This is a genomic window from Elstera cyanobacteriorum (genome assembly GCF_002251735.1).
Lineage (GTDB): Bacteria > Pseudomonadota > Alphaproteobacteria > Elsterales > Elsteraceae > Elstera > Elstera cyanobacteriorum.
The window spans coordinates 337,846-547,736 of the sequence record NZ_NOXS01000033.1 but is presented as its reverse complement, the minus strand read 5'-3'; the positions used below and the strand labels follow the sequence as shown (position 1 = coordinate 547,736).

Here is a 209,891-nt window from a genome sequence, read left to right as displayed (position 1 = left end):
CAATGTTGCAGTGCGGCTTGTTCCGCTCAAATTTAGCCTTCGCCATGGACTGGAGACTTCCTCTAAACCAGGGGTATAGCGACCACGAATGGGCCAAGGTGGGACGGGTGCCGACCTAAAGACGGAACGCCGCGCGCGGCACTGGAGCGGGTGAAGGGAATCGAACCCTCACAACCAGCTTGGAAGGCTGGGGCTCTACCATTGAGCTACACCCGCCCGGGCTGCGCGCCATCGGCGTCAATCCATATGCCAGCAGCGGTCCGCACTCGCTGATCCGATGGAACACCACCTGACCCTCGCCTACGACCGCTTTCGACATGTCACGCGCCAGAGCTTTACGCCCGGAGAGGACCATGGTGGAGGGGGTTGGATTTGAACCAACGTAGACATACGTCGGCAGATTTACAGTCTGCTGCCATTGACCGCTCGGCCACCCCTCCCAGGGTCTCCAGGCGGTCGTTTCCAACCGCCGCGACGAGGTGGGGAGTATTGGAAAACCCCCTATCCTGTCAACCGCTATCAGTCATCGGACTCCTGTTTCCTTGCGTTTTTATGTCAGTCCCCGCGCCGGGAAGCCGCTTGCCCCGCCCGCGCGCCCGGCGCACACTGGCGGCCTCTTTTGTCTCTCTTTTGTGATTTGACCGCCATGCCCCCCGCCCGCCCGTCCCGCCCCCCTGCCCGTCCCGCCCGCCCTGGTTCGAAATCCGCCGGAAGCGAGGGCCGTAAGGGCGATGGGTCGCGCCGGGGCACGGGGGGCGGACGGCCCCCGTCCGGGTCGGGGCCGATTTGGCTGTTCGGGCATCACGCCGTGCGCGCCGCTTTGGCCAACCCGGAGCGCCAATGCCGCCAACTGCTGCTGACGGCGGAGGCGGCGAAAGATTGGTCCGCCGGGGGCCTTGCACCGAGCATCGTTGACCGTACCGAGATCGACCGGCTGGTGCCGCCCGGCGCCGTCCACCAAGGCGTCGCCTTGCGGGTGGAGCCGCTGCCGGAACTGGCCCTCGAAGATGTGCTGTTCAGCGCCGCCCCCGACGCGCTGTTCGTTCTGCTCGATCAAGTGACCGATCCGCATAATGTCGGGGCCATCCTGCGCTCCTGCGCAGTCTTCGGCGCGACGGCGCTGATCTTGCCGGATCGCAATGCGGCCGCCGCCACTGGCACCTTGGCAAAAACTGCATCCGGCGCGCTCGAAGCGGTGCCGATCGTCCGCGTCGTCAACCTTGCCCGCGCGATCCGCCAGTTGCAGGAAGCCGACGTTTGGGTTGTTGGTCTCGAAGGCATTGCCGAAAAGCCGCTAGAGGCGGTTTTACGTCCTGGGCGCGTGGCGCTGGTTTTAGGGGCGGAGGGCCCCGGTCTGCGCCGCTTGACCGGCGAGACCTGCGATGCGCTCGGCCATCTGCCAACCGCCGGGGAGTTTGCCTCGCTCAACGTCTCCAACGCCGCCGCCGTGGCCCTCTACGCCACCCGCCGTGTTTTGGCGGAGAGGCCGGCATGAGCCGCATAGTCCTTTCAGCCCTGCTGTTGACGGGACTGCTGAGCGGGACCGCCGCTGCCCTTGTTCCGGCCAGCCCGGCGCCCGCGGTCGCCCAGGCCCCCGCCGAGGCGCCCGCGCCCGAGACCCCGAAAGACAGTGCGAAAGAGCTACCTCGCTTAACGCTCTACACCTCTTTCGATCCGCAGCGCCTCGCCCCGGTTTTTGCCGAGTTTCAGAAAGCCCAGGGCATCGCCGTCCAGATCGAGAGCGATCAGGCCGATTTGATGCTGGGCCGCCTGCTGCGCGAAGGCGCGACCACCGCCGCCGATGTCGCCCTGCTGCCAACCCTCACCCGGGCGGAACGGGCGGCGACGGCGGGCCTTTTGGTGCCGGTCACCATTCCCGATCTCGATAAAGCCATTCCCGCCGCCTATCGCGACGCAGGCGGCCGCTGGATTGCCGTGACCGGGTTCGTCCGCGCCGCCGTGAGCATGGGCGATAAGGTGAAGCCCGGCGACATTGCGCGCTATGACGATCTTGCCAAACCGGCCCTGAAAGGTCGCCTGTGCCTGCCGCCACTGGGGCGGCTGGCCAGTCGCGCCTTTCTGGCGACGCAAATGATCCCCGATCCTTTGGCCGCCGAGGCCTGGTTGCGGGGCGTTACCGCCAACGCCGTTACGCTGCCCCCGAGCGAAGGCCCGAGTTTACCCGATGCCGAGGACCGGCCCTTAGTGCAAGCCCTGGTGGATGGGAAATGCGACGCCGCCCTGATCGGCAGCCGCACCCTCGCCCGCTTGGCCGATAAGGGCGACGATCCGCTGCGCCCCGCCCTCGATAAGCTCACCGTTACCTTTCCGGTGATCGGCGACGGGCGCGGCACCCCGGTCGAAGTGGTGACCATCGGCGCGACGCAAGCGACCGGACGCCGGGAAGCCGCCGTCAAGCTGATCACCTTCCTGACTGGCGACACCGGCCAGCGCCTGCTGGCCGAAGCCCTGTGGGGCTATCCGCTGAAGCCCGGCACGCCGCTCTCCAACCCCGTCACCCGCTGGGGCCCCTTCAAAGCCGACCCGACGCCGCTCTCAACGCTGCTGCCGCTGCTGCCACAGGCGGCGGCCCTGGCGGAACGGGTGGGGGGGATGTGAGGGCTCTCCGCTTAGTCCCCCCGGCGGAAAAATAGACGCCTGAAACCCGGCGGCACTACATCGGGCAGAGCGCTATACTCGTCCCATGTCCCTGCTTCTCCCCTCCGATGATACGCTTTACGCCGCGCTCGTCGCCCGCGATGTCGCCTATGATGGCCACGCCTTCGTCGGGGTGACGACGACGGGCATTTTCTGCCGCCTGAGCTGCCCAGCGCGCAAGCCAAAGCGCGAGAATAGTCGGTTCTTCGCCTCGGTCGCCGCCTGCTTCGAGGCTGGGTTCCGACCTTGTCAACGCTGCCGCCCGCTCGAGCTGTTTCGGCGGCGCGATCCCCTAGTCGCCGATTTGCTCGACCGGTTAGACCAAGCTCCCGAAATCCCATGGTGCGAAGACGGTATAACCGCCCTGGGGTATGACGCCTCGACTGTCCGCCGAGCCTTTAAGCGTGCCTTCGGCATGACCTTTCTTGAGCTTGCCCGAGTTCGCCGATTGGGCCAAGGCGTCGGCCGATTGGCGACCGAGGAGAAGGTGATCGCCGCGCAGATGGCGGCGGGCTTCGGGTCTAGCAGCGGCTTCCGGGAGGCGGTCGGGCGACTGCTAGGCGAAACACCCGCCGCTTTACGCGGGCGCACCCTGCTGTTTGCCGATTGGGTTGAAACGCCGCTCGGCGCTATGTTGGCGGTGAGCGATACCCAAGCGCTGCATCTGCTGGAATTCTTCGACCGCAAGGCCCTGTTAGCCGAATTGACCCGGCTCCGGACCCTTACCGGCTCCGGCATCACCTTTGATCGAACGGCAGTCCACGACCAGGTGACCGGCGCATTGAGCACCTATTTTGCGACCGGCATAGCACCGCAGTCCCTACGCCTTGCCCCTGCCGGTTCCCCCTTCAATCGCCGCGTTTGGGCAGCCCTGCGCAAGCTTTCGACAGGCGAGACCCTAAGCTATGGCGCCCTTGCTGAAAGCATGGCAACTCCCGGTGGCGCCCGCGCCGTAGCGCGTGCCGTCGGCGCCAATCCCATCGCGCTGTTCATCCCCTGTCACCGGATCATCGGCCAAGACGGCAGCATGACCGGCTATGGCGGCGGCCTCTGGCGCAAACGTTGGCTTCTGACGCACGAGGCCCGCGTCCGCAACCACGTCCTACCCTCGGAGACTATCCAATGAGTTCTGCGCCGAAAGCCGCCGCTTTTACCGCCCTGCACGCCAAGGGCGATCCATTGGTGTTGGTCAATATCTGGGATGCTGGCAGCGCGCGCTGCGTCGCCGACGCGGGGGCCAAGGCGTTGGCAACCGGCAGTTGGTCGGTTGCCGCTGCTCAAGGCTATGCCGACGGCGAACAACTGCCGCTCGATCTTCTCGCGATGATCATTGACCGGATCACGGCAACGACGAACCTGCCGCTCTCTGTCGATCTCGAGGGCGGATATGGCGTCTCCCCAGAGACGGTCGCGGCAACCCTGCGGCGCCTACTCCCCCTCGGGATCGCCGGAATTAACTTTGAGGATGGTATTGTTGGCGGCACGGGCCTTCATCCGCTCAATGCACACTGCAAACGGATTGCTGCCCTGCGCGCCGAAGCCGATGCGTTCGGCGTGCCGCTCTTCATCAATGCCCGCACCGATCTTTTCCTGCAGGCGCCTGCTGACGAACATACCAGACTGATTGCGGCGGCTTTAGAGCGCGCCGCAGCCTATGCCGAAGCGGGAGCATCGGGCTTCTTTGCCCCGGGATTGGCCGATAGGGATCTTATCGCCCGCCTGTGTACCGAAGTCGCCTTACCGGTCAATATTATGATGACGCGCGCCACCCCCGACCTCCCGACCCTCAGGGCCCTTGGGGTTGCCCGCGCGTCCTTCGGTCCCGGGCCCTACCGCGACATGCAAACATATTTGACGGACGCTGCCCGCCGCCATCTCTAACATGACATCGCCACCGCCCGCCCCTATAGTGGCGGCGCAATGACGGCGCTGCCCCTGTCCGACTATCCTTCCGCCCCTTCGAAACCGCTGGCCGTTCTCCAGTCGGTGTTTGGGTACGACCGGTTTCGCGGGCCGCAGGCCGAGATCGTGACCCATGTGGTCGCCGGGGGCGATGCGCTGGTGCTGATGCCGACCGGCGGCGGCAAATCGCTGTGCTATCAGATTCCGGCTTTGGTGCGCGACGGCTGCGGCATCGTCGTCTCGCCATTGATTGCCTTGATCCAAGACCAAGTGGCAGCCCTGACCGAGGCGGGGGTGGCGGCGGCAGGATTGCATTCCGGGCAGGAGCCGGGGGAACAGCGCGAGATTTTGCGGGCGCTGGCCGATGGGCGGCTCGACCTTCTGTATATCGCGCCAGAACGGATCCAAACCCCCTCCTTCCTCGAAGCCGCCGACCATGCACGCCTAGCGCTGTTTGCCATCGACGAAGCCCATTGCGTGTCGCAATGGGGCCATGATTTCCGCCCCGATTATCGCGCCCTCACGCTGCTGCACGAACGCTGGCCGTGGGTGCCGCGCATCGCGCTGACGGCGACGGCCGATCCGCCCACCCGCGACGATATTATCCGCCAGTTGAAGCTGGAGGCGGCGCGACAGTTCGTCATGTCCTTCGACCGGCCGAATATCACCTATCGGGTGATCGCCAAGAAGGACCCGCGCCGCCAGTTGCTCGGGTTTATCAAAGACGAGCACGCGGGCGACGCGGGCATTATTTATTGCAGCACGCGCAAGCGGGTGGATGAAACCGCAGCTTGGCTAAAAGATCAGGGTATCCCCGCCCTGCCCTATCATGCGGGCCTTGATGCGGGTGTGCGCGAGGCGCATCAAACCCGTTTTCTGCGCGAAGAAGGCATCGTGATGGTCGCGACCATCGCGTTTGGCATGGGGATCGATAAGCCGAACGTTCGCTTCGTCGCCCATCTCGACCTGCCAAAAAGTATCGAGGCCTATTATCAGGAGACGGGCCGCGCCGGGCGTGACGGGCTGCCCGCGACCGCCTGGATGGCCTATGGCCTGCAAGATGTGGCGATGCACCGCCAACGCCTCGAAGCCTCGACCGCGCCCGACGATCACAAACGGCGGGAAAAAGCGAAGCTCGATGCCATGCTCGCCTATTGCGAAACCGCCGAATGCCGCCGGACCTTTCTGCTGCGCCAATTGGGCGAAGCGCTGCCGGAGCCGTGCGGCAATTGCGATATTTGCCACGAGCCGGTGGAAACTTGGGAGGCGACCGAGGCCGCGCGCAAGGCCATGTCGGCCATCTATCGCACGGGTCAGCGCTTCGGCGCCGAACATTTGATCGCCGTGCTGCGGGGGGAGCGGACCGATAAGGTCGCCGAGCATGGACATGATCGGCTGAAGACCTTCGGCGTCGGCAGCGATCTCTCGAAGGACGCTTGGCGCTCGGTCTTCCGGCAGTTGCTGGCCCTGGGCCTGATTACCGCCGATCCGGAAGCCTTCGGGGGCCTATGCCTGACCGATGCCGCCCGCCCGGTCCTTGTCGATGCCGAACCGTTGCACCTGCGCCGTGATCCCGCGCCGCGGGCCGAACGCCGGGCGGCCCCGACCGGCCGCCGCACCGTCGAACTCACCGCGCAGGAAGAGCGACTGTTTCAAGCCTTCCGCGCGTGGCGCATGGATCTTGCCCGCGATCACAAGGTGCCGCCCTATGTGATCCTGACCGATGCGACGCTGATCGATATTGTTCGGACGCGCCCCAGAGGCTTAGAAGCGCTGTCCCGTATTCCAGGCATCGGACGATCAAAGCTGGACCGCTATGGCGACGCTATTCTCGATCAACTGCGGCACTTTGGTTGACATGGCGACCCCTAATAATTAGCAATCCCGATCATAAGAGCGCTCCGATTAGGCCGCGTTTTAACGTTAGTTAATATTCCGAGTTACATCCTTAGTACATATGCGGCGTGTGCGGTAAAATCGTCTAAAAATAAAGCACGATCCCTACACATAAATGCAGGATAAACGCTTTTTTAAATATTTTCCCTTTCACGGGTCAGGTTTTTAGGGGTAATTTGAGCGCCAATGGATAGATTTCTTAGCCTCTTTCGGCGTCCGATTTAAAGCATATGGTTCTTTTCATAAAGTTTTAAGATCGGCATTCTCCACGACCTATCCTTGTCATGGAGAGGAAACATACGATTGTAATGATCTCTTGCTTGTAAGACGCGAATCATTATTGGACAGCTCCGCGCCGGCAGCCTATTATCGATATGCATACAAATGGCCGAGTGCGAGCCCCTGAACCCCGCCGCCAAATCCGGGGGGCTGGCTCGTTTTGGTGAGAGAGGACCGAGCGTGGCTAGAAAGATCTCCCTATCGATCCGCTGGAAGGTTTTCTTTATCCCGGGGGTTGCCCTGGTTGCCCTGGGGTTTTTGGCCGTCCTCGGCATCACAACAATCTCTGAACAAAACCGCGTTCTCGATCAGATCACGCATGTGTCCAGCGCCAAAGCGACGGAAGCCCTTCAACTTTCCCGCGCCTTCGAGCAAACCCATGCCGAGCTTATTCGCATGGTTGCCTGGAGCGCCGCGATCTCCGATGAGAAAATTCTCTCTAAAGTTGAGGGCGATTTCAAGGCGAAGCTTGGCAATACTAAAGGGCTGCTCGGGGCGTTACCGACGCGCTACAGTTTGAATGCGGTGGAAGCTGGGCTGCTCTCGGGGTTTGGCGACAAGTTGCAGAAGTATGAAGCCGGGGCCAATGCCGTTCTAAACTCCGTCCGGCTCGATGTCGCCTCTTCGGTCACGTTGGTCTTTACGGCCCAGAATGCGTCCGAAGCGATTATCGCAAACTTATCGGAGTTTGAGGCTGAAGCGCGTCGCCAGGCGGATGCAGCGATCCAACAAGCAACAGAGGCTGGTCAGCGGGCGCGTAGCCTTTATCTCATTATTTCCGGTGCTGCGACCCTGATTTTGGCATTGATTGCCGTTATCGTTGGTCAATCGATTGCAAAGCCTGTTCGCGATATGACCGATGCGATGGGCCGTTTGGCAAACGATGACCTGGATGTGACAATTCCAGCCCTGCACCGGCGTGATGAAATCGGCGCCATGGCAGCCGCCGTCGAAGTCTTTAAAGTGAACGCCGAACGGGTTCGGGAACTGACGGCTCAGCAAGAGGCTAACCGCAAACAGGCCGAAGGTATCCGCAAGCAAATGATGACGACGCTGGCTGCCGATATTGAACAGTCGGTGCGTCAGGCCGTGGTCGCGATGTCCGATATGCTCTCGACCATCCGCAATCAGTCGATCAGCTTGGCCCGCAATGCTGAAGAGGCCAGTCAACAATCGGTTCTAGTTGCTGCAGCATCCGAACAGGCCAGTTCGAATGTCTCGACGGTCGCCGGGGCAACCAATCGCCTTGCCGATCAGATCGAGCGGATTAACGTCAAGGTGCGCGAATCCAGCAGCATCGCTCAGGAAGCGGTCTCGGAAGCGGCCCGCACGGACCGCGTGGTGGGCGATCTGGTTCAGGCGTCGGGCCGCATTAGCGAAGTGCTGCGCCTGATTACCGATATTGCCGAACGCACCAATCTGTTGGCGCTGAACGCCACGATCGAAGCGGCGCGGGCGGGCGAAGCTGGCAAGGGCTTTGCGGTCGTCGCCACCGAGGTTAAAAGTTTGGCGCAACAAACGGCGCAAGCGACCGAGGAAATTGCCGGCGAAATTAATTCGATGCGCGGCGCGACCGATCAGGCCGCAGGGGCGATCCGCCTCATCGTTGGCACTATTGGCCGCGTCGAGCAGGCTTTGATGGTCATCGCCGAGGCCGTCAGTGAACAAGGATCCGCCACGGCTGATATCAGTGCCAGTGTGTCGGAAGCCGCCATTGGAACCCAGGCCGTCAGCCGCGATATCACGGGTGTCAAGCATGTCGCCGAAGCGGTTGGCTCCGCCGCCGTGGTGGTGGAGGAATCCACCGCCAGCCTCGGTGACGCCTGCCGGTCGCTTCAAGAGGGTGTCGATACGCTCGTTGCCCGTTTGAAAGCGGCCTAGTCCTCTTCTTTTCTGATTGTTCCCCTTTTCTCGTGGAGACACGCGATGTTGAAACTTCTGTCTGCGGCGTTCGTAGCGCTTGCCCTGCTGGTCTCGAGCCCGCTTATCGCCGCTACGCCGGCCGAACAATCGGTCGAAATGGTCAATAAGGCGATCAAACACTATCAGACCGTCGGTAAAGATAAGGCCTTCGCTGATTTCGGCGATAAGACCAATAAAGAATGGGTCGACGGTGAATGGTATGTGCTGGTTGTCGATGCCAATAGCGGCCTCGCCCTCGCCTATTACGATCCGAAGATGATCAATAACCCGGCGATTCCGGACCTGAAGGATGTAGAAGGTAAGTTCATCATCCGGGAACAGATTGCCGCCGCCAATAAGGCTGCTGATGGCGGTTGGGTTTCCTACGTCTGGCGTAATCCGGCAACGGCTAAGCTGGCAAAAAAACAATCTTTCGCTAAAAAGTTCGACGATAAAGTTTTCGTCGTCGGCTACTACGAATAATCAGTCTTTATTGAACAGAGGGCGCAAGCCCTCTGTTTTTTTTATTGGATAAATTAGGTTATGACCGCACTCTGGTTTCCGTTTCCCGAGGTTACGACTGACCCGGAAATTAGGGTTTTCTGTTTTGCCCATGCCGGCGGCAATGCCAGCTTATTTCGGGACTGGCGCGGTACTGCAGATCTGGTTGAATTTTATCCTGTGCAGTTGCCGGGACACGGTAGCCGTTTGGGCGAACCGCCGTTGACCCGGCTACAGGATCTGGTCGATGCCTTTGCCGAAGCAGCATCGCCTTTGCTCGATCGGCCCTTCGCCCTATTCGGCCACAGCTTTGGCGCGTGGCTGGCGTATGCTGCGGCGCAGCAAGTGCGCACAGAATATGGGCAACGCCCCCGACACTTGTTTGTATCTGGCAACATTCCGCCTAAAAAAACACCAGCGGCAACCCCGTCACTTCTTCAATCCGACGCAGAGGCCGAAGATTATATTCGCAAGCTCGGCGGTACTTCTGCAGATTTGATTAACCATACCGACCTTCTATCGCTTCTGATTCCTGTGTTTCGGAACGATATTAACTTATTACGAGTTTATCACGACGACAGTACGGAAAAATTGGATTTTCCGATCACCGCTTATCTTGGAGATAGCGACCCGCTACATCCGGAAAATTCAATAAAAAATTGGGCTAACTACACGAATAGCAATTTTGATTACCATATTTTTCCAGGTGATCACTTTTACCTAGAGAATTCAACCCCAGAACTCCCCCTAATGGTTGCTTCTTCTTTAGCGTGAAATTGTAATAGGTTAATCGCGATTCTTCACACTTATTTTTGATGCAGCGCGATATGGGCTATGGCATCATTCGGCCTAACGGAAATGATTATATTTCCGAAAAATGGCATCGGCATTTTCCACATAATTTCACGCGCGTGAGAGGCTGGCCCAATGACTACCGAAAATACCAATACCACCGCCGCCGCGGCTGAAAAATCGGACCGCCCGGCCCGCCGCTACTCCGGTAAGCCCGCTGCGGATGCGAAAACCATCCCAAGCAATCCGGCAGAATTTTTCAGCGCTTTCGCAAAAAGCCTGCCCGGTCCCTACATCCCTCAGCACAATGGTATTCCGGCGGAGACGATCGTTGATGTAACCGCTAAGCTGATTGCTTGGCCGATGGAACAATGGCTGGACACGCTTTACAAAGGCTACGAGGTTGCCCTTGCAATGCACGACGCCGTTCAAGGTTTCGAGCGGAAGATCGAAAGCATTGTCGCTGGCGGCGAAAATACAGCTTTCCAGTCGGTTCAGAAGCTAACGAATCAGTCTCTTAGCTCGCTCGGTAAGTTCGCCGACTCCCCCCTACAGTCTTTCTGGAATTGGCCCTCGGCCATCCAACGCAAGAAAGAATGGTAAGTCGATTTGGGGGTGATGATGAGCAAGCCTAAAGCCACAACCAATAAAGCAACCCCGAAAACATCTGCCCAACCGCCGCTCAAGGGCATTGCCATCATCGGCATGGCCTGCCGCGTGCCGGGCGCGATGAATTATCGGGAGTTTTGGCGCAACCTCTGCAACGGCGTCGAATCGGTTACCGTCTTTTCGGACGAAGAATTGATCGCCGCTGGCATCAGCCCCGCTGAAATCGCCGAACCCGACTACGTTAAAACCGCTTTCCGTATTCCCGGCATCGATAAGTTCGATGCCGCTTTTTTTGAATATTCACCGCGCGAAGCGCGGTTGATGGACCCGCAGCACCGCTTCCTTCTGGAAGTGGGCTGGGAAGCCTTTGAAGATGCGGGCTATATCCCCGGTCGGCATCTTGGTCCGGTTGGCATCGTGCTCGGCACGGGCGGGAACGTCAGCTCGTACATGGTCAACGAACTGTACGACCATCCAGAGTCGCGCGGGCGCACGGCCAACCTTGTCCATATCGGCAACGATAAGGATTTCGCCTCCACCCGCCTGTCGTTCAAATTCGACCTGACGGGGCCGAGCCTGAACGTGCAGACCGCCTGCTCCACCTCGCTGATCGCGGTGCATCTCGCTTGCCAGAGCATCCAGACCGGCGAATGCACGATGGCGCTGGCGGGCGGCGCAACGGTCCGCGTGCCCGAAATCTCCGGCTATCGGTCGGTGCGAGGTGGGCTCTACTCACCCGATGGGCATGTGCGCACCTTCGACGCCGACGCGCGCGGCACGGTCTTCGGCTCCGCCGTCGGTATGGTGCTGCTGAAAGAGGTCAATCAAGCGGTCAAGGATGGCGATACCATCTATGCCGTAATCAAATCGACCGCCGTGAATAACGACGGCGGCACCAAGGCCAGCTATTCCGGCTCCTCCGTTCCGGGTCAGGCCGGGGCGATGATCAAGGCGCTGGAACTCGCCGATATTTCGCCGGATACCATCGGTTACGCCGAATGCCACGGCACCGGCACCGCCGTGGGCGACCCCATCGAAATCGCCGCGCTGACCGAGACCTTCAAGACGGTGACTGTCCCGGCCGGTTCCTGCCCCGTTGGGTCGGTAAAGCCAAACATTGGCCACCCGGAACAGGCGGCGGGCATCGTCTCGCTGATCAAGACGGCGCTCGCCCTGCACGAACAGGCGATTCCGCCGACGATCAATATCCGCACGCTCAACCCGAAGATCAATTTCACCACCAGCCCCTTTTATGTGAACCAGGAGCTGAAGCCCTGGCCGAAGGGCGAGAAGGTGCGCCGCGCGCTGGTCAATTCGCTCGGCATCGGCGGCACCAATGGCGTGGTAATCTTGGAAGAGGCGCCGACGCAGGCGCCGGTTGCTCAGACCGTGCCGGAACGCCCGGCGCATCTGGTCGTGCTCTCGGCGAAATCGGAAGCGGCTCTGAAAGACGCGCTGGTGCGCCAAGCGGAAGTGCTGGAAGAAACGCCGGGTGCCTCGCTGCCCGATGTCGCCTATTCGCTGGCGCAAGGCCGCGTTTCCTTTAGCCACCGCTACACGGCGGTCGCGGGCAGCGTCGATGAGTTGATCGAAAAGCTGCGCACCGCCCAGGTTGCCACCGCTGCCGATCGGCGCGCCGGGGCCAAGCGTAAGATTGGTTTCCTGTTCACAGGCCAGGGTGCGCAATTCGCGGGCATGGGCAAAGCGCTTTACGACAGCCAGCCTTTGTTCCGCGCGACCTTCGACCGCTGCGCCGCAGCGATGGTCGGTATCCTGCCACGCCCGTTGGCCGAAGCGGTCTTCGCTGATCCCAATGGGCCGGATGCGGGGTTGATCAACCGCACGGAATTCACCCAGCCGGGCACCTTTGCCCTGCAAGTGTCGCTGGCGACCCTGCTGCAAAGCTGGGGGATCACGCCGCAGGCGATGGCGGGCCATAGCGTTGGCGAGTTTGCCCTTTCGGTCGTTGCCGGGGTCTATCCCTTGGAAGCGGCCGCGAAGCTTATCGCAGCGCGCGGGAAATTGATGCAGGCCCTGCCCGAAGGCGGGGCGATGGCGGCGGTCTTCACCGACGAAGCCAGCGTGCGCGCTGCGCTCGCCGAGCTGAAACTGCCGCAGATCGGTGTCGCTGCGGTCAATGGCCCAGCGAATACGGTCGTTTCGGGCCTGAAAACCTCGGTCGACGCGCTGATAGCCTATTTCGAGCCGAAGGGCGTCACCGCCCGCCCGCTCACCGTCTCCCACGCCTTCCATTCGGTGCTGATGGATCCGGCGATGGCCGATTTCCGCACGGCGTTGGCAGCGGCGAAGGCGGAAAAGCCGGGCGTCACTTGGGTCTCGACCTTGACCGGCGCGGTAAAGGCCGATGCCCCAAGCGCCGACTATTGGGTGTCGCATGCGATGGACGCCGTGCGCTTTGCCGATGCGGTGAAGCAGTTGCAGGCGGAAGGCGTGACCGATTTCATCGAAATCGGGCCGGGCAAGAGCATGCTGGCGCTGGCGCAATCCAGCATCTCCGGCGAGACGCTGGCTTTCCTGCCGACGGTCGCCAAGGATGGCACTGAGGGGCGCGATCTGCTGGAAACGGTGGGCACGCTGTTCCGCCGGGGCGAGGCCATCGACTGGAAGGGCTTTGATGCGCCCTGGACGCGCCGCCGGGTGGCGTTGCCGACCTATCCGTTCCAAGGCGAGCGGATGTGGAACGAGCGCGACGGCGCCGCCATCATCCCCGGCACCGCGACCGCCCAAGCCGCCGCCACGGCTAACGGGCTGGTTGGTACGCGCCTGCGGTCCTCCCTCCCCGAAGCGCAGTTCGAGACCGTCTATAGCCAGAAGGCCCTGCCCTGGATCAAAGACCATAAAGTCTATAGCCACGTCGTGCTGCCGACCACGGCGGGCCTCGTCGGCCTGCTGCAAGCCGGGGCGAAACTGAGCGGCGATAAGCCGTTGCAGATCGCCAATTTCTCCTACCGCGCGCCGCTGTTCCTGGGCGACGCTGACGCCAAGATCGTGCATCTGGTGCTGAAACCCGGCGAGTTCGGCAGCTTCGACGCCAGCCTGTCCAGCGCCGAAGACAGCGATGCGTTCCGCTGGCAGACGCATATCTCGGCCGCCCTGCGCCCGGCGCCGGACGCGACGAGCGCCCCAACCTTCGTGCCGGAAGCCGTTATCAGCCGCACCAAGCCGCTGCCGGTGGACCGCTATTATAGCGCGCTGACCAGCCTCGGCCTCGATTACGGCCCAGCGTTCCGGGGCATCCAATCGATGTGGCAGGGGTTGGGCGAAGTGCTGGCGCACGTCCGTCTGGCGGACGGCGTTGCCGCCGATGGGTTCCCGCTGCATCCGGCCCTGCTGGACGCAACTCTGCATACCTATCCCGCCGTTATCGATGCGTTCGGCGATTTCAGCAAAGTTGCCCTGCCACCGGAAGGGCTGCATCTGCCCGCTGGCATTGAGCGCTTTAGCCTGCTGAAATCGGGCGAAAAGGACGTTTGGGTCCATCTGCGCAAGCGCTTGCAAGATGTCTCCGCCGATCCGGCGTCGGCGGCGCTCGTCGTCGATATCGATGTGTATGCGATGGATGGCAGCCCGGTCGCCAAATTTGAAGGCCTGTCACTGCGTCCGATCCCGGTCACCGCTTTCCAGCCCAAGGGCGCGGAAGCAGGGGTCGATTGGCTCTATCAGGTGCGTTGGGACAAGCTGGCGGCGGGCGCTAAGCCGCAGGTGGCGGCCCCCAATGCCTGGGTGATCTTCGCCGATGACGCAGGCGTAGGCGCCGCCCTGGCCAAGACCTTCGAAACCCGTAACCATCCGGTCAAACTCATCGCCAAATCGGCGCTGATCCCGGCGGGTGCGGTGAAGGTCGACGGACGCGAGAGCTTTGCGCCGGTTCTGACCCAGGCGGCGCAAGATTGGGCCGATAAGCGGGTGGGCATCGTCTACCTCTGGGGTCTCGATACCAGCTTCGGCGACGGGAAGGATCTCGAAGCCCAGCAGGCTGCCGTGATCGGTAATGCCCTGCACCTTACCCAGGCGCTTGCCGATGCCCGCGACGGGTTCAAGCACGCGCCGGGCCTGTGGCTTGGCACGCGCAACGGTCTCGATATTCGTGACGGCAGTAAAGGCTCGCTTGATCTCGCCCAGGCCGGGCTGTGGGGCTTCGGGCGCACGGTATCGCTCGAATATCCGCAAACCTGGGGCGGCCTCATCGATCTGGCACCCGGCGGCATCAATCCTGCGGAAACGCAAGCCTTGGCCAATCATCTGCTGGCGGGGGACCGGGAAGCGCAGGTCGCCTTCCGCCTCGCGGGCGGACAGTTGGCCCGTTACGGCGCCCGCTTCGTCCGCGCCAAGGTGACGGAAACCCGCGCGCCGACCACGAAGGATGCGACCTATCTGATCACCGGCGGCCTTGGGGCCATTGGGATCGAAACGGCAAAATACCTCATCACCCATCGCGGTATCCGCCATCTGGTCCTCGCCTCCCGCCGGGGGGCCGACGATCCGACGGCGGCCGGGATCAAGGCGGAGTTGGAAGCGTTGGGCGCGCGCATCTCGGTCGAGAAGCTCGATACCAGCAGCGAGGCCAGCGTGGCCGCGCTGATCAAGAAACTGCGGTCTGACGCGCTACCGTTGAAGGGTATCTATCACTCCGCCGGGGTGCTGGAAGACGCCACCATCGCGCAGTTTGCTTGGGATAAGTTCCGCAAGGCCATCGCACCCAAGTTCGACGGCGCGTGGTTCCTGCATAAAGCGACCGAAGACCTGCAGCTTGATGACTTCGTGGTTTATTCGTCGATCCTCAGCCTGTTTGGCGCGGGCGGTCAGGCGAATTACACCTCTGGCAATGCCTATCTCGACGGGCTTGCGGCCTTGCGCCGCCAGCAGGGTAAGCCGGGCCTCGCGGTCAACTGGGGCCCCTGGGCGGCGGGCGGTCTCGCGACGCTGGCGGGGGATAAGGGCGAAGCGATCTGGCGCGCGCGCGGGCTGATTTACACGAAGCCCGAAGAAGGCCAGGAGGCGCTGAAGCTGATCGTGGAGGCGGGCTTCAACCACGCCGCCGTGCTCAGCGCCGATTGGACGACCATCGTCGGTCAGTTCCAGCCGGTCCCGCGCTTCTTCGACGCTATGCTGGGCGAGGTGAAGACGGATGGGGCGGCTGCGAGCGGCGGCCTATCGGTCGAAGCCTTGCAGGCGCAGTTGAAGTCCAGCGACCCGCGCGACCGGCGCTTTGCCATCGTCACTTATGTGGCACAGCAGGCGCAGGCGACGCTCGGCGTGACGCGGGCCATTGATCCCGGCCAGCCGTTGCGTGAACTTGGTCTCGACTCGCTGATGGCCGTCACGCTGATCAACCGCATCGAAATGGCGCTTGGCGTGCGCGTACCCGCCGTGAAGCTGATCCAAGGCCCCAGCATCGATCAGTTGGTGGACGAGGTTTGGCCGGATCTCGCCGGGGTTGGCTTGCCCGATGCGCCGCAGGTGGTGCCCGGCGATACCCCGACGGAAACCCCGGCCATCCCGGCAGCCGTCGAGGCAATGGTGAGCAATCTCATCACCGAAACGGTGGAGGCAGCCCTCGCCGCCCCTGCTATTGTCGAGGATGCGAAGTGGCTTATCCCGGTCGGCAAGCGCAGTAATCCGCGCGCGCGCTTGTTCTGCTTCCCCTTCGCGGGTGGCGGGTCGGCGGTCTTCCGGCCCTGGGCCAATTGGATCGACCCGGCCATCGAGGTGATCGCAGTCGAACCGCCGGGCCGCTTGGGGCGCATTTCGGAAAAGCCGGTCAACGATATGGACCTCTTCGTTGATTGCGTGCTCGATGAAATGATCGACCTGCTTGATCTGCCGTTTGCCATGTTCGGTCACTGCCTGGGGGCCGTGACCATGTATGAAACGGCGCGCACCTTGATCGAGGAAACCAAGTTCAGACCGCTGCACCTCTTCGCCTCCGGCGCGCGCGCGCCGAATAAGGTCGGGGAAGTTGGGCCGTTCGAGCAAGATCTGGGCAAGGTGCTGATGCAAACGCAGGGCTACCGGCACGATCTGAAGCCCTATGAACAATCGGACGAAATCTTCGCCGATATCATCCGCAAGTTCGATATGGCGGCGACCGATCAGTTCCTCTCCGATCCCGAACTTCGCAAGCTGATGCTGCCTGCCGTGCGGGCAGAGTTCGAGATGACCAGCAACTACAAACTCAAGGGCGAACCGAAGCCCTGGGACGTGCCGATCACCTGTTTCGTGTCGCGCGGCGATCCCTATGTGTCGCGGGAGGATATTCTGGCCTGGGGGCAATTCACCAATCAGCGCTTGCAAGTGCTGATGCGGGAAGGCTCGCACTATGCCGTGGTCGAAGATGCGAAATTCATCAACCGCATCATCAACCGCGAAATGGTGATGCCGCTCTAAGCCTGAAGCGTTTTCGGGGGAGGGTCATCTCTCCCCCCTCTCTCCTTTTCACCAAACTTTTTTTTAAGATGTGGAGGCTCGCGTGGGTAAGAAGGCTCTCGTATTGGGCGGTGGCGCCCCGGACTATACTTTGATGACCGGCGCACTGCTGGCGTTCGAGGAAGCAGGCGTTAAATTTGACGTCTACTCAATGGCTGGCGGCGGCGGGGTCGTTGGCCTGTCCTACCTTGCACCGTTGAACATGACGCGCGAGGAATCACTGCGCAATTCGGTGAATTTCGGCGTCTCGGACGCCATCTACAATATGTTCCCGATCAACTATAAGATCTTCACCAAGCCCGGCCCGGCGGCGGCGCTTTACCGCACCGCCCTGTCAATGATGCCCGGCTATTCGCGCATCGTGAACCAACTTGGGATGACGCCGTCAGAAAAATTCCTGTCGGATTGGGTGCAGTTCTGGTGGGCGGGGCTGATGCCGTCTAACCTGTCGCTGTTCAGTCAGGGTTTCTGCGCGCATGCCCAATTCATTAAGCAGATGGTCGATTTTGACGCGCTGCACAAGCTGCCCGCCGATATTTACCTGAATGCTTACTGTCTGACCGACAATAAGATGGCGATCTTCAAAAAAGATCAGATCGATCTCGCTCATTTCCAGGCGTCGCTATCTTATCCCTTCTTCTATTCGCCCTATGAAATCGACGGCAAGCTCTACATCGAAGGCGCCTCGCGTGACGCTTTCAATTTCAAGGGCCTCATGGAAAACGAACCCGATCTGGATCTGATCGTCGTGTTCGATGCCATCGCGATCGATGGGCTGCTGCACGAGCCGCGCAACCTGTGGGATGCGTTTGGCCAGCAGATCATTACCCCGCTGGTCGCCCTCGGTCACGCCGACTTGAAGCTGTTCCAAGAACTGCATCACGATAAAGACAAGTCGGACCTGCTGATCCTGAACTTCAAAATTCCGCCGAAGATGCAGCCGGCGGCGCTGGACTGGTCCAGCTCGAACCTCAATCGCCTCTTCGCGGTTGGGTATGAGAGCGGGAAAGTCTTTATCGAAAAGAATAAGGCTAAGCTGGGCGTCTAAGACTAGGCTGCCCCAAATCGTGAAGGCCGGGGATTTCCCCGGCCTTTGCTATTCGGTTTCTTTACCGTGATGGCGCCGAATGCGTCGCACGGTTAGGGCGACTGCCGCCACAATCGGCGGCACCGCCAGCGCCGTGCCGATCGTTGGATCGAGCGGCAAGCCCGCTTCCTTCAGCCCTTTGAACACATAGGCCGCCAGCGACACGACATAATAAGCGATGGCCGCAATCGACAGGCCTTCGACGGTCTGTTGCAATCGGAACTGCTGGCGGGCGCGCAGGTTCATCGCTTCCAGCAGGCTGCGGTTTTGCTGTTCGATGGCAACATCGACGCGGGTGCGCAGCAGATGCGCGGCGCGCGACAGTTTGCCCGCCAGCGTTTCCAGCCGTTCTTCCAACATCGTACAGGTGCGCATGGCCGGGGCGAGGCGCCGGGCCAGAAAAGCGCCGATGGTCGGATACTCCCCGACTGACCGATCCCCCAAAGCCGCGAGCCGCTGCTGGATGATCCCGTCATAGGCCCGGCTAGCGCTAAAGCGGTAACTGGCGGCATTGGCCTCCGCCTCCAGCTCGGCGGCCAGCAGGGTCAATTCATCGAGCAAAGCGTTATCAGAGACAAGATCGCGCGCCTCGGCCATTGCGCGAGCGATACGGGTTAGATCGGCTTCGATGCGGCGGACGATGGGGCCGAGGCGGTGTGCCTCCGGCAGTCCGAGCAGGGCGAATAGCCGATAGGTCTCGACCTCCAGCAGCCGCTGTACTAGCGCCCCGGCGCGCTGCGGCGTCAGGCCTTGATCCTGCACCAGCAGCCGCACGGTGCCACCGCCCGCCTGCAACTGCCCATCGGCGCGGAAATCAGTGGCGACCAGGGCCGCACCGAAATCGAAAGCGGAAACGGCCAAGGAGGCCGGGTCGAAAATCTTCGTCAGATCAAGCCCCGCTTGCGCTGGAACGATCTGCAAATCCACCGCCACCAGCAGCGGGCCGGGCGGCGGCAGGATCGCTTCGAAGCGCGCCCAGGCCGGGCAGGGCGGAAAGATCACCCCACTCTCGTCGGGGAAATCCAGCGTATAGGTGGTGAATTCCGAGTGCTGTTCCCAGCGCAAACTGCCGCCGCCCAACGTGGGGGGCAAGGTCAGCCGATGGTGCTTCGCATCCGGCAAAGGGGCCGCGGCCCCGGCTGTGGCGCACAGGGCCAGCAGCTTATCGCGGTCAGCCCGGGCCGCCGCCAAATCGGTGAAAAAGGCGAAATGCAGCACCCGGCGCGGCGGCGTCAGCGGCGTGAAGGGGCGAGCGTGAACCTCGCCAAGAACCGACTCACGCAAGAAATGAACTGACATAGGCGATCTCACGACAGAATAAGTCGCGGCATAGCGCGGAAACTTGGCGCTCCTGTCAAGCGCGAAATTGCGACATTCCGCCGCGTCGGCTTTGTCACAGCCCCTTGACCTTGTGCGCCGCAACAGCCTAGGGTCGGGCATGAGCCCGCGCTGCGCCCGGCCTTTATTGCACTGCCGCACGGCCCGCCGCTCCGCTTTCGGAGCGCGGAGGGGGGCATAATGGCCGCAACCGCGCCCGCTTTCAGCCCCCAGGACGGCGCCCCCGGTCCGCGCAATGCGATCACCGATGTGCCCGGACTGCGCGTCGGCCAAGCGGAAGACCGCACCGTCTGGACCGGCGTCACCGTTATCCTGCCCGATCAGCCCGCGATTGCCGCCTGCGATATTCGCGGCGGGGCGCCGGGCACCAAAGAAACCGATCTGCTCGCCCCGTCGGCCCTGGTGGCGCGGGTCCACGCGCTCTGCCTGTCCGGGGGATCGGCCTTCGGGCTCGATGCGGCCAGTGGGGTGATGGATTTTCTCGCGGCCCAGGGCATCGGTTTTCCGGTCGGCACGGCCCGCGTCCCCATCGTTCCCGCCGCCATTCTGTTCGACCTCCTAAACGGCGGCGTCAAAGACTGGGCGGAGCCGCCGTACCGCGCCCTCGCGCGCGCCGCCTGTGCCGCCGCTGGGTTGGAGGTGGCGCAAGGTAATGCCGGGGCAGGCTATGGCGCCAAAGCGGGAAAACTGAAAGGCGGCCTTGGGACCGCCTCGCTCTATACCGGCGGTGATTGGGTCGGGGCGCTGGTCGCCGTCAATCCCGTCGGCTCGGTGCTGCACCCCAGCACGCTCAGCTTCTGGGCGTGGCCGTTCGAGCAGGCGGGGGAATTGGGCGGGCAAGAACCCCCACTCCATCCAATTGCCGCCCTAACCGACTGGACCGAAACGGCGGTACCGCAGATTGGCGCCAATACCACGCTCGCGGTCGTGGCGACGAATGCGCCGCTGACCAAGACCGACGCCCACCGCATGGCGATAATGGCCCAGGACGGGCTTGCCCGCGCCGTCCGCCCGGTGCATACGCCGTTCGACGGCGATTCGGTCTTTGCGCTTGCGACCGGTGACGGATCGGGCGTGTCGCCCGACCGGCTGGCCCGCGTCGGGCAAGCCGCCGCCGACTGCCTAGCCCGGGCCGTCGCGCGCGGTGTGTATGAAGCGGAGAGCCTGGGGGCTTTTCCGTCCTATCGATCCCTAAAACAGCAGAAGAACAGTTAAGGGAGGGGAGTATGCCTCGGAGTTTTCATCTGGTCCCCGCGCTTGCCTTGGCCGGGGTGATTGCCAGCACGCTCGCATTCGGCCAAGCGGCCGGTCCTGGTACGCTAACGCTGGCGATGCCCATCGAACCGCCGAACCTCGATCCAACGACAGGGGCAGCCGCCGCGATCCGCGAAGTCACCTATCGCAATATTTACGAAGGTCTCACACGCATCGACCGTAGCGGTGCCGTGCAGCCCGCCCTGGCGAAAAGCTGGACGCTGTCGGACGATGGGCTGACCTATCGGTTCACGCTCGAAAGCGATGTTACCTTCCATGACGGCAGCCCGCTGACCAGCGCCGACGTGAAATTCAGCCTCGACCGCGCCCGCGCGCCCGATTCGACCAATGCCCAAAAGCAATTGTTCGAACCGATTGCCGAGGTCGCAACCCCCGACGCACAGACCGTAGTGATCACGCTAAAGCGTCCGACCGGCCTGTTTCTATGGAACCTGGGCTGGGGCGACGCAGTGATTTTTAGCGAGAAAAGCGCGGCAACCAATAAGACAAATCCCATCGGTACCGGCGCCTTCAAGTTCGCGGCCTGGACGCGCGGCGACCGGGTGGTGCTGGAAAAGAACCCGGCCTACCGGGCCGCCGCTCAAGTGAAACTCGACAAGGTGATCTTCCGCTTCATCGGCGACGCGCAAGCCCAAGCCGCTGCGCTGAAAGCCGGGGAAGTGGACGCGATGCCAAACCTCGGCGCGCCGGAACTGTTCGAAGACTTCCAGAAAGACCCGCGCTTTAAGACCGTGGCGGGCAGCACGGAAGGCGAAATCGTCGCCGGGTTCAACAATGCTCGCAAACCGCTCGATGATGCGCGCGTGCGCCGAGCCTTAACCCAGGCCGTCGACCGCAAGGCATTGGTCGACGCCGCCTATAACGGCATTGGCCAGCCCATCGGCAGCCATTTTTCCCCCGGCCAGCCCGGCTACATCGATCTAACCAGCGTGCTGCCCTATGATCCGAAAGCGGCTAAGGCGGCGCTGGCGACTGCAGGGTATCCGAACGGCTTCAGCCTAACCCTGCGCGTCCCGCAAATGACCTACGCCCGCCGTAGTGCCGAAGTTATGGCGGCGATGTTCCAGGATATTGGCGTGACGCTGACGCTGGAGCCGATTGAGTTCCCCGGCCAATGGCTCGATCAAGTCTTCAAGCGCACCGACTATGATATGACCATCGTCGCCCATACCGAGCCGCTGGATATCGGGATTTATGCGCGCGACGCCTATTACTTCAACTATCAGAACGCCGCAATGAAGGCGATCATGGCCGAGGTTAACGCCACCGCCGATACGCCCCAGCGCCTCGCCCTGTTGGGTAAAGCGCAGAAGCAGCTTGCCGAAGACGCCCCGGCGCTCTTTCTCTTCTTGCTGCCGAAACTCGGCGTTTGGAACGCCAAGCTAAAAGGCCTATGGGACAATCAGCCCATTCCGGCAAACGATGTCGTGGAGGTAAGCTGGCACTAGGCGCCATCGGGGCGGCCCAGCCCGGCGCCGCCCCGTTTTGCCGCTAACCGTATTGGCCCCGATGCTCCGCCCGCTCCTCTCCCGCCTCGGCACGGCGCTTGCGACCCTGATTTTGGGATCGCTGGTGCTGTTCACGCTGCTCGAAGTGCTGCCCGGCGACCCGGCGGCGGTGATGCTGGGGCTGGAGGCGCAGCCCGATACGCTGGCTGCCGTGCGCCGCGAATTGGGCCTCGACGGTCCTGCCGCCGCGCGCTACCTCGGCTGGATCTGGGGCATGCTGCACGGTGATTTTGGCCTCAGCTATACCTATCGCGTGCCGGTAGCGGAGTTGATCGCCGACCGACTGAGCCTGACCTTGCCCCTGGCGCTGCTGGCGATTGCCCTCTCCACGCTGATCGCCCTGCCGCTCGGCACCCTGGCCGCCGCCAAACACGGGCGGGCCGCCGATACCGGGGTGATGATTTTTGCGCAACTGGGGGTGGCGGTACCGAATTTTTGGATTGGTCTTCTACTGATCCTCGGCTTCGCCCTAACCTGGCCGCTGTTCCCCGTGGGTAGTTTTCCCGGCTGGGGACAGGGGCTGCTGCCGGGGCTGCACGCGCTGCTGCTGCCCGCGCTGGCGCTCGCCCTGCCCCAGGCGGCGATTTTGACCCGGGTGGCTCGCGCGGCGGTGCTGGAGGTTTTGAGCGAAGACTATATCCGCACCGCCCGGGCGAAGGGCCTGTCCGACCAGCGGGTACTGGTGCGCCACGCCCTGCGCGCTGCCCTGGTGCCCATCGTAACGATCCTGGGGTTGCAATTCTCCTTCCTCGTCGCCGGGGCGATTCTGGTGGAGAATATTTTCGCCCTGCCCGGCCTCGGGCGGCTGCTCTATCAAGCCATGAACCAGCGTGATCTGATCGTGGTGAAGGATGTGGCGATGCTGCTGGCCGCCGTGGTGATTACCGTCAATCTGCTGGTCGATCTCGCCTATCTATGGCTCGATCCGCGTTTGCGCCGGGCCGGATGATGCGCCGCGCCGAAATATCTCTGGGGATCGGCGGAAGCATAACCGGGGCGGTTCTGCTGGTCGCCCTACTCTCCCGCTTTTGGTTGCCCGCCGACCCGTTGCGCCTGCGCATCCCACAGCGGCTGCAAGCCCCCTTCGGCGGGGCGGGCGGCCTGGGGACCGACGCGATGGGCCGCGACCTTGCCGCGCAACTGATGGTCGGCGCCTGGAACTCCCTCTCGGTCGCCGTCACTGCCGTCGCCATTGGCCTAGTGCTCGGCGCCGCCCTCGGGCTGCTCGCTGCGCTAAAACGCGGATGGATCGAGCTTTTGGTGCTGCGGCTGACCGATCTGCTGTTCGCCTTTCCGGCCATCCTGTCCGCAATCGTTCTTGCCGCCTTGCTCGGCGGCGGGGCAGGAACCGCCATTCTCGCCATCAGCCTGTTCAACGTGCCGGTCTTTGCGCGAGTCACCCGCGCCGCCGCGCTGGGGATATTGACCCAGGATTACATCCGCGCCGCCCGTCTCTCCGGTAAATCCGGCCTGCGCCTTGCCTGGGATCATCTACTGCCGATGCTGGCGGGCGGGTTGATCGTTCAGGCCACCATTCAAATCGCCCTGGCAATCTTGACGGAGGCGGGACTGTCGTTCCTCGGAGTCGGCATTACCCCGCCGACCCCCAGTTGGGGCCGCATGCTCGCCGATGCGCAGACCTACCTTGCCCGCGCACCGCACCTCGCCCTATTGCCGGGCGGCGCCATTGCCCTCTCCGTCCTCGGCTTCAATCTGCTAGGCGATGGGTTGCGCGACCGGCTTGACCCGAAGGGACGGCGCTGATGCTGCTAGCGGTCGAGCGCCTTACCCTCACCTTGCCGCTCGGCCCTAAGGGCGCGCCGGTGCCCGTGTTGGAGGATGTCAGTCTGACCCTCAAGGCCGGGCAAAGGCTCGGCCTCGTCGGCGAAAGCGGCTCCGGCAAAACTCTGCTGGCCCTCGCGCTGCTCGGCCTGCTGCCGGAAGGCGCCCAGGCGCGGGGCGCTATTCGCTTTGAGGGCACCGACCTGCTGCCGCTGCCGCCCCACGCCCGCCGCGCCTATCGCGGCAAGCGCATCGGCATGGTCTTCCAAGAACCGATGACGGCCCTGCACCCGATGCTAACGGTTAGCGATCAGATCGGTGAGGCCATCGCCCTGCACCAGGGCCTGCGGGGCAAAGCCCTGCGCGCCGCCGTGCTGGACCTTCTAGAGCAGGTGCATTTGCCCGACGCCGCCCGGCGGATCGACGCTTTTCCCCACGAACTCTCGGGCGGGCAGCGCCAGCGCGTTGGTCTCGCGATTGCGCTGGCGGGCGAGCCGAGCCTTTTAATCGCTGACGAGCCGACCACCGCCCTCGATGTTACCGTGCAGCGGCAAATTCTTGGAGTGCTCCGCGACCTGACCGAGGCGCGCGGCCTTGCCCTGCTGCTGGTCAGCCACGATCTCGGCGTTGTCGCCCATCTGACGCAGCACCTGCACGTCCTCTATGCTGGGCGGACGGTGGAGTGCGGGCCGACAGGAGATTTGCTGAGCATGCCGCAGCATCCCTACCTGCGCGGTCTGCGCGCCGCCATGCCGAGCGTGGGGCAAATCCCGATCCCTATTCCCGGCACGCTCCCCGCCCCGAACGAGCGTGGCCCCGGTTGCCGCTTCGCCCCGCGCTGCCCCCTGGCCGATAGTGCCTGCACCCAACCGCCGCCGCTCACCGCGTGGGGGGCGCGTCATCTTGCCTGCTGGCGGGGGGCGGCATGAGCGCGCTGCTAACCGTCGAGGGGGTCACCCGCCATTACCCGCTACCGCGCCAGCGCTGGTTCGGCCCCGCCCCCCGGTTTACCGCCGTCGACGGTGTTTCTTTCACGATTGCCGAAGGCGAGTGCCTGGCCATCGTCGGGGAAAGCGGCTGCGGGAAATCGACCCTGGCACGCCAAATCGCCGGGCTGGAGCCGCTCGACGGCGGCACCCTGCGGTGGTCGCCCGCGCCCGCCGACCGCGTGCCGGTGCAGATGGTGTTTCAAGACCCCTTCGGCTCGTTCAACCCGCGCCGCCGCATCGGCTGGAGCTTGCTGGAGCCTTTGCATCGCAGCAACCTGTCCCGCGAAGAACGCATAACCCGTATGCAAGAAACCTTACGCAGTGTCGGCCTATCGACCGAGGCGGTGGACCGTTACCCGCATCAGTTTTCCGGTGGGCAGCGGCAGCGGCTGGCCCTGGCGCGGGCCTTGATGCCCGCCCCGCGCCTGCTGATCGCCGACGAGCCGACCTCCGCGCTCGACCTGTCCATTCAAGCGCAAATCTTGATCCTTTTAACCGAGTTACGCGCCCGGCATGGGCTAAGCATTTTGTTTGTTTCCCATAATCTGAGTGCTGTGCGTGCCATCGCATCGCGCGTTATGGTGATGGCAGCGGGGCGCTTCGTCGAAACTGGTCCTGTTGCAGCACTTTTGACCACGCCAACGCATCCGCTGACGCAAAGATTGCTGGACGCCGAATTATTTCTACCGAGTTCGTCTAAAATCCCGAGCGTTTGATTTACCGTTCGGTAATTGATCTGTGGGAGCATCGGCACAAGAAAACGGATGAGAGGCGGGCCAAACCGCCCCTGAGCTGATCGACTTGGAGGCAGGCATGACGGATTATCCTTTCCTGGTGCGTATTCCCGAAACCGCTGCGGACGAAACGACCTTGGGTGAATGGCTGGAAATCCGCAACGTTCAGTATGTGAGCCGGGTGGATGTATCGCCCGCCTCGACGACACTTGAATTTAGCTTTGCGTCAAAACAAATCGCGGATGAATTCGCCCGCAATTTTGTGGCTTAAGAGTGCCCGCCCGCCCGGCTGAAACGGTTCCCTCGGCCCGGCGCCCCAGGGGGGATCTCCTGATCCGTCGGGCGGAGTTGAGCGATTTTCCGGCGCTGGCCGATCTCTACCTCGCCGTGCGGCGCAGCACTTTCGCTTGGCTACCCGCCAGCCTTTTCCAGCGCGAAGATTTTTTTCGCGATACCCAGGGGGAATGCGTCTGGGTTGCGGTTCATGACCGCCGGATTATCGGTTTTGCCTCGGTCTATCTCGAGAGCGCGTTTCTGCATTCGCTCTATATAGCCGAGGACGCCCAAGGTAGCGGCATCGGCTCGTCCCTCTTGGATCATGTGATCCACACCACGCCGGGGCGCGTGACCCTGAAGTGCTTAACCTTCAACCGCGCCGCGCAGGCCTTTTATGCGGCGCGCGGCTGGTCGGTCATCGGCAGCGGCGAAAGCGCCCACGGCCCCTATCTGACGTTTGAAGCGCCGATTTAACCGAGACGCTCGGCAATGATCGGCCCACGCACCGGCGCCGCTTCCCCGATCACCATTGCCGCCTGCACCATCGCCGTTGCCCGCGCCGCCTGGGCTTCATCGCGCACATGCAGTTTGGCCAGCGGTTGCCCTGGGCCGACCGCCGCCCCCAACCCCACAATGTCCGTCAATCCCACTAGAGGATCGACTGGATCGGCCGAGCGCGTGCGCCCGCCGCCGATGGCAACCACCGCCAGACCGATTTCCCGCGTGTCGATTGCCGTCACCACGCCAGCACGCGGGGCGGGAATATCGACCGTCAGCGCGGGAAGCGGCAGATACTGGGCCTGCTTTTCCAGCAAATCCACCGGGCCACCGAGCGCCACGACCATACGAGCGAAAATCTCCGCAGCGGCGCCAGAGGTCAGTGCCGCCTCCGCCTTCGCTTCGGCCTCGGCCAGATCGCCCGCCAACTGGCTCGCCAGCAGCATATCGGCGGCCAAAGCAATCGTAACAGCGTGCAGCCGCGCTTCCCGCTGCTTGCCGGTCAGGTAATCGAGCGCTTCCACGACTTCGACGGCATTCCCGGCTGTCGTGCCGAGCACCTCGTTCATATCGGTCAACAGCGCCCGCGTTGGGCAGCCCGCGCCGTTTGCCACGGTGACGATGCTCTCGGCCAACTCGCGCGATTTTTCCAGCGGCCCCATGAAGGAGCCAGAGCCAAACTTCACGTCCATCACCAGCGCATCCAACCCAGCCGCCAGCTTCTTCGACAGGATCGACGCAGTAATCAGTGGGATCGATTCGACCGTCGCCGTCACGTCGCGGATGCCATAGAGCCGCTTATCCGCCGGGGCCATCGCGCTGGTCTGCCCGATGATGGCGCAGCCAACCTCTTTCGTCACCTTGGCGAAAAGCTCCGGCGAGGGAACGGCGTTATAGCCGGGGATCGCTTCGAGCTTATCGAGCGTGCCCCCCGTATGCCCGAGGCCCCGCCCGGAGATCATCGGCACCGCCGCCCCGCAGGCGGCAACGATGGGTGCCAGCATCAAGGACACTTTATCCCCCACCCCGCCGGTCGAATGCTTATCGACCACCGGCTTGCCGAGGGCCTGGGGCTTCCAATCCAGCACCGTTCCCGAATCGCGCATACCGCAGGTCAGAGCGATGCGCTCGTCCATGCTCATGCCTTGGAAGAAGACGGCCATGGCAAAAGCGCCCACCTGCTCGTCCGCCATCGCGCCGCTGGTGATGCCTTGGACGATAAAGGCGATTTCCGCGCGCGTCAGGGTGCCACCGTCGCGCTTCTTGCGGATCAGCTCTTGGGGAAGGAAGGTCATGGTATCGCCTATTTAATAGGAAGCGCGCGAGGGTTCCGCCGAGGTCGAGCCGTGGCCGAGGGTTTTCAGAAGGTCATCCAAGAGGGAGGAGGCCCCGAACCGGAAGGTTTCCGGCGTGGCCCAATCCGGCCCCATGATCTCGTCGGCCACGGCCAGATAGGCGGCGGCATCTTCGACCGTGCGCACCCCGCCCGACGCCTTGAAGCCAACTTCCGGGTCCATATCGTGAATGACCGACAGCATGATGCGCGCGGCCTCTAAGGTCGCGCCCACGGCAGTCTTGCCGGTGGAGGTTTTGAGGAAATCGGCCCCCGATAGGATCGCCGCTTCCGAGGCTTCGCGGATCGCCGTTGGGCTGGCGAGCGAGCCGGTTTCGAGAATGACCTTGAGGATCACCCCGGTCGGGCAAACGGCGCGCGCCGCCGCCACGATGTCGCGCGCCAGGGTGCGCTTGCCGGATAGGAAAGCCTGCCAGGGGAACACCAGGTCGATCTCGTCCGCGCCGGCGTGCAGGGCAGCGATGATGTCGGTCTCGATGGTCTTGCGGTCCTGGGTGCCTTCTGGGAAATTCACCACCGTCGCAAGGCCGATGCGCTGATCGAGCAGCCCATTGGCCAGCGCCACAAACGGCCCATAGATACAGATTGCCGCCACCGGCCCCGCCGGGGTCACGGCCTTGGTACAGAGGGCTTGGATCGTCTCCTCGGTATCCGTCGCATTCAGCGAGGTGAGGTCTAGCAGGCCCACTGCGCGCTTGGCGGTATCCGTCAGGCTCATGCTCCGAAATCCTCCAGAAAACCGATGACCAGCCGGGTCAAATCCTGCCCCGCCTGTCCCGCCAAGGCCAGCGTATGCTCGTGGCTTAGCGCCGTATCGCTCAGCCCTTCGCCAAGGTTGGTGATGGCTGATACTCCAGCCACGCGCAATCCGCAATGGCGCGCAAGAATAACCTCGGGAACCGTGCTCATCCCCACCGCATCGGCGCCCAAGCGCTGAAAGGCGCGAATCTCCGCCGGGGTTTCGAAACTCGGGCCGGTCACGGCGATATAGACGCCTTCCTGAAGTGGAATCCCCAGGTTTTCCGCCACCTTGCGAAAGCCTGCCCGGATAGTGGCGTCATAGGCGTTGGCCATCGGCGGAAAACGCGGGCCGACGGTTTCATCGTTCGGGCCGATCAGCGGATTGCCGTTCATCAGGTTGATGTGATCGTCGATCAGCATCAGCTTGCCGGGTTCAAGGTCGCGCCGTAGGGAGCCAGCGGCATTGGTCACGATCAAAAGCTCAGCCCCCAGGGCCTTCATCGCCCGCAGCGGCACCGCCATGCCCGCCAAACCTTCGCCCTCGTACACATGCTTGCGGCCCTTGAAGCAGGCGACCGCGACCCCACCGAGAGTACCCAGCACCAAGGTTCCCGCATGCCCGACAACGGTGGATTTCGGGAAGCCCGGCAGATCGCCATAGGGAAGGCTGACCGCCCCCTTAATCTGGTCGGCCAAGCCCCCGAGGCCCGAGCCGAGAATAATCGCGACCCGCGGCGCAAACCCGGGGGCCTTGGTGCGGATAACATCGACAGCGGCGGTGTGGCTCATAGCACAGGCTCCTCGAACGGATGGCGGCCCTGGCGGTCCTCGATCTCCACGACCCAGAGGTCGGGGTCGCGGCGGCGGGCACGGGCAATGGTTTCTTCAGCGTCGGCTTCGGCAATGGGGGCCTCGCCGCTGACGCGCAGCCACGCAGGCTCCCCGTCCAGCGTGCGGGTTTGGCTGAGGATCGTGCAGCCCTCCGGCCCTTGGTTGATCACAACCATCACCGCCCCGGCCTGCGGTTCGCCCTTGTAGCGGACCAGCATCGGGATGCCGCGATCATTCCAGCGCTTGATATGCGCCTTCAGCCAGAAATCGGTGGCGAGCCGCCCGCTCATGCGTCGGGCAAATGGTTCGGCCCGAAGGCGCGCGGCAGCAGATCGCCGATGGTCACCACCTCGTAGCGCCCATCCGCCGCCGCAATGGCGACCGGGACCGAGGCATCACCGAACTCGAACAGCCGCTGGCGGCAGCCGCCGCAAGGGGTGCAGAGGTCGGGGCCGGAGCCGATGACCGCCACCGCCGTCAGCCGCCGTTCGCCGCCCGCGATCATCGTACCAATCGCACAGGTTTCGGCACAGGCCCCTTGCGGATAGGCGGCGTTTTCGACATTCGCGCCGACGAAGACCTGCCCGCTCGGCGTTAGCAGCGCCGCGCCGACGTGATAGTTGGAATAGGGCGCATAGGCGCGGTCGCGGATGGCTTTGGCCGCCGCGACCAGGGCGTCGAAATCAATGTTGCTCATCGGGATTTCACGTAGGGCAGGCCGATGGCTTTCGGCGCGACGGCTTTCCCGACGAACCCAGCCAACAGCAGGACGGTAAGGATATAGGGAACGGCCTGGATGAACTGCACCGATACTTCGCCAACCACCGGCAGCGGAACCCCCTGGAGACGCACCTGCAACGCATCGGTAAAGGCAAAGAGCAGGCAGGCCAGCAGCGTCGGCCACGGCTTCCACTTACCGAAGATCAGCGCGGCCAGCGCCAGATAGCCCTTGCCCGCCGTCATATCCTGCAAAAAGCCGCTCGACTGCGCGACCGACAGATAGGCCCCCGCCATGCCACAGAGCAGCCCGTTACAAGCAAGCGCCAGATAGCGGGTGCGGGCTACGCTGATCCCAGCGGTATCGACAGCATGGGGATTTTCCCCCACCGCCCGCAGCCGCAGACCAAAGCGGGTTTGATAGAGAAGATAGGCGACCAGCGGCACGATCAGCGCGGCCAGATAGACCGGCGCCGTATGGCCGGAAATCACCTCGGCGTAGAGTTTCCCGACCAGCGGCACATCGCGCAGGGTTTCGGCCAAGGGCAGGTCGATCGGACGAAAGCGCCCTTCGGTCGGCAAGACCGGCGTGCGTCCGCCCTCGTGGAACCAAGCGGAGGCCAGGGTCGGCGTGATCCCGGCGGCAACAATATTGATCGCCATGCCGGAGACCATCTGATTGCCATTGTGGGTGACACAGGCAAAGGCATGGACCATCGACAGGAACAGCGCCGTCAGCATGCCCGCCAGCAGCCCCGCCCAGGGGTTCGCCAGCAGAAACGCCACCGTGCCGCCCGCAAAGGCCGCCGCCAGCATCTTGCCTTCAAGCCCAATATCGACGACGCCGGAGCGTTCGGAAAATAGGCCCGCCAAGCCCGCCAGCACCAGCGGGGTCGCCACGCGGAAGGTGGCATCGAGCATGGAAATGATCATATCCATCGCGGCTTCCCCTACCCGCTCTTCGGCCGGAAAAACGCTTCCAGCGGCGCGCGGAACAGATTCTCCAGCGCCCCGCAGAACAGGATCACCAAGCCTTGAATGACGATGATCATCTCGCGGGTGATCGCCGGAATTTCAAAGGCAAGGTCCGACCCGCCCTGATACAGCGCGCCGAACAGCAGCGCCGACAGCGCAATCCCAATGGGATGATTGCGCCCCATCAGCGCCACCGCAATGCCGACATAACCGACACCGCCGGTCCAGTTCATGACCAGCCGGTGCTGGACGCCCATGACTTCATTAATCGCGGCGAGACCTGCGAGCGCGCCGGAAATCACCATCGCGATAACAATTAGGCGCGGCACCGGCATCCCGGCATAGACCGCCGCCGTCTCGTTGGTGCCGACCGTCCGCAGCTCGTACCCCCAGCGCGTGTGCCAGATGTAGAGATAGACCAGCACCGCCGTGAGGATGGCGAGGAAGAACCCCAGGTTCAGCGGCATTTGCGGCAGGCTGATCCCGAGGATAGCCCCCATTTCCTGCACGGTCGGCAGATGGGTGGAGGGCGGAAAGGCTGCCGACTGCGGCGCTTGCTGGCCCGCCGCGCGGATTACGTCCACCAGCATCCACGTCATGAAGGCCGTGGCGAGGAAGTTGAACATAATCGTGGTGACGACCACATGGCTGCCGCGCGCCGCCTGAAGGTAACCGGGGATAAAGGCCCAGGCCGCACCGCAGACAATGGCGGCGATCATGGCGATGGGCAGCACCGCCCACCAAGGCCAGCCGGGCAGCGCGAGACAGACCAGGGCGACGCCGAGGCCCGCCACATAGGCCTGCCCCTCGCCACCGATATTGAACAGCCCGGCATGAAAGGCCACTGCCACCGCAAGCCCGGTGAAAATGAAGTTCGTCGCGTAATGCAGCGTATAGCCGATGGCTTCGGGATAGCCCACGGCGCCATTGACGAGAATCAGCAGCGCCTCGAACGGGTTCTCGCCAATAAGGGCGATGACCAACCCGGACACGATCAGGGCTGCCGCCAGATTGAGGGCGGGCAGCAAACCGAGATCGACCCAACGCGGCAAACCAGACTGACGGGCGGCGCTCATGCGGCATCTCCCGCCCGGCCCGTTTCCCCGGCCATCATCAGGCCAAGGCGGCGCTCGTCGGCTTCGGCACGCGGCAGGATGCCGGTGATTTTACCGGCTGCCATCACGATGATGCGGTCCGCCAGGGATAAGATTTCATCAAGCTCCACCGAAACCAACAGCACCGCCTTCCCGGCATCGCGCAGGTCCACGATGCGGCGGTGGATAAATTCGATAGCGCCAATATCCACCCCGCGCGTCGGCTGGCCGATCAGCAGCAGATCGGGATCGCGGTGGATTTCGCGCGCCAGCACGATTTTTTGCTGATTGCCGCCCGAAAATAGCGACGTGCGCAGCAGCGGATCGGGCGGGCGCACGTCGAATTCCGCCATGAAGGCTTCGGTACGGGCGATCAACGCGGTACGGTCGAACAGCAGGCGGCGAATACCCGACGTCCCCTGTAAATCGCGGTCGTGATGATAGCCCAGAATGGCGCTTTCGTAAGCGGGGAAGGGTTTCACCAGCCCCATCGTCATCCGGTCTTCGGGCACATGGGCAATGCCGAGGGCGCGGCGGCGCGCGGCTTCGGTACCATTGAGCGGCGGCAGCGGTTTACCGTGATAGAGAATTTCGCCTGCTGTCGGCGCACGAATGCCCGACAACACGTCCAGTAACTCCGACTGCCCGTTGCCGGAGACCCCGGCGACGCCGACAATCTCCCCAGCGCGCACGGTGAAATCGAGATCGTGCAGCAGCGTTACGCCGCGCCGGTCAACGAGACGAATGCCGCGCCCTTCCAGCACCACTGGGCCGGGGTCGCGCGCGGCTTTCGGGATCACGAGGTTGACCTTGCGGCCCACCATCATTTCGGCCAACTGCGCCTTATCGGTCTCGGTGGTTTTAACCGTGCCGACGACGGCGCCCTGGCGCATCACCGTTACCGCATCGGTGGCATCCATAATCTCACGCAGCTTATGGGTGATCAGCAGAACGGTTTTCCCTTCCGCTTTCAGCGTACGCAGAATGCGGAACAGGTGATCGGCCTCCTGCGGCGTCAGTACGCCCGTCGGCTCGTCCAAAATCAGAATTTCGGCGCCGCGATAGAGCGCCTTCAGAATCTCAACGCGCTGCTGCAAGCCGACCGGCAGGTTGCCGACGAGGGCATCCGGGTCCACGTCCAGCGCATAATCCCTATTCAGCCGCTCCAACTCGGCCCGCGCTGCAGCCAGCGATGGGGCGAGGCGCACGCCTTTTTCGATGCCCAGGATCACATTTTCCAGCACGCTCAGCGTATCGACCAGCATGAAATGCTGATGGACCATGCCGATGCCAAGGCGGATGGCATCCTGGCTGGTACGGATCGCCTGTTCGGCGCCATGCACCTTAATCTGCCCCGAATCGGCCTGATAAAAGCCGTAGACGATGCTCATCAGGGTCGATTTCCCCGCCCCATTCTCGCCGACGATCCCGTGGATCGATCCGGCGGCAACGGTGAAGGAAACATCGCGATTGGCGTGAACGGCCCCGAAACGCTTGTTGATGGCGACCAGATCGAGCGCCGGCGGACGGGCAGCGGAAGACGTCATCGGCAGTCAGAACTTCCCACGGCAAAACACAAAAACAGCGCCCGGACGACGCAAAGCATCCCCCGGGCGCGGCTCGGTCTATCCCAAATTCCTGGCGGTCTTAGCTGACCGGGCAGGAATTATTGTTGGCGCGGTAATCCACCGCCTTAATCTTGCCGCTGATAATGTCGGCGCGGATCGATTTGATCTTCGCTTCCATATCGGCGGTCACGAGCTTGCGGTTATTGTCGTCGAGCGCCCAATCAACGCCTTCTTCTTTCAGGCCGAGCGAGATGGTCCCAGCTTTCCAGGTGCCCTTCTTCACGTCCATGAAGCTATTATAAACGGCGTTATCAACGCGCTTCAGCATTGAGGTCAGCACCGTGCCCGGTTGGACATGGTTCTGGTTGCTATCGACCCCAACCGCCAGCTTGCCCTTATCCTTGGCCGCCTGCATCACGCCGATACCCGTGCCGCCCGCCGCCGCGAAGACGACATCGACGCCGCGGTCGAACTGCGAGATCGCGAGTTCCGCGCCCTTGGCCGGATCGCGCCAAGCCGCCGGGGTGGTGCCGGTCATATTGGCGATATATTCGGCTTTCGGGTTAATATATTTCGCACCCTGGGCATAGCCGCAGCCAAAAGCACGGATCAGCGGAATATCCATCCCGCCAACGAAGCCGACCTTGCCGGTCTTCGATGCCATCGCGGCGAGCGCACCGACCAGGAACGAGCCTTCTTCTTCCTTGAAGATGATCGACTGGGCGTTCGGCGCATTCACGACCGAATCGATGATCACGAACTTCACGTTCGGGAACTGCGGGGCGATCTTTTCCACCGCCGCCTGCTGGGCAAACCCGACCGAGACGATCACACCAACGCCGCGCCGGGCGAGGTTGGTCAGCGCCTGTTCGCGCTGATTTTCGTTGGTGATTTCGAATTCGCGGTAGGCAGTCCCAGTTTCTTTCTTAAAGCGTTCCGCGCCGTTATAGGCGGCTTCATTGAAGCTCTTATCGAACTTGCCGCCCATGTCGAACACAATAGCGGGGGTGGTATCCTGGGCCAGCGCCGTTGCGCTCATCAGGCTTACAATCATCCCGGCCGCGTAAGCCGCAATCTTCATACGGGTCACGATCAATTCCCTCTCGTTCGAAGCCCTACGAATGCCCATTTCATGGTTCTTGTGGCACCAGCGAACTGGCCCATTGGTCAACTATGGCAAGGTGCAGGCTGGGTTGCACGCGGATTCTTTGCGGAATCCCGCAACGAACGCTAGAGATGAAACCCCAAACCCAAGCAGGGGTGCCGTTTGCTGCGCCGAAGAGGAAGTTCCGTGTCTGAGGTCCGCGCGCTTTTATTCGATATGGACGGCACGCTCGCCGCGACCGACCATCTGCATGCCGATGTTTTTGCCGAGGTGCTGGCGCCGCACGGGTTTACCGTCGATGCCGATTTCTATGCGCAGAAAATCGCCGGGCGGACCAATCGGCTGATTTTTCAAGAGCTTTTCCCCGGCCTCAGTGATGCCGAGGCCGATGCCATGAGCGAGGCTAAGGAAGCCGCCTTCCGCGCGGCCCATCCGGCACTAGACCCACTGCCGGGGCTTGCCGACTTTATCGCGAGCGCCAACGTGCGCGGCCTTCAGATTGCCCTCGTCACCAATGCCCCGCGCGCCAATGCCGACCATGTGCTGGATGCCATCGGCCTGATGTCGCATTTTTCGGAAATCGTGACGGTCGACGTGGTGGCGCGCGGCAAACCGCACCCCGATCCGTATCAAGAGGCGCTACGCCGCTTCGGCCTTGCCCCCCACCAGGCCATCGCCTTTGAGGATAGCCCCACCGGCCTGCGCGCGGCCTTGGCCGCAGGCGTGGCGACGGCAGGCCTTGCCACCAGCCTTGCACCGCAGGCTTTGCTCGACCTCGGTGCGCGCTGGGCTTTTCAAGATTACCGGGGGGTTCAACTCGACGCGCTCTTGGCGGAGGCCGGTTAAGACGGCGACAGTAGCCCGTCGAGTGTCGCAGCGCAGACCGCCAGCGGTTCGACCTGCTGAACGCTGCGCGCCAGCCCCATCGCACCCGAATAGGTGGCGATGATGAACAAGGCAAGCTCATCCGCCGGGCTGGGCGGCAACCGCCCCGCCGCTTGATCGGCTTCGATCTTGCGCGTCAAGACCTGCCGCCACCGTTCGTAGAGATTACGGACATTATCTGCATAGCGAGTGTCTTGCCCGGCGATCTCGCTGGCGAGTGTGTGAAGCGGGCAGCCGAGGACATGGCCACGCGCGCTTAGATCCGCAATCAGCCCTTGGAAAATCGCCGCGACGCCTGTGCGGGTGTCGGCGGCGCGCTCCAGTGGCGCAATCCAGGTTTCCATCAGCGCCGCCGCGACCGGTTCGGCCAAAACCGCCAAGATCAAATCGCGCTTCGCCGGAAAGTGATGGGCCAGCGCCCCACCGGAAATCCCGGTATCGCGCTTGAGATCATGGATCGAGGTGGCGCTGACCCCGCGCGCCAGGAAGGCGTCGAACGCGGCCTCTAGAATGCGGCGACGCACGGGCGGGGCATCGGTCCCCATCGGCACTTCTCCCAAATGCAAAGGCCCTTGACAAACAGGACGATTGTCCTGTTGAAAGATACAGGACAATCGTCCTGTCTTTGGAGGATCCGCATGACCATAGCCGCCGCCCCCACCCCCCCGGAAGAGATTATCGAACTCCGGCGCTATCGCCTGCGCCCCGGACAGCGCGAAACGTTGATCGATCTCTTCGATGCCGAATTCATTGTCCCGCAAGAAGCAGCAGGCATGCGCGTCATCGGCCAGTTCCGCGACCTTGATGATTCCGAGAGTTTCACGTGGTTCCGGGGCTTCCCAACCATGGATGCACGACGACAGGCACTTGCCGATTTCTATGGGGGGCCAGTCTGGCAGCAGCATGGTCCAGCCGCCAATGTGACGATGGTGAATTCCGACAATGTGCTGCTGCTGCGCCCGGCCTATCTCGGCGGGGGACTGCCATGCCTGCCACGACGGTCGGCCGATAGCCCGGCCGTGATCGAAGTCGCCGTCGCCTCCCTGGCGCCCGGCGGAGAAACCGATTTCGCGGCGGCATTCCGGGCAGAGGCCGCCCCCCGTCTCGCCGCCCTCGGCGCAGGACTGCTGGGCGCGCTTGTGACAGAGCGCAGTCCAAATAGCTTTCCACGCCTACCCGTACGGGAAGGGGAAAGCACCTTTGTCTGGGTTGCCGAATTTGCCACCAGCGCCGCCTATGACGCGCATCGCGCCCGCCGAACGGCTGACCCGCTCTGGCGAGACACGATTTTCCCGGCGCTCGACCGGCGGCTGTGGCGCCCTTTAGAAATATTGCGCCTTAGCCCCACGCGGGGGTCGGCCCTCGGATCTTACGCCTCGGCAATCCAGCGGTAGCCGAAACCGGGGTAATTATGGATGGCGGAAAAGCTCTTATCCGCCTCCTTAAACTTCTGGCGGATGCGCTTGACCATCGCGCGGACATTGGCGCGGTACCCGTCCGTCCCCGTCCCCGCGATGAAGCCAACGCCCTTCACCGTATCATAAATATCGCGGTAGCTGGCATCCTGCCCGGCACGGTCCACCAGCAATTGCACGACGCGGAATTCCGATAGGGTCAGATCAACCCGGCGGCCGCGCCATTCGATGCGCGCGGCCGTGCCGTCCAGCGTCAACTCGCCGATCTGGCGGATCGTCCCGGCCTCCGCCGGGCGGCCCGACATGGCCCCCATCGCGCGCAACGACTGCGACAGGGTTTCGCCATCGGCCTTGGCGGGCGGAACCAGCAGCATCGGCGTTTCCGGGCTGGCCGCCTGCAAATCGGCGAGATCATAGCTCGACACCGACTGACTATCGATCACCATCAGGGCGATCTCGCCGCCCTTCCCGTCTGCATCGCTATCGCCCGAGAACAGCGGCGCGACGGCATAACCGGCGTCGGTCAGGGCGGAGGCCCAGGCCAACCCCTGATCCGGCACATCACAAATCATCGCAACGCGGGGGGCCACTCCGTCGGCACGGGAAGCGGCGGAACGGGCGGTTTCGGCGGTTTGGCCTTGGATCGTCGTCATGGGCTTCTTCTCCTGCATTACGGCTCTCAGGCAGAAAATATCGAGTCGAGTGAATATAACCATAGGTATGACGGAAGGGCAAGCCTTTCTGAAACCATCTCGTCACAGAGTGCGTACAACCCTTTCCAATCTCTTCAATTTTGCCTATATTTGATCACAAACTGTCCCAAACCCTAGCTTGTCTCTCGGCCCAAGCGCCCTAGCTTATTTTCCAAGTCTTAGGAAAAGCGGGCATGTATCAGGTCGTTTGGTTCAAGCGCGACTTACGGACCGTTGCGCATCGGGCGCTGGCAGAGGCGGCTTTGCGCGGCCCAATCGTGCCGCTCTACATCCTCGAACCCGCATTGTGGCAGCAGCCCGACGTCTCCGCCCGCCATTGGCGCGTGCTGAAACCGTGTTTGCACGATCTCGATGCCACCTTGGCCGCCAGTGGGGTTCGGCTGCTGATCCGCCAGGGGGACGCTGTGCCGGTGCTGACGGCGCTTCGCCAGCAGATTGGCCCCTTCACCCTGTGGAGCCACGAGGAAACCGGCACACTCTGGACCTATGCCCGCGACCGGGCCGTGCTTTCCTGGTGCCGGGCGGAAGGGATCGCGTGGCACGAGCTGCCGCAAACCGGGGTGGTTCGCCGTCTGCGCTCCCGCGCCGGATGGGCGGATGCCTGGGATCGGCGGATGGCCGAAGCGCTACCGCTGCCCCCCGTCCTCCTCCCACATGGGCTGTCGCTGACCTCCGATCCGCTGCCGGACACGCTTGGTACCCCCCTTGGTCCTGCTCATGGAACCGGCGAACAGCCGGGCGACCGGGCAACCGCCCTAAAACTGTTGGAAAGTTTCGCGCAGCGCCGCGCCGCCCGCTACGCCAAGGGCCTGTCGAGCCCCCTGACGGCGACGCAAGCCTGCTCCCGCCTCAGCCCAGCCCTCGCGCTCGGCACCCTCTCAATGCCGGAAGCCGTGCAACGCTTGCGGCGCGCCCAAGCTGATTGGGCCAATAGTCCGCTACCCGCCGCCGAACGCCGGGCGATGACGCTTGGCCTTAAGGCCTGCCTGAGCCGCCTCGCGTGGCACTGTCACTTCATTCAGAAGCTGGAAGATGAACCGGATATCGAAGTCCGCTGCCTGCATCCCGCCTTCGAAGGGGTGCGTGGGCACGATCCCGCGCGCATGACGGCTTGGGCGGCGGGGGAAACCGGTATTCCCTTTGTCGATGCCTGCATGCGCGCCCTGGTCGCGACCGGCTGGATCAACTTCCGCATGCGGGCGATGTTGGCGTCCTTCGCCGCCTATCAGCTTTGGCAGGATTGGCGCGCGCCCGCGCAGCATCTGGCGCGCTGCTTCATCGATTACGAACCGGGCATCCATTACCCGCAGGTGCAGATGCAATCGGGCACGACCGGCATCAATACGTTACGCATCTATAATCCGGTGAAACAGGGGATGGACCACGACCCGGAGGGGGTTTTCATCCGCAAATGGCTGCCGGAGCTCGCGGCCCTGCCGACCCCGCTCCTCCACGAACCTTGGAAGGCCGAAACGCCCTTGCTGCGGGCGGCGGGGGTTCGGCTTGACGGCAGCTATCCGCGCCCCATCGTCGATCACGAAGCGGCGGCGCGTTTTGCCCGCGATACCCTCTGGCGCCTGCGCCGGGGCGAGGCCTTTCGCACAACCGCTGCGGCGGTGGTCGAAAAGCACGGTAGCCGGAAAGATCGACGTCCGAGGACCAGAGTAGCAAGCGGCGGCGCGCAACGTGACCTGTTTGAAGGGACCTAAGCATCGCCCTCCGGACGGGAAACCGAATCTAAACCTCGAGACCAATGTCAAAATGTAGCGGGTCTTCGCGAACGCCCAACTTTTCGTAAAGGGCAATGGCAGGGGGATCGTGTCGGTCGGCCTGCACGAAAATCACCCAACCGCCGTGCTGCCTCGCGAGGGGTTTCAGCGCCTGGATCAGGGCCGTTGCAATGCCGCGACGACGATGGGCCTGTGCAACAGCTAAGTCATAGAGATAAATTTCGCTACGCGCCTGCTCAAACTTACGGAGCACATAGGCTGTCAAGCCGCCGACAACCGCCCCATCAATCTCGGCAACAACCGTGATAATCTCCGGCGACGCCAACAACCGCCTGATATAATCGTCATCGGCTGGAGCGCGAGAATAAGTCTCCGCATCGTCAAACGCATCACTGTAGACTGCGAGCAAGCCCCGCATACTGATCAGATCATCTTCCGATAAGTGTCGGATTAGATACGGCAATGTCATAATAGGGCTCGATCACGCCTTTGCAAATTTACTGAACCGTCACAGTCACGCGCCGGTTGCGCGGCTCCGCCACCCCGTCCGGCGTTGGGATTAACGGATTGCGCTTGCCGTGCGAGGCGATATTGAGGCTGGCCTGGGCCAGGCCCCCGTCCCGGAGTACCTTGGCCACCGCCTCCGCCCGCTCGCGGGACAGGGTGAGGTTGAGCGCGTCCGACCCGGTGGCGTCGGCATGGCCGACGATTTCGAGGTGCGGGAAGGGCCGCCCGGTGACCGCCGCCCTAATTTGGGGCAGCACAGCAACCGACTCCGCCGTCAGCACTGCCGTACCGCTCTCAAAATAGAGAATATAATGCAGCGGCACGGGCGGCAGCGCCGCCAAGGCCGCGCCCCAGGTTTCCTGCACCTTGGCCTCGGTCAGCACCACCGGGGCGGCGGGCGTGCCGTCCTTCGTGTCGAACGCCGTGGCCTGCAACGGTGCATCGAGAAGCTGGGTCACCCCGCCCGCGACGACGGCGACCTTCCCAACGCGGCCATCGTCTTCCGGCAACAGGGCCACCGTGGTTTGTCCGGCACAACCGCCGAGCAGCAGCAATAGCCCAAGGGCGAGGCGCTTATTCATCATCCACCTTCACCACGAATTTCGTGCCGCGAATGCCGATATTGGCGGTGGGGGTGGAAAATTCCGTGCGCTCCGGCGCCAGCCGCGCGATTTGCCCGGCAACCACCGCTAACGTGCCACGCGTTAGCTTCGCCGCCAACCCCAGCCGCTCCGCCGCCGGATCGAACACAAAGCGGTCGAGGGTCAAGCGCGCCTTCGGGCCGAGCGACAGGCTCGTATCGTCGCGCAGAATAACCCCGAGGCTGCCCCCCTCGCCGGTGGCCAGCACATCGCCCGCGTGCAGAAGCTGCCCCGCCGTTAGCGCCGCCGTCTGCCCGGCGCGGGTGAGCGTCACGGGGCCACTCAGGCTTTTTACCTGCCCGGCGGGTGGTTCCTGGGCAAACCCCGCTGGGGCGAGAAGGAGGGCAAGACCGCCCAAAAACAGAAAACCCGTCCGCCGCATTGCTATCCCCGCGTGATCACGCCCGGAATTTAGCAAACTTGGCGGACGGGCGATAGGTCGGCCTACTCCCCGGTCAGGCCGGAGAAGAAATCATTGCCCTTATCATCGGTCACGATAAAGGCCGGGAAATCGACGACGTCGATCTGCCAAATCGCTTCCATGCCCAGTTCGGGATATTCCAGCACCTCGACCTTTTTGATGCAGTCCTGCGCCAGCCGCGCCGCCGGGCCGCCGATGGAGCCGAGGTAGAAGCCGCCGTACTTCTGGCAGGCGTCGCGCACGGCTTTCGAGCGGTTACCCTTGGCCAGCGTTACCAAGCTGCCGCCCGCCGCCATCAGCACATCGGCGTAAGAATCCATGCGCCCGGCGGTGGTGGGACCGAAGGAGCCGGAGGCATAGCCTTCCGGCGTCTTGGCCGGTCCGGCGTAATAGATCACCTTTTCCTTGATGTACTCCGGCAGGCCCTGGCCCGCATCCAGCCGTTCCTTCAGCTTGGCGTGCGCAATGTCGCGCGCCACAACGATCGTGCCGGTCAGCGACAAGCGCGTCTTGATCGGGTACTGCGACAGGATCTTGCGAACCTCGGCCATCGGCTGGTTGAGGTCGATCTTCACGACGTCGCCGGAGGTATCGGCTTCGGTCACTTCCGGCAGATAGCGCGCGGGATCGGTTTCCAACGCTTCCAGGAACACCCCGTCCGCCGTGATCTTGCCGAGGATCTGCCGGTCCGCCGAGCAGGAGACGCCGAGGCCAATGGGGCAGGAGGCACCATGACGCGGCAGACGGATCACCCGCACATCGTGGCAGAAATATTTACCGCCGAACTGCGCGCCGATGCCCATCTTGCGCGTCAGTTCCAGCACCTGCGCTTCCAAGTCCCGGTCGCGGAAGGCCTGGCCGAACTTATTGCCCTCGGTCGGCAGATCATCGAGATAGCGGGCGGAAGCGAGCTTCACGGTCTTCAAGCAGGCTTCTGCCGAGGTGCCGCCGATGACGATGGCGAGATGATAGGGCGGGCAGGCGGAGGTGCCGAGGGTGCGGATTTTCTCGTCGAGGAATTTCAGCAGCGCCGCCGGGTTCAGCACGGCGCGGGTCTGCTGATACAGGAAGGTCTTATTCGCCGACCCGCCGCCCTTGGCCATGAACAGGAACTTATAGGCGTCGCCCTCGGTCGCGTAGAGGTCGATCTGCGCGGGCAGATTATCGCCGGTATTGACCTCGTTATACATGGTCAGCGGCGCGGTCTGGCTGTAGCGCAGATTGGTTTCCGTATAGGTCTTGCGCACGCCTTCCGATAGGGCGGCTTCATCGTCAAAGCCGGTGAAGACGTTCTGGCCCTTCTTACCCATCACAATCGCGGTGCCGGTATCCTGGCACATCGGCAGCACGCCGCCCGCCGCGATATTGGCGTTCTTCAGCAGATCGAGCGCGACGAACCGGTCGTTCGACGACGCTTCGGGATCGTCCAAAATCGCCTTCAGTTGCGCGAGATGCCCCGGACGCAGCAGGTGCGACATATCGTGAAAGGCTTCTTGCGTCAGCCGCACGATGGCTTCGCGCGCCACCATCAGCACCTTGCGCCCGCCGATGTCCTGAACGGAAACGCCGTCCTTGGTCAGCAGCCGGTAGGGCGTCGTGTCCTTCAGATGCGGGAACATCGGGTGGAAGTCGAAAGCGGTCATCGCGCGCGGTCCTTCTGCTGTGTCTGGCGGCGGCTCGCCCAAGCGGGAACGGGTAGCTTTTAGACGCTGCGCTGCGGCGCGTAAACCGGGACGCAGGGTCGCATCACCCCACCCGCCCGCGCGCAGCCACGTTTTTTGGTGATGGTGGCTGGAACCGGGAGCGGCCTTACCCCACCCGCCCGCGCGCAGCCACCGGGACCACATCCACCACCCGATCCCCCGAAACGAAATAGACGTAATCGAAGAGATTGGTGACGACGCAGGCATGGTTGGGCAGCACATGCACCCGGTCGCCGACCGCAACCGCCCCCGGCATGGGGGAGAGATCGAGCACCCCATGTTCTTCGCTCAGGCCGCTCAAGGTTAACTCGGGCCGGTCGCGCAGAATGCCAAAGCCCTGTTGACCGAAGAGGTCGGAGGAGAGGGTTTTGCTGCCCGCGTCCAAAATCGCCCGTTGCGGCGTCGGGCGGCTGACCACCGTGGTCAGCACGGTCAGGGCGCATTGGTCGAGCGTCCCTGCCCCCATCGCCACTTGCGCGCGGTCGAGGTAAATATACGTGCCGGGCCGGAACTCGGTCGCCACCGGCACGTCGCCCGCTTTCTGAAAATCGGGGGTGCCGCCGGTCGAAATGCGCGGACAGGTGATGTCATGCGCCGCCAGCAGCGCCACCGCCTCGGCGAGCCACGCCTGACTCTCCGCCGCTTTACCAACCTTCGGGAAGGTCATCAGCCCCCCGAAGCGCAAGCCCGGCGCGGCAACGATGCTCTGCGCCAGCGCCAAAGCCTCCGCCGGGGTTTGAACGCCGCAGCGCCCGCCGCCGGTATCGCACTCGACCAGTACCGTCAGCGGACGGGCGGGATCAGTAAAAGTTTCCACCAAACCCGCCAGCACGGCCGCATTATCGGCGGTGACGGAGAGGGTCACCCGTGCGTTCAGCGCCTTAAGGCGTGCGAGCTTCGCCGCCCCGAGAATATTGTAGGTGATGAGAATATCGGTCAGCCCGGCATCGGCCATCACCTCCGCCTCGCCGATCTTCTGGCAGGTAATGCCGACCGCCCCAAGCGCCACCTGCTTGCGCGCAAAGAAGGGCAGCTTATGGGTCTTGATATGGGGCCGCAGGGCAAAACCCTGGGCGTCGGCGAACGCCTGGGCGCGGGCCAGATTGGCCAGGGCTTTATCGAGATCGATAATCACGGCGGGCGTATCGATTTCGGCCAGGGTGCGCGGTTGGGGCAGGGACATAAAAAGCCTCCGACAAAAGATCGGCGGGACTGTAGCGCGGATCGGCGGCGGCGGAAGCGGCGATTTTTTCTGCGCCCAAAACCCGATAGACTGGCCGCCGTTTCGTATGGGAGGTTCCATGACTGCCGCCGCCCCGGCCCTGCGCCGTGCCGTTTTGATCGTCGCCCTCGCCAATCTCGCCTATTTCGGCGTCGAATTCGCCGTGGCCCGCCAGATCGGCTCTGTCGCGCTGCTGGCGGATAGTATCGATTTTCTCGAAGACACCGCCGTCAATCTGCTGATCCTGGTGGCGATGGGCTGGAGCCTCGCCGCCCGCGCCCGCGTTGGCATGCTGCTGGCGGGTATTCTATTGGTGCCGGGTCTCGCGACGCTGTGGACGGCCTGGGAGAAATTCTCCCACCCCGTCCCACCCGACCCCGCCCTACTATCTGCCACTGGGATTGGCGCGCTGATCGTCAACATCGGCTGCGCCCTGCTGCTCGCCCGCTTTCGCCACCAGAGCGGCAGCCTGACCCGCGCGGCCTTTCTGTCGGCCCGCAATGATGCCGCCGCCAATCTCGCCATCATCGGCGCGGCGCTGGTGACGCTCGCATGGCCGTCCGGCTGGCCCGATCTCATCGTCGGCCTCGGCATCGCGCTGATGAATGCCGACGCCGCCCGCGAAGTGTGGGAAGCCGCGCGCGACGAGCATCGGAGCGCTGCCGCCTAACCCCTTCCCATCCGCCCCGGCCCCGCCTATATAGAAGGCGTCGGGCAACCGACTATGGCGATAAACGCTGCGTGGAATAGACGTTACGGACCCGGGGGCGGTACCCGGCGCCTCCACCAATCTTCCCTGTCGATTGCAGGGCCGTTGGGGGCGAAATAGGATCGACGTGCGTAGTAAAGACCCAGTTTTCGCTCGGTATGGTTCCGCCGTTATCGGGCTAAACTCAGAAGTGCCAACGACAATCGTGTTGCACTCGCTGCCTAACTAGGCAAGCGCGGTTCGGGGGGCACCGGGCAACAGAAGCCCCCCACTGTCCCGCTCTTTAGGATCGCGCCGCCGCCGCAATCGCGTCGGACATAATTGATAGGCCGAGATCGATTTCCGCATCTGTTGCTGTTAGCGGCGGGGCAATGCGGAAGACGGCGCCCATCGCGGGCACCTTGACGATATTCATACTCAGGCCGCGCGCCATCGCTTCCGCGCCAATGCGGTCACCCATCGCGTGATCGGGGGTTTTGCTGGCGCGGTCGGTAACGATTTCCAGCCCGAGCAGCAAGCCGCGCCCACGCACATCGCCGATACACTCGTAGCGCTGCCGCAGCGCCTCAAGCCCCGTGCGCAACCGCTGACCGGCCGTGCGGGCACGCGCCATCAGCCCCTCGCGTTCCAGAACGTCCAGCACGGTCAGGCCGACTGCGGCAGGCAGCGGGTCCGAGACATGGGTGGTTAGGAAAATGAAGCCTTTTTGATAGGCCTTTTCCTCAATCTCCCGGCTGGTCAACACCGCCGCCAACGGCAAGCCCGCACCAAGGGTTTTGGACAGGGTCAAAATATCGGGCGTCACCCCGTCGCGCTGGAAGGCGAACATATCGCCGGTGCGGCCAATGCCGGTCTGCGCTTCGTCGAGGATCAACAGCATCTCCCGCTCCTCGCATTTGCGCTTCAGCGCGGCGAGATAGCCGAGCGGCAATTCGATGATCCCGCCCGACGATAAGATCGGTTCGGCGATGAAGGCGGCAAGGCTGCCCGTCGATTGGCTATCGATCAGCGCGAACGCATCGTCGAGTTCGGTTTGCCAATCGAGACTGCCATCGGCATGGGTGAAGCGCGGGCGGAAAGCGTGGGGGGCCGGAATGGCGAAAGCCCCGACCGCCGCCGGACCATAGCCCTTGCGCGCCGCGCTATAGGTGGCGGACGCCGCCGCCCCGGTCATCCCGTGCCAGCTTTTGGAAAAAGCGACGATCTCGTGCTTGCCGGTGATGCATTTGGCTAGGCGGATCGCCGCCTCGTTCGATTCCCCGCCGGTCGAGAGCAGCATCACTTTTTCCAAGCCCGGTGCCAGACTGCCGAGCCGTTTGCAAAGATCGACCACTGGGCGCGACAGCATCCCGCTGAAGAGATGGTCCAAACGGCCAATCTGCTCGCGGATGGTGCGCACAATCTCGGGATGGGAATGGCCCAGCACGGCGCTCATCTGACCTGAGGTGAAATCGAGGATGCGGTTCCCCTCCGTATCAATAACGAAGCTGCCTTCCGCGCGGTCGATCACCCGACGCTCGAAGACGGGGCCATAGCGCAGCACATGCGCGTCCACATCCGACCAAAAACTCTCGTCGCCCATTGCCATCCCCTTGGGTTCGCGGTTCGCCGTGGGAAAGCCTAGGGCTTGCCGGGATGTTAGGAAATTTCATAATACTAACGCCGGACTTAAGAAAATTTGATAGCATGCCAACGCTCGACATTCTCTTGCTGCGCAGTTTCGTTGCCGTCGCCCGCGCGGGATCGATCCGCGCGGCGGCGGAGCGCGTTGGGCGCACGCAATCCGCCGTTAGCCTGCAAATGAAGCGGCTAGAACTTTTGACCGGCGAGCAATTATTCCACCGTACCGGGTCCGGCGTGACCCTCACGGTATCCGGCGAACGCCTCATGGTCGGGGCGGAACGCATTCTGTCGGCCCACGACGAAACCCTGGCCGCCATCCGCGCCAAAGGCTTGCAGGGCGCGCTCTCCTTCGGTTGCCCCGAAGATTACCTGACCGCCTTTCTGCCCGACCTGTTGGCGCACTATGGCCGGGAGAACCCGGAGGTCGAGATCGAAATCATCTGCGCCCCGACCGTCGAACTGCGCCCGCTTTTGCAGCAAAAGCGCATCGATCTCGCCCTCGTCTCGCTGCCAAACTCCGCCGCGCCGGAGGAGAGTTTTCGCCAGGAACCTTTAGTGTGGATGAGCAACCACCCCGACCCCGAGCTGCTGCGGCAGCCGTTCGTCCCGCTGGCCCTGTCGGCGCCGGAAACGCTTGATCATCGGCTGGCGCGCAGCGTGATGGCGGCGGCAGGGCGGCCCTATCGCATCACCCATGCCAGCAATGGGCTGGCGGGGCTTTTGGCGATTGCCCGCGCGGGCCTGGCCATCAGCGTCGCCACCCGTGCCGCGGTTCCGCCGGATCTGTTCATTCTCGAAGACGGGCTGCCCGCCTTGCCGACGATCGGCATCAGCCTAGCTTATGCATCGGCGCGCCCGGCGCCGGTGGTTACCTCGTTTGGGGAATTTCTCGCCGCACGCCTGCGTTTGCCCCTTGGCGGTTAGAACACAGATCAGCATTCTTGTCCCTTGTCACAGCGACGGCTTTTGTGGTCTGTGAAGGGAGTGGGCGGCGGTATTTCCGCCCCGTTAGGACGAGAGGAAGGAGGCGTATCCGATGCCCATCAATCTGCTTCGCTACGACCGCATGATCGAAGAAGCATTGCGGGGTGTTGTGCGCCGGGCGCTGCGCATGGTGGCGGCCACGGGCCTGCCGGGATCGCACCATTTCTTCATCACCTTCCGCACCACGGCGGAGGGCGTTCAGATCGCCGACTATCTGCGCGAACGCTACCCGGACGAAATGACCATCGTTATTCAGCACCAGTTCTGGGGCCTGGATGTGACGAGCGAGCAATTCGCCATCACGCTGAGCTTCAACGACGTGCACGAGCGGCTGGTCATTCCGTTCGCCGCGATTACCTCCTTCGCCGATCCCGCCGCGCAGTTCGGTCTGCAATTCCAGCAGGCCACGGGCGCGTCTGACGGGGAAGAAGCCGAAGATAAAAGTGCTAAGGCGCCGAAAGCGCCCGCCGTTCCCCCTACCCGCCTGCCCGCCCCCGCACTCAAGAACGAGACGGACGAACCCGCCGCCGAGGCCCCGAAGGACGAGGGCAAGGAGGGCGAGGCCAAGGAAGGCTCGGTCGTCTTCCTCGACCAGTTCCGCCGCAAGTAAGGTCCCGCCGTGGGCCGCGCCCGCGTTCTGGTGTCCGCCTGTCTGCTCGGCCAGAAAGTTCGTTACGATGGCGGCGATAAGCAGCTTGGCGATGATCTAATCGCCCGCTGGGGGCAGGAAGGGCGCCTGGTTCCCTTTTGCCCGGAAGTCGCGGGCGGCCTGCCGACACCGCGCCCACCCGCCGAAATCGCCCCCGCCACGGGCCGCGTGATCGACAGCGACGGCGCCGATGTGACCGACGCCTTTACCGCCGGGGCCTTCCTCGCACTCGATACCGCCCGGCGCATGGCCTGCCGCTTTGCCCTGCTGACGGACGGAAGCCCGTCCTGCGGTAGTAACTTCATTTATGACGGGTCGTTTGCAGGCCGGAAAATCCCCGGCGCTGGGATTACCGCCCGGCTGCTGCGCGCCCACGGCGTGCAGGTCTTCGGCCCCGCGGCCCTATCAGTCCTGGCCGAGGCTCTGGCGGCCACCGACAGACACTAAGGCCGGATCACGGTCAGTATTAGGGAGAGAGACGAGCATGGGCATCCCCGCCCAGCGCGCCGAAGGTCTGCGCGCTGCCAACCTTTGGGCCGTGCAGGCCCGCGTTTTTGTGATTTTCGCGGCAGGATACTTCCTGTCGTACCTCTATCGCACAGTCAATGCCGTGCTGGCGCCGGACCTGACGCGCGATCTTGCGCTGTCCCCCGCCGATCTGGGGCTGCTGACCGCCGCCTACTTCATGACCTTCGCCCTGTTCCAAGTGCCCTTGGGCGTTCTCTTGGACAAATACGGCCCGCGCCGCGTGGAAAGCCTGCTGCTGGTTCTCGCTGCAATGGGGGCCGCCGGTTTCGCTTTGGCCGAGACGGTTCCCATGCTCATCCTCGCCCGCGCCCTCATTGGTCTTGGGGTGTCGGCCTGCCTAATGGCCGGATTTAAGGCGCTGGTGCAATGGTTCCCGCGCGAGAAGCTGCCGCTGTGGAACTCGGTCTATATGGTCGCCGGGGGGCTGGGGGCCGTCACCGCCGCCGCACCCGTGGAACTCGCGCTGCAGGTGACCGACTGGCGCGGCGTTTTCCTAGCGCTCGCCGGATTGACCTTGCTGGCAGCGCTCGCCATCGCCCTCTTCGTCCCAACCCCGCCGACCGATCCGCACGCGGCCCCCACCGGGGATAGCGTCCTGGCCGGGTTGAAGGCGATCTATGGGTCAGCGCTGTTCTGGCGGATTGCCCCTATGGCCGCCGCCTGCCAGGGCACCTATCTCGCCTATCAATCCTTGTGGATCGGCCCGTGGGTGCGCGATGTGCAGGGGCTGGAGCGGGCGGCGGCGGCCAGTGTCGTCACCGCCGCCGCCGTTGGCATGGCCGGGGGCTATCTGCTGCTCGGGCTGATTGCCGAAGCCGCCCGCCGCCGGGGCATCGGCCCACTGACCGTCGCCCGCATCGGTATGAGTCTTTTCGTTCTGGTGCAGATCAGCCTCCTGCTGGCGGCACCGCTGCCGCCCACCCTCTCCTGGATGCTGTTCGGCGGCATCGGCAGCGCCAGCATGCTGTGCTACGCCTATCTCTCGCAATCGATGCCACCGCATTTAGCCGGGCGGGTGAATACTGCCGTGAATATGCTGTGCTTCGTGCAGGCCTTCATCGTGCAAGCGGGCATTGGGGAGTTGGTGAACCATTTAGGCGCCCCCGGCCATGCGGTTGGGCTGGGACTCTGCATCACGCTGGAGATTGCAGCATTAATCTGGGGTTTACTGCGACCAAATCGCAGATAGACCGATAGCATCCCCCAACTCCTCTTTACTCTCTTTCAAGGATTTTGAGTCTATTCTTCCGGTAGAGTTCCTATCTTTAGGGAATTATTGTTTAATTTCCTAAAATTGAATCAAAGACCCGGGAGGATCCCATGTTTCGTACTTCGACCTCGGCGCTGCTCGTCGCGGTTCAGTCGGTCATGCTGACCGGGCTGATTCTGGCAGCAGGCACTTTGGCGTTTCAGGCTTGGCAAAAATACGATTTGGCCGTCGAGATCGAGGAAAGCGCAAAACTCAACCGCGCCCTGCTGGATGGGATGCTGGCGGTGCGCGCCCAAATCTCGCTGGGCCAAACGGCCTTGACCGCCGATAGCGGCCCGACAACCCGGCTCGATCCCGCCCGCGCGGCGGCCAGCTCAGCCTATACCGCCGCATTGGAGGCGTTCCGCACGGTCGATCTACCGAGCAAAACGGCGCTTCTAACCCGTTTAGACCAAAGCTGGGAGGCACAGAAACGCGCCTGGCCGCTGGTAACCGATCAGTTCAGCAAACCCGCCGCCCAGCGTAGCCTAGCCGCCGCCGATCCGCTGTGGAATTCGGTGCGCGAAACCGTGAGCGCGCTCGAACAGGCGGGCACCGCCGTCGGCAATCGCGTGCGGGCGCAAGACCCGGCGCTTGCTGAAATGCTGCGGGTCCGCGACGCCGCCTGGCAGATGCGCGATACCTACGGCAGCCAATGTTCGCTGCTGCGCGCCAATATCGTGCAGAACAAGCCCCTTACCCCAGAAACCGCCGCCCGCTGGCAGCAGGGCAAGGGGAGCTATGGCGCAAACCAGGCCTTGTTGACCGAGTACGCCGCCCGCAGCGATGTGCCCCGCGCTCTGGCCACCCAAATCGCGACAGCAACCCGCGCCGTTAGCGAAGCGCAGCCGAAAATGGATGCGTTCGTCGCCGGGATTGACGGCAACGGGCCGGGTAAGGTCGATGCCGAAACCTATCGTGACGTTTGCAACGGACCGTTCGATGCCATCGTCCGCGTCGCCACACTGGCACTGGACGAGTCCGTGACCGCCGCCGCCGAACAGCAACGCGGCGCCCTGTTTGGTCTCGTCCCAGCAGTGACGGGATTGGTTTTGGCGATCATCGTTTCGGTCATCGGCTTCCTGGCCATCACCCACCGCCTGCGCCAGCCGCTGCAACAGTTGATGGGGGCCATCGGCCTTTTATCGCAGCGGGATTACCAAACGCCGGTCCCCACGCTCGCCCGCCGCGATGAATTGGGCCGCATGGCCGACGCGCTGGAAGCCTTGCGCCAAAGCGCACAGGAAGCCGAACGGCTAGCGGCGGAAAATACCGCCCGGCAGGAGGCTGAAATGACCCGCGCCCGCGCTATTCACACGATGAGCCAGACCTTCGAAAGCCAAGCCGCCGCCGCGCTCGACCGGATCCTGCAAGCCTCCGACCGGCTGGGCCTGACCTCTGCCAGCATGCGCACCGTGGCGAGCGATACCAGCACCCAGGCCGGGCTGGTTGCCAGTGCCGCCGAAGAAACCTCCGCCTCCATTCAAACCGTGGCGGCGGCGACCGAAGAGCTTTCGACCTCCATCGCCGAAATCTCGCAGCAGGTGACGCAAAGCGCCGATCTAGCGCGGACCGCCGCCAGCCGAGCGGAAACCACCAATGAGACGGTGGAAGCCCTCAGCGACGGCGCCCAGAAGATCGGCGATGTGGTGAAACTCATTTCCGCCATCGCTGCGCAAACCAACCTGCTGGCGCTGAATGCGACCATCGAAGCCGCGCGCGCGGGCGATGCGGGCAAGGGCTTTGCCGTTGTCGCAGCAGAGGTGAAGAATCTCGCCAGCCAGACGGCGCGCGCGACCGACGAGATTTCCTCGCAGGTCATGCATATTCAAGCGACGACCGAGGACGCCGTTGGCGCCATCCGCAGCATCACTCAGATGATCGGCAGGATTAGCGAAGGCACCTCCGCCATCGCCGCCGCCGTTGAAGAACAGGGCGCCGCAACGCGGGAGATTAGCAGTAACGTCCAGCGCGTGGCACAGGGCACCGCCGAAGTCACCGCCACCATCGCCGACCTCGCCCACGCGAGCGGCCAAACCGGCGCCGCGTCCCAGCAGGTCGAAACCGCCGTCGAAACCGTCGCCAAGGAGCAAGACGGGCTGCGGCACGCGGTGGAAGTCTATTTGAAGGGGGTGCAGGCGGCTTAACCGACCCGTCCCCGCACGCAGGCAATCCGCCCGTCTTCCACCGTGAACACCTGATCAGCGTGGCGGATCGTTGTGAGCCGGTGGGCGATCACCAGCGTGGTGCGGCCGATGGCGATGGTTTCGAGGCTGCGTTGAATGGCGGCTTCGGTCTCGTTATCGACCGCGCTGGTCGCCTCGTCGAGCACCAAGATCGGCGCGTCTTTGAGGATCGCCCGGGCGAGGGAAAGGCGTTGGCGCTGCCCGCCGGAGAGTTTTTGCCCGCGCTCCCCAACCAGCGTGTCATAGCCCTGCGGCAGGCTGGTGATGAACTCATGGGCCTCCGCCAGTTTGGCGACGCGCTCGATTTCCGCCGCATCGACTGGCCCGGCGCGGCCAATGGCGCCATAGGCGATATTCTCGGCAATCGTTCCATCGAACAAAAACACATCCTGGCTGACGAAACCGATTGCCCGTCGCAGATCGTGCAAGCGCAAGGTGGCAATCGGCACCCCATCGAGCAGCACCTGCCCGCGTGCCGGTTCGTAAAAGCGCATGAGGAGCTTCGCCAGCGTGCTCTTGCCCGACCCGGTGGTACCGATGAAGGCGGCGACGGTGCCCGCCGGAATATGGGCGGAAACATCCTCCAGCACCCGGTCGCGCCCGGCGTACGCGAAAGAAACCCCATCGAAGCGGATATCGCCCTTCACGTCGGCCACGGCCAGCGGCTGGCCCTGATCCAGGGCGGGCGCGGGCGTGTCGATCAGGTCGAGCACGCGGCGGGTGGAGGCCATCGCCCGCTGATAGAGATCGACCGTCGATCCCATTTCGGTCAGCGGCCACAGCAGGCGCTGCGACAGGAAAATCAGCACCGAATAGGCCCCGATCGCAAGGCTTCCCTCGAGCGCGAGCCAGCCGCCATAGACCAGGGTGACCATAAAGCCCGCAAGAACGCCCATGCGCACCACGGGAATGAAGGCCGACGACAGTTTGATCGCGGCGCCATTGGCCTTACGGTAGGTATCACTATCCGCCGCCAGCCCCACGGCCTCGCGGTCTTCGGCCGTATAGCTTTTGATCGTCGCGATGCCGGTTAGGCTATTGGCGAGACGGGCGGAAATCAGTCCGGCTTTTTCGCGCACCTCGGCATACAGCGGCTCGGCCTTATATTGAAACCAGAAGCTGCCCGCGATGATGAAGGGCATCGGCAGCATCGACAGCACGGCAATCGTCGGCTGGATCGCAAAGAAAACCGCGCCGACGCCTAGGCAGCCGGTGCTGATCTGCAAAATCCGGTTGGCGCCGTCGTCGAGAAACCGTTCGAGCTGGTTGATATCGTCATTGAGGATCGAGACCAGCGAGCCGGTCGAGCGGTCCTCGAAAAACGCCATATCGAGTTTCTGCACATGGGCGAAAGCATCCAGCCGCAATTCGTGCTGCATGGTCTGCGCCAAATTCCGCCAGGCGACCTGATAGAGATATTGGAACAGCGATTCGCCGCCCCAGACCAGCAGGGTCAGCACGCCCAGCAGCCCGACCTGCCAGACCGGATCGACCAAGCCCGCCGAAGCCAAAAACGATTGATCGCGCCGCACCACCACATCGACCGCCGCGCCGATCAAAATTTCCGGCGCGAGATCGCAGAGCTTGTTCATGATCGAACAGAACACCGCCCAACGCATTTGGGCGCGGTGGCGGAAGCCGTAGCGGTACAGGCGGCGCAGGGGGGCGGCGGGGTTCAGCAGGCGCATGGTTTCCGGCTCGGGCAGCGAAACAAAGCCCGAACCCTACCCGGAACCCTGTTAACCTGTCGCCTTATAAATCGAGATGGCTCCCATCGCAGAAGGGCGGCTTCTTCGTGGCCTTACAGCCGCAAAAGCGCACGGGCATATCGGCGGTTGGCTTAAACTGCATCGGCGCAAGTCCCGTCCCGGCGTGGGAGCCGTCGCAGAACGGCTGTTTGGCGCTGCGTCCGCAGCGGCACCACCAATAGGTTTCCCCGGCCTTGAGGGAAACGGTGATCGGTTCTTTCAGGGGAGAAACGGACACTGGGGGCACCTCGTGTCGAGAAAAGGATAGGAATTGAAAGCTTAATCGAAGCGCACTGCTGTTGCAGCCCCGAAACCCGCGCGCTACCGTGCGGGGCCGCTTTTTCCGACGGGTCCGAAAGGTTTACCGATGCCCTTGTCCGACACGCAACGCGCCGAAATTGAAACCGCGCGCGCCGCCCGCTTCGAAACCCGCCGCGCCACGGTCCCCGATCTGGAAGACATGCTATTCCAAGCCCTGCCGGTGCTGGATCACGGTTTCGTGCGGGTGATCGACTATATGGGCGACGATGCCGCCGTGGTGCAGGCGGCGCGGGTGTCCTACGGGCGCGGCACGCGCAAAGTGTCGGAAGATAAGGCACTGATCAAATATCTGATGCGCCACCGCCATTCGACGCCGTTCGAAATGTGCGAAATTAAATATCACGTCAAACTGCCGATCTTCGTCGCGCGGCAATGGATTCGCCACCGTACGGCGAATGTGAACGAGATTTCGGCGCGCTATTCGATCCTCGATAAAGAATTCTACCTGCCCCGGCCCGAAGATTTGGCGGCGCAATCGGCCCAGAACCGCCAGGGACGCGGTGAGGTGCTAGAGGCGGAACAGGCCGCCCACGTGCTCGATCTGCTGCGTGACGATGCCGAACGCACCTACCGCAATTACGAGTGGATGCTGAACGAGGACGACAGCGCCGACCATGACCCGCACCGGGCGGGCTTGGCGCGCGAGCTTGCCCGCATGAACCTAACCCTCAATACCTATACCCAATGGTATTGGAAAACCGATCTGCACAATCTGCTGCATTTCCTGTCGCTGCGCGCCGATCCGCACGCCCAATATGAAATCCGCGTTTATGCCGAAGCGATGCTGGAAAGCGTGAAAGCCTGGGTGCCGGGGTGCTATGAGGCTTTCTGCGATTATCGCTTGGGCGCCGTCTCGCTATCAGCCGGGATGCTGGCGGTGGTGAAGCGCCTGCTGGCCGGGGAAAATGTCACCCAGGAAAACAGCGGCCTCGGCAAGCGCGAGTGGACCGAACTCATGATCTCCCTAGACCGTCCGGCAGCCTAACGCCATGCTGCCACCGCTGCCCGATCCCTTGCGCGACGCTTGGTCTGCGACCCGCTATATGTTCGCGGCGCGCGGCGCCCTGTATGAAGCGCGCGTCGGGCAGATCAGCCCAGCGATCAGCCGGTTTCTAACCGAACAGTCGGTCGAGGCGGGCGTGTTCCTTTCCGCCTTCAATCCGGGCCTGCCCGCGCCGGGCGACGCGATGACGGAGATGTATCCCCAACTCACCCCCACCGAAAACGCCGCCCGGCTGGAAATGCTGTGGGGCGAATTGGGGCAGCGCGGGGGCCGCTGGTTTCCCCACGTCGGCCTGCCCGACGATCCCGCCTGGCCGCCCGAAGAAGGCGCCTTCATTTTAGAAGACGCTAATACCGATATCCTCGGCCTCGCCCGCCATTTGCGGCAGCGGGCCTATACGCGCATCGTGCGGAACCAACCCGCAATCTTAGAACTCGTGCCCTTGGCTCAGGAGTAGCACCATGGCCCCGATTTCGGCCCTCATCGACCAGAATTTCCACGGCGGCGCCATTACTGTCGTTTCGACAGAGGATGTGCGCGCCATTGAGCTGCGCCTGCGCCCGGATAATGCGTCGGACTTCGCGCAATGGTTCTACTTCCGCGTTTACGCGCCGCGCGGGGTGGAACAGGTGCTGCATATTCGCGGCGTTGAAACGGCGGCTTTCCCGAAAGGCTGGCCCGATTACCGCGCCTGCGTGTCCGCCGATGGGCAGGATTGGCGGCGGACGGACACCAGCTATGATGGGTCGACGCTAACCATCCGCCACACGCCGACCACCGATGTCACGGCTTATGCCTATTTCGCCCCCTATTCGGCGGAAGATACCCAGCGGCTGATCGGCACTGCCGCGCGCGATCCGCGTGTCTCGGTCGATATTCTCGGCTATTCGCTTGAAAATGCGCCGATCCAACGGTTGATCGTCAAAGACCCGGCCAATAAAGCCGGGCACCCGCCGCTGTGGCTGATCGCCCGCCAGCATCCAGGCGAAACCATGAGCGGCTATTTCCTCGAAGGCTTCCTCGCCCGCCTGCTCGATCCGACCGATAGCGCCGCCCGCGCCCTGCTGGCCACCGTCGATGTGCATATTGTGCCGGACATCAACCCAGACGGCTCGCGCCGGGGCAATCTGCGCACCAATTTTGCGGGCGCCAACCTGAACCGCGAATGGGACCGCGCGACGCCGGAGTATAGCCCGGAGGCGCTGGCAGTGCGCACGGCGCTGGAAGCCACCGGCGCAGCGCAGCTTCTCGATTTGCACGGCGATGAGGGGCTGCCCTATGTGCATTTCATCCCCGCCGATATGCCGGGCGACCTGCTGGACCGCCGCGCCAAGTTTGAAAGCGCGTTGATGGTCGCCAATGCCGATTTCCAGACCGAACATAGTTCCACACTCGGCGGGCCGAATAATCCGCGCCTTCTGTCCCATTGGGCGACGCGCAACCTCGGCTGTTTGGCGCTGACCCTCGAAATGCCGTTCAAAGATAACGCCAACCGCCCAGACCCGATCTACGGCTGGTCGCCCGCCCGTTCCCGCCGGTTAGGCGTCGATATGCTATCGGCCTGTGTGGTCGATTTGGTGAAGTAACCTGGGGGCTTCGGCCCCCTACCCGACGATTGCCCGCCAGACCGAAAGACCAAAGCGGCTGAGCGGGTGATCGGGGTCTTGCGCCAACAGCCGCGCGGTGATCGCCAGCGACATGATCACCAGCATCGGCCGCACGAGTTTCGCGCCTTTCGACAGCACCAACTTCGCCCCGAAGCGCGCGCCGATGAACTGCCCTGCGGCCAGAATAACCCCAACGCCCCACAGCACGTGCCCGCCCCCGGCCAATACTAGGAACGCGGCGATATTGCTGGTGAAATTCACGATCTTGGCGTGGCCCGTCGCCCGGCGCAGCGTATAGCCCGCCATCGTTACATAAGCGAGCGCCCAAAACGATCCCGTGCCGGGGCCGAAGAACCCATCGTAGAAGCCCAAGCCGATCCCGAAGATCAGGGCAAAAGCCAATTCGCCAAGCCGCCGATGCGTCTCGAACGCCCCGGCATTCTTCGCCAGCAGCATATAGACGGCAATGGCAATCAGCAGAAACGGGATAAGGCCGCGCAAAATCCCCGCGTCGATGATCTGAAGCGTTAAGGCCCCGAGGACCGACCCCAGGAAGGTCGCGGCAATAATCCCGACCATTGGGCGCAACTCGACCTCGCCGCGCCGCACGAAGGTCATGCTGGCCGAAAAACTGCCGAAGCAAGCCCCAAGCTTCGAAGTCCCGAAGACCTGCGCCGGGGTCAGCCCGACCGCAAACAGCGCCGGAATGACCAGCAACCCGCCGCCGCCCGCAATCGAATCGACGAACCCCGCCAGCATGGCGAGAAAAAACAACCCCAACAGGACGGTCGGACCCAAACCGTCCAGGCTTAAAAGATCAAACATTCTAGCCTATCCTTGGCGAGCACCAGGAACAAACCGGCATCGCCGTCTCTCTTTTCCAACCCTCTCCCAACGGGAGAGGGAATTTTCCCGTGTGTGACGCTTAGAGCGCCGCCGTCGCCGCCTCTAACCACGCTGCCGCCGCGCCGTCGAGCTGCGGGAGCATCTTGGCGCGCACCTCGGCGTGATAGGCGTCGATCCAGGCGCGTTCGGCCGGGGTCAGGATGTCGAGGTCGATCAGGCTGCGGTCCCAGGGGGCGAAGGTCAGGGTTTCAAAGCCCATGATCTCCCGCTCGGCGCCCGGCAGGTCAAGCGTGCGGACGATGACGAGGTTTTCGCAGCGGATGCCATAGGCGCCGGGTTTGTAATAGCCCGGCTCGTTCGACAGGATCATCCCCGGCATCAGCGCGGCGGCGGTCCCGGCTTTCGAAATGCTCTGCGGGCCTTCGTGGACCGATAGGAAGGAGCCGACGCCGTGGCCGGTGCCATGGTCGTAATCAAGCCCATCGGCCCAGAGGAACTGCCGCGCCATCGCGTCGATATGCCCGCCCGTCGTCCCAGTCGGGAAGCGCAGGGTGGCGATGGCGATATGGCCCTTCAGCACCAAGGTAAAGTGACGGCGCATCGCCGGGGTGGGCGTGCCGAGGGCGAGGGTCCGGGTAATGTCGGTCGTGCCATCCTCATACTGCCCGCCGCTATCGATCAGATAGATTTCCCCCGGCGTCAGCACGCGCTGCGCCTCCGGCGTCGGGCGATAATGCGGCAGGGCGGCATTCGGCCCAGCAGCAGAGATGGAGTTGAAGCTAAGGCCGCGCAGCACGCCGGTTTCGCGCCGGAAGGCTTCGAGCTGATCGGCGGCGGCGATTTCGGTGAGGTTACCCGACAAGGCTTCGCGGCTCACCCAGGCAAGGAAGCGAATAACCGCCGCCCCGTCGCGCAGATGGGCGTCACGCGCGCCCTGCAACTCCGCCTCGGTCTTGCAGGCGCGGGGGATGGCGACGGGATCGGTGCCGCGTACAACGGTCGCGCCGGTCTTCGTCAGGGTTTCGGCGATGCCCCAGGCGCAGGCGGCGGCATTCAGAAGCACGCGCTGACCGGAGAAACCGCGCAAAGCCTCAACGAATTCCAGCGGATCGCGCACGCGCACGGAGTTCCCAAGATGCGCTGTCACCCCCGGCAGCAGCTTGCGCGCGTCGATGAACCAATCGAGCGTGCCATCGGCGCGGGCCAGGGCGAAGCTCTGCGCTACCGGCTTGTTCGGCACATCGGCACCGCGAATATTCAGCAGCCAAGCGATGCTTTCCGGCGTCGTCATCACCGTCGCCGCGACTTTCTGCTTCTGCAAATCGGTCGCCAGCGCCGCGCGCTTATCGGCGGAGGAGCGGCCTGCCCGCGCGTCCGGGTGCAGGCGCACCGGCCCCAACGGTACCGGCGGCTGCGCCGCGCCCCAGACCATATCGACCGGGTTCGGCTCCACCGGAACCAGGGTCACGCCGCTGTCGGCCAGGGCTTCCGCCAGTTTTTCGATCATATCAAGCGAATGCAACCAGGGATCGAAGGCGATGCGCTGGCCGGGTTTCGCCGCCTCCTGCAGCCACACGCTGGGTGGCTGGTTGATCAGGTGGCATTGCTCGAACACCGAAACATCGGTCTGGTTGCGCGCCTGTTCGGTATAGCGGCCATCGACGAACAGGGCCGCGCGCTCGGTCAGGACAACCGCAATCCCCGCCGATCCGCTAAAGCCGGTCAGCCACGGCAGGCGCTCGGCGTGCGGGGCCAGCGAATCGCCCTGATGCTCGTCGGCGCGCGGGATCAGGAACCCATCGATGCCGGTTTGCGCCAAGAGGGCACGCAGGGCCGGAACCCGCTCGGCCAGCGGCATCGGCTGGGGCTGGGCGGCTTTCAACTCGGCCTTCAGCGCTTCAAGCTGCGCCACTAGGGCGGGCGACGGGTCGGCGGCAATCATGCGCGGCCAGTCGGTATCGGACTGATCCACCGAAGCGCTCGCCAGCCCCGCCAGCAGCGCCTTGACCGCCGCCAGATCGGCACCGCCGTGTTTGGCTAAGAGCCCCGCCAAAGCCTCATCGCCCTGATATACCGCCCGACACTCCGACACTGCGTTTCTCCCGCGCCGATTGTTTCTGAGAAAAGACGCTAGAGCGCTTTCGCGCGAAACGGAAGCGGCAAGGCGGCGGGGGTGTTCTGCGGTCAGCGGCTAAAGCGCGCCACCAATTCCACATGGGGCGACCAACGGAATTGATCGACCGGCTGCACCCAATCCAGCCGATAGCCGCCCTCGGCCAGCAGCGCGGCATCGCGGGCAAAACTATCGGGATTGCAGGAAACGGCGGCGATTACCGGCACGGTCGAGGCTGCGAGTTCCTGGCTTTGCGCCTTGGCCCCGGCGCGCGGCGGGTCGATGACGATCGCCGCCGCGCCCGCGAGTTCGGCGGCCAGCAACGGGCGGCGCTCCAGGTCGCGCTGTTGGGTGGTCACGCTCAGCATCGCTTGGCGGGCGGCGCGGTCGAGGGCGGTGAGCGGGTCGGCCAACCCTTCTACCGCCGTCACGCGAAACCCATCCGCCGCCAATGGCAGGGCGAAGGTGCCCAGCCCGGCAAACAGATCGAAGATCGGCGCGCGCGCCGGAACGCCCGCCAGAGCCGCCCGCACGCCCGCTAGCAGCGCCGCTTCGCCTTCAGCCGTCGCTTGCAGAAAGCCGCCCGGCGGCACGATTGCGCGCACCCCGCCGAGGGGGAGCCACGGCGCCCGCCGTTCGGCCAGACTTTCGACCGGGCTGGTCGCATCCAGCGCCCAGGCCAAACGGGCAAGGTCGAGCCTATCGGCCAAGGCGGCCAGCGTCTCGCGCTGGGGCAAAGTCGGCGCGGCGAGACCGATCAGGGCGACATCGAGACCCGCGCCGCTTTCGGTCATCACCAGATCGACCGTTCCCCCGGCGGGCAGAATATCCGCCAGCGCGTCGCGCAACGGCGGCAAGGCCGCGACGAGCGCCGGGCGCAGCAGCGGGCAGGCCTCCAGCGGTAGGATCGTGGCGGAGGCCGCCTCGTGGAACCCGAGGATCACCCCCTTAACCGTGCGGCGGGCGGCGAAACTGGCACGGCGACGGCTGGCGGGCGGGCTCATTGCCAGCGGGCGCATCGGCACGCTCTCGAACCCCTGGCGTTGCAGGGCACGGCGAATGCGGTCGGTCTTCAGCGCCGCTTGGGCGGTATCGGACAGGTGATGCAGGCTACAGCCGCCGCAGCGCCCGAACAGGCCGCAGATCGGGGCGATGCGGTCAGGGTTCGCGTCTGCAACCACGGTCTCCGTCCGCGCTGCCCAGCCATCGCCGCGCGGCGCCGTCAGCACCGCCTCGACCGTTTCGCCCGGCAAGGCCCCCAGCACGAACAGCGGCACCCCATCGACCTGCGCCAACCCATCGCCCTGCACGCCCAGCCGGTCGATGGTGACGCGCACCCGCTCGCCGCGCCGGTCCTTGCCTTTCGGCGCCGGACGGCGGGGGCCGGACGAACGGTTCGATTTACCGGGCCGCATTACTGAACCTCCGCCCATAGAACATCCGAGAGTTTTTCCGCCCCCGCCGCCAGCATCACCAGCCGGTCAAAGCCTAATGCGATCCCCGCCGACGCGGGCAGACCGTGGGCGAGCGCCGCGAGAAAATCCTCGTCGATCGGGTAGCGCTCGCCATAGAGCGCCTGCTTCAACTCCATATCGGCCTCGAACCGCGCGCGCTGCTCCGCTGCATCGGTCAATTCGCCGAAAGCATTGGCGAGTTCGACCCCCGCCGCATACAGCTCGAACCGTTCGGCGAGGCGCGGGTCTTCCGGCTTTGGGCGGGCGAGCGCGGCCATCGAGATCGGATAATCGATCAAAAACGTCGGGCGCTGCCGCCCCAAGTGCGGTTCGATAAACTCGAACATTAAGCGGAAGACGATATCGTCCCAACGGTCATCGGCGGCAACGCGCACGCCCAGCCGGTCGGCATCCGCCGCCAGCAACCGAGCGGACGCGGCATCGCTACCCGGTTGCTTCGGGTCGGGGGCGGAGGCGAGCAGGTCAATTCCGCAATGGCGCGCGAAGGCGTCCGCTACCGTCAACCGTTCGAAGGGTCCGGTGACGGGGATCACCTGATCGCCGCGCCGCAACGGCTGGCCACCAGTCACGCGGCGGATAAGCCCTTCGCAATCCGCCATCAAATCGCGGTAATCAGCGCCGACGCGGTACCATTCCAGCATGGTGAATTCCGGCGAATGGGTGTCAGACCCTTCGCGGTCGCGCCAAACGTGACCTAGGGCGTAAATCTGGGTTTCGCCCGCCGCCAGCAGCTTTTTCATGGTGAATTCGGGCGAGGTATGGAGATAGCGCCGCAGCCCTTCGCCCGTCGGACGGTGCAGATCGGCACCGACGGCGTGCAAATGCGGCTCTAGTCCCGGCGATACCTGCAAGGCGGGCGGATCGACTTCGAGAAACCCGGCATGGTCAAAAAACGCACGGGTTGCCCGCAGCGCATCGGCGCGGCGGTGTAGAAACGGGCGCTTGCGGGCAAAGCGATCAGGGCGCCACCAGGGCGCGGCGGCAGGGGCGGAAGTCGTCATGGCCCATGCTTGGCCGAAGACCGGCCCAAAAAGCAAGACCGTCTTCCCGGGTGCCCGCGAAGACGGTCTGCGAACAGTCTGACCTTGCGCTTATTCCGGCCCGGTCTTGAGCGCGGCGAGGAAGGCGCTTTGCGGAATTTCGACCTTGCCGAACTGCCGCATGCGCTTTTTCCCTTCCTTCTGCTTTTCCAGCAGTTTGCGCTTACGGGAAATATCGCCGCCGTAGCATTTGGACAGAACGTCCTTACGCATCGCCCGCACGGTTTCGCGCGCGATGATGCGCCCGCCGATGGCGGCCTGAATGGCGATCTGGAACATTTGCGGCGGGATCAGGTCTTTCAGCTTTTCGCACAAAGCCCGCCCGCGCCGGTCGGCCTGGCTGCGGTGAACGATCAGCGCCAGCGCATCCACCGGTTCGGCGTTCACCAGAATGTTCAGCAGCACGAGATCGCCCGGCTCATACCCATCGAGCGCATAATCGAAGCTGGCGTAGCCCCGGCTGACCGATTTTAGCCGGTCATAGAAATCGAAGACGACTTCGTTGAGCGGCAGGCGATAGACCGCCATAGCCCGGTTCCCGGCATAGGTCAGATCGATCTGAATACCGCGCCGTTCCTGGCAGAGTGCCAGAATCGCGCCAAGATGCTCGTCCGGCACCATGATTGTCGCTTTGATCCAGGGTTCCTGGATTTCTTCGATCCGCACTACGTCCGGCATATCGGCGGGGTTATGCAGCTCCATTTCCTCACCATTGGTGAGGACGACCTTATAGACCACCGAGGGGGCGGTGGTGACGAGATCGAGGTTGAACTCGCGCTCCAGCCGTTCCTGGATGATTTCAAGGTGCAGCAGCCCCAAGAAGCCGCAGCGGAAGCCGAACCCCAGCGCGGCGGAGCTTTCGGCTTCGAACTGGAAGCTGGCATCGTTCAACCGCAGCTTTTGCAGGCTTTCGCGCAAATGCTCGAACTCCGCCGCATCCGCCGGGAAAAGACCGCAGAACACCACCGGCACAGAGGGTTTGAACCCCGCCAAGGGGGCCGCCGCCGGGCGCTTTTCTTCAGTGATCGTATCGCCCACGGCGCAATCGGCCACCGCCTTGATGCCCGCCGTGATGAAGCCAACTTCGCCCGGCCCCAGCTCGCCAATCGTCGTCGCCTTCGGGGTGAAGGCGCCGACCCGGTCCACCTGATAGACGGCGCCGGTGGACATCAGCTTAATCTTGGCGCCGGTCTTCAGAATCCCGTCGCGCACGCGCACCAAAATGACGACGCCGAGATAGGCATCATACCAGCTATCGATCAGCAGCGCCTTCAGCGGCGCGGTTTCGTCGCCGGTCGGCGGCGGCAGGCGCTTGACCAGCGCTTCCAGCACATCACCGATGCCAAGGCCGGTTTTCGCCGAAATCATCACGGCGTCGGACGCATCAATGCCGATCACATCTTCGATCTGCGTCTTGATCCGCTCCGGTTCGGCGGCGGGCAGGTCGATCTTATTGAGGACCGGCACGATTTCGTGATGGGCATCCAAAGCCTGATAAACGTTGGCCAAGGTCTGGGCTTCGACGCCCTGACTGGCATCGACCACCAGCAGCGAACCTTCGCAGGCGGCGAGGCTGCGGCTGACTTCATAGGCGAAGTCCACATGGCCCGGCGTATCCATCAGGTTCAGCGTATAGGTCACGCCGTCCGAGGCTTTATATTGCAGGCGCACGGTCTGCGCCTTGATGGTGATACCGCGTTCGCGCTCGATATCCATCGAATCGAGCACCTGTTCCTTCATCTCGCGGTCCGACAGGCCGCCGCAGGCCTGGATCAAGCGATCCGCCAGCGTCGATTTGCCGTGGTCGATATGCGCGATGATGGAAAAATTACGGATCAGCTCTAACGCGGTCGTCATGCCCATTGCCCCTAAATACCAGGGGCGCACCATACTGTCAGCGTGCCCGCCCCGCAACCGAATAGCCCGCGCTGGGCCGCAGGGCGCCCTGCACAGCCAGAAGCCCAAGGCCCGTCAAAACCAAGGCAAGGGTGCTAACGACCGTGCGGACGAAATTCCAGAATTGCCAGGGGCCTGCATAGTCAGCCCAAAGCCTCAGGGCTTCCGCCGGATCCTGTGGGATGGTGGTAACGGCCAGCGCCTCGTTCATCGGCACATTGATCCGCATCGTCAGCAGCAAACCGCCAAGAAGATAGACCCCCGACGCCGTCCCGAACCAGATCGCGGCGCGGCGCGCCCCTACCCGCATGGCCAAGACCGTGGTGATCGCTAAGATCAGCGGCGGCCCGAAGAAGGCAGGGGCAAAGTAGATATTTCGCACCGTCGCATTGATCGCCTGCATTGCCGCTATCGCGGTACGGGGATCGAGGATGGCAAAGCCAACCATGACGGAACAGGCATAGGCGTAGAAAAACCCCGCAATCAGACCGGTTAAAACCAGACTGCCCAGCGCCGCCGCGTACAGAAAGAAAAAGGCCATCGGCGTCTCCGTTAGAAAACTTGCGTACTGCACGGTACGAAGAGTTTAGTACCATGCAGTACGCAGTTTGGAAAGCCCTATGCCCACCCCCGACCCGAACCGCCGCAATCAGATTCTGACCCACGCCGAAGCCATCTTGCGCAGCGGCGGCCTCGCGGCTCTGACCACCAATGCCCTTGCAAAGGCGGCACGCTGTTCCAAGGAAACGCTCTATGATCTTTTTGCGGATAGGGATGCCCTGATCGCGGCCGTCATCGACCGTCAGGCAGAGGCGCTGAATGCCGCGCTAACCGAGGGGCTGTCGGGCGGTGACCCGGCCGCGCAATTGGTCAGGGTTGGCGAACGGCTTCTGGATTTGCTGACCTCAGACACTGGGCTTGCCATCAACCGCGCCGCCCTCGGTGATCCGAGCGGGCGCTGGAGTGCCCTCCTGCTGGCGCACGGTCGCAACCGATCCGCCCCCCTCATTTTAGACCTGCTCGCGCGTTGGCGCGCGGCGGGCGGTATCGGGTTTAGCGATGTCCGCCCGGTCTATCAGGCATTTTATGGGTTGCTGATCGGCGACCGCCAAATCGCCGCCCTGCACCGCGCCCCCGAGGCACGCCCGTCACAGGCGGAACGCCGGGACGCAGCAGAATGGGCGGTCGCCGGTCTGGCGCGGCTCTTTCCCGCTCCTTAGAACACCCACTCTGCCAGTACCTACCCTCGCGGGTCAGACGATGGCGTTATTTTAAACTCCAATCGGCATTGAAATATTTATTCCGAAGCTGGTCGATTGTCCCATCGTCCCGCATGGCCGTTAGCGCCTTGCCAAGGGCTGCCCGCTGATCGGCAGAGGTACTTTTCAGACCGGCGCGCAGGGCAATTGTAACGGTCTGAAGGGGGATCGCATCGCCCAGAACGTGAGCCAAGCCGATACTGCCCGCACTCGCGCGCACCGAAACCGCCACACCATAGGTGACGTCGAGCCGCCCGGCCTCCATCTTGCGGATAATCTGATCATAATTCGGTTCGGCTGATTTGTTTAAGCTTGTGTCGGTGTCGATGGGGGTGCCGAGGTTCAGTCCAGTCACCACCCCCAGCCGCAACGATTTAAGATCCTCATACTGCTTCAGCGTCACGCCCGGGCGTGCAACCGCCACGACAGGGATCACAAAAACGGGGCCAAGCGTTTCGGCTTCCATCGGGGTTACGGCATTCAGCAGCGCGACATCCGCTTCCCCTTCATTGATCATCTGCACGAGCCGTGACGCAGGAAGCCCACGGGGAGAAAAAGCAATCCCAGTGCGTTGGCTAATCTCGCGCGCAAAGTCGGCGATAACCCCCCCGGTTTCTTGCTCCTTCGCAATCGCCCAAGGCGTAGTGTTAAGTGTAACAATATTTGCTGCAATCGTGGGAACACTGATTAAGCACGCTAAGATCGTTAGGCAAATAGCAGACGTTTTAGGCATTTCTCTCTCCGACAAAGAATCTCTGTCGGTCCAGCTTACCCGATCATCCAATAGGTTGTCATTTAGGCTTATTTTACGCGCATTAAAATCATGTCCTGACGCTAAAATGCCCTTTCCGCGTAAATCTTCCGCACATCGCCCTGCCAGGGGCCGTGGAACGCATCCAGCAGATCATCAGCATAGGACCGGCCACTGCCTGCCACGGCGAACAGCGGATCGAGCGCGAAGGTTTCGTCCTCACCCTTGGCGTTGAAGCGGCGGCGGTTGCGCAAGCCATCGCGGGCTATGGTCAGCATGGTTAGGGCGAGGTCGCGGACGGTTTTCCCTTGGAACGGCGTCGCAAGGCCACGCGCCGGGACGGTGGTGCGCAGGGCGGCGTGATCGTCCGGCGTCCAGTCTTTGACCAGATCCCAGGCAGCATCGAGCGCCGTGGTGTCATAGAGTAGACCGACCCACAGCGCGGGCAGCCCTAACATCCGCTTGGCCGGGCCAGCGTCGGCGCCGCGCATTTCGAGGAATTTCTTCAGCCGCACTTCTGGGAAGACGGTGGAGAGATGGTCGATGAAATCGCCCAAATGCGCCCGCTGGCCCGGATAGGCGGGCAGTTTGCCGTCGATAAAATCGCGGAAACTCTGGCCCGAGGCGTCGATATACTGGCCGTCGCGGTAGACGAAATACATCGGCACATCGAGCATATAATCGACGTAGCGCTCGAACCCCATGCCGTCTTCGAATACAAACGGCAGAATACCGCAGCGGTCAGGGTCGGTATCGGTCCAAATATGGCTGCGGAAGCTCTGGAAACCGTTCGGGCGGCCTTCCGTGAAGGGCGAGGCGGCAAAAAGCGCCGTCGCCACCGGCTGCAAGGCCAGCGACACGCGGAACTTCTTCACCATATCGGCTTCGGAACCGTAATCGAGGTTCACCTGCACCGTGCAGGTGCGGATCATCATATCAAGCCCAAGGCTGCCGACCTTCGGCATATAGGATTTCATAATCGCGTAGCGGCCCTTGGGCATCCACGGAATATCCGCCCGCGCCCACAGGGGATTGAACCCCGCGCCGAGGAAGCCGAGGCCGAGCTTGTCGCCCACCGCCGTCACTTCCTGCAAATGGCCCAGCAGTTCCGCTTCGGTCTGATGCAGATCGGCGAGCGGCGCGCCGGAGAGTTCAAACTGCCCGCCCGGCTCCAGGCTGACGGAGGCTTTACCGCGCGTTAGGGCAATCGGGTGATCGCCTTCGTAAACGGGGGTCCAGCCATAGTCCGCCGCCAAGCTTTCCAGCAGCGCGCGAATACCACTCGGCCCGTCATAGCCGGGGGCGCGGAATGTGTCGCGGTGGAAAACGAATTTCTCGTGCTCGGTGCCGATGGACCATTGGTCGGCGGGCTTCGAGCCGCTGTCGAGATAGGCGACCAATTGGCGCTTATCGGTGATGATTTCGCCCAAGCCGGAAGGAGTGCCCGCCATCGATCCCCTCGTTTCTGCGCACCGCCCTATGGCCGATGCCGCCTTTTTCTAAGAAGCCAGTTCGCTGCCGCGCGGCCCCAGGTTACGCCAATCGCCGCCCTGCGCCTGCACCAGCGCTAACAGGGCGACCGCCGCCGTATCGGCCCGCAAAATGCGCGGCCCCAGGCTGACCCGCAGAACGAAACGCTCTACAGCGGTCAGACTAACAGCGTTAACTTCCGCGCCACCATGCCGAGGAAGCGGCGCGATTGCAAGCGCCTTCAACTGGTCCCGCTCCGCCGGATCAAAGCCGCCTTCAGGACCGATGAGCAGCGCCAGTTTCTGACCCTCGGGTAAGGGTGCCAGGGCGGTTAGGGCGTCCGGCGCCTCCCCGCCTTCGTCCGCCACGATTAGCAGCCGGTCGTCGGGCCAGGCGGCGAGGCGTTTGGCCAGCGGTGCCGCCTCCTCAATCTCTGGCAGGGTCAGGCGTTCGCACTGCTCGGTGGCCTCGCGGGCAATCGCCGCCATCCGCTCCAGACTGACCCGGCCCATATTGCTGCGGCGGGTCACCGTCGGCAGCAGGCGGCTGGCGCCCAGTTCGGTGGCTTTTTCGATGATCGTATCGAGCCGCGCGCGCTTGATCGGCGCAAACAGCAGCCAGAGATCGGGTTCCGGCGCGAAGGGCCGGGTGATCGCCGCGATACGGGCGCGGCCCGAGCGCTTTTCTAACGCCTGGATCACGGCCCGCGCCTCGCCATCGCGGCCATTAACCAGCGCCAGCGCGTCGCCGGGGCCGAGGCGCAGCACCGCGCGCAGATAATGGGTCTGGTCGGCGTCGAAGGTGATTTCGGCCCCGACCGTTAGCGGGTCGGAGACAAAAAGCCGCGCGGCGACGCTTTCTTCGTCGGATGACATGATAAAGCCCCAAACCCTTGGTGTAGAACAATGCAGTGCAGCGCACGCGGCAGAGTTTACCGCCTTTCGCTTCGCTGCAAATCCGTGAATGATAATCATCGAGTCGAGAAGCGAAGGGGGCACGGGTGGACGCCAGCAATCAGCTGATCCTGCTGACAGGAACATTGCTGCTGCTCAGCATCTTCGCGGGGATGGTTTCCACCCGCGTCGGCGCGCCGCTGCTCGTTGTCTTTCTCGCGCTCGGCATGCTCGCCGGGGAAAACGGCCCGGGCGGCATTCTGTTTTCCGACTTCCAGGCCGCCTATACCATCGGCAGCGCCGCGCTGGCGATCATTCTGTTCGAAGGCGGTATGCGCACGCCGCTGAGCCAGTTTAGGCAGGCGGGGCTGCCCGCCTTTGCGCTGGCCACGGTTGGGGTGCTGCTGTCCGCCGGGATCGTCGCCGGGGCGATTGGGCCGTTTTCGCACAATTGGGTGCAGGCGCTCTTGATGGGGTCTATCGTCGCCTCCACCGACGCCGCCGCCGTCTTTGGGCTGATGCGGCAAAATAAGGTCGATATTCACAAGCGCGTGCGGGCGACGCTGGAGGTCGAGTCGGGCCTGAATGACCCGATGGCGATCTTCCTTACCCTGCTGCTCGTCACCATCCTCGCCCCGAATGGCGCAGGCGCCGTCAGTATGGGACCGCTGCCGTTCTTTTTGCTGCAAATGGTCGGCGGGGCGGCCTTTGGCGCGGCGGGCGGCTTTGCTCTGCGCGGTATTTTGCGGCGGATCGAGATTGAACCGGGCCTCTACCCGATCTTCACCCTAGCGGGCGCCTTGGTGGTCTTCGGGGCGGCGCAAAGCGTCCATGCCTCCGGCTATCTCGCCATTTATCTCGTTGGGCTGTTGGTCGGCCATCAGCGCAGCAAGGCACACGCCGGGATCGAAAAATTCCTCGATGCTTTCGCGTGGCTCGCCCAGATCGCGCTGTTTCTGATGCTGGGGCTGCTCGTCACCCCCTCCTCGCTCATCGAATATCTCGGCCCCGCCGTCTGGGTCGCCGTGGTGCTGATGTTTGTGGCCCGGCCGCTGGCAACGGCGCTCTGCCTGCTGCCATTCCGCTTTAACTGGCGCGAAGTGATCTTCGTTTCCTGGGTCGGGCTGCGCGGCGCGGTGCCGATCTTCCTGGCCATCGTGCCCGTGCTATCCGGGGCGCCGGGAGGAATGGCCTATTTCTCCGTCGCCTTCGTCGTTGTCGTGCTGTCGCTGCTGGTCCAGGGCTGGACGCTGGCGCCGCTGGCCCGGCTGCTGCGGCTGACGGTCCCTGCGGAAGCGCAACCGCCGGCACGCTTCAATATCGACCTGCCGGGAACAGTGGAGGGCGATAATGCTGTCGCAGGCTATGCCGTGGCGGCGGATAGTCTCATCCTGACCCGGCCCGACGGGGCGCTATCGCTGCCCGGCAATGCCCGCGTGCTGATGCTGCTGCGCGAGGGCCTCGCGCTGGGGCCGAATGCCGCCGCCACGCTGGTTCCTGGCGATTATCTGCTGATCCGGGGCGATGCCGAACTAGTCGGCCATCTCGACCGGCTGTTCGGCCCGAAATCCCAGCGGCTGATCGACCCCGATGCGCTGCTGGGCGAATTTACTATCGACGGTCAACGGACGCTCGACGATCTCGCCAAACTCTACGGCGTGCCGATCCCCGAGGGCGCGGGCGGGCTGACGATTGCCAGCTTCATGGGCGATAAGCTGGCGACCCTGCCCGCCGTGGGCGACCGGGTGCGCGTCGGCCCGATTGATCTGATTGCCAAAACTGTCGACGACGACCGCATTCACGAAGTCGGGATCGACCTTGAGCCGGAACGCCCGCCGGAAGGGATGGAGCGTTGGGGAAAACTAAGCCGCTGGCTGCGCGAGGGCTTCCGTTTCCGACACCAAACCCATTAAACTGGACGCCGATTAATCACTCTGGACAGGCTGTCACCAAAAGCCCACCCTAAACAGTGGTAAGCTGTTTTGTGTTTTGACCTTTTCTTTTTCCTTTCAGCGAGACTTTGATGCCCTTCCTCAGCTCTCTTCGGATCGGGCCGCGTCTGGCCCTGGGATTTGCCGCGATTCTGGTTCTGATGATCGCCCTAACGGTTATCAGCATCCGCGAGGTGAATAAGGTCGATGCCAAGCTGACGACGATCAACGAGGTCAATAACGTCAAGCAGCGCTACGCGATCAATTTCCGCGGCAGTGTGCATGATCGGTCGATCAATGTGCGCGATCTGGCGCTGATGGCCGATGCCACTGCCGTGATTGCCGATACCGACCGGCTGGCAAAATTCTACGCCGACTCCGCTGGGCCGCTGGATCAGATTTTCAATACCAGCAAGCATATCGGCGCGAATGAGCGGCAATTGCTGGCGGCGATCAAGGAAACGGAAGCAAAAACCACGCCCGTGATCCAAAAAGCCATCGACGCCAAGCGTAAGAACGATGCGGCGGCGCTGACCCAGGCCGTCGAACAAGCCCGGCCTTTGTTCGTTGAATGGCTGGCGCGCATCAATGCTTTCATCGATTACCAGGAAAAGGAAAATAACGTTATCGCCGCCGAAGCGCGCGATGTGGCGAAGGGCTTCCAGCTTCTGTCGCTGCTCTTCACCGGCGGCGCCGTCGTCATCGGCCTCGGGCTTGCCTTCTGGTCGATGGGGTCGGTACGCCCGCTGCGGGGGCTTGCCGCAGTGATGCACAAGCTGGCAGGCGGCGACCTGACCGTTGCCGTCCCGACGACGGGCCGTCAGGACGAAGTTGGCGAAATGGCCGCTGCCGTGCAGGTGTTCAAGGATAACGCCCTCGAAGTCAAACGCCTGACCGAAGAACAGGACGCCGCCAAAGCCCGCGCCGCTGCCGAGCGGAGCGCCGCGATGCACGATCTGGCCAGCCGGTTCGAACGGAGCGTTTCCGCCGTTGTCGAAGCGCTCGGCATGGCGGCCCGCGATCTGAACACCGACGCCCGTGCGATGAGCGCCGCCGCCGATAGCACCAATAATCAAACGCAGAACGCCGTTGCGGCGGTGGAACAAACCTCCAGCAATGTTCATTCGGTCGCGGCGGCGGCGGAAGAACTCTCGGCCTCGATCCGCGAAATCTCGCGCCAGGTTGAGCAATCGACCGGTATCGCGGGCCGCGCCGTCAGCCAGGCGGAAAAGACCAGCCGCTCGGTCAGCGGGCTGGCCGACGCCGCCCAGCGCATCGGCGAAATCGTCCAGATCATCGAAAGCATCGCCAGCCAGACCAATCTGCTGGCGCTGAATGCCACTATCGAAGCCGCCCGCGCCGGGGAAGCGGGCAAAGGTTTTGCGGTGGTCGCGGCGGAAGTGAAGACGCTGGCCAATCAGACCGCCCAGGCAACCCAGGAAATTCAGGCCCAGGTGAGCCAGATTCAAATGGCCACCTCCGAAACCGTCACCGAAATCGGCGCCATCGGCACGGTGATCAATCAGATCAACGAGATCACCACGACGATTGCCGCCGCGATGGAGCAGCAGGGCGCCGCTACCGGCGAGATAAGCCGCAATGTGCAGCAGGCGGCCAGCGGTACGGAAGAAGCCTCGAAAGCCGTCACCAGCGTCTCGGCGGTCGCCGCCGAAACGGGCACATCGGCCAACCATGTGCTGAAAGCGGCGGGCGAGTTGGCCCGCCAGTCCGATACGCTGAAGACGGAAGTGCAGCGTTTCGTCGAGACCGTCCGCTCGGCTTAACGGGCGGTTTCGGCCAGAGCGTCCGGGCTATACAGCGCGGCAAACTCGGCGCTCGGCGGGATCGGCGTAATCACGTCGATCAGCACGCCGTTGGGATCGGCCGTGATGAAATGGCGCTGACCGAAGGCTTCGCTGCGCAGGTCGAGCAGCATGGGCAGGCCCGCTGCAACAAGGCGGGCGTGCTCCGCATCTACATCGGCCACTTCAAAGTTTAAGATCAGCCCAGCACTGGGGGTTCGCCCCGGTGCCGGAATCGTTTCATGGCGATAGTCGAGCACGGCGAGATTGATCGCCGCCGCGTCCGGCATCGCAAGGTGTACATACCAATCGCTGTCGAACGCACGGGCAAACCCGAAGTGGGTTTCATAGAAACTTGCGGTTTCCGCAACATCGGCGGTTAGCAGCACCGGATAATAGGACGTGCAGCGCATCGGTCTCTCCCTAGTGTCGAGCCTATCAGGATGATACAAACAGTCTGTATCTTTTTATAAACATACAGGCTGCACGCATGCAAGAAAAAATACGCAAACGCTCCCCCCGACCGCAGGCCGACCGGCGGGCCGCGACGCAAACGGCGCTGCTGACCGCCGCCCGCGCGCTTTTTGCCGACCACGGCTATGCCGCGACCGGGACGCCCGACATCGTGGCCGCTGCGGGGGTGACGCGCGGGGCGCTCTATCATCATTTTGCCGATAAGATCGATCTGTTCCGGGCGGTGATCGAGGCCGAACACGCCGCCTTGGCCGCCGCCATCGCCGACGCCACGGTGGCCCCGGTTGATGCGATTGCCAGTCTGATCGACGGCGGCGCCGCTTATCTTGCGGCAATGAATGCCCCCGGGCGTCGGCGCCTGCTGCTGGTCGAAGCCCCCGCGGTGCTGGGCCAAGCCGAAGCCCGCGCGATGGATGCGCGTTACGCCCGCGCGTCGCTTGCCGACGGGGTCCGGGTAGCCCAGGCAGCAGGCGCTTTGCCCGCCCTGCCTGAGGCGGTGCTGACCGATCTATTGGACGCATTATTCGACCGAGCCGCCGAGGCTGAACTAGACGCGCAGGAGAAGTATCTTGCGGTCATTCAGGCCCTTCTTCAGGGGTTAGCGCGCGGGTTATCTTGACCTTAAGGGAAAGTTTCTCCATCGTCGCGCGAGCGAAAAACAACCGGGTTTAGGGGGGAAGCAATGGACGTTCAGGGTCAGGCCGCGCTGGTTACGGGCGGCGCATCGGGGTTGGGCTATGGCACGGCCAAGGCGCTGATCGCCGCCGGGGCGAAGGTCGCGTTGATTGATCTACCCGGCCCAAAGCTCGACGAAGCCGCCGCCGCCCTGGGCGCCCTCGCCTGCCCTGCGGATGTAACCGATGCTGCCGGGTTGGAAGCAGCCGTCGCCAAAGCCGCCGATGCCCACGGCGTCGCCCGCCTTCTCGTGGCCTGCGCCGGGATCGCCCCGGCGGCCCGCGCGGTCGGGCGCGAGGGGCCGATGGCGCTCGATGCCTTCGGCAAGGTGATTTCCGTCAATCTGATCGGCACCTTCAACGCCGTCCGTCTGGCCGCCGCCGGCATGCTGAGCCTTGATCCGCTGGCCGATAACGAGCGCGGCGTGATCATCACCACCGCGTCGGTCGCCGCCTTCGAAGGTCAGATCGGCCAGGCCGCCTATGCCGCCTCGAAGGGTGGGGTCGCCGCTATGACGCTGCCGCTGGCGCGCGAATTTGCGCCGAAGGGGGTGCGGGTGATGACGATTGCGCCGGGTATCTTCGGCACCCCAATGCTGGCCGCAATGCCGCAGGCGGTGCAGGAGAGTCTCGCCGCCTCCGTCCCCTTCCCCTCGCGTCTTGGGACGCCGGAGGATTATGCAGCGCTGGTTCTGTCGATCTGCCGTCAGACCATGCTGAACGGCTCGACGATTCGGCTTGATGGCGCTATCCGCATGAACGCGAAGTAGCAAGTGATGCGACGGGGCGCACGCCGCGCCCCGTCGCAGGGCGGTTTACATCGTCGGCAGCGCGGCAAGATCGCGCAGGGCGCCGCGCAGCCCCGCTAGATCGGCTTTCTTCGTTGCCTTACCGCTGGCGATATCGACGGTATAGAGCGTTTTCCCGGCCACCAGATAGCCAAGGTTTCCGCCCGCGCCATCGGTCACGATGTCAAACGCCAGCGGCGCACTGGCCTTAATCCCCAGGCTGCCGCGGGTTTTCAGCACGCCATCATTGGGCGGCGCCTGCACCAGGAACGTCCCGAGGGTGGTATCGATATCATAGAGGCCGGTTTCCTTGGTCCCAGCGATGGAATTGCTGTAGGCGCCCGCTTGGACCATCGGCGTTTTACCGGCGGCGGCATCGCCCGCGTCATATTTCAGCGAGCCATCGACGGCGACCTGCCCGCTATCGACATTGATGCGATAGCTGGCGCCATCGATCCCCAGCACGCGCAACCGGTCGGCGACCGGGTTGAAATCGACGACGGGGTTAAGGCCGGTATTGACTGCCTTATCGAGCTGGCTCGCCCGCGTGGCCGTACCGGTCTTCGGATCGACCGTGTAAAGCCCGCCCGACAGGGTCAGCGCGTAGAGCTTGCCATTGGCCGGGCGCACGTCGATCCCGACGACCGTGCCGTCGATCCCCGTCAGCGCAACGGGCTTGGCAACCTTTGCTGTGCGACCGTCGATATGAACGATGCGGTTGCCGTCCAGCAGCCCAACCCAATGGGCAGGCACCTTTTGGGCCTGGGCCGCCGTCGTGGCGGCAAGCACCACGGTTCCCGCCAACGCCATGCGCGCGAATTTGGTCATTATCTGCATCCTTAAGAGCTGGAAAAGAGCAAAGAACCGAGACGTCTCACGCCCCCTTTAAGCGCGAGCGCGCCGGGCGGATGCAGCGTTTTCGCGAAAATCGACCGCAGAAAAAATATCGATGCGCGCCCCTTTTCGGGGCGGTGATGCCCGCTATTTGATTGCCGCTACCTGGGGGCTTCCCCAGGATTGACACCCTGCCGCTCTCCCGTCAGCCTTTAGAGCCATCCACCCGTGCGGGAGCGTGAGGACTATGAATTTTCCCGAAGCAATCGCGAGCTGCTTTCGTCAGTTCTTCGAATTCAAAGGCCGCGCCGCGCGCTCGGAATATTGGTATTTCACGCTCTTTTCCTTCCTGACGCAGATATTGGGCGGCGTGCTGGATGATATAGTCGGCGCGAATGGCGCTTTGAGCGGCTTTGTCGGCCTTGCCCTGTTTTTCCCCAGCCTCGCCGTGCTGTTCCGGCGCCTGCACGATATCGACCGTACGGGCTGGTGGTGGCTGCTGACGTTCGTGCCGATCCTGGGTTGGATTGTGCTAATCGTCTTTTGCTGCACTAAGGGCACGGTCGGGCCGAACCGTTTCGGCGAAGGTCCGCTGGCGGGTCACGCATAATCGTTCTTTATTCGTTCTAGTTTTTCATCTATCCTCGGCAGCATGAGCGCTGCCGAAATCCCGTCCGATTTTCTGCCGCCCCCGGTCGTCAAAGGCCGGGGCGCTATCGGTTCTGCCGATAATCGCTATGAAAAACTCGCCCGGGTCGCGCTGGACGATGGTTGGACGCCGGAGGAGGTGCCGCCCCTGCGCACCGAGGTGAGCTTTGATCGCAGCAAGAGCATCATCGTTCAGCAGACGGCGCTCGATTTGCCGTTCAGCCAGTCGCTGAATGTCTATCGGGGATGCGAGCACGGCTGCGCCTATTGTTTCGCCCGCCCGACCCACGCCTATTGGGGGCTGGCGCCGGGCCTGGATTTCGAAACCAAACTGATCGCCAAGCCCGATGCGCCCCGGCTGCTGCGCGAGGCCCTGCGCCGCCCACGCTATACGGTGGCGCCGCTGGCGCTCGGCACCAATACCGACCCATATCAGCCCATCGAACGCGGCTTGGGTTTGACCCGGCAGGTGCTGGAGGTGCTGGCGGAGTTCGACCACCCGGTTGGCATCACCACCAAATCGGCGCTGATCACCCGCGACCTCGATATCCTCGCCCCGATGGCGGCCAAGAACCTCGTGCGGGTGGCCATCTCCGTCACCACCCTCGACCGCACCTTGGCACGGGAGTTGGAGCCGCGCGCCGCCACCCCCAGCCGCCGCCTGGAGGCGATCCGCCTGCTGACCGAGGCAGGGGTGCCGGTGGCAATCTTCGCCTCCCCCATGATCCCCGGCCTCAATGATGCGGAGCTTGAAGCTATTCTGGCAGCAGGGGCCGAAGCAGGGGCGCGGTGGGCCAGCGCTATCTTGATCCGCCTGCCGATGGAAGTAGCGCCGCTGATGGAGGCCTGGCTGCGGCAGTATCGGCCCGACCGGGCGGACCGGGTGCTGTCGCTGATCCGCCAATGCTGCGAGGGGCAACTCTACAAAGCCAAACCCGGCGAACGGTTTCGCGGGACCGGCCCGGTCGCGGAGATGATCGGCCAGCGCCTGCGCCTTGCGCGCCTGAAACTCGGCCTCGATACGCCCGTCTGGGATCTCGATTGCACGCGCTTTGCCGTGCCGCCCGCGCCGGCGGATCAATTCAGCTTGTTTTCCTGAAGGGCTGCGCCAATCATGCGCGCCATGAGTGCGACCCGCAGCGATATTCAGGAACAAGGGCTCTTGGCCCTGCTGCCGCCGGGCTGGCGGCCCTATGCGAAATTGGCACGGCTGGACCGGCCGATCGGCACCTGGCTGCTGCTGTTCCCCTGCTGGTGGGGTCTGGCGCTGGCGGGATCCCACGATATTGGCCTCTACCTCCTCTTCGCCCTCGGCGCGCTGGCGATGCGCGGGGCGGGCTGCACCATCAATGATATGATGGACCGGGACTTCGACCGGCAGGTTGCCCGCACCGCGCTGCGCCCGCTCGCCTCCGGCCAAGTGACGATGGTGCAGGCGGGAATTTTCTTGGCGGCGCAGGGCTTAATCGGGCTGGCCGTGCTGCTCGCCTTGAACCGCACTGCCATCGCGCTCGGCCTTGCCTCGACCCTGCTGGTGGCGATCTATCCGTTGATGAAGCGGATTACCCATTGGCCGCAGATCGTCCTCGGGCTTGCCTTCAATTGGGGCGCCCTCATGGGTTGGACCGCCGCGCGCGGCACGCTCGATTTGCCCGCGCTGCTGCTCTATGGGTCGGGCATTCTCTGGACCCTGGGGTACGATACGATCTACGCCCACCAAGATAAGGACGACGACGCGCGCATCGGCGTCAAATCCACCGCCCTGCGCCTGGGGGCGGCGACGGGGCGCTGGCTGGTGTTTTTCTACGGCGGCACCGTTCTGCTGATCGCCGCCGCCGTGCTGACTGCCGGGGGGAGCCTCGGCCTGACCGTGCTGATTGCCGGGCTGATCGCGGCGCATTTTGGGTGGCAATTGGTCTGGCTGCGGATCGACGATCCCGATCAATGTCTGCTGCTGTTCCGCGCCAACCGCTTTATCGGCTGGCTGGTGCTAATCCCGCTGCTGTTGGGGAGTATATTTCTTGGCTGATCCCGCCGCCTTCATCCGCGCCCAAACGGTGCTGAAATCCGCCAGCGCCGTGCCGGAACTGCGGCTCTATCTGGCCGATGAGGCCCTACCGCTGTGGCAGGCGACGGAGGCCGAGCTTCAGCAAAGCAATGTCCCGCCGCCCTATTGGGCTTTTGCCTGGCCGGGCGGACAGGCGCTGGCGCGCTATCTGCTGGACCACCCGGAAACCGTGGCGGGTAAGCGCGTGCTGGACCTGGGGGCGGGCGGCGGCATCACCTCCCTCGCGGCGGCAAAGGCCGGGGCGGTGTCGGTCATTGCCGCCGACATCGATCTTTACGCCTGCACCACGATCACCCTGAATGCCGAAGCGAATGGCCTAACCGGTGTGCGCGCCGTTAGCGCCGACCTGCTGGCCGCGCCGCCGCCGGAGGGGATCGACGTGCTGCTGGTCGGCGATATGTGCTACGAAAAGCCGCTCGCGGAAAAAGCCATCGCCTGGGGCCGCACAGTCGCCGCACGCGGCGTGCCGGTGCTGCTGGCCGATCCGGGCCGCGCCTATGTGCCGAAGACCGGCCTAACCGAACTTGCCCGCTATACGATCCCAACGACCCTAGACCTTGAGGATCGGGAAGCCCGCGAGACGGTGATCTACGCACTGGGGGGCTAATTCTCCACCGTCTCGCGCGGGTAGACGCCCCAGATTTGCGCGCGGGTCAGCCAGCCGCGGACTTTCGGCGTCTCGAGGCGGCACCAATCGCCCTTGCATTCCTTAAGGTCGCCGACCACCCCCGGCTCCAACCGTGCGACCGGCGGGGCGCCGGGTTCCGGGCGGCGGCGCAGAATCTGCGGTTCAGTGCCGATGACGATGGCGGCGCGCTTACCCGAAACCATGCGCTGATGCACCCAGCCTTCGGTGCCATCGACCGCGCGGATTTTGCGCCAGGTTTCATATTCTTGGATGATTTCGACCGGCATACCGCCGCGCGTTAGCACCCAATCGATAGGATATTGCTGCCCCGGCCCCGTCCGCAGGTTCACTTCGTCCGACCGCAGGGAGACGAAACGCGGGATCGGCAGCGAGGTATCGGTCCCCTGCCCGAGCGCGCCCGCCGAAGCAATCAGCATCGCCGCGCCCGCCGCCCCATATCGCATTGCCGCAAAAAACTTTTTCATGGCAGAACCTTTGGCAGCGGAGCGTCGCGATTTCAAGATTGACCTCTGTGACTCTTGGGCCTTTTATCGCCCTGCCCAAAGTTTGTTGATCCGCGCGAGGGAGGGAAGCCCGCATGCCGACAACCCGTAAGAAACCCATTGTTGTCGTCACGCGCAAGCTGCCCGACGTGATCGAGACCCGGATGATGGAGCTGTTCGATACGCGCCTCAACCTGGATGATCATCCGCTGACGGTCGAACAATTGACCGAAGCGGTGCGAACCGCCGATGTGCTGGTGCCGACCGTTACCGACCGGATCGACGAAGCCCTGCTGGCCGAAGCCGGGGAAAACCTAAAGCTGATCGCCAGCTTCGGCGCCGGGGTCGATCATATCGACCTTAAGGCTGCCAAAGAAAAAGGCATTACCGTTACCAATACCCCCGGCGTTCTGGCCGAAGACACTGCCGATATGGCGATGGCGCTGATCCTCGCGGTCTATCGCCGCATCACCGAAGGCGAGCGGGTGCTGCGTGACGGCGAATGGCACGGCTGGTCGCCCAATTGGATGCTGGGGCGGCGCATTCATGGCAAGCGCCTGGGCATTATCGGCATGGGCCGGATTGGTACGGCGCTGGCCAAGCGCGCGCGCGGTTTCGGCCTCTCCGTCCATTACCACAACCGCCACCGGGTGGACGCCGACCTCGAAAACGAGTTGGAGGCTACCTATTGGGAGAGCCTCGACCAAATGCTGGCGCGGATGGACATTGTGTCGGTCAACTGCCCGCACACGCCCGCCACCTACCACATCCTGTCGGCGCGGCGGCTGAAGCTGATCCAGAAGCATGCCATCGTCATCAATACCGCGCGCGGCGAGTTGATCGACGAAAAGACCCTGGCCGATTTGCTGCTGGCGGGCGATATCGGCGGCGCGGGGCTGGATGTGTATGAGCGCGAACCGAACATCAACCCCAAGCTGCTGCGCGCCAAAACCGCCGTGCTGATGCCGCATATGGCCTCCGCCACGCTGGAAGGCCGCATCGATATGGGCGAGCGCGTCATCATCAACATCAAGACCTTCGTCGATGGCCATCGCCCGCCGGATCGGGTGCTGGAAGGCCTGCTGTAACCATGCCGACCGCCCCCCGCCTGATCCGCGCCGGGGCGCTGGAGGTTTGGCATACCGGCAGCGCGGCGCCCGCCGCCTTCGGCAAGCATACCCATGACGCGATGGTGATTTCTGCCAACCTGTCGGGCGGGGAAAGCCTATGGCTGGATGGGCGGCGGTTTGAAGCGGGGCCGGGGGATGTGACGCTGTATATGCCGGGGCAGGTCCAGGCCTCCCAGGCTATCGGCCAGCAGCCGTGGGAGTTCGTCACCCTCTACGCGCCGCTACCCTGGCTGGAGGGCGCCTTGCACGCCCCCCTGCGCGGGGCCGTGCCGGTCGCGGCCCATCCGCAGACCCTACCCGCGTTCATCCGTCTGGCCCACGCGCGCAGGGAGGCGGACGTAACGGAGGCGGCGCTACTGCTGCTCGATGCCCTAACCCCGCTGCTGGAGGTTGGCGCCGCGCCCCCAAGCCGCCGCGCCCCGCATCTTGAACGTGTGAAAGCCCGGCTGCGCGCCTTCGAGCAACCGCCCCCCAGCCTAGAGGCGCTGGCCGACCTGGCGGGCCTTAGCCCGACCGGGCTTGTCCGGGCATTTCGGCGGGAAACCGGCCTGCCGCCGCTGGCCTGGGCGCTTGATCAACGGCTGATCGAAGCGCGGCACCGCTTGCGGGGGCCGGAGCCGATTGCCTCCCTCGCCCTCGCTCTGGGGTTTGCCGACCAAGCCCATTTCACCCGCGCCTTCCGCCGCGCCGTTGGCGTGCCGCCTGGGGCCTATCGCAAAGCGCTGATCGGCTAATTCCGTTCAAGACCCGCCCCATCGCCTGCCCTATATCGGGGCTTTCTGTGCGAGGGGCCTTATGATCGATACCGCAATTCTCTCGACGCTCGGCGCCGCCTTTTTGTTCGGCCTGTCGTTCAACGCCGCGCCCGGCCCGGTTTGGGCGGAAAGCCTGCGGCGCGGGCTGACCGGCGGCTTCGGCCCGGCCTTCGCCGTGCAAATCGGCTCGCTGGTCGGCGATGCCACCTGGGCCATCCTCGGGCTGCTCGGCGCCAGCCTGTTGATCGACACTCCCTTGCTGATGAGCCTACTGTCACTCGCAGGCGGGGCTTTGTTGGTTCAGATGGGCGTGCAGGGTCTGCGCGACGCGCTGAAGACGCCGGAGAGTCCCCCACGCCCGACCATCGGGCAGACGAAAGGGGCGCTGATGGCGGGCGCGGGCCTGTCGCTCGGCAATCCGCAGAACATCGGCACCTGGGTTGCGCTGGTCGGCGTGCTGCCCAGCCTTGGCCTTGACGCGCCAACCGACCGCGATCTCGGCTGGTTCTTTGCCGGGTTTATGGCGGCCTCGGTGCTGTGGTGCTTCCTCTGCGCCGGGATCATCGCCCTCGCCCACCGCAATTTTAGCCCCAGCGCCCAGCGCGCCATGACAGGCGCCTGCGGGCTCTTCCTACTGGCGGCGGGCGGGCTGGTGCTGTGGGATTGGGGGAATCGCCTGTTCAGTTAAGCCTGCTGGCGGAAACTGCAGCTGGCTTGTCCTTGGCCCACGCGCGCCAACACTCGAGACTGGGGCTGCCCCTTTCAGGAGATCGCCCCATGCTTGCCCTGCGCCCCAACTGTGAATGCTGCGACCGCGACCTGCCGCCCAACAGCGCCGAGGCCCGCATCTGTACCTATGAATGCACCTTTTGTGCGGAGTGTGCCGACGGAGTGTTTCGCGGCCTCTGCCCGAATTGCGGCGGCAATCTGGTCGTGCGCCCGATCCGCCCAGCGGAAAAACTGCTGAAGCATCCGGCCTCGACTGTGCGGGTGCTGCGTGCCGCCCCCTGCGGGCAGCGGGCCGGTTAGGGGATATCCGGCTCCCCGACCACCCGACCAAACAGACAATGGTCTTCCCACACGCCGTTGATCTTTAGGTACTGTTTGGCGAAGCCTTCTTCGGTGAAGCCGGAGGTCAGCAGCAGGTTTCGGCTGGGCAGATTGCGCGGCAGGCAGGCGGCTTCGACCCGGTGCAACTCAATGTCTTTCCCAGCGAAATCGAGGGCGAGGCGCAGCGCCTCCCGCATATAGCCGCGCCGGATAAACGGCTCGCCGGTCCAATAACCGACCGAGGCCATTTGCGCGACGCCGCGCCGCACGCCGGACAGGGTGATGCCGCCGACCATCGGCCCTTCCGCCCCTGGGCCGTGATCGGCAAGGGCGAAGATCGAAAAAGCATAGGCGCGGTCGTCCCGCCACGCCTGCCCCAATTCGGTCAGCCGGGCGCGGAAGCGTTTTTTCGACAGGGCGTCGTCGCCCCAGGTCGGCTCCCACGGCTCTAGAAAACTGCGGGAGGCCGCGCGCAATTCGGCCCAGCGGGCGAAATCCGTAAGGCGCGGCGGGCGGATCATCACCCGCTGGCCGCGCTTCTGGAGGTCGGGGAACCCGAGACCAAAAAGACTCATCCCCGATCCAACCCTGGTTAAGCCGCCCGCGCCAGCCGGGCGGTGAAGGCTGCCATCGGGTCGAGCGGCGCTTCTGGCCCTAAGAGCGCCACGGTCGGCGCCGCCCCGATGAAGCTGGCGCCCAGGCGGCGCATATCGTCAAGCGTCACGGCGTCGAGCCGCGCCAGCATTTCCGCCGCCTCGACCGGACGGCCATAGGTCAGGAAATTCTGCGCCAGCGATTCGACACGGGCGGAGGTGCTTTCCCGCGCCATCAGCGTGCCCGCGCGCAACTGCGCCCGCGCGCGGGCCAATTCGGCCTCGGTCACCGTGTCCGGCAAGCGCAGCAACTCGTCGGCAATCACGGGGATCAGCTTGCCCAACTCCTCCGGCCCCGTCCCGGCGTAAATACCCATGACGCCGGTATCGCGGTAGGTGGAGGCGAAACTATAGACCGAATAGACCAGCCCGCGCTTTTCCCGCACTTCTTGGAACAGCCGGGACGACATGCCGCCGCCCAGAATGGTCGAGTAAACCGACAGGGCGTAGTAATCCGGGTCATTGGCGCTGACGGTCGGGAAGCCGACGACCAAATGGCTTTGTTCGAGGTCGCGCACCTCCACCTGCCGCCCGCCGACATAGCGCGCCACGTCGAGATTGGGGGCCTCGCCCACGCCGGTCATCCCGCCGAAGGCCGCCGCGACCAGGGATTCGAAAGCGGCGTGGTCGATGCGCCCTGCCGCCGCGACGATCATATTCTTCGGGTGATAATGCCGGGCCAGATAGGCAGAAAGCTGGGCGCGCGTCACGCTTTCCACAATCTCCGCCCGCCCCAGCACCGGGCGGCCCAAGGGCTGATCCGGGTAGGCCATTTCCTGGAACTGATCGAAGATAATATCGTCCGGCGTATCCATCGCCTGACCGATTTCCTGCAGGATCACCGCCCGTTCGCGCGCCAATTCTTCGGGATCGAAGGTGGAGTTCAGCAGAATATCGGCCAAGAGCGAAACGGCCAGCGGCGTATCGTCGGCCAAAACCTTAGCGTAATAGGCGGTATGTTCGCGGGTGGTATAGGCGTTCAAATGCCCGCCCACATCCTCGATCTTCTCGGCAATCTCCCGCGCCGACAGGCTTTTCGTGCCCTTGAAGGCCATATGTTCGAGCACATGGGCGATGCCGTTCTGCTCCGCCGCCTCGTCGCGCGTGCCCACCCCGACCCAAACCCCCAGCGAGACGGTTTCCGCCGCCGGCATATAATCGGTCAGAACGGTCAGCCCATTACGCAGGGTCGATGCAACCAGCATTAAGCGAAGGCCCCCAGGCGCAGTTCGGCAGACACAAAATCGCGGATGGCTTCCGGTTTGGCGGGCAGAACGGTAAAGCGTTCCTGGGCCGTCATCAGATGCGCCAGATGCGGCGGCAGCGGCGCTTCGAAACCCAGGGCCTTTTTAACTGCCGCCGGGAATTTCGCCGGATGGGCGCAGGCCAGCGCCACCATCGGGTCGCGGTCCTTACCCTGCAACTGCTGCATGCTGCCAACGGCAATCGCCGAATGGGGATCCAGCACTTCGCCGGTCGTCTCGTAAACGCGGCGGATGGTTTCCAGCGTTTCTTCGTCCGACAGACGGGTGGCTGCGAAAAGCTGCTGGGCGCGCTTCAGCCGGTCTTTTTCCAAGGTCAGCTTGCCGGTTTCGCGGAATTCGGCGATGCGTTTCGCCACTTCCGGCCCGTCGCGTTCCAGCAGATCGAACAGCAGCCGTTCGAAGTTGCTCGACACCTGAATATCCATCGACGGCGACAGCGAGGGTTCGACCCCGTGGATCGACATATCGCCTTCGGTAAAGAAGCGCGTGAGAATATCGTTGCGGTTCGTGCCGATCACCAGCCGGTCGATGGGCAGGCCCATCCGCTTCGCACAATAGGCGGCGAAGACATTGCCGAAGTTCCCGGTCGGAACGGCGAAATTCACGTGCCGGTCGGGCGCCCCCAACTGCAAGGCGGCGTAAACGTAATAGACGATCTGGGCAACGATGCGCGCCCAATTGATCGAATTGGCGGCCGAAAGCTGCGCTGCGTCGCGGAACTGCAAATCCGCGAACAGCGCCTTCACAATGTCTTGGCAATCGTCGAAGGTGCCTTCGACGGCAATCGCGCGCACATTCTTGGCCGCAACCGTCGTCATCTGCCGCCGCTGCACGTCCGACACGCGGCCATGCGGGTAGAGGATGAAGACATCCACCGCATCGCGGTCGCGGCAGGCTTCAATCGCTGCCGAACCGGTATCGCCAGAGGTCGCGCCCAGGATCGTTACGCGCTTGCCCTGGCGCGCCAGCACGTTATCGAACAGTCGCCCCAGCAGTTGCAGCGCGTAATCCTTAAACGCGATGGTCGGGCCGTGGAACAGCTCCATCATATAGGAATTAGTGTCGAGCTGCTTCAGCGGGGCGACGGCCGGATGGCGGAAACCAGCGTAGGTCTGATGAACGATGGCCGACAGATCGTCTTCCGAAATCGTCGTGCAGACGTAGGGCGCCAGCAATCGCGTCGCGAGATCGGCGTAGGACAGCCCCCGCAGCGCCCGCCAATCGGCCAGGGTGAAGCTGGGCCATTCCGCTGGAACATACAGGCCGCCATCGCGGGCCAGGCCGGTCAACAGCAGATCGTCGAAGGCCAGATCGGGCGCGGCACCGCGCGTGCTAACGTAACGCAAAGCTGTCCAGTCCTTACCGCAAGAAGTTAGGCATCGAGGTAGCGCCGTTCGAGGTGACGGCGGAAGGGGGCAACCGACAGCGGCGCACCCGTCGCCGCAATCAGAATATCTTTGGCGCTGCGGGTAGAGCCGAGACCGTGGACCTTCTCGCGCAGCCACCCCAGCAACGGCGCGAAATTGCCCTGGGCGATTTCGTCCGGGATCGTCGGCACATCGGCCTGCGCGGCGGCGTAAAGCTGTGCCGCCGTCATCGCGCCCATCGTATAGGTGGGGAAATAGCCGAACAGCCCGGCGGGCCAATGGATATCCTGCAAGCAGCCATCCTTATCGTCGGGCGGGGTAATCCCAACGAGTTCCTTCATCCCCGCGTTCCAGGCGCCCGGCAGATCGGCAAGATCGAGCGAACCGTCGATCAGCGCCCGTTCCAGCCGGTAGCGTAGGATGACATGAGCGGGATAGGTCACCTCATCAGCATTGACGCGGATCAATCCGCGTTCGACCTGCATCGCGTGGGCGTGCAAATTCTCGGCGCTCCAGGCCGGACCCTCCGCCCCAAACGCTTCGCGGATCAGCGGGGCTGCGAAGGTTAGGAACGGCAGCGAGCGGCTGACCTGCATTTCCACCAGCAACGATTGGCTTTCGTGCAGGCTCATCCCGCGCGCCAGGCCAATCGGCTGACCGCGATGCTGGCGCGGCAGGCCGATTTCATAGAGGGCATGGCCGGTTTCGTGCAGCACGCCCATCATGGCGGGGAAGAAGCTGTCTTCCGAATAGCGCGTGGTGATGCGGACATCCCCCGGCGCGCCGCCGCAGAACGGATGATGCGAAACGTCGAGCCGCCCCCGGTCAAAATCAAAGCCGAGGGCCGTCATCAGGCGCTCGCCGAGGGTCTTTTGCGCCGGGATCGGGAAGGGACCAACCAAGGGCAGCGGTGCCGGGCGTTTGGCCTGAGCGGTCAGCACCTGTTCCGTTAGATCGGGCAGGAAGCGCGCGAGATCGGCGAAGAGAACATCAATGTCGGCCGACCGCCCGCCGGGTTCGAACTGATCCAGCAGCGCATCATAGACCGAGGTGCCGAGCGCTTCGGCCTTTGCTTGCCCCATCTGCCGAACAAGGCCGAGCAGCACGCGCAGTTTTGGCAGCAGCGCCGCAAAATCATTGGCCGGGCGGGCGGTACGCCACACCATTTCCGACTCGTTGGCCGCGCGGGCATAGGCATCGACCAGATCGGCGGGAACCGCCGTTGCATGGGCCACTTCGCGGCGAATTTCCGCCAGATTGGCTTCCGCCTCCGGCGTCTCCGCCGTCGCTGCAGCCAGCCAGTCGCGCACACGCGGATCGGTCACTTTTTCGTGGATGGCGACATCCAGCGCCGCCTGCTGTTCGGCCCGCGCCTCGGCACTGCCGCCGGGCATCATTACGGCGGCGTCCCAGCCCAGGATTCCCGATACCGCGCGCAACGCGCCGATGCGGGCGAAATGATCCGTTAGATTGCGATAGGCGGCCTGTGCCGTCATTGCTGCCCCTTTGCTTGCATGTCGCGTGCGTGCGCCGTTAGGGCGCCGATCCGGCGCGACCGGGCGAACAGCCCTGTCACCACGATCAGCACCCCCGCCAGCGAATACCACGTTAGGGCATATTGCAAATGGTTATTAGGCAAGTCGAGTCGCGTCTGTCCCGCCCGTGGCCACCCCTGTTGCGGCCCCGGTGCGGGCAAAAGGTCGAGGGTGAAGGGCAGCGCATTGGATAGCCCCGCTGCCTGCGCCAAGGCCGCCGGATCGGGGGTGAACCACATATTCTTGACGGGATCATTGGCGGGGACCAGCCAACCGGGTGCGGCGGGTGGGCGGATCAGCCCATCGATCGTCACAGTGCCCTGCGGCGGCGGTTCGTGATGGGTCGGGTCTTTCAGATCGAAGGGTACAAAGCCCCGATCTACCATCACCAAGGCGCCATCGCTGGTATGGAACGGTACAATGATATGCCAACCGGATTGGCTCATGCCCCGGCTATCGGTGTAGGTCTGGCCGGTCAGATAAAATTCCTGTTGCGGATCGAACCGCCCCGTCAGCCGCAACCTCCGAAAGGCGACCGCCGCCGCGTCGCCGGTCGGCGCCACGGTCAAGGGCGCGTCGGCAACCGCCGTACGGCGTGCCTCAATCAACCCCTGTTTCCAGGTCAGCCGCTGGAGTTGCCACGTTCCAAGCGCAACGAGAATCAGCACCGCGATCCCGGCGGTCAGGAACAGCGGCCAGTTCTTCGGTAATTGGACGGCAGACGATCCTTGCATGGCACTGACCTAGCGGATTCCCTTAAAAACGAGAAGGGGCGCAAAGCGCGCCCCCTCCCTGCATTCTGTGCCGGTATCCGCGATCAATGCGTCGCGACGACGCCGCCTGCACCGCCCCACCAATAGACGCAGACGAACAGGAACAGCCACACCACGTCCACGAAATGCCAGTACCAAGCCGCCGCTTCGAAACCGACATGGTTTTCCGGGGTGAAATGCCCCTTCTTCGCCCGGAACAGGCAGACGGCCAGGAACAGCGTCCCAACGATCACATGGAAGCCGTGGAACCCGGTGGCCATATAGAAGGTCGAGGCGTAGATGCCGTCCTTAAAGCCGAAGGCGGCATGGGCATATTCATAGGCCTGCAACAGCGTGAAGATGAAGCCGAGGGCCACTGTGATCGCGAGACCGTTCACCAGCCCCTTGCGATCATTGTGCAGCAGCGCATGATGCGCCCAGGTCACGGTCGTCCCCGACAGCAGCAGGATCAGCGTATTCAGCAGCGGCAGTTCAAACGGGTTGAACACTTTGATGCCTTCGGGCGGCCAATGCCCCAGGCGCGGGAAGATGCTCATATCGAAAAAGGCCCAGAAGAAGGCCACGAAGAACATGACTTCCGAGATAATGAAGAAGATTACGCCGTACCGCAGGCCAATCTGCACAATCTTCGTATGGTAGCTGCCCGGCGTGCTTTCGCGCACCACATCCATCCACCAGCCCGTCATGCAGCCGATGACCGCGAGGAAGCCGAGGATCAGCAGGATCGGGCCGCTCCCATGCATATACATGACCGCGCCGCCCGCAAGACCGCCCGCCGCAAGCGACGACAGCAACGGCCAGGGGCTGGGATCGACCAGATGGAACGGATGCTTCTGTTGGGCCATAACCTTAATTCCTCACCGTCATATTCCGCAGTTCAACGCTGTATAAGCTGGGGGCATCCACGGATCAGCCACCCGAAGCCGCTTTGGTCCCGTCCACTGCCGCCGTCTGCGCTTTCGCGCGGAAGAAGGTATAGGACAGGGTGATGGTTTTAACGTCGTTCAGCGTCTTATCGTCGGCCATCGCCGGATCGATGTAGAAACTGACCGGCATTTCCACTTCTTCGCCCGCCGCCAATGTCTGCTGATCGAAGCAGAAGCAAGCAACCTTGGCAAAGACGCCGCCGGTCTTCAGCGGCGTTACATTAAAGGTCGCCATGCCCGTGACCGGTTCCGCCGCCAGATTCTTAGCGCGGTAGAAAATCAGCATATTCTCGCCGAGCTTCGCTTCGACACTGCGCTGCACGGGCTCGAACTTCCACGGCAACGCCGGGTCGGTATTGGCGTCGAAGCGTACGGTCACGATGCGCTCGCCCACCGTCGTGGAGGCCGCTTCGACGCGCTTCGACGCGCCGCCAAAACCGGTCACCTGACAGAAAATTTGATACAGCGGGACAGCGGCGTAGGCGAGGCAGATCATGCCCGTCGCCAGCATCGCCAGCGAGACCAAAGTGCGCCGGTTGCGCGTCTGCTGCGGGGCGCTCATTGCCGACCAACCTGAACAATCGTAATGGCAAAAAACAGCGCCACCAGGGCGAGGAGCGTCCAGAGCACGGCCAGATTCTTGCCGCGCACGCGCTTGGCCCGGGTGCTTTTGCTATCGGTCGGCGCGTTCATCAGAACACCATCCAGGTCGGGACCGGCACAGCCAGCCAGCGATCCACCGGCATGACCGCGAAGAGCGCGAAGAGATACAGGATCGAAAAACCAAACAGGCGTTTGGCGGCCTTATAGTCCGTTGCCGGCAAATCGGCGCGCGCCACCGCAATGGACTGGGCGACAAACAGCGCCCCCGACACCAGGGCGAAGGCGCCATAGACGCCACCCAGGGTTCCCAGCGCAACGGGCGCCAGCGTGATCGGCCAGAGCAATACAGTATAGAGCACGATCTGCTTCTTGGTCTCGCGCTCCCCTGCCGTCACCGGCAGCATCGGCACGCCCGCGCGGGTATAATCCTGACAGCGGAACAGCGCGAGCGCCCAAAAGTGCGGCGGCGTCCACATGAAGATGATCGCGAACAGCATAACGCTGGCGAGCGAGATATCCCCCGTCACCGCCGCCCAGCCGATCATCGGCGGAAACGCCCCAGCAGCGCCACCGATGACGATATTCTGCGGCGTGCGACGCTTCAGCCACATCGTATAGATGAAAACGTAAAAACCGATGGAGAAGGCCAGCAGGAAAGCCGCGACATGGCCAACCGCCAAATCCATCACGATGACCGACGCCACCGCCAAAAAAACACCAAAGGCCAACGCATCGGAAGCTTCAACCCGCCCGCTGGGGATGGGGCGCTTGACCGTGCGGGCCATGACCGCGTCGATATCGCGGTCGTACCACATATTGATTGCACCGCTGGCACCCGCCGCGACGGCGATGCACAGGATAGCAGCGAAAGCGAGAACCGGGTGCAGCGTTCCAGGCGCCAGGAACAAGCCAATCCCGCCGGTAAACACCACCAGCGACATTACCCGCGGCTTGAGCAGTTCGAAGAAATCGCGCGCGGTCGCGCCATCCTCGGCGCCCCGTGGCTTTTCAACGCTGACGGAAATATCGCTCACTCGTCCTGGTCCCTCTCGCTAACCCATTGTCGTTTCTTATTATGGGGGGAGCGCCCGGCCCGGACGCTCCCCGATAGGCTTAGTGGTGATTGGTGGACTTGATCACCGGCAGTTCATCGAACGTGTGGAACGGCGGCGGCGAGGTGACGCTCCATTCCAGGGTCGAATCTTCGGCATCCCAGTAATTGTTCCCCACCTTCTGGCCGGAAGTCAGCGTGCGGATCGCGATATAGACGAACAGCAGCGCCCCGGCGAAGGAGATGTAGGAACCATAGGACGCAACCTGATTCCAGCCCGCAAACGCCTCGGGATAGTCCGGGATACGGCGCGGCATCCCCGACAGACCAAGGAAATGCATCGGGAAGAAGGTCAGGTTGACGCCAACGAAGGTCAGCCAGAAGTGAATCTTGCCCAAGGTTTCCGGGTACTGACGGCCCGACATCTTGCCGATCCAGTAGTAGAACCCGGCGAACATAGCGAAGACGGCGCCCAGCGACAGCACGTAGTGGAAGTGGGCGATGACGTAATAGGTATTATGCAGCGCCACATCCATCCCAGCGTTCGCCAGCACGACGCCGGTGACACCGCCGACGGTGAACAGGAAGATGAAGCCAACGGCAAACAGCATCGGGGTGGTGAAGCGAATGGAGCCGCCCCACATGGTGGCGATCCACGAGAAGATCTTCACGCCCGTCGGCACGGCAATCACCAGCGTCGCCGCCGTAAAGTAAGCGCGCGTGTTCACGTCGAGGCCGACCGTATACATGTGATGCGCCCACACCACGAAGCCGACGACGCCAATGGCGACCATCGCGTAGGCCATCCCGAGGTAGCCAAAGACCGGCTTGCGCGAGAAGGTGGCGATGATGTGGCTGATAATGCCGAAGGCCGGCAGGATCATGATGTAGACTTCGGGGTGGCCGAAGAACCAGAACAGATGCAGGAACAGCATCGGATCGCCACCGCCCGCCGGATCGAAGAAGCTGGTGCCGAAGTTACGGTCGGTCAGCAGCATGGTGATCGCGCCGCCGAGGACCGGCACAGCGAGCAGCAGCAGGAAGGCCGTCACCAGCATTGCCCATACGAACAGCGGCATCTTATGCAGGGTCATGCCCGGCGTGCGCATGTTGAAAATGGTGGTGATGAAATTGATCGCGCCGAGGATCGACGAGGCGCCCGCGAGATGGAGGGCGAAAATCGCCATATCCATCGACGCGTTCGGCGTGCCGAGCTTGGAGGAGAGCGGCGGATAGATCGTCCAGCCCACACCCGCCCCGGCATTCTCACCGCCAACGAAGGCGGAGCCGAGCAGCAGGGCAAAGGCCGGGATCATCAGCCAGAAGCTGATATTATTCAGGCGCGGGAAGGCCATATCCGGCGCGCCGATCATGATCGGCACGAACCAATTGCCGAAACCGCCGATCAGCGCAGGCATAACGACGAAGAACACCATGATGACGCCGTGCGCCGTGGTGAACACGTTCCAGACATGGCCGTTGGCCATATACTGCATGCCCGGGTTCTGCAGTTCCATCCGCATGTAGACGGAGAAAGCCGCCCCAATCAGCCCCGCCAATACCGCGAAGATGAGGTAAAGGGTGCCAATATCCTTATGGTTGGTCGAGAGCAACCACCGCCGCCACCCGGTCGGGGCGTCGTGATGGTGGTCGTCGTGGCCATGAGCCGCCGCAGGGTGCGCCATGGTGTCTATCTCCTAATCCCTAGGTTCGCTTACTGACCGACCGCCTGGGCGACGGAGGTTCCGTCGGCGCCAAGGCGGTTGGCGGCGAATTTGGTTTGGGCTTCTTTCGCCCAGGCTGCAAACTTGTCCTTCGACAGCACTTCAATCGCGATGGGCATAAAGCCGTGATTGATGCCGCAGATCTGGTTGCACTGGCCGAAGAAAATGCCTTCCTTCGTCGCCTGCAGCCAGGTTTCGTTGGTGCGGCCCGGGAAAGCGTAAATCTGCACACCGAACGGCGGCACCAGCCAGGAATGCATCACGTCGGCGGAGGTCACGAGAACGCGGACCTGCGTATCGACCGGCAGCACCAGGCGATTATCGACGCCCAGCAGGCGCGGCATTTTCGCCTCAGCAGCGGCCTTATCGTCCAGCATATAGCTGTCGAAGGTGAAATTCCCATTATCGGGATATTCGTAGGACCAATACCACTGATGGCCGGTGACCTTGATGGTCATTTCGGCATTCGGAGCACGGTCGAGGTAGTAGAGCAACCGGAACGACGGGGCGGCGATCCCGACGAGGATCAGCACCGGCACCAGCGTCCAGACGACTTCGAGCATCGTATGGTGGGTGGTCTTGCTCGGTACCGGGTTGGCCTTAGCGTTGAAGCGCACGATCACGACGATCAGCAGCACCAACACAAACAGCACAATGGCCGTGATAATCCAGAGCAGCAGCGCATGGAAATCGTGGAGACGCTCTTTGACCGGGGAGGCCGCTTCGACCAGCCCCATGCCATACGGTGCCGGGACGTTCAGTTCGGCGGCCAGCGAAGCCCCGCCCCCCAGCAGCATCGGGAGAGCCGCCAGGGCGACCACAACCCAACCCCAAATACGCGACATGCTCATCTTTCCTCCGAACCTCTCAACCCTGTGCCTTCCCGCGCCGGACGAACCAGGCATCGGGAACAAGCTAGGGCGGACGCGGCTGCGTTCCACCCCTAGCGCCCCTCGGGCCCTTCTCAATGATGGCCGCATTTTGGCGCGCGCTAACCCGTCTGTCAAAGACTAGCCGCAATGATTTGGATCAATGCAGAATCTCCCAGGTTCTCCCGCATCGCAATATCAGCATTGTGCGGCGCACATAGCAGCGCGAATCCGATGGGGCGATTGATCTTCCGGCCCAAACACCCCATTGCTAAAGCGTCGCAAGTTTTGGAGAGCCGTCGATGTCCGTTTCCCCCGCCGCTGCCCTAACCGAGAGCGATTCGCTGTTCTTTTCCGCTGCGGGCCTTGACCGGACGGCCACGGAAGCCGCTGTCGCCGAAACCCTGCGGGCCGTGGATGACGGCGAACTCTACCTTGAATATACGCAGTCCGAAAGTTTCTCGTTCGATGACGGCCGGCTAAAAAGCGCGAGCTACGATACCAGCCAAGGCTTTGGCCTGCGCGCCGTGCTGGGGGAAACCACCGCCTATGCCCATGCGTCGGTGCTGGACCTGGGGGCCTTGCGCCGCGCGGGGGAAACGGTCGGCGCCGTCCGCCGGGGATATGCGGGCACCGCAGCGCTTAGCGCGGCCCCGCTTCCAGGCGGCCCGGCGCTCTATTCCGCCGCCAATCCGCTGACCGCCGTGGGCTTTGATGCGAAGATCGCGCTGCTACAGGCCATCGACGCCTACGCCCGCGCCAAAGACCCGCGCGTCAAACAGGTTATGGCGTCGCTTTATGGCGAATGGTCGGCAGTGCAGATTTTGCGCGGCGACGGCGCGCGCTTTGCCGATATCCGCCCCCTTGTGCGGTTGAATGTCGCCGTGATGGTTGGTGAGGGGGACCGGATGGAGTCGGGGTCCGCCGGGGCCGGGGGGCGCACGGCCTATGATCTCTACCTTCAGCCGCAGCGCTGGCAGGCGATGGTCGATGAAGCCCTGCGGCAAGCCCTGGTCAATCTTGGCTCGATCCCGGCCCCGGCGGGGGAAATGACCGTCGTCTTGGGCGCGGGCTGGCCGGGGGTGCTGCTGCACGAGGCCGTGGGGCATGGGTTGGAAGGCGATTTCAACCGCAAGCAAACCTCCGCCTTCGCCGGGCTGCTCGGTCAGCGCGTTGCCGCCCCCGGCGTTACCGTGGTCGATGACGGCACCCTGCCCGACCGGCGCGGCTCGCTGACCGTCGATGACGAGGGCACCCCAACGGGCCGCACAGTGCTGATCGAAGACGGTATTTTAAAGGGCTTCCTGCAAGATCGCCTCAATGCCCGGCTGATGGGTGTCCCCGCCACCGGCAATGGTCGCCGCCAATCTTATGCCCATGCGCCGATGCCGCGCATGACCAATACGTTCATGACCAATGGCGATAAAGACCCGGCGGAAATCATCGGCTCGGTCAAAAAAGGCCTTTATGCCGCCAACTTCGGTGGCGGGCAGGTCGATATCACCTCTGGGAAGTTCGTTTTCTCGGCCACCGAAGCCTATCTGATCGAAGACGGTAAGATCGGCCCCGCCGTGAAAGGCGCAACGCTGATCGGCAATGGGCCGGATGCCTTAACCCGCGTGAGCATGATCGGCACCGACAGCCGCCTCGACGATGGCATTGGCACCTGCGGAAAAGATGGGCAGTCGGTTCCTGTCGGCGTCGGTCAGCCAACCTTGCGGATCGACGGAATGACGGTTGGGGGAACGGCGTAAGCGCCGCCCCCTAATCCTCGTCTCGGATCAGACGAATGTCCACCTCGTGCTCGACATAGCGCCACTCCTCGGTTGCCCGAAGCGCCGCCAGCAGCGCGTCGAAGGCCGCCGCATCGTCCGGGGCAAAATCGAACCAGGTGAGGAAGTCGAAAGGCTCCGCCGTGCTTAAATCGCGGCAGTGATGCAAACGGCGCGCGATGGCGGGAAGATAAGCAAGCCCCAAACGGGTATGGTGGGAGCGTTCTTCGAAAATCTCGCGGCGGCGATCCTGGGGTAAGGCCCACCAATCGGCCGATTTCCGAATGGGGATCAACGCGGCGCAGCGGGCCGCAGCCCGCCCTGGCGCGACCTGCCGGGCAGCAAGCGCGTCCTGCTCCGTCGCCGTCGTATAGCGCTGATGGCTGGTTGCCCCGCGCAAAACCCAGAGCGCATCGGATGGCGGCGGGGTCGCGCTCATCGTCAATCGGTCGGCCCAGGGCAAAGCTGGGCCACAGACGGCGGTTAGCTGGGTAACCCGCCAAGGTCCGCTGCCCCCGGCAGCAAAGGTAACGAGGCGGGGATTGAGGGCTGGCATCTTACCTCCTTCAGCGATCTGATGCCGCACGCTGAAGCAAGGGAAGGGCCAAGCCGATCTAACTGATGGCGTTCACCAGCTTCATCGCAATGCCCAACGACCCCGCCACTTTGATCTTGCCAAAGGTGTAGCCAATCATCGGATCAAGCTGACCGTCGATCAGCTTTTTAAGGTTGTCGGTCGAAATGCGGATGGTGCAGTCGGCCTCGCCGTCGGCGCTTTCGCTCAGCGTCGGCTGCCCGGCCCGCGCGTCGATAGTGTAAACGCCGTCATCGCCGAAATCGAAGCGAACGATTGCCCCCAAGCCAGCGAGATTCGGTAGAGCTTCCTGCAAACGCGCATTCATCATTGGGGCCTCCATGCCTTTTACGTAAAGGTAATGAGCTGGAACCGGCTTGGCAATGCGATTCGCGCGCCCAAAGAAAACGGGGGCGCTGCCGAAGCAGCACCCCCGCTCTCAAACCCTTATGGGGACTAAATTAGAAGTCCACGCGGGTACGGAAGGTGAAGAGCGTGCCGTCGTTCTTCGACTTACCGGCCTTCAGACCCGTGGTCTGCGATTCGGCATCAAACTTAATCACGTCGGCCTGCAGCGACAGACCGGCGGCAAGCTGATACGCAACGCCGAGACCGTAAGCGGTATCGGTATCGTCCTTACGACCGCGCCGAGCGTAATCGGTATCGACGCGGGCGTAGTTCGCGCCAACCGCCCAGTTGCCGGTTTCATAGGTCAGACCGAGCTGCCAGCCGATTTGATCGTCGCCCTTCGCAAGGAAGGCATCGCCGTTGTCGAAATAATGACCGCCGAAAGTGAACCCCTTATAGCCGAGCGTCGCGCCGAGGTGCCAAACGGCGTAATCGCCGGTTACGCCCTGTGCGGCAATGCTATCCTTCTTGCTGCCCCACTGGCCGCCAGCGCCGATGGCCAAAGCGACATCACCGAACGACTTGTTGTAGGTCGCGCCGACCGAAACCAGATCACGGTACAGGTTGGAGGACTTAGCAATCTTCGAGCGTGCATTGTCGCGACCAGCCGAACCCTGTTCCGGGGTGTAGCTGATACCCGCCTGGAAACCGGAGAAGACCGGAGTGTAATAGACGAGCTTCGTATCGAACTCGCCTTCATTGGCATGGTAGTAGGAATAATTGCCGGTATCGATACCGAACGCATAGTCGGCCTGACCGATACCAACCGACGGAGCCTGAACTTCGAAGTTGCTGTCAACGGCCAGCGTATCGCCCAGCTCGATCTTACCCCACGAGCCAGAGAGATAAACGAACTTGCGGTCAGCACCGACGACATCTTGGCCGACGCCGTTCTGGTTGTTACGCAGACGCGCATCGAAACCATAAGTCAGACCGTTTTCGGCCTTGGCTTCCGCCTTGATGTGCAGACGATAGTCCATCCGCGCTTCGCGCGACTGGGCATTGGCGCGATCATCGTTCACCAGGATAAAATCAGAACGGACCGAACCGCCGAGGGTAACGGTGAACGGCGCCTTCGTGGTCACCTGCTGCGCGGAAGCCGCACCGGCCGCCAGAACCAGGGCCGTCGTGGCCAACAGAATCTTCTTCATGCCTAAATCCCCTAGATCATGTCATTGCAACACGAAATTGCAGAACAAACCGGTGCACCGAAGGCACGGCCCGGTCGTCATGGCGTAACGCTGTAACAATCCCCCTCAAGCTGTCAAGCGAGACACCATCGCACAAACCCGCGCCAGACTGCTGAAAAGACAAGCATTTTTACTTTTCGCCGTCTCTAGACCCTTGAAAAATGACACATTACAGACTTGTTGCGGTAGGCACATGCCGTGTTGCCGTTTCGCCACAATCAGCGAAAAACAGGCGATTTTTAATCGTCCAGTAACTTACTACCGGTACTTCTAACAGGCGAAATTGCGTGCCTCTCAATGCTCGAAAATATCGCCCGGCCAGCCGATCAGGTCGAGGTCCGCGCGGTGCGGCAGGAAGCGGAAGATGGCTTGGGCCAGTTCGGTGCGCCCTTCCCGTTCCAGTGCCACATCCAGCTTGGCCTTGATGGCGTGGAGATACAGAACGTCGGACGCGGCGTAGGTCATCTGTTCCGGCGTCAGAGTTTCAGCCCCCCAATCGGACGATTGCTGCTGCTTCGACAAATCGACGCCGATAGTTTCGCGGGCGAGATCCTTCAGCCCGTGGCGGTCGGTATAGGTGCGCACGAGGCGGGAGGCGATCTTGGTGCAATAAACCGGCGCCGTCAGCACGCCCAGGTGATGCTTCAGCACGGCAATATCGAAGCGCCCGAAGTGAAACAGCTTCAGCACATCGGGATCAGCCAGCAGGCGGGCGAGGTTCGGCGCTTCCATCCGCCCGTGCTTACCCGGCATCGGCATTTGCACCAGATGGGCATGACCGTCGCCCCCCGAGAGCTGCACGAGGCAGAGCCGGTCGCGGCCAATATTCAGGCCCATCGTTTCCGAATCGATAGCCACCACCGGCCCCAGCGACAGCCCATCGGGCAGGTCGCCCTTATAAAGAAACTCGGCCATTCTCTGCCCATCCTTTCATCAAACCGCGCCCGATTGTGCCCAATCGGTCCGCGCCGGGACATAGCAGATTTCGGCCCCGCCGCAATGGTTTTCAGGGAACGGGCAAAAAGCTGCCGAAACGATCCCCCGCAACGCCACCCGTCGTTAGAAAGGCCGGAACCAACGGCCACAGGCTTTCCTGAAACCGATTGTGGAAGAAAGCGAAATGCCCGATCTCCGGCACGCCAACCTTGGCGGGATCGAGGCGCAGGTGGGTTTTCGGCGCGGTCGGGGTCAGGGCTAGAAATCGGTTGGTTGCCGCGACGGTCGCAAAGGGATCGTCGGTGCAACTGAGGGCGAAGAGCGGCGCGGTGATCGCGGCGAAATGCCGCTCCACCGCCTCCGCCGTCACGCGGGAAACCCCATGCCGTCCGCGCGCAAGGCTGGCGGCGAAGCGCGGCCCCATGCGGCTCCAGTTACGCACCACGCCCTTCGGCACATCCTCCAGCCAGCCCAAGCGCTTGCCGGGAAAATAGCCGATCGCCTCGGTCAGAAGCGGCATGAAGAGATGCCAGCGCAGCAGCATTGCTAGCCGCCCGCCCCGCTGGTAGTCGCGCCAATAAGCGAATTGCGAGCCGACCGTCACCACGCGCGTCAGCCGCTCGCTCGCCGGGGCCAGCACTGCGGCAACGCCGCCGATGGAATGACCAACGGCGTAATAGACCCGCCCCGGAAAGCGCGTTTCGGCAAAGCGCATAGCGGCATCGGCATCAAGCCAGCCCCAATCCAGCCAATCGGCAGAAAAGTGCCGTAGCGACGCCGGGCGCGACGCGCCGATCCCGCGATAATCATAGGTCAGCACGTCAAACCCCTGCCCGGCCAACCAGGCAGCGAAGCGGCTATAATAGCGGCTCAGCACCGCCGTCGCGCAATGGATCGTGACCACGGGCCGGTCCGCCGCCCCCGTGCCGAGCCACAGCGTGCCGTGCAAATCGGTGCCATCGGCGGCAACCGTGTGGAAGGCTTGCGGGGCAAGGTCGGACATGGGAGCCTCTCGGGCGCGGGGGCAGGGCAATTTCAGCCTTTCAGCCCTGCGACATCCTGTCCAATGCGGAAACTGAGGACCAGGATTTCCCGCCTTTTAAGACCATTCAATCTTGACTGATACGTCACCTTCTGACGGAGCCGCCATGCCCATCATTTCCCTCGACAGTCTGACTCTGACCCGGCAAAGCCACGGCGAACGGTTCGACGCCGCCTTCGCCTCGCTCACGGCAGGCACTGGCGCCCAGCATCTGGGCGCGCGGCTGGTGGAAGTCCCGCCCGGCAAGCGCGCCTGGCCGCTGCACTGCCATTATAACAACGACGAGATTTTCGTCATTCTGAGCGGCTCCGGCCAGCTTCGCGATGGCAGTCGCACCACCCCCGTCAGCGCCGGGCAGGTGCTCGTATGCCCGGCGGGCGGGCCAGACGCAGCGCACCAATTGATCAACGATGGAACCGCACCGCTGCGCTATCTCGCCGTCAGTTCGATGCGCGAGCCAGATATTATGGAGTATCCCGACTCCGGCAAACTGGTCGCCTTCGCCGGGGCCGCCCCCGGCGGCGATAAAAACAAGCGCCGCCTTAGCCTGACCCAGTACCGAGGACCGGAGGTGGACTATTGGGAGGGGGAGTGATCTGCATTTAAATTTCAATCACCCTGTCATTACTCTCGCAATCCCGCCATAGTTCCCGGGCCTCCTAGGAAACTTCCGCCGCACCCCAGGAGTCTCGATGACCAGCCCCACCGCCCCCCGTCGCGCCCTTCTGGTCGCCAATCCCGGTAGCCGCCGGGGCAGCGCGGCCTTGCAGCCGGTGGAAGCGGCCTTCACTGCCGCTGGCGTTACGCTGCTGCCGGTCGAGAGTTCGCCACGCGAGACGCTGACTGCCCGCCTCGTGGCGCAAGCGGGGGAAGCCGACCTGATCCTGGCGGTCGGGGGGGACGGCACCGTCAATTCAGTCGCGGCGGCGGCCTATCGAACCGGTTTGCCGGTGGGGCTGATCCCAGCGGGCACCGCCAATGATCTCGCGCGCACCCTCGGCCTGCCGCTCGATCCGGCGGCGGCGGCGCAGGTGATCCTGGCCGGGCGGCGAACACCCATCGATCTGGGGGAAGTGAATGGCACCTTCTTCTTCAACGTCGCCAGCCTCGGCCTATCGGTCAAACTCGCCGACAAACTGTCCAGCACCAGCAAGAAGCGCTGGGGGCGGCTGGGCTATCTCTGGGCGCTGCTGCGTGCCTTGGCGGAAGCCCGGCCTTTCTCGGCGGCAATCACCGGGGAAGACGGGCATACGATCGTGGTGAAAACCCTGCAAATCGCCGTGGGCAACGGGCGCCATTACGGCGGCGGCATGGTGGTGGAACAGGGGGCGGAGATCAACGACGGCCAACTTGACCTTTACTCCTTAGAGTTCAAGGCCGTTTGGAAGCTGCTGACCATCGCCGGGTCTTTCCCTACCGGTCGCCACGGCCTCAGCCCGGAGGTGCGCACCCTGCGGGGGCGCCAGTTCAAAATCGCGACGCGCCGCCCCCGCCCGATCAATATGGACGGCGAGTTATTGGGCGCGACGCCTGCCGTTGTCACCGTCCACCCCGCCGCCTTGCGGATGATCGTTCCCTAGGGGGCGCTATGCCCCTTGCCAGCGGCGTGCTTCCGCCAACAAGTGCTGCGTAAGCACGCCCGCGTCCTGCTCCCGCGCCAAACCGCCTGCCTGCCCAGACCAGAGCATGGAAAAATCATCGCGGCCCTTCGCCTCAAAGGCTGCCCTTAGGGGATCGACGGCGCCAGTTGCCAGCGGAAAGGCGGGGGCAACGGTGCTCATCGGGCCTTGCTCCCGCATAAAGCGCGTCAGCAGCCCGCGCGCGGGCCGCCCGGTATAGAGGTTGGTCAGCCGCGTATCCTCGTCCCGCGCCGCATGGATTGCCGAACGGTGCAGTGCCGACCGGCCCGCCTGCGGTGTCAACAGATAGGCCGTGCCGACTTGGACCGCCCGCGCCCCCAACGCGAAGGCCGCGCGCACACCGCGCGCATCGGCAATCGCCCCGGCGGCGATCACGGGAACGATGACCGCATCGACGAGTTGCGGCAGTAAGGCAAACAGGCCCGGTTGCCCGTCACTATCCGCCGTCAAGAACATCCCGCGATGCCCCCCGGCCTCGTTCCCCTGGGCGATAATCGCGTCAACCCCCTGGGCTTCCAGCCAGCGCGCTTCGGCGACGGTGGTGGCGGAGGAGAGAATCCGCGCGCCGGTTTGCCGCACCCGCGTGAGCAAGGCCGCCTCAGGCAGACCGAAATGAAAGCTGACAATAGGGGGCCGTAGCTCCTCCACCACTTCGCACGCGGCCTCGTCGAATGGGTTGCGCCCCCCGCCACGCCGGGCCGCCGTCAGCGGCACGTCCGCCTCAGCGTAATAGGGCGCGAGGGCGTCGAGCCACGCGGCATCCTTCGCCGCATCAGCGGTCGGCGGGGTATGGCAGAAGAAATTGAGGTTGAAGGGGGCGGCGGTCTCGGCGCGGATCGCCGCAACCTCGCGGCGGATTTGATCGGGCGATAAAGCGGCGCAGGCCAGCGACCCAAGCCCACCCGCTGCGCAGACCGCGATCACGAGCGGACTGAGCGAGCCGACCATCGGGGCCTGGATAACCGGCGCTTGGGTTAGAAGATCGATCACGGGGAAGACTCCTCGGGTAAATCGGAACAGGTTGCCGCGATCCTATCAGTTTCCGCTGTAAACCGGCGTCCGGCGTTCTATCCAGGCGTTCAGCCCCGCGTGAACATCCTGCGTCGGACACATGCGGGCGAATTGCTCGCGCTCGATCTCCAAGCCTTCACTGATACTGGTGTTCAGCCCTCGGGTAACGGCGGCGATAATCCGCGCTGCCGCCAGCGACGAATGCCGCAAAATCCGCCCGGCCAGATCGAAGGCCGCAGGCAGCAGGTCGTCGTGCGGCACAACAGCGTTGACCAACCCCAATTCATACGCGCGGGCCGGGGAAAAACTGTCTCCGGTCAGCAGCAGTTCCAGCGCCCGCTTGCGCCCGGCAAGGCGCGACAGGCGCTGGGTGCCGCCAAAGGTCGGCGGAATACCGATATTGATCTCCGGCTTGGCAAAAATCGCCCGCTCGGAAGCGACGGCCAGATGCACCGCCTCGGTAATCTCGCAGCCACCGCCGAAGGCGATGCCATTGACGGCGGCAATGACCGGCTTCGGAAAGGCTTCGAAGCGCGCCGTCATCGCCTGCCCCCGGCGACAAAACTCCCGCACGGCCTCCTCCGTCCCGCGCCGGATGCTGGCCGCAAATTCGGGAATATCTCCCCCTGCCGAAAACGCCCGCTCCCCCGCGCCGGTGATGATCACGGCGCGAATATCGGCCTGGGCTTCGATCTGATCGAGCAGGCCTAGCAGCCGGTCGTTCGTCTCGTAATCCAGCGCATTCAGCTTTTCAGGGCGGTTGAGCGTGAGCAGGGCGATGGCGCCCTTCTGCTCGATCAGAACTTTTTCCCGCATTGGCCGATCCTCCCTTGTCAATGCTGGGGAAGCGTATCAGCCTGGGGGCGCGTTCAAACTCACTAGTGAGTATACCAATGACGGCCCCATCCCCAACCGCCCGCGACCGGATATTGAAGGCATCCGCCTATCTGTTTTACTTGGAGGGAATCCGCTCGATCAGTGTCGATGCGATTGCCGAGCGGGCGGAGGTGACGAAAAAGACGCTCTATTATCACTTCATCAGCAAGGACGATCTGGTCGCGGCCTATCTTAGCCAGCGCGACCAGCCGAATTTGGCCGCTTTCGCCGGGTGGTTGGGCGCAGAGGATAAAAGCCTGCCGGAGCGGATCGAAACGGTCTTCACCCGCCTCGCCGAAACGGCCAGCCACCCAAAATGGCGCGGCTGCGGGTTTCTGCGGACGATTGCCGAACTGGCCAATCAGCCCGGCCATCCCGCCCGCAAGATCGGCGCGACCCATAAGAAGAAGGTCGAAACTTGGCTGGAGGGGATTTTCCGCGCAAACGGCATTGCAGCGGCACCAAGCCTGGCGCAGCAGATCGCCGTTCTGATCGATGGGGCTTTCGCCGCGATGCTGACCCATAGCGACCCAGGCTATGCCCGCACCGCCGGGATCGCCGCCCGCACGCTGGTGGCGGCAGCCCTGGCGGAAAAGGCCTAAGCGCGCATCACCAACCGCCGCCCGGCGAGCAGCGCCAGCCCCATGATCGCCAAGACCCCGAGGGCGATGTTCAGGCTGGACTGCGCCGCCCCCCAGCCGATCAGCGGCGGCCCGAGCAGGAACCCGGCATAGCCCAGCGTTGCGGCCGCCGCGACGCCTGCGCTGGGACTGATACCCGGCAGATTGGCCGACGCGCGGAACAGCACCGGCACGACATTCGCCGCCCCGAGACCGACCAGCACGAAACCCGCCGCGCCAAGCGGCAGCAAGGGGGCCGTGACCGCGATCAGCAATCCCACCGAGATCGCTAGACCGCTCACCGCCAGCGTGCGCACCGGGCCGAAACGCCCGACGATACGGTCCCCGGCGAAGCGGCAGGTGGCCATCGCCAGCGAATAGGCCGTGTACCCGGCGGCCGCCCAACCGACCGAGGCGCCCGGCGGTAGGGTCGTCGTTAGTAGCAGCGCACTCCAATCCGCCACCGCCCCTTCGACCATAAAGCAGCCGAAGGCAAGCGCCCCGAGCGCGACCACGGCGCCGGTAAAGGGAAAGCGCTTTTTGTCTTCAGCCTCGGCGGCTGTCGGCAGCAAAAAGCGGGCGGGCCAGACCAACAGAACAAACAGCAGCAGCAAAACCGCCGCCATGCCGTCGCCGCGCCCAAAATCGATCAGGATCAACCCGCCGCCGAGGCCGGACCCGAGCAAGCCGCCGAGGCTGAAGAACCCGTGGCAACTGGAGAGCATCGGGTAGCCGAGCGTCTTCTCCACCGTACTGGCTTGGGCATTCATCGCCACATCCAACGCACCATTGCCAATGCCGAACAGAATGGCGCTGATCGCCATCACGGTCAGGCGCGGGGCACTCTCGGGCAGAAAGACCGCCAGCAGGATCGGCAGCACAACGCTTCCCAGCGCGGCGGGCAGAAACAAGCGCGTCGCCCGATGGGTACCGATGCGCCCGCCGAGCCAACCCGCCACCGGCATCCCGAGCAAGGCGCCGACGGCGACCAGCATGAGGATGAGACTCAGCGCCGCCTCCCCCAAGCTCAGCGCGTCGCGCAGCACGGGCATATGGGCGGCCCACAGGCCGTAGCCCATCCCATTCGCTAAGAAGACGGCGGAAATGACCCAGCGGGCGCGAACGGCGGCGTTCATTGCCCGGCCTCCGGCGCGGCAATCCGCACATCGGGCGCCTCCGCCCCCGCCCGCAAGCGGGTGACGAGATCGGCAGGGGCGTCGGCTTCCAAAATTATATGATGCAGCCCAGCAAGGTCGGCGACTTTGAACGGCGCCGTCTGGGTGAGTTTTTCGGTCGTCACGGCGCAGGCCGTGCGGTGGCTGGCGTAGATCATCGCCTGTTTCAGCACGGCATCCTCCGACTCCCAAACCCCCAGGCCAAAGGCCGGATCGAGGCCGCAGGCGCCGATAAAACACAGGTCGGCGCGAATATCGGCCAGCGCCCGCAGGGTCCGCGCACCGCGCACCGAGCCGGTTCCGGCAGCAACCGTGCCGCCGAGCATGATCACTTCCGTTCGACTGAAATGCCCGGTCGCCACCGCGATATGCGGGCAGTTGGTGATGATCGCCGTCGCCTGCCCGTCCTCCAGCAGCCGGGCGAGGGCAAGGTTGGTACTGCCCGCATCGATCAGCAGAATATCCTCGGGGCGGATCAACGCCGCCGCTGCGAGGGCCAGGGCACGTTTACGCACCGGATCGGTCGCCACCCGCTCGCGGAAATCCGGCCCCATCCCGGTGCGGCGCACCGCCCCGCCGTGAACCCGGCGCAGCTTGCCGGCAAGATCGAGATCGCGCAGATCACGCCGGATCGTATCTTCCGACGTGGCGAAGCGCTGGGCCAGATCGGCGGCAATCACCCGCCCCTGCTGCCCCAGCATCTCCAGAATCCGTTCCCGCCGCTCTTCGGCCAACATCGGCTTTCTTCCTGATTATCCGCGTTTCAGCGGGTTTATGCCAGAATATGCACAAACCCGCAAGAAGCAGCAAAAGCCCGTTATCGGCCTGTCATGGTTTCGACTTCCTTTTGTCCCATTCCCCCTGTAGGGGAGAAGCATGACTGAATCCGAACAGGCCGCCCTGGCGGTTGCGCTCGACCGGGGGCTGATCGCCCTTCCCGAAACCGGCCCGATCCTGGCGCAGGGGCTGATTCCTGGCGCCCCGCTGGAGGATTTGCCGCAGACGCGCGCGTTGCTGCTGGAAGATTTCGAACCCCAGGCCGACCGGCTGGCGGCGCGCGGCTGGACGGTGGAGCCGGTGCCCGCTGCCTCCGAGCCCTTGCGCGACCGGCTGACCCGCGATTATGGCGCGGCCCCGCGCCTCGCCCTGCTGATACCCGGCAAACAGCGCGAGCGCGCGCTGGGCGATTTGGCCCTGATGGCGGAAACTTTGGCCGAAGGGGGGATGCTTGCCGTCGCCGTCGCCAATACGGGCGGCGCCGCGCGGGCGCAGGGCGATCTTGCCGATCTCTTCGGCTCGGTCGGCGTGCTGTCGAAGCATAAATGCCGCGTGCTTTGGGCGCAAAAAGGGGCCGATTTCAAAACCGGCCTCGCCGCCGCCTGGATCGCCGCCGCCCAACCGCGCCCGCTGCCGCTGCTGCCCCACGGCTCCCCCGTGCTTACCGCGCCGGGTCTGTTCGCCTGGGATCATCTCGACGCGGGATCGCAGTTGCTCGCCGCCCATCTGCCCGCCGATCTGTCGGGCGCGGTGGCCGATCTCGGCTGCGGCTGGGGCTATCTGTCGGCGGAACTGCTGGCGCGCTGCCCCGGCATCACCCGGCTGGATGCTCTCGAGGCGGACGCGCGCGCCGTCGCCCTCGCCCGTCAAAATCTCACCGATCCGCGCGCCGCCGTGCGCTGGGCCGATGCCAGCCAGCCGCATGGGGTGGCGCAGTGGGACGCGGTGGTGATGAACCCGCCGTTCCACCAGGGCCGCGCCGCGCTACCGGATTTGGGCCGCGCCTTCATCCGCGCCGCCGCCCACGGGCTAAAGCCGGGCGGGCGGCTGATGCTCGTTGCCAATATCACCCTGCCCTACGAGCGGGAGCTTGAGGCAGAGTTTGCGTCCTGGCAGCAAATCGCCGAAGCGGACGGCTTCAAACTGCTGACGGCGGTGCGCTGATGCTGAAACGCGCCTCGCAATGGTTGATGGCCTTGGGCTACTGCGCCTCGCGCCGGGAAGCCGAAGGCTGGATCGCCGATGGCCGCCTGTCGCTGACCGACGGCACGGTGCTAGAAGATGATCCGCGCATCGAACCTGCCCGCCTGAAAGCCGATGGCGAACCGCTGGACCCGGCGCCGCTGACGCTGATCCTGCATAAGCCGGTCGGCTTCGTTTGTTCGACGGAAGACCCGGGGCGGCTGGTCTATGATCTGCTGCCCGCCCGCTTCCGCCGCCGCGACCCGGTGCTGTCGGTCGCGGGGCGGCTGGATAAGGACACCTCCGGCCTGGTGCTGATGACCGACGACGGGCAGTTGCTGCATAAGATCATCTCGCCCAAACGCAAGGTGGAAAAACTCTATCAAGCCACCCTCGCCCGCCCGCTGCGCGGGGATGAGGCCGCCATTTTCGCGAGCGGCACCCTGACGCTTCAGGGCGAAAAAACCCCGTGCAAACCCGCCGGGCTGCGCGCGGTTTCGGACGATGGCAAACAGGTGGAGGTCCGCCTGACCGAAGGGCGCTACCATCAGGTGCGGCGGATGCTGGCCGCCGTCGGCAATCACGTCGAAACCCTGCACCGCGCCCAGATCGGCGGTCTTGATTTGGGACAATTAGGCCCCGGCGACTGGCGCGCCTTGACCGAGGCTGATCTGAAGGCGATCTTTGCCGAACAGGTTTCAAAGGAATGACCATGCGCCGCCTGCTGCCGCTTCTGCTGCTCGCCTGCTTCACCGCCCTGCCCGCCGCTGCGGCAGGCCCGGCGAAGGAGGAGCGCAAGGTTCTGACCGTGCGCGATAGCCAGACGCTAAACGGCGTCGTGCCCGACGTTGGGCAGCTCTATATCCTACCGCCGCGCGGCTATCAGGTGATGAAATCGAAAATGGATCGCGGCTTAAAGCTAGCCTTCGATGCCGCCGCCGGGATCGTTATTCAGGCGACCCACCCGAACGGCTCACCAAAAGGCTCGATCACCCTGCAATTCGCCGATGGCCGCCGCGTGACAATGAGCGTGCGCACCCAGAAGGTCGGTTACGTCAATAATTACCTGATTCTGCAATAGGCTGCGGGTCTCCTCACCCGATTGGGAGGTCGATCATGGGCGTTCCCTCGTTGCTGGTTTTTCTGTTCGTCGGCACCGTCGCCGGTTGGCTCGCGGGCCTAGTGGTGGCGGGAGGCGGCTTCGGCTTTATCCGCAATGCCGTTGTTGGCGTCGTCGGCGCTTTCGTCGCAGGGCTGATCTTGCCCTCGGTCGGCTTAGTTTTTGGCGGCGGTATTCTGTCGGCGATCCTGCACGCCACCATCGGCGCGATTATCTTCTTGGTCGTTCTCGGACTTTTACGGCGGGCAGCATGAACAAATTCGGCTATATTCTAATCGGCGTGCTGATCGCTGTGATTGCAGGCCTTGGCGCCTATATCTACCGTGAGCAGACAAAGCCGAAGGGGCTGGAGTTGCGGATCGATAGCAATGGGGTCTCGATCCAGAATAACTAATTCACACGGGGGGAAGGCCAATTGACTTCCCGGCCCGAATCCCCCATACCTGCCCTTAGGTCATAAAGCCCTGCGTGGGAGAGCGCGGAGCCGTCCGCCGCCGAAGGAGCAACCCGCCCCGGAAACTCTCAGGCAAATGGACCGCACAGGGAAAGGCTGCTCTGGAAAGCGGCGGCGTCTGCCGTCCACCGACGAGGCAAGCTGGGTGAAAGCCCGGTCGATCTTTCAGGTTTAAAGACAGAGGGGGTGCCCGCCGTCGGAGGACGGCACGCGAGATCGCTTGCGCGAAAGGCACCCAGACTGTGACCGATACCGAGACTCCCCTGCTGACCACCGCGCTCGATGCGCTGCATCGCGCCCTTGGGGCACGCATGGTGCCCTTCGCGGGCTATGCCATGCCGGTGCAATATCCGACCGGCATTCTAACCGAGCATAATTTCACGCGCAGCAGCGCCGGGCTGTTCGACGTGTCGCACATGGGGCAAGTGACGATCCGGGGCCTGAATGGCGCCGATCCCGCCGCCGCGCTAGAACGGCTGGTGCCGGGCGACATCCAGGCGCTGAAGCCGGGCCGCATGCGCTATACGATGCTGACCGACGATGCCGCCGGTATCCTTGATGATCTGATGGTGACCAAGCTCGAAGATCGGCTGTTCGTCGTCGTCAATGCCGCCTGCAAGACCCAGGATATTGCCCGTTTCCGCGCCAAGCTGCCCGATTGCGAGGTGATCGAGCATCACGACGCCGCGCTGCTGGCGCTGCAAGGCCCGCAGGCGGTGACCGTGTTGGAAACGCTGATCGAGGGCGTTGAAGACTTGGGCTTCCTGTCGGGGGCGGAGTTTGCTTGGAGCGGGGTGACGCTGTTCATCACCCGCTCCGGCTATACCGGCGAAGATGGGTTCGAAATTTCGGTGCCGAATAGCGCTGCGCAGTCGCTGGCGCAGGCCTTGCTTGCCGATGCGCGGGTGAAACCCATCGGCCTCGGCGCGCGCGATTCGCTGCGGCTCGAAGCCGGGCTTTGCCTCTATGGTCACGACATCACCCAGGATACTACGCCCATCGAAGCCGATCTGGCCTGGACGATTTCCAAGCGCCGCCGCGCCGAAGGCGGTTTCCCCGGCGCGTCCGTGGTGCAGCAGCAGTTGGCCGATGGCACCAGCCGCCGCCGCGTCGGCCTTCAACCGGAAGGCCGGGCGCCCGTGCGCGAAGGGGCGAAGATTTACGCCGATGCCGCGCTGACCGAGTTTCTTGGCACGGTCACCAGCGGCGGCTTTGGCCCCACGGTCAATGGTCCCGTGGCGATGGGCTATGTCGCTGCCAGCCATGCCGCCGTGGGCCGCGCCCTGTTCCTGGAACTGCGCGGCAAGCCGGTTCCGGCCCAGGTTGCCGCCCTGCCGTTCACGCCCCATCGTTACGTTCGCTAAGAAAGGCTTTCCGTCATGAGCAGCTTGAAGTTCACCGAAGATCACGAATGGGTGCTGATCACCGGCACCACCGCCCGCGTCGGCATTACCGCCTATGCGCAGGAACAGTTGGGCGACGTGGTGTTCGTCGATCTGCCCACCGTTGGCGCCAAATTCGCCAAGGGCAAGGAAGCCGCGGTGGTCGAGTCGGTTAAGGCCGCGTCGGACATTTACGCCCCGGTTTCCGGCACGATTTCGGCGGTCAACGACGCGCTGCCGGACGATCCCAGCCTAGTGAACACCGATCCGCAGGGCGATGGTTGGTTCTTCGAACTGACCCTGGCCGACGCTGGCGAACTCGACGGTCTTATGGACGAAGCGGCCTATCAGGCCCATATCGGAGCCTAACATGCGCTATCTGCCGCTGACCGAGGCCGACCGGCGGGCGATGCTCGCCACTATCGGCGCCCCCTCCGTCGATGCCCTGTTCAAAGATGTTCCCGCCGCCGCCGTGCGCCGCGCGCCGGTCGATCTGCCGCACCACGCCGGGGAACTCTCGGTCGAGCGGCAGTTGAAGGCGATGGCCGGTAAGAACTTGGTTGCGGGCGAAGTTCCTTTCTTCGTCGGCGCCGGGGCTTATCGCCACCATGTGCCCGCCAGCGTCGATTACATCATCCAGCGCGGCGAGTTTCTGACGGCCTACACGCCGTATCAGCCGGAAATCGCCCAAGGCACGCTGCAATATCTCTTCGAGTTTCAAACGCAAGTCGCGATGCTGACCGGCATGGAGGTGGCGAACGCCTCCATGTACGACGGTTCCACCGCCTGCGTTGAAGCCGTCGTGATGGCGACCCGCGTCACCAAGCGCAAGAAGGCGATCCTGTCGGGTGGGCTACACCCGCATTATGCGGAAATCGCCGCGACCCACGCCGCCTATGGCGATTTCACGCTGGATAGCGCCGCTGCCGACCCGGAAGGCCTGGAAGATCTCGCGTCCCGCATCGACGATCAGACCGCCTGCGTCGTCGTGCAAAACCCCTCCGTCTTCGGGCATATCCGCGATCTGACGCCGTTGGCCAATGCCGCCCACGCCAAAGGGGCGCTGCTGGTTGTTGTGGTGACGGAAGCCGTTTCCCTGGGCGCGCTGATGCCGCCGGGGGCGATGGGGGCGGATATCGTCGTCGCCGAAGGCCAGTCTATCGGCAGTGGCCTTAACTTCGGCGGCCCCTATGTCGGTCTCTTTGCCACGCGCGAAAAATACATGCGCCAGATGCCGGGCCGTCTCTGCGGCGAAACCGTCGATGCCGACGGTAAGCGCGGCTGGGTGCTAACGCTCTCGACCCGCGAGCAGCACATCCGGCGCGAGAAGGCCACCAGCAATATTTGCACGAACGCGGGCCTCTGCGCCCTCGCTTTCACCGTGCATCTGTCGCTGCTGGGCGAAACCGGCTTTACGCAGTTGGCGGCGCTCAATCACGCCAAGACCAGCCAGCTCGTTGAAAAGCTGAAGGCGGTTCCGGGCGTGCGCGTGCTGAACGAAGCGTTCTTCAATGAAGTGACGCTGGTGCTGCCGAAGGATGCCTCGGCAGTGGTTGAAGCCCTGGCCCAGAAGCGCATTCTGGCCGGGGTGCCCGCCGCCCGCCTGTGGCCGGATCATTCCGACCTTAAGAATCACCTGCTCGTCGCCGTCACCGAAACCGTGACCGACGAGGATATGGACGCGCTCGTCGCCGGGCTGAAAGAGGTGCTGGCATGACCCTTCTCGACCGTTCCCAGGGCCGTAGCGCCCGCGAAACCGCCGCTGAAACGGCGTCTGTCGAAACCTTCTCCGGCAACCGGGGCCTTGTGCTGGAAGAAGGGCTGATCTTCGAACTCGGCCAGCCGGGCCGTCTTGGCGTCGATCTGCCGGACGCCCCGCAGGCTCCGAACCGCTTGGGCGGGCTTGCCCGGCGCGGCGGCATAGGCTTGCCCGATCTCGCCGAACCGCAGGTGGTGCGCCATTTCACCCGCCTGAGCCAGAAGAACTACGGCATCGATTCGGGCTTCTTCCCGCTCGGCTCCTGCACGATGAAGCATAATCCGCGCCTCAATGAACGCATGGCGCGGCTGCCCGGTTTCTCGGACGTGCACCCGTTGCAGCCGATTTCCACCGTGCAAGGCGCGCTGGAGTTGATCGATACCCTGGCCCATTGGCTGAAGACGCTGACCGGCATGCCCGCCGTCGCCATGTCCCCCGCCGCCGGGGCGCATGGGGAATTCTGCGGCATGGTCGCGATTAAGGCCGCCCTCGCGGCGCGCGGCGAAAGCCACCGCACGCGGGTGCTGGTGCCCGAATCGGCCCACGGCACCAATCCGGCGACCGCTGCCGCGATTGGCTTCACCGTCGATCCGATCCCGGCGACCACCGAAGGCCGCGTCGATCTCGATGCCTTCAAGGCCAAGCTGGGGCCGGATGTGGCAGCGATCATGCTGACCAATCCGAATACCTGCGGGCTGTTCGAGCGCGACATCCGCGAGATTGCCGACGCCATCCACGGCGCGGGCGGCTATTTCTACTGCGACGGCGCTAATTTCAACGCCATCGTCGGCCGGGTCCGCCCGGCCGACCTCGGCGTCGATTGCATGCATATCAACCTGCACAAAACCTTCTCCACCCCGCACGGCGGCGGTGGTCCGGGTTCGGGGCCGGTGGTGCTGTCGGACGCGCTCGCGCCCTTCGCCCCGCTGCCCTGGGTGGTCAATCAGAACGGCAGCTATGCCGTGCTGGAACAGGCCAAGGCCGAAGCGGCCCAGAGCTTCGGGCGGCTCAAAGCCTTCCACGGCCAGATGGGCATGTTCGTCCGCGCGCTGGCCTATATGCTCAGCCACGGGGCCGATGGTTTGTGGCAGGTCTCGTCGGATGCGGTGCTGAACGCCAATTACATTCTGGCCAGCCTGAAGGATGTCTTCTCCGCCCCCTTCGAAGGGCCGTGCATGCACGAAGTGCTGTTCAACGACGATTTCCTGAAGGATACCGGCGTCTCCACGCTCGATTTTGCCAAGGCGCTGATCGACGAAGGCTATCACCCGATGACCATGTATTTCCCGCTGGTCGTGCATGGGGCGATGCTGATCGAACCGACCGAGACGGAAGATAAGGCCACCTTGGACCAGTTCATCGCCGTCATGCGCAGCCTGGCGGACAAGGCCAAGGCCGGCACAGCGGAGGCGTTCCACGCCGCCCCGCGCCTAACGCCGCGCCGCCGCCTTGATGAAACCCTGGCCGCCCGCAAGCCGATTCTGCGCTGGGTGGCGCCGGAGTTGGCCCAGGCCGCCGAATAAATCCGGTATTATGGTATGAAAAAGGGGCGGCTTTCCGCCCCTTTTTTCGTTTTTGCGTCCTCACGATTGCCGCAGCGTAGATTTCGCTCTAGGGTGAGCCGGTTTCCTGACGATTATTCTTTGACGACCGATGGATAAACAGTTTCTGGAGCGGTTTTCATTAAGTGTTCAAATTTCGGCCCTTACTGCCGTTATTATTCTTGTGTGCTCCTTTGCAACCATTGGTCTGTTAAACCTTCGGCTTTCTGAACGTCTAGAAGCCCGAATCGGGGAACGGCTGAGCGGTTTGGCCCATGAAATGGCCGAACGGCTCGACCAAGATATGTTCGACGTTTACAGCCAAGTACAAACCTTCGCCCGGCTCGACCCCTATGTCGCCGAAAGCAGTGCGCGCGAGGCAAAGCGGCGGCAGTGGATGGCTGACTTACAGCGCAGCTTTCCGCGCTATGCCTGGATCGGCTTTGCCCGGCCCGATGGGATTATCGAGGCATCGACCGGTAAGATGCTGGAGGGCCAGTCGGTCGCCGAACGCCCCTGGTTCAAGGCCGCCCTGAAAGGCCCTTTCGCGGGCGATCTGCACGAAGCCCTGCTGCTCAATCGGCTGCTGCGCCCCGATGGTGGCGAACCGTTGCGCTTCGTTGATGTTGCGGCCCCAATCTATGATACGCGCGGCACCTTGGTTGGTGTAATCGGTGTTCATCTCTATTGGTCATGGGCGGAACAGATGCGGAAAGCGCTGCTGGTGCCGCAGCGCATCTTTCCCGGAACCGATATCCGCGTGCTCGATGGAACCGGGCGCGTGCTGCTCGGCCCCAATATCGGCGAGGCGATGGACCATCTGCCCGCCGTTCAAGCCGCTTTGAGGGGCGAAACCGGCGCCCGGCGGGAGACGGTCGAGTCGTCGGAATGGCTCGTCGGCTATGATAGCGCCAATGGATACCGCGATTACCCCGGTTTAGGGTGGCGGGTCTTAACGATGACGCCGATGGAGATCGCCTATGCGCCAATCCGGGAAATCGAGGGAGGGCTGCTGCTGCTCGGCACGATTGCCGCCCTTATCGGGTCCGGCATCAGCTATCTCGTCGCCCGCCGCCTGACTGCGCCGCTCAACCGGCTGGCGGAGGATGCACGGCGCAGCAGCGACCGGCCCGAAACAGCCTTTCTCTCGCGCTCCGGCGGGTCGCGGGAGGTTGTGCGCCTGTCGCAGGCCCTGCGCGCCTTGGTCCGCCGCATCGGCACCTACGAACAGGATTTAGCCACGGTCAGCGCCGAAGCCTCTGCCCTCGCCGAACATAATAGCGTGCTGAAGGAAATGGCGCAGACCGACCCGCTGACCGGCCTGCTGAACCGGCGCGGCTTTTTCGAGGCGGTCGAGGCACGATTCGTGGGCAAACCGCAGACTGATCTCAGCGTGCTGGTCCTCGATATCGACCGGTTCAAAGCGATCAACGATACCCACGGGCATGGGGTGGGCGATACGGTCATCCAAGCCGTTGCCCGCCTGTGCCGCCAGCAATGCCGGGAAGGCGATTTGGTGGCGCGGTTTGGTGGCGAGGAATTCGTACTGCTGCTGCCGGGCTGCCCCGGCCCCGCCGCCGTTGCCTTCGCCGGGCGGTTGCGCCAGCGCATTGCCGATCAGCGGATCGAAACCCAGACCAGCCCCATCGGCGTCACCGTCTCCATCGGCGTTGCTTGGGGACAGGATATTAGCGAGGGGCTGAACGAGGCTATCGACCGCGCCGACCGGGCGCTCTATCGCGCCAAAGTGAACGGGCGCAACCGGGTGGAAGCCCGGCTGCCCAGCCCCGCCGCGTAACTTACAGCGTCGCTTTCTGGATCAATTCGATCTTATAGCCATCCGGGTCTTCGACGAAGGCGATATGGGTGGTGCCGTGCTTCATCGGACCGGGGGCGCGGGTAATCTTGGCCCCAGCCGCCGCTAATTGTTCGCAGGCCGCATAAATATCCGGCAGACCGAGGGCAATATGGCCGAAGCCGCTGCCGAGATCATAGGGTTCGTGATCCCAATTATGGGTAAGTTCGATGACCGTATGGTCCGCCTCGTCGCCATAGCCAACGAAGGCCAGCGTGAATTTACCGTCCGGGTAATCCTTGCGGCGCAGCAGTTTCATGCCCAACAGCCGGGTGTAGAAATCGATGGATTTATCGAGGTCGTACACGCGGATCATGGTGTGCAGCATCCGCGCACCGCTAAGAGCGGGAATCGTCATCTGTCTCTCCAGTCAGGGAAAATCAGCGCCCGCCCGCAACATCGAGCAAGGCGCCGGTGGTATAGGAAGCGGCATCGCCGAGCAGCCAGAGAATGGCTTCCGCCACCTCTTCCGCCCGGCCCGGCCGCCCGAGGGGGCTTGTGGTACCCAGCGTTTGCGCCCGGTCGGGCTGACCGCCGCTGGCGTGAATATCGGTTTCAATGATGCCAGGACGCACGGCATTGACGCGCACGCCTTGGCCCGCCAATTCCCGCGATAAACCGAGAGCAAGCGTATCCATTGCCCCTTTGGTTCCGGCGTAATCGACATATTGCCCCGCCGACCCGAGGCGGGAGGCGGCGGATGAAACCAGCACAATCGACCCGCCGCGCCCACCGCGATCCAACGGCAGGCGCCGCGCCCCTTCGCGGGCGGTCAGATAGGCGCCAAGGATATTCACGTCGAACATGCGGGTTAGGCGATCAAGGCTCATATCGGCCAAACAGGCCGCCGGGGCGACGATCCCGGCATTGACAACGACCCCATCAAGCGGGCCGAACGCCGCCTGCGCGGTATCGAAGAGGTGAATGACATCGGCTTCGACCGTCACGTCCCCTTGAACCGCAAGGGCTTTCCCTCCGGCAGCACTGACCGCCGCAACGGTATCCGCTGCAGCAGCGGCATCGCGGGTATAATTGACAGTGACCGACCAACCGCGCGCCCCGGCCAGAACCGCCGTTGCCCGGCCAATCCCCCGGCTACCGCCGGTAATGACGATGGTTTTCATGCCCGCCTCCCCTGATCGTAGATAGGGCCGGGTCAGCGCTTTTTGAAGCTCTGCGCCATCGCCAGAATGGCTTTCTGGTGCCGCGCCCCGGCCACCGGCGGCGGCGGGCCGTTGGGGTCGCGGCCCACGCCCTGCATCATCGCTTCTTCCGGCGTTTTCGGTTGACGGACGGAGCGTTTGACCGGCGGCAGCGTCTTGCCGATCTGATCAAAGATCGCATCCAAAGTTTCAGACGGGATTTCCCCCGGTTTCAACGGGCGGCGCGGCGCGGCGGGTTTCGGCGCAGGCTTGGGCGCCGGTTTAGCCGCCGCAGCGGGCGCGGGAGCAACCGGCGCCGGGGTCGGAACCGGGACGGGGTCGGCCTTCGGCGGGGCGGTCACGGTCGGCGGCGGCAGGGTTTCGACGGACGAGGCTAGAATATGCGCCGGGGCGCTGGGGGCGCGCGTGCGGGCTGGGGCCGCCACACTTTCGGCAGGGGCGCCCCCCTTCACCGCAGCACGCGCGAGAACTTTATTCACCGCATCAAAAGCGATGCCCTGTAAATAGGGCTCGACCAGCGCCAGCATCACCTCCGGGTCATGCTTGGCGAGGGCAACCAGACGGCGCGCGGCATCGGCCTTATCGCCGCGCGCGGCAACAATGGCTTGCTTTAAACTGGCATTCAGGGCCGCGCTCATTCCATCTCCCTCGGGCAACTCAGGCGCAAGATTACCATTCTCAGGGCCGCATTAAACAAAAAGCTGCGCTGTTTGGTGTGATGTTTCCGTTCCTAGCAAAAATGATTAAACTTGCCGCATGGTCCGCTCGCCCACGTATCCCAAAGCCCGCCGCGCCCTGATCGAACGTCGCACGCTTGATCTGACGCTCGCCGCCCTTACCTTCACCGACCGGCAAAGCCCGGCGCGGCGCACGGCCGTCTTCGCCGAGTTGAAACAGGCGTTGGCCCACGGGCGGGACGAGATTAAACGGCGCTTTCTGGCGGGCGGCGCCAGCGGCATCGAAACCGCGCGGGCGATGGCCTATCTGACCGACCAACTCATCCGCGTGCTCTATGACGATACGACGCTGCGGGTCTACCAAACCCCAAACCCCACCCAGGCTGAACGGCTGGCAGTAGTCGCCGTCGGCGGCTATGGGCGCGGGGAAATGGCGCCATTTTCCGACGTCGATCTACTGTTCCTGCTGCCCTATAAGCAAACCCCGGTCGGCGAGCAGATCGTCGAATATATGCTGTATATGCTGTGGGATTTGGGGCTGAAGGTCGGGCACGCTACCCGCTCGGTCGAAGAATGCCTGCGCATGGCACGGCAGGACCAAACCATCCGTACCGCCCTGCTGGAGTCGCGCTACGTTTGGGGGGATCAAGCGCTCTACAGCGACCTGAAGCGCCGGTTTGCCGCCGAAGTGGTGACCGGCACCGCGCTTGATTTCGTCGAAGCCAAACTGGGCGAGCGCGACGCGCGGCACGAGCGGATGGGCGATAGCCGCTATGTGCTGGAGCCGAATATCAAGGAAGGCAAAGGCGCCCTCCGCGATCTGCATACGCTCTATTGGATCGCCAAATACGCCTATCAGGTCGATGACGTCGCCGCCCTGCCGCTGCGCGGCGTGCTGACCACGGCGGAAGCCAATAAATTCGCGAAAGCCGAGGCCTTCTTCTGGACCATTCGCTGCCATCTGCACTATCTGGCGGGCCGGGCGGAAGAGCGGCTGACCTTCGACGTGCAGCGCGAACTGGCCGCCGCGATGGGCTATACCGACCACGCGGGCACGCGCGGTGTCGAACGCTTTATGAAGCATTATTTTCTGGTGGCGAAAGACGTGGGCGACCTCACCCGCATCTTCTGCGCAGCCTTGGAAGCGGAACAGAAGCGCAAGCCCAAAGCCTCCGCCCTGCACCGCTGGTTCGGGACCAAAAAGCACGAGAAGGACGGTTTTATCGTCGAGGGGAACCGTCTTTCCATCGGGCAAAAGGAAGCCTTTTTAGCCGACCCTGTAAACCTGATCCGGCTGTTTTGGGAGGCCGACCGCACGGGCTTCGATATTCACCCGACCGCCCTTCGGCTCGTCACACAAAACCTGAAGCTGATCGACGCCAAGCTGCGCGATCACCCGGACGCCAACCGGCTGTTTCTTGAAATGCTCGCGTCGCGCAACGAGCCGGAACAAGCGCTGCGCCGGATGAACGAAGCCGGGGTGCTGGGCCGCTTTGTGCCGGATTTTGGCCGGGTCGTCGCCCAAATGCAGTACGATATGTACCATGTGTTTACGGTGGACGAGCATACGCTGTTCGCCATCGGCATTCTGGCCGCGATCGAAAAAGGCAAACTGAAGGACGAAGCGCCGCTGGCCACCGCCCTCTTCCCAACGCTGGTATCGCGCCGGGCGCTGTATGTCGCGGTGCTGCTGCACGATATCGCCAAAGGGCGCGGCGGCGATCATTCGGTCTTGGGCGAACAGGTGGCTTATAAGCTCTGCCCGCGCCTGGGGTTGACGGCGGAGGAGACGGAAACCGTCGCCTGGCTGGTGCGCCAGCATCTCGCCATGAGCAATACCGCCTTCCGCCGCGATTTGCAGGATCCGAAGACCTTGCAGGATTTCGTCGATCTGGTGCAGTCGCCGGAACGGTTGAAGCTGCTGCTGATCCTGACCGTCGCCGATATTCGCGCCGTTGGTCCGAAAGTCTGGAACAATTGGAAGGCCGGGCTGCTGCGCGAGCTCTACACCCTCGCCGAAGCTAAGCTGACCGCCGAACCGGTGGAAGGCGTCAGCCCGCTCGAACGGCGGCTGCAAGCCCAGCATACCGAAATGCGCAAGCTGCTGGACGATTGGGCGGAGGCGGATTTCAACGCCCATATCGCCCTCGGCAGCCCGTCCTACTGGCTGTCCGCCGACCCGGCGATTTTGGCGCGCAATGCCCGCATGATCCGCCGCGCCATGCTGGACGGCGCGCCGCTGTCGGTCGAAACCCGCGTCGATGCCAAGCGCGGCGTGACCGATGTGACCATCTATACGGGGGACCATCCGGGCGTGTTCGCCCGCATCGCCGGGGCCTTGGCGGTTGCCGGGGCGAATATCGTCGACGCGCGGATTTTCACCCTATCGAACTCGATGGTGCTGGATAGTTTCACGGTGCAAGACCAGGACGGCGGCGCCTTCGACCGGCCCGATAAGCTGGCGCGCCTGGCCGTGCTGATCGAACAATCCCTGTCCGGGCGGCTGAAGTCGCTCGCCGATCTCAAGACCCAGCGCAGCGGCCCGGCGCGCACCCAGGTCTTTACCGTGCCGCCGCGTGTTCTGGTGCATAATTCCGCCTCTGCCACGTCCACGGTGGTCGAGATCAATGGCCGCGATCGGCCAGGGCTGCTGCACGATCTTGGCAGCACCATCACCAAGCAAAACCTGCAAATCGGCGCCGCCAAGATCACCACCTACGGCGAAAAGGTGGTGGACGTTTTCTATGTGAAGGATATTTTCGGCCTGAAGCTCGAACGGCCCAGTAAGGTGGAGGAGTTGCGCCGGGCGCTGCTTGCCGTGCTCGATACCGTCGCCCCGCCCGAACCGAAGGCGACCCGGCCCGCCGCGCGCAGCCGCGCCAAGCTCGCCGCCGAATGATCCGCCTGCTGCCCGCGCTGCTCGTCCTCGGAGCGTTGACCGGGGCGCAAGCGCGCGATGTCGCCGAAACCCAGGTGCAGGTGCTGGAAGCCCTCGCCCGCCAGGATTGGGCCGAAGCGCAAAGCCTGTGGCAACCGCTGGCGGATGCTCGGGAGCCGGAGGCGGAATATCAACTGGGCCTGCTGTTGGCGACGGCGCCCGCGCCCTATCGCAACCGCGCGGGCGCGCGGGATTTTCTCACCCGCGCCGCCGATCACGGTCACCGCGAGGCAAGCTATCGGCTGGGCCTGCTGCTGGCAGGCAACGATCCGGCGGAAGAGGCGGAGGCGCTGAGCCGCTTCAAAAGCGCCGCTGCGGGCGGCCATGGGCTCGCCGCGTCCGAAGTCGCGCGGCGGGAAGGGAAGTCCCCAAGCTTCCGCTTCGCCCTGCCCGATCCCAATGCCCCGCGCCCGCCCGATAATTGGGCGCCCCAGGTCGTTACCCGCGCGCCCGACCCGGTGCCGGGGCGGCCCGATGCCGTTGTTCGCACCTTCCCAATGCCCGCGCCAAAACCGCCCGCCCCGGCGGTGACAGTTGACCATACGGCCTTGGCGGAAGCGGCCCCGCCCCCGGTGCGGAAATCGGTCGCGCCGCCGATCCCGGAAACGCCCGCGCGCTCCCCCGAACCGCCGCCCGTGGCCCCTCCCCCGGCCCCCAGTGCCGTAAAACCCGCGCCGGTGGGCGATAGCCGCATCCGGGTCGCCGCCCTACGCGACGCCAGCAGCCTGAAACCTTTCGAGCGCGATTTCTTCCGCAAAACCGCCGATTGGCGCGACGGCCTCTCCCTGACCCACGACACGGGCGCCGATGGTTGGACGCGCGTCTATCTCGGTAAACTGCTCCCCGCACCCGAGGCACAAAGCCTCTGCCGGGCGCTCAAGGAGCGGCAAGTTGATTGCGTGGTGGTTCGTTAGAAGCACCGTCTTGCCAGCCGACTACTCGGGAAGAGCCATACAATCGCCCCATGATAGGGGGCTGGGGTTTGCCCTCGAATCATCAACCTCTACCGCACCAATGTAATTTTTCTGCTCATCGTAGAGCACTAAGAAGGCCCTTCCAAATTCGTTGGAGAGCCACGCATCGATATAGGAGGAATGGGAAGGAGTTGCCATTTTTGGACGGTCATAGACCGATAGAGCACAGACTAGCCCAACCTGCTTCCCATCATGAGAGAACCGTCGTCCAGAGGGACGTAGATTGTCTGTATATTCATAAAAGACACTCTGACTACGGATAATTAAAGGTTCGTTTTTAGGCACTTCGGATGGAGGCAAGGGAAAAATAATACGATCAATTTCTTTATAAAAAAGAAAAATAATGTAGATAAACGCAATTACTGAAATTGCTCTACTCATAATTCTTATCATGAACAAATTCAATTTTTCTTTTTTCATTATATCCCCCCAAAACAATTTTTTAAGAAAGCAATAAAAACACTATCTCACCACAAAAATAGAAAATATAATAATTATTGCGTTTTTTTGAGAAAATCAAGACATTCCCCCCAACTTAAACCGACTCTTTTGGGAATATCACCATAATGCGCCGTCAAACTGAAAAGCAGTTCGCCATGATCATCGAAGAAAATCATGAAATTAGTGATGTCAGCATCGTTGTTCAACATATCATGAATATTTGAGGGCAGGGAAAGCTCCGACCGAGTGGGTGGTTGATAGGATTTTGCTAGGCACAAAGTAGCGGCCCGGCGCCCCTCATAGTTAATCACCGCCTGATCGAGCGACGGATTTTCAATAATGAGACGATACAGATCGTCACTTTGGAGAATGGGCGGCAAGGAAGGCTTTATATCGTCGGTGACGGTCGTAAACCCAATTCCGGCGCAGAAACCAACAATCCCGCTTAGGGCCATTAAACCTATCAACCGGGGAAGCATATATCCTCCGCATTTGTCGGCGACTGGTCTTAGGCGCGCCCCAATCCCCGTGCCGCCAGCAACTCCCACGCCTCCGCCGCCGTATCGGCATAGGTGAAGAGCTTTAAATCTCTCTCCGCGATCATTCCGGCGTCGAGCATGACCTGAAGATCGAGCAGCTTCGTCCAAAACCCCCGGTCGAACAGGATTACCGGCAGATCATGGTCGATCTTGCCGGTCTGGCGCAGGGTCAGCAGTTCGAAGAGTTCATCGAGCGTGCCGAAACCGCCGGGAAAGACCACCAGGGCGGCGGCGCGCATCGCCAGATGCATCTTGCGCATGGCGAAATAATGGAAGCGGAAGGTTAGGTCCGGCGTTGAAAAAGCGTTCGGTTCCTGCTCGTGCGGCAGGGTGATGTTGAAGCCGATAGTCGGCGCCCCAACCTCCGCCGCACCGCGATTGGCGGCTTCCATAATCCCCGGCCCGCCGCCGGTGGCGATCACATGCTCCCGCCCCTCTGGCCGGTCGATCAAGGCCCCACCGCGCCGGGACGCCAAGGCGCCAAAGGCCCGCGCCGCCTCGTACCAAGGGCTGCCCGGCTTTACCCGCGCACTGCCGAAAACCACGATGGTGGAGGCAATGGCATGTCGGCGCAGATGCTCCTCCGCCTTGGCGTATTCCATGAGGAAGCGCACACCGCGCATCGAATCGCCCAGCAGAAACTCTGGATCAAGCGCGGGTTGGCGGTAGGCGGCAGACGCTTTTTGAGCGGAATTATCGGGGCGGTCGGTCATGCCTTAGAGATAGCGTAGCAGGACGAACCCGCCAACCAGCAGCACGGCAAAAACCGTGGTCAGCAAGGTCAGATATTTCTCGATAAACAAGCGGATCGGTTCGCCGAAGAAGTGCAGCAGCCCGGCGATTAGAAAGAAGCGCATCGCCCGCGATAGGATCGACGCGACCGTAAAAGCCAGCAGCGGAAAATGCGCAACGCCCGAGGCGATGGTGATCAGCTTATAGGGGATTGGCGTCATCCCCTTCAGAACGATGATCCACCAGCCATACTCGGCAAAGGCCTTTTGAAACTCGTCGAACTTCGCCCCAAGACCATAGGTCTGGATGACCCAGGAGCCGACCGCTTCCCACAGGTAATAGCCAATGGCATAGCCGAGGAACCCGCCCGCGACCGAAGCCAGGGTGCAGATCGTCGCGTAAAACAGCGCCTTGCGCCGATTGGCAAGGCACATCGGCACCAGCATCACATCGGGCGGGATCGGAAAGACGGAGCTTTCGACGAAGGACACGATGGCCAAGGCCCAGGGGGCCTGCGGGGTGCCGGAAAGGGCGATCACCCAGTCGTAGAGACGGCGGAGCATGAAAAATCGGCGTCCAATGCGCAAAGGAAGGTGCGGCGCGGTGTGCCACGCCCCCGGGCAAGGGTCAAGAGACAAGCCCCGCAAAACCGGCTACAAGGGGCGCGGGAGAGGGGGGCTTAAAGGAGCATGGAATGTCGAGACTCTTGGGTCCGGTCGAACTGGCGGTTCGGCAACAGTGCAAAACCGGGGAATCGCCGGTCTGGGATGCGCCGCGCGCCTGCCTGTGGTGGGTTGACATCAACGGGCCAACGCTGTTTCGCCTAACCCCGGCAACGGGCGCGGTCCGTGAATGGCATTTTGGCGAGGCGATCGGCTGCGTTGCCCGCGTCTCCGATGGCGCCCTGCTGCTCGCCCTGCGCTCGGGGCTTGTGCGCTTCGATCCCGACACGGGCGCTCAGACCGCCCTCACCCCCGCCCCCTATGACCCAAGCCGCTACCGCTTTAACGATGGCAAGGTCGATCCGCAGGGCCGCTTCTGGGTCGGCACGATGCACGAGCCGCGCACCGAACGCAGCGCGCAGCTTTACTGCCTAACCGCCGAGGGGCTGGAGGCGCGGGCGGGCGACGTGATGGTCTCCAACGGTCTTGCCTGGTCGCCCGATGGGACGCGGCTGTATCATTCCGACACGCGCGCCCACGCTATCTATACCTACCCGATGGACCCCGCGACGGGCGCTATCGGCGCACGGTCGATCTTCGCCAGCCTGCCGCCCGCAGGCGGTCGCCCGGATGGGGCGGCGATGGATTGCGAAGGCGGCTATTGGAGCGCGCAGTTCGCCGGGGGCCGCGTACTGCGCTTTGCCCCCGATGGCACGATTACCGACGCGATTAGCCTGCCGGTCAGCCGCCCGACGATGGTCGCCTTTGGCGGGCCGGACCGGCAAACCCTCTATATCACCAGCGCCGCCGAAGGGCTGACGGCCGAGCAACTGGCTGCCGAACCCCTAGCGGGGTCGCTGTTCAGCCTGCGCGTTGCGGTTCCGGGCGAGGCGATTCCGGCGGTCGCCTACCCTTTGAGCGGCACATAGATCAGCGTCTTCCACTCGGTGGGCGGCAGGGTCCGGGGATCGTTGAGATATTCCTCCAGCGCGGGGCGATCATCCGGCTCCTGCCCGCTTTCCGGCAACCAGGTGCCGAACAGCCACTGATAGGCATGCTCGAGTTCCGCATAGGGACCGACATGCAAGGCGGCGGCGTAGCGCCCCCCCGCGATGGTGAGCGGTTGGGCAGGGCTGTCGAGAGCCGTTCCAGGCGGGACGGTCACACAGGCTTCGGAGCGAAGATCGCCCACCGGAACGGCGGAGGGATCGTCGTGGTACACGCCGAACATGCGGGTTTCGGGCCCGATCAGCCCGCGCCCGGCGGCATAAACCGTCAGCGTTTCAAACGCTTTCCCGATTTCGAGATACGATCCACGGTGCGGGACAGCGGCGCACGGCAGATCGGGCAGCGTCACGTAATCGATGGGTAACATCTGGCTCTCCTTCAGGGCAGGATCAACGGATCGGCGGCGATAGAGCGCGGGCGGCAGGCCGTAATCGGCGGAAAAGCTGCGCGTGAACGCGGCTTGGCTGCCGTATCCCGCCCGGTTGGCGATCTCGGAAATGGGTTGGTCGGACTGCACCAGCGCCCCCGCCGCCCGGTGCAGCCGCAGCCGACGCACGGTTTCCGCCACCGTTTCCCCCGTCGCGCCCCGATAGATACGGTGGAAGTGATAGGGGGAAAAGGCGGCAACCCCCGCCAAATGATCGAGATCGAGCGGCGCATCGAGGTTCGCCCAAAGATAGTCTATCACCCGCAACAGGCGCGCTTCGTAGGAATTGTCCAGCATAGGCCCCCCTTCGCTCTCCGCCTACAGAAGCACAGGCGGCTTTGATAAATCTTGCGAAACCCACGCGCCCAGATAAAGGGCTTGACAGGATCGTATAGTAAGGAACCATACTAACGGTATGGACCCTTACTATTGGAGCGTATCATGGCCTCGCTCAATCGCCGCCGTTTCCTGAAATGGACCCTGGGGGGCTTTGCCGCCCTAAGCACGGCGGCGATCGCCGGAGGGGTCGGTATAAGCTTGATCCCCGATGTTCCCGCTGCCGCGAATGCCCCGTGGCGCACCGCAGGCCAAGGCCGCAACCCGCGAGAGCGGGCGTTGAGCTATGCCGCCCTCGCCCCCAATCCGCATAATTTGCAATCCTGGCTGATCGAGCTTATCGGCGACGACCGGATGCGCCTGTATGTGGACCGCCGCCGCCTGTTGCCAGAAACCGATCCGGTCAACCGCCAGATCGTGATTGGTCAGGGTTGTTTCATCGAAACCTTGGCGCTGGCGGCAGGGCTGGAAGGCTATCGGGCCGAGGTCACCCTGTTTCCAGAAGGGGCTTTTGCCACAAACGGCGTCGATCATCGCCCCGTCGCCGAGGTACGCTTGATCGCCGGGGGCCAAGCCGACCCGCTGGCCCACGCGATTACCCAGCGCCGTAGCGTGAAGGAACCGTTCGACGTAACCAAGATTCCCAGCAATGGGCAGTTGCGCGCCCTGACCGCCCTCAGCACCGCCGACGCCCGGCTCGCGGCGACCGCGTCCCCCGACCGGGTCAAGCGCCTGCGCGACCTGCTCTATGTCGGTATGGAGATTGAAACCCGCCTGCCCCGGACGTTTCTGGAAAGCGTCAAGCTCATGCGGATTGGCGCTGAGGAAATCACCCGACACCGCGACGGCATCGACCTTGGTGGTGGCATGATGGAAGTGCTGGGGCGCACTGGGATCGTCACGCGCGAAGCCCTGGCCGATCCGACCAGCAGCAGCTTCCAAACGGGGCTTGATCGCTATAGGGCGATGACGGAGGCGACGCCCGCGCTGATTTGGCTCACAACACCGGGCAACCGTCGCGAGGATCAAATCGCCGCCGGGCGCGCCTATCAACGGCTTGCCCTCAGCGTCGCCCAGGCCGGTTTATCGCTGCACCCGATGAGCCAATTGCTGCAAGAATATCCCGAGATGGCCGAGGCGCAGCGCCAACTAATGGCCGAGCTTGAGGTGCATGCCCCCGAGCGCGTGCAGATGCTGGCCCGGATCGGCTATGGTCCCACCACCTCTCCCGCCCCCCGGCGCGACCCGGCATCGCTGATCGTCGCTGGGCCGAAACTATCGATGGCTTTCTGATGACCGAGACCCCGCCCCCACTCGTCTTTCAAACCCTCAATGAAATCGGGATTATTGCCCAATTGGCGGGGCGGCGGTTTGAACAGGTCATGCCGCTGGGGCTGAGCCTTGCCCAGTTCACCGCCCTCAACCATCTGGTGCGGATGGGCGACGGGCGCAGCTTGGTCCGCATGGCCAGCGCGCTTCAGGTGACCAAAGCCAGCATGGGGGAGGTCGTGCGCAAACTCGCCGAAAAAGCGCTCGTGACAATCACCCCCGACCCAGAGGATCGGCGCGGTAAGAAGGTTTACTTGACCGACGCGGGACGGGAGGCCCGCGCGGCGGCAATCACCGCGCTAGGCCCCGATATGACGCGCCTCAGCGAAGCCTTTGGGGACGCTTTTTTTACCGACCTTCTGCCGAAGCTCGCCGACCTCCGCCGCTGGCTGGATCGCGCGCGGGACGCCGGACCTGCCAGTGGTGCCGATTAGGCTGCTTCCGGGCGGTCGCAGTTAATCATCCACGGCACACCGAATTTATCGGTGAACATGCCGAAGCGCAGCGCCCAGAAGGTTTCGGCAATCGGCATCGTCACCGTACCGCCCGCCGACAGGGCGGCGAACAAGCGTTCCGCCTCCTCGATACTCGCCGTATTCAAGGAAACGGTAAAGCCGCTATAAGAAATCTCGCCCGGCCCCATCCAATCCGAGGCCATGAACAGCGTATCCTGATAGGTCAGACCGGCGTGCATCATCTTGTCCCGCCATTCCGGTGCAACCTCAGCCTCGGCGGGGGTGCCCGCGAACGGGTAGAACCTCGGCGTCACGCCCAGGGCTTCGCCATAGAAGGTCATGGCGTCCTGGCAGGTGCCGCCGAACGTCAGATAAACAGTAATGCCCACGGGGGCCTCCGAACAAAAAGGAAACTTTCGCCACCCTAGCGTGTTTCCCCTTCGTTCGCAAGCAATCCTATGCCTGTTTCGCCGCGATGATGCCCCGGCGGATGGCGCGGGTGGTGGCGAATTTCTCCTCCAGCGTCGCACCGTCGCCGATGCGGATGGCGCGGGCGAGCAGGCCGAGGTCTTCGTGCAAACGGCCCAACATTTCCAGCACCGCCTCGCGGTTATTCAGGAACACATCGCGCCACATCACCGGGTCGGAGGCAGCGATGCGGGTAAAATCGCGAAAACCGCCCGCCGAATATTTAATCACTTCCTGCTGCATATGCTCTTCAAGGTCGGTGGCGGTGCCGACGATGGTATAGGCGATAAGGTGCGGCAGGTGGGAGGTGATGGCCAGCACCCTGTCGTGATGCTCCGCGCTCATGATCGTCACCCGGCTGCCAACGGCTTCCCACGCGGTTTGCAACCGAGCCACCGCCTCTGGGTTCGCCCCCTCGGCGGGGGTCAGAATGCAGTGGCGCCCGTCAAACAGTTCGGCAAAGCCCGCAGCAGGGCCGGAATGTTCGGTCCCGGCAATCGGATGCCCGGCGATAAAATGGACGTGCGGCGGCAGCACCGGCGCCACGTCGCGGATCACCGCCTGCTTGACCGAGCCAACATCGGTGACGATGGCCCCCTCGCTCAAATGGGGTGCCAGCTTAGCCGCGACCTTGCCACACGCGCCGACCGGCACGCAGAGCACGACCAAATCGGCCCCGGCGGCGAGCGCCGGATCATTCCCCGCCTCATCCGCGATCCCCAAGTGCAAGGCTTCGTCGATATGAGCCGGCGTATGATCAAAGGCAACGATCTGCTTCGCTACCCCGGCCCGGCGCAGGGCGAGCGCAAAGGAACTGCCGATCAGCCCAATCCCTGCAATCAACACCCGCTCGAAGGGGGCAACCCCAGCACTCATGCCGCCAGAAACTCCGTGATCAGGCGCAGGCACTCCTGCAACTCCTCTTCCGGGCCGATAGAGATGCGCAGGGAATGCGCCAAACCGTAAGAGTGCATCTTGCGGATCAACACCCCCCGCTCCGACAGATAGGCCCAAGCGTCCGCCGCCGTCTTGCCGGGGGTATCCGGGAAGCGCACCAGAATGAAGTTCCCGGCGCTGGGGGCGACGCTTAGACCCAAGGCGGTCAGTTTTTCCGTCATCCACGGCAACCAGGCTTCGTTATGGGCGCGGGAGCGGGCGAGGAAATCGCTATCTTCGACGGCGGCCACCCCGGCAACCTGGGCGGCTAGGCTGACATTAAACGGCCCGCGCACGCGGTTCAGCACATCGGCCACCGGGGCCGAACAATAGGCCCAACCGAGACGCAGGGCGGCCAGAGCGAAAATCTTCGAGAACGTGCGCAGCATCACGACATTCGCGAATTTTTCGACGAGGTCGATGCCCGCCGTGTAATCGTTGCGGCCTTCCGCATATTCGGCATAGGCGGCGTCGATGATCAGCAGCACATCAGACGGCAGCCCGGCGTGTAGGCGCGCCACCTCCGCCGCCGAGATATAGGAGCCGGTCGGATTATTCGGGTTGGCGAGGAAGACGACGCGCGTGCGCGGCGTGACTGCCGCCAGCATAGCATCGACATCCGTGCGCAGCGCGGTTTCCGGCGCGGCCACCGGCGTTGCCCCAACCGCTTTGGCGCCGATGGGATACATCAAGAAGCCGTGCTGGCTATAGAGAACCTCGTCCCCCGGACCCGCATAGGACTTCAGCAGCAGGGCGATGAGTTCGTCCGACCCGGCGCCACAGACGATGCGGGCGGCATCCAGCCCGTGCTTTTTGGCCAACGCCTGCCGCAGCGCCGTACTACCGCCGTCCGGGTAGCGGTGCAGCTCGCCCGCCATCGCCGTCAGCGCAGCCATCGCCGCCGGGCTGGGGCCAAGCGCGCCTTCGTTGGAAGAAAGCTGCTTTAGGGTCACCGTCGCCCCAATCTGATTGGCGCCGCTCACATAGGCGGCAATATCCAAAATACCGGGGCGCGGAACGGGGGCCTTGCTCATGATGTCTACTTTTCTAATCGGGAGACTGTTTATTTGCGGCGCAGCGGCATCGGATAGCCACCAATCACGCGCGGTTGGCCAATTTCTTCGGGATTGTCACGGTGGAGGGCCAGCAAGCGCGGGTCGGTTTCGATGACGAACCCCTCCACCTCAATCAGATGCAGGCCCGGCAGGCCGGGCTTATCAAGCTGATCGGTAATCCAATCCACCGTGAATCCCGCCGCCCCAACGCGCGATAGCAAACGGGTTCGGCTGATTTCCTTCAAGGTTTCCACCACCAGGAAACTACGATCCTCGCCCGACGCTTCCAGCGGCGCCCGCGCGATCACCAAGGCCGACGGGCCATTCGCGGCGCCATAGGCAGGCAGGCGGGCAACAATGCGCGGCGTATGATCATCGGCCTGCTGCACATACTGCCACCAAGGGTCCGAATCGCCTTCCTGCGGCCAGGGCAGCACCCCCAGCATCGCCGGATCGTCGCTGACCGCGCGCAAGACCGACCCCGCCGACAAATGCACCGTCACGCTCGGCAGCACGCCGAACTGGTCGCGCGCCAAATCCCAATAGGTGCCATCCCCCTCCGGCAGATAGACGGCAATGCCGAACTTACCCTGGATCATCGTCATGCCGCCGACGATTTCGCGCCAAATGCGGGCAACCGTGCCGAAGGGCAGACTGCCTTGATGGCGGGCGACGAGGCGCCGCAAAATCTCCGCTTCGCGCGCCGGGCGCAGGAAAGTGGGGTTGGCGCCGCGCTTGGCGCTGCCCACCTCGGCAACGATTTCCGCCCGGCGCATCAGCAGATCATGGATCTGATTATCCAGCCGGTCGATTTCCTCGCGCAGCGCCGCCAGCCGCTGCGGCGCCGCATCGGTCGGGGTCTGGGGGGGGATGTCACCCGCGTCGGTCATCATAGGCTCGCTTACAGCACTCAGGTCGGGCAGCAAACCTAGCGCGCCCGGACGGGCGGCGGAAGGGGAAAGCGGCTATCCGGGTACAAGTTTACCCCCATGAGAAAACAAACATTGACCTTCGGGGCGCGTTGCGCATCCTATGCGCCCTTGGTTCCAAAGAGTTGGCCGCCGCTGCGGCCCTTGGGAGTGGTAACCGCCCGCGATGACTGACCTCACGGCTTCTATCCCCGCAACGACCCGGCAAGTGATCCGGTTCGATGCCCCGTTGCCGCTCGATAGCGGCCAAACCCTGGCGCCCTTCAGCCTCGGGGTGACCACCTATGGCACGCTGAACGAAAGCCGCAGCAATGCGGTTTTGATCTGCCACGCCCTGACCGGCGATCAATACGTCGCCCAAAAGCACCCGGTGACGGGGCGGGAGGGCTGGTGGAGCCTATTGGTCGGCCCCGGTAAGATTCTCGATCCGGCGCGCTATTTCATTGTCTGTTCCAACGTCATCGGCGGCTGCATGGGCTCGACCGGCCCGCTGGAAACGAATCCTGCCACCGGCAAGGCCTATGCCATCGATTTCCCGGTGATCACCATCAACGATATGGTGCGCGCCCAGGAACGGTTGATGGGCCATTTCGGCATTGATCAATGGTTCGCCGTCGTCGGCGGGTCGATGGGTGGCATGCAAGTTCTGTCGTGGGCGGCGCATTACCCCGAGAAGGTGTTCGCGGCGGTGCCCATTGCCACCTCCTACCGGCATTCCGCGCAGAATATCGCCTTTCACGAGGTCGGGCGCCAAGCGATCATGGCCGATCCCGACTGGCGCGAGGGCCATTACCCCGACGCGGGGACGGTACCGGCGCGCGGCCTGTCGGTTGCCCGCATGGCAGCCCATATCACCTATTTGTCGGAACCGGCGCTGCACCGAAAATTCGGCCGGTCGTTACAGGACCGCAGCGCCGTGACCTTCGGGTTCGACGCCGATTTTCAGGTGGAAAGCTATCTGCGCTACCAGGGCGCGGCCTTCGTGGATCGGTTCGACGCCAATTCGTACCTGTATATCACCCGCGCGATGGATTATTTCGACCTTGCCGCCGAGTTCGGTGGGCTACCGAAGGCTTTCGCGGGAACGCAAACGCGGTTTTGCGTCCTCTCCTTCTCCTCCGACTGGCTGTTTCCAACCTCGGAAAGCCGGGCGCTGGTGCATGCGCTGAATGCGGTCGCGGCGAATGTCTCCTTCTGCGAAATCGAGACCGACCGTGGCCATGACGCGTTTCTGCTCGACGAGCCGGAGATGTTCGCCGTGCTTCGCGGGTTCTTCCAGGGCTGCGCAACGCTGCGGGGGCTGGCATGATCCGGCGCGATCTTCTGTCTATCGCCGAAATGATTGACCCCGGTGTGCGGGTTCTCGATATCGGCTGCGGCGATGGAGCGCTGCTGCATTATCTTGCGGAAACCAAGCAAGTGGACGGGCGCGGTATCGAACTGTCGCAAGCCGGGGTGAACGGCTGCGTGGCGCGCGGCCTATCGGTGATCCAGGGCGATGCCGATACGGATTTGCGCGATTACCCGGCGGGCAGCTTCGATTACGCGATCCTCAGCCAGACCTTGCAGGCGACCCGCGCGCCGCGCGACGTGCTGGCGCATCTGGCGCGGATCGGACGGCGGGTGATCGTCTCTTTCCCCAACTTCGGCCATTGGCGGGTGCGCTGGGCGTTGATGGCGGGCGGGCATATGCCGAATACGCCCGACCTGCCCTATGCTTGGTACGATACGCCGAACATTCACCTCTGTACGGTACAGGACTTCAAAGGCCTCGCCGCCGATCTGGACTTAGAGATCGAACGGCTGCGCGCCCTCGATTCGGCCGGGGCGCCGATCCCGGCCTGGGCGGCGCGCTGGCCGAACCTGCTGGCCCCGCAGGTGGTCTGCTTGCTGCGGCGGCGCTAGAGCAAATCCCGAGCGGGTGGAACACCCACGACTAGTCTTTGCTGAAAAAACAAAAGTTTAGAGCGTTTGACGTGAGCCGTGGCGAACGAAAAACGCTCTAATCCCGCCCCGACAGGGCAAGCTTCACCCCAACGCCGACGAACAAAGCCCCGATACCGCGCTCAAGCCACAGTTTTAGGCGCTGCGACGGGGCCGTTGCGGCAAGCCACCCGGCGGCGAGGGCCACCGCCACGTTCCACAGGGTTCCGACCACATCGAAAATCAGACCGAGAGTTAGAAACGCCATCGCTGTCGACGGCGCATCGGCATCGACGAACTGCGGTAGGAAGGCGAGAAAGAAGATCGCCACCTTGGGGTTCAGCGCATTGGTCAGCACCCCTTGGCGGAAAATCTGTGCAAGGCTAGCGGGCGCAGCGGCGACAAGCGGCGCGGCGGCCTGAGCCTGGCCGAAGGTTGCCCGCAGAGTCTGGATCCCAAGGTAGATCAAATACAGCGCGCCAATCCATTTCACGGCGGTAAAAGCCCAGGCCGAAGCTAGGATCAGCGCCGAAATCCCCACTGCCGCCGCCGCGATATGAAAGAAGGTGCCAACACCAATCCCCAGCGCAGCAGCGATCCCGGCGCGGGGGCCGTGCTGCGTGCTGCGGGCGATGACCAGCGCCATATCGGGGCCGGGCGTTACATTCAGCAGCGCGCCCGCCAGAATGAACAGCCAAAGATCGTGAATACCCATTCAAACGCTTCCTAACTATCAAGAATATCCAACCGGGTTTCGATCCGCGACAGCCGCTCGCCAAAACGGTCGAGACGACCTTCGAGATGCGCCACCCCCTCCGCATCGCTCGCCTGTTCCCGGCGCAGCGTGATGACGGTATTGTCAATCCGGGTCAGGCGAACCTTAATGTCGCGGACATCATCGCGCACCTCGCCCACCTCTCGCCGTAAAGCCCGCAAGTGTTCCAGAACAAGATTGATGGGTTCTTCCGACATCATCGCCTCCACCAGATATTCCAAGCATGCCTAACGGAACGCCGACTGCCTAGCCCGCCAGGGCTTTCGCCAGAATTGGCAGGCTCACGTCCATACGATAATCGATGCTGGAATGGTTATCTGGAAACTCCTGATACAGATGGGCCACCGCATTCTCCGTCAGCAGCCGGTGCATCCGCCGGGCGCCATAAAGAAGATTATACTGGTCGGCATCGCCGCAATCGATGAACAGCGCCTTCAGCGCGCGCAGGTTATCGAGATACTGCGGCGCTAGGCTGAGTGGGTCATAGGCTGTCCAGGCCGCCCAACGCTCCGGGATCAGTTCGCAGGTATAGGGATCGACCGGCAGGCGTAAGCCCCAGGGGGCGGCAGGGTCGGGATCGAAGCTGGCGGCTTGCGCCAGCAGCATGATCGTCATCCAATCCTCGTCGCGGGTTTTCAGCGCCGTATGGAAATGCTCCAGGAACGCCGGAATGCTGCCCTGATATTTGGCGAGCGTCCGCAGCACGGCAGGAAACTCGTGCCGGTACATCAGCTCGAACCCCATATCGCCCGAATGGCAGGCCGCCGCACTCCAGACCGTGCCGCCATGCTTCAGCGCGTGATAGATCGCGCCATAGCCGCCGCTCGACTTCCCAAAAACGCCCCGCCGCCCCGCGCCACCGCAACCGAACTGGCCTTCGATCAGCGGCAGCATTTCAGCGATCAGGAACTGTTCCCAGGCGCCCAGGGCGACCGAGTCCACATATTGATTGCCGCCTAGGCGGGTAAAGCAATCGGGGAAGGCGACGGCGACCGGCGGCATGGCGCCGCTGTGGATCAGCCGATCCAACCGTTCCGGCACATTTTCCCCGTGGTTCTTCCAATTGGTATGCGCCGGGCCGCCCGCGGTAAAGCCGACCAGATCGACCAGCAACGGCAAACCGTCGCCCGTATGCCCGGCGGGTAGATAGAGATCAATGCGCCGCCGCACCGCCTCCCCCGTCAGTGTGCCCTGGAGGGCTTTTGAGTCGAGCCAGAGAGGAGTAACGCTGCCCATCGGGGCGGAAGGGTCTTTACGCACGGAACAAGCCTCACGTTTCCGGGAAGAACGCCGCGCAGACTAGCCCTTTGCGCTTGGAAGGGCGAGGGGGGTCTTGACAGGCGCCCCGACGCACACCCCTTTATCCGGGTAAGATCGTATCGGTGGGGGGAGTAAGCGTCATGAAGATCGGCATTGTCGGTGGCGGCGGACGGATGGGCCAAATGCTGATCCGGCAAGTCGCCCGGACCGATGGCGCGACCCTGGCGGGCGTGACCGACCGCGAGGGCGCCCCGGCGCTGGGTCAGGATGCCGGACTGCTCGCCGGTCTCGGGCCGCTCGGCGTGCCGGTGACGGCGGACCCAGTGGCATTGTTTGCCGCCGCAGATGCCGTGATCGATTTTACCTCCCCTGCCGCCACCCCCCTGCACGCCAAGCTGGCGGCGGAGCATCAGACTGCGCTGATCGTCGGCACCACTGGCCTTGATGAAGCGGCGGAAGAAGCGCTGGCCGTCGCCGCCCTGTCCACCCCCATTCTGCAAGCGCCGAACATGAGCCTCGGCGTCGTGCTGCTATCGGCCTTGGTGGAGCGGGTGGCCCGCAGCCTGGACATTGACTGGGATATCGAGATCGTCGAAATGCACCACCGCCATAAGGTCGATGCCCCCTCTGGCACCGCCCTCGCCTTAGGGCAGGCGGCGGCCCGCGGGCGGAACGTCGATCTCGCCGACCAATCGGTGCGCAGTCGCGATGGCTTCACCGGCCCGCGCACCCCTGGCACGATTGGGTTTGCCACGCTGCGCGGCGGCGATGTTATCGGTGATCACACCGTGACCTTTGCCGGGCAGGGGGAGCGGATCGAACTGAGCCATAAGGCCCAGAGCCGCGATATTTTCGCCGCCGGGGCCGTGCGCGCCGCCCTGTGGTGCAGCGGGCGGTCGCCCGGGCGTTACACGATGACCGACGTGCTGGGGCTTGATCAATAATGCGCGAAAATTCCGGCCGGGTACTGATCGTCACCGATGTGCAGCGCGATTTCTGCGAAGGCGGGGCGCTGGCCGTGCCGAGGGGGGAGGAGGTTGTCCGCCCGATCAACCGCTTGGCGCAAAATTACGATCTGGTGGTGCTGACCCAGGATTGGCACCCGGCGAACCATCAATCCTTCGCCAGCCAGCATCCGGGCCGCCAGCCGTTCGAGGAAATGGATTTCCCCTACGGCCTGCAAACCCTGTGGCCGGACCATTGCGTGCAAGGATCGCCCGGCGCAGATTTTCACCCGGACCTCTCGGTCCCCCATGCCGCGCTGATCATTCGCAAGGGCTTCCGCGCCGCCGTCGATAGCTATTCCGCCTTTGCCGAGGCCGATGGGTCGGTCACCGGTCTTGGCGCCTATCTGCGCGACCGCGATGTGCGCCACGTCGATTGCGTCGGCCTTGCCACCGATTTCTGCGTTGCGTGGAGCGCCGAGGATGCCGCCCGCCAAGGCTTCCGCGTCCGCGTGTTTCAAGATGCCTGCCGTGCCATCGACCTTAACGGGTCGCTGGAAGCTGCTTGGGCGCGCCTATCGGCGCGCGGCGTTGCCCTAACGCAGGTCGGTTAGTCGGTAAGCCTGACAATTTTATCTGTGACAGTGAGTTGACAGCGCGGCGCCGGTTCTTTAGAAACCCCTTCACCAAGACGTTGCCCAGATGGCGGAATTGGTAGACGCGCAGGTTTCAGGTACCTGTGCCGCAAGGCGTGGAAGTTCGAGTCTTCTTCTGGGCACCAAATTTCAGAAACCCCGCATCACTGCGGGGTTTTCTGCTTTCTGGCCTGCCCGTTCACGCGCAGTCGGGGGCGCAATAAAGCCGATAAAGCGTCTCCAAGATCGCCCGGACTTCAGCGCTAGCCAAGCGGTAATAGATCGTCTGGCCATCGCGGCGGGTTTCGACCAAGCCGAGGGCGCGCATCTTGCCGAGATGCTGGGATAGGGCGGCCTGCGCCAACTCCACAGCCTCCGCCAAAGCGCCGACCGATTTCTCCCCCTCCAGCAAATGGCATAGTGTCAGCAGCCGCTTGGGGTTTGCCATTGCCGTGAGCACGCGGCTAGCTTCTTCCGCTTTCGCTTCCATATCCGCCAGGGGCAGTACCGCCATTGGGTGGGTCATCGTCGGTCTTTCGCGCTTGATATTTTAGAAAATGCGAATATACTAATTATCGTACCTTATATCCCAGGAGGATGCTATGGCCAATGTCGGTGGTTTCGACCGGATTCTGCGGTTTGTGGTCGGGGCCTTGCTCATTCTGTTTCCTTTCGTGCCGGGCCTTCAGGATTTAGTCGCAGGCTGGGGCGTTTGGAAGTATGCGCTGACCGCGGCGGGCGCGGTGATGGTGCTGACGGCGGCCTTCCGCTTCTGCCCGGCCTACACGCTGTTCGGCATCCGTACCTGTCCCCTATCGCGGCGATAAGCCTATGACAGCGTTTTCGCCCGTGAGCGCCCTGGTCGGCGGCGGCTTAATCGGGCTGGCGTCAGTGCTAATGCTCGCCGTCTTTGGACGGATCGCCGGGATCAGCGGCATCGCGGTCCGGCTGTTGCCGCCCTATACCGACCGGGAAACCAGCGGGCGGGCGGCCTTCATCCTCGGGCTGATCGCCGCGCCGCTGTTGATCTGGCTGCTGACCGGCACGCGCCCCGCCGCCGTGGTCGAAGCCGGGCCGATGCGCCTGCTGGTGGCCGGTGCCCTGGTCGGGTTCGGCGCGGTCTATGGCAGTGGTTGCACCTCCGGTCACGGGGTCTGCGGTCTGTCGCGCCTATCGAGACGCTCCTTCGTCGCGGTTGGCGTGTTCATGACAACAGCGATCCTGACGGTCTTCGTCACTCGGCATTGGATGGGGGTGTGACATGCGGCTTGCGCTTCATTTCGCCATCGGCCTGATCTTCGGCTTGGGTCTCGTCCTCTCGGGCATGAGCAATCCGGCCAAGGTGCTGAATTTTCTCGATCTCGCGGCCCTTCCGACGGGGGGCTGGGATCCCAGTTTGGCCTTCGTGCTGGGCGGGGCAGTGATCATTGGCCTAATCGGCTTTCAGACCATCCCGCGCTGGCGCCACCCGCTGCTGGCCGACCATTTCGCGCTGCCGACCGCCACGCGGATCGACCGACGCCTTCTGATCGGCCCGGCGATTTTCGGGATTGGCTGGGGACTGGCGGGCTTCTGCCCTGGCCCGGCGCTGGTTGCGCTCGGGACAGGATCGACCGAGGCCGCCCTGCTCAGCGTCGCCATGCTAGCGGGGATGGCCGCCGGGCGCTTAGCGGCCCGCTAACCCCTTCTGCTTTTGGAGAGTTCGATGACCGCTGCGCTTGCCGCGCCGGATGTGACCGGCTTTTTCGATGCTCCGACGAATACCATCAGCTATGTGGTCGCCGACCCCGCGACCAAGGCCTGCGCAATCATCGATTCGGTGCTGGATTTCGACTATCCCGCCGGGCGGACCGGCACCAGTGCCGCCGATGCGATCATCGCCTTCGTCCGCCACCAGGGGCTGACGCTGGACTGGTTGATCGAAACCCATGTCCACGCCGATCACCTGTCGGCGGCCCCCTATCTTCAGCAAAAGCTGGGCGGCAAGATTGGGATTGGCGAGCATATCCGCACCGTCCAGACGACCTTCGGCACGATCTTCAACGAAACGGCACAGTTTCACCGCGACGGTAGCCAGTTCGATCACCTGTTCCGCGATGGCGAGACCTATCGGATCGGTGGTTTAACCGGAACCGCCCTGCACACCCCCGGCCATACGCCCGCCTGCATGACCCATGTGATTGGCGATGCGGCTTTCGTGGGCGATACGATCTTCATGCCGGATGGCGGCTCCGCCCGCGCCGATTTTCCCGGCGGCGACGCGCGCACCCTCTACCGCTCCATGCGGCGCATTCTGGCGCTGCCGCCGGAAACCCGGCTGTTCATGTGCCATGATTACGGCCCCAATGGGCGGGACATCCGCTGGGAAACCACCGTCGCCGCCGAACGGGCCGAGAATATCCATGTACACGATGGGATGACCGAGGACGCATTTGTTGCCCTTCGCGAAGCGCGCGACCGGACGTTAGGCATGCCGCGCCTGATCCTGCCCGCGCTGCAAGTGAATATGCGCGCGGGCCACCTGCCGCCCGCCGAAGACAATGGCACCGCCTATCTTAGAATCCCCTTGAACGCGCTATGATCAGCGATGGTTTGGCTCTGCTGTCCGGCGGGTTCGTTGGCTTCACCCTGGGGTTGATCGGCGGCGGCGGGTCGGTGCTGGCGGTGCCGCTGCTGCTCTATGTCGTCGGGATGACCGATCCCCATAAGGCCATCGGCACCAGCGCCCTGGCCGTGGCCGTGAACGCCTTCGCCAATCTGGCCCAGCACGCGCGGCGCGGGACGGTGAAATGGCCCTGCGCGACCGTCTTCGGCCTTTCCGGGATCATTGGCGCGGCGCTGGGATCGAGCCTTGGGAAACTGATGGACGGGCAGCGGTTGCTCACCCTCTTCGGCCTCGTCATGCTGATCGTCGCCGCCGCTATGCTGCGCCCCCGCGCGGAGGGGGCGGGGGAAAATGTTCACCTCGACCGCCGCAATGCCCCGAAGCTGATCGCGGTGGGCCTGACAGTCGGTGGCCTGTCGGGATTTTTCGGCATCGGCGGCGGATTTCTCATCGTTCCTGGGCTCATTCTGGGCAGCGGCATGGCGATGCTGAACGCCATCGGCTCCTCCCTGCTATCGGTCGGGCTATTCGGCCTGACCACCTCGGTCAATTACGCCCTGTCCGGTCTTGTCGATTGGCCGATTGCCCTAGAGTTTATCGGCGGCGGGATCATCGGCGGTTACATCGGCAGCCGATTGGCCCAGCGGCTGGCCGCGCAGCGCGCGACCTTGAACCGATTGTTCGCAACCCTGGTCGCTGGGGTCGGGGTCTATCTGCTCTGGCGTAATACATAGATATTCCAGACACGCCCCTCGCCTTCCCGTCCCCGCCGGGGCATCCTGTCGGCCTGACCGATGGATATGAGGGGACGAAAGAATGGTGCCGAGCGTCGGGGCATCGCGCAGGCTACTGCAAGGCATCGGTTTACGGGTCGCGGCGACGGGGCTTTTCGTCGTCATGTCGCTCTGCGTCCGCCTTGCGTCCTTCGACGCGCCGGTTGGCCAGATCATGTTCTGGCGCAGTTCGGTCGCCCTAGTGCCGATCCTTCTGTATCTGCTGTGGCGAGGCCAGTTTCCGCGCGCTTTGAAGACCAAGCAGCCGTGGGGTCATGTGAAGCGCAGCGGCTTCGGCTGTGCGTCGATGGCACTGTCCTTCCTGTCGCTCAGCTATCTGCCGCTGGCGCTCGCTACCGCCCTTAGCTTCCTTGCGCCGTTGGTGACGATTCCGATTGCCGCGATTTTTCTGCGGGAGCGCCCCTCGCCCGCCGTAACAGGGGCCGCCGTCCTCGGATTTCTCGGTGTCGGGCTCATCCTCTGGCCGGCCTTCGACGGTCCGCAGCTTGATCTCGGCACCTTGATCGGCGTCGCCGCCGGGGTCACCGTTGCCGTGACCACCGCCGCCGCCAAGGTCGAGATCAAACGCCTGACCGCGACGGAGGCGACCGGCACCATCGCCTTCTACTTTGCCTTGGTCTGCGGCTCGGTCGGGCTGGCGACCGCCCCCTTCGGCTGGTCCCCTGCCAGTGGCCAAACCTTGCTGTGGCTGATCGGCGCTGGGGTGACCGGGGGATGCGCCCATATCGCGATGGCCGAAGCCGTGGCCCGCGCCCCCGTGTCGATGCTGGCGCCGTTTGAATATACGGCAATGCTCTGGGCGATGCTGTTTGACCTACTGGTCTTCAACCTGCTGCCGGTCCCGTTGAGCCTGATCGGCGCCGGGGTGATCGTTGGTGCGGCAGCACTGGTCGCCTATGGTGAACGCCGCCGCACCCGCCCGTCATAGGCCCGCCGGTTTCGGCCCGCCATAGGCCCAGTCGAGCAGTTCGACCGTATGAAGGATCGGCACCGGCAGCCCAGCTTGCAACTGGGTCATGCAGCCGATATTGCCCGTCGCCACCGCCTGCGGCTGCGTAAGGGCGATATTGCCGAGCTTGCGGGCTTTAAGCTGCTGCGACAGATCCGGCTGCAACAGGCTATAGGTGCCCGCCGACCCACAGCAGATATGCCCTTCCGGCACGTCCAGCACGGTAAAGCCCGCGCCTTCCAGCAGCGCCTTCGGCCCGGTTTTCAGGCGCTGACCGTGCTGCATCGAACAGGCAGAATGATAGGCGATACGGAGGGGCTGCGGCGTATCGGGCGCAGGGAAGGTCAGGGTTTCCAGCACTTCCGACACGTCTTTCGCCGCCGCCGCGACCCGCGCCGCCCGCCCGGCCCAGGCGGGATCGTCCTTCAGCATATGGCCATAATCCTTCACCGTCGTGCCGCAGCCCGACGCGGTGATGAGGATCGCCTCGCAGCCCTGATCCAGCAGCTTTTCCCATGCGGCGACATTGGCGCGCACTTTGGCGAGCGCCGCCGCTTCTTGGCCAAGGTGATGATTGAGCGCGCCGCAGCAGCCCGCCGGCGGCACCATGATTTCCACCCCCAGGCGGGTCAGCAGCCGCACGGTGGCTTCGTTGATATCCGGGCGCAGGGTATTTTGCACACAGCCGCTCATCAGCGCGACGCGCTTCACCACCGGCACCCCCACTGGAACCGCGTGCAGGCCGGGCCGGTCAATCGGCGTTGGGGACGCGGGCGGGCGGGCGGTTTCCAGCAAAGCCACCAGCCGTTTCACCAAATCGGTCTTGGCGACGGGGCGCAGCAGCGGCAGCAGCAGTTTCGCCGGTTGCGCCGCGATCAGCGACAGGCGGAACAGCCGGGGGTTCGGCATCACCCGGCCCAGCACCGCCCGCACCAGCCGGTCGGCCCAGGGGCGGCGGAAGTGATGCTCGATGAAGGCGCGCGACTGATCGACCAGATGCATGTAATGCACGCCCGAGGGGCAGGTGGTCATGCACGACAGGCAGGTCAGGCAGCGGTCGATATGCTTTACGTGCGTCTCGGTCGGCCCGCGCTCCGCCGCATTCTCCAGCATATCCTTCATCAGATAGATGCGGCCGCGCGGGCTATCGAGTTCGTCGCCCTGCAACAGATAGGTCGGGCAGGTGGCGGTGCAGAAACCGCAGTGGACGCAGGTGCGCAGGATCTTATCGGCTTCTTGCACCGTCGCATCGGCAAGCTGGGTGAGGCTGAAATGGGTCTGCATCGCCTTACACTCCCAGACGGCCAGGGTTGAAAACGGCGGCGGGGTCGAAGGCGGCCTTCAACCGCTGCGCCAAAGCCGCCAAGGCTGGGGACATCGGCTGGAAGACCGGTACGCTGGACCGAATCCGGTCGGGCGCGCGCACCAACGTGGCGTGACCATCGCGGATCAGCCCGCGCAGGAAAGCCGCCCCGCCATCCGCTTCGCCGGGATGCGGCGGCAGACCGAGCCAGACCAAGCCGCCGCCCCAATCGAGCCAACCGGTCGCCAGCGGCCGCGCCGCCTGCACAGCGTCGAGCAGCGCCGCGCCCTCGGTCGGCGCGACCGAGATGCGCCAGAGGCAATCTTCGTGCAGCCCGACCAACGGCGTGGCATCGCTGAGGCCTTGCCAGAGCGGGCGGGACAGTGCCGCGCCCAGCCGGTCAACCGCGCCGCCCAACTCGCTGGTCAAAGCGGTCGCGCGCGCCGCAACGGAGGGGGCGAAACCTTCCAGCCGGATCAGGGTTGCACTGTCCGACGTGCCGGGGATAAGATCGCGGGCCACGCTGGCGGGCAGATAGGCCGCCGCCCCCACCTCGTGCGCGCTGCCGAGCGCCTGCGACATGATTTCTGTCGCGCGCTTGGGGGGAAGGCCCGGCAGCATCAGGGTTTCCACCGTTTCCGGCGCGGGCACGACTTTCACCGTCACTTCGGTCAAAGCGACCAAGGTGCCGAACGCGCCGGTGACGAGTTTCGGCAGATCATAGCCGGTGACATTCTTCACCACGCGCCCGCCCGCTTTGAAAATCTCGCCGCGTCCATTGACCGCCTGAAAGCCGAGCATATGGTCGCGCGCGCTGCCCGCGCTGACCCGCCGCGATCCCGCTAGGGCCGCCCCGATGACGCCGCCGAGCGTACCGATCCCGGCGGGCTGGCCGTAAAGCGGCCCCCAGTCGGGCGGTTCGAAAGCCAGATGCTGGCCGCGCCCAGCCAGCAAGGTTTTAACTTCGGCGAGCGGAATGCCCGGCCCGACCGTCAGCACCAGTTCTTCCGGCTCATAGGCGATGATCGTGTCGAACCCCGCAAGGGAAAGCGAGTGATGCACCCGGTTGCTGGTCGGTAACGGCCCCAGGCCCGCCAGACTATTGCCGGAATGCAGCGCCAGCGCATCGCCCGAGGCCGCCGCCCCGCGCACGAGATCGGCGAGTTCTGCCGCCGTTAAGGGAGTAAGCATCGGAAATCCTTAGAAGCGCGGCAGATCAGGATGCGGGATCGCCCCGCCCGCAACATGCATCTGCCCACCTTCGGCGCAGCGATGCAGCAGCGGAAAGACCTTACCGGGGTTCAGCAGCCCCTGCGGGTCGAAGGCCTCTTTCACCCGTTTTTGCTGATCAAGGTCGATTTCGGAGAACATACAGGGCATCAACTCGCGCTTTTCGACGCCGACGCCATGCTCGCCGGTCAAAACCCCGCCGACATCGACGCAGAGGCGCAGAATATCGGCGCCAAAGGCCTCCGCCTTCTCGAACTCGCCCGGCTTATTGGCGTCGAACAGGATCAGCGGATGGAGATTGCCGTCCCCGGCGTGGAAGACGTTCGCCAACCCAAGGCCATACTGCTTGGACAGCTCGGTCATCCGCGTAAGCACCTGCGACAAAGCCCGGCGCGGTATGGTGCCGTCCATGCAGAGATAATCGGGCGAAATCCGCCCCGCCGCCGGAAAAGCCGCCTTGCGCCCGGCCCAGAAGGCCATGCGTTCCGCCTCGTTGACCGAAATCCGCTTGGTGACGGCGGAACAACTATCGGCAATCGCCGAGACGCGCTCGATCAGGTAATCCACCTCCACCGGCGGCCCGTCGAGTTCGACGATCAGCAGCGCTTCCACATCCAGCGGATAGCCGACGTTCACGAAGGCTTCCGTGGCGTGGATCGCGGGGCGGTCCATCATCTCCATCCCGCCCGGAATGATCCCGGCGGCAATGATCTTGCCGACGCAATCGCCCCCCTGTTCGGAGGACGGAAAGCCGAGCAGCAGCGCCCGCGCCGTGGCCGGTTTGCGCAGAATGCGCACGGTCACTTCCGTCACCACCCCCAGCAACCCTTCGGAGCCAGTGAGCAGCCCGAGCCAATCGTACCCCCCGGCTTCCAGCGCCTTACCGCCGAAGCGCAGCACGGTGCCGTCCATCTGGACGAGTTCGACGCCGAGGATGTTGTTGGTCGTCAGCCCATACTTCAGGCAATGCACACCACCAGAATTTTCCGCGACATTGCCGCCGATGGTGCAGGCGATTTGCGAGGACGGGTCGGGCGCGTAATAGAAGCCCGCGTGCTGCACGGCATTGGTGATGCCGAGGTTCGTTACCCCCGGCTGCGCCACCACCGCGCGATTGGCGAAATCGATGTCAAGAATCTTATTGAGCTTGCCGAGGCCCAGGATAATCCCATCCGCCACCGGCAACGCCCCGCCCGACAGCGAGGTTCCCGCCCCGCGCGGCACCACCGGTACGCCTTCTTCATGGCAATAACGCAGGACCGCCGACACTTCCGCCGTATTCCGGGGCAGCACCACCGCTAGGGGAAGTTGGCGATACGCGCTGACGGCATCGCATTCATAGGCCCGCCGCCCGGTTTCGTCGGCAATCACGCAGGCATCCGGCAATAGGGCGCGCAGGCCCGCCACAATCACATCCCGCCGCGCCAGAATGGCCGCCTGCGGTTCCGGCATCAGAACCATCGTCTCCCCCTCCCCAGGGCGTACCGCCCCACGCCTCTTTTCGGCTTGTTACAGAGGATAACGCGGCAAAAGCCAAGCGCAAGCAACGGGAAAACCGGCGGGACTTTCGTAGGGGGCGCGTTATTCCGCCGCGTCGGCCAGCGCGCGGGCGTCATAGGCGGCGCGGGCGGCAGCAACCCGCCGGTAGTGGGTCAGCGCCCAATCGCCCAGCGCCTTAAGGGGCACGAGCAATTCGTACCCCAGCGGCGTTAGTTCATAATCGACGCGCGGCGGAATGGTGGCGTGAACCGTGCGCTGCACATAGCCGTCCCGCTCCAGCCCGCGCAGGGTAACGGTCAGCATTTTTTGGGAAATCCCCTCGACGGCCCGCCGAATCTCGGTAAAGCGCTGCTGCCCGCCGCCTAGGCACATGACAACCTGCACGCTCCATTTATCGCCGACCAGGGCGATGATGTCATTGACCAAACGGCACCGCTCGGGATCGGGATGGGCGGTTGGTTTCATAAAGGTGCCTCAGGCGCAAAAGAGTGCCGTCTTGCGATACGGTTTTCGGTTCCCACTATAGCCTTAGTCACTTTTGTAAACAAAGGATCGAAGATGAAAACCGTTGCTGTTCTCGTGGGTTCGCTGCGCCGCGACTCGATCAACCGCAAGTTTGCCGAGAGCCTAGCGAAGCTGGCATCCGATCGCCTAAAGTTTCAATTCGTCGATCTTGGCGACCTGCCGGTCTATAATGAAGACCTATGGGCCACGCCCCCGGCGTCGGTGTTGCGCTTGAAGGCTGATATCGAGGCCGCCGATGCCGTGCTGTTCGTCACGCCGGAATATAACCGGACCTTCACCCCCGTGATCCACAACGCCATCGATTGGGCCAATCGCCCGTGGGGGAAGAATTCCTGGGCGGGGAAACCCGCCGCCATTACCGGCACGACGCCTGGGGCGACCGGGACGGCGGCCGCGCAAAATTCGCTGCGCAATATCGTCAGTGTCGTCGGCGCCTATCTGATGACGCAGCCGGAAGTGTATTTCACCTATAAGCCGGAAGTGTTCGATGCCGAAGGCGCCATCACCAACCCGGAAACCCGCGCTTTCCTGAGCGGCTGGATCGACAGCTTCGCGCGCTGGATTGACCGCGTCGGGGCCTAGACTGATGCGAAGCCGGGGGCATCCCCCCGGCTTCTTGTGGCCGTTAGGCGGCGGGAGCGAGTTTCTTCGCTAAGGTTGCGACGCGGGCGCCCAGTATTTCCGCCGTCTTACGGTCGGCGGGCGGCGGCGCGAGGTCCGGCCCTTGATCATTATTCGACTGCGCCATCGCGCCCAAGAAGCTGCCGAGGCGGTTCACCGTATCGGGGCTCGACTGGCTGCTGTTGTTTTGCGGCAACTCACCCAGCGACACCCAGATCATCCCGTGCTGCGCGCCGAAGATGGCAAGCTGGATCAGGCTATTCAGCTTATCGCCGCTCTGGCTGGCCGAATTGGTGAAGCCCGCCGCCAGCTTATCCTTCCATTTTTGCGTGTACCAAATCTTGCCGGTGGCATCCATGAAGGTTTTAAACTGCGCCGACACGCTGCCCATATAGGTCGGCGCGCCGAAGATGATGGCGTCGGCGGCATCCAGCGCCTCGGCCTGGGCTTCCCACTCTTCTGCCTTGATCAGCGTTACGGTCGTGCCGGGAACGCTGCGGGCGCCTGTCGCCACACTATCGGCCTGAACCGCCGTATGCCCGAAGCCGCTGTGATAGACGATTGCCACGTTTGCCATGAAGATCACCGTATCTATAATTGTTACATTTCTCCGGTTAGAAAAACGGCCCGCAGGCCGTTCTTCCGCGATGACGATCAGCAGGCGCCTTTGGCGGTCATCTCCTCGCACAGTCGGCGGGTCACGTCCGACAGGCGCCAGGCCCGCAGACTAACCTCGATAGCCCGGTCCATATCTTGACCGATTTCGGCCAAGATAGGCGGCAGGCTGGCCGCAACCGGGCAATCTTCCGCCCCGCCGTGGCAGGCGAAACCCTCAGGTTCCACCGCCGACCAGACCTGATTAAGGCCAATCGCCTCCGCCGGTTTGGCCAGCAGAAACCCGCCCGCCGCCCCGGCAACCGAGGTAATCAGCCCTGCTTCCCGCAGCGGCGCCAAAGCCCGGCGGATGACCACCGGGTTGGTGCCGACGCTTTCGGCAATCCACTCCGACGAGGCAGGCTCCCCCCCACGCCGGGCGATGATCGCCAAAGCGTGAAGAGCCACCGCGAACCGACTGCTGCGCGCGCCCATGCGCCCCTCCAATCGTCACAATTAGAGATACGGTTTCTCCCTAACACCGTCAAGCGCCGATGCTAAAGAAATGCTAAGCCCCCAAAGCAAAAGCACCGGCGGTTTCCCGTCGGTGCTTTTAACGTAGCAGCGAAACCGCTGGCCGTCCGTGCGCCCGTGTGGGCGCGGGGCGGATTAGCCCTGGCGGGCCTTGAAGCGCGGGTTCTGCTTGTTGATGACGTAGACGCGGCCCTTGCGGCGAACGATACGGCAAGCCTTGTGGCGGGTCTTCATCGATTTCAGCGAGTTGACGATCTTCATGATACAAACCTTCAGTTCCCAAGATCCGGGCCGAAGCCAGGCCGAAAATAGGTCGCGACCCTACCCATCGGCCTGCCCCCTGTCAATGCAGGAGTCTGAAAAGCCGCGAAGAATCTCACTCACGCCGGAAGAACCCGCCCAACCCGCACGCTGACCGGCCACACCAGGGACAACCGGCGCCCCGGCCCGACCGCCGCCTCCCACGCCTCGGTGAACTGCTGGCGGAAGGCATTCAACCGCCCCTCCCCCTCCGCCGCCAACAGACCGCGCACGGCTGACCAGGTGCCGATATAGCCCAAGACCGCCGCCGCGTCCCACTCGGCCTCCAACTGCTGGGGTGGCAGCGGTAAGGGATCGAACGGAAACGGCAGGTCCGCATAGCCGTTTTCCACATGAAGCCGGTCGGCGGGCCAAAACGGGCCGAGCACATCTTTATAAAAATGTTGGAACACGGGCGCGAGTGCGGGCGGCAGGATCATATTTTCATAGGAAATTAGCGCCAGCACAGCCCCCGGCGCGGCCACCCGGCGGCATTCGGCATAAAACGCCGGTAAATCGAACCAATGGGCGGCCTGGGCGACGGTGATGAGATCGACACGGCCCTCCGGCAAGCCACTCGCCTCCGCCCGCGCGGCGCGATAGGCGATCTGCGGATGCGGCGTTGCGGCGGCTATTTGATCGGCGGATGCGTCGGTCGCCACCACGGTCTCGAAATGGGCGGGCAAGAGGGCGGAGAATTGACCCGACCCACAGCCCGCATCCCACGCCAACCGATGCCGCGTACAGAGCGCCGCCAGATCGGCCGCCAGCCTGGCGCCATACCGGGGCCGAAAAGCCGCATAGCCGCCCGCAACGGCGGAAAAATGATCCTTGAACCCGCTCATATCAGCCCTCCCATGCTTCGGGCACTCTTGCAGCTTTTCACGGATGGGCCTACATCTTTTACAAGTTTCCCAAATCACGCTGTAAATTGGAGAAAATCATGTCCACGCCCGGCCTGTTCCCCGCTATCGGCCAGACGCCGCTGATCTATCTCAACGGCCCCTCGGCGGCGACCGGCTGTGCGATTTACGGCAAGGCAGAGTTTATGAACCCCGGCGGCTCGGTGAAAGATCGCGCGGCGCTCGCCATCGTGCAGGCTGCCGAAGCGGCGGGGACGCTAAAGCCCGGCGGGGTGATCGTCGAAGGGACGGCGGGCAATACCGGCATCGGCCTCGCGCTAGTCGGCAATGCGCGGGGGTACCGCACGGTCATCGTCATGCCGGAAACCCAGAGCCAGGAGAAAATCGATTTCCTGCGCCTAATCGGGGCGGAGTTGAAGCTGGTCCCGGCCAAACCCTTCAAAGACCCCGGCAATTACGTTCATGTCGCCCGGCGCTTGGCGGAAGAATTGGCGGCGACGGAGCCAAACGGCGTGCTGTTCGCCGATCAGTTCGATAATCTCGCCAACCGCGACGGCCACGCCCGCACCACCGGGCCAGAAATCTATGCGCAAGTGAAAGCCCTGACCGGCAAGGCGCCCGATGTCTTCACCTGCGCCGTCGGCACCGGCGGCACCCTGGCCGGGACGGGCGGCGCCCTGAAAGCGGCCGATCCCGCGATCAAAGTCTTCCTAGCCGACCCGCACGGCTCGGTTCTTTATAATTGGGCGACGGGCGGGGACCTTGTGGCGGAAGGGACTTCCATCACCGAAGGTATCGGCCAAGGTCGCGTGCCGGGCAACCTCGCCGGGGTACAGCTCGACGGCGCCGTGCGCGTATCCGACCCCGAGGCGCTGGAGGTTGTGTTCAACCTTCTGAAGAACGATGGCCTCTGCGTCGGCGGGTCGGCGGGCATCAATGTCGCCGCTGCCATGCAGGTCGCGCGCACGCTGGGGCCGGGGCATACCATCGTCACCATCCTCTGCGACGGCGGGGCGCGCTATCAGTCGAAACTCTTCAACCCCGAGTTCCTGCGCGCCCGCAATCTACCGGTGCCGGGCTGGCTGGCCTAGGCAAACTCCCCTATCTCGCTTAAGCTGACGCATCTGAGATGAGAGAGAGATGGGGGCTATCATGCGGGTTGTCTCCTCCGCCGAAGCGCAGCGGCATCTCGATCAGTTGATCGAGGATGTTGCCCAGGACTCTGACTATACAATCATTACCCGGCCGGATGCCCCCCACGCCGTGCTAATGTCGCTTGACGTGTTCAACGGCCTGATGGAAACAGCACATCTGCTGCGCACCCCCGCCAACGCTGCCCACCTTGAAGCCTCGCTGGCTGAATTTCACGCGGCAAAGACGGTCCAACATCCGCTAAATGAGCGGGATGACTAGGCTACTTTCCTGGACCCCTTCAGCCTGGTCCGATTATGAGATTTGGCAGACTGAAGATCGCAAAGTGGTGAAGAAGATCAACCTCCTCATCAAGGAAACTTTGCGCGATCCGTTCAACGGTATTGGAAAACCGGAAGCGCTGAAGCTCAATCTCTCAGGCCTTTGGTCACGACGGATCGACCAGGAGCATCGTTTGGTTTATCAGGTAAGCGAAACGGCGATCACCATCATCGCCTGTCGCTACCACTACTGAAGTGCTTCCCATGCCCAGCCTGTCGCCCCGCTTTTGGGAAACCAAAACCCTGCTCCAGCTTTCCGCCGACGAGTGGGAAGCCCTCTGCGACGGCTGCGGCAAATGCTGCCTTGCCAAGCTGGAATATGAGGACGAGAGCGGCGAACCGTCCGGTATGATCGAGTTTACCGCCATCGCCTGCCGCTTGCTCGACCCCAAGACCGGGCGCTGCTGCGATTACGCCAACCGCTTCGCCGAGGTTCCCGAATGCGTGAAGGTGACGGCGGAGAGTATCGAGAGCCTTTATTACATGCCGCCGTCCTGCGCTTACCGGCGGTTGGCGGAGGGTAAGCCGCTGCCCGCCTGGCACCCGCTGCTGACCGGCGATCCCGCGTCGGTCGAACGGGCGGGCCATTCGGTGAAGGGCCGGGTCGTCAGCGAAACCAGCATCGCCGACGAGCAGGAGTATCTGCACCACATCATCGAATGGCCGAACGCCGAAGAGTAGACCGGTCTTAAGCCGCCGCCGCCTGGGCGACGTAATGATCAACGTGAGTTTTAAGCGCCGCCGCTTGATCGGCAAGATTGCCGGAGGCACTTAACATTTCCTGTGCCGCGTGCCCGGTTTCTCTGGCCGCCTGCGAAACGCCATTGATATTGCGGCTGACCTGTTCAGTCCCACTCGCCGCTTCGGTCACATTGCGGGCGATTTCGCGCGTCGCGGCCCCCTGCTGTTCAACCGCCGCCGCGACCGTCGCAGTAATATCGTCGATACTGCGGATCGTCGCACCGATGCGGTTGATCGCCGCCACGGCCCGGCGGGTTTCATCCTGAACCATTGCGATTTGCGCCTGAATATCGTCGGTCGCCTTGGCGGTTTGATTGGCAAGGCTTTTGACTTCGGAGGCAACGACGGCAAACCCCTTTCCGGCATCACCAGCACGCGCCGCTTCAATCGTCGCATTCAGCGCCAGAAGATTAGTTTGTCCGGCAATACTCTGAATAAGATCGACGATTTCACCAATTCGATCCGCCGCAGTTGCAAGCTCTTTAATTACGCTATTGGTCTCTTCGGCTTCGTCAACGGCCTTGCGCACAACGCCCGATGCGGTTTCGGTCCGACGGGCGACTTCGATAATAGATGCCGAAAGTTCCTCGGCAGCCGACGCGACAGTTTGGACATTGTTGGTAGCCTCGTCGGTCGCAACCACCACGGCAGCAGCCTGTGCATTGGTAAGCCGCGCGGTATCCGCCAAAGCTTGGGCATTACTGCGAACTTGGCTGGAAGCGGTGCCTAGACCTTGGACAATCCGGTCAATGCTACGAAGGAAGTTATCGGTCAGCCCATCCAGCTTAGCGCGGCGTGCTTCTTCACCGGCCCGGGCCACCGCCTGTTCGGCGGTCAGTTGGTCGGCCTGTTGCATGGAGGAGCGAAACAAGACCAAAGCCTGCGCCATTTTACCAATTTCATCGCCCCGATCAGCCCCCGGAATAGTAACATCATACTCCTTCCGGCTGAGAGCGCCCATGGCCCCCGTCATGCGCATCACCGGGGCAGTAATCACCCGATTGGCGAAGATCGACAGGAAGACAGCGGCAATGACGGCGGTGAAAATTGCGGCAATGGTAACGCCTTCTGCCACATTTGTCGTCGCTGTAAACTCATCTGATCGCGCGGCCAGATGCACCCGTTCTGCGGCCTCCAGATCGGCCACCGCCACCCGGAACCGATCAAACAACTCCTTCCCCTTGCCCGAGGTCACAAGTTCCATAGCAATCGCTAGTCCCGCTGGATCCTTGATCGCATCGACCACCTTGATCCCGAATTCCCGGCTCCAGGTTTCGGCAAGACCATGCACTTCGGTTAGCTTGCTGCGTTGGGTTGGGTTTTCCACGATTAAAGCCAGAGCCTTAGCGTAGGCGGCCTTATACTGCTCCTGCCCTCGCTCGAACGGGACGAGCGATTCCGGCGTACTTAGCAGCACAAAGGCATAAACACCCGCCTCGCTATTCAGCATCCCATCCCGCATTGAGGCAATAGCATCCATCGATTCGTAAGCGGCTTTCCCCCGTAACGAGCTATCAACCAGCGCCGTCAGCGACTGAAGAATAAACCCGCCCGTTACCAGCGTAATCAGCGCCACAACGCCAAAGGCCGCCCCCAGCTTCATCGAAAGCTTCTGCCGCAATGCCGTAATCATTCGAGCCCCCTCGCTCCGCCGCCACTCAACCGTTTCGATCGTTACCGAATTTTGCAAAAATTGTACCAGCCCCTTGACAAAGCAAGGGCAGAATCATGACGAAACAGTATTATTTTTTGAAAGCATCAAGATCGGAGAACATTTATTTAAAATTGAAGATTGAACAATGCTTAATCAACTAAGAATAGGCCGAGGGATCATATGATTAAGCCCCTCAAAGCGTTCAAGAAATTAGGGTACGAAATTTTACCCGTTCTCATATTGCTTGATAAAGAATGCCCAAAAACAAAAACCTCAACGAACACAGCAAGGAAGAAATGCAGAGGCAACCTTACGACCTTTCAGCGGCTCCTGAAAAATTGATGAAAATTTATTTATATTGATGCGCGACAGTTGCCCTCGTTTTCACGCATCACATGACTTGACCACGCCCCCCTGAACGGCCCACAATTGCCATTAAGCCTTACGCCGAAACGATCACGCGAGGGAGAGAGCTATCGGTCATGGCTTGGTTCGGAAAAAAATCACCGCCGCCCTCTCGCGCGCCCCTACAGCACGCACCGCCGACATTGAATCTGTCGTTAACCGATGTCGGGCCGGTCGGGGCAACTGACAATATCTTACTTCTGACCGAACGGGCCGACCCGTTGCCGCCCGAACCGCGCGCCGCTGCCCCAGCCGCGAAGGCCGCGCCTGCCGCAAAAGCCACCCCGTCGCCGCTGAAGGCGGTCGCCGCCGACAGCTATTGGACGCAGACCCGCATCGATGCCGCAGAGTTTCTATGGGGTGAAGATAATCTGACACCCGGCGATGGGCCGATTGCCGCCAGCGCGCTCGCCGATCTGCCGATCAATGTCTCTTCCCAGGTGCTCATCCCCTCCGCCGGGCTCGGCGGGCTAACGCGCGTGCTGGCGAAACATTACGGCTGCTGGCCAACCTCCCTGACCCCCTCTCAGGCCCTCGCCGCGCTGGCTCAGCAGCGGTCGGACGCGCAGGAACTGTCGCAAAAGGCCGCGGTGACGGCCTATGACGCGGCCACCGCCGCTTTCAAGGCCAATAGTTTCGATATCGTCGCCGCGCACGAACTGCTGACCCCGGTCGCCAATAAGGCCCGGCTGCTGCAACAGATCGTCCGCGCCGCCAAGCGCAACGGCCATGTCGTCGTCACCGAAATCGTGCTGACCGAATTGGGCGTCGCCAGCCTTGCGGGATCGAGCCGGAGGGCCGCCGAAGCGGGGGAAGCCTTGCAAGCCTGGCTGAAGCTGGTCACCCCCGCCCCGCAACTGTGGTCGCATGATCAGATGATGGAGAGTTTCTTCTCTCTCAACGTTGATGCTGCACCGGAAAAGATCAGCGCAGCTTACAGCGAGCGGATTGCCAGTATCTGGGGCGATCTGTCGGAAAAGCTGAATTCCGGCGCTATTCCGCGCCCCCTACTGCCGACCGTCGCCGCCGACTCGGAACGCTGGGCCGCGTTCCGCACCGCGCTGGATACGGATGCGATTGCCGCGATGCGCTATCGCATTAAGATCTGAGCCTGCGCATCGGCCTCGTCCGCCGTCTCCGCTTTGCCGAGCGCCAGCAGCGCTAGGGCGACCGTTGCCTGCACCGTGGCCGACGCCTGTACCGCTTCTTCCGCATCCGCCGAACAGAGCGCGGGAAACGCTACCTCCGTCACCCGCCCCTCGGCCCAGAGGAAGACGGGCGTCGCTTTTTCCGGGCGCCGTTCCGCCTCGCCGCCGCCGCCCTTCAGCACCGCCAACCGCGCCCGGCCCAAGCGCTCCGCCGCGCCGAGATGCAGCTTCAGATAGGGCGGATGAAAGACCCCATCGACCCCCGCCGCCGCGTCGAACGGGTTCAGCAGGCGCGCCACTGTATTCATTGGCGAGCGCAGCCCGAGCACGCCGCGTAGCGCCAGCAGCCGGGCAAGACCGGGGGCCAGCACAGGTATCGGCACGAAGGCGATGTTCGCGTGGTCGAGGGCCGCCCGCGTATCCGCCTCGGTTTCGGTGATCGGAATCGCCGTCGCGGCCAGCCCCTCGGCAATCGCCTCCCGCCCCGGCCCGCCGGGTAACCCATGCAGCACCACCCGCACGCCGCTGCGGGCAATAATGCGCGCGGCCGTCAGAAAATGCGCCGCGCCGCGCGTGCGCCCATCGGCATAGGACGGCCAGTCGAGATCGACGCGGCCAATGTCCCAGCCCGGCCCTTCGGCCCGCGCCGCCTCCACCAGCCCCGCCACCTCGTCCGGGTCTTCGCCGCGATAGCGCAGCAGCATGAGGAAGGCGCCAACCTGTTCCGGCAGCGCCTCGCCGCGCAGAATTTGACCGAGGGCGTCGCGCGCCTCCTCCCGCGTCAGCGAGCGGGATTTACCGGGGCCGCGCCCCAGCGTGCGGACATAGGGAGCAAAAGCATGGGTATCGTGAACGCTCATTCCGCCGGGATAACCTCAGACTGGGGGACCGCTTGCGCCCCAATCTGCGCCAAGGCCGCCCCGATCAGCAAGAGCGTCGGCCCGTCGAACGCGCCTTCAGCCAACGCCAAGGGCAGTTCCGACAGGGTGGTCGCAACTTCCCGCTGCTGCGGCAGAGTGGCGTTTTCGACGGCCACCGCCGGGGTTGCCGGGTCGAGACCTTCGGCAATCAGATCGCGCGCCAGCTTGCCCGCCGCTGCCTTCCCCATATAAAGCGCCAGGGTGCCGCCCGCTTTGGCGAGCGCCGCCCAATGGTCGGCGCTACCGTCGAGGGTCTGGGCCGTAGCGAGGGTGAGAGAACGGGCGACGCCCCGCTGCGTGAGGGAACAGCGAAGCGCCGCCGCCGCCCCCAGCGCCGCCGTGACGCCGGGGACAAGCTCGACCGGAAACCCGTGGGTTTCGAGATGGGTGATTTCTTCCAAAGCCCGCCCAAAAACGCCAGGGTCGCCGCCCTTAAGGCGCACGACCCGCCCGCCACTGCGCGCCGCCGCCAGCAACGCATCGTTGATCGCGGCCTGGGTCATTGAGGTGCGGTCGCCACAACGCTTGCCGACGGGGATCAGTTTGGCTTCGCGCTTCGCCAGCCGCAGCACCCCATCGCCCACCAAAGCATCGTAGAGGATAATGTCGGCGGCAGCGATCAAGCGTGCCGCCCTTAGGGTCAGCAGGTCAGGATCCCCCGGCCCGGCGCCGACCAGGGCCACGGGCAGGCGGTCGGGGGCGGAGGGCGACGCCAGCGCATCGGCGAGGGCTGCCTCTGCCGCCGCTGCGTTTCCCGCCAAGGCCAGATCGGCCACTGCGCCGGACAAATGCTTTTCCCAGAAGGCCTTGCGCTCGGTGCTATCAGGCAGCGCTGCTGCAACCCGCGCCCGGAACGCCCCGGCCAAGCGCGCGAGCGTGCCATAGCCAGGGGGAATGGCTTTTTCCAGCACCGCCCGCAGCAAGCGGGCCAGAATGGGCGACGCGCCGCCGGTGGAAACCGCAATCGTCACTGGTCCCCGCTCAATGATTGCGGGCAGGATGAAATCGCAAAACTCCGGTCGGTCGGCAACGTTCAACGGCACCCGCGCCGCCGTTGCCGCCACGCGCAGGGCGCGCAGATCGACAGACCCGGCCTCCGGCGCGGCAATGATCAGGCGGAAGCCCGTCAGGTCCGCCCCCGGCGCCCAGTCGGGCCAGCGCGCAACCCGCGCCCCGGCGCGCTCGACCAGCCGAGCTTTGGCCTCGGCCAGATCGCCCGCGCCGATCACCAGCACTGGCACCCCTGCCAGCGCGAAGAAGGCCGGAAAATGGCTAAGACCCGACACCTTTTCAGGCGACGAGAGAGGTTTCGGCATGGCGCAGAAATCCTTTCAACTCGGGAATGCAGGAGCCGCAGTTGGTCCCCGCCTTCAGCAGCGCACCGATAGCCTCGACGCTGGTCGCTTCGCCGGAGGCAATCACCGCTTGAATGCGCGCGGCAGAAACCTGGAAGCAGGAACAGACGACGGGGCTGGCCGCCGCAACCGTACCGCGCCCGGCCAGGACAGTTTGGGCGTCGATTTCGGGATCGGCGAACAGCGGCAGCAAGTGATCGATCTCGGGGCCGGGGCCGAGGATCAGCACAGCGTCAAGCCGCCCCTCGCGTACATAGGCGCCGCGCCAGCGCCCGCGCGCCGGGTCGGCGACGGTTAGCGGGGTAAAAGCCTCCGGCGGGCCGCCCAGCAGCGTCGCCAGGATCGGCGCCCCGTCGGGGATTATGTCCAGCGTCGGCAGCGCCCAAAGCTCCACCGCCCAACCGCCGTTGAGCGGGCGTTTGCACCAGAAAAAGCCCGGTAAATCCCACTGCGCCATCGGTTCCGGCGCGTCGCGCAACAGGGCATAGCCGCGCCACAGCGGGTCGAGACGGCTGACGGCGACGGGGGTATATTTCAACTCCGGCTGGCCCGACAGCGGATCGACGTGCGGGGCGATCACCCGGCCCACCGCGCCGCCGCCACACCAGGCGCCGTTCCAATGCATCGAGGCGAAAACCTCGCCCGACGGCTGCTTATCCGTCACCTCGGCGAGGCGCAACATCGCCCCGGTCGCACTGGTGACCTGCACGAGATCGCCCTCGGCAATGCCCAAGGTCGCCGCATCGCGCGGGTTTAGCGCGACAGTCGGGCGCGGCAGATGCGCCATCAGGCGCGGATCAAAGCCGGTGCGGCCCATCGTGTGCCATTGGTCGCGCACCCGGCCCGTGTTCAACACGAGCGGAAAGGCGAGGCTGGTGCTGCTCGCCGTCGCCGTCATCGGGGTCGGCACCAGACGCGCCCGCCGGTCGGGGGTAAAAAAGCCGCCTTCGGCGAAGAAGCGCGACGCGCCCGGCGCCTCTCCGGCCTTCCACGGCCAGCAGAAGGGCGCCAGTGCATCATAGTCCGTGTCGCTCAGGCCGATGGCCCCCGAAAGGTCGAAATCACGGCGCCCCTGATTTTCGAACCCGGATAGCGCGGCATGCTCGCGGAAAATATCCGCCGAGCGGTCATAGGCAAACGCATCGGCATAGCCAAGCCGCCGCCCGATCTGAGCCAGTGCCCACCAATCGGGCTTCGCGTCGCCCAGCGGGGCGCGAAAGGCGCGCTGGCGGGAAATTCGGCGTTCGGAATTGGTAACAGTGCCGTCCTTTTCGCCCCACGTGGCGGCGGGCAGCAGGAAATGGGCGTAGCGCGCGGTTTCGGTATCGCAAATAGCGTCGGACAGAATGACGGTCGGGCACTGGGCCAGCGCCTCGCGCGCCAGATTGGCGTCGGGCAGGCTCGCCAGCGGGTTGGTCGCCAAGATCCACAGGAATTTGATTTTGCCATCGACCAGCGCCTGAAACAGATCGACCGCCTTCAACCCCGGCGCCTCGGCCAAACGGGGCGCACCCCAGAAGCGGCGCACCCGGTCGCGGTCGTCGGCCGAGGCGAAATCCATATGGGCGGCAAGCTGATTGGCCAGCCCCCCAACCTCGCGCCCGCCCATCGCGTTGGGCTGCCCGGTGACGGAGAAAGGTCCGCACCCCGGCGTGCCGATCCGCCCCGTCGCCAGATGAACGTTGAGGATCGCCGAGACGGTCGTGCTGCCGTGACTGGACTGGTTCACCCCCTGGCTAAACACCGTCACCACCTTGGGGGTTTCGATGAACAGCCGGTAGAAGGCGGCAATCTGAACCGGCGACAGGCCGGTTGCCGCCGCGACGGCGGGCAGATCGGGGGCCACCGCCAGCGCCGTATCGGCGCCATTGGTGTGGGCCGTCAGATAGGCGTCGTTCAACGCCCCGGCATCAGCAATCGCCCGCAGCAAGCCACCGAAAAGGGCAATGTCGGACCCGGAGCGCAGCGGCAGGTGCAAATCGGCTTCCGCCGTCGTCGACGTTTGGCGCGGGTCGAGCACGACAATCTTCGTACCCCGGCTTTGGCGCGCCGCCAGCAGCCGCTGGAACAGCACAGGATGGCACCAAGCCGTATTGCTGCCGACGAGGATGACGAGATCGGCCTGTTCCCAATCCTCGTACAGCCCCGGGACTGTGTCGGCGCCAAAACTCTGCTTATGCCCCGCCACGGTCGAGGCCATGCACAGACGGGAGTTGGTATCGACGTTCGCCGTCCCAATGAACCCTTTGCCGAGCTTGTTGAGGACGTAATAATCCTCCGTCAGCAATTGGCCGGAACCATAGAAGGCCACCGCCTCCGGCCCATGATCGGCCAGTACCGCCTTCAGCCGCGCCGTGATCTCCTCCAGCGCCGCATCCCAGGAGAGGGGCTGATCGCCCTTCAAGGGCTGGGTCAGCCGATGCGGCAGGGTCAGGCTGTCGGCCAGGGCCGAGCCTTTAGAGCAGAGCCGCCCTTTGTTGGCGGGATGCGCCGCATCGCCCCGCACGGCCAGCGTGGCGCCGCCATCGTTCGAGACGATCTCCACCCCGCAGCCGACGCCGCAGTAGGGGCAGGTGGTCCGTTGCAGAACGGCGGTATGCGGCTCTCCCATCGTCGTTACTCGGCTGCGGCGGCGCTAAGGACGGAAATATCGAGCTTCAAGCGCTCGCCGTCCAGCGCGACGGGCAGGGTCAGCACCTGCCCGTGATCCGCCCCTTGCGCGGCGCCCGAAGCGAGGCTGATCACCCAGCCGTGCAGCGGGCAGGTCACGCAGTCGCCGTGGACGATCCCATCCGACAGCGGGCCGTTCTTATGGGGGCAGCGGTCTTCGAGGGCAAAGAAACCGTCTTCGGCGGTGCGGAACACGGCGATCTGCCGTCCCTGGATCATCAGCTTGCGCGCGCCCTGGCTGGGGACGGCGGCGGCGGGGCCAATATCGAGCCAAAACGCCATGATCAGACCTCCACCAGCATCGGTTTGAACTCGTCGGCCTCGACCCCGGCCACCCGTTCGGCCCAAGGATCGATCTGCGCGAATTTTTGGGCATAGGCAAACCGCGCTGCCAACGCGCGGCGGCCTGCCTCGTCGTCGAGAATGCGGGATTTGACATAGGGCAGGCCGACGCGCTCCACCCACGGCGCCGTGCGCTCAAGGTAGCGCGCTTCTTCGCGGTAGAGCTGCAAGAAGGCCGCGCAATATTCCAGCACCTCGGCTTCGGTCGAAACCTTTACCAGGAAGTCGCAGCCGCGCAGCTCGATCCCGCCGTTGCCACCGATGAGCAGCTCCCAGCCCGAATCAACAGCAATCACGCCGAAATCCTTGATGGTCGCTTCGGCGCAATTGCGCGGGCAGCCAGAAACGGCAAGCTTCACCTTGTGCGGGTGCCACGACCCCCAGGTCATTTTCTCGAGCTTGATGCCCATACCGGTCGAATCTTGCGTGCCGAAGCGGCACCATTCCGACCCAACACAGGTTTTCACCGTGCGCAGCGCCTTACCGTAGCCGTGCCCGGAGACCATCCCGGCAGCGTTAAGATCGGCCCAGACCGCCGGCAGGTCTTCCTTCTTAACCCCCAAGAGATCAAGGCGCTGACCGCCCGTCACCTTAACGCTGGGGATATCATACTTATCGACCACATCGGCAATCGCCCGCAGCTCCTGCGCGGTGGTAACCCCGCCCCACATGCGCGGAATGACGGAGAACGTGCCGTCTTTCTGAATATTGGCGTGGGCGCGTTCGTTGATGAAACGCGACCGGCTATCGTCCTGATACTCGCCCGGCCACGCGCAGAGCAGATAGAAGTTCAAGGCCGGACGGCAGGAGGCGCAGCCCCCCGGTGTGCGCCAATCGAGCGCCCGCATCACTTCCGGGATCGACTTCAGGTTTCGCTCCTTAATGGCGAGGCGAACGGTTTCATGAGGATGATCGGTACAGCCGCACATACCTTCGACGGTCTTAGCCTGATAGTCGCCGCCCAAAGCCAACGCCAACAGCCCTTCGACCTTGGAGGAGCAGGAGCCGCAAGAGGCGGCGGCCTTGGTGTGGGTCTTCACTTCCTCGAGGGTCGTCAGCCCCTTATCCGCAATCGCAGTGAGGATCGTACCCTTGCACACGCCATTGCAGCCGCAGATTTCCGTCTCATCGGGAAGATCGGCAAGGCCCTGATCGGCGCTGCCGCTGGCCGTCAGCCCTGGCCCGAAGACAAACGTATCGCGCAGGTCGCCCAGCGGGGCGGCTTTTTCCAGCAGATCGACGTACCAGCCGCCATCCTTGGCGTCGCCATACAGCACCGCGCCGACCAGCTTATCGTCTTTGACGACGAGGCGCTTGTAGACGCCCCGCGCGCCATCGCGCAGCACAATATCCTCGCAGCCCTCGCCGCCATTGAACTGGCCGACCGAGAGCATATCGATGCCCGTCACTTTCAGGCGGGTCGGCGGCTGGATCGGGCGGTAGGCGCTGCCGGTTTTGCCGGTCAGATGATCGGCGCAGACCTTCGCCATATCCCAGATCGGCGCGACGAGGCCGACGCACTGGCCGTTATGCTCGGCGCATTCGCCGATGGCATAGATCGACGGGTCGGAGGTGCGTAAGCCGTCATCGACCACCACCCCGCGATTGCAAGCGAGGCCAGAGGCTTGCGCCAGCGCCGCATTCGGGCGAATCCCCGCCGCCATCACAACCAGATCGGCGGGCAACTGTCGCCCGTCTTTGAGGCGCACCGCTTGCACCCGGTCGGCGCCGATCAAGGCTTCGGTCACGGCGCCGGTGATGATGGTGATGCCGCGCCGGGTTAGGTCTTCTGCCAGTAAGGTCGCCGCCGCCGTATCAAGCTGGCGTTCCATCAGCGTATCCATCAGATGAATAACGCTAACCTTCATGCCCTGCGCCGCCAACCCATTGGCCGCTTCGAGGCCGAGCAGCCCGCCGCCGATGACAACAGCGTGGGAATAGCGCTGCGCCGCCGATAGCATCGTCTCGACATCCGACAGGTCGCGGAAAGCGCAGACCCCCGGCAAATCCTTACCCGGCACCGGCAGGATGAACGGGTTCGATCCCGTCGCGAGCAGCAACTTATCGTAAGCGACGGTGCGGCCCGACGCGGTGCGCACGGTCTTTTCCGCCGTATCGATGGCAATCGCCGCATCACCCGCGATCAGCTCGATACCGTTCGCCGTGTACCAGTCGCGGGAATTGATGACGATCTCCTCGAACGTCTTTTCCCCGGACAGCACCGGCGACAGCAGGATGCGGTTATAATTCACATGCGGTTCGGCGCCGATCACCGTGATGCGGTAGCGGGCCGGGTCGCGTTTCAGCACTTCTTCGACCGTCCGCATCCCAGCCATACCATTGCCGATAACGAGTAGGCGGGAGCGGTCGGGGGAAATTTGATCTCGCATGATCGTAGCCTCACGCCGCCGCCGGGTGGCGGTGACGTTCATAGAGGAATTGCAGAACCGCCGTCCGGCAAGCGACATAGGTCGGGTCGGCGGCCAGCGCCAACCGATCGCGCGGACGGGCCAGCGGCACGGGCAGAACCTCGCCGATGGTGGCGTTCGGCCCGTTGGTCATCATCACGATGCGGTCGGACAGCAGCACCGCTTCGTCCACATCGTGGGTGATCATCAGCACGGTATTATTGAGTTCGGTCTGCAGCCGCATCACCGTATCCTGCAACTGAGCGCGGGTTAGGGCGTCGAGCGCGCCGAACGGTTCGTCCATCAGTAGCACTTTCGGCTGCATCGCCAGCGCCCGGGCGATGCCAACGCGCTGCTTCATCCCGCCGGAAATTTCGTTCGGGCGGCGCGCGAGTGCATGGCTCATGTTGACGAGGGCGAGGTTATGGCGCACCCAGTCGCGCCGCTCGCTGCGGCTCTTGGTCTTGCCGAAGACCTTATCGACGGCCAGAGCAACATTTTCTTCGACCGTCAGCCAGGGCAGCAAGGAATGGTTTTGGAAGACGACGGCGCGGTCGGGGCCGGGTTCGTCCACTTCCTTATCTTCCAGCAGCACGCCGCCGGACGTCGATTTCAGCAGCCCGGCGACAATGTTCAGCAAGGTGGACTTGCCGCAGCCGGAATGACCGATGATCGCCAGAAACTCGCCGCGCTGAATATCGAGCGAGACGTTTTGCAGCACGACATTGGGGCCGAACTGAATGCCGACGTCGGAAATTTGCAGATAGGGTTTCGTCATGATCGCGGCCCTCCCTTATACTTTGGCGCCACGGGCGCAGAGCAGGCCGACCCCGGCGATCAGCCGGTCGAGGCAGAAGCCCACGATGCCGACATAGACGAGGGCGACGATGATGTCGGAGATGTTGGAACTGTTCCACGCATCCCAGATAAAGAAGCCGATCCCCACCCCGCCGATCAGCATTTCCGCCGCGATAATCGCCAGCCACGACAGGCCGACGCCGATGCGCAGACCGGTGAAGATGTAGGGAACGGTGGAGGGCAGAACGATCTTGAAGAAGAATTCCAGCGCGTTCAGGCGCAGCACGGCGGCGACGTTGCGGTAATCCTGCGGAATGGCCCGCACGCCGACCATCGTATTGATCAGGATCGGCCAGACCGAGGTGATGAAAATCACAAAAATCGCCGAGGGGTTGCTGTCGCGGAAGGCGGCCAGCGATAGCGGCAACCACGCCAGCGGCGGGATGGTCCGCAGGACTTGGAACAGGGGATCGAGCCCGCGCATGGCAAGCTGGCTTTGCCCCAGCAGAACCCCCATCAGCACGCCAACCACGGTCGCAATCGCAAACCCTTGGGCAACGCGGGTTAGGCTGGCCATCAGGTGCCAGAACAACCCCTTATCCAGCCCACCCCGGTCGAAGAACGGATCGACGATCAATTCCAGGCTTTGCTTCACGATCAGGCTGGGCGACGGCAGGGCCGCCCCTGGCCGCCCCGCCCAGAGTTCCCAAATGCCGAGCAACAGTACGAGCATCACCAGCGGCGGCAACACCCGGGCGGCCACCGTTTTTGCGGCGGCAGCAAGGGCGGGCAGGCGCGGCATCGACAGCTCCGGCGAGGATGGAAGGGGGGTGTCGGTCATGGGGGTTCTCCTGGGGTCGGGGCCTGGGCGGGTCAGACGCGCTTGATTTTTTGGGCGGCCAGATAGGCCTGCGGATTGGCAGGATCAAATTTGATGCCATCGAAGAAGGTTTCGACGCCCCGGCTCGTACCCTCCGGCGCCACCGCGCCCGCCAGCTTGGCCGCCGCCCGCCAAATCGCCTCGCCGTTCACCGCCTTAATGGCGCCCGCCAGATCGGTTTCCGGCGCCAGCACGCCCCAACGGATATTTTCCGTCAGGAACCACAGCTCGTGGCTTTGGAAGGGGTAGGAGGCGTGATCGGCAAAGAACTTCATCAGGAACGGCGCATTGGTTTCCTTGCGCCCCGTCCCAAAGTCGAACTCGCCTTTTGCGCGCCCCAGAATGTCGGCAACCGGCACGTTGAACCACGCGCGCTTACCGACGATCGTGCACATTTCCTCCTTATTCTCGGGCTTATCGCACCATTGCTGCGCCTCGATCACCGCCGCCGTTAGGGCGACCGCCGCCTTCGGGTTCTTCTCGACCCAATCGGTGCGCATGCCGAGGCTCTTTTCCGGGTGGTCTTTCCAGAACTCGCCCGTGCTGATCGCCGTATAGCCGATGTTCTGATTGACCAACTGGCCATTCCACGGTTCGCCGACGCAGAAGGCTTCCATCGAGCCAACCTTCATATTCGCCACCATCTGCGGCGGCGGCACGACGATGGTTTGCACGTCCTTATCGGGGTCGATGCCGCCGGCGGCCAACCAATAGCGCAGCCACAGATCATGGGTGCCGCCTCGGAAGGTCATGGCGACCTTGATTTCCTTACCGCTGGCCGCCACGCCCTTGAAGACTTCCTTCAGCGGCGCCGCATTCAGCCCGACCTTGAGATCCTTATAGGCATTGGCGACCGAGATCGCCTGACCGTTCGTATTGAGGCGGGCCAGGATGGTCATCGGCACAGGGGTATTATTCTTGCTGATTTTGCCGAGTTGCAGCAGGTAGGGCATCGGCGTCAGGATATGCGCGCCGTCGATCCCGCCGCCGCCCGCGCCGAGTTCCAGATTATCGCGCGTCGTCCCCCAGCTTGCCTGTTTCACCACCTCGACATCCGGCATGCCGTATTTGGCGAAGAAGCCTTTTTCCTTGGCGATGATCAGCGGGCTGGCATCGGTCAGCGCGATATAACCGAGGATGGCTTTGGTCGTCTCGACGCCAGCCCCCTGCGCGAAGGCCCCGGCGGGAAACAACGCCTTGGCAGCCGCCATCGTGGCCAGCGCACCAGAGGCTTTCAGAACGGAGCGGCGGGAAAAATCGGTCATCGGGGCAAGCTCCTGCAAGGGGGAACGGCACAGCGCCAGTCAGGGGGATTTTCCAAAAGAAAAGGCGCCCGAAGTCCTGAGACGGCGCAGGCTGCGCTATCGTCTCGGTCTTCGGACGCCATTGTCCTTGGTCGGTCGGGACGCCGTTGCCCCAACCCTCGCCCCTAACTTAGCAAAGCCCGTGCCAAGCCAGGATATCTTGCAGTGCAATAGATTGGTCGGCTGTGTGGGGGGTGTCTTGCTGCGGCAGGCTGCCTATTTGGGCGGCAGGCGTTGCGCTCTGCCGCATTCTTGAGCAATTACGGAATTAGGCCCGCACCGCCGCCGGACGCAGCCCCATCCAGGTGGTCAAGGGGCGCAACGCCTCGCGAAGCGAACCGCCCGCGCGGCGTTCGCGGTAAATGCCGATGCTATTGCTCAACAGCGTCTGGGTATCGGCCGCAAGGGCAAAGAACGACCCAACGAGTAAGTTGTGGCTGCTCCACCCGGCAATCGCCAACATAAACAGCAGGCGCATGCGGATGGGATGGGTTTCCCAACGCCCGAGCGCCGAGACCAGCAGGCCAAACGCCGCCCCAGCGCTTTGCGGCCCCGCCCAGGTGGCGGCGACAAAGGCCACCATCACCGGGATCGTCAGCCAGAAAATCACCTGCGCCCAGCGGGCCTGCTTTTGGCTAGCGGTCAGGGCTTGCAGCACGCAAAGAAGGCACATCACCGCGCCGGTATAGGCCCCCGCCCCCAGCGACGCGTAATGCGCCGCCCACAGCAGACTCGCCGTTGCTTGCACCAGCAGCAGCACCCGGCGGTTCCGAACGACTGGCCAAACAAACCCTAAACTGAACGCGGCAGTACCCAGCGCTTCGGCCAACATCGGACCCAGCCTTTCAACGATCACAGGAGACAGCGGTGGTGCGCGGCAGTTAGGCCCGCACCGTCTCGCATGGGCCGGAGTCTAGCGGATTGGATACAAATTGAATGCTGCAATCGCTGCGTCCCTGTCCCCGTCGGGACGCATGCGCCACAGTCAGTGTTGCGGATTTGCCGCAGCGAACGCGGCCTTTTGCTCCGCCGACGCTTCCTTCTGGTGCAGGGCTTTCCACTGGTCATAGGGCATACCGTAGACAATCTCCCGCGCTTGCCCGTCGCTGAGCGGGATGCCTTTTTCATCGGCGGCGGCGCGGTACCATTTCGACAGGCAGTTGCGGCAGAAGCCCGCGAGGTTCATCAGATCGATATTCTGCACGTCGGTGCGGTCTTGCAGATGCTGCACGAGACGGCGAAAGGCGGCGGCTTCAAGCTCGATACGGGTTGCATCGTCCATCGGGAGAACTCCTGTCGCGGATTGGACTTCACAGATAGGCGTTTGGCGGGATGTTGCCTAGGGGCCGATATTGTCTCGGGGACAGGCTTTCCTTTGACGCCGCCGCCGCCGCCGCGCCAGGCTAAACGAAGTTTGCCGCTGGAGAGAGATCATGCAGCTTCCCGCCCTGCCCTTCACCGTGACCGACTGGTCGACCGTCGAACCGACCCACCATACGGGCGAAACGGGCACCGCCGAATGGCGCACCTTTACCTTGGGCGATATCCGCATCCGGCAAGTCACCTACTCCCCTGGCTATCTGGCCGACCATTGGTGCGACCGGGGGCATATCCTCTATGTCGTCAGCGGGGAACTTGAGACGGAACTACGCGACGGGCGGACGTTTCTGCTGACCGCCGGGATGAGCTATCAAGTCTCCGACTTTGGCGACGCGGCCCACCGCTCGGCAACGAAGACGGGGGCGGTGCTGTTCATTGTAGATTGACGGGGTCAAACCCCCATCACCGTCTCCGCAATCAGGTGATCGACCACGGCTTTCAGCGCCTCGTCCTGGCTCGCCCCGCCCGCTATTGCCGCCCGGAAGACCGCCCGTTGCCGGTCGGCGCTGGTGCCGCGCGTTAGGATGGTGCGGGCCGAGAGAAGCTCGGCGGTGCAGCCGAAATGCGCGGCATCCTCGGCGCAGAGTTCGATCATTTCTTCGAGAAGATCGGCAAAGGGTACAACGCGGCCCTGGCCGAAATCGGCCAGCCCTTCATCAATGCCATAGCGCTGCGCCCGCCAGCGGTTTTCCGAAATCAGCATGCGCGCATACAGCCGCCAGCGCTGGTTCGACCGCCGCAACCGCCACAGCATGCGCAGCAGGCAGCGGTAGAGCGCGGCGATGGCAATCGTATCATCCAGCCGGGTGCAAATATCGGTGATGCGCATTTCCAACGTCGGGAAACGGGCGGAGGGGCGGACGTCCCACCACAGGCGCGTTGCATCGTCGATCAGCCCAGTATTCACGAGGCCGCGCACCTGGCGCTGATATTCGCCCCAGGAATCGAAGACCTCCGGCAGCCCTGTGCGCGGCAAACCATTGAACACCGACAGGCGGAAAGATTTAAGCCCGGTATCATCCCCCCGCCAAAAGGGGGAGGAGGTGGACAACGCCAAAAGATGCGGTAGGAAATAGCTGATCTGGTTCATCAGATCGATGCGGAGCTCTTCGTCCTCGATCCCGACATGGACGTGCATGCCGCAAATCACCAGCCGCCGCCCGACCATCTGAAGGTCGCGCGCCAGCAGCGTATAGCGTTCAGCGTCGGTATGTTCGGTGCGGCCCCAATCGGTGAAGGGGTGCGTCGCGGCGGCAATTGGCGCCAGACCGAAGCGCCCCGCCACCTCCGCCACCGTGCGGCGCAGTTGCGCGAGATCGGCGCGGGCGTCGGCCAAGGTCGACCGGACCTTGGTGCCAACCTCGATCTGCGCTTTCAGAAACTCCGGGCTGACCTGATCGGCCAGGGCGGCCTTACATTCGGTCATTAGCGCGGCGGGCGGCGCCACCGCAATATCGCGTGTTTGCCGATCGACCAGGAAATATTCTTCCTCGATCCCCAAGGTGAAGGCGGGTTCGGTCACGGTTGGCCTCCCAGCAAAATCGGACGCATCACCCGGTACAGCCGGTCGGCCCAGGCGGCGACGCCCTTGTCGTCGGCAATCAGATCCTGGCGGATTTCCAGCAGGACATGCGGCAGGCCGCGCATTTCGGCATGGCGGTGGATGGTGTGGCTGTCGTGGTCGCGGCCCGAATAGGGCTGATTGTCGCCCACCGTCAGATCGCCCTCCGCCTCGAGCGCCCGCATCAGCGGCAGGGCCACGCGCCCATCCTGGTTCCACAGCACCCCAATATGCCAGGGGCGTTTGAACCCGGCCAAGACAGGGGTGCAAGAATGGACGGAAATCACCGCCGGGGCGATGCCGCGCGCCTGCATCCCCTCCAGCATCGCAACAATGCGGTTATGATAAGGGTGATACAGGGCCTCCACCCGCTGCGCCCGCGCCGCCGCCGATAAATGCTGATTGGCGGGCACCTTGGTGCCATCGCTGACCGGCGGGATAGAGGTCGCGTCGTCGAGCGCCCGGTTAAGATCAAGCACCAGCCGCGAATAGCCCGATAGCACCGCCGGGGCGTCGAATTTCTCCGATAAAATCCGCGTCACCGCCGCCGCCCCGATGTCGTAGGCGATATGGCGCTGCATATCCGCTGCCGATACCCCAAAGCCCCCCGCGTCTGCCCGATCGAGCGCGCGCGGAACCCGCGGGCTGGCATGATCACAGAGAAAGAGAATCGGCGCGCGCCCGCCGTCGTTCAGCACGGTAACGGGCGGTGGTTCGTCGGGGGCCAGCAGGGGGGATGGATTACTCATTCTTCTTTCAAATCCTGACCGCACCCGGGCGTCAAGGGGTCTCGGCGCGGTGCAACCACCCGTTCACGGTCCAGCGCCCCTGCAACAGATTGTCCGACGGGCACTGAACGCGCGTGACCGTATGGAAATGATGGGATTGAAAGAAAATCAACGAATTATGCAGGGGGGCAATACGGGTGAAATCAAACTGCCCGGCACTGGGCGGGTCAAATAGCAAAAGATCGCCCCCTGTGAAGAGGCGCGGCACCTGATGAAAATAATAGATGAAGGTCAGGTATCGGCCCCAAGCGGGGGCCGCCGGGTTAGAAGCCGTATCCCGGTGGATCTGAAAATACCCGCCGTCGCCGTGCCCCGTCACCTGAAGCTCGCGCGTCCCCACCGCAAAGGGCGCAAGGCCGAGCCGAGGCAAAACCGCCTCGCGCACGATCACCTCCTCCAACCACGGCAAAAACCACGCGCTGACTTCAGCCGGTCGATGCAGGCGCCGGGCAATCCTGATGGTTGGGTCTTCCCGCAGCGCCGCATAGCCCGTCCCCACCGTTGCCGGGACCAGCCGCGCCATCTCGGCCCGCAGGGTGTGCCAAAGCCGCTCTTGCTGGGCGGGCGGCAGGGCGTTTTGGATTTGAACGAAGGGGGTCGGCCCATCGGCATGGGGACGGACAGGCGCCCCGTCAAAGATCGCCACGGCAGCGTGCGCCAGCCGATCCGTGGGATCGCGATCAAGAAGCGCGCGATAGAGCGCCAAGGCCTCCGCCCATCGGCCAAGCCCGCGTAAAAGACTGGCGCGTTTCAACACCGCTGACCGGTCCGCCGGATCGGAACGCGCCGTCAGTCCCGCCAAAAATTGTTCGAGAATAATCGGCTGGGTCAACCGTTCGACCATAGCGGGGGGCGCGCGCTCGGGCACGATAGCGTCGGTCATTCGGTTCCCTCAGAACGGGGCAGCGTTGATCGCGCTTAGCCTAATCCCCATAGCCCCATCGCTTCAATCATGTCTCAAACGTTTCATTTCGCTTAAAAAAAATCGCGTTTCTGAAAATTTATTGCGCGCGCGAAGTGAACCCGGCATCCTCTCCAATGCGTCAACAGGACGCAGGGGCTTCGGCCACCTTCCCTTTACGTCAGCTTTGACGGGGACGGCCTCGGCCCTTTGGTTTTTGCAAGCAAAACGCGCCGGATGAGGGCATCCGAACGGGGCTTGCAGGAGAGGAAACAAGGGCGTGCGAGCATGAAAATCGCAGTACTCAAAGAACGCCGGCCTTTCGAACGGCGCGTCGCCGCCACACCGGAGACGGTCAAAAAATTCATCGGCCTCGGCGCCAGCGTGACGGTGGAAACCGGCGCGGGCGATGGGGCTTTCTTCCTGGACGATGCCTATGCGGCAGCGGGCGCTACGGTAGCCGCTGATGCGGCAACGGCGCTGGCGGGGGCCGATCTGGTTCTGAAGGTCCGCCGCCCGCTCGCCCCTGGCGAGGGCGAGGTGGACGAATTGGCGCTGCTGAAGCCAGGGCAGACAGTGCTCGGGCTGCTCGATCCCTATGGCGGGCAGGCGGAAGCCTTGGCCGCCACTGGCGTTAACGCCGTGGCGATGGAGTTTGTTCCCCGCATCACCCGCGCCCAGGTGATGGACGTGCTGTCGTCCCAGGCCAATCTGGCGGGCTATAAGGCGGTGATCGAGGCGGCCTCCGTCTATGCCCACGGTTTTCCGATGATGATGACCGCCGCCGGAACCGTACCGCCCGCCAAAGTGCTGGTGATGGGCGCCGGGGTTGCCGGGCTTCAGGCGATTGCCACCGCCCGCCGCTTGGGCGGGGTGGTGTCGGCGACCGACGTGCGCCCGGCGACCAAAGAACAGGTGGAAAGCCTGGGCGCCACCTTCGTCGCGGTCATTGACGAGGAGTTTCAGCAGGCCCAAACCGCAGGCGGCTACGCCAAGGAAATGAGCGCGGCCTATAAGGAAAAGCAGGCGGCCTTGATCGCCGAGACGATCAAGAAGCAGGATATCGTCATCTGCACCGCGCTGATCCCGGGCCGCAAGGCGCCGACGCTGGTAACGGCGGAGATGGTGGCCAGCATGAAGCCCGGCTCCGTCATCGTCGATCTCGCCGTCGAACAGGGCGGCAATTGCGACCTGTCGGAATACGCCCAGACGGTGGTGAAGCACAGCGTGTCGATCATCGGTCACGCCAATATGCCCAGCCTGATCGCCACCGACGCCAGCGCGCTCTATGCCCGCAATCTGCTGGCCTATGTTACCCCGCTGATCGACAAGGAAACGAAAGCCCTCGTTCTGAATGAAGAGGATGAAATCGTAAAAGCCAGCCTGATCGCCAAGGGCGGCGCGCTGGTTCATCCGTCGCTCGTGAAGCCCGCAGCCTGAGGTGCGCCATGTCGCCTGAAGAATTCCAACGCTCTGCCACCGGGCTGGCCGACCAGGCCCAAACCCTGGCGGGCGAGCTACAAGCCCTCGCCCTTAACGCCAAAACTGTCGCGGCCACTGCCGCCGCCCACGGTGGGGTCGATCCGGCCATTTTCGGCCTGACCGTTTTCATCCTCGCCTGTTTCGTCGGCTACTATGTGGTGTGGAAAGTCACCCCGGCGCTGCACTCGCCGTTGATGGGTGTGACCAACGCCATTTCCTCCGTCATCATCGTCGGCGCGCTGATCGCCGCCGGGCCAGCCGATGTGAGCTTTGCCAAAATCATGGGCTTTTTGGCCGTGATCCTGGCCAGCATCAACATCTTCGGCGGCTTCATCGTCACGCATCGCATGCTGTCGATGTTCAAGAAAAAGACGAAATAGGGGGCCGGGACCATGTCTGAAAACCTCTCGGCGCTGCTCTATCTCGCCGCTTCGGTCCTGTTCGTGCTGTCGCTGCGCGGGCTGTCCAGCCCGCAGACCGCCCGCCAGGGTAATCTTTTTGGTATTCTGGGGATGGCGATTGCCATTCTCACCACCCTGGCCGGGCCGCATGTGCTGAGCTATTGGCTGATCATCGTCGGCATTCTGATCGGCGGCGCGGTCGGTAGTTTCATCGCCTGGCGCATCGAAATGACGGCCCTGCCGCAGTTAGTGGCGGCCTTCCATAGTCTCGTCGGTCTTGCCGCCGTCTTCGTCGCCTTCGCGGCGTTCGCGGCACCGGACGGCTATGGCATTACCGACGCCGGTGGCATCAAACTGATCAGCCGCATCGAAATGGCGGTGGGCCTTGCTATCGGCGCCGTTACCTTCACCGGGTCGATCATCGCCTTCGGCAAGCTGCAAGCGCTGATTTCCGGCAAGCCGTTGGTCTTCCCCGGTCAGCATTTGCTGAATGCCGCCCTCGGCGTCGCCATCGTGCTGCTGACGGTTTGGTTCTGCGTCGATCAAAGCTGGGCGGCCTTTATCCTGCTCTGCCTCGTCTCGCTGGCGCTCGGCTTCCTGCTGATCCTGCCGATCGGCGGGGCGGATATGCCGGTGGTGATTTCGATGCTGAACAGCTATTCCGGCTGGGCAGCGTCGGGTATCGGCTTCACCCTGCACAATAATCTGCTGATCATCACCGGGGCGCTCGTCGGCTCTTCCGGTGCCATCCTCTCCTACATCATGTGTAAGGGGATGAACCGGTCGATCTTCAACGTCATCCTCGGCGGTTTCGGCACCGACGGCGGCAGCGCGCCTGCGGCGGGCGGCAAGGGTGGCAGCGATAAGCCGGTGAAAGCTGGGTCGGCGGATGATGCGGCCTTCATTATGAAGAACGCCCAAAGCGTTATCATCGTGCCGGGCTATGGTATGGCGGTCGCCCAAGCGCAGCACGCCCTGCGCGAAATGGCCGATATGCTGAAGAAGGAAGGCGTGCAGGTGCGCTACGCCATCCACCCGGTCGCGGGCCGCATGCCGGGGCACATGAACGTGCTGCTGGCCGAAGCCAATGTGCCGTATGAAGACGTGTTGGAGCTTGAAGAAATCAACCGCGATTTCGGCGCGACCGATGTAGCCTTCGTTATCGGCGCTAACGACGTGACCAACCCCGCCGCGAAAACCGATCCGGCCAGCCCGATCTACGGCATGCCGATTTTGGATGTGGAGAAGGCCAAAACCGTTCTCTTCATCAAACGGTCGATGGCGTCGGGCTATGCGGGCGTGGAGAACGAATTGTTCTTCCGCGATAATACGATGATGCTCTTCGGCGACGCGAAGAAAGTGACCGAAGAAATCGTGAAGGCGATTGAACACTCATAAGCCGAACCCCTCTTGCGGCAGGTGGCGATACGCCCACCTGCCGCAAGGCCTGTTCTCGAACAAACGCGGCGCCTAAAAGCAAGACCGCCTTCCCGACAGGCGGGAAGGCGGTCCAGATCCGTAGAAAGTGCGTCGCGTTTAGGCGAGAACGAAGTTGCTGTTGATCAACGCATTCGCCGTAATGCCGGTGAAGGTGCCGATCAGATGGATTTCCGCCGCCTGCCACGCACCATCATTATTACCGCCTGCCGCCGCCGCGTCGGAGGCGAGGTAGAGGTAAGCGTTGCCATTCTGATAGGCCAGCAGATAGGTCGAATGCCCCGCGCCTGCCGCCGTGATCTGCGTATAGCTATCTGCCGCGCCACCGTTGGTCAGCGCCTTCAGCAGTTCGGTGCCATTGATCGAAGCCGACAGATCGCCGCCCATCGCGCCGCTGGTCAGCGTGGTACCCGATTGCAGCGCGATGATGTCGCTGTTCGCCGAGGTCACTGCGCCGATCACATAGGCGCCGCCGCCCGTCCCGGCAACCGAACTATCGGCGCCCACAACCGCATTCAGCCCCGCCGCCGTGCCGACCGTCGTCAGCAGCGAGGAGATGACGGCCACATCACCGACCGGCGACACGCCTGCGGTAAACCCTGCGATCACGTCGCGGTTGGTTTCGAGGGTGATGTTGTTAAGGATCACGCGATCGCCGAACGCATCGCCCGTGCTGCCCACGGTAATCGAATCGACCCCCAGCCCGCCTTCCAGCGTATCCGCCCCAGCGCCGCCGGTGAGCGTATCGCTGCCGATCCCGCCGAGCAGCGAGTCGTTGTTCGCAGTGCCAGTGACATTCACCGAGCCGTTGGTTTCCGCCGAGCCATTCCAGGTCAGGGTCGAGGTGCCGGTGGAGCCGGAGGCATTGACCGTCAGAACGGTGCCCGCCGTCACCAGCGCGTCTTTCGCAACATAATTGAAGCTAACGTTGGCGCCATTCAGGGTGATGGTTTCGACGTTGGTCACATTGTCGAGATCGTTGGTGCCCGACCAATTGGTCGTGGTCAGCGCGTCCGTCCCGGCACCACCATCAATCGTATCCGCCGCCGTCAGCGTACCCGCCCCGGTGAAGGTAAAGGTATCGGCGCCAGCGCTACCGGTCACCGAATGGGAAACCCCGCCGTCGACATAGGCCAGCGTGCCGCTGTAGGTGGAAGCGTTGATCCGGTGCCCAACGGCGCCATTGGCCGTATCGGTCAGGGTCAGCGAGCCGGTGCCAAGAATATTCACCGTCGCCGCCGCCGTGTTCAGCGCACCCAGGGTGGTGGCATTGGCGCCCGTGGTGGACAGTTCGAGCACTTCGAGCCCGGTGGCATTGCCATAGGCGATGCTGGAGCCGGTGGTGAGGTTTTGCAGGCGCAGCGTCAGCACGTTCGACGCCAGCCCATCGTTCTGCAGCGTATAGACCTGCGCGCCGGTCACGCCGTTCAGCGTGTAGCTGGGCGCGGCCACTAGCAGCGCGGTCGGATCGAGCGAGCCGCCTTGCAGCCCCGTCGCGGTAAAGCTGGTACCGGAAATCGTAATGGTCTTGGCGCCGCTGACCGCGCCGAACGACATGGTGCCGCCGAACGCCTGCAGGTTCAGAGTTTCGATATTCTGCAAGACCGGCGCGCCGATATTGGAATTCACGAACCCGTTCAGGATATCGTTATCGCTGGTCGAACCATCGGAAATAATGACCGCCGACGACAGGAAGGTGCCCGCTTCGATCTTGTCGGCATTCACCGATAGATAGGTCTTCGTTCCGGCCTTATCGGTGCCGACGTTCGAGGTGCTATTGTTCAGGTTCACCGTCGCCGCCGTCAGGGTAAAGGTCGTGCCCGAGGTGGTCGAGACGCGGCCTTCGTCGATCCCATACATAACGTAATGCTGAAGCGCATTCTTGACCGCCCCTGACGTCAAGGCGGCATTCACATCGGGATTAGCGGCGAGATAAGAGGAAGCGTTGAAGGTTTCGAGGCTGGCATTCGGGATGCGGCCTTCATACACCCCATATTGGGCGAAATGATCATAAACGCTGTTGAAAGCGCCCTTATTAACCGCGCTCAGCACATCGGGGTTGCGCTCGGCGTAATATTTCGAGTCGAAAACCGCATTCGGGTTCCGCAGCTCGCGGCCACCGTATTTCTGGAAGTGTTCCAGCGCGCTACCGATCTGCTGCAGCGAGATCGCTTTAAGCACGTCCGGGTTATTCTGCAGATAGTAGCTTTCATTAAAAGCAATAGACATGTCAGCCTCCTACGTGATGAAGCTTCTGTATCACAAGAAGTATGACAGAGCTAGCGCGCAGAGTGGGAAAAGCGGCGTCGCCGGTGAAAAAATTAACACCGGCGACTAAGGCTTTCACAGGACTGATCTTTTCCTCATCAGGCAGCCCGTAGAGTTCCCAGGAACGCCGCCACGGCGCGATGCAGCCCCTCGGCCGTCTGGGTCAAACCGGCTGCCGCCGTGCTCACCGCATCGGCCGCCGCGCCGGTTTCCGCAGCGGTCGCTTGCATGGTTTCCACCGAACCGCTGACCACATCGGTCCCCTGAGCGGCTTCCTGAACATTGCGGGCGATTTCCCCCGTCGCCGCGCCCTGCTGGCCGACGGCGGCGGCAACGGTCGTGCTCAGCTCGCTCATCCGGCGGATCACCGTCCCCACCGCATCGACCCGGCTAACCGCCGCATCGGTCTGTGCCTGGATCGCGGCGATCTGGCCCTGGATTTCCTCCGTCGCCCGCGCGGTCTGATTGGCGAGCCTTTTGACTTCCGACGCGACCACAGCAAAGCCTTTCCCGGCTTCCCCTGCCCGGGCCGCCTCGATGGTGGCATTGAGCGCCAAGAGATTGGTCTGAGACGCGATCTCGGTGATCAGCCGCACGACATCGCCAATCTGCGCCGTCGCCTGCGCCAAATCGCCGATGGTGGCCGTGGTCGCCGCCGCCGCCGTTTCTCCCTCGCCCGCGATGGTAACGGACAGGCTGGTCTGCCGGGTGATTTCCTGAATGGAACTCGTCAGCTCCTCGGTCGCCGAGGCAACGGTTTGCACATTGCCTGCCGTCTGCCCTGCTGCCGAGGCCGCCGCCGAAGCCTGGCCAAGCGTGCGCGACGCCGTAACCTGCAAAGCCGCCGCCCGTTCGCCAAGGCCCGACGCCGCCGCCAGCGTCGCCTGGACAAGGCCACCGATACTGGCTTCGAACTGGCTGGCGAGATCGAGCATTGCCGCGCGCTTATCGGCAGCCGCCCGGCGGTCGGCATCTTGGCGGTCGGCTTCCAATTGGCGATTCGCGGCGGCTTGCTGCTTAAACTGCTCCAGTGCGCCCGCGAGACGCCCCAGTTCATCCCGTCGCCCGACCCCCGGCACGGCGGTCTCGATGTCCCCCGCCGCGACCTTGCCCATCGCCGCCGTAATCCGGTCGAGCGGGCCGGTAATTCCGCGCCGTGCGACGAGCAGCGAACCGCCCAACCCCAGCAGGATTCCCAGGCCGCCCAAGATCAGACCATTGCGGTCGGACCCATCAGCATGTTCACGAAAATCCTTCGCCGCTTCGACAACCCGGTCGGAACTGCGCTGTTCGATATTGCGCAGGATTTGGCGCAACCCCTCAATCGCTTTCATTTGGGCAAAAGCCTCGGCCTCCGCCTTCGCCCGGCCTGCGGCGGCGCCATCGTGGGTCATCGCCTGAATGGCTAGGTAGGTTTTTTCATAGTCGGCCAACTGGGTGCGAAAGGTTGCAACATCGGTGCGGTCGGCTTGGACTGCCGCGCCTTTTTCCAATTGATCGAGCCGGACGCGCAAGCGCCGCAACTCATCCGCCGCCGTGGCTTCGATGGCCTTGCGGTCAGAGGAGATGAGGTCGAGCGGCATGAATTCCACGGCCCGAACAAAGGACAGAAGATTAGCCGTCGCCCGACCCGCCGCGTGCAACTGCTCCACCGCCGCCGTTTCCGTTTCAAACAACGTCCGGCCTTCGTGCGAAATATAGCGCGACAGACCGACCATCCCGGCGACCAAGAGGCAGAGAAACACAACAAGGCACAGGATTTTGTGACCGATCTTCATGGCCGATGATTCCTTCTCGGACGAATACGATGGTAGAGCGCCCTCTTCAGCCTCGACGCTAGGCGGAATTCGCTTAAAATTTCCATAATTTTTCTGTTTAAAGTAATATATTGATACGAAACACCTTTCCGCACGAAGGATCATTTCTATTTTTTTGGAGACGTCGGTTTTTTATATCTGTTTTCTGTGACTATTTTTTTACACACACAAAATCACCATATAAAAATCGGCTCGAACTATCGGAAAACTGTGCATTTTGTATAGATAAGTTTTTTGAAAATCATGTTTTTTCTTTTAATTTCATACACTTAATTTATTTCGAATCTCGTAGCGATGCCCATTTCCCAACCAATAAAAAACGGCCCCTGGTGGGGCCGTTGTAATGAAGCACGACGATCCCGCCCCCGCGTGTTACGCCGCCCGAATGGAGGATAAGAAGGCCGCAACGGCGGCATTCAGGTCAGAAGCCGTGCGGTTCAGCCCTTCTGCTGCCGAATTGACCGCTAAGGCCGCCGAGCCGGTATCATTGGCCGCCCCATGCATGCGATTGACGTTTGCGGTGACCACGTCGGTCCCCGCTGCTGCCTCCTGCACATTGCGTGCGATCTCACCAGTGGCCGCCCCCTGCTGACCAACGGCCGCCGCCACCGAGGTACTGAGATCGTTCATGCGGCGGATGACATCGGAAATCCGCGTGACCATCGCGACCGCCGAGCCGGTTTCGGCCTGGATTGCGGCGATCTGCGCTTGGATTTCCGCCGTCGCCCGCGCCGTTTGACTGGCCAGATTCTTAACCTCGCCCGCAACCACGGCAAACCCGCGCCCGGCATCGCCCGCCCGTGCCGCCTCGATAGTGGCATTCAGCGCAAGAAGATTGGTCTGTTCGGCGATCTCCTGGATCAGCCGCACCACATTCCCGATCCGCTGCGTGTTTTCGGCCAGAATCCCGATGGTGGAACTGGTCGCCGTTGCGGCTTCTACCCCTTCTTCCGCCAATTCGACCGACTGGCCCGCCTGACGGGTGATTTCGGAAATCGACGAACTCAGCTCTTCGGTCGCGCTGGCAACTGTCTGCACATTGCTGGTGGTCTGGTCGGCAGCCGAGGCCGCTTCGGAGGCCTGCCGCGCCGCCGCTTCCGCCGTGACCGACAGAATCTGCGCCCGTTGCCCCAAGCCTTCGGAGGCTTCGAGCGTTTCAGTCACCAATGCGCCGATGCTGGTTTCAAACTGCTGCGCCAGGGTTAGCATTGCTTCGCGCTTGGCTTCGGCAGCCGCTTGTTCTGCCGCCCGGCGTTCGGCTTCAAGGCGCAGATTGGCTTCCGCCTGGGCCTTGAACCGATCCAACGCTTCAGCCAGCCGCCCAAGCTCGTCCCGCCGCGTGCGGCCCGGCACTTCTAGCGCCAAATCGCCATTCGCTACCCGGCCCATCGCTTCGGTAATCCGGGCCAACGGGCCGGTAATGCCGCGCCGGGCAACCAGCAGCGACCCCAGCAGGCCTAGAACGATCCCCGCAATTCCGAAGCCCTTCAACGCTTTATCCGACTGATCGGCAGACAAGCGGAAATCGCTTTTCGAGGCATTGACGATCTTGCTGTTGCGATCTTCGATCTCAATCAGCTTGCGTCGCAGGGCCGCCACGGTGCGCCGCTGCGCCAACACATCCTCCTGCGCTTTGGTGCGGCCCTCGGCAGCCCCGTCCTTCGTTAGCGTAACGATGGCTAGGTAGGCTTGCTCATAACCTGCCAAGCGTTCGCGAAACTCTTTCACGGTGGTCAAATCCTCGTCGCCCGCGCCGTTACGTTCGAGCTGTTCCAACCGTTCGCGCAGGCGCCCCAATTCGTCGGTCGCCGCCGCTTCGATGGCCGCCCGGTCGCCGCTATTAATATCGAGCGGCATATATTCGACCGTGCGCGCAAAGGACAGAAGATGCGAGGTCGCCCGGCCCGCCGAATAGACCTGCTGCGTTGCCTGCGAGACAATTTCGAACCGGTCGGTAGCATCGCGCAGCGTCGCGACCGCAAGCGCAACCATGCCGCCGATAAGAATGCATAGAAAAATAACGACGCCGACGACCTTCTGCCCAATTTTCATCGCCTTGCTCCTCTTGCCGGGTGGTCCGAGGAAACTGTCGCCCCGTGACAGTCGGAAAACGTCCCGACTGCGATGCGATGCAATGGTCGCGCCAACTCCTCCGGCGCTAAGCCATGCAAAAGCGTCTCCCAGTTTTTGACCAGATAGTCAAACTTTCGAGAAGCAATTTTTCAAGTTTATTTTTGCTAATTTTTAGATATTTCCGGCGATACGGATCAAATTGCCGCTTTCATATGCAACCCATGAAAAAAGGGGAGGCTTTCGCCTCCCCTTGATGCAGTGCTGTAAACTGCGGATTACAGCGAGCGGGCTTCTTCGACGATCTCGAAACATTCGATCACGTCGCCCACTTTGATGTCGTTGTAGTTTTCGAAGGCCATACCGCATTCGAAGCCGGACTTCACTTCCTTCACTTCGTCCTTGAAGCGACGCAGCGTCTTCAGCGTGCCTTCGTGGATCACCACATTGTCGCGCAGCAGGCGAACCTTGTTGCCGCGCTTGACCAGACCTTCGGTGACCATACAGCCCGCGACATTGCCAACCTTGGAGGTGTTGAACACCTCGCGGATTTCGGCATAGCCCAGGAAGTTTTCGCGCATTTCCGGCGCCAGCATGCCCGACAGGGCCGCCTTCACGTCATCGACCACATTGTAGATGATCGAATAATAGCGGATATCCACCCCATCGCGGCGGGCCATTTCGCGGGCCTGGGCATTGGCGCGGACGTTGAAGGCGATGATCATGGCGCCGGAAGCCCGGGCCAGCGTCACATCGCTTTCCGAAATCGCGCCGACGCCCGACGACAGAATGCGCGTCGCCACTTCGTCGGTGGACAGGCGGCTGATCGAAGCGATGATCGCTTCCAGCGAGCCTTGCACGTCCGACTTGATGACCAGCGGCAGTTCCTTGGCTTCGCCAGCGGCAATCTGCGACAGCATCTGTTCGACCGTGCCGCGCACACCGCGCTTGGCTTCCGCATCGCGGCGGCGCTGCTGGCGGTACTGCACAACATCACGGGCGCGGGCTTCCGAATCGACCACGACCATTTCGTCGCCCGCCATCGGCGTGCCTTGCAGACCCAGAACTTCGACCGGCACCGACGGCCCGGCTTCGCGGACCTGTTCGCCCTTGTCGTTGACGAGAGCGCGGACGCGGCCCCATTCCGACCCGGCGACGAAGATATCGCCGACGCGCAGCGTGCCGCGCTGGATCAAGCAGGTGGCCACCGAGCCCCGACCGCGATCCAGCTTGGCTTCGACGATGATGCCTTCCGCCGGGCGGTTCGGGTTTGCCGTCAATTCCAGGATTTCGGCCTGGAGCAGGATGGCTTCTTCGAGCTTATCGAGATTGGTGCGCGCCTTGGCCGACACTTCGATGGCGATAACATCACCACCCAGCGCTTCGACAACCAACTCATGCGCCAACAGCTCGTTATGCACCTTCGCCACATTGGCAGCGGGCTTATCGATCTTATTGATCGCCACAACGATCGGCACATTCGCCGCCTTGGCGTGCTGGATGGCTTCGACGGTCTGCGGCATGATGCCGTCATCCGCCGCGACCACCAACACGACAATGTCGGTGACATTGGCGCCGCGCGCCCGCATTTCGGTGAAAGCTTCGTGGCCCGGCGTATCGATGAAGGTGATCTGCGCACCGCTTTCCAGCTTCACCTGGTAGGCGCCGATATGCTGCGTGATCCCGCCCGCTTCGCGGCCCGCCACATCGGTGGAGCGCAGCGCATCGAGCAGCGAGGTTTTGCCGTGATCGACGTGACCCATGACGGTGACGACCGGGGCACGTGGCAGCAATTCTTCCGCCCGATCCTCTTCGCCGCGCAGACCGATTTCGACGTCGCTGTCCGAAGCGCGCTTCGGCGTATGGCCGAATTCCTGCACGATCAGTTCGGCCGTATCGCCGTCGATGGTCTGGTTGATCGTCGCCATCACGCCCATACGCATCAGGGCCTTGATCACCTCGCCGCCGCGTTCGGCCATGCGGGATGCCAGTTCCTGAACCGTAATCGCATCGGGAATAATCACTTCGCGCAGCACCTTATCCTGTTGGCGCTGCAACATGCGGAGCCGCTCTTTTTCACGGGCACGGCGCATCGACGCCATCGACCGCATGCGGCTTTGATCACCGGAGTCGAGGGCTTGATTGACGGTGATCTTCCCACCGCGGCGGCGATCATCGCCCGCCCCACGGCGCGGCGCTGCCGGGGCCGGGCGCTTCGCCCCGCCCGGTGCTGCCCCGCCCCCGCCACTCCGGCGGTTGCGGCTAGCGCCATCCTCGTCATCATCGGTGCGCGCGCCGGTCGGGATCGTCGTCGGAATCGCGACGCGGTTCACCGCCCCTTCGCGCACCACCCCACCCGGCGCCGGATTGGCGGCGGCCCGGCGGGCGGCTTCTTCCTGTTCCACCTTGCGGCGGGCGTCCTGTTCGGCGCGCACGACAGCCTCTTCGGCCTCGCGCTTTTTGCGCACCTCTTCTTCGGCAGCGCGGATGACCGCTTCTTCGGCCTCGCGCTTCTGGCGCTCAACTTCCTCGGCGGCGCGGCGCACGGCTTCCTCAGCGGCGCGCTTCGCGTCTTCCTCGGCGCGCTTCTGCGCTTCCTGAAGCACGCGCAACCGATGGGCGCGTTCTTCCTCGGTCAGCGTGCGCAGGGCCTGCGGACGGCGATTGCCTTGATTATTGTTCGATCCACCGGCTGCCGGGCGTTGCTGCGGCGGCGGTGCCACCTTCTGCGGCGGCGTTACGACGCGACCGCCGCGATTGCCCATGCGATCCGGGGCGACCGAGGCCGGCGGCACCGGGGTCGGGCGCGCCGCAGGCGCGGCGACCGGGGCGACAACCGGGGCTGGGGCCGCAGCGGCAGCCGCCGCCGTAGCCGCCGGGCGCGAGGCCGTCCCCAGGGGAACCGTCCCCGTTGCCGGACCGGCCTGAACCGTGACCGGCGGCACCTCGACCTTCGGCGCTTCGACCGCGGGGGTCGGCACCGGGACTGGAGCCGGTTCCGGCGCAACAGGCGTGGGCGCTTCGACCACGACCGGCGCGGGCTTCGGCGCTTCGACGGCAACCGGCGGCACAACCGGCTTCAGCGGCGCGGGCGCAGGCGGGGTTGCCGATAGGGCGGCGGCGACCGCAGCCGGGGCGGGGGCAGCAGCGGCGGGCGCGGCGGCAGCCTCGGGGGCATCGCTATGCACCCGCTTCTTCTTCACCTCGACCTGCACCGTTTTCGACCGCCCGTGCGAGAAGCTCTGACGCACCTGCTGGGTTTCGACCGGCTTCTTGAGCTCGAGCTTCCCCCTGCTCAACGTCAGGGGTTTCTTACCGTTCTGCTCGTTCTCGTTCGTCATGCTCTTGCGACTTCCTGCTCTTACCCATCCGCGCGCAACCGAGAAAGCCGCGCAAATTCCGCATCAAGGCGCAGCGCTAATCCCCCCGAGGAGAGTGCGACATGCACCAGATGATCCCGACCGAACGGCGCGGCCAATTCCGCCGCCGTCAGCAAGGACCATTCCCGCCCCGGGTTCTCCGGCCGGGACGGCCGCCCTGACTGCGCGCGTGCGGCGGCAAACAGGGAAGAAAGTTTCGACCGCCCCCCGGCGGCCGCATCACACGCCTGCACCAGCAGCGCAGCCCGCCCGGCCCTGATCCAGCTTTCCGCTTGATCATAGCCGATGACCGCCTGACCGGCCCGACGCGCGAGGCCCAATAAACTACCGCACCGGACAGCAATCAAGCCCGCCAAGCGGTCGGCCCAGTCATCCGGCACCTGCACGGAACGCTTGGCCGCCTTAGCGAACGCACGCTTCTTCAGCGCCGTTTCAATCGCCGCCCGGTCGGGCGTTACATACAACCCCCGCCCCGGCAGCTTACCGTCGAGATCGGGAACCAAACTTCCATCCGGCGCCACCACACAGCGCAGCAATTCTGCCTTTGGCAGCACCGCAAACGTGGCAACGCAGCGCCGCGCCGGACCGTGGTCGGGGAAAGCGTCGTCGGCTTCCCCAAGAACCTCTTCCGGCGCCACGTGTCTTAGGCCTCCGACCCTTCGTCCGCGAACCAATGGGCGCGGGCCGCCATAATAATGTCGTTCGCCTGCGCCTCATCCAGCCCGGCATCGCTGCCCGCGATTTCGAGCAGTTCGTCGGACGCAAGATCGGCCACATCGTCGAGGGTTTTCAGACCCTTTTCGCCCAGCTTCACCAGCAGGCCCGGCGTGATGCCCGGCAGGGCCGCCACGTCATCGGCAACGCCCAAGGTCTTGCGCTGTTCTTCGAAGGCGGCATCGCGCTGTTCGATATAGGCGGCGGCGCGGGCTTGAAGTTCTTCGGCGATATCATCATCGAAGCCTTCAATCGCGGCGAGTTCTTCGGTCGGCACCCCGACAATTTCCTCGAGCGTGCTAAAGCCTTCGCCAACCAGCAGGTGGGCGATGAGTTCATCGACATCCAGCGCTTCGATGAAGAGCTGCGAGCGGGCGCGGATATCTTCCTGACGGCGTTCCGAATCCTGCTTTTCCGTCATAATGTCGATATCCCAGCCGGTAAGCTGAGAGGCGAGACGGACGTTCTGACCGCGGCGACCAATGGCCAGCGACAGTTGATCGTCCGGCACGATCACATCGATACGATGGGCTTCTTCGTCCAGTACGACCTTGGCGACTTCCGCTGGGGCCAGCGCATTGACGACGAAGGTCGCAGGATCGGGCGACCAAGGAATAATATCGATCTTTTCGCCCTGCAATTCGCCGACAACGGCCTGTACGCGGCTACCGCGCATCCCGACGCAGGCGCCAACCGGATCGATGCTGGCATCATTCGAATGCACACCGATCTTGGCGCGGCTGCCCGGATCGCGGGCGACGGCACGGATTTCGATAATCCCGTCGTAGACTTCCGGCACTTCCTGGCTGAACAGTTTCGCCATGAACTGCGGATGGGTGCGCGACAAGAAGATCTGCGGCCCCCGCTGTTCGCGGCGCACGTCATAGATATAGGCGCGCACACGGTCGCCGGGACGAAAGGTTTCGCGCGGCAGCAGCTCGTCGCGGCGCAGGATCGATTCGGCCCGGCCCAGATCGACCGTGACATTGCCGAACTCGACGCGCTTCACCACACCATTGATGATTTCGCCAACGCGGTCCTTGAATTCCTTGAATTGCCGGTCGCGTTCGGCGTCGCGCACGCGCTGCACGATCACCTGCTTCGCGGTCTGGGCGGCAATGCGGCCAAATTCGATGGGCGGCAGCGGTTCGGTCAGAAAGTCGCCAATTTCAGCGTCCGGGTTGCGGTCCTGGGCTTCCACAAGGCTGATCTGCGTCGCTTCATTCTCGACGGTTTCAACAACTTCCCGGAAACGGCGCAGGCGGATTTCGCCCGATCCACGGTCGATTTCGGCGCGGATGTCGTGTTCGATCCCGTACTTCGACCGGCCCGCCTTCTGAATGGCCTGTTCCATCGCCACCAGAACTTCTTCGCGGTCGATGCCCTTTTCGCGGGCGACAGTATCAGCGACTTGCAGCAGTTCGATTCTGGTTAACACGGTCTTGCTTCCATTCGTCCGTCATTGTCGCAGCCCCTTGGTCCGGCGAAACCGCCCGGGGAGCGGGTTAAACCTCGTCCGGGGTCAGTTCTTCAGTGCGTCCGATCCCGCCTTCATCAAATCGTCAGTCAGGATCAGTTTGGCGCGGGCGATGGCGTTGAAGGGAATCTGGAACTCAGTCTCCCCATCGCGCACGCGCACCACGCCGTTTTCGGCGATCCCCAACAGGCGACCGCGAAAGCGCTTGCGCCCTTCGATCAACCGGTCGGCATCGATCCGCACTTCGAACCCGGCAAAGCGGGTGAAATCGGCCTTGCGCGTCAGCGGCCGGTCGATGCCCGGCGAGCTAACTTCCAGGTGATACGCGTCCGAAATCGGGTCTTCGACATCCAGCAGCGCCGAAACGGCCCGGCTGATCTCGGCGCAATCATCCACCGACATGGGAACGCCGTCGTGGCGTTCGGCCATGATCTGAAGAGTCGGGCGTTGGCCGCCCGTATATTGCACCCGCACCAGTCCATAGCCCATCGCCTCGATCGCCGGATCAACCAGCGCTTCGATTTTGGCGGCGACGCCCGAATGGACCGGGCCGATTTCGTCTTCGTCGTGCATCTCACCTGCCTCGGCCAGCCCAAAATCGGAAACCTTGGGCCAGAGTCGGAAAAGTCTTTTTCCCAAAACAAAAAAGTGGGCCAGAGGCCCACCCTTTTTTTACCGGCTCGGCTTTGCAACCGACCCGCTATGGGAGTGCGGCGGATATTACGCTTTTGCGCTTCCGCCGCAAGTCCTAATTCGCGTCCCGACGCCGGAACCGCAGAAAACTAGGCTTAATCCCCTTAGCGCGGGCCTTTTCTTCATAGCGCGTCGCGGGCCAATCCTCCGGCCGCTCCCGCCAATCGGTCGGCCCTTCGGCGAGCCATGCAAAAGCCGGATGGGGGGTCGTCTCTGCCAGCATCCAGGCGACGTAATCGGTATCGTCGCTGGCCATGCGCAGTTCGGCGCCGGGCCGCAGCAGGCGGGCCAGCGTATCGAGATTCTCTTTCTGGACGAAGCGGCGGCTATTATGCCGCTTCTTCGGCCAGGGATCGGGGAATAGGATGAAGGCGCGCCCGAGGCACGCATCGGGCAGCGCATCCATCAGCGGGCGGGCATCGTCCGGCCACACGCGGGCATTCTCTAACGCGTGCCGATGCAGATGCCCCAGCGCGGAAACAACACCGTTCAAGAAAGGTTCGCAGCCGATAATCCCGATATCGGGATGATGCCCCGCTTGCCACGCCAAATGCTCGCCGCCGCCGAAGCCGATTTCCAGCCAGAAATCGCGCTTCGGGGCCGCAAAAAGGCTGGCAGGATCGAGCGCCGTCCCGGGGGTTAGCGTCGGAACCCGGACTTTCGGCAGCACATCGGCCAGAAGATCCTTCTGACTGTCGCGCAGCTTGCGTCCGAACCGCCGCCCATAGACGCGGCGCTTGACCTCTTCTGCCATTTACGCGCCGAAGGCCGACTTTAGCGCCGGGACCAGATCGGTGCGTTCCCACGAGAAACCGCCGTCCGCTTCTGGGTCGCGCCCGAAGTGGCCATAGGCCGCCGTGCGGGCATAGATCGGGCGATTAAGACCCAGATGCTCGCGGATGCCGCGCGGGCTGAGGTTCATCAGTTCCTGCAGCACTTTCACCAGCTTGGCTTCATCGACCTGGCCGGTGCCGTCGGTATTCACATAGACCGACAGCGGGTGCGACACGCCGATAGCATAGGAAAGCTGAATGGTGCAGCGGTCGGCCAAGCCTGCCGCGACGACATTCTTAGCGAGATAGCGCGCGGCATAGGCCGCCGAGCGGTCCACCTTGGTCGGGTCTTTGCCGGAGAACGCGCCGCCGCCGTGCGGGGCGGCCCCGCCGTAGGTATCGACGATGATCTTGCGCCCGGTCAGACCGCAGTCACCGTCCGGCCCGCCGATGACGAAGCGGCCCGTCGGGTTCACATAGAAATGCGGCTCGTCGCACATCCAGCCCGCCGGCAGCACTTTTTCGACATAGGGGCGAACGATCTCGCGCACTTCTTCTTGGCTAACGCCTTCCGAATGCTGCGTCGAGACGACGACGGAGGTCGCGGTGACCGGCTTGCCATCGACGTAGCGCAGGGTGACCTGGCTTTTCGCATCTGGGCCAAGCGCATGGGTGGCGCCACTATGGCGCGCTTCGGCAAGGCCCTTCAGAATCGCGTGCGAATAATAGAGCGGCGCCGGCATCAGCGCCGGAGTTTCGGTGCAGGCGAAGCCGAACATAATGCCCTGGTCGCCCGCGCCTTCGTCCTTATTCCCAGCGGCATCAACGCCAACGGCAATATCTTCGGACTGGGCATGCACCAGCACTTCAACTTTGGCGGTTTGCCAATGGAAGCCCTTCTGGGCATAGCCGATCTTGTGAATGGCGTCGCGCGCCGCCTCTTCCATCAGCTTCGGCGAGACCGAGTCCGGCCCGCGCACTTCACCCGCCAGCGTCACATGATTGGTCGTTGCCAGGGTTTCCACCGCAACGCGCGCGTAAGGATCGGCGGCAAGGAAGAGGTCAACGATGGTATCGGAGATGCGGTCGCAGACTTTATCCGGATGCCCTTCGGAAACGGATTCGCTGGTGAACAGATAATCGGACGGACGGGCCACCGGATTCCCCTCTAACTTGCCGTGAATTAAACTAGAACTGCTCGTTCGGACGGGTCTTTTCTGGCGTGTCTGCTGGGGGCCGTCAAGCCCTCGTCCTGCACAGCCGCCCCGTCCCGTCCGCGCATGTTTGCGCCAGACAGAAAAAAGGCGCCGCCGCAACCGGGTGGCGCCTCTTTCGCACTGGGGTCACTTACGCTTCGCTGGTGGTACGCGACAGCGACTTCGTGAGTTCCAAAACGCTCTTGCGCACTTTTTCGTCCTTAATCCGGTCGAACGCGCGGGCGAGTTCCAGAATTTCGCGCTTCGACAGATCTTTACTATCGAAATCCGGGCTGGCTTCGCTCACACCCGGCACACGGCCACCGCTGGTTTCCGCATTCATATCGTCGAAGAAGAACGACACCGGCACGTCCAGAACCTTCGAGAGTTCGAAGAGACGGCTGGCGCCGATACGGTTGGCACCGCGTTCGTACTTCTGCACCTGCTGGAAGGTCAGGCCAATGGCCTCGCCCAGCTTTTCCTGGCTCATCCCCAGAAGCGTGCGGCGCAGGCGCACACGGCTACCGACATGAATGTCGATGGGGTTGGGTTTCCCGTCCGGCGACCCGCGGCTGCCGCGGCGGCGCTTCACAATCGTGGTCATGATCTCGTTCCCTTTTTTACGGCGATATTCGGTTGACTGAGAAGTATCGCCTACATTTGTAGGCGTCAACCTTACGCTGCAAGCGTTAACGAATCACTATAAACTGGGGCGTAATCGCAGAAGCGCCAAGATGGGTAGCAGAAAAGTCACGATCAATAGCGTCACAAGATCGCCCCAGCGGCTGTAGGGGGGCGGGTCGAGCGGCAGCGGTAGTGGAACGCTCAGTGCCGCTTCTTCGTTTAATTTCAGTTTGTTCCAGATGCGGCCATTCCCATCGATCAAAGCGGACACACCCGTATTCGCGACTCGCACAAGCGGCAACCCTTCTTCGACAGCGCGCAAAATTGTCGCAGCCAGATGCTGATAAGGGCCCGTGCTAACGCCGTACCACCCATCGTTGGTAATATTCAAAATCCACGACGGCCGGTCGGCGCGGTCGATTACGGCATCCGGGAAGATAACCTCGTAACAGATCAACGGCGCCACCGGCGGCAGCCCCGGCAGGCGTAGCGTGCGCGGCCCCGGGCCGGGCGTATAACCCGACGCGCCTTGCGTGACGATTTGCAGCGGCAGCAGGCCTTTCAGCGGGATATATTCGCCGAAGGGCACCAGATGGAACTTATCGAAGGCGCCGCGCAAGCTGCCCTCGGCATCGAAGGCCACCATCCCATTGAAGGCCTGAACGGCATTCCCCTGGGCGTCGCGCAGATAGCGGTTGGTGCCGGTGATGATCACCCCATCGGCGGGCGCCCGCTCGGCAATCGCCGCGCGCCACGGCGCTACATCCTCGATGGGATAGCCGGTCGCCGCCTCCCCCCAGATCACGGCGGACAGGATTTCCCCCGGCGCGGGGGCGCTAAGGGCCAGATATTTCTGGAAATTGCTTTGCAGATGGTTGCGGTCCCACTTCAGGCTCTGGGGGATCGCGGGCTGCACCAACTTCAGGGTTACGCCGGGCTGAACGGCGTCCATCCCGGGGGCCGAGTCCAAGCGTAGTGCCCCGCCACCCCAAAGCAGCGCAAGACCGAGCGCCGCCACTGCGGCCCCCGCCCGCCGCCCGAGCGAGAAAGCCGCCCCAATCAACACGGTCACGGCCCCAACACCATAGGGACCAAGCACCGCCACCGCCTGCAAGGGGGCGGGCGTATCGGTCCAGACCGTCGCCATCAGGTTCCAGGGGAAGCCAGTCAGCACATGGGCGCGCAACCATTCCGCCAGCAGCCAGAAGGTGCCGAAAGCTAACCACCGCAGCCAGGGTTTCCCTGGGGGTGCGAGGCGCACGACGCCCCAGGTGATCGCGCCGGTAAAGACGGCCAGGACGATCGGCAATCCAACGAGGGCGAAGGGTACCATCCACAGAAACGCCGCAGGCGGCACCAGCAGGGCATTGGAGATCCAATAAAGGCCGGTGACAAAATGCCCGAAGCCGAAGCACCAGCCGAGCCAAAGGGCCGCGCGCGGTCTCGCCTCATCCCGCAGCAGCCAGAGAAAACCACTGAACGCCGGGAAGATCAACGGCCAGAGGTGGAACGGCGGCAGCGCCGCCGTCGCCAAAACCCCGCACAGGAAGGCGAGGCCCGCCCGCCGCCCGTCGATCCGGCGCAGGATCATTCTTCGACCGGGGCAGGCGCCGCCTGGGGCGGGTTCAACAAGCGGACGGCCGTAATGCGGCGCGGGTCGGCCTCCACCACCTCGAACTCGAACCCGGACGGATGACGCACCTGCGTTCCGACCGGCGGCATGCGGCCCGCAAGCGTTGCGACCAGCCCGCCCAGCGTATCGATTTCTTCGCGCTCGTCTTCGGTTAGGAAGGGGCCGAAACGATCCTCGATATCGGTCAGCGGGGTGCGCGCGTCGTAGCGGATGGTGCCATCATCCTCGGCAGCGACTTCCGGCGCCTCTTCCTCGTCATGCTCGTCTTCGATTTCGCCGACGATTTCTTCGACCAGATCTTCGATGGTCAGCAATCCATCGATCCCGCCATATTCATCGACGACCACCGCCATATGGGTGCGCGCCGTACGCATGCGCACCAGCGCATCAAGCGCGGGCATCGACGGTGGTACGAACAGCACCGGGCGCAGCAGCGCTTCGACTTCCGGGGTGCCGTCCTTGGCACGGCTGGCCGCGAAGACGTCCTTCACGTGCAGCATGCCGATCACATCATCGAGACTATTGCGGTAGACCGGCACGCGCGAATGCGCCGCCTCCACCATATAATCAACGATATCGTCGAACGGCTTAGCACAATCCACCGCCACCATATCGGCGCGCGGCACCATAATATCGCCAACGGTCACGTCGCGCAGGCCCAGGATATTGCGCAGCATCAGCCGCTCGTCCGGGGCCATCGCATCGGTAGCGACTGCCTGTTCCTCGATCAATTCTTCCAAGGTTTCCCGGACGGACGGATCACCGCGCAAGCCCAGCAATAGGCGTAGACGCGCGATGAGCCGCCCCGGCCTTAAGCCCGAGGAAGGTTCGGTCGTCGCGGGGGCCGGAGAGACGCTCTGTCGCTCCGGCCCCGTACTGGAATGGCTTTCGCTCATCGGGGGGTCTCATGCTCCTCAAGTCGGTCAAGATAGGGGTCGGCCACGCCAAGATCGGCGAGCAACCGGGTTTCCAGCGCTTCCATAGCGTCGGCCTCGGCCTCTTCTTCGTGATCATAGCCAAGAAGATGCAGCGTGCCGTGCAACAGCAAATGCAAAAGATGATCGCGCGGCGTCTTGCCTTGCTCCGTCGCTTCGGCGCGGATGGTTTCGAGCGCGAGCGCAATATCGCCGATATGGGCGGGGGGAACGTCCGCCCCCTCCGCCAGTGCCGCAATATCCTCCTCCTCCAACTCCAGCCAATCGCCGGGGAAAGACAGAACATTCGTCGGCTTATCCTTGCCACGCCATTGGCGGTTCAGGGTCCGCACGGCGGCATCGTCGGTAAACAGCACGGTCAGCGTCAGCCGAGCGTCGCCGCCCGATGCGGCCAGAAACGGTGCCAGGGCGGGATCGGCGGCCAACCCGTGCCGCAGGGTTTGAATGGCCAGCGCTTCAACCGCCGCGTCATCGCCCCCCAGCAGCGCCGCCCAATCGCCCGCTTCGATCACCGCCTCGATATCGATCATGCGCCCATGCCCCCATCGGACGGCGACATCAGGCGGCGGTCTTTTTCGTTATAGGCTTTGACGATCTTCGCGACCATCGGGTGACGCACGATATCCTGATCGGAAAAGCGGACGAAACCGATGCCCGGCACGCCTTCCAGCGTCTCCAACGCATCCCGCAGGCCGGAGCGGGTGCCGGACGGCAGATCGATCTGTGACAGATCGCCGGTGATGCACATGCGGCTGCCCTCGCCCATGCGGGTCAGGAACATCTTCATCTGCGTCGCGGTGGTATTCTGCGCTTCATCAAGGATGATGAAGGAATTGGCGAGCGTGCGACCGCGCATGAAGGCCAGCGGCGCCACTTCGATCTCGCCCGATTCGAGCCGCTTCGTTACCTGTTCGCCGGGCATCATATCGTAGAGCGCGTCATAGAGCGGGCGCAGATAGGGATCGACCTTTTCCTTCATATCCCCCGGTAGGAAGCCGAGCCGTTCGCCCGCTTCGACGGCAGGGCGCGAGAGGACGAGGCGAGTGATCTTGCCTTCCAGCAGCAGCCCGACCGCCATCGCCACCGCGAGGTAGGTCTTGCCGGTCCCGGCGGGGCCAAGGCCGAAGACCACCTCATTATCCTGTAACGACTGAAGATAGACTGCTTGACCCGGCGACCGCGCTTCGATCACCCGGCGACGGGTGCGAATGGCTTTTTCCGGGACCGGCGCCCCGGCTTCGCGCGCGTGTTCGGCCATGCGGACCGCCGCATCCACCTCGCCCATATCGATGGGCTTACCCTTACGCGCCCGGCCATGCAGATTGGTCAAAGCGTCGCGCGCCGTTTGGGCGGCGGCGGCGGGGCCGGTGATCGCCAGATGATTGCCGCGCGGAATAATCGCCACCCCCAGCAATTGTTCGATCCGCGCTAGGTTACGGTCATGCTCGCCATAGACGAGCTGCAACACGGAATTATCGTCAAACGAGACGTAGAGCGGATCGGTCGAGGTTTTATCGGCGGTTTTCAGCGGGGCATCACTCACGCAGTCATCCTCATCGCCGCAGGGGGAACATCGGGGACCGGCCCGGCGACGAGGCGGCCCGACAGACTGAAACTATGATCCTGATCAATCTCGACCAGCCGGACCTGACCGATCAAATCGGCGGCGCCTTGCACATGGACGGGCTGAAGATAGGGCGAGCGCCCAACCATCTGGCCCGCGTGCCGCCCGGCTTTCTCGAACAGCACCGGTAGGGTTTTGCCCACCAGCGCCCGATTGAAATCGGTCAGTTGGGTTTGCAGCACGGCATTCAGTTCGGCAAGGCGCGCCTCTTTCACCGCCTCCTCCACCTGCCCCGCCATCGTTGCGGCGGGGGTGCCCGGACGGGCGGAATATTTGAAGGAGAAGGCCGCCGGGAAGGTAACGTCGCGCACCAATTGCAGCGTCGCCTGAAAATCCGCGTCGCTTTCGCCAGGGAAGCCGACGATGAGGTCGGTCGAGAGGCATAGGTCTGGGCGGGCGGTGCGCAGCTTGTCGATGATACGGCGGTAATGGTCGGCGGTATGCTGGCGGTTCATCGCCTGCAAAATCCGGTCGGACCCCGATTGCACCGGCAGATGTAGGAAGGGCATCAACTGCGGCAGATCGCCATGCGCCGCAATCAGCGCATCATCCATATCGCGCGGGTGGGAGGTCGTGTAGCGAATGCGCTCCAGCCCCGGAATTTCCGCCAACCGATAGGCGAGCTGCGCCAAGGTCCAGGCGGTGCCATCCGGCCCGTCGCCGTGATAGGCATTGACGTTCTGACCGAGCAGCGTGACTTCCCGCACCCCGAGCGCCACCAACTGTTCGGCTTCGGTCACGATCTGCGCGACCGAACGGGAATATTCCGCCCCGCGCGTATACGGCACGACGCAGAAGGTACAGAATTTATCGCAGCCTTCCTGGATGGACAGAAAGGCCGTTACCCCCGGCGCGCCGGTCGGCGCAGGCAGAAAGTCGAACTTGGCTTCCACGGGGAAATCGGTGTCGAGAATACCAAGGCCTGCCACCTTGCGGCCCGCCCCAACCTCGTTCCGCAGCCGGTTCTGCGCCGCGCCGCGTTCGGCGCGCGCCACCATTTCCGGCAGGCGGTGATAGGTTTGCGGGCCAAGGACGATATCGACATAGGGGGCGCGGGCCAGAATCTCCTCCCCCTCCGCCTGGGCGACGCAGCCCGCAACGGCGATGATATACTCGCCCGACTTATCCTGCTTGATCTGCTTCAGCCGCCCGAGCTCGGAGAAGGTCTTTTCCGACGCATGCTCGCGGATGTGGCAGGTATTGACGATAACCATATCCGCCGCTTCCGGCGTTTCCACGGCAGCATAGCCAAGCGGCCCAAGCACGTCGGCCATGCGGGCGGAATCGTACACGTTCATCTGGCACCCATAGGTGCGGATAAAGAGTTTCTTGGTCATCGGCTCCTAGACCAGCCTAGCAATGCTTCATGATACGCGAGTGACAGCCATCCCCCAACCTTTTCCCACGCCTGAAACGAAAACATCCCCGATGGCGGGCATGCGGGGAGGTTTCGCAGCAAAGCTGGGAGAGATGGGCTTAGATGATCCCTTCCAGAATCCCCTTGCGCTTGCGCTTGATGACGGGCGTATCGCCCTCCGTCACCGGCTTGCCCAGCGCGGCATTTTCCTTCAGGCGTTTGGCTTCTTCCGCCGGATCGACGGCAACGCCCGGTTCATCCGGCTTACGCCAGAAGATCAGCTTATCGACAAAGCTGCGGTCTTCCTGGGCCAGCTTGGTGCTTTCCCGCTCCACCGTCGTGCGAATGTCGGGCTGCGCCTGGGGCGCCCCGGCCTTATCCAGCAGGAAGGCTTCCCCCGCCGTGCGTCCGGCCAGCAACTGCGGCTGCGCCGTCGTTGGGCCAAAAACCGCAACGCGGGCCTGATCCTTAGGCGCCAACTCGTTCGGGCGCGGGGCGCCATCGACGGGCGGACGCAGACCGAAATCGGGCGGCAGTTCCAGCGGCGCGCGGCCAACGACGGAAAACTCGTCGGGCGGCGTCTTGCTGAGGCCCAAAGAGCGACGCTGGTCGGAACTGCAAGCGGCAAGGCTGAGCACAATCAGCGCCAGCGGAAGAATACGGCGAACCACGGTCCGTGACCTTCGATTAGGGAATTCTGACCGGCCACCATAAAGGGCGACGGGGCGCGGCACAAGCCGGTGCTAAAACAGGCCCAAGTCGCTATGCGATCCCAGGCGAACGAGTTGCAGAATGTCGGCATCGACCTTGCGGTAGATCAGCACGAGATCGGGGCGCAGGTGACAGTCGCGATGATCTTTCCAGGTACCAACCATCGGATGGTCACGGTAGCGATCGGGCAGCGGTAAGTCTTGGACTAGAGCCGTTAGCACAACACGCAACTCTTGATCTAAGATCAGCCGATACTGACCCTTTGCCTCCCGCTTATAGTCCCGTTTAAAGCGGCCTGATCGCTCAATCGTCCGCATGAAGATCGGCCATCAGCGCCTCAATACTGTCAAAGGACGGCAGCCCCCCGGCCCGCGCCTCCTCCATCGCCGCAATCGTCTCGGCATTCGGGATCAACGGATCGAAGGGCATGGCTTTCTCGTGGGCGATGCGGATCAGCATCAGGCGCACGGCGTCGGAGACGGTCAAGCCGATCGTCGCCAGGACGGCGGCGGCTTCTTTCTTGATCTGCCCATCGACGCGGGCCTGAACGAGGGCATTGGCGGCCATTTTTTCGCTCCCAAGGGTGTGTGAATGACAATGTAATGCAAAAACCCTGACGCTACCACCCTGGGACCGAGGGGTCGTGACAATTGATAGCACTGCCACCTTTTTGCAACGCCCCGGACAAATGTTGTTATAACAACGCTTGTTTGCGCGTTTCACCTCTTGAGCCTTCCTAGCAGTTCCGACTATACCCGCCCGCCATGAACTCAATGACATCTCCGACGCAGCTTCCCTCGGCCGTTTCCGTCGAGCAGCTTTCCGATGCTATTGCCCGCCTGGGCGCCGTTTCGCGCGGGAATGAAAACCGCCGCGCCAATGCTGCTGGGCTGACCGCCCTGCAAGCCTCGATCCTGGCGCATCTCGCCGGGTGCGAGACCGCCCCGACCATCAGCCGCTTGGCGGCTGAACTGGTCGTCACCCCCGCGACCGTCTCGGACGCGGTGGCAACGCTGGTGCGCAAGGGCTTCGTTGCCAAGCGCGCCGCCGATCAGGACCGCCGCGCCCTTGTGGTGTCGCTGACGGAAACCGGCGAGAAGCTGGCGAACCGCGTCCGCTCCTGGCCGGATCCGCTGGCGAAAGCCATGGCGAAGCTGGCCCCGGCCGACCTTGCAGCCCTGGACCGTGCTGTTGCCGCGCTGATCGGGCGCCTGGCCGAAGCGGGCGAACTGCCGTCCGCCCCGGCCCGTCCGGTCGAAGCGCCGCGCGCCGCCAGCCCGGTTCAGCGCAACGCCGCCTGATCTTTCGTTTCACCAAAACACTGAAAAGTCGGGGAAAGGCGGCAGCGATGCCGCCTTTTTGTTGGCGTTATTACAGCGTGCCGATAGGATGCGGACCGTTTCAGCCTCTCCCCGGATCGAGGAACTCATGGAAATCGGTCACCGCCCCTGGGGCCAGTACGAAGTTCTGCTGGATGCCGACACCTACAAGGTGAAGCGTATTACCGTTCTGCCGGGCCAGCGCCTGTCGTTGCAGATGCACCACCGCCGCGCCGAACATTGGGCCATCGTCGCGGGCGCGGCCGAAGTGACGGTGAACGAAACCGTCACGCAGCTTGCCGTCGGCGAGCATGTTTACATCCCAGTCGAAGCCAAGCACCGCATCGCCAACCCGGGCAGCGAGCCGCTGGTCTTCATCGAAGTCCAGACCGGCAGCTATACCGGTGAGGACGATATCGTGCGCTTTAGCGACGATTACGGCCGCACCGCTTCGTAAGAGTTAGAGATGGACACGCAGCATTCCGCCGAAAGCGCCAGCATGACCGCTTATCCGACCCGCACCGACAGCAGCAAAGTTGGCTCTTACATTCTGACCCTGCAGTGCAAGGATGCCGTTGGCATCGTCGCGGCGGTTAGCAATTTCCTGGCCTTAGCCGGGTTCAATATCCGCCGCTCCTACCAGTTCGAAGACGAGGCGACGGGCCAGTTCTTCATGCGCACGACCGTCGATCCCATCGGCTCGGGCCTAACGAAGACGGAGCTTGAAGCGGGGTTCCGCCCCACCGCCGAACGCTTCAACATGACCTGGGCGCTGCACGATCCGAACAAGAAGTGCCGGGTGCTGCCGCTGGTCTCGCGCTTTGGTCATTGCCTCAACGATCTCTTATACCGCTGGCGATCCGATCTGTTGCCCATCGAAATCCCGGCCATCGTCTCCAACCATACGGATTTCGAGGAACAGGCGCGCTGGCACGGGCTGCCGTACCACCATCTGCCGCTGGGGCCGAAGGGTGCGGCGCCGACCAAGGCCGACCAGGAAGAACAGTTGCTGAAGCTGATCGACGAGTATCAGATCGATCTCGTCGTTCTCGCCCGCTACATGCAGGTGCTCTCCCCCGATCTCTGCCGGGCGCTGTCGGGCCGCTGCATCAACATCCATCATTCCTTCCTGCCCAGCTTTAAGGGCGCGAAACCCTATCAGCAGGCCTTCGAACGCGGCGTGAAGCTGATCGGCGCGACGGCCCATTACGTGACCGCCGATCTTGACGAAGGACCGATCATCGAACAGGCGGTGGAGCGGGTCGATCATGCCACGACCAACGAGCAGATGGTCGCCATGGGCCGCGACATCGAAAGCATCGTGCTGGCGCGCGCGGTGCAGTTCCACGCCGAACATCGGGTCTTGATCAACGGCCACAAAACAGTCGTCTTCTGGTAGCAGCCTCGACGGCTTTCACACCGCTGAACGGGGGAATGATGCGGCATCTGCTTACGGCTTTCCTGGCTTTCTGGCTGGCCTTTGGCGGCGCGGCCGCCCTGGCCGCCGACCCGCCGAAAGAGGCAGCCCCCGATCTTCCCGCCCTGATCGAGACCTTAAAGAACGATCAGGCGCGCGAGGCGCTGATCAAGCAGCTCACCCTGCTTGCCGATCAGCAGAAGAAGACCGCCGGGCAGCCAGACCCCGCCGCCGATACGATCAGCGGCCTATTCGGGCGCGGCGTCACCCATCTGTCGGATGGGTTGGCGAAGCTCGGCGGTGCCGTCTCCGAAGCCGCCGGCACCCTCGCCGCCCTGCCCGACGACCTCGCCGCCGATACCGCTGGGTGGCGCGACCCTGATCGGCAGCAGCGCTGGGCCACCCTAGCGGGGAAGGTCGCGGTACTGCTCATCTGTGCGCTGGTCAGCGAATGGCTGCTCGCGCGGCTGTTGCGCGGCCCCCGCCAGCGCCTTGCCGACCGCCCGAGCGAAACCAAGCTGCAACGCTGGCTGCTGCTAGCCGGGCGGTTCATTCTCGATCTGTTGCCGGTGCTGACCTTTGCCGCCGCCGCCCAAATCACCCTCTCGCTGATCGCGCCCGACCGGCTAACGCGGCTTGTGCTCGTGCTGCTGATCAACGCCAATCTGATCGTGCGCGTCGTACTGCTGCTGGGCCGCCTGATCCTGGCGCCCGATCAAACGCGCTTCCGCCTCGTCCCCCTCAGCGACGAAACCGCCGCCTATTGTTACGTCTGGCTGCGCCGGATGGTGGCGCTGGCCGCCTATGGGATTCTTGGCCTCGATGCCCTGCGCCTGCTGTCGCTGCCCGATGCCTTGGCCGACCTGATCGCCCGGTTAATCGGCCTTGCGCTCGCAGGTATGGCCATCGTGCTGATCCTCCAAAACTCCGAACCCTTGCGCCTATGGCTGCGGGCGGAGGGGAATGGGTCGCGCCTGACCAAGCATATCAGCGAGAATATGATGGCGCTGCGCCGCCGCCTCGCCGATGTGTGGCACATTCTAGCGATCGTCTATGTCGTCGCGGCCTATGGCGTTTGGACGCTGGATATTCCCGGCGGCTTCCTGTTCCTGCTGCGCGCGACCGGGCTGACCCTGGTGTTGCTGCTGGCCGGGCGCTGGGTGAAACAGGGGCTGCGCCATCTCGTCACGTTAGGCTTCACCGTCGGTCCCGATTTGGCGGCGCGCTTCCCGGGTCTTGAAGCCCGCGCCAACCGCTATCTACCGGTACTGCAAACCATGCTGAGCGTCGGCGTCAATCTGCTGGCGCTGGTACTGCTGCTGCAAATCTGGGGGCTCGATAGCCTGGGCTGGCTGATCGACGGTGCCGGGCGGAAGATCCTCTCCAGCTTGACGGTCATCCTGGTCGTCATCGTCGCGGCGGTGATCGTCTGGGAAATTCTATCGTCCTGGATCGAACGGCTGTTGCAGGAGACGGAGCACGACGGCCAGCGCCTCACGCCCTCCCCCCGCATGCGGACCCTGCTGCCGCTGCTGCGCAATGCGCTGTTGATCGTGCTGGTGATGATGGTGACGCTGATCGTCCTATCAGAAATCGGCATCAACATCGCCCCGCTGCTGGCGGGTGCCGGGGTGGTTGGCTTGGCCATCGGTTTCGGCGCGCAGACCCTGGTGAAAGATCTGATCACGGGTCTCTTCATCCTGATCGAAGATTCGATTGCGGTCGGGGATGCCGTCGAAGTCGGCGGCAAGAGCGGGACGGTCGAAGCCATGACCATCCGCACGATCCGGTTGCGCGACCTGCGCGGTGCCGTGCATACGATCCCGTTCAGCGCCGTTACGACGATCCAGAATAATACGAAGAACTTCAGCTTCGCGGTTGCTGACCTGTCGGTCGATTACGCGACCAACCTCGACCTTGCTATCGACACTCTGAAACAGGCCGACGAAACCCTACGCTTGAACCCGGAGTATGCGTCTGCCGTGCTGGAGCCACTGGAAATCTTCGGCCTCGACCGGTTTGAAGATAGCGCCATGATCCTGCGCGTGCGGGTGAAGACCCAGCCGGGCAAGCAATGGGGCGTTGGGCGGATGCTGAACCGGGGGATCAAGGAAGCCTTCGATAAGGTCGGCATTTCCATCCCCTTCCCGCAGCAAGTCGTGCATCATACTGGGGCGCCGCCCGTTCCGGTCATTCCCACCCAGGCCGCTGCGGCCGACTGAGAGAGAACCCGCCCATGCCCGCAGCCTTCGGCCGGTTTCTAGAGACTTACGCCCGCCTGCCGGTGCTGATCGTGCTGCTGCTCGGCATCGCCTCGGGCCTGCCGCTGGCGCTGACCTATTCCACCCTGTCGGTCTGGCTGACGGAGGCCGGGGTCAGCCGCACGCAGATCGCGCTGTTTGCGCTGGCGGGCACGCCCTATATCTGGAAATTCGCCTGGGCACCGATCATGGATGCGGTGCCGCCGCCGCTGTTCGCCGAATTGGGGCGGCGGCGCGGCTGGATGCTTCTAACACAAATCGGCCTGATCTTCGCCATTCTGGGCGCAGCGGTCACCGACCCGGCGCAATCGCCGACGCAGATCGCCCTTGCCGCCCTCGGCATCGCCTTTTTCTCGGCCAGCCAAGATATCGTCATCGACGCCTACCGCATCGAAAGCCTAGCGCCGCAGCAGCAGGGCGCCGGAAGTGCCGTGACCATCTATGGCTATCGGCTGGGGATGCTAATTTCCGGGGCGGGCGCGCTCTATCTGGCCGAAGTGTTTTCCTGGACCATCGTCTATGCCGCAATGGCCGCGATTATCGCCGTCGCCATCCTGCTGGTGCTGTGCATCCCCGAACCACCCCTGCCGGAAACGGCAAAAGCGCCGCCGCCGCGCGACCTGAACGGCTGGGTGCAGACCACGCTGATCGAACCCTTCCGCAGTTTCATTCTATCGCAGCCGCGCTGGCTGCTGATTCTGCTGTTCGTCGTGCTCTATAAACTCGGCGACGCCGTGGCGGGGGTGATGACCAACCCCTTCTATCTGGCCATCGGCTTTTCGAAGAGTGACATTGCAACGATCAGTAAGCTCTGGGGCCTGATCGCGACCCTCGTCGGCGTGTTCATCGGCGGCTGGATGGTCGGTCAGATGGGCCTGCTGAAGGCGCTGCTGGTCGGGGGCATTCTGCAAGCGGCATCCAACTTCGTCTTCGTTTGGCAGGCCTATGCCGGGGCAGATCTGGCGGTGCTGTCGGTCACGGTGTTTGTCGAAAACGCCACGGCTGGGATCGGTACGGCGCCGCTGGTCGCCTATCTCTCCAGCCTATCGCAGCGCCAATATAGCGCCACCCATTACGCCCTGCTGTCCGCCTTCGCCGCCACCGCCCGCAGTTTCCTCGCCTCCGGCGGCGGCTGGCTGTCGGAGCAGATGAGCTGGGCGTGGTTCTTCATCAGCAGCGCGCTGGTCGCGGTGCCCGCCCTGCTGCTTCTCTTGGTGCTGATGCGCTACGACAGAAAGCCCGAAAGCGCCTGAAGCACCACCTGCGGCGGGATTTTCTCCATCGCCTCGCCGCCAAAATCTTGGGCGCGGATGACGATCCCATCGCGCGCCATCGGTGCAAACTTGCTCGGATCGGTCGGCCCAAACAGCGAGATCAGCGGAATCCCCGCCGCCGCCAGTAAATGCCCGCCGCCGCAGTCGTTCGCGACCCCAGCCGCGCAGAAACTCGCCGTCGCAATGGTGAGATCGGCCCGATATTTTAGCGGGCGCGCGGCACTATGCTGCAACGGGAACAGGCTGCCGGGCACATTGGCGGCGATATCGTCGATCCACGTGGCCTCATCCGGCCCCAGAAACCAGACCGGCACAATGTCGTTAGCCGATAGACTGCGCGCGACGGTCACATAGTTTTGCAAGGGCCAAATCTTATGTTTGCCGCCCGCCCCCGGCGCGAAGGCGACATAATGGTAACCCTCAGGCAGCAACCGCCCGGCCAGCTCGCCAATCTCCCGCGCCATCGGGATCGGCGCCTGCGGATTGGGTGCCTCGCCGGTCGCCAGATGCAGCAGATCGAGCAGCCGCGCGCACATGGCATCGGGCCGCACATAGCCTTTGCCGGGCTTGATAGTGGAAAGGCTGAAGTCGGCGGCGCCAGAGATGAAGCAGCCGGTCTTGATACGTTTCAGCACCAGCGTCGTCAGCATCCGCGTTTGCGTATCGATGACCAGATCGAAGCTGTCGTCCTTCATCGGCCGCCCGAGAATCTCGGTCCAGCTCGACCCGATATCGGCGTTTTCGACAACCTCGGTCAGCAACCCTTTGACCAGCGGCGCGAGCTGCGTCTTGTACGCGCTACCGCCTTTGCCCGCCAGCCAGACGATCTCTCCCTCCGGGAAGGCCGCCCGCAGCGCCCGGACGAAGGGCAGCTTCATCAAACCATCGCCCAACAGGTCCAGCCCAACATAGACCAGCACGCGGGCATCAAGCGGCGGGCGGGGGCGCGGATCGTGTTCCAAGAGGGCTGCCTGCGGCGATGTGTACTGCGTCATGGTTGCCGATCTGAAACCCAATTGGGGTAAAGTGAAACAATCGATCGCCTGCGCGATCCCCTTCTGCCCGAGTCTTATAGCGATGACCGTTCGTAATCTCGACGCCCTTTTTAAGCCCAAGTCCATTGCCCTGATTGGCGCCAGTCAGAAGGAACGGTCGGTCGGTGCGGTGCTGGCGCGCAACCTATTCCGCGCCGGGTTTCAAGGGCCGATCCTGCCGGTGCATCCGAAGAATGCCGCTGTCGAAGGCGTGCTGGCCTATGCCGATATCGATGCGCTGCCGCTGGTGCCCGATCTCGCAGTGATCGCCACCCCGCCCGCCAGCGTGCCTGATCTCGTCGGGCGGCTAGCGCAGCGCGGCTGCCGGGGCGCCGTGGTCATTACCGCCGGGTTCGGCGAGGGCGGCGATTCTGCCGGAATGGGGTTGCGGCAGGCGATGCTCGATGCGGCGCGCCCCCATGTGATGCGCATCGTTGGCCCAAACTGCTTGGGCATTCTGGTGCCGGGTGCCGGGGTCAATGCCTCCTTCGCCCATGTGGCGGCCTTACCGGGGGATATTGCCTGCGTCACCCAGTCGGGCGCCGTCGCGACGGCGCTGCTGGATTGGGCGACGGCGCGCGGCATCGGCTTTTCCCACGTCGTTTCCTTGGGCGACAGCGCCGATGTCGATTTCGGCGATATGATGGATTATCTGGCGCTCGACCCCGGCACAAAATCGGTCCTGCTTTACATCGAAGGCGTCACCCACGCGCGCAAATTCATGTCGGCGGCCCGCGCCCTATCGCGGCTGAAGCCGGTCGTCGTGATCAAGGCCGGGCGCCATCAAGCAGCAGCAGCAGCAGCAGCCTCCCACACGGGGGCGATGGCCGGGTCGGACGCGGTTTATGATGCCGCCTTCCGCCGCGCCGGGATGTTACGCGTTACCGATCTGTCGGACCTGTTCGCCGCCGTCGAAACCCTCGCCCGCCTGCCGCCGGTAAAGGGCGAGCGGGTGGCCATCGTTACCAATGGCGGCGGCTGTGGCGTGCTGGCAACCGATGCCCTGCTGGACGAAGGCGGCGTTTTGGCCAGCCTAGCGCCGGAGACCATCGCGAAGCTCGATCCCAAACTGCCGCGCACGTGGTCGCGCGCCAATCCGGTCGATATCATCGGTGACGCCCCTGGGTCGCGCTATTGCGATGCGCTGGATGGCGTGCTGGCCGATCCGGGCGTTGACGCTATTCTGCTGCTCAACTCCCCCACTGCCGTCGCCTCCTCCGTCGAAGCGGCAGACGCCGTGATTAGCCATTTGAAGCGCGGCGATAAGCCGGTGCTAACCTCCTGGATGGGCGAGCTTGAAGCGCAGGAGGCCCGCCGCCGCTTCGCCGCCGCCGATCTGCCGAGCTTCGCCACGCCGACCGAGGCGGTGAAGGGGTTGATGCATCTGGTCCGCCATCGGCGCAATCAGGCGCAATTGCAGCAGCTTCCCGCCGCCATGCCCGACGCCACCCCGCCCGATCACGCCACCGTGTCGGCTATCCTCGCCCAAGCGCGGGCGGACGGGCGCGAGTGGCTTGATGAAGCCGAAACCAAGCGCGTGCTGGCCGCCTATGGCGTACCAGTGGTGCGGACGGTCGCGGTCGAGACGCCGGAGGAGATTCTAGAGGCGGCCAAAGACCTGAGCCTGCCGCTGGCGGTCAAAATCCGATCCCCGGATATTACCCATAAGTCGGACGTTGGCGGGGTCGCGCTCGATCTACCGTCGGTCGCCTCCGCCAAAGAAGCCGCCGCCGCTATGCTGCGCCGGGTGAAGGCGCTGAAGCCAGACGCCGAAATCGCCGGGTTCACCGTGCAGGAGATGATCCGCCGCCCCGGCGCCTTCGAACTCATTCTCGGGACCGCCAGCGACCCCACCTTCGGCCCGGTCGTGCTGTTCGGTCACGGCGGCGTTGCCGTTGAGGTGCGCAACGACAAAGCCTTGGCGCTACCGCCGCTCAATATGCCCCTGGCCTACGAACTGATGCAGCGCACGCGGATTTCCCGCCAACTGGCCGGGTTCCGCGCCCGCCCACCCGCCGACCGCGATGCCATTGCCGCCGCCTTGATCCAGGTTGCGCAGCTTGCCATCGATCACCCGGACCTTCGGGAACTCGACATCAATCCCCTGCTGGCCGATGAAGCCGGGGTGATCGCGCTGGATGCCCGCATCCGCGTACAAGAAAAGGGTAAGGCGGCGCCGGTCGCCGTGCCGCCCTATCCCAATCATCTCGAGACCCAGGTGGTGATCCGCGACGGCACGCTGGTCTCCCTCCGCCCGATCCGCCCGGAAGATGCGCCGGATATCATCACGATGATCGAACAGGTCGATCCCGAGGACGTGCGCCTGCGCTTCTTTGCGCCGCTCAAATCTATCCCGCGCCCGATGCTCGCCCGCCTGACGCAGATCGACTACGACCGCGAAATGGCCTTCGTCGCCCGCCCAATGCTGGACGACGGCAGCCTCGGCCCGATCTGGGGCACCGTTCGCCTAACCTGCGACGCCGATCTGACCGTGGGGGAATATGCCATCCTGATCCGCTCGGACATCAAAGGCCGGGGCCTCGGTTATACGCTGATGCATCAGATCATCGGTTACGGTCAGGAGCGCAAGGTCGGTAAAATCGTCGGGACGATCCTGCGCGAGAACGAACCGATGCTGACGATGGCGCGCGACCTCGGGTTCGGCTTGAAGGTCAGCGAGGAAGATACCGGCGTGATGGAGGCGGCATTGCCGCTGGCCCAATAAACAAAAAGGCCGGATCGGGTTGCCCCAATCCGGCTTTTTTTCGACAGCGCGTACCGTTAGATGCAAACCGCTTTCAGCGGGGCGAACCCGTTGAAGTTCACCGCCGAGTAGGAGGTGGTATAGGCACCCGTCGCGAGGATCTTGACCTTGTCGCCGACCTTGAGTTCGACCGGCAGGCGGTATTCGGTCTTTTCGTACAGAATATCGGCGCTGTCGCAGGTCGGCCCGGCCAGGATCACCGGCGCGGTTTCGCCGCCATCGCGGTCGGTGGCGATATCATACTTAATCGCCTCGTCCATCGTTTCGGCGAGACCGCCGAACTTGCCGATGTCGAGATAGACCCAGCGCTTGTCTTCCTCGTAATCCTTCTTCGAGATCAGCACGACCTCGGTCTGGATCACGCCCGCATCACCGACCATCGAGCGGCCCGGCTCGATGATGATTTCCGGGATGGCATTGCCGAAGTGCTTCTGCATCGCGCTCATCACGCCGTCGCAATAGGCTTCGACCGGGCGGATGTTGGCGCGGTATTTCGCCGGGAAACCGCCGCCGATATTGACCATCTTCAGGTCGATATTGGCTTTGGCAATCGCCGAGAACATGGCGGCGGCGCGACCAATGGCAACGTCCCACTGGCCGATATCGGTCTGCTGCGAGCCGACATGGAAGGAGATGCCATAGGGCTCCAGCCCCAGGTCACGGGCGCGCACCAGCAGGTCGGTCGCCATTTCCGGCGCACAACCGAACTTGCGCGACAGCGGCCATTCGGCACCGCCGCATTCCATGAGGATACGGCAGAACACCTTCGCGCCCGGCGCCGATTCGGCGAGCTTTTCCAGCTCGGCTTCCGAATCGAAGGCGAACAGACGCACGCCCTTTTCATAGGCGTAAGCAATGTCGCGCTGCTTCTTGATGGTATTGCCGAAGGACACACGGTCCGGGCTGGCACCCTGGCCCAGCACCAGATCGATCTCGCCACGGCTGGCGGTATCGAAGGAGGAACCGAGGCCGTTCAGCATGGCGACCACGGCGGGTTCCGGGTTGGCTTTGACCGCGTAGAAAATGCGCGCCAGCGGCAGCAGACGGTTCATCGTGCGGTAATTCTCGGCGATCACGTCAAGATCGACCACGAGGCACGGGGTTTCCACCTGGTTTTCGGCGAGATAGCGTTCGATCTTGGCAGTCATGGCGACAAACTCCACACGATAGGCGGATAGCCTATTTTCCCCGACTTGAACCGGGGTTTGGAATAAGGGAAGCGATCTGGTCGCCGCCACATTTGGGCGACTTAGGGAGCGCAGCGATGAAACGAGGGTAGAAGGATCAGGGGCGAGCCGCTTTAAAGGTCGGCGCGCCGCCCACGTCTAGGGCCTAGGCTGCACGCCGACCAAAAGACTAGACGCCGCCACAAACAGGGCGGGGTCGATCATCCTAAGGTGAAGGCGTTTACCAGTCATGGCCACTATTCCCTTCGGCACCAGCAGAGTTGCTAGAGGATCCAAAAGGACGCGGGTCCGTCGTTGCATAACCAACCCTGGGCTTACTTCCCAGATCGGGCCATAGGCACGTGCGAGTGCGTCTAACGCTGCGTATGAGGCAAAACGCCCCCCCGCGCAAGTGAATTTTTCGTATGGATTCCCGACAGAAACGACAGGCGCTTCACCCTGCGGCGCAGGGGCCACACTGCATGCCGCCAAAATCGGCCCACTTCCGCCCTTTTGAGGGAAGACCCCATGTTGGTTAGGGGTATACACCAGGGTTTCCGCGGGAATTATGAAACGGTATCCTAATTATTCTTCATCGTTTCTGCCGCCTCGGCGGATGCCGTCAGCGATCCGCGCAAGCGGGCGATCTGCTGTTTGAGGGTGACGATCTCCGATACCGGTAGCCCAATCGCCGGCAGCAGGCAGGGCGGGATGGATTGCGCCTGATCCTTCAAGGCCCGGCCCGCGTCGGTGAGATAGAGGCGCACCTGCCGCTGATCCTCCGCCGACCGGTGCCGCGCGATAAAGCCCGCCGCTTCGAGACGCTTTAACAGCGGCGTCAGGGTGCTCGATTCAAGATACAGCCGTTCCCCCAGCGCACCAACGGTCTGACCGTCCTGCTCCCACAGCAGCATCATCGCGAGATACTGCGGATAGGTCAGGCCCAGCCGATCCAGCAGCGGCTTATAAACCCGCGTAAAGGCGTGGCTGGCCGAATAGAGCGCAAAGCAAAGCTGATTATCGAGTTTCAGCCATTCGTCGGACATCGGACGGCTCCCCAGAAAATTATCGCACGACCTAATCGTACACGCTTGACAGCCTTCCCAACAAGGCGCATAACAGTCGCATACGATCTAATCGCTGACGACTTAAAAGGAGCTGACCATGACCCCGTTGTCCCACGCCCTCGCTGCGGCGATCGTCACCACCGCCCTCACCCTTCCGGCCTTGGCCGCCGATCCGGTGCTGGAGCCGACGACCCAGAAATTCCTCGATGCCGTCGCCGCCTCGGGCGGCAAGCCGATCTACACGCTGACGCCGGATGGCGCCCGCACAGTGCTGCGGACGGTCCAGAGCGGCGCCAAAGCGCCCCAGGGCATCGACGTAAAGGACAGCACGCTGCCGGTCGGCCCGACGGGGCAAACCCGCGTCCGCATCCTGCGCCCGGCCGGGGCCAAAGGCGCCCTGCCCGCCATCGTCTACTTCCACGGCGCCGGTTGGGTGATGGGCGATACGCTGACTCACGACCGGCTCATCCGCGATCTGGTGACGCGCACTAAAGCTGCACTGGTCTTCGTCGATTACGACCGCTCGCCGGAAGCGCGTTACCCGGTTGCCATTGAGCAAGATTACGCCGTCACCAAGTATGTTGCGGAAAACGGCGCGAAACTGGGCATCGACGGCAAGCGCCTCGTCATTGCGGGCGATAGTGTTGGCGGCAATATGACCGCTGTGGTCGCCCAGCTTGCCCAGGAACGCGGCGGCCCGGCGCTGAAGGGGCAGCTTCTGTTCTACCCGGTGACCGATGCCAGCCTGGACAATGGGTCTTACCGCGCTTTCGCGAATGGCCCGTGGCTGACGAAACCGGCGATGGAATGGTTCTGGAACGCCTATCTGCCGGAAGGCGCCAACCGGGCCGATCCGAAGATCTCGCCGCTCAACGCCAGCAAGGCGCAACTGGCGGGCCAACCGAAAGCCCTGGTCATCACCGCCGAAAACGATGTTCTGCGCGATGAGGGCGAAGCCTACGCCCGCAAGCTGATCGAAGCGGGTGTGGTTACCACCGTGACGCGCTACAATGCGACGATCCATGATTTCGTGATGCTGAACGCGCTCGCCGAAACCCCCGCCGCTCAGGCCGCCCTCGATCAGGCCGCCGGTTTCGTCAAAGCGGCGCTGAAATAAGTTTTCCCTCCCCCAACCCCACCACCTCCCTCTCGAAAGGATCTCATCATGTCGGTTAACGTTCTCTACAAAACCTCCGCCCGTGCTACCGGGGGCCGCGATGGCCATGCCGCCACCCTCGACGGCAGCTTAGATGTGAAGCTGGCGACGCCGAAGGAACTCGGCGGCGCAGGCGGCCCCGGCAACAACCCGGAACAGCTCTTCGCCGCGGGGTACGCCGCCTGCTTCATCGGCGCGATGAAGTTCGTCGGCAGCCAGACCGGGATTAAGGTTCCCGCCGATGTTTCGGTGACCAGCACGGTCGGCATCGGCCCGCGCGCCGCTGGGGGTTTTGGCCTGACGGTGGACTTGGCCATCAGCCTGCCGGGTCTGGATCGCACCACGGCGGAAACCCTGGTCGAAAAGGCTCATCAGGTCTGCCCGTATTCGAACGCGACGCGGGGCAATATCGACGTGAAATCGACCATCGCCTAAGCCGGATGCCGGGGCTTGCCCCCGGCTTTCGAAAGCGAAAGAGCGCCACCCCTGAGGGAGCGGCGCTCTTTTCTATTAGCGGGCTTGGGGGGAAGGCTAAATCCCCTCGCCCTCCGCCCCCATCGCCCGGCCCAAATCGGCACGCACGCGGTCGATGGTGGCCGCCGCGCCGCGTTGACGGGGGCGGGGGTCGAGGATCGGGTGGCTCGCGGTGATCTGCGCGGGCTTGCCGCCGAGCAGGATCACCCGGTCGGCGAGATAGACCGCCTCGTCGATGTCATGGGTGACCATTAGGATGGTGGTCCCGCTGGCCTTCCACAGTCGCAGCACCTCGTCCTGCAATTGCGCGCGGGTAATGGCGTCGAGCGCGCCAAACGGCTCATCGAGCAACAAGAGATCGGGTTCGACCGCCAAAGCGCGCGCCAGACCGACGCGCTGACGCTGCCCCCCAGAAAGCTGATAGGGCCAGCGGGTTTTGAACTCGGTCAGGCCGACGAGATCGAGCACCGCTTCGGCGCGGGCGCGCTGTTCGTCTTTGGACAGGCCGAGGCCCTCCAGCCCAAACATCACGTTCCCCAGAATGCGCCGCCACGGCAACAGCCGCGCTTCTTGGAAGACCAGGGCGCTGGGGCGGCTTTTCGGGCGGGCGGCAAGACGGCTTACCACCGTGCCCGCCGACGGCTTCGATAGATCGGCCAGAATGCGCAGCAGCGTCGATTTCCCGACGCCGGACGCGCCGACGATGGCGACGAACTCCCCGCGATTGAGCGTCAGGTCGAGTTTTTCCAGCACCACCGTCTCGCCGCCGCCGGGTTGCGGATAGGCGAGTTTCAGACCGGTGATCTCGATGATCGGCGGGGTCAGCGTTGCCATTGCAGCACCAGGGCCGTCAGGCGGCCGAAGAGAATATCGGTAAGGCTATAAAGCGCCGCGATGGTCAGCATGTAGAGCACGACGACCGAGGTGGCGAGCAGGGAGGAGGCTTCCATCATCCGCGCGCCAATGCCGGGAATGCCAAACAGCTCCGCCGCCACCACCGCCATCCAGCCTTGCCCCAATGCGATGCGAATGCCGTTGAAGATGCCCGGCGCGGCGGCGGGCAGCACGATCTTAAAAAGCTTCGCGCCGCGCCCCCGATGGCCGAAGGCGTCCGCCACTTCCAGCAAATCGGGATCGACCCCGCGCACGGCGGCGAAAGCGGCGAAATAATTGATCCAGAAAACACCGATGGCGATGATGAAGGTCGCCGCCGCCTCGGTAATCCCAAACCAGATGACGGCAAAGGGAATCCAGGCAATCCCCGGCACCGGACGCAGCACGCGCACGATGCCGAGTTGCAGCGCCTCGAAGGTCCGCGATAAACCAGCGGCAATGCCCAGGGCGATGCCGAGGCCGGAGCCGAGCAACAAGCCCGCCGCATAATGGCCGAAACTGCCCTGCACCGCCTTCAGCCAATGGCCGCTCAACCATTCGCGCAAGGCCGCCGCCGGGATCATCGACGGCGGCGGGGCGAGCGTGCGGGACAGCAGCCCGCTCTGCGCCAGCGATTCCCAAACTCCGAGGAAGAGCGCCAACCCGGCAAGCGACAGGATCAATCGGTGCAGGGCGGCGCGGTTGGGGCCAACGGCAGGCGCAGAGGACATTACTGGGCAGCGGCTTTCTTGTAGGGGCCAACATCAAACAGCGTATCGAGCGATACGGTCTGCGGCAGAGTGCCGATTTTCGCCTGGAAAGTCTGCATTTTATCGACGGAGGCGCGGATCGCATCCGGGTTGGCTTCGAACTTCGACGAGGGGGAGGCCAGCGCCTTTTCGATCGTCGCCTGATCGGTCAGGCCAGCGCCGATGAACTTATGCACCGCTGGGGCGGCTTTCTTCGGGTCGCTGCTCAGCAGCTTGGTGGCGCGGACGTGCAGGGCGACCAACGCGTCGATGGCCGCCGGGTTCGCCTTGCGGGCATCGTCGCGCACGGCGAGCACCGAACCGGGCTGGCCCGGGAAGATTTCCCCGCCAAGGCCGACCACTTTCACGTCCGGGTCAAGGTCACGGATGATGGTAATCACCGGCTCGCGGACCGCCGCCACATCCACCGCCTTGGCCAGCAAGGCTTGCTGGGTCTTTTCGATCCCCATCGGCAGAATCTCGATCTGGGTCTGGTCGAGCTTACCGACCTCGTTCACCCAATAGCGGGTAACGGTATCGGGCACCGACCCCGCAGGCTGGGTAGAGATTTTCACCTTGGCGCCGGTTTCCTTGAAGAAAGCCGGGACGGCGGCGGCGGCGGAGCCGGTCTTCGCCACTAGTTCGGCGAATTTGCCGCGCCCGACCAGGGCGATTTCTTCCGTCGCGGTCGCCGCCAGCACGGTCACGCCGATGCCATTGGCCTTCGCCACAATGAACGGGCTGACCCCGGCATAGAGCACGTCGAGCTTGCCCGAGGCCAGCGCCTGGATCATCGCCGGGCCGCTATCGAAGCGGGTGATCTGGAGGTCAAGCCCCGCTTCTTTTGCCCAACCTTCGCCTTCCACAACGAACAACTGCGAAACGCCGAGAACGGGAATATAGCCGACTTGCAGCTTCACCTGCGCCGCGGCGGGCAGCGCCGCCACCGCTAGCGTCGCGGTCAGGCCGACCAGCGCGGCACGACGCCGGACGGAGCGCATGATCAAGGTATGAAGGAAAGGCATCGTAAAACCTCTTTGAAATTCGCCCTTCAACAAATCACAGGTCTTTTTATTCGTAAAGCATAATTCACAATAAACATTGTTTTTTTGTGAATTAGAAATTTGATCTCTACCGAATTAATTGCAAAACTGCTCAAATCTCTAGCTTTCGTATTGCGCAGGATGGCTGCAATAGATAGCCTGTCATACAGACTTTGATTGCAGATCAAAGGTTAGCCGATCAGAAAGAGCGGCGCTGACCCTGGGGCAAAATGCTACCGGGCAGACATTATAACGGCTTGACGGAGCATAGAAATGCCATCGATCGCCGGGTCTTCACTTGCCACATTCGGCAAGCCCAGAGCCATGCGCCGGGCGAAGTTGCCCCCCTTGCGCAGCTTCCAATTTCCCACCTATTCACCTTGGCGCGGCGGTGGGGGTTCCCCTCCAGGGATCGCCCCACAGGCGTCCAGTAAACCACAAGCGGCGTCTTTAACCTATAGCTACACTGGGCTTTACACGCCGCCCTCCGGCCCAAGCGGCCCCAGCAGCCCGCCGGAGGATTTTCTCGTCCCAGAACTCGAAATCGAAAGCCGATCCTTTGCGCCCGGCCAGTCGATCACCCTGATGTCGCTGCTGCGCATCCGGTAACCCGTTCTGGATAAGTTTACGAAGTTTATTATTGGGATGTATGGGAGCCCGTATTTCACCGACGGCACCGATCCAACGCAGTTCGGCACCATCGAGATTGGCGGGACCACCCAAATGCCGGGGATTGGCGATTCAACTACCGGCTGGGTAACGTGGATCAACTACGCCTATGACGATAGTCTGGTCGAAACGGCGGTCTATCAGGCGGGCAGCCTTGACCATGTGACGCGGCTGATGGTGACTGGTATCACGGAAAGCGGCCTGTCCATCAAAGCCGATGGCCTGCTAACAACGAATGCCGTATCCGATACCACACCCAATACGGCCACAGCAGCAGATATCGCAGCGGTCGCCAAACAGTTCATTGGCATGAAGTGGCACTGGAATGGCTGTCATGCCCTTGCCTCGAACATTGCCGCCATTTGCGGCGTGGAATTGCCTGACCCGGTTGCGGGCTTCGCGATGACACCCTTCGATGCCGCCGACTCGGAGTTTGTTGAGGTCTATAAAACCGGGGGGATCGATAGCGGGAGCTTTGTCGATCTGCTGCAGCCTGGGGATATTGTTCGGGTAGCGGGCGGCTCCGTTATCCCAACCGGGCATACGTTTACGGTGGTCGAGGGGTACGGGAAAGACGCCCGGGTTGTCGATAACCTTGGGACGCCCGACGCTGCAGGGCTTGTTACCCTGACCGAACATGACCTCAGCTATCTCGTTACCTCGACCAATACGACGATCTATCGCTTGGGCAAAGCTGACAAGAGCGGCAATCGTGTTCCCATCGTCACGGGCAGCGATACCACGATCACGGCGGGCGCCCCGGTTTCGGTCAGCGGCATCGTGCAGGGAACAGACAGCGACGGGACGGAAACGATCACGCGGTACCTTCTGTCAAGCGCTGGCGGGCTGCGCTTCCTCTTAGACGGAACCGATCTCGGCGCATCGGCCACCGTCTCTGCGCATGATTTCGAACGATTGCAAGTCATGGGAACGGTGCCGGGCGCTGCAACGCTCCGCGCCAAAGCGATCGACGGCAAAAGCGACAGTAACGAGGTAACACTGGCCGTTACCGTCGATGCGGCCCCGCCGATGATGATGATGGTCTAGACTATAAGTGCGGGGGGGGGGGGGG

General features: G+C 63.5%; 207 protein-coding genes, 3 tRNA genes, 1 other RNA gene and 1 riboswitch. Of the genes, 95 read left to right on the top strand and 116 right to left on the bottom strand.

Translation table 11 applies throughout. The features are described from left to right. Positions 1-142 precede the first annotated feature (142 nt). Positions 143-216, bottom strand: a tRNA-Gly gene (locus CHR90_RS14855). 138 nt (positions 217-354) lie between these two features. Beyond that, positions 355-440, bottom strand: a tRNA-Tyr gene (locus tag CHR90_RS14850). A 206-nt stretch (positions 441-646) separates the two neighbouring features. Between CHR90_RS14850 and rlmB the strand changes: the two genes are divergently transcribed. From rlmB to CHR90_RS14795, 11 genes are all read left to right on the top strand, one after another. Then, complete coding sequence (gene rlmB / locus CHR90_RS14845; RefSeq protein WP_094409785.1) at positions 647-1,495, top strand: 23S rRNA (guanosine(2251)-2'-O)-methyltransferase RlmB; 849 nt, start codon at positions 647-649, stop codon at positions 1,493-1,495. Then, entirely contained in the window at positions 1,492-2,619 is a 1,128-nt protein-coding gene (locus CHR90_RS14840; protein WP_094409784.1) for an extracellular solute-binding protein, read from the top strand. The genes rlmB and CHR90_RS14840 overlap by 4 nt, the downstream gene beginning before the upstream one ends. An 85-nt stretch (positions 2,620-2,704) precedes the next feature. Further along, the gene (locus CHR90_RS14835) at positions 2,705-3,784 is read left to right on the top strand and encodes a bifunctional transcriptional activator/DNA repair enzyme AdaA (RefSeq protein ID WP_094409783.1); all 1,080 of its coding nucleotides are present in this window, start codon (positions 2,705-2,707) and stop codon (positions 3,782-3,784) included. Next, the gene (locus tag CHR90_RS14830; RefSeq protein ID WP_094409782.1) at positions 3,781-4,539 is read left to right on the top strand and encodes an isocitrate lyase/PEP mutase family protein; all 759 of its coding nucleotides are present in this window, start codon (positions 3,781-3,783) and stop codon (positions 4,537-4,539) included. Before CHR90_RS14835 ends, CHR90_RS14830 begins: the two co-directional genes overlap by 4 nt. A gap of 39 nt (positions 4,540-4,578) precedes the next feature. Next, the gene (gene recQ, locus CHR90_RS14825; protein WP_094409781.1) at positions 4,579-6,417 is read left to right on the top strand and encodes a DNA helicase RecQ; all 1,839 of its coding nucleotides are present in this window, start codon (positions 4,579-4,581) and stop codon (positions 6,415-6,417) included. A 498-nt stretch (positions 6,418-6,915) separates the two neighbouring features. Next, positions 6,916-8,616: a methyl-accepting chemotaxis protein gene (locus CHR90_RS14820; RefSeq protein WP_170941418.1), complete on the top strand. Its 1,701-nt coding sequence runs from the start codon at positions 6,916-6,918 to the stop codon at positions 8,614-8,616. 45 nt (positions 8,617-8,661) lie between these two features. Beyond that, the gene (locus tag CHR90_RS14815; RefSeq protein ID WP_094409779.1) at positions 8,662-9,120 is read left to right on the top strand and encodes a cache domain-containing protein; all 459 of its coding nucleotides are present in this window, start codon (positions 8,662-8,664) and stop codon (positions 9,118-9,120) included. Positions 9,121-9,180: 60 nt separating this feature from the next. After that, on the top strand, positions 9,181-9,912 hold the full coding sequence (locus CHR90_RS14810) for a thioesterase II family protein (RefSeq protein WP_094409778.1): 732 nt from the start codon (positions 9,181-9,183) through the stop codon (positions 9,910-9,912). A 153-nt stretch (positions 9,913-10,065) separates the two neighbouring features. Next, the gene (locus CHR90_RS14805) at positions 10,066-10,533 is read left to right on the top strand and encodes a hypothetical protein (protein ID WP_094409777.1); all 468 of its coding nucleotides are present in this window, start codon (positions 10,066-10,068) and stop codon (positions 10,531-10,533) included. 18 nt (positions 10,534-10,551) lie between these two features. Continuing rightward, positions 10,552-16,947: a type I polyketide synthase gene (locus CHR90_RS14800; protein WP_094409776.1), complete on the top strand. Its 6,396-nt coding sequence runs from the start codon at positions 10,552-10,554 to the stop codon at positions 16,945-16,947. Positions 16,948-17,029: 82 nt separating this feature from the next. Next, complete coding sequence (locus CHR90_RS14795) at positions 17,030-18,034, top strand: patatin-like phospholipase family protein (RefSeq protein WP_229671487.1); 1,005 nt, start codon at positions 17,030-17,032, stop codon at positions 18,032-18,034. A 48-nt stretch (positions 18,035-18,082) separates the two neighbouring features. Here CHR90_RS14795 and CHR90_RS14790 read toward each other — a convergent pair whose 3' ends face one another. Further along, positions 18,083-19,372 (bottom strand): DUF3422 family protein, encoded by a 1,290-nt coding sequence (locus CHR90_RS14790; RefSeq protein WP_094409774.1) that lies wholly within the window; start codon positions 19,370-19,372, stop codon positions 18,083-18,085. Positions 19,373-19,591: 219 nt separating this feature from the next. Here CHR90_RS14790 and CHR90_RS14785 point away from each other — a divergent pair, with 219 nt between their 5' ends. From CHR90_RS14785 to CHR90_RS14750, 8 genes are all read left to right on the top strand, one after another. Next, positions 19,592-20,626: a P1 family peptidase gene (locus CHR90_RS14785; RefSeq protein WP_094409773.1), complete on the top strand. Its 1,035-nt coding sequence runs from the start codon at positions 19,592-19,594 to the stop codon at positions 20,624-20,626. An 11-nt stretch (positions 20,627-20,637) separates the two neighbouring features. Continuing rightward, positions 20,638-22,134 (top strand): ABC transporter substrate-binding protein, encoded by a 1,497-nt coding sequence (locus CHR90_RS14780; RefSeq protein ID WP_094409772.1) that lies wholly within the window; start codon positions 20,638-20,640, stop codon positions 22,132-22,134. 61 nt (positions 22,135-22,195) lie between these two features. Further along, positions 22,196-23,143: an ABC transporter permease gene (locus CHR90_RS14775; protein ID WP_094409771.1), complete on the top strand. Its 948-nt coding sequence runs from the start codon at positions 22,196-22,198 to the stop codon at positions 23,141-23,143. Beyond that, a complete protein-coding gene (locus CHR90_RS14770; protein WP_229671488.1) occupies positions 23,110-23,958 on the top strand; it encodes an ABC transporter permease in 849 nt (282 codons plus the stop codon). Before CHR90_RS14775 ends, CHR90_RS14770 begins: the two co-directional genes overlap by 34 nt. Continuing rightward, positions 23,958-24,905, top strand: a complete 948-nt coding sequence (locus CHR90_RS14765) for an ABC transporter ATP-binding protein (RefSeq protein ID WP_094409769.1) — start codon at positions 23,958-23,960, stop codon at positions 24,903-24,905. Before CHR90_RS14770 ends, CHR90_RS14765 begins: the two co-directional genes overlap by 1 nt. After that, entirely contained in the window at positions 24,902-25,681 is a 780-nt protein-coding gene (locus CHR90_RS14760; protein ID WP_094409768.1) for an ABC transporter ATP-binding protein, read from the top strand. Before CHR90_RS14765 ends, CHR90_RS14760 begins: the two co-directional genes overlap by 4 nt. Before the next feature lie 97 nt (positions 25,682-25,778). Further along, the gene (locus tag CHR90_RS14755; protein ID WP_094409767.1) at positions 25,779-25,970 is read left to right on the top strand and encodes a hypothetical protein; all 192 of its coding nucleotides are present in this window, start codon (positions 25,779-25,781) and stop codon (positions 25,968-25,970) included. Positions 25,971-26,047: 77 nt separating this feature from the next. Beyond that, the gene (locus CHR90_RS14750) at positions 26,048-26,449 is read left to right on the top strand and encodes a GNAT family N-acetyltransferase (RefSeq protein WP_170941417.1); all 402 of its coding nucleotides are present in this window, start codon (positions 26,048-26,050) and stop codon (positions 26,447-26,449) included. Here the strand turns inward: CHR90_RS14750 and deoA are convergent. The 9 genes from deoA to CHR90_RS14705 all read right to left on the bottom strand — a co-directional run bounded on the left by deoA (position 26,446) and on the right by CHR90_RS14705 (position 34,834). Beyond that, the gene (deoA, locus tag CHR90_RS14745; protein ID WP_094409765.1) at positions 26,446-27,768 is read right to left on the bottom strand and encodes a thymidine phosphorylase; all 1,323 of its coding nucleotides are present in this window, start codon (positions 27,766-27,768) and stop codon (positions 26,446-26,448) included. The genes CHR90_RS14750 and deoA overlap by 4 nt on opposite strands. A 12-nt stretch (positions 27,769-27,780) precedes the next feature. Then, the gene (gene deoC, locus CHR90_RS14740; protein WP_094409764.1) at positions 27,781-28,545 is read right to left on the bottom strand and encodes a deoxyribose-phosphate aldolase; all 765 of its coding nucleotides are present in this window, start codon (positions 28,543-28,545) and stop codon (positions 27,781-27,783) included. Then, positions 28,542-29,357, bottom strand: coding sequence for a purine-nucleoside phosphorylase (locus CHR90_RS14735; RefSeq protein ID WP_094409763.1), 816 nt, complete (start codon positions 29,355-29,357; stop codon positions 28,542-28,544). The genes deoC and CHR90_RS14735 overlap by 4 nt, the downstream gene beginning before the upstream one ends. Then, positions 29,354-29,689, bottom strand: a complete 336-nt coding sequence (locus CHR90_RS14730; RefSeq protein ID WP_094409762.1) for a DUF1491 family protein — start codon at positions 29,687-29,689, stop codon at positions 29,354-29,356. Before CHR90_RS14730 ends, CHR90_RS14735 begins: the two co-directional genes overlap by 4 nt. Beyond that, a complete protein-coding gene (cdd, locus tag CHR90_RS14725) occupies positions 29,686-30,096 on the bottom strand; it encodes a cytidine deaminase (RefSeq protein WP_094409761.1) in 411 nt (136 codons plus the stop codon). Before cdd ends, CHR90_RS14730 begins: the two co-directional genes overlap by 4 nt. After that, positions 30,093-31,055, bottom strand: a complete 963-nt coding sequence (locus tag CHR90_RS14720) for an ABC transporter permease (protein ID WP_094409760.1) — start codon at positions 31,053-31,055, stop codon at positions 30,093-30,095. Before CHR90_RS14720 ends, cdd begins: the two co-directional genes overlap by 4 nt. Before the next feature lie 11 nt (positions 31,056-31,066). Further along, positions 31,067-32,167, bottom strand: coding sequence for an ABC transporter permease (locus CHR90_RS14715; protein ID WP_094409759.1), 1,101 nt, complete (start codon positions 32,165-32,167; stop codon positions 31,067-31,069). Further along, the gene (locus CHR90_RS14710) at positions 32,164-33,732 is read right to left on the bottom strand and encodes an ABC transporter ATP-binding protein (RefSeq protein WP_094409758.1); all 1,569 of its coding nucleotides are present in this window, start codon (positions 33,730-33,732) and stop codon (positions 32,164-32,166) included. Before CHR90_RS14710 ends, CHR90_RS14715 begins: the two co-directional genes overlap by 4 nt. A gap of 100 nt (positions 33,733-33,832) precedes the next feature. Next, positions 33,833-34,834: a BMP family lipoprotein gene (locus tag CHR90_RS14705; protein WP_094409757.1), complete on the bottom strand. Its 1,002-nt coding sequence runs from the start codon at positions 34,832-34,834 to the stop codon at positions 33,833-33,835. A 210-nt stretch (positions 34,835-35,044) separates the two neighbouring features. Here CHR90_RS14705 and CHR90_RS14700 point away from each other — a divergent pair, with 210 nt between their 5' ends. Beyond that, positions 35,045-35,704 (top strand): HAD family hydrolase, encoded by a 660-nt coding sequence (locus CHR90_RS14700; RefSeq protein WP_212668693.1) that lies wholly within the window; start codon positions 35,045-35,047, stop codon positions 35,702-35,704. Here the strand turns inward: CHR90_RS14700 and CHR90_RS14695 are convergent. Continuing rightward, on the bottom strand, positions 35,701-36,288 hold the full coding sequence (locus tag CHR90_RS14695; protein WP_094409755.1) for a TetR/AcrR family transcriptional regulator: 588 nt from the start codon (positions 36,286-36,288) through the stop codon (positions 35,701-35,703). The genes CHR90_RS14700 and CHR90_RS14695 overlap by 4 nt on opposite strands. A gap of 93 nt (positions 36,289-36,381) precedes the next feature. On the opposite strand from CHR90_RS14695, the gene CHR90_RS14690 reads away from it, so the two are divergent. After that, positions 36,382-37,137, top strand: coding sequence for an NIPSNAP family protein (locus tag CHR90_RS14690; protein ID WP_094409754.1), 756 nt, complete (start codon positions 36,382-36,384; stop codon positions 37,135-37,137). Here the strand turns inward: CHR90_RS14690 and CHR90_RS14685 are convergent. Then, entirely contained in the window at positions 37,113-37,811 is a 699-nt protein-coding gene (locus CHR90_RS14685) for a winged helix-turn-helix domain-containing protein (RefSeq protein WP_229671489.1), read from the bottom strand. The genes CHR90_RS14690 and CHR90_RS14685 overlap by 25 nt on opposite strands. Before the next feature lie 233 nt (positions 37,812-38,044). Here CHR90_RS14685 and CHR90_RS14680 point away from each other — a divergent pair, with 233 nt between their 5' ends. Further along, positions 38,045-39,580 (top strand): cryptochrome/deoxyribodipyrimidine photo-lyase family protein, encoded by a 1,536-nt coding sequence (locus CHR90_RS14680; protein WP_094409752.1) that lies wholly within the window; start codon positions 38,045-38,047, stop codon positions 39,578-39,580. Between the two features lie 28 nt (positions 39,581-39,608). Here the strand turns inward: CHR90_RS14680 and CHR90_RS14675 are convergent, their stop codons facing one another. The 5 genes from CHR90_RS14675 to CHR90_RS14655 form a co-directional block, all read right to left on the bottom strand. After that, positions 39,609-40,070, bottom strand: coding sequence for an AAC(3)-I family aminoglycoside N-acetyltransferase (locus CHR90_RS14675; protein WP_094409751.1), 462 nt, complete (start codon positions 40,068-40,070; stop codon positions 39,609-39,611). 28 nt (positions 40,071-40,098) lie between these two features. Further along, the gene (locus CHR90_RS14670; protein ID WP_094409750.1) at positions 40,099-40,692 is read right to left on the bottom strand and encodes an OmpA family protein; all 594 of its coding nucleotides are present in this window, start codon (positions 40,690-40,692) and stop codon (positions 40,099-40,101) included. After that, complete coding sequence (locus CHR90_RS14665; RefSeq protein WP_094409749.1) at positions 40,682-41,131, bottom strand: FecR family protein; 450 nt, start codon at positions 41,129-41,131, stop codon at positions 40,682-40,684. Before CHR90_RS14665 ends, CHR90_RS14670 begins: the two co-directional genes overlap by 11 nt. A gap of 62 nt (positions 41,132-41,193) precedes the next feature. Continuing rightward, positions 41,194-42,813, bottom strand: a complete 1,620-nt coding sequence (locus CHR90_RS14660; RefSeq protein ID WP_094409829.1) for a fumarate hydratase — start codon at positions 42,811-42,813, stop codon at positions 41,194-41,196. A gap of 166 nt (positions 42,814-42,979) precedes the next feature. Beyond that, positions 42,980-44,056, bottom strand: coding sequence for a D-TA family PLP-dependent enzyme (locus CHR90_RS14655; RefSeq protein ID WP_094409748.1), 1,077 nt, complete (start codon positions 44,054-44,056; stop codon positions 42,980-42,982). 118 nt (positions 44,057-44,174) lie between these two features. Between CHR90_RS14655 and CHR90_RS14650 the strand changes: the two genes are divergently transcribed. Further along, positions 44,175-44,765, top strand: a complete 591-nt coding sequence (locus CHR90_RS14650; RefSeq protein WP_094409747.1) for a cation efflux transmembrane domain-containing protein — start codon at positions 44,175-44,177, stop codon at positions 44,763-44,765. Continuing rightward, positions 44,766-45,077, top strand: a transfer-messenger RNA (tmRNA) gene (gene ssrA, locus CHR90_RS14645). It abuts the gene before it with no gap. A 10-nt stretch (positions 45,078-45,087) separates the two neighbouring features. Here ssrA and CHR90_RS14640 read toward each other — a convergent pair. Then, positions 45,088-46,386: an aspartate aminotransferase family protein gene (locus CHR90_RS14640; protein ID WP_229671490.1), complete on the bottom strand. Its 1,299-nt coding sequence runs from the start codon at positions 46,384-46,386 to the stop codon at positions 45,088-45,090. A gap of 104 nt (positions 46,387-46,490) precedes the next feature. Here CHR90_RS14640 and CHR90_RS14635 point away from each other — a divergent pair, with 104 nt between their 5' ends. The 5 genes from CHR90_RS14635 to CHR90_RS14615 all read left to right on the top strand — a co-directional run bounded on the left by CHR90_RS14635 (position 46,491) and on the right by CHR90_RS14615 (position 51,984). Further along, complete coding sequence (locus CHR90_RS14635) at positions 46,491-47,351, top strand: LysR family transcriptional regulator (protein WP_094409745.1); 861 nt, start codon at positions 46,491-46,493, stop codon at positions 47,349-47,351. A gap of 112 nt (positions 47,352-47,463) precedes the next feature. Continuing rightward, complete coding sequence (locus tag CHR90_RS14630) at positions 47,464-48,021, top strand: SspB family protein (RefSeq protein ID WP_094409744.1); 558 nt, start codon at positions 47,464-47,466, stop codon at positions 48,019-48,021. A gap of 9 nt (positions 48,022-48,030) precedes the next feature. Beyond that, entirely contained in the window at positions 48,031-48,507 is a 477-nt protein-coding gene (locus CHR90_RS14625) for a 2-thiouracil desulfurase family protein (protein WP_094409743.1), read from the top strand. A gap of 37 nt (positions 48,508-48,544) precedes the next feature. Then, positions 48,545-49,777: an MFS transporter gene (locus tag CHR90_RS14620; RefSeq protein WP_094409742.1), complete on the top strand. Its 1,233-nt coding sequence runs from the start codon at positions 48,545-48,547 to the stop codon at positions 49,775-49,777. Positions 49,778-49,908: 131 nt separating this feature from the next. Further along, positions 49,909-51,984, top strand: a complete 2,076-nt coding sequence (locus CHR90_RS14615) for a methyl-accepting chemotaxis protein (protein ID WP_094409741.1) — start codon at positions 49,909-49,911, stop codon at positions 51,982-51,984. Here the strand turns inward: CHR90_RS14615 and CHR90_RS14610 are convergent. Together CHR90_RS14610 and CHR90_RS14605 are read right to left on the bottom strand one after the other, a co-directional pair. Next, positions 51,981-53,711, bottom strand: a complete 1,731-nt coding sequence (locus CHR90_RS14610; protein WP_094409740.1) for an ABC transporter ATP-binding protein — start codon at positions 53,709-53,711, stop codon at positions 51,981-51,983. The genes CHR90_RS14615 and CHR90_RS14610 overlap by 4 nt on opposite strands. A gap of 64 nt (positions 53,712-53,775) precedes the next feature. Next, positions 53,776-54,009 (bottom strand): CDGSH iron-sulfur domain-containing protein, encoded by a 234-nt coding sequence (locus tag CHR90_RS14605; RefSeq protein WP_308421741.1) that lies wholly within the window; start codon positions 54,007-54,009, stop codon positions 53,776-53,778. A gap of 129 nt (positions 54,010-54,138) precedes the next feature. Between CHR90_RS14605 and thyX the strand changes: the two genes are divergently transcribed. The 3 genes from thyX to CHR90_RS14590 are packed head-to-tail and all read left to right on the top strand — an operon-like array spanning position 54,139 to position 56,681. Continuing rightward, complete coding sequence (thyX, locus tag CHR90_RS14600) at positions 54,139-55,077, top strand: FAD-dependent thymidylate synthase (protein ID WP_094409738.1); 939 nt, start codon at positions 54,139-54,141, stop codon at positions 55,075-55,077. 4 nt (positions 55,078-55,081) lie between these two features. Next, entirely contained in the window at positions 55,082-55,552 is a 471-nt protein-coding gene (locus CHR90_RS14595) for a DUF3293 domain-containing protein (protein ID WP_094409737.1), read from the top strand. Between the two features lie 4 nt (positions 55,553-55,556). Beyond that, positions 55,557-56,681 carry a M14 family metallopeptidase gene (locus CHR90_RS14590; protein ID WP_094409736.1) on the top strand — a complete coding sequence of 375 codons (1,125 nt, stop codon included), beginning with the start codon at positions 55,557-55,559 and terminating at the stop codon, positions 56,679-56,681. Positions 56,682-56,699: 18 nt separating this feature from the next. Here CHR90_RS14590 and CHR90_RS14585 read toward each other — a convergent pair whose 3' ends face one another. The 6 genes from CHR90_RS14585 to CHR90_RS14560 form a co-directional block, all read right to left on the bottom strand. Beyond that, positions 56,700-57,527, bottom strand: coding sequence for a TSUP family transporter (locus CHR90_RS14585; protein WP_094409735.1), 828 nt, complete (start codon positions 57,525-57,527; stop codon positions 56,700-56,702). Positions 57,528-57,627: 100 nt separating this feature from the next. Beyond that, the gene (locus CHR90_RS14580; RefSeq protein ID WP_308421742.1) at positions 57,628-59,640 is read right to left on the bottom strand and encodes an aminopeptidase P family protein; all 2,013 of its coding nucleotides are present in this window, start codon (positions 59,638-59,640) and stop codon (positions 57,628-57,630) included. A 92-nt stretch (positions 59,641-59,732) separates the two neighbouring features. Then, the gene (locus tag CHR90_RS14575; RefSeq protein ID WP_212668691.1) at positions 59,733-61,076 is read right to left on the bottom strand and encodes a class I SAM-dependent RNA methyltransferase; all 1,344 of its coding nucleotides are present in this window, start codon (positions 61,074-61,076) and stop codon (positions 59,733-59,735) included. Continuing rightward, positions 61,076-62,137 carry an EF-P lysine aminoacylase EpmA gene (gene epmA / locus CHR90_RS14570; protein ID WP_094409734.1) on the bottom strand — a complete coding sequence of 354 codons (1,062 nt, stop codon included), beginning with the start codon at positions 62,135-62,137 and terminating at the stop codon, positions 61,076-61,078. The genes CHR90_RS14575 and epmA overlap by 1 nt, the downstream gene beginning before the upstream one ends. Positions 62,138-62,227: 90 nt before the next feature. Further along, positions 62,228-64,033, bottom strand: coding sequence for a translation elongation factor 4 (lepA, locus tag CHR90_RS14565; RefSeq protein WP_094409824.1), 1,806 nt, complete (start codon positions 64,031-64,033; stop codon positions 62,228-62,230). Between the two features lie 37 nt (positions 64,034-64,070). After that, a complete protein-coding gene (locus CHR90_RS14560; protein ID WP_094409733.1) occupies positions 64,071-64,613 on the bottom strand; it encodes an anthrone oxygenase family protein in 543 nt (180 codons plus the stop codon). Positions 64,614-64,692: 79 nt separating this feature from the next. Between CHR90_RS14560 and CHR90_RS14555 the strand changes: the two genes are divergently transcribed. Then, positions 64,693-65,292, top strand: coding sequence for a TetR/AcrR family transcriptional regulator (locus tag CHR90_RS14555; protein ID WP_094409732.1), 600 nt, complete (start codon positions 64,693-64,695; stop codon positions 65,290-65,292). Between the two features lie 46 nt (positions 65,293-65,338). Here the strand turns inward: CHR90_RS14555 and CHR90_RS14550 are convergent, their stop codons facing one another. The 3 genes from CHR90_RS14550 to CHR90_RS14540 all read right to left on the bottom strand — a co-directional run bounded on the left by CHR90_RS14550 (position 65,339) and on the right by CHR90_RS14540 (position 68,427). Next, positions 65,339-66,064 (bottom strand): substrate-binding periplasmic protein, encoded by a 726-nt coding sequence (locus tag CHR90_RS14550; RefSeq protein ID WP_094409731.1) that lies wholly within the window; start codon positions 66,062-66,064, stop codon positions 65,339-65,341. A 101-nt stretch (positions 66,065-66,165) separates the two neighbouring features. Continuing rightward, positions 66,166-67,533 carry a glutamate--cysteine ligase gene (locus tag CHR90_RS14545; RefSeq protein ID WP_094409730.1) on the bottom strand — a complete coding sequence of 456 codons (1,368 nt, stop codon included), beginning with the start codon at positions 67,531-67,533 and terminating at the stop codon, positions 66,166-66,168. Between the two features lie 48 nt (positions 67,534-67,581). Further along, a complete protein-coding gene (locus CHR90_RS14540) occupies positions 67,582-68,427 on the bottom strand; it encodes a 16S rRNA (uracil(1498)-N(3))-methyltransferase (RefSeq protein WP_094409729.1) in 846 nt (281 codons plus the stop codon). A gap of 125 nt (positions 68,428-68,552) precedes the next feature. Between CHR90_RS14540 and CHR90_RS14535 the strand changes: the two genes are divergently transcribed. Together CHR90_RS14535 and CHR90_RS14530 are read left to right on the top strand one after the other, a co-directional pair. Then, a complete protein-coding gene (locus CHR90_RS14535; protein ID WP_094409728.1) occupies positions 68,553-70,358 on the top strand; it encodes a potassium/proton antiporter in 1,806 nt (601 codons plus the stop codon). A 110-nt stretch (positions 70,359-70,468) separates the two neighbouring features. After that, on the top strand, positions 70,469-72,160 hold the full coding sequence (locus CHR90_RS14530) for a methyl-accepting chemotaxis protein (protein ID WP_094409727.1): 1,692 nt from the start codon (positions 70,469-70,471) through the stop codon (positions 72,158-72,160). On the opposite strand, the gene CHR90_RS14525 is transcribed toward CHR90_RS14530, so the two are convergent. After that, positions 72,157-72,591: a VOC family protein gene (locus CHR90_RS14525; RefSeq protein WP_094409726.1), complete on the bottom strand. Its 435-nt coding sequence runs from the start codon at positions 72,589-72,591 to the stop codon at positions 72,157-72,159. The two genes, CHR90_RS14530 and CHR90_RS14525, sit on opposite strands and share 4 nt — an antisense overlap. 77 nt (positions 72,592-72,668) lie before the next feature. Between CHR90_RS14525 and CHR90_RS14520 the strand changes: the two genes are divergently transcribed. Both CHR90_RS14520 and CHR90_RS14515 read left to right on the top strand, forming a co-directional pair. Beyond that, a complete protein-coding gene (locus CHR90_RS14520) occupies positions 72,669-73,271 on the top strand; it encodes a TetR/AcrR family transcriptional regulator (protein ID WP_094409725.1) in 603 nt (200 codons plus the stop codon). 63 nt (positions 73,272-73,334) lie between these two features. Beyond that, a complete protein-coding gene (locus tag CHR90_RS14515) occupies positions 73,335-74,096 on the top strand; it encodes an SDR family NAD(P)-dependent oxidoreductase (RefSeq protein ID WP_094409724.1) in 762 nt (253 codons plus the stop codon). Positions 74,097-74,141: 45 nt separating this feature from the next. On the opposite strand, the gene CHR90_RS14510 is transcribed toward CHR90_RS14515, so the two are convergent. Further along, the gene (locus tag CHR90_RS14510) at positions 74,142-74,942 is read right to left on the bottom strand and encodes a DUF4394 domain-containing protein (protein ID WP_094409723.1); all 801 of its coding nucleotides are present in this window, start codon (positions 74,940-74,942) and stop codon (positions 74,142-74,144) included. A 253-nt stretch (positions 74,943-75,195) separates the two neighbouring features. On the opposite strand from CHR90_RS14510, the gene CHR90_RS14505 reads away from it, so the two are divergent. From CHR90_RS14505 to CHR90_RS14490, 4 genes are read left to right on the top strand one after another with little or no spacing between them, the layout of a single operon-like run. Beyond that, positions 75,196-75,558, top strand: coding sequence for a DUF805 domain-containing protein (locus tag CHR90_RS14505; protein WP_094409722.1), 363 nt, complete (start codon positions 75,196-75,198; stop codon positions 75,556-75,558). Between the two features lie 42 nt (positions 75,559-75,600). Beyond that, positions 75,601-76,695, top strand: a complete 1,095-nt coding sequence (locus CHR90_RS14500) for a PA0069 family radical SAM protein (RefSeq protein ID WP_094409721.1) — start codon at positions 75,601-75,603, stop codon at positions 76,693-76,695. Between the two features lie 15 nt (positions 76,696-76,710). Then, positions 76,711-77,625 carry a 4-hydroxybenzoate octaprenyltransferase gene (gene ubiA, locus CHR90_RS14495; protein WP_094409720.1) on the top strand — a complete coding sequence of 305 codons (915 nt, stop codon included), beginning with the start codon at positions 76,711-76,713 and terminating at the stop codon, positions 77,623-77,625. Beyond that, entirely contained in the window at positions 77,618-78,271 is a 654-nt protein-coding gene (locus CHR90_RS14490; RefSeq protein WP_094409719.1) for a class I SAM-dependent methyltransferase, read from the top strand. The genes ubiA and CHR90_RS14490 overlap by 8 nt, the downstream gene beginning before the upstream one ends. Here CHR90_RS14490 and CHR90_RS14485 read toward each other — a convergent pair. After that, positions 78,268-78,777, bottom strand: coding sequence for an SH3 domain-containing protein (locus CHR90_RS14485; RefSeq protein WP_229671491.1), 510 nt, complete (start codon positions 78,775-78,777; stop codon positions 78,268-78,270). The two genes, CHR90_RS14490 and CHR90_RS14485, sit on opposite strands and share 4 nt — an antisense overlap. A 113-nt stretch (positions 78,778-78,890) precedes the next feature. On the opposite strand from CHR90_RS14485, the gene CHR90_RS14480 reads away from it, so the two are divergent. The 4 genes from CHR90_RS14480 (at position 78,891) to CHR90_RS14465 (ending at position 81,709) form a co-directional block, all read left to right on the top strand. Then, the gene (locus CHR90_RS14480) at positions 78,891-79,883 is read left to right on the top strand and encodes a 2-hydroxyacid dehydrogenase (protein ID WP_094409718.1); all 993 of its coding nucleotides are present in this window, start codon (positions 78,891-78,893) and stop codon (positions 79,881-79,883) included. Between the two features lie 2 nt (positions 79,884-79,885). Next, the gene (locus CHR90_RS14475) at positions 79,886-80,659 is read left to right on the top strand and encodes a helix-turn-helix transcriptional regulator (RefSeq protein WP_094409717.1); all 774 of its coding nucleotides are present in this window, start codon (positions 79,886-79,888) and stop codon (positions 80,657-80,659) included. Positions 80,660-80,720: 61 nt separating this feature from the next. Continuing rightward, positions 80,721-81,368: a LysE family transporter gene (locus CHR90_RS14470; RefSeq protein ID WP_094409716.1), complete on the top strand. Its 648-nt coding sequence runs from the start codon at positions 80,721-80,723 to the stop codon at positions 81,366-81,368. An 89-nt stretch (positions 81,369-81,457) separates the two neighbouring features. Continuing rightward, positions 81,458-81,709, top strand: coding sequence for a DUF1272 domain-containing protein (locus CHR90_RS14465; RefSeq protein ID WP_094409715.1), 252 nt, complete (start codon positions 81,458-81,460; stop codon positions 81,707-81,709). Here the strand turns inward: CHR90_RS14465 and CHR90_RS14460 are convergent. From CHR90_RS14460 to coxB, 11 genes are all read right to left on the bottom strand, one after another. After that, positions 81,706-82,305, bottom strand: coding sequence for a GNAT family N-acetyltransferase (locus CHR90_RS14460; protein ID WP_094409714.1), 600 nt, complete (start codon positions 82,303-82,305; stop codon positions 81,706-81,708). The genes CHR90_RS14465 and CHR90_RS14460 overlap by 4 nt on opposite strands. 17 nt (positions 82,306-82,322) lie before the next feature. Further along, complete coding sequence (locus tag CHR90_RS14455) at positions 82,323-83,588, bottom strand: M16 family metallopeptidase (RefSeq protein ID WP_094409713.1); 1,266 nt, start codon at positions 83,586-83,588, stop codon at positions 82,323-82,325. Beyond that, complete coding sequence (gene thrC, locus CHR90_RS14450) at positions 83,588-84,994, bottom strand: threonine synthase (RefSeq protein WP_094409712.1); 1,407 nt, start codon at positions 84,992-84,994, stop codon at positions 83,588-83,590. Before thrC ends, CHR90_RS14455 begins: the two co-directional genes overlap by 1 nt. A gap of 26 nt (positions 84,995-85,020) precedes the next feature. Continuing rightward, entirely contained in the window at positions 85,021-86,511 is a 1,491-nt protein-coding gene (locus tag CHR90_RS14445) for a carboxypeptidase M32 (RefSeq protein ID WP_094409711.1), read from the bottom strand. Continuing rightward, complete coding sequence (locus tag CHR90_RS14440; protein WP_094409710.1) at positions 86,508-87,284, bottom strand: SURF1 family protein; 777 nt, start codon at positions 87,282-87,284, stop codon at positions 86,508-86,510. The genes CHR90_RS14445 and CHR90_RS14440 overlap by 4 nt, the downstream gene beginning before the upstream one ends. A gap of 83 nt (positions 87,285-87,367) precedes the next feature. Next, positions 87,368-88,168, bottom strand: a complete 801-nt coding sequence (locus tag CHR90_RS14435; protein WP_094409709.1) for a cytochrome c oxidase subunit 3 — start codon at positions 88,166-88,168, stop codon at positions 87,368-87,370. Between the two features lie 64 nt (positions 88,169-88,232). Further along, entirely contained in the window at positions 88,233-88,811 is a 579-nt protein-coding gene (locus CHR90_RS14430) for a cytochrome c oxidase assembly protein (RefSeq protein ID WP_094409708.1), read from the bottom strand. After that, positions 88,808-88,942, bottom strand: a complete 135-nt coding sequence (locus tag CHR90_RS19795; RefSeq protein ID WP_267890184.1) for a hypothetical protein — start codon at positions 88,940-88,942, stop codon at positions 88,808-88,810. Before CHR90_RS19795 ends, CHR90_RS14430 begins: the two co-directional genes overlap by 4 nt. Continuing rightward, positions 88,942-89,886, bottom strand: coding sequence for a heme o synthase (locus CHR90_RS14425; RefSeq protein ID WP_094409707.1), 945 nt, complete (start codon positions 89,884-89,886; stop codon positions 88,942-88,944). The genes CHR90_RS19795 and CHR90_RS14425 overlap by 1 nt, the downstream gene beginning before the upstream one ends. Positions 89,887-89,965: 79 nt before the next feature. Beyond that, positions 89,966-91,588 (bottom strand): cytochrome c oxidase subunit I, encoded by a 1,623-nt coding sequence (gene ctaD, locus CHR90_RS14420; protein ID WP_094409706.1) that lies wholly within the window; start codon positions 91,586-91,588, stop codon positions 89,966-89,968. Positions 91,589-91,617: 29 nt separating this feature from the next. Next, positions 91,618-92,472 (bottom strand): cytochrome c oxidase subunit II, encoded by an 855-nt coding sequence (gene coxB, locus CHR90_RS14415; RefSeq protein ID WP_094409820.1) that lies wholly within the window; start codon positions 92,470-92,472, stop codon positions 91,618-91,620. A gap of 326 nt (positions 92,473-92,798) precedes the next feature. Between coxB and tldD the strand changes: the two genes are divergently transcribed. After that, on the top strand, positions 92,799-94,250 hold the full coding sequence (gene tldD, locus CHR90_RS14410; protein WP_094409705.1) for a metalloprotease TldD: 1,452 nt from the start codon (positions 92,799-92,801) through the stop codon (positions 94,248-94,250). A 10-nt stretch (positions 94,251-94,260) separates the two neighbouring features. On the opposite strand, the gene CHR90_RS14405 is transcribed toward tldD, so the two are convergent. The 5 genes from CHR90_RS14405 to CHR90_RS14385 all read right to left on the bottom strand — a co-directional run bounded on the left by CHR90_RS14405 (position 94,261) and on the right by CHR90_RS14385 (position 98,379). Then, positions 94,261-94,824, bottom strand: coding sequence for a chlorite dismutase family protein (locus tag CHR90_RS14405; RefSeq protein WP_094409704.1), 564 nt, complete (start codon positions 94,822-94,824; stop codon positions 94,261-94,263). Positions 94,825-94,882: 58 nt separating this feature from the next. Further along, the gene (locus CHR90_RS14400) at positions 94,883-95,173 is read right to left on the bottom strand and encodes an SCP2 sterol-binding domain-containing protein (RefSeq protein WP_094409703.1); all 291 of its coding nucleotides are present in this window, start codon (positions 95,171-95,173) and stop codon (positions 94,883-94,885) included. 130 nt (positions 95,174-95,303) lie between these two features. After that, positions 95,304-96,401, bottom strand: a complete 1,098-nt coding sequence (locus CHR90_RS14395; RefSeq protein ID WP_094409702.1) for a porin — start codon at positions 96,399-96,401, stop codon at positions 95,304-95,306. 333 nt (positions 96,402-96,734) lie between these two features. Continuing rightward, positions 96,735-97,355: a ribonuclease D gene (locus CHR90_RS14390; protein WP_094409701.1), complete on the bottom strand. Its 621-nt coding sequence runs from the start codon at positions 97,353-97,355 to the stop codon at positions 96,735-96,737. 91 nt (positions 97,356-97,446) lie between these two features. Further along, positions 97,447-98,379 carry an alpha/beta hydrolase family protein gene (locus CHR90_RS14385; RefSeq protein ID WP_094409700.1) on the bottom strand — a complete coding sequence of 311 codons (933 nt, stop codon included), beginning with the start codon at positions 98,377-98,379 and terminating at the stop codon, positions 97,447-97,449. A 145-nt stretch (positions 98,380-98,524) separates the two neighbouring features. Here CHR90_RS14385 and CHR90_RS14380 point away from each other — a divergent pair, with 145 nt between their 5' ends. After that, complete coding sequence (locus CHR90_RS14380) at positions 98,525-99,013, top strand: cupin domain-containing protein (protein ID WP_094409699.1); 489 nt, start codon at positions 98,525-98,527, stop codon at positions 99,011-99,013. 97 nt (positions 99,014-99,110) lie between these two features. After that, complete coding sequence (locus CHR90_RS14375; protein WP_094409698.1) at positions 99,111-99,998, top strand: lipid kinase; 888 nt, start codon at positions 99,111-99,113, stop codon at positions 99,996-99,998. A gap of 6 nt (positions 99,999-100,004) precedes the next feature. Here CHR90_RS14375 and CHR90_RS14370 read toward each other — a convergent pair whose 3' ends face one another. Both CHR90_RS14370 and CHR90_RS14365 read right to left on the bottom strand, forming a co-directional pair. Further along, complete coding sequence (locus CHR90_RS14370) at positions 100,005-101,048, bottom strand: NAD(P)H-dependent flavin oxidoreductase (RefSeq protein ID WP_094409697.1); 1,044 nt, start codon at positions 101,046-101,048, stop codon at positions 100,005-100,007. Between the two features lie 45 nt (positions 101,049-101,093). After that, entirely contained in the window at positions 101,094-101,885 is a 792-nt protein-coding gene (locus CHR90_RS14365; RefSeq protein ID WP_094409696.1) for a crotonase/enoyl-CoA hydratase family protein, read from the bottom strand. Positions 101,886-101,962: 77 nt separating this feature from the next. On the opposite strand from CHR90_RS14365, the gene CHR90_RS14360 reads away from it, so the two are divergent. Beyond that, complete coding sequence (locus CHR90_RS14360) at positions 101,963-102,547, top strand: TetR/AcrR family transcriptional regulator (protein WP_094409695.1); 585 nt, start codon at positions 101,963-101,965, stop codon at positions 102,545-102,547. Here CHR90_RS14360 and CHR90_RS14355 read toward each other — a convergent pair. Together CHR90_RS14355 and CHR90_RS14350 are read right to left on the bottom strand one after the other, a co-directional pair. Next, positions 102,544-103,701 carry an MFS transporter gene (locus CHR90_RS14355; protein ID WP_094409694.1) on the bottom strand — a complete coding sequence of 386 codons (1,158 nt, stop codon included), beginning with the start codon at positions 103,699-103,701 and terminating at the stop codon, positions 102,544-102,546. The two genes, CHR90_RS14360 and CHR90_RS14355, sit on opposite strands and share 4 nt — an antisense overlap. Further along, complete coding sequence (locus CHR90_RS14350; RefSeq protein WP_094409693.1) at positions 103,698-104,477, bottom strand: DeoR/GlpR family DNA-binding transcription regulator; 780 nt, start codon at positions 104,475-104,477, stop codon at positions 103,698-103,700. The genes CHR90_RS14355 and CHR90_RS14350 overlap by 4 nt, the downstream gene beginning before the upstream one ends. 139 nt (positions 104,478-104,616) lie before the next feature. Between CHR90_RS14350 and CHR90_RS14345 the strand changes: the two genes are divergently transcribed. The 10 genes from CHR90_RS14345 to CHR90_RS14300 all read left to right on the top strand — a co-directional run bounded on the left by CHR90_RS14345 (position 104,617) and on the right by CHR90_RS14300 (position 113,753). After that, positions 104,617-105,681 (top strand): class I SAM-dependent methyltransferase, encoded by a 1,065-nt coding sequence (locus CHR90_RS14345; protein WP_212668689.1) that lies wholly within the window; start codon positions 104,617-104,619, stop codon positions 105,679-105,681. Further along, on the top strand, positions 105,681-106,409 hold the full coding sequence (locus CHR90_RS14340; protein ID WP_229671492.1) for a pseudouridine synthase: 729 nt from the start codon (positions 105,681-105,683) through the stop codon (positions 106,407-106,409). Before CHR90_RS14345 ends, CHR90_RS14340 begins: the two co-directional genes overlap by 1 nt. Further along, positions 106,406-106,780 carry a hypothetical protein gene (locus CHR90_RS14335; RefSeq protein WP_094409692.1) on the top strand — a complete coding sequence of 125 codons (375 nt, stop codon included), beginning with the start codon at positions 106,406-106,408 and terminating at the stop codon, positions 106,778-106,780. The genes CHR90_RS14340 and CHR90_RS14335 overlap by 4 nt, the downstream gene beginning before the upstream one ends. A gap of 35 nt (positions 106,781-106,815) precedes the next feature. Next, positions 106,816-107,073 (top strand): GlsB/YeaQ/YmgE family stress response membrane protein, encoded by a 258-nt coding sequence (locus tag CHR90_RS14330; RefSeq protein WP_094409691.1) that lies wholly within the window; start codon positions 106,816-106,818, stop codon positions 107,071-107,073. Continuing rightward, a complete protein-coding gene (locus CHR90_RS19460; RefSeq protein WP_094409690.1) occupies positions 107,070-107,213 on the top strand; it encodes a hypothetical protein in 144 nt (47 codons plus the stop codon). Before CHR90_RS14330 ends, CHR90_RS19460 begins: the two co-directional genes overlap by 4 nt. A gap of 65 nt (positions 107,214-107,278) precedes the next feature. After that, positions 107,279-107,367: riboswitch (glycine riboswitch) on the top strand. Between the two features lie 148 nt (positions 107,368-107,515). After that, positions 107,516-108,637 carry a glycine cleavage system aminomethyltransferase GcvT gene (gcvT, locus tag CHR90_RS14320; RefSeq protein ID WP_094409689.1) on the top strand — a complete coding sequence of 374 codons (1,122 nt, stop codon included), beginning with the start codon at positions 107,516-107,518 and terminating at the stop codon, positions 108,635-108,637. Positions 108,638-108,652: 15 nt separating this feature from the next. After that, positions 108,653-109,024 carry a glycine cleavage system protein GcvH gene (gene gcvH / locus CHR90_RS14315; protein ID WP_094409688.1) on the top strand — a complete coding sequence of 124 codons (372 nt, stop codon included), beginning with the start codon at positions 108,653-108,655 and terminating at the stop codon, positions 109,022-109,024. A gap of 1 nt (position 109,025) precedes the next feature. Then, positions 109,026-110,372 carry an aminomethyl-transferring glycine dehydrogenase subunit GcvPA gene (gene gcvPA, locus CHR90_RS14310; RefSeq protein WP_094409687.1) on the top strand — a complete coding sequence of 449 codons (1,347 nt, stop codon included), beginning with the start codon at positions 109,026-109,028 and terminating at the stop codon, positions 110,370-110,372. Beyond that, the gene (gene gcvPB / locus CHR90_RS14305) at positions 110,369-111,937 is read left to right on the top strand and encodes an aminomethyl-transferring glycine dehydrogenase subunit GcvPB (protein WP_094409686.1); all 1,569 of its coding nucleotides are present in this window, start codon (positions 110,369-110,371) and stop codon (positions 111,935-111,937) included. Before gcvPA ends, gcvPB begins: the two co-directional genes overlap by 4 nt. Positions 111,938-112,223: 286 nt before the next feature. Continuing rightward, the gene (locus CHR90_RS14300) at positions 112,224-113,753 is read left to right on the top strand and encodes a sensor domain-containing diguanylate cyclase (protein ID WP_170941415.1); all 1,530 of its coding nucleotides are present in this window, start codon (positions 112,224-112,226) and stop codon (positions 113,751-113,753) included. Between the two features lies 1 nt (position 113,754). On the opposite strand, the gene gloA is transcribed toward CHR90_RS14300, so the two are convergent. From gloA to CHR90_RS19560, 3 genes are read right to left on the bottom strand one after another with little or no spacing between them, the layout of a single operon-like run. After that, positions 113,755-114,168, bottom strand: a complete 414-nt coding sequence (gene gloA, locus CHR90_RS14295) for a lactoylglutathione lyase (protein ID WP_094409684.1) — start codon at positions 114,166-114,168, stop codon at positions 113,755-113,757. 22 nt (positions 114,169-114,190) lie between these two features. Then, positions 114,191-114,934: an SDR family oxidoreductase gene (locus CHR90_RS14290; protein WP_094409683.1), complete on the bottom strand. Its 744-nt coding sequence runs from the start codon at positions 114,932-114,934 to the stop codon at positions 114,191-114,193. A gap of 32 nt (positions 114,935-114,966) precedes the next feature. After that, positions 114,967-115,611: a hypothetical protein gene (locus CHR90_RS19560; RefSeq protein ID WP_096777663.1), complete on the bottom strand. Its 645-nt coding sequence runs from the start codon at positions 115,609-115,611 to the stop codon at positions 114,967-114,969. 118 nt (positions 115,612-115,729) lie between these two features. Here CHR90_RS19560 and CHR90_RS14280 point away from each other — a divergent pair, with 118 nt between their 5' ends. Both CHR90_RS14280 and CHR90_RS14275 read left to right on the top strand, forming a co-directional pair. Beyond that, positions 115,730-118,549 carry a [protein-PII] uridylyltransferase gene (locus CHR90_RS14280; RefSeq protein WP_094409682.1) on the top strand — a complete coding sequence of 940 codons (2,820 nt, stop codon included), beginning with the start codon at positions 115,730-115,732 and terminating at the stop codon, positions 118,547-118,549. After that, a complete protein-coding gene (locus tag CHR90_RS14275; RefSeq protein ID WP_094409681.1) occupies positions 118,546-119,502 on the top strand; it encodes an SEL1-like repeat protein in 957 nt (318 codons plus the stop codon). The genes CHR90_RS14280 and CHR90_RS14275 overlap by 4 nt, the downstream gene beginning before the upstream one ends. Before the next feature lie 21 nt (positions 119,503-119,523). On the opposite strand, the gene CHR90_RS19280 is transcribed toward CHR90_RS14275, so the two are convergent. The 4 genes from CHR90_RS19280 to CHR90_RS14260 all read right to left on the bottom strand — a co-directional run bounded on the left by CHR90_RS19280 (position 119,524) and on the right by CHR90_RS14260 (position 121,837). Continuing rightward, complete coding sequence (locus CHR90_RS19280) at positions 119,524-119,982, bottom strand: hypothetical protein (protein ID WP_141210963.1); 459 nt, start codon at positions 119,980-119,982, stop codon at positions 119,524-119,526. A gap of 74 nt (positions 119,983-120,056) precedes the next feature. After that, entirely contained in the window at positions 120,057-120,482 is a 426-nt protein-coding gene (locus CHR90_RS14270; RefSeq protein WP_141210962.1) for a hypothetical protein, read from the bottom strand. Between the two features lie 29 nt (positions 120,483-120,511). Beyond that, a complete protein-coding gene (locus CHR90_RS14265; RefSeq protein ID WP_094409679.1) occupies positions 120,512-121,255 on the bottom strand; it encodes an LOG family protein in 744 nt (247 codons plus the stop codon). A gap of 3 nt (positions 121,256-121,258) precedes the next feature. Beyond that, positions 121,259-121,837, bottom strand: coding sequence for a YqaA family protein (locus CHR90_RS14260; RefSeq protein WP_094409678.1), 579 nt, complete (start codon positions 121,835-121,837; stop codon positions 121,259-121,261). Between the two features lie 131 nt (positions 121,838-121,968). Here CHR90_RS14260 and CHR90_RS14255 point away from each other — a divergent pair, with 131 nt between their 5' ends. After that, positions 121,969-122,865 (top strand): SMP-30/gluconolactonase/LRE family protein, encoded by an 897-nt coding sequence (locus tag CHR90_RS14255; protein ID WP_094409677.1) that lies wholly within the window; start codon positions 121,969-121,971, stop codon positions 122,863-122,865. Here CHR90_RS14255 and CHR90_RS14250 read toward each other — a convergent pair. Further along, entirely contained in the window at positions 122,844-123,668 is an 825-nt protein-coding gene (locus CHR90_RS14250) for an AraC family transcriptional regulator (RefSeq protein WP_094409676.1), read from the bottom strand. The genes CHR90_RS14255 and CHR90_RS14250 overlap by 22 nt on opposite strands. A gap of 144 nt (positions 123,669-123,812) precedes the next feature. Here CHR90_RS14250 and CHR90_RS14245 point away from each other — a divergent pair, with 144 nt between their 5' ends. Then, entirely contained in the window at positions 123,813-125,000 is a 1,188-nt protein-coding gene (locus tag CHR90_RS14245; RefSeq protein WP_094409675.1) for an Acg family FMN-binding oxidoreductase, read from the top strand. Then, on the top strand, positions 125,000-125,470 hold the full coding sequence (locus CHR90_RS14240) for a MarR family winged helix-turn-helix transcriptional regulator (RefSeq protein ID WP_094409674.1): 471 nt from the start codon (positions 125,000-125,002) through the stop codon (positions 125,468-125,470). The genes CHR90_RS14245 and CHR90_RS14240 overlap by 1 nt, the downstream gene beginning before the upstream one ends. On the opposite strand, the gene CHR90_RS14235 is transcribed toward CHR90_RS14240, so the two are convergent. From CHR90_RS14235 to pheA, 4 genes are all read right to left on the bottom strand, one after another. Continuing rightward, positions 125,467-125,880, bottom strand: coding sequence for a VOC family protein (locus CHR90_RS14235; protein ID WP_094409673.1), 414 nt, complete (start codon positions 125,878-125,880; stop codon positions 125,467-125,469). The two genes, CHR90_RS14240 and CHR90_RS14235, sit on opposite strands and share 4 nt — an antisense overlap. Positions 125,881-125,947: 67 nt before the next feature. After that, entirely contained in the window at positions 125,948-126,835 is an 888-nt protein-coding gene (locus CHR90_RS14230; RefSeq protein WP_094409672.1) for a prephenate/arogenate dehydrogenase family protein, read from the bottom strand. Then, positions 126,832-127,929: a histidinol-phosphate transaminase gene (gene hisC / locus CHR90_RS14225; RefSeq protein WP_094409671.1), complete on the bottom strand. Its 1,098-nt coding sequence runs from the start codon at positions 127,927-127,929 to the stop codon at positions 126,832-126,834. Before hisC ends, CHR90_RS14230 begins: the two co-directional genes overlap by 4 nt. Positions 127,930-127,958: 29 nt before the next feature. Next, positions 127,959-128,843: a chorismate mutase gene (gene pheA, locus CHR90_RS14220; protein WP_094409670.1), complete on the bottom strand. Its 885-nt coding sequence runs from the start codon at positions 128,841-128,843 to the stop codon at positions 127,959-127,961. 202 nt (positions 128,844-129,045) lie between these two features. Here pheA and metX point away from each other — a divergent pair, with 202 nt between their 5' ends. Beyond that, the gene (gene metX, locus CHR90_RS14215; protein ID WP_094409669.1) at positions 129,046-130,188 is read left to right on the top strand and encodes a homoserine O-acetyltransferase MetX; all 1,143 of its coding nucleotides are present in this window, start codon (positions 129,046-129,048) and stop codon (positions 130,186-130,188) included. Further along, positions 130,185-130,784: a methionine biosynthesis protein MetW gene (metW, locus tag CHR90_RS14210; protein WP_094409668.1), complete on the top strand. Its 600-nt coding sequence runs from the start codon at positions 130,185-130,187 to the stop codon at positions 130,782-130,784. Before metX ends, metW begins: the two co-directional genes overlap by 4 nt. A 97-nt stretch (positions 130,785-130,881) precedes the next feature. Here the strand turns inward: metW and CHR90_RS14205 are convergent, their stop codons facing one another. The 3 genes from CHR90_RS14205 to CHR90_RS14195 are packed head-to-tail and all read right to left on the bottom strand — an operon-like array spanning position 130,882 to position 132,837. Beyond that, positions 130,882-131,517: a LysE family translocator gene (locus tag CHR90_RS14205; protein WP_094409667.1), complete on the bottom strand. Its 636-nt coding sequence runs from the start codon at positions 131,515-131,517 to the stop codon at positions 130,882-130,884. Between the two features lie 11 nt (positions 131,518-131,528). Beyond that, positions 131,529-131,774: a TraB/TrbI/VirB10 family type IV secretion system protein gene (locus CHR90_RS14200; RefSeq protein ID WP_141210961.1), complete on the bottom strand. Its 246-nt coding sequence runs from the start codon at positions 131,772-131,774 to the stop codon at positions 131,529-131,531. A 49-nt stretch (positions 131,775-131,823) separates the two neighbouring features. Then, entirely contained in the window at positions 131,824-132,837 is a 1,014-nt protein-coding gene (locus CHR90_RS14195) for an alpha/beta hydrolase (protein WP_229671493.1), read from the bottom strand. A gap of 140 nt (positions 132,838-132,977) precedes the next feature. On the opposite strand from CHR90_RS14195, the gene dapB reads away from it, so the two are divergent. The 3 genes from dapB (at position 132,978) to CHR90_RS14180 (ending at position 134,562) form a co-directional block, all read left to right on the top strand. Then, entirely contained in the window at positions 132,978-133,781 is an 804-nt protein-coding gene (gene dapB / locus CHR90_RS14190) for a 4-hydroxy-tetrahydrodipicolinate reductase (RefSeq protein WP_094409664.1), read from the top strand. Beyond that, the gene (gene pncA, locus CHR90_RS14185; protein ID WP_094409663.1) at positions 133,781-134,395 is read left to right on the top strand and encodes a bifunctional nicotinamidase/pyrazinamidase; all 615 of its coding nucleotides are present in this window, start codon (positions 133,781-133,783) and stop codon (positions 134,393-134,395) included. Before dapB ends, pncA begins: the two co-directional genes overlap by 1 nt. Positions 134,396-134,477: 82 nt before the next feature. After that, positions 134,478-134,562, top strand: a tRNA-Leu gene (locus CHR90_RS14180). A gap of 53 nt (positions 134,563-134,615) precedes the next feature. Here the strand turns inward: CHR90_RS14180 and CHR90_RS14175 are convergent. Further along, the gene (locus CHR90_RS14175) at positions 134,616-134,942 is read right to left on the bottom strand and encodes an ArsR/SmtB family transcription factor (protein ID WP_170941414.1); all 327 of its coding nucleotides are present in this window, start codon (positions 134,940-134,942) and stop codon (positions 134,616-134,618) included. A gap of 76 nt (positions 134,943-135,018) precedes the next feature. On the opposite strand from CHR90_RS14175, the gene CHR90_RS14170 reads away from it, so the two are divergent. From CHR90_RS14170 to CHR90_RS14145, 6 genes are all read left to right on the top strand, one after another. Beyond that, positions 135,019-135,243 carry a YgaP family membrane protein gene (locus CHR90_RS14170; protein ID WP_094409662.1) on the top strand — a complete coding sequence of 75 codons (225 nt, stop codon included), beginning with the start codon at positions 135,019-135,021 and terminating at the stop codon, positions 135,241-135,243. A 4-nt stretch (positions 135,244-135,247) separates the two neighbouring features. After that, positions 135,248-135,676, top strand: coding sequence for a YeeE/YedE family protein (locus CHR90_RS14165; protein ID WP_094409661.1), 429 nt, complete (start codon positions 135,248-135,250; stop codon positions 135,674-135,676). 1 nt (position 135,677) lies between these two features. Continuing rightward, positions 135,678-136,097: a YeeE/YedE family protein gene (locus tag CHR90_RS14160; RefSeq protein WP_094409660.1), complete on the top strand. Its 420-nt coding sequence runs from the start codon at positions 135,678-135,680 to the stop codon at positions 136,095-136,097. A gap of 24 nt (positions 136,098-136,121) precedes the next feature. Beyond that, on the top strand, positions 136,122-136,997 hold the full coding sequence (locus tag CHR90_RS14155; protein ID WP_094409659.1) for an MBL fold metallo-hydrolase: 876 nt from the start codon (positions 136,122-136,124) through the stop codon (positions 136,995-136,997). Beyond that, complete coding sequence (locus CHR90_RS14150) at positions 136,994-137,755, top strand: sulfite exporter TauE/SafE family protein (protein WP_094409658.1); 762 nt, start codon at positions 136,994-136,996, stop codon at positions 137,753-137,755. The genes CHR90_RS14155 and CHR90_RS14150 overlap by 4 nt, the downstream gene beginning before the upstream one ends. 82 nt (positions 137,756-137,837) lie before the next feature. Next, positions 137,838-138,743, top strand: a complete 906-nt coding sequence (locus CHR90_RS14145) for a DMT family transporter (protein ID WP_094409657.1) — start codon at positions 137,838-137,840, stop codon at positions 138,741-138,743. On the opposite strand, the gene glcF is transcribed toward CHR90_RS14145, so the two are convergent. The 4 genes from glcF to CHR90_RS14125 form a co-directional block, all read right to left on the bottom strand. Further along, positions 138,738-140,048, bottom strand: a complete 1,311-nt coding sequence (glcF, locus tag CHR90_RS14140; protein WP_094409656.1) for a glycolate oxidase subunit GlcF — start codon at positions 140,046-140,048, stop codon at positions 138,738-138,740. The two genes, CHR90_RS14145 and glcF, sit on opposite strands and share 6 nt — an antisense overlap. 4 nt (positions 140,049-140,052) lie before the next feature. After that, positions 140,053-141,258, bottom strand: coding sequence for an FAD-binding protein (locus CHR90_RS14135; protein WP_094409655.1), 1,206 nt, complete (start codon positions 141,256-141,258; stop codon positions 140,053-140,055). A gap of 9 nt (positions 141,259-141,267) precedes the next feature. Then, positions 141,268-142,749 (bottom strand): FAD-linked oxidase C-terminal domain-containing protein, encoded by a 1,482-nt coding sequence (locus CHR90_RS14130; protein WP_094409654.1) that lies wholly within the window; start codon positions 142,747-142,749, stop codon positions 141,268-141,270. A 129-nt stretch (positions 142,750-142,878) separates the two neighbouring features. Next, complete coding sequence (locus CHR90_RS14125; RefSeq protein WP_094409653.1) at positions 142,879-143,262, bottom strand: winged helix-turn-helix transcriptional regulator; 384 nt, start codon at positions 143,260-143,262, stop codon at positions 142,879-142,881. 93 nt (positions 143,263-143,355) lie between these two features. On the opposite strand from CHR90_RS14125, the gene CHR90_RS14120 reads away from it, so the two are divergent. After that, positions 143,356-143,904 (top strand): NADPH-dependent FMN reductase, encoded by a 549-nt coding sequence (locus CHR90_RS14120; RefSeq protein WP_094409652.1) that lies wholly within the window; start codon positions 143,356-143,358, stop codon positions 143,902-143,904. 43 nt (positions 143,905-143,947) lie between these two features. On the opposite strand, the gene CHR90_RS14115 is transcribed toward CHR90_RS14120, so the two are convergent. The 4 genes from CHR90_RS14115 to CHR90_RS14100 form a co-directional block, all read right to left on the bottom strand. Further along, a complete protein-coding gene (locus CHR90_RS14115) occupies positions 143,948-144,520 on the bottom strand; it encodes a flavodoxin family protein (protein WP_094409813.1) in 573 nt (190 codons plus the stop codon). 77 nt (positions 144,521-144,597) lie between these two features. Continuing rightward, on the bottom strand, positions 144,598-145,032 hold the full coding sequence (locus CHR90_RS14110) for an Rrf2 family transcriptional regulator (protein ID WP_094409651.1): 435 nt from the start codon (positions 145,030-145,032) through the stop codon (positions 144,598-144,600). A gap of 174 nt (positions 145,033-145,206) precedes the next feature. Then, a complete protein-coding gene (gene ykgO, locus CHR90_RS14105; protein ID WP_084627548.1) occupies positions 145,207-145,332 on the bottom strand; it encodes a type B 50S ribosomal protein L36 in 126 nt (41 codons plus the stop codon). Between the two features lie 119 nt (positions 145,333-145,451). Then, a complete protein-coding gene (locus tag CHR90_RS14100) occupies positions 145,452-146,216 on the bottom strand; it encodes a class I SAM-dependent methyltransferase (protein ID WP_094409650.1) in 765 nt (254 codons plus the stop codon). A 98-nt stretch (positions 146,217-146,314) separates the two neighbouring features. Here CHR90_RS14100 and CHR90_RS14095 point away from each other — a divergent pair, with 98 nt between their 5' ends. The 4 genes from CHR90_RS14095 to CHR90_RS14080 are packed head-to-tail and all read left to right on the top strand — an operon-like array spanning position 146,315 to position 148,387. Next, positions 146,315-147,325 carry a cysteine synthase A gene (locus CHR90_RS14095; RefSeq protein ID WP_094409649.1) on the top strand — a complete coding sequence of 337 codons (1,011 nt, stop codon included), beginning with the start codon at positions 146,315-146,317 and terminating at the stop codon, positions 147,323-147,325. Between the two features lie 49 nt (positions 147,326-147,374). Then, positions 147,375-147,647: a type II toxin-antitoxin system Phd/YefM family antitoxin gene (locus tag CHR90_RS14090; RefSeq protein ID WP_229671494.1), complete on the top strand. Its 273-nt coding sequence runs from the start codon at positions 147,375-147,377 to the stop codon at positions 147,645-147,647. Next, on the top strand, positions 147,631-147,900 hold the full coding sequence (locus tag CHR90_RS14085; RefSeq protein WP_338081394.1) for a Txe/YoeB family addiction module toxin: 270 nt from the start codon (positions 147,631-147,633) through the stop codon (positions 147,898-147,900). Before CHR90_RS14090 ends, CHR90_RS14085 begins: the two co-directional genes overlap by 17 nt. A 10-nt stretch (positions 147,901-147,910) precedes the next feature. Next, positions 147,911-148,387, top strand: a complete 477-nt coding sequence (locus CHR90_RS14080) for a YcgN family cysteine cluster protein (protein ID WP_094409648.1) — start codon at positions 147,911-147,913, stop codon at positions 148,385-148,387. Positions 148,388-148,394: 7 nt separating this feature from the next. Here the strand turns inward: CHR90_RS14080 and CHR90_RS14075 are convergent, their stop codons facing one another. Then, complete coding sequence (locus CHR90_RS14075; RefSeq protein WP_094409647.1) at positions 148,395-150,080, bottom strand: methyl-accepting chemotaxis protein; 1,686 nt, start codon at positions 150,078-150,080, stop codon at positions 148,395-148,397. Positions 150,081-150,583: 503 nt separating this feature from the next. On the opposite strand from CHR90_RS14075, the gene CHR90_RS14070 reads away from it, so the two are divergent. Beyond that, positions 150,584-151,615 carry a methyltransferase domain-containing protein gene (locus CHR90_RS14070; protein ID WP_094409646.1) on the top strand — a complete coding sequence of 344 codons (1,032 nt, stop codon included), beginning with the start codon at positions 150,584-150,586 and terminating at the stop codon, positions 151,613-151,615. On the opposite strand, the gene CHR90_RS14065 is transcribed toward CHR90_RS14070, so the two are convergent. From CHR90_RS14065 to CHR90_RS14020, 10 genes are all read right to left on the bottom strand, one after another. Then, entirely contained in the window at positions 151,597-152,514 is a 918-nt protein-coding gene (locus CHR90_RS14065; protein WP_094409645.1) for a glycosyl transferase family protein, read from the bottom strand. The two genes, CHR90_RS14070 and CHR90_RS14065, sit on opposite strands and share 19 nt — an antisense overlap. Beyond that, on the bottom strand, positions 152,511-153,890 hold the full coding sequence (gene cysG / locus CHR90_RS14060; RefSeq protein ID WP_094409644.1) for a siroheme synthase CysG: 1,380 nt from the start codon (positions 153,888-153,890) through the stop codon (positions 152,511-152,513). The genes CHR90_RS14065 and cysG overlap by 4 nt, the downstream gene beginning before the upstream one ends. Beyond that, positions 153,865-156,540: a nitrate reductase gene (locus CHR90_RS14055; protein WP_094409643.1), complete on the bottom strand. Its 2,676-nt coding sequence runs from the start codon at positions 156,538-156,540 to the stop codon at positions 153,865-153,867. Before CHR90_RS14055 ends, cysG begins: the two co-directional genes overlap by 26 nt. 5 nt (positions 156,541-156,545) lie before the next feature. After that, positions 156,546-156,881 (bottom strand): nitrite reductase small subunit NirD, encoded by a 336-nt coding sequence (gene nirD, locus CHR90_RS14050; protein WP_094409642.1) that lies wholly within the window; start codon positions 156,879-156,881, stop codon positions 156,546-156,548. 2 nt (positions 156,882-156,883) lie between these two features. Continuing rightward, a complete protein-coding gene (gene nirB / locus CHR90_RS14045) occupies positions 156,884-159,331 on the bottom strand; it encodes a nitrite reductase large subunit NirB (RefSeq protein ID WP_212668688.1) in 2,448 nt (815 codons plus the stop codon). Positions 159,332-159,341: 10 nt separating this feature from the next. Then, entirely contained in the window at positions 159,342-160,127 is a 786-nt protein-coding gene (locus tag CHR90_RS14040; RefSeq protein ID WP_094409640.1) for an ABC transporter ATP-binding protein, read from the bottom strand. A gap of 15 nt (positions 160,128-160,142) precedes the next feature. After that, a complete protein-coding gene (gene ntrB / locus CHR90_RS14035) occupies positions 160,143-160,988 on the bottom strand; it encodes a nitrate ABC transporter permease (RefSeq protein WP_094409639.1) in 846 nt (281 codons plus the stop codon). Positions 160,989-161,020: 32 nt separating this feature from the next. Beyond that, positions 161,021-162,292, bottom strand: coding sequence for a CmpA/NrtA family ABC transporter substrate-binding protein (locus CHR90_RS14030; RefSeq protein WP_094409638.1), 1,272 nt, complete (start codon positions 162,290-162,292; stop codon positions 161,021-161,023). Between the two features lie 307 nt (positions 162,293-162,599). Further along, entirely contained in the window at positions 162,600-163,163 is a 564-nt protein-coding gene (locus CHR90_RS14025) for a YgjV family protein (RefSeq protein WP_094409637.1), read from the bottom strand. A 153-nt stretch (positions 163,164-163,316) separates the two neighbouring features. Continuing rightward, positions 163,317-163,613, bottom strand: a complete 297-nt coding sequence (locus CHR90_RS14020) for a DUF1244 domain-containing protein (protein WP_094409636.1) — start codon at positions 163,611-163,613, stop codon at positions 163,317-163,319. A 151-nt stretch (positions 163,614-163,764) separates the two neighbouring features. Between CHR90_RS14020 and CHR90_RS14015 the strand changes: the two genes are divergently transcribed. Continuing rightward, a complete protein-coding gene (locus tag CHR90_RS14015; RefSeq protein WP_094409635.1) occupies positions 163,765-164,097 on the top strand; it encodes a DHCW motif cupin fold protein in 333 nt (110 codons plus the stop codon). Positions 164,098-164,102: 5 nt separating this feature from the next. Here the strand turns inward: CHR90_RS14015 and CHR90_RS14010 are convergent, their stop codons facing one another. Genes CHR90_RS14010 through CHR90_RS14000 form a run of 3 tightly spaced genes read right to left on the bottom strand, consistent with a single transcriptional unit; the run spans position 164,103 to position 166,943 of the window. Continuing rightward, entirely contained in the window at positions 164,103-165,233 is a 1,131-nt protein-coding gene (locus tag CHR90_RS14010; protein ID WP_094409634.1) for a carboxylate-amine ligase, read from the bottom strand. After that, positions 165,230-166,021 carry an N-formylglutamate amidohydrolase gene (locus CHR90_RS14005; RefSeq protein WP_094409633.1) on the bottom strand — a complete coding sequence of 264 codons (792 nt, stop codon included), beginning with the start codon at positions 166,019-166,021 and terminating at the stop codon, positions 165,230-165,232. The genes CHR90_RS14010 and CHR90_RS14005 overlap by 4 nt, the downstream gene beginning before the upstream one ends. 31 nt (positions 166,022-166,052) lie before the next feature. Then, positions 166,053-166,943, bottom strand: a complete 891-nt coding sequence (locus tag CHR90_RS14000; RefSeq protein WP_094409632.1) for a 2OG-Fe(II) oxygenase — start codon at positions 166,941-166,943, stop codon at positions 166,053-166,055. A gap of 306 nt (positions 166,944-167,249) precedes the next feature. Between CHR90_RS14000 and CHR90_RS13995 the strand changes: the two genes are divergently transcribed. Genes CHR90_RS13995 through CHR90_RS13985 form a run of 3 tightly spaced genes read left to right on the top strand, consistent with a single transcriptional unit; the run spans position 167,250 to position 170,242 of the window. Then, on the top strand, positions 167,250-168,401 hold the full coding sequence (locus CHR90_RS13995) for a Re/Si-specific NAD(P)(+) transhydrogenase subunit alpha (protein WP_094409631.1): 1,152 nt from the start codon (positions 167,250-167,252) through the stop codon (positions 168,399-168,401). Positions 168,402-168,409: 8 nt separating this feature from the next. Further along, the gene (locus CHR90_RS13990) at positions 168,410-168,823 is read left to right on the top strand and encodes an NAD(P) transhydrogenase subunit alpha part 2 (protein WP_094409630.1); all 414 of its coding nucleotides are present in this window, start codon (positions 168,410-168,412) and stop codon (positions 168,821-168,823) included. A gap of 12 nt (positions 168,824-168,835) precedes the next feature. Next, entirely contained in the window at positions 168,836-170,242 is a 1,407-nt protein-coding gene (locus CHR90_RS13985) for an NAD(P)(+) transhydrogenase (Re/Si-specific) subunit beta (protein WP_094409629.1), read from the top strand. 138 nt (positions 170,243-170,380) lie between these two features. Here the strand turns inward: CHR90_RS13985 and CHR90_RS13980 are convergent, their stop codons facing one another. The 18 genes from CHR90_RS13980 to CHR90_RS13895 all read right to left on the bottom strand — a co-directional run bounded on the left by CHR90_RS13980 (position 170,381) and on the right by CHR90_RS13895 (position 192,120). Further along, positions 170,381-172,510 (bottom strand): beta strand repeat-containing protein, encoded by a 2,130-nt coding sequence (locus tag CHR90_RS13980; RefSeq protein ID WP_094409628.1) that lies wholly within the window; start codon positions 172,508-172,510, stop codon positions 170,381-170,383. Between the two features lie 137 nt (positions 172,511-172,647). Beyond that, positions 172,648-174,327 (bottom strand): methyl-accepting chemotaxis protein, encoded by a 1,680-nt coding sequence (locus tag CHR90_RS13975; protein WP_141210960.1) that lies wholly within the window; start codon positions 174,325-174,327, stop codon positions 172,648-172,650. 411 nt (positions 174,328-174,738) lie between these two features. Continuing rightward, positions 174,739-176,418: a methyl-accepting chemotaxis protein gene (locus CHR90_RS19845; RefSeq protein ID WP_094409626.1), complete on the bottom strand. Its 1,680-nt coding sequence runs from the start codon at positions 176,416-176,418 to the stop codon at positions 174,739-174,741. A 296-nt stretch (positions 176,419-176,714) separates the two neighbouring features. Continuing rightward, positions 176,715-179,777 carry a translation initiation factor IF-2 gene (gene infB, locus CHR90_RS13965; RefSeq protein ID WP_094409625.1) on the bottom strand — a complete coding sequence of 1,021 codons (3,063 nt, stop codon included), beginning with the start codon at positions 179,775-179,777 and terminating at the stop codon, positions 176,715-176,717. 20 nt (positions 179,778-179,797) lie between these two features. Further along, entirely contained in the window at positions 179,798-180,454 is a 657-nt protein-coding gene (locus CHR90_RS13960; RefSeq protein WP_094409624.1) for an RNA-binding protein, read from the bottom strand. A 5-nt stretch (positions 180,455-180,459) separates the two neighbouring features. Beyond that, positions 180,460-181,968, bottom strand: a complete 1,509-nt coding sequence (gene nusA, locus CHR90_RS13955) for a transcription termination factor NusA (RefSeq protein WP_373283825.1) — start codon at positions 181,966-181,968, stop codon at positions 180,460-180,462. Positions 181,969-182,052: 84 nt separating this feature from the next. Then, positions 182,053-182,580, bottom strand: coding sequence for a ribosome maturation factor RimP (gene rimP, locus CHR90_RS13950; protein ID WP_094409623.1), 528 nt, complete (start codon positions 182,578-182,580; stop codon positions 182,053-182,055). 175 nt (positions 182,581-182,755) lie between these two features. Beyond that, positions 182,756-183,454: a tRNA (guanine(46)-N(7))-methyltransferase TrmB gene (trmB, locus tag CHR90_RS13945; protein ID WP_094409622.1), complete on the bottom strand. Its 699-nt coding sequence runs from the start codon at positions 183,452-183,454 to the stop codon at positions 182,756-182,758. Beyond that, a complete protein-coding gene (metK, locus tag CHR90_RS13940) occupies positions 183,455-184,630 on the bottom strand; it encodes a methionine adenosyltransferase (protein ID WP_094409621.1) in 1,176 nt (391 codons plus the stop codon). A 190-nt stretch (positions 184,631-184,820) separates the two neighbouring features. Next, positions 184,821-185,273, bottom strand: coding sequence for a helix-turn-helix domain-containing protein (locus CHR90_RS13935; protein ID WP_094409620.1), 453 nt, complete (start codon positions 185,271-185,273; stop codon positions 184,821-184,823). Positions 185,274-185,369: 96 nt separating this feature from the next. Continuing rightward, positions 185,370-186,884, bottom strand: a complete 1,515-nt coding sequence (gene lnt / locus CHR90_RS13930; RefSeq protein WP_094409619.1) for an apolipoprotein N-acyltransferase — start codon at positions 186,882-186,884, stop codon at positions 185,370-185,372. Continuing rightward, on the bottom strand, positions 186,881-187,822 hold the full coding sequence (locus tag CHR90_RS13925) for a hemolysin family protein (protein WP_094409618.1): 942 nt from the start codon (positions 187,820-187,822) through the stop codon (positions 186,881-186,883). The genes lnt and CHR90_RS13925 overlap by 4 nt, the downstream gene beginning before the upstream one ends. Then, on the bottom strand, positions 187,819-188,391 hold the full coding sequence (ybeY, locus tag CHR90_RS13920) for an rRNA maturation RNase YbeY (RefSeq protein WP_094409617.1): 573 nt from the start codon (positions 188,389-188,391) through the stop codon (positions 187,819-187,821). The genes CHR90_RS13925 and ybeY overlap by 4 nt, the downstream gene beginning before the upstream one ends. Beyond that, positions 188,388-189,404: a PhoH family protein gene (locus CHR90_RS13915; protein WP_229671495.1), complete on the bottom strand. Its 1,017-nt coding sequence runs from the start codon at positions 189,402-189,404 to the stop codon at positions 188,388-188,390. The genes ybeY and CHR90_RS13915 overlap by 4 nt, the downstream gene beginning before the upstream one ends. Beyond that, entirely contained in the window at positions 189,401-190,822 is a 1,422-nt protein-coding gene (gene miaB, locus CHR90_RS13910) for a tRNA (N6-isopentenyl adenosine(37)-C2)-methylthiotransferase MiaB (RefSeq protein ID WP_094409616.1), read from the bottom strand. Before miaB ends, CHR90_RS13915 begins: the two co-directional genes overlap by 4 nt. Positions 190,823-190,961: 139 nt before the next feature. After that, a complete protein-coding gene (locus CHR90_RS13905; RefSeq protein WP_094409615.1) occupies positions 190,962-191,513 on the bottom strand; it encodes a DUF3035 domain-containing protein in 552 nt (183 codons plus the stop codon). Between the two features lie 72 nt (positions 191,514-191,585). Further along, on the bottom strand, positions 191,586-191,870 hold the full coding sequence (locus CHR90_RS13900) for a type II toxin-antitoxin system YafQ family toxin (RefSeq protein ID WP_094409614.1): 285 nt from the start codon (positions 191,868-191,870) through the stop codon (positions 191,586-191,588). Further along, positions 191,857-192,120, bottom strand: a complete 264-nt coding sequence (locus tag CHR90_RS13895; protein WP_094409613.1) for a type II toxin-antitoxin system RelB/DinJ family antitoxin — start codon at positions 192,118-192,120, stop codon at positions 191,857-191,859. Before CHR90_RS13895 ends, CHR90_RS13900 begins: the two co-directional genes overlap by 14 nt. 206 nt (positions 192,121-192,326) lie before the next feature. Between CHR90_RS13895 and CHR90_RS13890 the strand changes: the two genes are divergently transcribed. From CHR90_RS13890 to CHR90_RS13870, 5 genes are all read left to right on the top strand, one after another. Further along, positions 192,327-192,854, top strand: coding sequence for a MarR family winged helix-turn-helix transcriptional regulator (locus tag CHR90_RS13890; protein ID WP_170941413.1), 528 nt, complete (start codon positions 192,327-192,329; stop codon positions 192,852-192,854). Positions 192,855-192,981: 127 nt separating this feature from the next. Continuing rightward, positions 192,982-193,329, top strand: a complete 348-nt coding sequence (locus CHR90_RS13885; RefSeq protein WP_094409611.1) for a phosphomannose isomerase type II C-terminal cupin domain — start codon at positions 192,982-192,984, stop codon at positions 193,327-193,329. A 42-nt stretch (positions 193,330-193,371) separates the two neighbouring features. Further along, positions 193,372-194,271 (top strand): formyltetrahydrofolate deformylase, encoded by a 900-nt coding sequence (gene purU / locus CHR90_RS13880; RefSeq protein ID WP_094409808.1) that lies wholly within the window; start codon positions 193,372-193,374, stop codon positions 194,269-194,271. A 35-nt stretch (positions 194,272-194,306) separates the two neighbouring features. Continuing rightward, a complete protein-coding gene (locus tag CHR90_RS13875; protein ID WP_094409610.1) occupies positions 194,307-196,511 on the top strand; it encodes a mechanosensitive ion channel domain-containing protein in 2,205 nt (734 codons plus the stop codon). Between the two features lie 14 nt (positions 196,512-196,525). Beyond that, entirely contained in the window at positions 196,526-197,803 is a 1,278-nt protein-coding gene (locus CHR90_RS13870; RefSeq protein ID WP_094409609.1) for an AmpG family muropeptide MFS transporter, read from the top strand. Here CHR90_RS13870 and CHR90_RS13865 read toward each other — a convergent pair. Then, entirely contained in the window at positions 197,776-198,819 is a 1,044-nt protein-coding gene (locus CHR90_RS13865; RefSeq protein WP_094409608.1) for a glycosyltransferase family 9 protein, read from the bottom strand. The two genes, CHR90_RS13870 and CHR90_RS13865, sit on opposite strands and share 28 nt — an antisense overlap. A gap of 82 nt (positions 198,820-198,901) precedes the next feature. On the opposite strand from CHR90_RS13865, the gene CHR90_RS13860 reads away from it, so the two are divergent. Continuing rightward, positions 198,902-201,583, top strand: a complete 2,682-nt coding sequence (locus tag CHR90_RS13860; RefSeq protein ID WP_094409807.1) for a bifunctional acetate--CoA ligase family protein/GNAT family N-acetyltransferase — start codon at positions 198,902-198,904, stop codon at positions 201,581-201,583. A 56-nt stretch (positions 201,584-201,639) separates the two neighbouring features. On the opposite strand, the gene CHR90_RS13855 is transcribed toward CHR90_RS13860, so the two are convergent. Both CHR90_RS13855 and CHR90_RS13850 read right to left on the bottom strand, forming a co-directional pair. Beyond that, positions 201,640-202,770: a type III PLP-dependent enzyme gene (locus tag CHR90_RS13855; protein WP_094409607.1), complete on the bottom strand. Its 1,131-nt coding sequence runs from the start codon at positions 202,768-202,770 to the stop codon at positions 201,640-201,642. A gap of 599 nt (positions 202,771-203,369) precedes the next feature. Continuing rightward, positions 203,370-203,834, bottom strand: a complete 465-nt coding sequence (locus CHR90_RS13850) for a MarR family winged helix-turn-helix transcriptional regulator (RefSeq protein WP_094409606.1) — start codon at positions 203,832-203,834, stop codon at positions 203,370-203,372. 118 nt (positions 203,835-203,952) lie between these two features. Between CHR90_RS13850 and CHR90_RS13845 the strand changes: the two genes are divergently transcribed. Together CHR90_RS13845 and CHR90_RS13840 are read left to right on the top strand one after the other, a co-directional pair. Then, complete coding sequence (locus CHR90_RS13845) at positions 203,953-204,972, top strand: alpha/beta hydrolase (protein ID WP_094409605.1); 1,020 nt, start codon at positions 203,953-203,955, stop codon at positions 204,970-204,972. Positions 204,973-205,020: 48 nt separating this feature from the next. Beyond that, positions 205,021-205,446 (top strand): organic hydroperoxide resistance protein, encoded by a 426-nt coding sequence (locus CHR90_RS13840; RefSeq protein ID WP_094409604.1) that lies wholly within the window; start codon positions 205,021-205,023, stop codon positions 205,444-205,446. 96 nt (positions 205,447-205,542) lie between these two features. On the opposite strand, the gene CHR90_RS13835 is transcribed toward CHR90_RS13840, so the two are convergent. The 3 genes from CHR90_RS13835 to CHR90_RS13825 are packed head-to-tail and all read right to left on the bottom strand — an operon-like array spanning position 205,543 to position 208,132. Beyond that, on the bottom strand, positions 205,543-206,319 hold the full coding sequence (locus tag CHR90_RS13835) for an ABC transporter ATP-binding protein (RefSeq protein WP_094409603.1): 777 nt from the start codon (positions 206,317-206,319) through the stop codon (positions 205,543-205,545). Continuing rightward, positions 206,307-207,089 carry an ABC transporter permease gene (locus CHR90_RS13830; RefSeq protein ID WP_094409602.1) on the bottom strand — a complete coding sequence of 261 codons (783 nt, stop codon included), beginning with the start codon at positions 207,087-207,089 and terminating at the stop codon, positions 206,307-206,309. The genes CHR90_RS13835 and CHR90_RS13830 overlap by 13 nt, the downstream gene beginning before the upstream one ends. After that, positions 207,089-208,132, bottom strand: coding sequence for an ABC transporter substrate-binding protein (locus tag CHR90_RS13825; RefSeq protein WP_094409601.1), 1,044 nt, complete (start codon positions 208,130-208,132; stop codon positions 207,089-207,091). Before CHR90_RS13825 ends, CHR90_RS13830 begins: the two co-directional genes overlap by 1 nt. A 291-nt stretch (positions 208,133-208,423) precedes the next feature. Here CHR90_RS13825 and CHR90_RS19275 point away from each other — a divergent pair, with 291 nt between their 5' ends. Together CHR90_RS19275 and CHR90_RS13820 are read left to right on the top strand one after the other, a co-directional pair. Next, complete coding sequence (locus CHR90_RS19275; protein WP_141210959.1) at positions 208,424-208,759, top strand: hypothetical protein; 336 nt, start codon at positions 208,424-208,426, stop codon at positions 208,757-208,759. A gap of 36 nt (positions 208,760-208,795) precedes the next feature. Next, a complete protein-coding gene (locus tag CHR90_RS13820) occupies positions 208,796-209,866 on the top strand; it encodes a hypothetical protein (RefSeq protein WP_094409600.1) in 1,071 nt (356 codons plus the stop codon). The last annotated feature ends 25 nt before the right edge of the window (positions 209,867-209,891 follow it).

Excerpts from the sequence above, each read along its gene's own strand:
- CHR90_RS14250 (WP_094409676.1), bottom strand. The coding sequence starts at position 123,668 with ATGCTGGACAATTCCTACGAAGCGCGCCTGTTGCGGGTGATAGACTAT.
- ykgO (WP_084627548.1), bottom strand. The coding sequence starts at position 145,332 with ATGAAGATCGTCAACTCGCTGAAATCGATGAAGACCCGCCACAAGGCT.
- CHR90_RS14115 (WP_094409813.1), bottom strand. The coding sequence starts at position 144,520 with ATGGCAAACGTGGCAATCGTCTATCACAGCGGCTTCGGGCATACGGCG.
- gcvH (WP_094409688.1), top strand. The coding sequence starts at position 108,653 with ATGAGCAGCTTGAAGTTCACCGAAGATCACGAATGGGTGCTGATCACC.
- CHR90_RS14015 (WP_094409635.1), top strand. The coding sequence starts at position 163,765 with ATGCAGCTTCCCGCCCTGCCCTTCACCGTGACCGACTGGTCGACCGTC.
- CHR90_RS14445 (WP_094409711.1), bottom strand. The coding sequence starts at position 86,511 with ATGACGGCACAGGCCGCCTATCGCAATCTAACGGATCATTTCGCCCGC.
- CHR90_RS14555 (WP_094409732.1), top strand. The coding sequence starts at position 64,693 with ATGCCCACCCCCGACCCGAACCGCCGCAATCAGATTCTGACCCACGCC.
- CHR90_RS14780 (WP_094409772.1), top strand. The coding sequence starts at position 20,638 with ATGCCTCGGAGTTTTCATCTGGTCCCCGCGCTTGCCTTGGCCGGGGTG.
- CHR90_RS14055 (WP_094409643.1), bottom strand. The coding sequence starts at position 156,540 with ATGGGAGAGCCGCATACCGCCGTTCTGCAACGGACCACCTGCCCCTAC.
- CHR90_RS14830 (WP_094409782.1), top strand. The coding sequence starts at position 3,781 with ATGAGTTCTGCGCCGAAAGCCGCCGCTTTTACCGCCCTGCACGCCAAG.
- CHR90_RS13975 (WP_141210960.1), bottom strand. The coding sequence starts at position 174,327 with ATGAAGATCGGTCACAAAATCCTGTGCCTTGTTGTGTTTCTCTGCCTC.
- CHR90_RS14290 (WP_094409683.1), bottom strand. The coding sequence starts at position 114,934 with ATGAAAACCATCGTCATTACCGGCGGTAGCCGGGGGATTGGCCGGGCA.
- CHR90_RS14435 (WP_094409709.1), bottom strand. The coding sequence starts at position 88,168 with ATGGCCCAACAGAAGCATCCGTTCCATCTGGTCGATCCCAGCCCCTGG.
- CHR90_RS14440 (WP_094409710.1), bottom strand. The coding sequence starts at position 87,284 with ATGCAAGGATCGTCTGCCGTCCAATTACCGAAGAACTGGCCGCTGTTC.
- CHR90_RS13820 (WP_094409600.1), top strand. The coding sequence starts at position 208,796 with ATGTATGGGAGCCCGTATTTCACCGACGGCACCGATCCAACGCAGTTC.
- CHR90_RS13885 (WP_094409611.1), top strand. The coding sequence starts at position 192,982 with ATGGAAATCGGTCACCGCCCCTGGGGCCAGTACGAAGTTCTGCTGGAT.
- CHR90_RS14380 (WP_094409699.1), top strand. The coding sequence starts at position 98,525 with ATGCCCATCATTTCCCTCGACAGTCTGACTCTGACCCGGCAAAGCCAC.
- CHR90_RS14505 (WP_094409722.1), top strand. The coding sequence starts at position 75,196 with ATGAATTTTCCCGAAGCAATCGCGAGCTGCTTTCGTCAGTTCTTCGAA.
- CHR90_RS13985 (WP_094409629.1), top strand. The coding sequence starts at position 168,836 with ATGTCTGAAAACCTCTCGGCGCTGCTCTATCTCGCCGCTTCGGTCCTG.
- CHR90_RS14230 (WP_094409672.1), bottom strand. The coding sequence starts at position 126,835 with ATGAGTGCTGGGGTTGCCCCCTTCGAGCGGGTGTTGATTGCAGGGATT.
- CHR90_RS14200 (WP_141210961.1), bottom strand. The coding sequence starts at position 131,774 with ATGTCGGAAGAACCCATCAATCTTGTTCTGGAACACTTGCGGGCTTTA.
- CHR90_RS14465 (WP_094409715.1), top strand. The coding sequence starts at position 81,458 with ATGCTTGCCCTGCGCCCCAACTGTGAATGCTGCGACCGCGACCTGCCG.
- purU (WP_094409808.1), top strand. The coding sequence starts at position 193,372 with ATGACCGCTTATCCGACCCGCACCGACAGCAGCAAAGTTGGCTCTTAC.
- infB (WP_094409625.1), bottom strand. The coding sequence starts at position 179,777 with ATGACGAACGAGAACGAGCAGAACGGTAAGAAACCCCTGACGTTGAGC.
- metX (WP_094409669.1), top strand. The coding sequence starts at position 129,046 with ATGACTGACCTCACGGCTTCTATCCCCGCAACGACCCGGCAAGTGATC.
- CHR90_RS14080 (WP_094409648.1), top strand. The coding sequence starts at position 147,911 with ATGCCCAGCCTGTCGCCCCGCTTTTGGGAAACCAAAACCCTGCTCCAG.
- CHR90_RS14110 (WP_094409651.1), bottom strand. The coding sequence starts at position 145,032 with ATGGGCGCGCGCAGCAGTCGGTTCGCGGTGGCTCTTCACGCTTTGGCG.
- CHR90_RS14170 (WP_094409662.1), top strand. The coding sequence starts at position 135,019 with ATGGCCAATGTCGGTGGTTTCGACCGGATTCTGCGGTTTGTGGTCGGG.
- CHR90_RS14390 (WP_094409701.1), bottom strand. The coding sequence starts at position 97,355 with ATGGCCGAGTTTCTTTATAAGGGCGACCTGCCCGATGGGCTGTCGCTG.
- CHR90_RS14510 (WP_094409723.1), bottom strand. The coding sequence starts at position 74,942 with ATGACCAAATTCGCGCGCATGGCGTTGGCGGGAACCGTGGTGCTTGCC.
- CHR90_RS14005 (WP_094409633.1), bottom strand. The coding sequence starts at position 166,021 with ATGAGTAATCCATCCCCCCTGCTGGCCCCCGACGAACCACCGCCCGTT.
- glcF (WP_094409656.1), bottom strand. The coding sequence starts at position 140,048 with ATGCAGACCCATTTCAGCCTCACCCAGCTTGCCGATGCGACGGTGCAA.
- CHR90_RS14395 (WP_094409702.1), bottom strand. The coding sequence starts at position 96,401 with ATGAAGAAGATTCTGTTGGCCACGACGGCCCTGGTTCTGGCGGCCGGT.
- metW (WP_094409668.1), top strand. The coding sequence starts at position 130,185 with ATGATCCGGCGCGATCTTCTGTCTATCGCCGAAATGATTGACCCCGGT.
- CHR90_RS14280 (WP_094409682.1), top strand. The coding sequence starts at position 115,730 with ATGGTCCGCTCGCCCACGTATCCCAAAGCCCGCCGCGCCCTGATCGAA.
- CHR90_RS14245 (WP_094409675.1), top strand. The coding sequence starts at position 123,813 with ATGGCCTCGCTCAATCGCCGCCGTTTCCTGAAATGGACCCTGGGGGGC.
- CHR90_RS14400 (WP_094409703.1), bottom strand. The coding sequence starts at position 95,173 with ATGATGAATGCGCGTTTGCAGGAAGCTCTACCGAATCTCGCTGGCTTG.
- CHR90_RS19560 (WP_096777663.1), bottom strand. The coding sequence starts at position 115,611 with ATGAGCGCGGCCCTGAATGCCAGTTTAAAGCAAGCCATTGTTGCCGCG.
- CHR90_RS13840 (WP_094409604.1), top strand. The coding sequence starts at position 205,021 with ATGTCGGTTAACGTTCTCTACAAAACCTCCGCCCGTGCTACCGGGGGC.
- CHR90_RS14095 (WP_094409649.1), top strand. The coding sequence starts at position 146,315 with ATGTCCACGCCCGGCCTGTTCCCCGCTATCGGCCAGACGCCGCTGATC.
- CHR90_RS14595 (WP_094409737.1), top strand. The coding sequence starts at position 55,082 with ATGCTGCCACCGCTGCCCGATCCCTTGCGCGACGCTTGGTCTGCGACC.
- CHR90_RS14635 (WP_094409745.1), top strand. The coding sequence starts at position 46,491 with ATGCCAACGCTCGACATTCTCTTGCTGCGCAGTTTCGTTGCCGTCGCC.
- CHR90_RS14090 (WP_229671494.1), top strand. The coding sequence starts at position 147,375 with ATGGGGGCTATCATGCGGGTTGTCTCCTCCGCCGAAGCGCAGCGGCAT.
- CHR90_RS14365 (WP_094409696.1), bottom strand. The coding sequence starts at position 101,885 with ATGCGGGAAAAAGTTCTGATCGAGCAGAAGGGCGCCATCGCCCTGCTC.
- CHR90_RS19795 (WP_267890184.1), bottom strand. The coding sequence starts at position 88,942 with ATGAACGCGCCGACCGATAGCAAAAGCACCCGGGCCAAGCGCGTGCGC.
- CHR90_RS14040 (WP_094409640.1), bottom strand. The coding sequence starts at position 160,127 with ATGACGAAACCCTATCTGCAAATTTCCGACGTCGGCATTCAGTTCGGC.
- CHR90_RS14330 (WP_094409691.1), top strand. The coding sequence starts at position 106,816 with ATGGGCGTTCCCTCGTTGCTGGTTTTTCTGTTCGTCGGCACCGTCGCC.
- CHR90_RS14720 (WP_094409760.1), bottom strand. The coding sequence starts at position 31,055 with ATGGATATGATCATTTCCATGCTCGATGCCACCTTCCGCGTGGCGACC.
- pheA (WP_094409670.1), bottom strand. The coding sequence starts at position 128,843 with ATGATGACCGACGCGGGTGACATCCCCCCCCAGACCCCGACCGATGCG.
- CHR90_RS14070 (WP_094409646.1), top strand. The coding sequence starts at position 150,584 with ATGGCTTGGTTCGGAAAAAAATCACCGCCGCCCTCTCGCGCGCCCCTA.
- CHR90_RS14145 (WP_094409657.1), top strand. The coding sequence starts at position 137,838 with ATGGTGCCGAGCGTCGGGGCATCGCGCAGGCTACTGCAAGGCATCGGT.
- deoC (WP_094409764.1), bottom strand. The coding sequence starts at position 28,545 with ATGAGCCTGACGGATACCGCCAAGCGCGCAGTGGGCCTGCTAGACCTC.
- nirD (WP_094409642.1), bottom strand. The coding sequence starts at position 156,881 with ATGGCGTTTTGGCTCGATATTGGCCCCGCCGCCGCCGTCCCCAGCCAG.
- CHR90_RS14765 (WP_094409769.1), top strand. The coding sequence starts at position 23,958 with ATGCTGCTAGCGGTCGAGCGCCTTACCCTCACCTTGCCGCTCGGCCCT.
- dapB (WP_094409664.1), top strand. The coding sequence starts at position 132,978 with ATGAAGATCGGCATTGTCGGTGGCGGCGGACGGATGGGCCAAATGCTG.
- CHR90_RS14260 (WP_094409678.1), bottom strand. The coding sequence starts at position 121,837 with ATGCTCCGCCGTCTCTACGACTGGGTGATCGCCCTTTCCGGCACCCCG.
- CHR90_RS14125 (WP_094409653.1), bottom strand. The coding sequence starts at position 143,262 with ATGAAACCAACCGCCCATCCCGATCCCGAGCGGTGCCGTTTGGTCAAT.
- CHR90_RS14800 (WP_094409776.1), top strand. The coding sequence starts at position 10,552 with ATGAGCAAGCCTAAAGCCACAACCAATAAAGCAACCCCGAAAACATCT.
- ybeY (WP_094409617.1), bottom strand. The coding sequence starts at position 188,391 with ATGATCGATATCGAGGCGGTGATCGAAGCGGGCGATTGGGCGGCGCTG.
- CHR90_RS14805 (WP_094409777.1), top strand. The coding sequence starts at position 10,066 with ATGACTACCGAAAATACCAATACCACCGCCGCCGCGGCTGAAAAATCG.
- CHR90_RS14470 (WP_094409716.1), top strand. The coding sequence starts at position 80,721 with ATGATCGATACCGCAATTCTCTCGACGCTCGGCGCCGCCTTTTTGTTC.
- gcvPA (WP_094409687.1), top strand. The coding sequence starts at position 109,026 with ATGCGCTATCTGCCGCTGACCGAGGCCGACCGGCGGGCGATGCTCGCC.
- CHR90_RS14030 (WP_094409638.1), bottom strand. The coding sequence starts at position 162,292 with ATGACCGATTTTTCCCGCCGCTCCGTTCTGAAAGCCTCTGGTGCGCTG.
- CHR90_RS14135 (WP_094409655.1), bottom strand. The coding sequence starts at position 141,258 with ATGCTTACTCCCTTAACGGCGGCAGAACTCGCCGATCTCGTGCGCGGG.
- CHR90_RS14650 (WP_094409747.1), top strand. The coding sequence starts at position 44,175 with ATGACTGCCGCCGCCCCGGCCCTGCGCCGTGCCGTTTTGATCGTCGCC.
- CHR90_RS14120 (WP_094409652.1), top strand. The coding sequence starts at position 143,356 with ATGAAAACCGTTGCTGTTCTCGTGGGTTCGCTGCGCCGCGACTCGATC.
- CHR90_RS14540 (WP_094409729.1), bottom strand. The coding sequence starts at position 68,427 with ATGTCATCCGACGAAGAAAGCGTCGCCGCGCGGCTTTTTGTCTCCGAC.
- CHR90_RS19280 (WP_141210963.1), bottom strand. The coding sequence starts at position 119,982 with ATGAAAAAAGAAAAATTGAATTTGTTCATGATAAGAATTATGAGTAGA.
- CHR90_RS13995 (WP_094409631.1), top strand. The coding sequence starts at position 167,250 with ATGAAAATCGCAGTACTCAAAGAACGCCGGCCTTTCGAACGGCGCGTC.
- rlmB (WP_094409785.1), top strand. The coding sequence starts at position 647 with ATGCCCCCCGCCCGCCCGTCCCGCCCCCCTGCCCGTCCCGCCCGCCCT.
- miaB (WP_094409616.1), bottom strand. The coding sequence starts at position 190,822 with ATGACCAAGAAACTCTTTATCCGCACCTATGGGTGCCAGATGAACGTG.
- deoA (WP_094409765.1), bottom strand. The coding sequence starts at position 27,768 with ATGACCTTCCTTCCCCAAGAGCTGATCCGCAAGAAGCGCGACGGTGGC.
- CHR90_RS14790 (WP_094409774.1), bottom strand. The coding sequence starts at position 19,372 with ATGTCAGTTCATTTCTTGCGTGAGTCGGTTCTTGGCGAGGTTCACGCT.
- CHR90_RS13980 (WP_094409628.1), bottom strand. The coding sequence starts at position 172,510 with ATGTCTATTGCTTTTAATGAAAGCTACTATCTGCAGAATAACCCGGAC.
- CHR90_RS14705 (WP_094409757.1), bottom strand. The coding sequence starts at position 34,834 with ATGAAGATTGCGGCTTACGCGGCCGGGATGATTGTAAGCCTGATGAGC.
- CHR90_RS14560 (WP_094409733.1), bottom strand. The coding sequence starts at position 64,613 with ATGGCCTTTTTCTTTCTGTACGCGGCGGCGCTGGGCAGTCTGGTTTTA.
- nirB (WP_212668688.1), bottom strand. The coding sequence starts at position 159,331 with ATGCGAGATCAAATTTCCCCCGACCGCTCCCGCCTACTCGTTATCGGC.
- CHR90_RS14100 (WP_094409650.1), bottom strand. The coding sequence starts at position 146,216 with ATGAGCGGGTTCAAGGATCATTTTTCCGCCGTTGCGGGCGGCTATGCG.
- hisC (WP_094409671.1), bottom strand. The coding sequence starts at position 127,929 with ATGAGCAAGGCCCCCGTTCCGCGCCCCGGTATTTTGGATATTGCCGCC.
- gloA (WP_094409684.1), bottom strand. The coding sequence starts at position 114,168 with ATGACGATTCCCGCTCTTAGCGGTGCGCGGATGCTGCACACCATGATC.
- recQ (WP_094409781.1), top strand. The coding sequence starts at position 4,579 with ATGACGGCGCTGCCCCTGTCCGACTATCCTTCCGCCCCTTCGAAACCG.
- gcvPB (WP_094409686.1), top strand. The coding sequence starts at position 110,369 with ATGACCCTTCTCGACCGTTCCCAGGGCCGTAGCGCCCGCGAAACCGCC.
- CHR90_RS14500 (WP_094409721.1), top strand. The coding sequence starts at position 75,601 with ATGAGCGCTGCCGAAATCCCGTCCGATTTTCTGCCGCCCCCGGTCGTC.
- CHR90_RS14525 (WP_094409726.1), bottom strand. The coding sequence starts at position 72,591 with ATGCGCTGCACGTCCTATTATCCGGTGCTGCTAACCGCCGATGTTGCG.
- CHR90_RS13830 (WP_094409602.1), bottom strand. The coding sequence starts at position 207,089 with ATGTCCTCTGCGCCTGCCGTTGGCCCCAACCGCGCCGCCCTGCACCGA.
- pncA (WP_094409663.1), top strand. The coding sequence starts at position 133,781 with ATGCGCGAAAATTCCGGCCGGGTACTGATCGTCACCGATGTGCAGCGC.
- CHR90_RS13870 (WP_094409609.1), top strand. The coding sequence starts at position 196,526 with ATGCCCGCAGCCTTCGGCCGGTTTCTAGAGACTTACGCCCGCCTGCCG.
- CHR90_RS14460 (WP_094409714.1), bottom strand. The coding sequence starts at position 82,305 with ATGAGTCTTTTTGGTCTCGGGTTCCCCGACCTCCAGAAGCGCGGCCAG.
- CHR90_RS14585 (WP_094409735.1), bottom strand. The coding sequence starts at position 57,527 with ATGTTTGATCTTTTAAGCCTGGACGGTTTGGGTCCGACCGTCCTGTTG.
- CHR90_RS14480 (WP_094409718.1), top strand. The coding sequence starts at position 78,891 with ATGCCGACAACCCGTAAGAAACCCATTGTTGTCGTCACGCGCAAGCTG.
- lnt (WP_094409619.1), bottom strand. The coding sequence starts at position 186,884 with ATGATCCTGCGCCGGATCGACGGGCGGCGGGCGGGCCTCGCCTTCCTG.
- CHR90_RS14630 (WP_094409744.1), top strand. The coding sequence starts at position 47,464 with ATGCCCATCAATCTGCTTCGCTACGACCGCATGATCGAAGAAGCATTG.
- CHR90_RS14335 (WP_094409692.1), top strand. The coding sequence starts at position 106,406 with ATGACCATGCGCCGCCTGCTGCCGCTTCTGCTGCTCGCCTGCTTCACC.
- ntrB (WP_094409639.1), bottom strand. The coding sequence starts at position 160,988 with ATGACCGACACCCCCCTTCCATCCTCGCCGGAGCTGTCGATGCCGCGC.
- CHR90_RS14735 (WP_094409763.1), bottom strand. The coding sequence starts at position 29,357 with ATGAGCCACACCGCCGCTGTCGATGTTATCCGCACCAAGGCCCCCGGG.
- CHR90_RS14385 (WP_094409700.1), bottom strand. The coding sequence starts at position 98,379 with ATGTCCGACCTTGCCCCGCAAGCCTTCCACACGGTTGCCGCCGATGGC.
- CHR90_RS13835 (WP_094409603.1), bottom strand. The coding sequence starts at position 206,319 with ATGGCAACGCTGACCCCGCCGATCATCGAGATCACCGGTCTGAAACTC.
- CHR90_RS13925 (WP_094409618.1), bottom strand. The coding sequence starts at position 187,822 with ATGAGCGAAAGCCATTCCAGTACGGGGCCGGAGCGACAGAGCGTCTCT.
- CHR90_RS13845 (WP_094409605.1), top strand. The coding sequence starts at position 203,953 with ATGACCCCGTTGTCCCACGCCCTCGCTGCGGCGATCGTCACCACCGCC.
- CHR90_RS19845 (WP_094409626.1), bottom strand. The coding sequence starts at position 176,418 with ATGAAAATTGGGCAGAAGGTCGTCGGCGTCGTTATTTTTCTATGCATT.
- CHR90_RS14270 (WP_141210962.1), bottom strand. The coding sequence starts at position 120,482 with ATGCTTCCCCGGTTGATAGGTTTAATGGCCCTAAGCGGGATTGTTGGT.
- CHR90_RS14545 (WP_094409730.1), bottom strand. The coding sequence starts at position 67,533 with ATGGCGGGCACTCCTTCCGGCTTGGGCGAAATCATCACCGATAAGCGC.
- CHR90_RS13850 (WP_094409606.1), bottom strand. The coding sequence starts at position 203,834 with ATGTCCGACGAATGGCTGAAACTCGATAATCAGCTTTGCTTTGCGCTC.
- CHR90_RS14405 (WP_094409704.1), bottom strand. The coding sequence starts at position 94,824 with ATGCCAGCCCTCAATCCCCGCCTCGTTACCTTTGCTGCCGGGGGCAGC.
- CHR90_RS14520 (WP_094409725.1), top strand. The coding sequence starts at position 72,669 with ATGCAAGAAAAAATACGCAAACGCTCCCCCCGACCGCAGGCCGACCGG.
- CHR90_RS14670 (WP_094409750.1), bottom strand. The coding sequence starts at position 40,692 with ATGATGAATAAGCGCCTCGCCCTTGGGCTATTGCTGCTGCTCGGCGGT.
- ctaD (WP_094409706.1), bottom strand. The coding sequence starts at position 91,588 with ATGGCGCACCCTGCGGCGGCTCATGGCCACGACGACCACCATCACGAC.
- epmA (WP_094409734.1), bottom strand. The coding sequence starts at position 62,137 with ATGACGACTTCCGCCCCTGCCGCCGCGCCCTGGTGGCGCCCTGATCGC.
- cdd (WP_094409761.1), bottom strand. The coding sequence starts at position 30,096 with ATGAGCAACATTGATTTCGACGCCCTGGTCGCGGCGGCCAAAGCCATC.
- CHR90_RS14275 (WP_094409681.1), top strand. The coding sequence starts at position 118,546 with ATGATCCGCCTGCTGCCCGCGCTGCTCGTCCTCGGAGCGTTGACCGGG.
- CHR90_RS14360 (WP_094409695.1), top strand. The coding sequence starts at position 101,963 with ATGACGGCCCCATCCCCAACCGCCCGCGACCGGATATTGAAGGCATCC.
- CHR90_RS14660 (WP_094409829.1), bottom strand. The coding sequence starts at position 42,813 with ATGACCGCTTTCGACTTCCACCCGATGTTCCCGCATCTGAAGGACACG.
- ubiA (WP_094409720.1), top strand. The coding sequence starts at position 76,711 with ATGCGCGCCATGAGTGCGACCCGCAGCGATATTCAGGAACAAGGGCTC.
- CHR90_RS14610 (WP_094409740.1), bottom strand. The coding sequence starts at position 53,711 with ATGCGCCTGCTGAACCCCGCCGCCCCCCTGCGCCGCCTGTACCGCTAC.
- CHR90_RS14455 (WP_094409713.1), bottom strand. The coding sequence starts at position 83,588 with ATGCTGGTTGCATCGACCCTGCGTAATGGGCTGACCGTTCTGACCGAT.
- CHR90_RS14695 (WP_094409755.1), bottom strand. The coding sequence starts at position 36,288 with ATGGGGACCGATGCCCCGCCCGTGCGTCGCCGCATTCTAGAGGCCGCG.
- CHR90_RS14815 (WP_094409779.1), top strand. The coding sequence starts at position 8,662 with ATGTTGAAACTTCTGTCTGCGGCGTTCGTAGCGCTTGCCCTGCTGGTC.
- CHR90_RS13865 (WP_094409608.1), bottom strand. The coding sequence starts at position 198,819 with ATGACGCAGTACACATCGCCGCAGGCAGCCCTCTTGGAACACGATCCG.
- CHR90_RS14160 (WP_094409660.1), top strand. The coding sequence starts at position 135,678 with ATGCGGCTTGCGCTTCATTTCGCCATCGGCCTGATCTTCGGCTTGGGT.
- CHR90_RS13825 (WP_094409601.1), bottom strand. The coding sequence starts at position 208,132 with ATGCCTTTCCTTCATACCTTGATCATGCGCTCCGTCCGGCGTCGTGCC.
- CHR90_RS14430 (WP_094409708.1), bottom strand. The coding sequence starts at position 88,811 with ATGAGCGCCCCGCAGCAGACGCGCAACCGGCGCACTTTGGTCTCGCTG.
- CHR90_RS14515 (WP_094409724.1), top strand. The coding sequence starts at position 73,335 with ATGGACGTTCAGGGTCAGGCCGCGCTGGTTACGGGCGGCGCATCGGGG.
- CHR90_RS13875 (WP_094409610.1), top strand. The coding sequence starts at position 194,307 with ATGATGCGGCATCTGCTTACGGCTTTCCTGGCTTTCTGGCTGGCCTTT.
- CHR90_RS14000 (WP_094409632.1), bottom strand. The coding sequence starts at position 166,943 with ATGACCGACGCTATCGTGCCCGAGCGCGCGCCCCCCGCTATGGTCGAA.
- CHR90_RS14730 (WP_094409762.1), bottom strand. The coding sequence starts at position 29,689 with ATGAGCGGGCGGCTCGCCACCGATTTCTGGCTGAAGGCGCATATCAAG.
- CHR90_RS13935 (WP_094409620.1), bottom strand. The coding sequence starts at position 185,273 with ATGACCACGATTGTGAAGCGCCGCCGCGGCAGCCGCGGGTCGCCGGAC.
- CHR90_RS14690 (WP_094409754.1), top strand. The coding sequence starts at position 36,382 with ATGACCATAGCCGCCGCCCCCACCCCCCCGGAAGAGATTATCGAACTC.
- thyX (WP_094409738.1), top strand. The coding sequence starts at position 54,139 with ATGCCCTTGTCCGACACGCAACGCGCCGAAATTGAAACCGCGCGCGCC.
- CHR90_RS13855 (WP_094409607.1), bottom strand. The coding sequence starts at position 202,770 with ATGACTGCCAAGATCGAACGCTATCTCGCCGAAAACCAGGTGGAAACC.
- CHR90_RS13860 (WP_094409807.1), top strand. The coding sequence starts at position 198,902 with ATGACCGTTCGTAATCTCGACGCCCTTTTTAAGCCCAAGTCCATTGCC.
- CHR90_RS14355 (WP_094409694.1), bottom strand. The coding sequence starts at position 103,701 with ATGAACGCCGCCGTTCGCGCCCGCTGGGTCATTTCCGCCGTCTTCTTA.
- CHR90_RS14020 (WP_094409636.1), bottom strand. The coding sequence starts at position 163,613 with ATGGACGATGCAACCCGTATCGAGCTTGAAGCCGCCGCCTTTCGCCGT.
- CHR90_RS14665 (WP_094409749.1), bottom strand. The coding sequence starts at position 41,131 with ATGCGGCGGACGGGTTTTCTGTTTTTGGGCGGTCTTGCCCTCCTTCTC.
- CHR90_RS14710 (WP_094409758.1), bottom strand. The coding sequence starts at position 33,732 with ATGACGTCTTCCGCTGCCCGTCCGCCGGCGCTCGATCTGGTCGCCATC.
- CHR90_RS14685 (WP_229671489.1), bottom strand. The coding sequence starts at position 37,811 with ATGACGACGATCCAAGGCCAAACCGCCGAAACCGCCCGTTCCGCCGCT.
- CHR90_RS14075 (WP_094409647.1), bottom strand. The coding sequence starts at position 150,080 with ATGATTACGGCATTGCGGCAGAAGCTTTCGATGAAGCTGGGGGCGGCC.
- CHR90_RS14615 (WP_094409741.1), top strand. The coding sequence starts at position 49,909 with ATGTTTCGTACTTCGACCTCGGCGCTGCTCGTCGCGGTTCAGTCGGTC.
- CHR90_RS14485 (WP_229671491.1), bottom strand. The coding sequence starts at position 78,777 with ATGAAAAAGTTTTTTGCGGCAATGCGATATGGGGCGGCGGGCGCGGCG.
- CHR90_RS13900 (WP_094409614.1), bottom strand. The coding sequence starts at position 191,870 with ATGCGGACGATTGAGCGATCAGGCCGCTTTAAACGGGACTATAAGCGG.
- CHR90_RS13890 (WP_170941413.1), top strand. The coding sequence starts at position 192,327 with ATGACATCTCCGACGCAGCTTCCCTCGGCCGTTTCCGTCGAGCAGCTT.
- CHR90_RS14620 (WP_094409742.1), top strand. The coding sequence starts at position 48,545 with ATGGGCATCCCCGCCCAGCGCGCCGAAGGTCTGCGCGCTGCCAACCTT.
- CHR90_RS14345 (WP_212668689.1), top strand. The coding sequence starts at position 104,617 with ATGACTGAATCCGAACAGGCCGCCCTGGCGGTTGCGCTCGACCGGGGG.
- CHR90_RS14810 (WP_094409778.1), top strand. The coding sequence starts at position 9,181 with ATGACCGCACTCTGGTTTCCGTTTCCCGAGGTTACGACTGACCCGGAA.
- CHR90_RS14575 (WP_212668691.1), bottom strand. The coding sequence starts at position 61,076 with ATGCGGCCCGGTAAATCGAACCGTTCGTCCGGCCCCCGCCGTCCGGCG.
- CHR90_RS14655 (WP_094409748.1), bottom strand. The coding sequence starts at position 44,056 with ATGTCCCTGCCCCAACCGCGCACCCTGGCCGAAATCGATACGCCCGCC.
- CHR90_RS14680 (WP_094409752.1), top strand. The coding sequence starts at position 38,045 with ATGTATCAGGTCGTTTGGTTCAAGCGCGACTTACGGACCGTTGCGCAT.
- CHR90_RS14640 (WP_229671490.1), bottom strand. The coding sequence starts at position 46,386 with ATGGGCGACGAGAGTTTTTGGTCGGATGTGGACGCGCATGTGCTGCGC.
- coxB (WP_094409820.1), bottom strand. The coding sequence starts at position 92,472 with ATGTCGCGTATTTGGGGTTGGGTTGTGGTCGCCCTGGCGGCTCTCCCG.
- CHR90_RS14240 (WP_094409674.1), top strand. The coding sequence starts at position 125,000 with ATGACCGAGACCCCGCCCCCACTCGTCTTTCAAACCCTCAATGAAATC.
- CHR90_RS14265 (WP_094409679.1), bottom strand. The coding sequence starts at position 121,255 with ATGACCGACCGCCCCGATAATTCCGCTCAAAAAGCGTCTGCCGCCTAC.
- CHR90_RS14590 (WP_094409736.1), top strand. The coding sequence starts at position 55,557 with ATGGCCCCGATTTCGGCCCTCATCGACCAGAATTTCCACGGCGGCGCC.
- CHR90_RS14530 (WP_094409727.1), top strand. The coding sequence starts at position 70,469 with ATGCCCTTCCTCAGCTCTCTTCGGATCGGGCCGCGTCTGGCCCTGGGA.
- CHR90_RS14675 (WP_094409751.1), bottom strand. The coding sequence starts at position 40,070 with ATGACATTGCCGTATCTAATCCGACACTTATCGGAAGATGATCTGATC.
- CHR90_RS14760 (WP_094409768.1), top strand. The coding sequence starts at position 24,902 with ATGAGCGCGCTGCTAACCGTCGAGGGGGTCACCCGCCATTACCCGCTA.
- CHR90_RS14770 (WP_229671488.1), top strand. The coding sequence starts at position 23,110 with ATGGCTCGATCCGCGTTTGCGCCGGGCCGGATGATGCGCCGCGCCGAA.
- CHR90_RS14165 (WP_094409661.1), top strand. The coding sequence starts at position 135,248 with ATGACAGCGTTTTCGCCCGTGAGCGCCCTGGTCGGCGGCGGCTTAATC.
- rimP (WP_094409623.1), bottom strand. The coding sequence starts at position 182,580 with ATGCACGACGAAGACGAAATCGGCCCGGTCCATTCGGGCGTCGCCGCC.
- cysG (WP_094409644.1), bottom strand. The coding sequence starts at position 153,890 with ATGCCGAAACCTCTCTCGTCGCCTGAAAAGGTGTCGGGTCTTAGCCAT.
- CHR90_RS14350 (WP_094409693.1), bottom strand. The coding sequence starts at position 104,477 with ATGTTGGCCGAAGAGCGGCGGGAACGGATTCTGGAGATGCTGGGGCAG.
- CHR90_RS19275 (WP_141210959.1), top strand. The coding sequence starts at position 208,424 with ATGCCATCGATCGCCGGGTCTTCACTTGCCACATTCGGCAAGCCCAGA.
- CHR90_RS14475 (WP_094409717.1), top strand. The coding sequence starts at position 79,886 with ATGCCGACCGCCCCCCGCCTGATCCGCGCCGGGGCGCTGGAGGTTTGG.
- CHR90_RS14340 (WP_229671492.1), top strand. The coding sequence starts at position 105,681 with ATGCTGAAACGCGCCTCGCAATGGTTGATGGCCTTGGGCTACTGCGCC.
- lepA (WP_094409824.1), bottom strand. The coding sequence starts at position 64,033 with ATGACGACCGCGTTAGAGCTGATCCGTAATTTTTCCATCATCGCGCAT.
- CHR90_RS14025 (WP_094409637.1), bottom strand. The coding sequence starts at position 163,163 with ATGTTGGCCGAAGCGCTGGGTACTGCCGCGTTCAGTTTAGGGTTTGTT.
- CHR90_RS14550 (WP_094409731.1), bottom strand. The coding sequence starts at position 66,064 with ATGCCTAAAACGTCTGCTATTTGCCTAACGATCTTAGCGTGCTTAATC.
- CHR90_RS14085 (WP_338081394.1), top strand. The coding sequence starts at position 147,631 with ATGAGCGGGATGACTAGGCTACTTTCCTGGACCCCTTCAGCCTGGTCC.
- CHR90_RS14130 (WP_094409654.1), bottom strand. The coding sequence starts at position 142,749 with ATGCCGGAACCGCAGGCGGCCATTCTGGCGCGGCGGGATGTGATTGTG.
- CHR90_RS14205 (WP_094409667.1), bottom strand. The coding sequence starts at position 131,517 with ATGGGTATTCACGATCTTTGGCTGTTCATTCTGGCGGGCGCGCTGCTG.
- CHR90_RS14255 (WP_094409677.1), top strand. The coding sequence starts at position 121,969 with ATGTCGAGACTCTTGGGTCCGGTCGAACTGGCGGTTCGGCAACAGTGC.
- CHR90_RS14835 (WP_094409783.1), top strand. The coding sequence starts at position 2,705 with ATGTCCCTGCTTCTCCCCTCCGATGATACGCTTTACGCCGCGCTCGTC.
- CHR90_RS14155 (WP_094409659.1), top strand. The coding sequence starts at position 136,122 with ATGACCGCTGCGCTTGCCGCGCCGGATGTGACCGGCTTTTTCGATGCT.
- CHR90_RS14065 (WP_094409645.1), bottom strand. The coding sequence starts at position 152,514 with ATGAGCGTTCACGATACCCATGCTTTTGCTCCCTATGTCCGCACGCTG.
- trmB (WP_094409622.1), bottom strand. The coding sequence starts at position 183,454 with ATGGCAGAAGAGGTCAAGCGCCGCGTCTATGGGCGGCGGTTCGGACGC.
- CHR90_RS13990 (WP_094409630.1), top strand. The coding sequence starts at position 168,410 with ATGTCGCCTGAAGAATTCCAACGCTCTGCCACCGGGCTGGCCGACCAG.
- CHR90_RS13895 (WP_094409613.1), bottom strand. The coding sequence starts at position 192,120 with ATGGCCGCCAATGCCCTCGTTCAGGCCCGCGTCGATGGGCAGATCAAG.
- CHR90_RS14775 (WP_094409771.1), top strand. The coding sequence starts at position 22,196 with ATGCTCCGCCCGCTCCTCTCCCGCCTCGGCACGGCGCTTGCGACCCTG.
- CHR90_RS14755 (WP_094409767.1), top strand. The coding sequence starts at position 25,779 with ATGACGGATTATCCTTTCCTGGTGCGTATTCCCGAAACCGCTGCGGAC.
- tldD (WP_094409705.1), top strand. The coding sequence starts at position 92,799 with ATGTCCGTTTCCCCCGCCGCTGCCCTAACCGAGAGCGATTCGCTGTTC.
- CHR90_RS19460 (WP_094409690.1), top strand. The coding sequence starts at position 107,070 with ATGAACAAATTCGGCTATATTCTAATCGGCGTGCTGATCGCTGTGATT.
- CHR90_RS14375 (WP_094409698.1), top strand. The coding sequence starts at position 99,111 with ATGACCAGCCCCACCGCCCCCCGTCGCGCCCTTCTGGTCGCCAATCCC.
- CHR90_RS14785 (WP_094409773.1), top strand. The coding sequence starts at position 19,592 with ATGGCCGCAACCGCGCCCGCTTTCAGCCCCCAGGACGGCGCCCCCGGT.
- CHR90_RS14175 (WP_170941414.1), bottom strand. The coding sequence starts at position 134,942 with ATGACCCACCCAATGGCGGTACTGCCCCTGGCGGATATGGAAGCGAAA.
- CHR90_RS14150 (WP_094409658.1), top strand. The coding sequence starts at position 136,994 with ATGATCAGCGATGGTTTGGCTCTGCTGTCCGGCGGGTTCGTTGGCTTC.
- CHR90_RS14840 (WP_094409784.1), top strand. The coding sequence starts at position 1,492 with ATGAGCCGCATAGTCCTTTCAGCCCTGCTGTTGACGGGACTGCTGAGC.
- CHR90_RS14715 (WP_094409759.1), bottom strand. The coding sequence starts at position 32,167 with ATGAGCGCCGCCCGTCAGTCTGGTTTGCCGCGTTGGGTCGATCTCGGT.